The sequence below is a fragment of the Streptomyces sp. BPTC-684 genome (assembly GCF_030028635.1).
GTDB classification, from domain to species: domain Bacteria; phylum Actinomycetota; class Actinomycetes; order Streptomycetales; family Streptomycetaceae; genus Streptomyces; species Streptomyces noboritoensis.
Genome location: NZ_CP124863.1, coordinates 6,750,600 through 6,981,285, shown reverse-complemented (window position 1 = coordinate 6,981,285; position 230,686 = coordinate 6,750,600). Strand labels below are relative to the sequence as shown.

General features: G+C 71.1%; 144 protein-coding genes, 6 pseudogenes and 1 riboswitch (2 of these 151 only partly in view). Of the genes and pseudogenes, 61 read left to right on the top strand and 89 right to left on the bottom strand.

The features are described 5' to 3' along the window. A protein-coding gene (locus tag QIY60_RS31005) for a hypothetical protein (RefSeq protein WP_283145488.1) crosses the window boundary here: on the top strand, positions 1-548 show its 3' portion. 31 nt of this gene lie to the left of the window's left edge; the window shows 548 of its 579 coding nt (coding positions 32-579); the start codon falls outside the window, past its left edge; its stop codon occupies positions 546-548. A gap of 1,099 nt (positions 549-1,647) precedes the next feature. Here the strand turns inward: QIY60_RS31005 and QIY60_RS32825 are convergent. Then, positions 1,648-1,903 (bottom strand): annotated as a pseudogene (locus QIY60_RS32825) (IS630 family transposase); the annotation flags it as partial. A 516-nt stretch (positions 1,904-2,419) separates the two neighbouring features. Here QIY60_RS32825 and QIY60_RS31000 point away from each other — a divergent pair. Both QIY60_RS31000 and QIY60_RS30995 read left to right on the top strand, forming a co-directional pair. After that, positions 2,420-3,130, top strand: a complete 711-nt coding sequence (locus QIY60_RS31000; RefSeq protein WP_283145487.1) for an FG-GAP-like repeat-containing protein — start codon at positions 2,420-2,422, stop codon at positions 3,128-3,130. A 691-nt stretch (positions 3,131-3,821) separates the two neighbouring features. After that, a pseudogene (locus QIY60_RS30995) lies at positions 3,822-4,393 on the top strand (class I SAM-dependent methyltransferase). A 268-nt stretch (positions 4,394-4,661) separates the two neighbouring features. Here QIY60_RS30995 and QIY60_RS30990 read toward each other — a convergent pair. Continuing rightward, on the bottom strand, positions 4,662-5,015 hold the full coding sequence (locus tag QIY60_RS30990) for a zinc ribbon domain-containing protein YjdM (RefSeq protein ID WP_283145486.1): 354 nt from the start codon (positions 5,013-5,015) through the stop codon (positions 4,662-4,664). 117 nt (positions 5,016-5,132) lie between these two features. Between QIY60_RS30990 and QIY60_RS30985 the strand changes: the two genes are divergently transcribed. The 7 genes from QIY60_RS30985 to QIY60_RS30955 all read left to right on the top strand — a co-directional run bounded on the left by QIY60_RS30985 (position 5,133) and on the right by QIY60_RS30955 (position 10,174). Next, on the top strand, positions 5,133-5,474 hold the full coding sequence (locus QIY60_RS30985; RefSeq protein ID WP_283145485.1) for a metalloregulator ArsR/SmtB family transcription factor: 342 nt from the start codon (positions 5,133-5,135) through the stop codon (positions 5,472-5,474). Then, entirely contained in the window at positions 5,471-7,219 is a 1,749-nt protein-coding gene (locus QIY60_RS30980; RefSeq protein ID WP_283145484.1) for a SulP family inorganic anion transporter, read from the top strand. Before QIY60_RS30985 ends, QIY60_RS30980 begins: the two co-directional genes overlap by 4 nt. Further along, positions 7,216-7,632, top strand: a complete 417-nt coding sequence (locus QIY60_RS30975) for a pyridoxamine 5'-phosphate oxidase family protein (RefSeq protein WP_283145483.1) — start codon at positions 7,216-7,218, stop codon at positions 7,630-7,632. Before QIY60_RS30980 ends, QIY60_RS30975 begins: the two co-directional genes overlap by 4 nt. Then, complete coding sequence (locus tag QIY60_RS30970; protein ID WP_283145482.1) at positions 7,629-8,054, top strand: ATP-binding protein; 426 nt, start codon at positions 7,629-7,631, stop codon at positions 8,052-8,054. The genes QIY60_RS30975 and QIY60_RS30970 overlap by 4 nt, the downstream gene beginning before the upstream one ends. A gap of 50 nt (positions 8,055-8,104) precedes the next feature. Next, positions 8,105-8,518, top strand: coding sequence for an STAS domain-containing protein (locus QIY60_RS30965; protein WP_283145481.1), 414 nt, complete (start codon positions 8,105-8,107; stop codon positions 8,516-8,518). 93 nt (positions 8,519-8,611) lie between these two features. Beyond that, positions 8,612-9,616: a DNA-directed RNA polymerase subunit alpha gene (locus QIY60_RS30960; RefSeq protein WP_283145480.1), complete on the top strand. Its 1,005-nt coding sequence runs from the start codon at positions 8,612-8,614 to the stop codon at positions 9,614-9,616. Positions 9,617-9,826: 210 nt separating this feature from the next. After that, positions 9,827-10,174, top strand: coding sequence for a metalloregulator ArsR/SmtB family transcription factor (locus tag QIY60_RS30955; protein ID WP_283146127.1), 348 nt, complete (start codon positions 9,827-9,829; stop codon positions 10,172-10,174). Positions 10,175-10,529: 355 nt separating this feature from the next. Here QIY60_RS30955 and QIY60_RS30950 read toward each other — a convergent pair whose 3' ends face one another. From QIY60_RS30950 to QIY60_RS30915, 8 genes are all read right to left on the bottom strand, one after another. Then, positions 10,530-10,703: a DUF6126 family protein gene (locus QIY60_RS30950; protein WP_283145479.1), complete on the bottom strand. Its 174-nt coding sequence runs from the start codon at positions 10,701-10,703 to the stop codon at positions 10,530-10,532. Between the two features lie 180 nt (positions 10,704-10,883). Beyond that, positions 10,884-11,228: a metalloregulator ArsR/SmtB family transcription factor gene (locus QIY60_RS30945; protein ID WP_283146126.1), complete on the bottom strand. Its 345-nt coding sequence runs from the start codon at positions 11,226-11,228 to the stop codon at positions 10,884-10,886. A 5-nt stretch (positions 11,229-11,233) separates the two neighbouring features. Further along, positions 11,234-11,407 (bottom strand): hypothetical protein, encoded by a 174-nt coding sequence (locus tag QIY60_RS30940; protein ID WP_283145478.1) that lies wholly within the window; start codon positions 11,405-11,407, stop codon positions 11,234-11,236. A 503-nt stretch (positions 11,408-11,910) separates the two neighbouring features. Then, on the bottom strand, positions 11,911-12,648 hold the full coding sequence (locus QIY60_RS30935; RefSeq protein ID WP_283145477.1) for a VOC family protein: 738 nt from the start codon (positions 12,646-12,648) through the stop codon (positions 11,911-11,913). A 581-nt stretch (positions 12,649-13,229) separates the two neighbouring features. Beyond that, complete coding sequence (locus tag QIY60_RS30930; RefSeq protein ID WP_283145476.1) at positions 13,230-14,684, bottom strand: aminotransferase class I/II-fold pyridoxal phosphate-dependent enzyme; 1,455 nt, start codon at positions 14,682-14,684, stop codon at positions 13,230-13,232. Positions 14,685-14,694: 10 nt separating this feature from the next. After that, positions 14,695-15,981: a phosphatidylserine decarboxylase family protein gene (locus tag QIY60_RS30925; RefSeq protein WP_283145475.1), complete on the bottom strand. Its 1,287-nt coding sequence runs from the start codon at positions 15,979-15,981 to the stop codon at positions 14,695-14,697. A gap of 270 nt (positions 15,982-16,251) precedes the next feature. Next, positions 16,252-16,461 (bottom strand): 4-oxalocrotonate tautomerase family protein, encoded by a 210-nt coding sequence (locus QIY60_RS30920; RefSeq protein WP_283145474.1) that lies wholly within the window; start codon positions 16,459-16,461, stop codon positions 16,252-16,254. Between the two features lie 26 nt (positions 16,462-16,487). Then, positions 16,488-17,219: an SDR family oxidoreductase gene (locus QIY60_RS30915; RefSeq protein WP_283145473.1), complete on the bottom strand. Its 732-nt coding sequence runs from the start codon at positions 17,217-17,219 to the stop codon at positions 16,488-16,490. A 120-nt stretch (positions 17,220-17,339) separates the two neighbouring features. Here QIY60_RS30915 and QIY60_RS30910 point away from each other — a divergent pair, with 120 nt between their 5' ends. Both QIY60_RS30910 and QIY60_RS30905 read left to right on the top strand, forming a co-directional pair. Further along, on the top strand, positions 17,340-18,248 hold the full coding sequence (locus tag QIY60_RS30910; RefSeq protein ID WP_283145472.1) for a LysR family transcriptional regulator: 909 nt from the start codon (positions 17,340-17,342) through the stop codon (positions 18,246-18,248). A 477-nt stretch (positions 18,249-18,725) separates the two neighbouring features. After that, positions 18,726-19,265, top strand: a complete 540-nt coding sequence (locus tag QIY60_RS30905; RefSeq protein ID WP_283145471.1) for a CHRD domain-containing protein — start codon at positions 18,726-18,728, stop codon at positions 19,263-19,265. Positions 19,266-19,503: 238 nt separating this feature from the next. Here the strand turns inward: QIY60_RS30905 and QIY60_RS30900 are convergent, their stop codons facing one another. Beyond that, on the bottom strand, positions 19,504-20,916 hold the full coding sequence (locus QIY60_RS30900) for a PHB depolymerase family esterase (RefSeq protein WP_283145470.1): 1,413 nt from the start codon (positions 20,914-20,916) through the stop codon (positions 19,504-19,506). 499 nt (positions 20,917-21,415) lie between these two features. On the opposite strand from QIY60_RS30900, the gene QIY60_RS30895 reads away from it, so the two are divergent. Next, positions 21,416-30,292: a SpvB/TcaC N-terminal domain-containing protein gene (locus QIY60_RS30895; protein ID WP_283145469.1), complete on the top strand. Its 8,877-nt coding sequence runs from the start codon at positions 21,416-21,418 to the stop codon at positions 30,290-30,292. Next, positions 30,293-30,751 (top strand): SUKH-3 domain-containing protein, encoded by a 459-nt coding sequence (locus QIY60_RS30890; RefSeq protein WP_283145468.1) that lies wholly within the window; start codon positions 30,293-30,295, stop codon positions 30,749-30,751. A 294-nt stretch (positions 30,752-31,045) separates the two neighbouring features. Here the strand turns inward: QIY60_RS30890 and QIY60_RS30885 are convergent, their stop codons facing one another. From QIY60_RS30885 to QIY60_RS30875, 3 genes are all read right to left on the bottom strand, one after another. After that, positions 31,046-31,738 (bottom strand): class I SAM-dependent methyltransferase, encoded by a 693-nt coding sequence (locus tag QIY60_RS30885; protein WP_283145467.1) that lies wholly within the window; start codon positions 31,736-31,738, stop codon positions 31,046-31,048. 88 nt (positions 31,739-31,826) lie between these two features. Next, on the bottom strand, positions 31,827-34,907 hold the full coding sequence (locus tag QIY60_RS30880) for a S8 family serine peptidase (RefSeq protein WP_283145466.1): 3,081 nt from the start codon (positions 34,905-34,907) through the stop codon (positions 31,827-31,829). 205 nt (positions 34,908-35,112) lie between these two features. Continuing rightward, on the bottom strand, positions 35,113-37,767 hold the full coding sequence (locus QIY60_RS30875; protein WP_283145465.1) for a LuxR family transcriptional regulator: 2,655 nt from the start codon (positions 37,765-37,767) through the stop codon (positions 35,113-35,115). Positions 37,768-38,145: 378 nt separating this feature from the next. On the opposite strand from QIY60_RS30875, the gene QIY60_RS30870 reads away from it, so the two are divergent. After that, the gene (locus tag QIY60_RS30870; RefSeq protein ID WP_283145464.1) at positions 38,146-38,730 is read left to right on the top strand and encodes a hypothetical protein; all 585 of its coding nucleotides are present in this window, start codon (positions 38,146-38,148) and stop codon (positions 38,728-38,730) included. A 273-nt stretch (positions 38,731-39,003) separates the two neighbouring features. Here the strand turns inward: QIY60_RS30870 and QIY60_RS30865 are convergent, their stop codons facing one another. Continuing rightward, a complete protein-coding gene (locus QIY60_RS30865; RefSeq protein ID WP_283145463.1) occupies positions 39,004-40,584 on the bottom strand; it encodes a PQQ-binding-like beta-propeller repeat protein in 1,581 nt (526 codons plus the stop codon). Positions 40,585-41,665: 1,081 nt separating this feature from the next. After that, positions 41,666-42,655, bottom strand: coding sequence for a helix-turn-helix domain-containing protein (locus QIY60_RS30860; RefSeq protein ID WP_283145462.1), 990 nt, complete (start codon positions 42,653-42,655; stop codon positions 41,666-41,668). Between the two features lie 74 nt (positions 42,656-42,729). On the opposite strand from QIY60_RS30860, the gene QIY60_RS30855 reads away from it, so the two are divergent. Beyond that, positions 42,730-43,317, top strand: a complete 588-nt coding sequence (locus QIY60_RS30855) for a cysteine hydrolase family protein (protein WP_283145461.1) — start codon at positions 42,730-42,732, stop codon at positions 43,315-43,317. 1,104 nt (positions 43,318-44,421) lie between these two features. Here the strand turns inward: QIY60_RS30855 and QIY60_RS30850 are convergent. Further along, positions 44,422-44,679: a hypothetical protein gene (locus QIY60_RS30850; protein ID WP_283146156.1), complete on the bottom strand. Its 258-nt coding sequence runs from the start codon at positions 44,677-44,679 to the stop codon at positions 44,422-44,424. Between QIY60_RS30850 and QIY60_RS30845 the strand changes: the two genes are divergently transcribed. Next, positions 44,586-45,131: a phosphotransferase gene (locus QIY60_RS30845; RefSeq protein ID WP_283146125.1), complete on the top strand. Its 546-nt coding sequence runs from the start codon at positions 44,586-44,588 to the stop codon at positions 45,129-45,131. The two genes, QIY60_RS30850 and QIY60_RS30845, sit on opposite strands and share 94 nt — an antisense overlap. Before the next feature lie 407 nt (positions 45,132-45,538). On the opposite strand, the pseudogene QIY60_RS30840 reads toward QIY60_RS30845, so the two are convergent. Beyond that, a pseudogene (locus QIY60_RS30840) lies at positions 45,539-46,058 on the bottom strand (IS630 family transposase); the annotation flags it as partial. A 682-nt stretch (positions 46,059-46,740) separates the two neighbouring features. On the opposite strand from QIY60_RS30840, the gene QIY60_RS30835 reads away from it, so the two are divergent. Beyond that, positions 46,741-47,544 carry a GNAT family N-acetyltransferase gene (locus tag QIY60_RS30835; RefSeq protein ID WP_283145460.1) on the top strand — a complete coding sequence of 268 codons (804 nt, stop codon included), beginning with the start codon at positions 46,741-46,743 and terminating at the stop codon, positions 47,542-47,544. Positions 47,545-48,154: 610 nt separating this feature from the next. On the opposite strand, the gene QIY60_RS30830 is transcribed toward QIY60_RS30835, so the two are convergent. The 5 genes from QIY60_RS30830 to QIY60_RS30810 form a co-directional block, all read right to left on the bottom strand. Then, positions 48,155-48,523: an SH3 domain-containing protein gene (locus tag QIY60_RS30830; protein ID WP_283145459.1), complete on the bottom strand. Its 369-nt coding sequence runs from the start codon at positions 48,521-48,523 to the stop codon at positions 48,155-48,157. Positions 48,524-48,717: 194 nt separating this feature from the next. After that, a complete protein-coding gene (locus QIY60_RS30825; RefSeq protein ID WP_283145458.1) occupies positions 48,718-49,047 on the bottom strand; it encodes a hypothetical protein in 330 nt (109 codons plus the stop codon). A 494-nt stretch (positions 49,048-49,541) separates the two neighbouring features. Continuing rightward, positions 49,542-50,240, bottom strand: a complete 699-nt coding sequence (locus tag QIY60_RS30820; protein ID WP_283145457.1) for a 2-phosphosulfolactate phosphatase — start codon at positions 50,238-50,240, stop codon at positions 49,542-49,544. A 1,402-nt stretch (positions 50,241-51,642) separates the two neighbouring features. Next, positions 51,643-53,070 (bottom strand): sulfatase-like hydrolase/transferase, encoded by a 1,428-nt coding sequence (locus QIY60_RS30815; RefSeq protein ID WP_283145456.1) that lies wholly within the window; start codon positions 53,068-53,070, stop codon positions 51,643-51,645. Between the two features lie 540 nt (positions 53,071-53,610). Next, positions 53,611-54,138 (bottom strand): MarR family transcriptional regulator, encoded by a 528-nt coding sequence (locus QIY60_RS30810; RefSeq protein ID WP_283145455.1) that lies wholly within the window; start codon positions 54,136-54,138, stop codon positions 53,611-53,613. 180 nt (positions 54,139-54,318) lie between these two features. Between QIY60_RS30810 and QIY60_RS30805 the strand changes: the two genes are divergently transcribed. After that, on the top strand, positions 54,319-55,632 hold the full coding sequence (locus QIY60_RS30805) for an SgcJ/EcaC family oxidoreductase (RefSeq protein WP_283145454.1): 1,314 nt from the start codon (positions 54,319-54,321) through the stop codon (positions 55,630-55,632). Positions 55,633-55,822: 190 nt separating this feature from the next. Here QIY60_RS30805 and QIY60_RS30800 read toward each other — a convergent pair whose 3' ends face one another. Together QIY60_RS30800 and QIY60_RS30795 are read right to left on the bottom strand one after the other, a co-directional pair. Continuing rightward, positions 55,823-56,476 carry a DUF4239 domain-containing protein gene (locus QIY60_RS30800; protein ID WP_283145453.1) on the bottom strand — a complete coding sequence of 218 codons (654 nt, stop codon included), beginning with the start codon at positions 56,474-56,476 and terminating at the stop codon, positions 55,823-55,825. Positions 56,477-56,843: 367 nt separating this feature from the next. Continuing rightward, complete coding sequence (locus tag QIY60_RS30795; protein WP_283145452.1) at positions 56,844-57,191, bottom strand: helix-turn-helix domain-containing protein; 348 nt, start codon at positions 57,189-57,191, stop codon at positions 56,844-56,846. Positions 57,192-57,275: 84 nt separating this feature from the next. On the opposite strand from QIY60_RS30795, the gene QIY60_RS30790 reads away from it, so the two are divergent. Next, positions 57,276-57,704, top strand: a complete 429-nt coding sequence (locus QIY60_RS30790) for a DUF4440 domain-containing protein (protein ID WP_283145451.1) — start codon at positions 57,276-57,278, stop codon at positions 57,702-57,704. Positions 57,705-57,716: 12 nt separating this feature from the next. On the opposite strand, the gene QIY60_RS30785 is transcribed toward QIY60_RS30790, so the two are convergent. Together QIY60_RS30785 and QIY60_RS30780 are read right to left on the bottom strand one after the other, a co-directional pair. Beyond that, on the bottom strand, positions 57,717-57,851 hold the full coding sequence (locus tag QIY60_RS30785) for a hypothetical protein (RefSeq protein ID WP_283145450.1): 135 nt from the start codon (positions 57,849-57,851) through the stop codon (positions 57,717-57,719). 215 nt (positions 57,852-58,066) lie between these two features. After that, positions 58,067-58,729: a deoxynucleoside kinase gene (locus QIY60_RS30780; RefSeq protein ID WP_283145449.1), complete on the bottom strand. Its 663-nt coding sequence runs from the start codon at positions 58,727-58,729 to the stop codon at positions 58,067-58,069. Positions 58,730-59,205: 476 nt separating this feature from the next. On the opposite strand from QIY60_RS30780, the gene QIY60_RS30775 reads away from it, so the two are divergent. Further along, positions 59,206-61,080, top strand: a complete 1,875-nt coding sequence (locus QIY60_RS30775) for a DUF6528 family protein (RefSeq protein WP_283145448.1) — start codon at positions 59,206-59,208, stop codon at positions 61,078-61,080. Positions 61,081-61,245: 165 nt separating this feature from the next. Here the strand turns inward: QIY60_RS30775 and QIY60_RS30770 are convergent, their stop codons facing one another. Together QIY60_RS30770 and QIY60_RS30765 are read right to left on the bottom strand one after the other, a co-directional pair. After that, positions 61,246-62,562, bottom strand: a complete 1,317-nt coding sequence (locus QIY60_RS30770; protein WP_283145447.1) for a phospholipase D-like domain-containing protein — start codon at positions 62,560-62,562, stop codon at positions 61,246-61,248. Positions 62,563-62,752: 190 nt separating this feature from the next. Beyond that, complete coding sequence (locus QIY60_RS30765) at positions 62,753-63,046, bottom strand: DUF6191 domain-containing protein (protein ID WP_283145446.1); 294 nt, start codon at positions 63,044-63,046, stop codon at positions 62,753-62,755. 333 nt (positions 63,047-63,379) lie between these two features. Here QIY60_RS30765 and QIY60_RS32820 point away from each other — a divergent pair, with 333 nt between their 5' ends. Further along, on the top strand, positions 63,380-63,514 hold the full coding sequence (locus QIY60_RS32820; RefSeq protein ID WP_349253970.1) for a VWA domain-containing protein: 135 nt from the start codon (positions 63,380-63,382) through the stop codon (positions 63,512-63,514). A gap of 194 nt (positions 63,515-63,708) precedes the next feature. On the opposite strand, the gene QIY60_RS30755 is transcribed toward QIY60_RS32820, so the two are convergent. The 12 genes from QIY60_RS30755 to QIY60_RS30700 form a co-directional block, all read right to left on the bottom strand. Beyond that, positions 63,709-64,035: a hypothetical protein gene (locus QIY60_RS30755; protein ID WP_283145445.1), complete on the bottom strand. Its 327-nt coding sequence runs from the start codon at positions 64,033-64,035 to the stop codon at positions 63,709-63,711. Beyond that, on the bottom strand, positions 64,025-64,627 hold the full coding sequence (locus QIY60_RS30750) for a sigma-70 family RNA polymerase sigma factor (RefSeq protein ID WP_283145444.1): 603 nt from the start codon (positions 64,625-64,627) through the stop codon (positions 64,025-64,027). Before QIY60_RS30750 ends, QIY60_RS30755 begins: the two co-directional genes overlap by 11 nt. A gap of 532 nt (positions 64,628-65,159) precedes the next feature. Further along, positions 65,160-67,019, bottom strand: a complete 1,860-nt coding sequence (gene fabD / locus QIY60_RS30745; protein ID WP_283145443.1) for an ACP S-malonyltransferase — start codon at positions 67,017-67,019, stop codon at positions 65,160-65,162. Beyond that, positions 67,016-69,235, bottom strand: coding sequence for an enoyl-CoA hydratase/isomerase (locus QIY60_RS30740; protein ID WP_283145442.1), 2,220 nt, complete (start codon positions 69,233-69,235; stop codon positions 67,016-67,018). The genes fabD and QIY60_RS30740 overlap by 4 nt, the downstream gene beginning before the upstream one ends. Next, on the bottom strand, positions 69,223-70,479 hold the full coding sequence (locus QIY60_RS30735) for a hydroxymethylglutaryl-CoA synthase family protein (protein ID WP_283145441.1): 1,257 nt from the start codon (positions 70,477-70,479) through the stop codon (positions 69,223-69,225). The genes QIY60_RS30740 and QIY60_RS30735 overlap by 13 nt, the downstream gene beginning before the upstream one ends. Before the next feature lie 4 nt (positions 70,480-70,483). Beyond that, complete coding sequence (locus QIY60_RS30730; RefSeq protein WP_283145440.1) at positions 70,484-71,707, bottom strand: beta-ketoacyl synthase N-terminal-like domain-containing protein; 1,224 nt, start codon at positions 71,705-71,707, stop codon at positions 70,484-70,486. Position 71,708: 1 nt separating this feature from the next. After that, the gene (locus QIY60_RS30725) at positions 71,709-71,960 is read right to left on the bottom strand and encodes an acyl carrier protein (RefSeq protein ID WP_283145439.1); all 252 of its coding nucleotides are present in this window, start codon (positions 71,958-71,960) and stop codon (positions 71,709-71,711) included. 85 nt (positions 71,961-72,045) lie between these two features. Further along, positions 72,046-81,225: a non-ribosomal peptide synthetase gene (locus QIY60_RS30720; protein WP_283145438.1), complete on the bottom strand. Its 9,180-nt coding sequence runs from the start codon at positions 81,223-81,225 to the stop codon at positions 72,046-72,048. After that, positions 81,222-88,793: a non-ribosomal peptide synthetase gene (locus tag QIY60_RS30715; RefSeq protein ID WP_283145437.1), complete on the bottom strand. Its 7,572-nt coding sequence runs from the start codon at positions 88,791-88,793 to the stop codon at positions 81,222-81,224. The genes QIY60_RS30720 and QIY60_RS30715 overlap by 4 nt, the downstream gene beginning before the upstream one ends. After that, positions 88,790-102,535: an SDR family NAD(P)-dependent oxidoreductase gene (locus QIY60_RS30710; protein ID WP_283145436.1), complete on the bottom strand. Its 13,746-nt coding sequence runs from the start codon at positions 102,533-102,535 to the stop codon at positions 88,790-88,792. The genes QIY60_RS30715 and QIY60_RS30710 overlap by 4 nt, the downstream gene beginning before the upstream one ends. 26 nt (positions 102,536-102,561) lie before the next feature. Beyond that, the gene (locus QIY60_RS30705) at positions 102,562-124,233 is read right to left on the bottom strand and encodes a non-ribosomal peptide synthetase (protein ID WP_283145435.1); all 21,672 of its coding nucleotides are present in this window, start codon (positions 124,231-124,233) and stop codon (positions 102,562-102,564) included. After that, positions 124,230-138,071, bottom strand: coding sequence for an SDR family NAD(P)-dependent oxidoreductase (locus QIY60_RS30700; protein ID WP_283145434.1), 13,842 nt, complete (start codon positions 138,069-138,071; stop codon positions 124,230-124,232). Before QIY60_RS30700 ends, QIY60_RS30705 begins: the two co-directional genes overlap by 4 nt. Positions 138,072-138,445: 374 nt before the next feature. On the opposite strand from QIY60_RS30700, the gene QIY60_RS30695 reads away from it, so the two are divergent. Both QIY60_RS30695 and QIY60_RS30690 read left to right on the top strand, forming a co-directional pair. Continuing rightward, complete coding sequence (locus tag QIY60_RS30695; protein ID WP_283145433.1) at positions 138,446-139,189, top strand: alpha/beta fold hydrolase; 744 nt, start codon at positions 138,446-138,448, stop codon at positions 139,187-139,189. Between the two features lie 97 nt (positions 139,190-139,286). Beyond that, the gene (locus QIY60_RS30690; RefSeq protein WP_283145432.1) at positions 139,287-140,702 is read left to right on the top strand and encodes an amidase family protein; all 1,416 of its coding nucleotides are present in this window, start codon (positions 139,287-139,289) and stop codon (positions 140,700-140,702) included. 83 nt (positions 140,703-140,785) lie between these two features. Here QIY60_RS30690 and QIY60_RS30685 read toward each other — a convergent pair whose 3' ends face one another. Then, on the bottom strand, positions 140,786-141,712 hold the full coding sequence (locus QIY60_RS30685) for a pentapeptide repeat-containing protein (protein WP_283145431.1): 927 nt from the start codon (positions 141,710-141,712) through the stop codon (positions 140,786-140,788). Between the two features lie 129 nt (positions 141,713-141,841). Between QIY60_RS30685 and QIY60_RS30680 the strand changes: the two genes are divergently transcribed. Genes QIY60_RS30680 through QIY60_RS30665 form a run of 4 tightly spaced genes read left to right on the top strand, consistent with a single transcriptional unit; the run spans position 141,842 to position 145,451 of the window. Then, a complete protein-coding gene (locus QIY60_RS30680) occupies positions 141,842-143,164 on the top strand; it encodes a hypothetical protein (RefSeq protein WP_283145430.1) in 1,323 nt (440 codons plus the stop codon). A 60-nt stretch (positions 143,165-143,224) separates the two neighbouring features. After that, a complete protein-coding gene (locus tag QIY60_RS30675) occupies positions 143,225-143,833 on the top strand; it encodes a hypothetical protein (protein WP_283145429.1) in 609 nt (202 codons plus the stop codon). Next, positions 143,834-144,973, top strand: coding sequence for a hypothetical protein (locus QIY60_RS30670; protein ID WP_283145428.1), 1,140 nt, complete (start codon positions 143,834-143,836; stop codon positions 144,971-144,973). A gap of 4 nt (positions 144,974-144,977) precedes the next feature. After that, positions 144,978-145,451 (top strand): hypothetical protein, encoded by a 474-nt coding sequence (locus QIY60_RS30665; RefSeq protein WP_283145427.1) that lies wholly within the window; start codon positions 144,978-144,980, stop codon positions 145,449-145,451. Between the two features lie 38 nt (positions 145,452-145,489). Here the strand turns inward: QIY60_RS30665 and QIY60_RS30660 are convergent, their stop codons facing one another. Beyond that, positions 145,490-146,077, bottom strand: a complete 588-nt coding sequence (locus QIY60_RS30660) for a hypothetical protein (protein ID WP_283145426.1) — start codon at positions 146,075-146,077, stop codon at positions 145,490-145,492. Then, positions 146,074-146,448, bottom strand: a complete 375-nt coding sequence (locus QIY60_RS30655) for a PadR family transcriptional regulator (protein ID WP_283145425.1) — start codon at positions 146,446-146,448, stop codon at positions 146,074-146,076. The genes QIY60_RS30660 and QIY60_RS30655 overlap by 4 nt, the downstream gene beginning before the upstream one ends. Before the next feature lie 411 nt (positions 146,449-146,859). On the opposite strand from QIY60_RS30655, the gene QIY60_RS30650 reads away from it, so the two are divergent. The 3 genes from QIY60_RS30650 to QIY60_RS30640 all read left to right on the top strand — a co-directional run bounded on the left by QIY60_RS30650 (position 146,860) and on the right by QIY60_RS30640 (position 149,336). After that, a complete protein-coding gene (locus QIY60_RS30650) occupies positions 146,860-148,539 on the top strand; it encodes an SWIM zinc finger family protein (protein ID WP_283145424.1) in 1,680 nt (559 codons plus the stop codon). 180 nt (positions 148,540-148,719) lie between these two features. Continuing rightward, complete coding sequence (locus QIY60_RS30645) at positions 148,720-149,028, top strand: hypothetical protein (protein ID WP_283145423.1); 309 nt, start codon at positions 148,720-148,722, stop codon at positions 149,026-149,028. Further along, positions 149,025-149,336 carry a hypothetical protein gene (locus QIY60_RS30640; protein ID WP_283145422.1) on the top strand — a complete coding sequence of 104 codons (312 nt, stop codon included), beginning with the start codon at positions 149,025-149,027 and terminating at the stop codon, positions 149,334-149,336. The genes QIY60_RS30645 and QIY60_RS30640 overlap by 4 nt, the downstream gene beginning before the upstream one ends. Before the next feature lie 385 nt (positions 149,337-149,721). Here QIY60_RS30640 and QIY60_RS30635 read toward each other — a convergent pair whose 3' ends face one another. Then, the gene (locus QIY60_RS30635) at positions 149,722-150,513 is read right to left on the bottom strand and encodes an alpha/beta fold hydrolase (protein ID WP_283145421.1); all 792 of its coding nucleotides are present in this window, start codon (positions 150,511-150,513) and stop codon (positions 149,722-149,724) included. 124 nt (positions 150,514-150,637) lie between these two features. Between QIY60_RS30635 and QIY60_RS30630 the strand changes: the two genes are divergently transcribed. Next, a complete protein-coding gene (locus tag QIY60_RS30630; RefSeq protein ID WP_283145420.1) occupies positions 150,638-151,288 on the top strand; it encodes a TetR/AcrR family transcriptional regulator in 651 nt (216 codons plus the stop codon). A gap of 242 nt (positions 151,289-151,530) precedes the next feature. Here the strand turns inward: QIY60_RS30630 and QIY60_RS30625 are convergent, their stop codons facing one another. Beyond that, positions 151,531-151,935, bottom strand: coding sequence for a transglycosylase SLT domain-containing protein (locus QIY60_RS30625; RefSeq protein WP_190094808.1), 405 nt, complete (start codon positions 151,933-151,935; stop codon positions 151,531-151,533). Positions 151,936-152,488: 553 nt separating this feature from the next. Continuing rightward, complete coding sequence (locus QIY60_RS30620; RefSeq protein ID WP_283145419.1) at positions 152,489-153,526, bottom strand: helix-turn-helix transcriptional regulator; 1,038 nt, start codon at positions 153,524-153,526, stop codon at positions 152,489-152,491. Between the two features lie 865 nt (positions 153,527-154,391). Between QIY60_RS30620 and QIY60_RS30615 the strand changes: the two genes are divergently transcribed. Continuing rightward, positions 154,392-154,877: a tRNA-dependent cyclodipeptide synthase gene (locus tag QIY60_RS30615; protein ID WP_283145418.1), complete on the top strand. Its 486-nt coding sequence runs from the start codon at positions 154,392-154,394 to the stop codon at positions 154,875-154,877. Positions 154,878-155,208: 331 nt separating this feature from the next. Continuing rightward, on the top strand, positions 155,209-157,551 hold the full coding sequence (locus QIY60_RS30610; RefSeq protein ID WP_283145417.1) for a DUF4157 domain-containing protein: 2,343 nt from the start codon (positions 155,209-155,211) through the stop codon (positions 157,549-157,551). Between the two features lie 162 nt (positions 157,552-157,713). On the opposite strand, the gene QIY60_RS30605 is transcribed toward QIY60_RS30610, so the two are convergent. Further along, entirely contained in the window at positions 157,714-158,139 is a 426-nt protein-coding gene (locus QIY60_RS30605) for a DUF3592 domain-containing protein (protein ID WP_283145416.1), read from the bottom strand. Between the two features lie 271 nt (positions 158,140-158,410). On the opposite strand from QIY60_RS30605, the gene QIY60_RS30600 reads away from it, so the two are divergent. Further along, positions 158,411-158,629, top strand: coding sequence for a hypothetical protein (locus QIY60_RS30600; RefSeq protein WP_283145415.1), 219 nt, complete (start codon positions 158,411-158,413; stop codon positions 158,627-158,629). A gap of 286 nt (positions 158,630-158,915) precedes the next feature. Further along, positions 158,916-159,422 carry a hypothetical protein gene (locus tag QIY60_RS30595; RefSeq protein ID WP_283145414.1) on the top strand — a complete coding sequence of 169 codons (507 nt, stop codon included), beginning with the start codon at positions 158,916-158,918 and terminating at the stop codon, positions 159,420-159,422. A gap of 899 nt (positions 159,423-160,321) precedes the next feature. Here QIY60_RS30595 and QIY60_RS30590 read toward each other — a convergent pair. From QIY60_RS30590 to QIY60_RS30580, 3 genes are all read right to left on the bottom strand, one after another. After that, the gene (locus tag QIY60_RS30590; protein ID WP_283145413.1) at positions 160,322-160,765 is read right to left on the bottom strand and encodes a hypothetical protein; all 444 of its coding nucleotides are present in this window, start codon (positions 160,763-160,765) and stop codon (positions 160,322-160,324) included. Between the two features lie 119 nt (positions 160,766-160,884). Then, positions 160,885-161,457 (bottom strand): sigma-70 family RNA polymerase sigma factor, encoded by a 573-nt coding sequence (locus QIY60_RS30585; RefSeq protein ID WP_283145412.1) that lies wholly within the window; start codon positions 161,455-161,457, stop codon positions 160,885-160,887. A gap of 312 nt (positions 161,458-161,769) precedes the next feature. Then, positions 161,770-162,243, bottom strand: a complete 474-nt coding sequence (locus QIY60_RS30580) for a hypothetical protein (RefSeq protein ID WP_283145411.1) — start codon at positions 162,241-162,243, stop codon at positions 161,770-161,772. A gap of 93 nt (positions 162,244-162,336) precedes the next feature. Here QIY60_RS30580 and QIY60_RS30575 point away from each other — a divergent pair, with 93 nt between their 5' ends. Continuing rightward, a complete protein-coding gene (locus QIY60_RS30575; protein WP_283145410.1) occupies positions 162,337-162,750 on the top strand; it encodes a hypothetical protein in 414 nt (137 codons plus the stop codon). A 347-nt stretch (positions 162,751-163,097) separates the two neighbouring features. Here the strand turns inward: QIY60_RS30575 and QIY60_RS30570 are convergent, their stop codons facing one another. Beyond that, positions 163,098-163,508, bottom strand: coding sequence for a MerR family transcriptional regulator (locus QIY60_RS30570; RefSeq protein ID WP_283145409.1), 411 nt, complete (start codon positions 163,506-163,508; stop codon positions 163,098-163,100). Positions 163,509-163,573: 65 nt separating this feature from the next. Here QIY60_RS30570 and QIY60_RS30565 point away from each other — a divergent pair, with 65 nt between their 5' ends. After that, positions 163,574-164,713, top strand: coding sequence for an alkene reductase (locus QIY60_RS30565; protein ID WP_283145408.1), 1,140 nt, complete (start codon positions 163,574-163,576; stop codon positions 164,711-164,713). 87 nt (positions 164,714-164,800) lie between these two features. On the opposite strand, the gene QIY60_RS30560 is transcribed toward QIY60_RS30565, so the two are convergent. Next, positions 164,801-165,448: a PASTA domain-containing protein gene (locus tag QIY60_RS30560; RefSeq protein ID WP_283145407.1), complete on the bottom strand. Its 648-nt coding sequence runs from the start codon at positions 165,446-165,448 to the stop codon at positions 164,801-164,803. A gap of 167 nt (positions 165,449-165,615) precedes the next feature. Here QIY60_RS30560 and QIY60_RS30555 point away from each other — a divergent pair, with 167 nt between their 5' ends. From QIY60_RS30555 to QIY60_RS30530, 6 genes are all read left to right on the top strand, one after another. Next, positions 165,616-166,440, top strand: coding sequence for a helix-turn-helix transcriptional regulator (locus QIY60_RS30555; protein WP_283145406.1), 825 nt, complete (start codon positions 165,616-165,618; stop codon positions 166,438-166,440). Positions 166,441-167,066: 626 nt separating this feature from the next. Beyond that, positions 167,067-168,068: an amino acid ABC transporter permease gene (locus QIY60_RS30550; RefSeq protein WP_283145405.1), complete on the top strand. Its 1,002-nt coding sequence runs from the start codon at positions 167,067-167,069 to the stop codon at positions 168,066-168,068. Between the two features lie 263 nt (positions 168,069-168,331). Beyond that, positions 168,332-169,357 (top strand): ABC transporter substrate-binding protein, encoded by a 1,026-nt coding sequence (locus QIY60_RS30545; RefSeq protein WP_283146124.1) that lies wholly within the window; start codon positions 168,332-168,334, stop codon positions 169,355-169,357. Positions 169,358-169,388: 31 nt separating this feature from the next. Then, positions 169,389-170,114, top strand: coding sequence for a GNAT family N-acetyltransferase (locus tag QIY60_RS30540; protein WP_283145404.1), 726 nt, complete (start codon positions 169,389-169,391; stop codon positions 170,112-170,114). 162 nt (positions 170,115-170,276) lie between these two features. Beyond that, the gene (locus QIY60_RS30535) at positions 170,277-171,491 is read left to right on the top strand and encodes an LLM class flavin-dependent oxidoreductase (RefSeq protein WP_283145403.1); all 1,215 of its coding nucleotides are present in this window, start codon (positions 170,277-170,279) and stop codon (positions 171,489-171,491) included. 18 nt (positions 171,492-171,509) lie between these two features. Beyond that, a complete protein-coding gene (locus tag QIY60_RS30530) occupies positions 171,510-172,889 on the top strand; it encodes an NtaA/DmoA family FMN-dependent monooxygenase (protein ID WP_283145402.1) in 1,380 nt (459 codons plus the stop codon). Positions 172,890-173,122: 233 nt separating this feature from the next. Here QIY60_RS30530 and QIY60_RS30525 read toward each other — a convergent pair whose 3' ends face one another. Then, positions 173,123-175,090: a glycoside hydrolase family 3 protein gene (locus QIY60_RS30525; RefSeq protein ID WP_283145401.1), complete on the bottom strand. Its 1,968-nt coding sequence runs from the start codon at positions 175,088-175,090 to the stop codon at positions 173,123-173,125. Positions 175,091-175,484: 394 nt separating this feature from the next. Here QIY60_RS30525 and QIY60_RS30520 point away from each other — a divergent pair, with 394 nt between their 5' ends. Beyond that, positions 175,485-176,387: an RICIN domain-containing protein gene (locus QIY60_RS30520; RefSeq protein WP_283145400.1), complete on the top strand. Its 903-nt coding sequence runs from the start codon at positions 175,485-175,487 to the stop codon at positions 176,385-176,387. Between the two features lie 210 nt (positions 176,388-176,597). Here QIY60_RS30520 and QIY60_RS30515 read toward each other — a convergent pair whose 3' ends face one another. The 5 genes from QIY60_RS30515 to QIY60_RS30495 all read right to left on the bottom strand — a co-directional run bounded on the left by QIY60_RS30515 (position 176,598) and on the right by QIY60_RS30495 (position 180,479). Next, positions 176,598-177,605, bottom strand: a complete 1,008-nt coding sequence (locus tag QIY60_RS30515; protein WP_283145399.1) for an ABC transporter substrate-binding protein — start codon at positions 177,603-177,605, stop codon at positions 176,598-176,600. Positions 177,606-177,636: 31 nt separating this feature from the next. Next, positions 177,637-178,404 (bottom strand): ABC transporter ATP-binding protein, encoded by a 768-nt coding sequence (locus QIY60_RS30510; protein WP_283145398.1) that lies wholly within the window; start codon positions 178,402-178,404, stop codon positions 177,637-177,639. A 2-nt stretch (positions 178,405-178,406) separates the two neighbouring features. Further along, complete coding sequence (locus QIY60_RS30505; RefSeq protein WP_283145397.1) at positions 178,407-179,462, bottom strand: iron ABC transporter permease; 1,056 nt, start codon at positions 179,460-179,462, stop codon at positions 178,407-178,409. Between the two features lie 130 nt (positions 179,463-179,592). After that, positions 179,593-179,674: riboswitch (cobalamin riboswitch) on the bottom strand. Between the two features lie 116 nt (positions 179,675-179,790). Continuing rightward, positions 179,791-180,183, bottom strand: a complete 393-nt coding sequence (locus tag QIY60_RS30500) for a fic family toxin-antitoxin system, toxin component (protein WP_283145396.1) — start codon at positions 180,181-180,183, stop codon at positions 179,791-179,793. After that, entirely contained in the window at positions 180,180-180,479 is a 300-nt protein-coding gene (locus QIY60_RS30495; RefSeq protein ID WP_283145395.1) for a hypothetical protein, read from the bottom strand. The genes QIY60_RS30500 and QIY60_RS30495 overlap by 4 nt, the downstream gene beginning before the upstream one ends. Positions 180,480-180,719: 240 nt before the next feature. Between QIY60_RS30495 and QIY60_RS30490 the strand changes: the two genes are divergently transcribed. After that, entirely contained in the window at positions 180,720-182,123 is a 1,404-nt protein-coding gene (locus QIY60_RS30490) for an amino acid permease (protein ID WP_283145394.1), read from the top strand. A 166-nt stretch (positions 182,124-182,289) separates the two neighbouring features. Here QIY60_RS30490 and QIY60_RS30485 read toward each other — a convergent pair whose 3' ends face one another. After that, complete coding sequence (locus QIY60_RS30485; RefSeq protein WP_283145393.1) at positions 182,290-182,796, bottom strand: dihydrofolate reductase; 507 nt, start codon at positions 182,794-182,796, stop codon at positions 182,290-182,292. Then, entirely contained in the window at positions 182,793-183,590 is a 798-nt protein-coding gene (locus QIY60_RS30480; protein ID WP_283145392.1) for a thymidylate synthase, read from the bottom strand. The genes QIY60_RS30485 and QIY60_RS30480 overlap by 4 nt, the downstream gene beginning before the upstream one ends. A gap of 332 nt (positions 183,591-183,922) precedes the next feature. Here QIY60_RS30480 and QIY60_RS30475 point away from each other — a divergent pair, with 332 nt between their 5' ends. After that, positions 183,923-184,318, top strand: a complete 396-nt coding sequence (locus tag QIY60_RS30475) for a hypothetical protein (protein ID WP_283145391.1) — start codon at positions 183,923-183,925, stop codon at positions 184,316-184,318. A gap of 252 nt (positions 184,319-184,570) precedes the next feature. On the opposite strand, the gene QIY60_RS30470 is transcribed toward QIY60_RS30475, so the two are convergent. From QIY60_RS30470 to QIY60_RS30455, 4 genes are all read right to left on the bottom strand, one after another. Beyond that, a complete protein-coding gene (locus tag QIY60_RS30470) occupies positions 184,571-185,275 on the bottom strand; it encodes an NAD(P)-binding domain-containing protein (protein ID WP_283146123.1) in 705 nt (234 codons plus the stop codon). Positions 185,276-185,558: 283 nt separating this feature from the next. Beyond that, positions 185,559-185,747 carry a hypothetical protein gene (locus QIY60_RS30465; protein WP_283145390.1) on the bottom strand — a complete coding sequence of 63 codons (189 nt, stop codon included), beginning with the start codon at positions 185,745-185,747 and terminating at the stop codon, positions 185,559-185,561. Between the two features lie 377 nt (positions 185,748-186,124). After that, positions 186,125-186,454 carry a TfoX/Sxy family protein gene (locus QIY60_RS30460; RefSeq protein ID WP_283145389.1) on the bottom strand — a complete coding sequence of 110 codons (330 nt, stop codon included), beginning with the start codon at positions 186,452-186,454 and terminating at the stop codon, positions 186,125-186,127. Between the two features lie 155 nt (positions 186,455-186,609). After that, positions 186,610-187,197: a TetR family transcriptional regulator gene (locus tag QIY60_RS30455; RefSeq protein ID WP_283145388.1), complete on the bottom strand. Its 588-nt coding sequence runs from the start codon at positions 187,195-187,197 to the stop codon at positions 186,610-186,612. Positions 187,198-187,451: 254 nt separating this feature from the next. Here QIY60_RS30455 and QIY60_RS30450 point away from each other — a divergent pair, with 254 nt between their 5' ends. From QIY60_RS30450 to QIY60_RS30435, 4 genes are all read left to right on the top strand, one after another. Continuing rightward, complete coding sequence (locus tag QIY60_RS30450; protein ID WP_283145387.1) at positions 187,452-187,721, top strand: hypothetical protein; 270 nt, start codon at positions 187,452-187,454, stop codon at positions 187,719-187,721. Positions 187,722-188,036: 315 nt separating this feature from the next. After that, a complete protein-coding gene (locus tag QIY60_RS30445; protein WP_283145386.1) occupies positions 188,037-189,449 on the top strand; it encodes a family 2B encapsulin nanocompartment shell protein in 1,413 nt (470 codons plus the stop codon). A 107-nt stretch (positions 189,450-189,556) separates the two neighbouring features. After that, the gene (locus QIY60_RS30440) at positions 189,557-190,906 is read left to right on the top strand and encodes a family 2 encapsulin nanocompartment cargo protein terpene cyclase (RefSeq protein ID WP_283145385.1); all 1,350 of its coding nucleotides are present in this window, start codon (positions 189,557-189,559) and stop codon (positions 190,904-190,906) included. Positions 190,907-190,909: 3 nt separating this feature from the next. Further along, positions 190,910-191,797 carry a geranyl diphosphate 2-C-methyltransferase gene (locus QIY60_RS30435; protein ID WP_283145384.1) on the top strand — a complete coding sequence of 296 codons (888 nt, stop codon included), beginning with the start codon at positions 190,910-190,912 and terminating at the stop codon, positions 191,795-191,797. A 150-nt stretch (positions 191,798-191,947) separates the two neighbouring features. Here QIY60_RS30435 and QIY60_RS30430 read toward each other — a convergent pair whose 3' ends face one another. From QIY60_RS30430 to QIY60_RS30415, 4 genes are all read right to left on the bottom strand, one after another. Then, positions 191,948-193,060, bottom strand: coding sequence for an ABC transporter substrate-binding protein (locus tag QIY60_RS30430; protein ID WP_283145383.1), 1,113 nt, complete (start codon positions 193,058-193,060; stop codon positions 191,948-191,950). Between the two features lie 123 nt (positions 193,061-193,183). Next, complete coding sequence (lanL, locus tag QIY60_RS30425) at positions 193,184-195,922, bottom strand: class IV lanthionine synthetase LanL (RefSeq protein ID WP_283145382.1); 2,739 nt, start codon at positions 195,920-195,922, stop codon at positions 193,184-193,186. 13 nt (positions 195,923-195,935) lie between these two features. Beyond that, positions 195,936-196,097, bottom strand: coding sequence for an SflA family class IV lanthipeptide (locus tag QIY60_RS30420; RefSeq protein ID WP_180357040.1), 162 nt, complete (start codon positions 196,095-196,097; stop codon positions 195,936-195,938). A 201-nt stretch (positions 196,098-196,298) separates the two neighbouring features. Then, positions 196,299-197,288, bottom strand: a complete 990-nt coding sequence (locus QIY60_RS30415) for a helix-turn-helix domain-containing protein (RefSeq protein ID WP_283145381.1) — start codon at positions 197,286-197,288, stop codon at positions 196,299-196,301. 72 nt (positions 197,289-197,360) lie between these two features. Here QIY60_RS30415 and QIY60_RS30410 point away from each other — a divergent pair, with 72 nt between their 5' ends. Continuing rightward, positions 197,361-198,686 (top strand): MFS transporter, encoded by a 1,326-nt coding sequence (locus QIY60_RS30410; RefSeq protein ID WP_283145380.1) that lies wholly within the window; start codon positions 197,361-197,363, stop codon positions 198,684-198,686. A gap of 118 nt (positions 198,687-198,804) precedes the next feature. Next, positions 198,805-199,704 carry an NAD-dependent protein deacetylase gene (locus QIY60_RS30405; RefSeq protein WP_283145379.1) on the top strand — a complete coding sequence of 300 codons (900 nt, stop codon included), beginning with the start codon at positions 198,805-198,807 and terminating at the stop codon, positions 199,702-199,704. 44 nt (positions 199,705-199,748) lie between these two features. Here the strand turns inward: QIY60_RS30405 and QIY60_RS30400 are convergent, their stop codons facing one another. From QIY60_RS30400 to QIY60_RS30380, 5 genes are all read right to left on the bottom strand, one after another. Further along, entirely contained in the window at positions 199,749-200,966 is a 1,218-nt protein-coding gene (locus QIY60_RS30400) for a GNAT family N-acetyltransferase (protein WP_283145378.1), read from the bottom strand. Positions 200,967-201,109: 143 nt separating this feature from the next. After that, positions 201,110-201,304, bottom strand: coding sequence for a hypothetical protein (locus QIY60_RS30395; protein ID WP_283145377.1), 195 nt, complete (start codon positions 201,302-201,304; stop codon positions 201,110-201,112). Beyond that, entirely contained in the window at positions 201,301-201,504 is a 204-nt protein-coding gene (locus QIY60_RS30390) for a hypothetical protein (RefSeq protein WP_283145376.1), read from the bottom strand. Before QIY60_RS30390 ends, QIY60_RS30395 begins: the two co-directional genes overlap by 4 nt. Before the next feature lie 119 nt (positions 201,505-201,623). Next, positions 201,624-202,034, bottom strand: a complete 411-nt coding sequence (locus tag QIY60_RS30385) for a hypothetical protein (RefSeq protein WP_283145375.1) — start codon at positions 202,032-202,034, stop codon at positions 201,624-201,626. A 199-nt stretch (positions 202,035-202,233) separates the two neighbouring features. Continuing rightward, positions 202,234-203,151 carry an endo-beta-N-acetylglucosaminidase H gene (locus QIY60_RS30380; protein WP_283145374.1) on the bottom strand — a complete coding sequence of 306 codons (918 nt, stop codon included), beginning with the start codon at positions 203,149-203,151 and terminating at the stop codon, positions 202,234-202,236. A 510-nt stretch (positions 203,152-203,661) separates the two neighbouring features. On the opposite strand from QIY60_RS30380, the gene QIY60_RS30375 reads away from it, so the two are divergent. Beyond that, the gene (locus QIY60_RS30375; RefSeq protein WP_283145373.1) at positions 203,662-204,528 is read left to right on the top strand and encodes a hypothetical protein; all 867 of its coding nucleotides are present in this window, start codon (positions 203,662-203,664) and stop codon (positions 204,526-204,528) included. 181 nt (positions 204,529-204,709) lie between these two features. On the opposite strand, the gene QIY60_RS30370 is transcribed toward QIY60_RS30375, so the two are convergent. Then, positions 204,710-205,246 (bottom strand): hypothetical protein, encoded by a 537-nt coding sequence (locus tag QIY60_RS30370; RefSeq protein ID WP_283145372.1) that lies wholly within the window; start codon positions 205,244-205,246, stop codon positions 204,710-204,712. Between the two features lie 177 nt (positions 205,247-205,423). Further along, positions 205,424-206,563: a DNA polymerase III subunit beta gene (gene dnaN, locus QIY60_RS30365; RefSeq protein ID WP_283145371.1), complete on the bottom strand. Its 1,140-nt coding sequence runs from the start codon at positions 206,561-206,563 to the stop codon at positions 205,424-205,426. 149 nt (positions 206,564-206,712) lie between these two features. Between dnaN and QIY60_RS30360 the strand changes: the two genes are divergently transcribed. After that, on the top strand, positions 206,713-207,255 hold the full coding sequence (locus tag QIY60_RS30360) for a GNAT family protein (protein WP_283145370.1): 543 nt from the start codon (positions 206,713-206,715) through the stop codon (positions 207,253-207,255). 221 nt (positions 207,256-207,476) lie between these two features. On the opposite strand, the gene QIY60_RS30355 is transcribed toward QIY60_RS30360, so the two are convergent. After that, positions 207,477-208,973, bottom strand: coding sequence for an IMP dehydrogenase (locus QIY60_RS30355; RefSeq protein WP_283145369.1), 1,497 nt, complete (start codon positions 208,971-208,973; stop codon positions 207,477-207,479). A 714-nt stretch (positions 208,974-209,687) separates the two neighbouring features. Between QIY60_RS30355 and QIY60_RS30350 the strand changes: the two genes are divergently transcribed. Beyond that, the gene (locus tag QIY60_RS30350; protein ID WP_283145368.1) at positions 209,688-210,077 is read left to right on the top strand and encodes a VOC family protein; all 390 of its coding nucleotides are present in this window, start codon (positions 209,688-209,690) and stop codon (positions 210,075-210,077) included. Between the two features lie 459 nt (positions 210,078-210,536). Here the strand turns inward: QIY60_RS30350 and QIY60_RS30345 are convergent, their stop codons facing one another. Then, a complete protein-coding gene (locus QIY60_RS30345) occupies positions 210,537-211,073 on the bottom strand; it encodes a hypothetical protein (RefSeq protein ID WP_283146122.1) in 537 nt (178 codons plus the stop codon). A gap of 501 nt (positions 211,074-211,574) precedes the next feature. After that, positions 211,575-211,922, bottom strand: coding sequence for a DoxX family protein (locus tag QIY60_RS30340; RefSeq protein WP_283145367.1), 348 nt, complete (start codon positions 211,920-211,922; stop codon positions 211,575-211,577). 917 nt (positions 211,923-212,839) lie between these two features. On the opposite strand from QIY60_RS30340, the pseudogene QIY60_RS30335 reads away from it, so the two are divergent. Further along, a pseudogene (locus QIY60_RS30335) lies at positions 212,840-213,118 on the top strand (nuclear transport factor 2 family protein); the annotation flags it as partial. 143 nt (positions 213,119-213,261) lie between these two features. On the opposite strand, the gene QIY60_RS30330 reads toward QIY60_RS30335, so the two are convergent. From QIY60_RS30330 to QIY60_RS30300, 7 genes are all read right to left on the bottom strand, one after another. Further along, positions 213,262-213,468 carry a cold-shock protein gene (locus QIY60_RS30330; protein ID WP_283145366.1) on the bottom strand — a complete coding sequence of 69 codons (207 nt, stop codon included), beginning with the start codon at positions 213,466-213,468 and terminating at the stop codon, positions 213,262-213,264. A gap of 182 nt (positions 213,469-213,650) precedes the next feature. Then, a complete protein-coding gene (locus QIY60_RS30325; protein ID WP_283145365.1) occupies positions 213,651-215,894 on the bottom strand; it encodes a glycoside hydrolase family 9 protein in 2,244 nt (747 codons plus the stop codon). Next, a complete protein-coding gene (locus QIY60_RS30320; RefSeq protein WP_283145364.1) occupies positions 215,891-217,111 on the bottom strand; it encodes an RICIN domain-containing protein in 1,221 nt (406 codons plus the stop codon). The genes QIY60_RS30325 and QIY60_RS30320 overlap by 4 nt, the downstream gene beginning before the upstream one ends. Before the next feature lie 67 nt (positions 217,112-217,178). Further along, a complete protein-coding gene (locus QIY60_RS30315) occupies positions 217,179-219,533 on the bottom strand; it encodes a glycoside hydrolase family 3 N-terminal domain-containing protein (protein ID WP_283145363.1) in 2,355 nt (784 codons plus the stop codon). Positions 219,534-219,621: 88 nt separating this feature from the next. Then, positions 219,622-220,518 (bottom strand): carbohydrate ABC transporter permease, encoded by an 897-nt coding sequence (locus QIY60_RS30310; RefSeq protein WP_283146121.1) that lies wholly within the window; start codon positions 220,516-220,518, stop codon positions 219,622-219,624. Between the two features lie 43 nt (positions 220,519-220,561). Then, positions 220,562-221,518: a sugar ABC transporter permease gene (locus QIY60_RS30305; RefSeq protein WP_283145362.1), complete on the bottom strand. Its 957-nt coding sequence runs from the start codon at positions 221,516-221,518 to the stop codon at positions 220,562-220,564. An 8-nt stretch (positions 221,519-221,526) separates the two neighbouring features. Beyond that, positions 221,527-222,834, bottom strand: a complete 1,308-nt coding sequence (locus tag QIY60_RS30300; protein ID WP_283145361.1) for an extracellular solute-binding protein — start codon at positions 222,832-222,834, stop codon at positions 221,527-221,529. Between the two features lie 222 nt (positions 222,835-223,056). Between QIY60_RS30300 and QIY60_RS30295 the strand changes: the two genes are divergently transcribed. Together QIY60_RS30295 and QIY60_RS30290 are read left to right on the top strand one after the other, a co-directional pair. After that, positions 223,057-224,133, top strand: coding sequence for a LacI family DNA-binding transcriptional regulator (locus QIY60_RS30295; protein WP_283145360.1), 1,077 nt, complete (start codon positions 223,057-223,059; stop codon positions 224,131-224,133). 269 nt (positions 224,134-224,402) lie between these two features. Next, on the top strand, positions 224,403-225,773 hold the full coding sequence (locus QIY60_RS30290; RefSeq protein WP_283145359.1) for an endo-1,4-beta-xylanase: 1,371 nt from the start codon (positions 224,403-224,405) through the stop codon (positions 225,771-225,773). 118 nt (positions 225,774-225,891) lie between these two features. On the opposite strand, the pseudogene QIY60_RS30285 reads toward QIY60_RS30290, so the two are convergent. After that, positions 225,892-226,224: pseudogene (locus tag QIY60_RS30285) on the bottom strand (3-oxoacyl-ACP reductase); the annotation flags it as partial. 2 nt (positions 226,225-226,226) lie between these two features. Here QIY60_RS30285 and QIY60_RS30280 point away from each other — a divergent pair. Next, positions 226,227-226,361 (top strand): annotated as a pseudogene (locus QIY60_RS30280) (LysR family transcriptional regulator); the annotation flags it as partial. Between the two features lie 712 nt (positions 226,362-227,073). Here QIY60_RS30280 and QIY60_RS30275 read toward each other — a convergent pair. Then, complete coding sequence (locus QIY60_RS30275; protein ID WP_283145358.1) at positions 227,074-228,255, bottom strand: serine hydrolase domain-containing protein; 1,182 nt, start codon at positions 228,253-228,255, stop codon at positions 227,074-227,076. A gap of 269 nt (positions 228,256-228,524) precedes the next feature. On the opposite strand from QIY60_RS30275, the gene QIY60_RS30270 reads away from it, so the two are divergent. Then, positions 228,525-230,117 (top strand): serine/threonine-protein kinase, encoded by a 1,593-nt coding sequence (locus QIY60_RS30270; protein ID WP_283145357.1) that lies wholly within the window; start codon positions 228,525-228,527, stop codon positions 230,115-230,117. Between the two features lie 214 nt (positions 230,118-230,331). On the opposite strand, the gene QIY60_RS30265 is transcribed toward QIY60_RS30270, so the two are convergent. Further along, a protein-coding gene (locus tag QIY60_RS30265) for a class I SAM-dependent methyltransferase (RefSeq protein ID WP_283145356.1) crosses the window boundary here: on the bottom strand, positions 230,332-230,686 show its end. Its footprint extends 389 nt past the window's final position; the window shows 355 of its 744 coding nt (coding positions 390-744); its start codon lies off the right edge, out of view; it ends in the stop codon at positions 230,332-230,334.

Sequence of the window (230,686 nt, the reverse complement as noted above, 5' to 3'; positions counted from 1 at the left end):
CGAGGCCACGGCGGGCGGCAGGCCGGGGCGTGCGGTGGTGCACGGGAGCGCTCGTGGCAGGGGCGGCGCTGGCGTTGGGCGCGTCGCCGGCGCTGGCGCAGGGCGGGGACCCGTCGGTCGACTATCCCCAGGACCCGGTCGCGGTCATCGCGCCGGGGCAGACGGGCGAGGTGAAGTTCGGCCTCAAGAACCCCACCACCGATTTCACCGGCGAAAGCACCCAAGACCAGCTCCACATGCACCTGTACGCCCCGGCGGGCACGGCGTTCGCAGATGACACAGTCACCCCGGTCGGGCAGGCGCCAGGACCCTGGCGCTGCGTGCGCTACAGCTCCACCGAGACGCACTGCGACTCCGAGTACAACGGCGTGATCGCCTCGCCGGGCGAAGTCCGCCAGTGGAAGGTCAACCTCACCGTCGCCCCCGACGCGTCGTACGGCACCACACTGTCCCAGGGCGGCCGGGTCTCTTTCAGCTACGTCGACTGCAACTCCTTCATGTATTCGCCCACGATGACACTGGCGGTGAGGACACCACCGGGGCTCTGACCCAGGCGATCACCGCACCAGCCGTGCCCTGCCTGTCGGTTCAGCGCCTGCAGCGCGGTCACCGGATCGCCGGGCGGTGCCCCCGGGTCTCGACGGCCACCCCCGCCTCCCGTATCCGCCACAGCCGACCGGCGACCAGCGAGAGAGCTCCACAGCATTTCAGGCCCTCTTGACACCGTCTCCGGGCCCTTGACTTCGTGGCATTGGATGATGACGAGCCAGGTCCAGCGGTCCGCCGCCTGCCGGTCGCCCAGCCGGGGGCGGGGTCCAGCCGAGGGACTGGCGGATGCAGCGCCGCAACTGGTCCGTAGAGCAGTCAGAGACGAGGGCGGGAGGCCGTATGCGAAGCGGGATGGTCCTGGAGGACATCCGCGTACAGCCATAAAGCGGTCCGGTGGCGGGTGGTTCTACACGATCATGTGGCCGGACAGTGCGGTGGACGAGAAGGCGGACAGCTTCCTTCGGACGTACGAGGAGTCGGGGACGCAGAAGACCTATGCGTACACGCTGGTCAATCACCTGCGGTGGCGGATGCGCGAGGGGCTGGGCACGGAGAAGGTGACGCTGCTGGACTTGCACCGGTACGTGGAACGGTCGGGGCGAGAGTACCGATACCGTTCGGGCAACCGTGGCGGACGCCGCCGAAGAAGCCGTACGGCCAGTCGGGGCTGCAGACCGCGGCTGCGTGTCTGAAGGGCTTCTACCTGCACCAGTGCGCGAGGCGTGGGGTGAACGACGACCCGCGGGCCGCGCTGGAGGTGCGCCGACTGCCAACCCAGCAGGACCGGGACCGGGCCTTGCTCGGGCACGCGATGGGGTCGGTGTCGGCGAACCCGCCGGCGCCGAGGCAGGGCACGCGTCGGCGGCATCCCAAGATGCTTGCCCGACGGGGCAGGGCCGGAGCTGGAGGTGTTGAACACCGTCCGTGACGCGATGGTGGTGATCTGACTGTCGGACACGACGCTGCAGGATCGTTGGCCTGGCCGGGCTGCACCTGTCCGACCTGCACCTGCGGGAGAACGCGGCCTGCGGGGACTCCCCCAAACCCCGCGTCCACGTCAGTGTCGGGACAATCCCGGTGGCCGCGCCGAGCTGACGCTCAGGCCACGTTCGCCCTGTTGACGAAAGTGCGTAGGCGGCAGTCGTCGGCGTGGTCGGTGCCAGCGAGGGTGAGGTAGCACAGGGCGGTGAACTGGCCCTCGATCCGGTTCAGCCAGTGGAGTTGATCGGATTACCGACGATCTCCACGTTGTTGGCCTTGGCCCAGGTGCCGACGCGTTGGCACCTCTGCGTGGTCAGATGCGGGAAAAGTTGTCACAGACCGCGATGCGGACCTCGGGTGGGCAGAGGCTGCGTGCAACACGGCGGCGTCGGGGAGCAGGCAATCTCCTACGGCCGCCTGCCCCTCGCCGTCGCCTTCATCTATCCCGCCCGCGCCACCGACGAAATCGCTCTTGCCACCCAGTCTCCTGGACAGTCTCTCCCAGCGCGCCACCACCCTGATCACTCAGATTGCCGCCTTCGTCCGCGACCCTGGCGGCTCCCGCGGGCGCAAACCCTGTGGGGGTGCTGCGCGTGTCCTGGACGGGCAGCCAGAACGCGCCCCATTCCTGCCTGCTCACTGTCGCCGTCGACTTCTGCCCCTCCGGTGAGCACCGTGTCCTGGCGCGAGTACCCTACCGCGCAGCCGCTGACCGGTTCGGCACCTGGCTGGCAGAGGCCGCCCCGACCGCCTGGACGGCCTGCCCGCCCGGTTCCGGCCGGTCATCACGGACACCAGCGGTGAGAGCCTGGCGCTGTTCTGATCGAACATCGGGAGACCGGACACCAACGCCAAGAGTGGGCTCAGCTCCGCAGAACCCGGCGACGGCATGGGCGACTTCCAGCCGACCACCACGCTGCCGCGCCCGGCCGGCGCTCCCAGCCCCGACTGGTCCAAGGTCACCAGCTTCGTCTCCGCCGGCGACGTCACCTGGGACACCTTCCCCGACCTCCTCACCGTCGAGGACGACAGCCTCTACCTCTACCCGGGCACCGGCGACGGCAAGGCCGACACCCCGGTGAAGCTCGGCGCCACCGGCTGGGCCAGGACCGACCTGCTCGCCCCGGGCGACGCGGACGGCGACGGCCTCGCCGACCTGTGGCTGCGCGACGGCGACTCCGGTGACCTCTTCCAGATCCTCAACAGCACCGACAACCCGGGCAACGCCCTGGGCGAGACCGACCGCCGGGCACGCATCGCCGAAGGGCTCACACGTGCCGCCCACCCCCAGCTCGGCGCCGACGGCGACCTGACCGGGGACGACCACGGCGACCTGTGGATCCAGACCGCGACCGGCCGCCCGACCATCGTCGCCGGTCAGCGTGACCCGGCGGCCGGAACGGTGTTCCGCGGCCCCTACCCCAAGGCAACCCTCGGCGACGCCGCACAACGGAAGGGCGTCAAGCTCAGCACCAGCGGCGACTTCAACGGCGACGGCAAGACCGACCTGATCAGCCTCTGGAACAACGGCCGTCTGGCCCTCCAGGACGGCAACGGCACAGGCGGCCTGAGCACGCCGAGCAACCTCGTCACGCCGTAACACCCCACGTCGACCAGTTGGCCGGGAATCCCGGCCGACAGAGATGCGCCGAGGGGAAGAGATCGGGACTGGACTACCAGCCTCGCGCTCTCCCCCGCTCACGCCTGCACCTGTTTCCCTGTTCACCCAAGGTCATCAGCCCGTGGGGCTCCCCCTCCCGCGCCACAGCGGCTGGCCGCACTCATCGGTGACGACCTGCAGGTTCACACCGTGACGACGGGATACGCAACCAACGAGGCCCCCAGCTGGAGAGTTGAGACGTCAAGAACCCATCTCAGCAGCCAGGGAGCTTCGCACGTTCTGCCGCTGACTCACATCACCCGATGGGTGACCACTCTGAAAACGCTCACTTCCTTGAGCCCAGGGATGCCGGGCCCCGGGGCGGGGTTGGTGCCGGATAGTTCATCTCTTGCTTCAAGGGGAAAGGGGGATACGCGTCCGCCGGTGACCAGCCGGTTGCTGTCCGCGCCGCGAGCAAGGGGATGTCATGGGGCGGTCCATGGTCTCTGCCGAGGGGGGCTGAACCTCGGCGTGGTCCGGTTTCATCGCTCACGTTCTCGCGGGTGTGCTCGAATCGGACGGCTGCCCACGTCCGGCAGGACGATCCCGGATCGTATCAACTGGCCCTGGCCGCTCAAGGCGTCTTCAACACCGCCCGGTTGCGCAAAGTGACGCGCCCTACCCCGATGACCTGACGGAGCTGTACTGGTGGCGCCCGACGGCCGAGGACCCGGCCATCCGGGCGGCGGCGCTCCACCCCCGACGCATCCTCGAACTGGCCGCGGGAACCGGCGTATTGACGTCACGCCTGCTCGCGGCGGCGCCCTCGGCCGAGGTGACGGCCGCCGACCTCAACGAGGCCATGGTCGCCTTCGGATCGGCCCGGGCTCCGGGCGCGGTGTGGCTGCAGGCCGACGCGCAGCGGCTGCCGTTCCCGGACAGAGCCTTCGACCTGGTCGTCTGCCAGTTCGGCGTGATGTTCTTCCCCGACCGGGCGGCCGCCGCCTTCGCCGTCGAGGAGGAGCAGGAGCTGACGCTGGTGGGCCGCGGCGTGTCGGCCGCCGACGTCGCCACCGGATTCCTCACCGGGACGCCGGTACGCGCGGCCGTCGAGGAGCGCGGCGACAGCCCGGCTGTCGGGCCGCCGTCATCGAGGAGATGACGGCCCGCCTGGGCCCGGGCCCCGTCACCGCCCCGATGACGGCATACGTCTTCCGCGGCACGGCCCGAACGCGGAATGCGCCCGTACCGACGAGGGCGTGAGCCGACTCCAGCGCGGGCGCATTCTGTGTTCGGGGCCTGACGCACCCACTGGGTCACCATCTGGGCGATACGTGACAGAGGCGTCGGGTGGGGGGCGTCACGGCTGCCGCCGTAGAGGGCCTTGGACGTGACGGCGCCCCCGCGGGTCCGTCGGCAGGTGCCGCCGCGCCCATGGGCCGATGTGCCCACCCCGGGTGCGGTGCGTATCCGGCCCGAGCCGCTGACCGGCTTCCGGCCCACCGGGGCACACAGCCGGCATCCAGGGAAGTCAGGCCTTCTTCACCAACCCGGACTTCAGCTGCATGGCGCCGAACCCGTCGATCTTGCAGTCGATGTCGTGGCCGTCCACCCCGTCCACGAGGCGGATGTTGCGCACCTTGGTGCCCGCCTTGATTCCGTTCGGGCTGCCCTTGACCTTCAAGGTCTTCACCACGGTGACCGTGTCGCCGTCAGCGAGCACGTTGCCGACCGCGTCCCTGATCACACCGTCCTCGGCATCCACCGCGGGCCCGGCGGACGCGGGCGACCACTCATGGCCGCATTCGGGGCAGATCAGCAGTGCGCCCATCTCGTAGGCGTAGGCACTGGAGCATTCGGGGCACGGCGGCAGGTTCTCGGTCACCCGGAAAGTGTCACATCACGATCCATGAATTGCAAAATTCTGCAATTCACTAGATGCTGTGCTCTGCTGCGCCCCTAGGTAGCCGGGGGCGCAGCACTGCGTGGAGGAGAAGGTTTCGTGTCGGTTCCGCTGTACCAGGCCAAGGCCGAGTTCTTCCGGATGCTGGGGCACCCGGTGCGCATCCGGGTGCTGGAGCTGCTGCAGGACGGGCCCATGCCGGTGCGGGAGCTGCTCGCCGCGATCGAGGTGGAGCCCTCGGCCCTGTCGCAGCAGCTGGCGGTGCTGCGCCGCTCCGGGATCGTCGCCTCCGTGCGGGAGGGCTCGACGGTGGTGTACGAGCTGGCCGGCGGGGACGTCGCGGACCTGATGAGGGCCGCGCGGCGGATCCTCACCGAGATGCTCGCCGGACAGAACCAGCTCCTGGCCGAGCTGAGGGAAGCCGAGGTCACCGCGAAATGAACTCCTCGCTGACCCGGATGCTGCGGATCCCGGTGTGGAACCCGGTCCGCGCTGTTCTGCCCGCCCGCGCAGAGCTCGCGGAGATGGGCCGCAGCCCGCGCCGCGACCTGCTGGCCGGGCTGACCGTGGCGATCGTCGCACTGCCCCTCGCCCTGGGCTTCGGTGTCTCCTCCGGCCTCGGCGCGGAGGCCGGGCTGGCGACCGCGGTGGTCGCGGGCGCGCTCGCGGCGGTCTTCGGCGGTTCCAACCTCCAGGTGTCGGGCCCGACCGGGGCGATGACCGTCGTGCTGGTGCCGATCGTCGCCCAGTACGGGCCCACCGGCGTCCTCACGGTCGGCCTGATCGCCGGGTTCATGCTGGTCGCACTCGCCGTGCTGAAGGCGGGTAAGTACATGCAGTACGTGCCCGCGCCCGTGGTGGAGGGCTTCACCCTCGGCATCGCCTGTGTGATCGGCCTCCAGCAGGTTCCCAACGCGCTGGGGGTGGCCAAGCCCGAGGGCGACAGGGTGCTCGTGGTGACCTGGCGGGCCATCGAGGAGTTCATCCGCACACCGAACTGGACCGCCCTCGCGCTGGCCCTCGGCGTGGCGGTGCTCATGCTGGCCGGGGCCCGGCTGCGGCCCACCATCCCGTTCTCGATCGTCGCGGTGATCGCCGCGACGATCGTCGCCCAGCTCTTCCACCTGGACGCCGCCAAGCCGATCGGGGGCCTGCCGTCCGGGCTGCCCGCCCCGTCGCTCGGCTTCCTGGACTTCTCGGCCGTGGGCTCGCTGCTCGCCCCGGCCGTCGCGGTGGCCGCCCTGGCGGCGCTGGAGTCGCTACTGTCCGCCCAGGTCGCGGACGGGATGACGGTGGGGCAGAAGCACAATCCGGACAAGGAACTGTTCGGGCAGGGCCTGGCCAACATCGCCGCCCCGCTGTTCGGCGGCGTCCCCGCCACCGGCGCCATCGCCCGCACCGCGGTGAACGTCCGCACCGGCGCCTCCTCCCGGCTCGCGGCCCTCGCCCATGCCGCCGTCCTCGCCGCCATCGTCTTCGCCGCCGCACCCCTGGTCTCCAAGATCCCCCTCGCGGCCCTGGCCGGAGTGCTGATCGCGACCGCGATCCGCATGGTCGAGGTCGGCTCGCTGCGCGCGATGGCGAAGGCCACCCGCTCCGACGCGCTGATACTCGTCCTGACCGCGGCGGCCACGCTCGCCCTCGACCTCGTGTACGCGGTGATCATCGGCCTGCTGGTGGCCGGAACCCTCGCCCTGCGCGCCGTCGCCAAGCAGGCCCGCCTCGACCAGGTGGATTTCGCCCCCGACCTGCCCGGCGAGCACAGCGCCGAGGAGCACGCGCTGCTTGCGGAGCACATCGTCGCCTACCGCCTGGACGGCCCGCTGTTCTTCGCCGGGGCCCACCGCTTCCTGCTCGAACTCTCAGAGGTCGCGGACGTACGCGTCGTCATCCTGCGCATGTCGCGGATCACTACCATGGACGCCACCGGCGCCCTGGTCCTCAAGGACGCCGTGGAGAAGCTGAACCGGCGCGGCATCGCCGTGATGACCTCGGGGATACGGCCCGGCCAGCGCCAAGTCCTCGACTCCGTCGGCGCGTTGGAACTGCTGCGCCTGGACGGCCGCGAGTACGCCACCACCCCCGAGGCCATCACCGGCGCCCGCAGCCACCTGGAGGACGCGGGCGTCCTGTCGGCCCTCCCCGCCCAGCAGACTCGTACCACCGTTCAGGAGTCCGCACGATGAGCCACCCCGCCCCGCGCCGCATGGTCGAGGTCTCCGGCACCGAAGCCCTGTGGCTGCTCGAAGGCGCCGTACAAGGACGCCTCGTGTACCTCCAGCGGGAGAGCCCCGTCGTCCGCCCGGCGGTGCACCGCCTGGAGTACGGCCGCCTGATCGTCCGCTCCCCGGCCCAGGCCGCCGCCCTGTCCGGGCGGGCCACCCTCACCTACCACGTGGACGAGATCAAGGTGGCGGGCGGCACCGGCTGGACGGTCACCGCCACCGGCCCCGCCGAAGTCATCACCGACCCGGACGAGGCCGCCCACTACCGGCGTACGCTCTTCGGCTGGACCCATGGGCCGCACGACACCCTGCTGCGGATCCAGCCGCAGACCGTGTCCGGCTTCCGCCTCGCCCACCCGGAGGCCGGACGGTGACCACCCAGATCGAAGCCCTGCCCTGGCGGCACGCGCTGACCGTGCCCGCCATGGGCTCGGCCGTCCGCACCGCCCGCGAGACCGCCGAACTGGCCCTGACGGAGTGGGGCATCAGCCTGCGCCACCCCACCGTCGGCCCGGCCCTGCTGATCCTGAGCGAACTGGTCACCAACAGCGTCCGCCACGCGGCGGTCCTCTCCCCGAACGTCACCGTGATCTACGCGGGCGGCGAAGACACCTTCGCGTTCGCCGTCCACGACCGCCACCCCTACCAGCCCGCCCTCTACTCCGCTGCGACGGGCACCGGTACCACCGGGCTGGCCACCGTCGTGGAGCTCACCCTGGGGCTGGGCGGCACCGCCGTGGTCCGCGCCGACGCGGACGGCAAGGGCAAGAGCATCTGGATCACCCTCCCCCTGTAACCCCCTGGCACAACCCTGAACGGCCCCCTGGCAGGAACGAGACAGCTGCGATGACCATCGAGTGGCGCTACACCACCCATCCCAACCTCGGCGTGCTCTCCCTCGCCGGCCACCTCGGCGGCGACGCGATCGGCCGGTTCACCGGCGCCATCGGCTGGGCGCTGGCCCGCGGCACCGGACCGGTCGTCCTGGACCTCACCGAGCTGCGCGGCTGGTCGGTGGGCGGCCAGCTGGCGGTCGCCCAGGCGGCCCGCCAACTCGCGGAGGAGGGGCGGTGCCTGGAGCTGGCGGCGATCCCCGCCGACGGCTCCCTCGTCCCTGATGGCACACACCCGCCCATCCCCGTCCACTGCGACCTGGCCGCTGCCCTGGCGGCCCACCAGGACACGGCCGGCCGGTCCCGGGAGTGGCACACCGCTGATTGGCCCGGCGCGCGGAAAGCATCCGACCAGAGCCGGATATAAGAGTCACGGCAGGAACACCCTCAGCCCCACCCCTGATCTTTGCAACACGTAGGGCGTCCCATGGCGGGCGCCGGCAATGGAAGGCAACATCTCGTGCTGATTGCTCAGCGTCCTTCACTGACCGAAGAGATCATTGAGGGGTTCCGTTCGCGCTTCGTCATCGAGCCGCTGGAGCCGGGCTTCGGGCACACGCTCGGCAACTCCCTGCGTCGTGCGCTCCTCTATTCGATTCCCGGCGCGGCTGTCACGAGCATCCGGATCGACGGCGTTCTGGAGGAGTTCACCACCGTGCCGGGCGTCAAGGAGGACGTGACCGAGTTCCTGCTGAACGTCAAGCAGCTGGTCGTCTCCTCCGAGCTGGACGAGCCGGTCGTGATGTACCTGCGCAAGCAGGGTCCGGGTCTGGTCACCGCCGCCGACATCGCACCCCCGGCCGGTGTCGAGGTGCACAACCCCGACCTGGTCCTCGCCACGCTCAACGGCAAGGGCAAGCTGGAGATGGAGCTGACCGTCGAGCGCGGTCGCGGCTACGTTTCCGCCGTGCAGAACAAGCAGGTGGGCCAGGAGATCGGCCGTATCCCGGTCGACTCCATCTACTCGCCGGTGCTCAAGGTCACGTACAAGGTCGAGGCGACCCGTGTCGAGCAGCGCACCGACTTCGACAAGCTGATCGTCGACGTCGAGACCAAGCAGGCCATGCGCCCGCGTGACGCCATGGCGTCCGCCGGCAAGACCCTGGTCGAGCTGTTCGGTCTGGCCCGCGAGCTCAACATCGACGCCGAGGGCATCGACATGGGCCCGTCCCCCACGGACGCCGCCCTGGCCGCCGACCTGGCGCTGCCGATCGAGGAGCTCGAGCTCACCGTCCGCTCCTACAACTGCCTCAAGCGCGAGGGCATCCACACCGTGGGTGAGCTCACGGCCCTCACGGATGCGGACCTGGTCGACATCCGCAACTTCGGCGCGAAGTCGATCGACGAGGTCAAGGCGAAGCTGGCCGGCATGGGCCTGGCCCTCCAAGGCAGCCAGCCCGGATTCGACCCTGCCGCAGCGGCACACTCGTTCGACTTGGAGGGTACCGCCGAAAGCGGGCTCTAGAGACACTGCAGCGACCACCGACGAAAGCGGCTGACGGCGGCGCTCGTCGCACGCCGACGGGACCTCACGCCGCGGCCCCGTCTGACTCGCTTCGGACACTCCCCTCTCTTTGGATCTTCGGACTTCTCGCCGGAAGATGATCCTCATGACGACAACGTGTAGGTGGATGCGATGCTGGGTGCGCTCGTGGCCAACCGAGAGGCAGGTTCGATGAGTACGCCGCTGTACCAGCTGAAAGCCGAGTTCTTCAAGACGCTGGGGCATCCGGTCCGTATCCGGGTCCTGGAGCTGTTGAGCGAGCGCGACCACGCGGTATCGGAGATGCTGCCCGAGGTCGGTTGCGAGGCAACGCATCTGTCCCAGCAGCTGGCTGTCTTGCGCCGGGCCGGCCTGGTGGTGTCCCGCCGGGAGGGCGCAGCCGTTTATTACACGCTGACCAGCCCGAACATTGCCGAGCTGCTCGGGGTGGCCCGCGGCATCCTGTCGGGGGTATTGGCCGGGCAGGCCGAGCTGCTGGCCGATCTGCAGGCGGCCGAACCAGGTGGCAAGCGGGCTTGACCCGTCCCGCAGGCGACGGCTGTCCCCGCTCCCCGCTTCCGCGCTCCGGCAGCGGGGACAGCCGTTTCCTCTCCGGAGGTCCTCGAACCCGCACGGCTACCGCCGGGCAATTCCAGCCGCCGCGCGGGAAGAGCATGCTGATGAGCGGGCAGCGCGAGCTGCGGCAGACCGAACCGGTGGCCGTGCCCGGCCGACCCGAACACGACCGGCCCCCCTGCCGGCCGGCATCAGCGTCCTGCGGCCCGTGTGGATGGCGTAGGCAAGGCAGACGCTGAGTCCTTCATCACGTAGCGCCAGGGCCATGGAGCGAGGTCGGCATGTCGCACACGAGCGGTCGTTCGTACGTGGTCAGCCGCTACTTGTGCGCGTGCTCGCCGACATAGAAGAGCAGCCACACGAAGCCGGCGAACAGATGGGTGCCGAAAATGTAGAAGAAGGCCCGCAGCGCGACTCCCCTCTCCTTCCGATCCTCCTCATCCCTCGCCGCGTTCCTCCCGAGCACCGGCCGCTCGGTCCTCTCGTCGCTCATCTCATCATCTCCAAGATCATCTCTGTAGGCGGGTCGGTGCGCGGGGCTCCGGAGCCGGATGCAGGACGATCTCCCCGCCCTGTCGGACGGCCGGCATGTGCCGCCGTACCCGCAGCCTGGCGTACGCCACCGCCGCCACCGGATTCCTCCTCGGCCACGGCCGAAACCGGCACGTCCTCATCACGATGAGGCCGCCTTGTCCGCCTCGCGCAGCTGCGCGAGCAGGTCCTGCTGTCCGGCCAAGAGCGTGGACAGAATCCGGCGCGCGGCCCGCAGCAGCTCAGCGACGTCCCCACCTGCGAGCTCGTACACCACTGTCGAGCCCTCCCGGGTCGCGGTCACGATCCCGGAGCGCCGCAGCACGGCCAGCTGCTGGGAGAGGCTCGACGCCTCGATCTCGATCGCCGCCAGCAGATCCCGCACCGGCAGCGGGCCGTCCTGCAGCAGCTCCAGTACGCGGATGCGGACCGGATGCCCGAGCATCCGGAAGAACTCCGCCTTCGCCTCGTACAGCGGGACCGGCACTGCGATCACCCTTCCTCCGCCCGGACGTCGATCCCGTGCTTCCGGGCCAGCCGCAGCGCATCTTCCAGCTCGCCCTGTGCCAGCGACACCTCGTAGACGTCCTTCGCCTCCAAGGCAGCCTCCAGGACCTCCCGCGCCCTGCGCACGCGCTCTCGCACCGCCTCGGCGAACCCGCCCATCGCTGACCGCTTCCTCCACGACTTGCCCACCACGGCAACTGCCGAATTGAAGAACTCTTCAATTCTAGACCACAGGCAGCTGACGGACGCAGCGCGCAGTCGGTACGGCATCCCGGGCGCAAGCGGTCGGCTGACGGGGCGCGATCGTGGCTGCTTGAGCCAGGTCGGCGGCGGTGCGGTCCGTTCGGCCTGGCGGATCGGGAGTTACCCGCACATGCTCGATGGATCTCCCCAGCCATGCCTGACCTGACCGGGCGTCACAGGGGCGGCCGCCCGATGGACAGCCCGTTCCGGGGGCGGGGCGGGCTGTCCATGGTGGCCGAGGACCAGCGGGCGGCGGGGGCCGTACCGGCACCGCCGGCTACGGCCCGCTCGTGGTCTTCCTGGCGTCCGATGACGCGCGCTGGATCACCCGGGGACACCATCCCCGTCTCCGGCGGCCTGCGCTGACGCCACGCGGTCTGCGCCGCTGACCCGAAACCGGCCGGAGCCGTTGCTCAGGGTCAGCGAGGGGTGAGGAGGCAGAACTCGTTGCCTTCCGGGTCGGCCAGAACCGTCCAGGAGATGGTGGACTGGTCGATACCGGGGTCGGTGGCTCCCAGGGCGCGCAGTCGGGCTTCCTCTGCTGCCAGGTCGTCACCGGGGTAGGGGCAGACGTCGAGGTGGACGCGGTTCCACACGCTCTTGGTGTCGGGGGTGCGCAGGAACTCCAGGTAGGGGCCGACGCCTTGGGCGGAGCGCATGGTCGCGTGGTCGTCGGTGACCTCGTACAGCGTCCAGTCCATCGCCTCGTCCCAGAACCGGGCCAACTCTCGTGGGTCGGTGCAGTCGACCACCACCGCGGCGATCGGCCCGGTGTCCCGGTAGACCGGGCGGGGCTCCAGGACGCAGAACTCGTTGCCCTCCGGGTCGGCCATGACCGTCCAGGGGACGTCGCCCTGACCCACGTCGGCGAGCGTCGCGCCGAGATCCTTCAGGCGTGCGACCAACTCCGCCTGATGGGCGGTCGAGGTGGTGGCCAGATCAAGGTGCACCCGGTTCTTGACCGTTTTGGGTTCCGGGCGGGTGATGATGTCGATGCAGACGGCCACGGGGTCGGGGTAGGCGAAGCCCACAGGTTCGAGGTTGGTCACCCCGGGCCCCTCGCTGTCGACACCCCAACCGAGTGCCTCCGCCCAGAACCGGCCGAGCACGGAGTCGTCCTGGGCCTTCATATTGATCTGCACAAGTCGTGTTGCCATGTCGCAGATTCTAGAAGCTGCCGCCGGCCCGGCCGGCCGCGATCAGGCATGTGCTCGGCCCGGTACTGACCGTCGTCACCCTCGTCGAGACTGTGCGAGTCCTCGTCAACGAAGGCGAGCCCGGGCCGCGGCCGCGGCGTGTGGTTGTCCGACGGCACCATCGTGCGGCTTATCGGCGGGCCGGCCCTTTGGCCGTGCTGCACTGCTCGCCACCGGTGGCGCCGCGCTTCTCGTGCGACAGCTGCTGGACCTCGACGGCCCCTGCGGCGTCCCGCTCCCTGCGGCCCCGGGCGGAGGACTCCTTGGACTCCTAGCCGATACGGATCCCTTCCATCACCTCGGGTGCGTCGTGGTCGGCTCGCCGGAACACTTGGCGTCCTGGCGCGAGCCGGACCAACTGCCAGGCGGTCAGCACGATCCGGCTGTTCGCCGTGGAGCAGTCCGGCCGAGCGCGGCGCCGCGCCCTGGCCCACCATCACCCACAGTTGTCGAACACGTCCTTCGGGAGGCGCGCCGAATCGAAATTCGCCGGTCGCGCAAGGCACCCGCCGGTCGGCGGGTGCCTTGCGGCCGTACCCCGGTCAGTGGAGGAACGCCGCCATTCGCTGCACCGACTTCACGACCTCCGGGGTTTCGACGGCCGTGAAGCAGAGCCGGAAGTAGCCGGGTTCGGCGCAGGAGAGCAGTTGGCCCGGCAGGAGCTGGACCTGCGCGTGGTTGGCGAGGGCCCAGCGCAGCCACTCCTCCCGGCTGTCGATCTCCGGGAAGAGCAGCGGCAGGGTGACGGCATCCGTCTTGCCGCCCTCCCCCGCGAACTCGCCCGGGATCCGGTCGGGTTGCGGGAAGTGCGGGCCCGCGTGCGCGGGGATCTCCGGCGCGTCCAGCTTCGGCAGGTACCGGCGCAGATCGAGCCACAGGAACTGCGCCGTGTTCTGGCCCTTCCGGAAGCGATAGGTGAATCCGTGCTTGTCGAGCTCGCGGCGGACGGTGTCGCAGGCCGTGGTCAGCAGCCCGCGGTACTGTTCCATCAGCTCCAAGGGGTAACTCTTGTCGCCGACACGGGTCTGGAGCATCCGGCCGATGACGAAGTGCTTCAGCGAGTCGAACGGGCTGAACCAGGACAGCGTCTCCTGCTTGTCCGGCACGCCCGTCATGGCCAGGTGGACCGCGGGCGACCTGGAGACGATGACCCCCGCCTTGAAGCCCGACATCCCGAAGTCCTTGGCGAACCCCCAGACCACGTGCACCCGCTCCCGCGCCCCGTCGATCTCGCGGTAGGCGTCGAGGGCGAGCGCGCTGACGAACTCCGGCGCCGAACCGGTCAGCCGGGAGTGGGCGTACATCTCGTCGGAGATGATGTGCATCCCCGTCTCCGTGAGGGCCCAGGTGTAGATCTCCTCCAGCAGTTCCTTCTCGTAGTTGACGCCCAGCGGGTTGTTGGGGTTGGTGAGGACGAGGAGTTTCGGCTGCTCCGGCTGGGTGCGGTAGGCGTGCTTGAGATCCTCCAGCGTGAGCTCGAAGTTCTCCGCGCCCTTGTCCTTCAGATGGGCGGGGACGCAGAGCAGTCCGGGCCGTTGCTCGAAGCACCAGTTGAAGCCCTGCCAGTAGGGGGCCGGCAGCAGTACGCGGTCGCCGTCGCGCAGGACGTCGGCGTCCTTGAGCGCGAACGCCAGGCACTCCAGGGCGGCCGAGACGCCCGAGGTGCCGAAGACGTCGCGCCAGTCGAGCTCCTGGGAGAACAGGGGCCGGAGCATATCGGCGATGCCTTTGCGCAAGGACTCGCTGCCGTAGGCCGTGGTGTACTTGGCGTCCTGCCCCTCGATGGTGCCGAGCGCGCTGAACACGTGCTCCCGCAGGGACGGATAGACCAGGACGTTCTCCGCCGTGGCGAGATTGGTCACGTCCGGGAACAGTTCCTGGTGGGCGGCCAGCCGCCGCTCGGGGTCGGCGGCAGCGGCGAGCAGTGCGAGCAGTTCGTCCGTGGACCTGCCCTGGATGCCGGGCCGCGTGCTGGGACTCTTCGGGTGCGAGGCCATGGTCCTTCTCCTAACGCGCCCGGGCGATCTGCGACCTGACGAAGACCGTCGGACCGTCGTCCGGATGCTGGTCGGGGTTGTTGAACGGCACGGTGAACTCGTCGACGACGCCCTGCTGGAAGACCAGGGCCATGCTGGACCCGCCGTAGCTGAACCAGCCCAGCTCCTGGCCCCTGGCCACGGACGCACCGACTTTGATCTTCGGGTTCCAGGAGATCGAGGAGACCTCCTCCATCCCGATCACCACGGCGCACACCAGGCGGTTGCCGAGCTCGGAGCCCGTCCTGATGAACGCGAGGCCGCGCGTGCTGACATGCGCCTGGTAGCCCTGGGAATGGGTGTAGGTGGCCGGATCGGGGCTCGCCGACTCGACGTGGCTGAAGGGATAGCCCGGCACGATCTCCAGGTGCTCGATCGTCCCGTCCACCGGCACGTTCCAGCGGTGGAAGCTGTTGACGGAGAGGAAGGCCTGGTAGACGTCACCGCCCACCAGAGCGCTTACGTACTCGTCCTTGCACTGCGGCCCGTACACCATGTTCTCCAGCGAGTACGGCTGCCCCTTGAGCCAGAAGTCGGCGCTCCTGGGCACATTGCGCTGGATGTTGTAGACCGTGCCGTCGTTCGGGGCCACGATGACCGACGGATCGCCGTTGCCCGCGAGCGGCCGGAACTCGTCCTGGACGGGGCGGTGGAAGAAGTCGTTGAAGGACGTGAAGCCCCAGTGATCCTTCTCGCGGTGGTTCCAACACTCGTACTCGTACAGCCGGTTCAGCTCGATCGCGGACTGGGAGAACCAGTCCCGCGTGTTCAGCACATGGGCGCTCTCCGGGCTGTCCAGGTACGCGCACCAGGCCTTCAGGATCCCGTGCAGCTTCTCGCCGAACGCCTGGTTGCGGAAGACCGATCCCCCGGACGGCGTCAGCCGCATATAGCCGAAGAGCGCGGACATGGGCAGGAAGATCTGCTTGAGGGGGTCACGGTCGTAGGAGGGCGCCCACTTCACGACGACGTTCAGATACTGGATCAGCTCGTCGACGGTGTGAATGTGCCGGTGCTCCTGCGGGACTTCCCGAAGCATGTTCTGCACGTACATACGGAGTACACCGTCGGAGTGGAGAACGTCCGCGAGTTCCTGTACGGAGGAGTGGAGCTCCTCCTTGAGGTCCGCCGCCCGGGGGGCGAGCCCCTTGTGGAACTCGTCGATCGCGGCGGGGTTGCGGGGCAGGTAACCGCCCACCCTGCCAAAGGTGTTCTGGTATCGCGCGTGGAGTTCCTGCGGTGTGACGACCGTGGTCATGACCGTACTCCTCACTGATCGATCCAAGTGGGCTGCCGGATGCCGCTGAGGTCGAGGGTTGACCGCGGGCACGGTCCGGTGTGCGCTGTTCCCGGTTGCACACCCGGAACAGCGCACACCGCGCCCCCGAGTCTCCGGGTCCCGCCGAGCATCTTCCCAAAGCCGGGGAATCCCTGAAACGACGACAATCTGGCCATCCAGGCGTGGCTGTTTGCAGTCCGACACGAGCACGGCGCGTGGCGCACTCGTGATACGGACGCGGCACACCCCCTAGGCGCCGGCCTGGCGACGGCGGTATTCGTCGGTGGGGATGCCGGCGATGCCCCAGTCCTCCAAGGCGACTTCGTCGATGAGGACGAACGTGGTGGCCGGGTCCTTGTCGAGGACCTTGACCAGGAGGTCGGTCACCCCCGCGATGATCTCGGCCTTCTGGGCGCCGGTCGCGCCTTCGCGGGTGATCTTGACGTTGACGTACGGCATGGTGGTTCTCCTTCGGGTGGGGACGGTCAGATCCGGCGGCCGGTGACGTGGCCGCCGTCCACGCGCAGGGCGTGCCCGGTCACGAACCCGGCGCCCGCGAGGTACAGCACGGCGTCGGAGATCTCGGCGACCTCTCCGACCCGGTTCAGCAGGGCGAGCCCGCCGTAGGAGTCCACGTCGGAGCCCGCGTGCAGCGGGGTGCGGACGATTCCGGGCGACACGAGGTTGACGCGGATGCCGTCCGCGGCGAGTTCGGCGGCCAGGCTCGTCGTCAGCGCGTGCACACCGGCCTTGCTGACCACCGGCGCGGACGCCGGGAAGCCCGCCAGCGCGTGGTCCACCAGCACGGTGCCGATGTTGACGATGCTTCCGCCCCGGCCCTGCGCGCGCAGGGCCCGTACGACCGCCTGTGTGGTGAGGTAGGTGCCCTTGAGATTGCCTGTCAGGTAGCCGTCGAGTTCGTCTTCGGTGACCTCGGTGAAGGGCTTGGGGGCGAAGGTGCCGGCGTTGTTGACCAGGACGTCGATGCGGCCGAAGCGCTCCAGCGCCGTACGGACGAGGGCTGCGCCCGTCTCCGGGGCGGCGATGCTGCCCGCGACCCAGGCCGTCCGCTCCGGATGGCCGAGACCGGCGGCGGCCTTGGCGAGGCGGTCGGCGTCCCGGCCGTTGAGGACGACGTTCGCGCCGCTCGCCAGGAAGGCCCGGGCGATGTCGAGGCCGATACCGCTGGAGGATCCGGTGATGAGAGCAGTGGTCATGGGTCTGTGTGCCTTTCGGAGTGGATCGGCGGACCGGTTCGTCCGGCCGACACCCAGAACCTATGAGCCCTCAACTCATAACACCACGACGGAATTTGGAGCATGTAATAATCCAGCGTTATGGACGTGGACCTGCGTGACCTGGAGCTCCTGGACGCCACAGCCGAAGCCGGCTCGCTGACCGCCGCCGCCGAGCGGCTCTACGTCAGCCAGCCCGCCCTCAGCCAGCGGCTGACCCGGCTGGAAGCGCGTCTCGGCATGCCGCTGTTCGACCGCGAGGGCCGTCGGCTGGTGCCGAACGCCGCGGGCCGCCGACTGCTGGTCGCGGCCCGCCACGTCCTCGGCGAGTTGGAGTCGGCCACCCGCGACCTGCGGGAGATCCGCGACGGGCGCGACCGGCGGGTCCGCTTCACCGCGCAGTGCAGCACCACCTTCCCGTGGCTGCCGCCCGTGCTGCGCGCCTTCCGTGAGCGCGAGCCGGACATCGACGTGCGCATCGAGACCGTCGCCGACGACGCGCCGGTCCCGGCGCTCCTCGCCGACCTGGTCGACGTCGCACTCGTCACCAAACCCGATGTGCAGATGGACCGGGTGTCCCTGACCCGGCTCTTCGACGACGAGATGGTGGCCGTGGTGCCGACCGGGCACCCGTGGGCCGCCCGCAAGTATCTGACCGCCCGTGACTTCGACGGCGTCGACATGGTCCTCTACGACTTCTACGACCAAAAGCGCATCCCGTCGTTGCCGCTGCCGATCCCCGTCGGGGCCCGGCCCGGCCGGATCACCACGATGCCCGTGGTGACCGACCTGGTCGTCGAGATGGTGGCGGGCGGCCAGGGCGTGACGGTGCTGCCCAACTGGGTGGCCGCCCCTTACACGGCCTCTCACGGCCTGGCCCTGGTGCAGATCGGCGCCGAGCCGCTGACCCGCACCTGGTTCTGCGCCACCCGCACCGGCGAGCTCCCGCCCCACCTGGACGCCTTCGTCGAGGAGCTGGTGGGCCGTCTCGAAGACCCCCACGGGGTTTAGACATCCAGCGACCAGCCACCTGCCAGGCAGGTGGCTGGGGGGGGACAGGCGCCCGCCCGCCGGTGGCGGACGGGCAGGCGCCGTTCTCAGTCAGGATCCGCGATGCGACCTGCAAGGACGCTTGCTCACTTCCACCGCCCCGGGCTCCCGGCGAGTCCGGCGACGCCGACCGGCGCAACAGCTTGGTCAGACGTGCACCGAAGTTCTCCCGCCCCTGGCTGATCACGGTCCCCCATCGAAGATGTGGCGGTGACATATGGGCGCGGATGGCGGTCCGGCCGGAGGCTCGTGCCATCGCCTCGCAGTGGACGGTGGGGCATGGGCGGTCCACGCCGATCGCCCGGTTCCGGGATGTGGTGGGCATCGAGGGCCGCGCGCCGGGTGTCACTCGTTCGTGGGCTGCCTGACTGACGCCGCTTGTCGAGGGGAACAGATCACGCGGTATGCCGGGGGCGAAACAGGAAAGGCATGTTCTCTATGCGATCGTTCAAACTCGTCGCCCTCACCACCGCCATCGCCGTCGGTGGCACGGTGGCGGCCACTGCTTCCAGCAGTGCGGCGGACAGCTCTGCCTCCTCAAGGCAAAGTGTTTTCCATGCTCGGCTCACCGGCTACGAAGAGGACCCGCTCGTCCTCTCCACGGCTGGGAGCGGGATGTTGAAGGCCGTGGTCAACGACAAGGCGCAGGAGATCTCGTACCGACTCACCTACGCCAAGCTCGGGACCGTGACGCAGTCGCACATCCACTTCGGCGGCAGGGCCCAGAGCGGTGGGGTCAGTGCCTTTCTCTGCGCCGGCCCGGGCAGCGGCGCACCCGCCGGTACTCCGGTCTGCCCTGCGACAGGGGGGACGGTCACGGGCACCATCAAGCCCGCTGCTGTCGTCGGCCCGGCGGGGCAGGGTATCGCCCCCGGAGATTTCGCCGCACTCGTCGCCGCGATCCGGGCCGGCAAGACGTACGCCAACGTGCACACCGCGGCTCACCCGGGCGGCGAGATCCGAGGTCAGCTCAGATAGGGCACTGTCCGCTGTCGACTTGAGCAGCGGCGTCGAAGCCATCGCGGGCGTCCGAGCTCCGAGCTCGTCGTTTCATCCCGGAGCCGGACCCCGACCCCTGCGGCTCGACGACGACCGGTTGGTGGAGGCCGCCGCGGCATTCCTGGGGCAGGCGAGCTCCCGTCACCGCAGCCTCCCTCAGCCGGTACCCCCTTTCCAGCCCATGGGGATGGCTTCGGGCGCCTTCGCGTGCCTCTCGTCAGCAGTGCGGTACGACCTCCCAGGAGCCGGGCGAGCGCAGGTGCAGGCTGCTGAGGGCCGTCGAGGTGTGGAGGCCCATGTACTGCCCGGTGCCGATCGCGTAGCTCTTGTCACCGATGAAGTAGGACCGCCCGGCCAGGTTGTGCGAGACGTTGTCCGTGGTCCAGCAGTTGGGCAGCGGTGTTGCCGCTGTGGTCGTCGCCGTAAGCGGGGCTGAACGGAGGCCGACCGCACCGGAATTGCCGACGGCGGCAACCGTGTAGGCGTAGGCGGTTCCGGAGGCGAGGCCGCTGTCGGTGTAGGTCGTGCCGCCGAGCGGGGTGGTGTGGGTTTTGCTGCCGTCGCGATAGATGTTGTACGAGGCCGCTCCCGCGACGGGGTTCCAGGTCAGCGATATCGAGTTCGCGGTGGTGCCGGTGAGGGTCAGGCCGGTCGGGGCGGGGAGCGCCGGCGTGGTGGGGGTGCCGGCGATCGCGTTCACCATGTTCGTGATCGCGGTGATCTGTCTGCCGCCCTTGTCGGCGTAGTGGGTGTCACCGCCGTACGCCCACCAGTTCCAGCAGCCGCGGGGGTTGTCGCTCGCGGTGGTGGCCTGGGGGTACAGGACGACCATGCTGTTCGTGTCGGCGTACTCGTCGAGGTAGGCCTGGGCCATGAACTTGTTGCCGATCAGCCCGTAGTACTGGTAGCAGCCGTGGAGGGCCACCATCAGCCTGCACGGCGCACCCGTCTCGCAGGACTGCGGGATGTAGGCGAATCCCTCGTTGCCCATGCTGATCGCGGACGCGCTTCCGCCGGGCGCGTACGCGTTCTGGTCGAACTGGACGAGTCTGCCGGTCAGCGGGCCTGTGGTGGCGGGCCGCACGCTGCCGAGCAGGTGGGTGAGCATGTCCTTTTCGGGGTCGCCGCCGCAGTTGTTCAGGTAGGGCGCTGCTGTTGAGGTGCAGGACACCTCGCCGAGCGGGCTGACCCAGGCGTGTCCGGCGTTCGATGCGGTGTCGTAGGAGACATCGGCGCCGAAGTCGCGGTAGTAGGTCGCGAGATCGTCGTTCACCGTACGGTCCACGGTCTGGTCCGAGCTGCCGTGGTAGAGCCAGACGGGGGCGCCGGACAGGTTGTCGACCGGGTCGACGCTGCCGGACGACGCCCGGTCGCGGGTCTCCTGTTCCAGCTGCGCGGGAGTCTTGCGGGGCATGAACGTGTCCATGCACGCGTACAAGGCGGTGGTGAGGCCGGCCTGCGCGCAGTCGTACGGGCCCGCGGAGAAGATCCCCACCCCCTTGAAGACTTCGGAGTGCGCGACATGCAGCTGGTTGGCCAGGAACCCACCGGACGAAACCCCGGACGCATAGACCGAGTCGATGTCGAGGGGCTGCAACAATCCCTCGGTGGGGGCAGGGGCAGCGGCCACGGCATCAGTAACCGGGCTTATGGACAAGGCGATTGCCGCCGACACTGCCACGAGTAGTTTTCTGACGTTGATGCCCTTCAGGTCATGCATGTGCGGCTCCAAGCGACGGTGGGTTCCGCAATTTTGGGAGCGCTCGCCCGGCGTTGCGACGTGGGGGCGCGACACACTCCACGGGCCTCACGTGGTGCACGTCACCATTGCCGACATACGGCACGGCTTCAGGCGCGGAGGCCGACACGCTGTCCCTCGGGTCGACGCACACGGTTTCTCAGCTTGCACACAGGCTCTTCACAGAGTGGCCGAATCGCGCCTGGTGACGTGCGCATGACGTAAGTCAGGATGCGTCCTGCTCTGGGATCGCGGCCACCGGCCGGTCAGGCACGGGCCGTTGTGGCCGGTGCCTCTTTTCGTGCTCGTCACTGCTGGGCACGCCATCGCGGCGTGCGCTGGAACGACCGAACGCCATTCGCGCGCCAAGTGAAGGGGCCGGGGCCAACTGATGACTGCTCGGGTGTGGAGACGTCAGGCGCTCAGACATCAGGTGCTGCGGCGCCGAAGACTGCTGCCGATCGTGCTGGGGATCGCCCTGCTGTTCTCGCTTCTCTCCGGCGGCGCGCGGACCCCCTTCTCTAAGGCCTCGGCCGCCGCTCCGCCACCGCTGGGCGGCTGCATCCCGGGCGGTGTCACCGACGCCTCGGCGCCCGGTCCGAAGACCGCTCTCGCGCCCGCGTCCACGACCCTGGTCTCCCCCGGCACCGGGCTCGTCCAGCGGGTCGGGCGCGAGGGCGCCGAGGCGGCCCTCGGCTCGGAAGCGGTGTCGAGCCCGACCGAGGTCGGCATTCAGCCGCTGGCCGAAGGGCAGGTGCCCGGGCTCGGCGCCGGTATGGAGAACGTGACCAAGGGCCCCCGCGGCTACCGGTTCACGCCCACCCCGCACCACTTCGACAGCGACATCACGGTCTCGCTCCCCTACGACCCCGATGCCCTCAAGGCCACCGGCATGGCGCCGGCGGACGTGCGCACGTTCTTCTTCGACGAAGCGGGCGGCTGCTGGCGCGCGCTGGACCGGGTCTCGGTCGACGAGGAGAACCACCTCGTCGTCTCGCGCACGGACCACTTCACGGACATGGTGAACGCGGCCGTGAGCGCCCCGGAGGGCCCGGAGCAGATCTCGTACGATCCGACGCAGATCAAGGGCATCCAGGCGGCCAATCCCGCCTCGGGCGTGAACCAGATCGCGGCCCCGGCCGCGAACGGCCAGGGCGAGGCCCGGCTGTCGTATCCGCTGGAGCTTCCGGCGGGCCGGGCGGGTCTGCAGCCCTCCCTCGCGGTCACCTACTCCTCCGTCGCGCAGGGCGGCTGGCTGGGCAACGGCTGGGACCTGGCCGTACCCTCCATCGGGATCGACACCCGGTGGGGTGTCCCGCGCTATGACGCGCAGGCCGAGACCGAGACGTACACGATGAGCGGTGAGCAGCTGACCCCTGTCGCACACCGGAGCAAGGCGGAGCCCCGTACGGCCGACAAGGTCTTCCACTCGCGCGTGGAGGGCGAATTCAACCGCATCGTCCGCAAGGGCGACTCACCCAGGAACTACTCCTGGGAGATCACCGACAAGTCCGGCGTCCGCTGGTTCTACGGCGGCGAGGGGGCGACGCTCGCCGACGACGGCGGGAACGGCTTCCACTGGGCGCTGCGCGAAGTACGCGACCCCAACGGCAACACGGTCCGCTACCAGTACGCCAAGGTCGAGGACGCGGGTGTCGCGGGCGGCACGGTCGCGGGCCGCGAGCTGTATGTGAAGAAGGTCGCCTACGCCGGGCGCGGGGACGCCGACGGTCCGTACACCGTCACCTTCGTGCGCGACCGCGAGCTGGACGAGCCGCGCCGCGCGGACGTGTCGATCGACGCGCGCGGCGGCTTCAAGCGGGTGACGGCCGACCTGCTGCGCCGCGTCGAGGTCAAGTTCGAGGACAAGCCGGTCCGCAGCTATGAATTCGCCTACCAGACGGGCGCGTTCCGCAAGACGCTCCTGAAGAGCGTCGAGCAGTACGACGCCGCCGGGAAGGCGTTCAACCGGCACGAGTTCGGCTACTTCGACGACATCCGCGATGCCGGCGGCGCCTACGACGCGTTCGCCAAGGTCGACTGGACCTCACCGGACGACAACGTGCGCAACGGCGCGGTGAACGGAGTGAAGTCGGGGGCGGGCGAGGCCGGTGCGCTCCAGGGCAACACCTCGCGCGCGGCCGGCGGCCATCTGTACGTGGGGTACAGCACGACCGGCCAGAAGTCCGGGTCCGTCGGCGTCAAGGCGGGCTACAGCAGGAGTTCCGACGACGGTCTGCTGGCCCTGATGGACGTCGACGGCGACAACCTGCCGGACAAGGTGTTCAAGAGCGGAGGCGGGTACGTCTTCCGCAAGAACCTCTCCCGGCCCGGCGGGCAGCCGCGGTTCGCGGACAGCACCACCGCGCTGCGCGACCTCCCCGGCATCCTCAGCGAGACCTCCAGCTCCCGCACCATCGGCATCGAGGGCTATGTGGGCGCCGTGGCCGCCCAGTTGGACCATGTCGACACCTTCTCCACCACCCGGCGCTACTTCACCGACGTCAACGCCGACGGCATCACGGACCTGGTGAACGGCTCGGCCGTGCTGTTCGGGCGGATCGGCGCGGACGGCGCGCCGGTGTACGGAGCCGCAGCCGACACACCCGCGCCGATCGGCTCCGGGCGGGTCGACACCGACGGGCTGCTGCCCGACTACGGCAAGGACCGCGAGCGGCGCATCGACTCGTTCCCGCTGGTGGACAGTGTGCGCCGGTGGACGGCGCCGTACGACGGCACGGTGCGCGTCACCGGCGCGGTCGCCCTGGCCCAGCCGAGCGGGGAACGGGAGGAGTTCGCCGATCCCGACGGTGTGCGCGTGGCGGTCCAGCACGAGGACCGGGAGCTGTGGGCGGCGCGCATAGCCGCCGGCGACCACGGCGCGCACCCGCCCGAGGGCGTGGACGCGATCCAGGTCAAGCGCGGCGAGCGGCTGTACTTCCGGGTGGGCTCGGTCTTCGACGGCTCCGGCGACCAGGTCGCCTGGGACCCCCAGGTCACCTATGCCGGAATCGAGGCGACGGACGCCGACGGGCTGCCGCTCGGCTCCTACACCGCGTCCAAGGACTTCACGCTCGCGGGGCGCGCCGCCTCCCTCCCCGCGCCCGTCACCGGCACCCTGCACCTGACGGGCGACGTCACGAAGAAGGCGGCCACCACCGACGACGTCACCGTCCTGATCACCCGCGGCGGCGAGCCGGTCCTGGAGAAGAAGATCGCCGCCGGCGACAGCGGCACCGTCCCGGTCGACGTGGCGGTTCCCGTCACCAAGGGGCAGGAGCTGGCGTGGCGGCTCAAGACCGACTCGGCGATCGATGTCGGCACGCTGGAGTGGACCCCGCTGGCCCGGTACACCGCCGCCGAGGGCGTGGCGGACGCCGACGCCGCGAAGCTGGAGTTCCACCCGCCGTACGACATCGACACCTATCCGCTCAGCAGCGCGACCGCGCCGCCCGCCCCGTACACGGTCACCGGTGGCGGCACGCTCACCGTCACACCGGGTCTCACGGCCGCCGACGGCGTCACGGGACGCGCCGTGTTCACCGTGAAGAAGCGCGGGGTCCTGCTGGCCAAGCGGACCGTGGAACTGGGCGCGCAGCCGCCCCGGGTGGAGGTGTCCGCCGAGGCGGGCGACCAGCTGTACTTCGACTTCGCGGTCGCCGACGCGGCCCTGGTCGGCAAGATCACCGGACATACGGCGGCCGTCGGCGGCGAGGCGGTGCCCGCCACGGTGCACGGCGCCGCCGCCGAGGGCGTCTTCGGCCGTCCGTACCGCGGCTGGGACGTGGTCGGCTACAACGGCAACCGGGAACGCTCCGAACAGCCCGTCAAGCAGGCCGACTTGACCGGTGAGGGGATCCGCGACCAGCTGCCGCGGAACGTCGATCCGGACAAGGACCGGGACGCGTTCGAGAAGGACCCCCGGATCAAGCCGCCGACCGTGGTGCCGTTCACGCCGCAGCCCGAACACGGGCGATGGGGTGCGGGAGAGTTCTCCTGGGTGGCGCCCGGCACGGTCTCCAGCTCCCGCTTCGGCGGTCAGAGCATCGGGCTGCCCACCGCCGGCGCGCTCGCCTCGGCGCACGCCGTCCCCCGGATGTCCAGGAACACCCAGCTCTCGCTGACCGGCAGCCTCGGCGGCGGGGTGGGCAGCGTCGGCGGCAGCATCGCCACCGGCACGTCCAGGGGCGAGCTGGACTACGTCGACATGAACGGCGACGGCTACCCCGATGCCGTCGGGGCGGGCGGCATCCAGTACACCGATCCGACCGGCGTGCTCGGCGCCACCCGGGGCGCACTGCCCGGTGGCGCGGTGCGCGAGTCGGGCACCCGCACCGGCAACGCCAGTGCGGGCAGCGCGGCCCGCACCATCACCACCGGCCGCGGCCACGCGAATCCGCCCGGCTGGAACACGGCCAACACCGCGACGTCGGGCAATGACATGCCCCCGCTCGGAGTCGGCGGCAACCTCGGCTCCGGCACCTCGGACGGCAGGTTCGACCTGCTCGACATCAACGGGGACAGCCTTCCGGACCGGGTCTACGAGGACGGCCGCGCCGCCCTCAACCTCGGATACCGCTTCGCCGCCGCCGAACCGTGGCCCGGCGGCAAGCTCAACGAGGGCTCCAGCTCCAGCGCGGGCCTCAACATCGGCTTCAACACCGACTTCTACGGCTTCGCCGGCGGCGCCTCCTTCGAGCAGGGATCGTCGTCGTCCAAGAACTCCCTGATGGACGTCAACGGCGACGGCCTCGCCGACCGGGTGTTCGCCGGGGACCCCATCAAGGTCGCGCTGAACACCGGCAACGGCTTCGCCGAGCCCGTGCCCTTCAACGGCAGCCTGAACGGCATCAACAACGACGTGAACGCCAAGGTCGGCGGCGGCGTCTACTTCACCGTCTCGATCGGGTTCCCCGGGATCGGCTACCTGATCATCAACCCCGGTGTGAACCTGTCGAGCGGGGCGTCACGCGCCCAGCAGATGCTGCGCGACATCGACGGCGACGGCTTCGCCGACCACCTGGCCTCGGCCAAGGACGGCGAACTCACGGTCGCCTCCAACCGCACCGGCCGCACCAACCTGCTCAAGAGCGTCAAGCGGCCGCTGGGGTCGCGGATCGACCTGGACTACACCCGCGACGGCAACACCTACGACCAACCGGGCTCGCGCTGGCTGATGTCGCGGGTCCAGGTCGCCGACGGCCTGCCCGGCGACGGCCCCGACACCCGTGCGGTGACCTTCTCGTACAAGGACGGGAAGTTCGACCGCCTGGAGCGCGAGTTCCTCGGGTACGGCTCCGTGGCCGCCCGGGAACTCACCGAGGACGGCGCGGTCTACCGGACCAGCACGAGCGAGTACGACACCGACAGCCACTACACCCGGGGCCTGCTCAAGCGGGAGACGGTCACGGATGCCTCCGGGGCGCTGTTCACCGAGAGCCTGAGCACCTACACGCTGCGCGATGTGGCCTCCGGCCGGGACACGGACGGGCGGTCCACCACCGCGGCGGTGTTCCCGCAGCTCACACAGACCCGGACCCGCTGGTACGAAGGGAAGCCGGCGCCCGGCAAGCAGACCGGCACCCAGCTGTCGTACGACGGCCTCGGAAACGTGGTGCGCACCCTGGACCAGGGTGAGGAGGGCCCGGCGGACGACGTCGAGACCACCACGCGCTACACCGAATGCGCCGGCACCCACATCGTCGGCGTCCCCCGCGCCATGGAGGTGCGCGGAGGCGGCACCCTCATGCGCTCGCGCGAGTCGACGGTGGACTGCGACACCGGCAACGTCACCCGCAACCGCGCCGAACTGGCGGACGGCACCGCGGCCGTGACCGACCTCGCCTACTACCCCGACGGCACGCTCAAGTCGGTGACGGCTCCGGCCAACCACCGTGGGCAGCGCTACGAGCGCGGCTACGAGTACGACGAGCCGACCGGCACATACGTCACCGCCACCCGCGACAGCTTCGGCTACCGCTCCACGGCCACGTACGACCTCCGGTTCGGTCAGGTGCTGACCGCCACGGACATCAACGGCCAGGTGCTGGCCACCGCGTACGACGCCGTGGGCCGGGTCGCCTCGGTCACCGGCCCGAACGACCGCTCCGCGGGCCGTCCGACGATCGCCTTCGAGTACCACCCCGAGGCCGCGGTCCCCTACGCCGTGACCCGCCACCTCGACCGCACCGCCGACGGCTCGGCCAAGGACGACACCATCGACACCGTCGCCTTCGCCGACGGTCTGGGCCGGGTGGTGCAGACCAAGAAGGACGCGACGGTCGGCGGCACGGACGTGATGACCGTCTCCGGCCACGCGGTGTACGACGCACTGGGCCGCGCCGTCCAGCAGTACTACCCGGTGACGGAGCCGAAGGACGCGGCGAACACGCAGCTCAACACGGCCTTCGACACCGTACGCCCGACCACGACGGCGTACGACGTGCTGGACCGGGCGGTCCGCACCGAGCTGCCCGACCGCACGGTGACCAGCACGGCGTACGGATTCGGTGAGGACCGCTCCGGCACCCGCCAGTTCGAGACGGTGGCCACCGACGCCAAGGGCAACCAGGCCCGGACCTACAGCGACGTGCGGCAGCGCCGGACCTCCGTGCGCGAGCCGGGCGCGAAGACGGGCCACGCGCCCATCTGGACCAGCTACGCCTACGACCCGCTCGGCCAGCTGACCCGGGTGACCGACGACAAGAACAACGCCACCACCACCGGCTACGACAACTTCGGGCGGCGCACCACCGTCACCAGCCCCGACGCGGGGACGACGACCACGTCGTACGACCCGGCGGGCAATGTGATCCGCAGGGTCACCGCGAACCTGGCGGCCAAGGACCAGGCGATCACCTACGGCTATGACCACAACCGCCTGACGGAGATCGACTACCCGGTCTTCACCGGCAACAACGTCCGCTACACCTACGGCGGGCCCGACGCACCGGGCAACGGCGCGGGCCGGATCACCAAGGTCGAGGACGGGGCGGGCGAGACCCTGCGCAGCTACGGCCCGCTGGGCGAGGTCACCGAGGAGACCCGCACCCTGCCGGGCCCCGGCCCCCACATCCGCTCGTTCAAGACGTCCTTCCGCTACGACAGCTTCAGCCGCGTGCTCCAACTGACCTATCCGGACGGCGAAGTGCTGTCGTACGACTACGACAGCGGCGGCCAGGTCCGCACGGCCACCGGCACCAAGAACGGCTACAGCTACCCCTACCTCAAGCGCCTCGACTACGACAAGTTCGAGCAGCGCGCGCTGATGGAGCTGGGCAACGGCACGCGGACCCGCTTCGACTACGGCGCGGAGGACCGGCGCCTGGCCACACTCAAGTCCACCCTGCCCGACGGCCACGAGTTCCAGAACCTCAGCTACACCTACGACGCCGTCGGCAACGTCACCCGGCAGGCCGACGCCACCGAACTGCCCACCGACACCACCCCCAAGCTGGGCGGTCCGACCGAGCAGACCTACACCTACGACAACCTCTACCGGCTCACCGAGGCCACCGGCTCGTTCCGGTTCATGAAGAACAAGACCGACACCTACTCGGTGTCGACCTCGTACGACACGATCCACAACATCACCGGCAAGAACCAGCACCACGGCATCGTCCTCGACAACGGCAACGAGCAGGTCCAGAAGAACACCACCTACGACCACGCCTACGCGTTCGCCGGCACCCGCCCGCACGCACCGTCGACGGTCGGCCCCGACACCCTGTCGTACGACGCGAACGGCAACCTCGTCGACAGCGCCTCGGCGACGCCGGGCAACCCCCGCCGCCAGCAGATCTGGGACGAGGACAACCGCCTGGCCTGCGTCCACGACACCGCCAAGAACCAGACGCAGCCCCAGGACCCGTCCTCCTGCACCGCGCCCGGCAAGCCCCCGACCGTCCGGTTCCGCTACGACGACCAGGGAAACCGCGTCGTCAAGGACGGCGCCCAGACCACGCTGTATCCGAACCAGAACTACACCGCGCGCAACGAGACCGAGTTCAAGCACGTCTTCGTCGGCACCACCCGGATCGCCACGAAGACGTCCCGGCCCGGCGACGCCTACGAGAAGGACCAGTTCTTCTACCACGGCGACCACCTGGGCTCGACGTCCTTCGGCACCGACGGCACCGGCCGCCTCGCCGAGCACCTGAACTACTTCCCCTCCGGCGAGACCTGGGTCGACGAGCGCCCCGGCGAGAAGAACCCGTACCAGTTCACCGGCAAGGAACTCGACCAGGAGACCGGCTACTACTACCACGGGGCCAGGTACTACGACCCGCGCTCGGGCGTGTGGCAGTCGCCGGACCCGGCGCTGGGCAGCTACCTGGGCGGCTCGCCCAACGGGGGTGTCTACACCCCCGCCAACCTCGCCTCGTACACCTACGCCAACAACAACCCGGCCAACTTCACCGACCCGACCGGGGCCTCCTGGACCTGGCGCGATGTGGCCTGGGGCGCGGCCAAGGGGGCCGGAATCGCCCTGGTCGCCGGCGCGGTCATCGCCGTGGGCGTCGTCGCCCTGCCCGCCGTCGCGGCGGCAGGAGTAGGCGCACTGGCGGGAGCGGCCGCAGGAGCGACAGCGGCGGCGGTGACCAGCACGGCGGTCACCACGACGCTCGTGGTGGCGGGCACCTACGGAGTCGCCACCGAGGGCTACACGCTGGCGACCGGAAAGGAGGCGTGGACCGGCCGGAAACTGAGCGACCGTGAATACGCCGACCGGGCCGGCCAAGCCGTCGGCGGCCTCGTCGCGGGCGGCGTCGGCGCAGCCGTGGGGACGCGCGCCGGCAAGGGCGCGGTCGCAGCCCTCCAGAGCCGGGCGGCCACGGCGGCCGAGGCCCCCGCGGCCGCGGCCACCGAAGAGACCGTAGCCGCGGCCAGGAACCTGGCGAAGGAGCTCTCGCAACTCCCGAGGAAGCAGCAGCCCGGTGCGGCGGAGTCTCTGGGCGTTCCCGGTCAGCCGCCCGTCGCGCACCCCAGCACGGGCGGCGGAGGCGGCTCGCGCCAGCTGCCCGCGGAGCTCCAGAAGCTGCTCGACGCCATTCCCGAGGGCGAGCGAGGACGCAACCACGGGGGCTGCGGGTTGGTGACATGCTTGGCGGAGACCCTGCAGAAGGGCAATGACCCGACCGGGTCCACCGCCGCGGCGTTCAAGGTGCGCCCCCCGGGGCACCCGGACTATCTCGCGCCCATGGGTCCCTGCCCGAGCTGCCAGCCACTGGTCCGCCACTACAAGATCGAATTCCTGACAGGTGATTGAGTGTCCCGTTTCTCTCCCGAAGTCGAAGGGGTCCTTCGCGCGGCCGGGTGGTTCCCCGGCCGCCGCGTGGACATCGAGCCCTGGCGGAAGTCCATGCGCGGCTTCTCCCTGCACGCGGCGGCCGAGGAGTTCCTCCGGGAATTCGGCGGAATCCGGGTGCGGATCAGCGGGCCCGGCATCACGTGCGCACGTGAGCCGTTCGTGATCGACCCGGATCTCGCCTACGGGGAGGAGGAGAAGTTCGCGTACCTGTCCGAGCAGTTCGGGCGCGCCTTCTTCCCGGTGGGCGAGCACGGCAACGGAGAGTTCTACCTGGCGATCGACGCGGAGGGTGTGCTCTACCTGCTCATGAGCGGGGTGCAGCTCCTGGGGCCCAGCGACCTGGGCCTCGATCACCTGATCGTCGGGGTGGCGGCGGAGCGGCTGAGCCCGGCGGATCCGGAGACGGACGCGGGGTGAGACGAAGGAGGCCGGACCGGTCGGCCGCGAGGAGCGCCTCGGCGGCGCGGCGTGCTGCGACGGGCTCGCCGCCGTCCACGCGGTGACCGACGAGCTCCGTCCCTGCGGCCGTCCGCGCCACCGGGCCCCGGGCAGCCCCTCGTGCTCGGCAGCACTGCGGACGCCGACGCGGCCACCGGCTGGAGCAGCTGCTCGATCGGCGCACGCCACTGCCGCGCGCTGCTCCGCGGCGAACCCTCGGCAGTCTCTTCCGCGGTAGCCTGCCCGTCGAGACCGCCGCTCCGGGCGACTCTCTCAGACTGAGCGAACCGCCCGTACCCATATCCGGTCCTCGGTCAGGTACGCGTCGACCTTCAGGCCCGCTTCGGCGAGCGCCTGCTCGAACTGCTGCTTCGTCAACGGCCGGGCCAAGAACGTCTGTGTCCACGTGGCGTCAGGGAACTCGTACTCCGCGTACACCGAGTTCACGCCGTCCCCGACGGGCTCCGCCGACACCATCCGCACGGTGAAACCGCTGGGGTCCACGCGCTCGCGTGGCAGGTTCGTGTGGTAATCCTCGCCCTCCCGCTGGATGAGCACACAGCCGTCCGTCGCGACATGCCGGGCACAGGTACGCAGCAGCGCCCGCCGTATCTCGACATCCCCGGCGTGCACGAGGAACGACGCGAGTATCACCACATCGAACGTCTCGCCCAGGTCGAGGTCCTCGATCGGGCTGCATACCGTACGTGCCCCACGGACGCGCTCCACCATCTCCTCGGACTCGTCCACCGCGGTCACCGTGAAACCCCGCTCCAGGAGCGGGTGGGTCATGCGCCCCACACCACACCCCAGCTCCAGGACGCAGGCACCCGCCGGCACGGCCCCGGCCACGATGTCCGGCTCGTCCCCGATCGGCAGCCGCGAGTACAGCTCCACCGCACAGCCATCCGGGGTGATCGGCCCCGGCCCCGTCCCCTGATGTCCCGCTCGCATGCTCAGTCCCATGCCCCTCCAACGGGCCGGCACCCTACGGCCGTTCCCTCACCCGGCGAGTTCACCCATGTGGGTGACAACGGCACCACGTCCGGGGCGGTCATGTTGCCGGACGCCACGGGCAGACCGTCAGGACCGTCCGGCCCGCGCCCTCGGTGGCGCCCTCGCTGTAGTCGATCACTCCGAGGTAGCAGCGCCGCGGATGGAGCCTTCTCCAGGCCACGGTGATGTCGGTCCGGTCCCCCGCGGACACCTTGAGGGCCGAGGGGGTGACCGTGGCCGCGGCGGCGGGCTCGTCCGGGCCCACCAGCCAGGTCCGGAGCGTGAACGGCAGGGCGGCCGACGGGTCCAGCGCGCCCCACTGGTTCAGATAGACGTCGTAGTCTCCGGGTTCGGTCAGCATGACGGATTCCTCGGAGCCGCCCGACCGGCTGGAGACGACGGGCTTGCCGCCCCGGTAGACGTACATGTCGATGTCCTGCCCCTGGCTGGACTCCTCTCCCAGCAGGGCGATGCGCGCCAGCTGGGTTCCTTCGGGCACATGGATCCTCAGCTTCGCCGTCGCCGGGCCTTCGGCGGGCGCGCCGGGGCGGAAGTCGTAGTTGGTGCCGGTGAGCCGGCCCCTGGTGGCGGTGTCGGCGTACAGGCCGCGCAGCCGGGTGCCGAGCTCGCCCTCCCAGCCGACCTGCGCCGACAGCGTCACCGAGCCGTCGGTGCCCGTGCCCTTGGCCTTGGAGGGTACGGACAGCTGGTGCGCCTGTACGGCGAGCGGGCTGCGCACCCGGTGGTGGCCGTGCGCGTCGCTCCACGTCACCGAGCCGAAGCTCCAGGCGTCGTACACCGCGTCGGTCTGCGTGAAGTCCACGGTGTAGCGGGCCGATGCTCCCGGCTCGATCTCCAGGACGTTCGGCGACACCCGTGCCTGGAATCCGTCAGGCACCTCAAGGGCGGCCTTGTAGACCGCCTTGGTGGACCCCACGTTGGTGACGGTGCGGGTGACGGTCTGCCGTCCGGTCAGGGCGCCGACGGCGATGGACGGGTAGTTGAAGTCACTCCTGTCGATCTTCCTGGCGGCCGCGCACGAGCCGCCGTCGCCGGCCTGGGACGCGCGGGGGCCGGAGCAGAGGAAGTCGGTCCACTCGGCGGAGGTGGAGTCGTAGACGAGGCCGGGGTCGAGTGCCGCGGCGGGTGCGACATGGCCGGAGCCGTAGTCGAGCGGGGTGGCGTCCGCGCCGGAACGCTGGATCGGCCGGTTCTGGTTGTCCATGGTGTACGCGGTGGTCATCAGCGCCGACTTCACCGCCATGGGGGACCAGTCGGGGTGCTGGGCCCGGATCAGCAGGGCGAGGCCGGCGATGTGCGGGGCGGACATCGACGTGCCCGACATGAGGCCGAAGCCGCCCTCGAAGACGCCGTTCGTGCCGCCGGGGACCACGCCCGCGGCGATGTCCACGCCCGGTGCCGTGAGGTCCGGCTTGAGCAGGTCGCCGCCGGTGAGGGGATCCGGTCCCGAGGAGGAGAACCCGGCCACTTCCGGCGCCCGCTGCGGGACGCTCCGCACGGCGCCGAGCCGTGCTGTGGCACCGGTGCCGGCGGCGTACGCCTTGACGGCGGCGCCGTCCGTGGCGTTCACATGGACGGTGGGCACCGAGTGGACCTCGGCGACGAGTTCCTGCGCGTCCGTGGTGTTGGCCAGGACCATGGCGATGCCGCCCGCCCGCTTGACCTCAGCGCTCTTCTGGATACGCGCGTTCTTGCCCCGTGTGCAGATCACGATCCGGCGCCGGGCCTTCGCACGGTCGAGTGTGTCCGGGGCGCAGAGGGAGGCCTGGGCCGGGTCGGTGCCCTTGCGGCCCGCCGCGGCGGCGTCGACCAGCGGGGCGGAGGGGACGGCCGTACCGGCGCCCGTCCCGCTGAATGCGGTGCCGTCGCCAAGGGTGAGGGCCGCCCGGTATCCGGTGTCGTCGAGGGAGGCGGCCACCGTGGTCACCCAGGGGGGCGTGTTCATCACCGTGCCCGGCCCGGCGTTGCCCGCCGAGGCGACGATGAACACTCCGGCCGCGGCGGCGTTGAACTGGGCGACGGACAGCGGGTTGTCCACGGTGTTGAGCGGAACCCCGATGGACATGCTGATCGCGTCGACGCCGTCGGCCACGGCCTTGTCCAGGGCGGCGACCACGTCCGCCAGGGCGCAGCTGCCCTCGCCCCAGCACGCCTTGTAGACGGCGAGGCGGGCGGCGGGTGCCATGCCCGACAGCCTGCCGCCGAGGGAGGTGCGCGGGATGGACGCCGCGACCGCGTGGTTCCCGACGGCGGTGGTGGCGGTGTGGGTGCCGTGGCCCTCGGTGTCCAGCGGAGACGCCGAGTCCCTGGGACCGGGCTCGGCCGCCTCGTTGAAGTAGGCGGCACCGATCACTTTGTTGTTGCAGCTGACCACGTGGTCCGGGTCGGCGCCGGCGTCGCAGCCTCCCCGCCATTTCCTCGCGATGACCGCGGCGTCGGGGCGGGGCCCGGGCAGCGGCTGGAGCAGGGGGTTGGCCGGGTCGAAGCCGGAGTCGACGACCCCGAGGATCATGCCTTCACCGGCGCGCTCGGCGCCGCCCGGGAACTTCGACCAGAGGCCCTTGTCGCCGGTCAGGCCGAGGAAGCGGGGAACGTCGGCGAACGCGGTCACGGCGCCCGTGCCCGGCGCCGGATCGCCGCCTCGCGGGCGCGGGGATCGCGGGGCCGGGGCCTGCGGAGCCGGTGCCTGCGGCAAGGAACGGGCCGAATCCGTGGACTGGTCGGCCAGCTCGAGCCTCTCGTCGCGCGTCACCGACACCACGCCGGCCAGCGAGGCCAGCCGGGCGGCCTGCGCGCCGGTCAGCCGCGCGGCGAACCCGTTGAGCGCGTAGTGGTACTCGTAGAGAACGGTCGGCTCCTTCGCCGCCCCGACCGTCCTGGACAGGTCCGCGAGTACGCCCTCCCGCCGCCGGTCCAGCCTGGCGATGTAGCGCCGTACGGCGTCGGAGCCCGCGTCCAGCCGCCGCCCCGGCAGGGGCCTGGTCCCCTCGTGCGTGGCCACCGGCCGGTCCGCCAGGCGCACCAGGTAGACGCCGTCCCTGTAGCCCTTCCCAGGGTCGGCGGCCCGCGCGGGCACGGAGGCGGCCGAGCACAGGCCCGCGGCAAGCACTGAGGCCATGGCCAGGGGCAGGACAGTGGCTCTGCGGCCTTTTTGACGTGTCATCACCAGGGCTGGCTTCCCCGCCCGGTGCGGTTCGTCCCGTATACCGGGTGAGGGATCGCCCGTTCGACCGACCTTCCCACGCGTGCGGAGCACGGCGGCGCCGTCGCCTCGGCATCCACGGTGCGCGGGCGCTCCCGGTGCCGAAAGGCTGGACGCCGGCTCAGGGAGTCGCGTTCCTCCTCGTGAACACCCCTTGCAGGCCGCTTCTGTCACTGATGCCCAGCTTGCGGTAGGCGCGGCCGAGCGTGTTGTCCACGGTTCTCACCGACACTCCGCACTGGGCGGCGATCTCCTTGCTGGTACGCCCCTGGGCCGCCAGGAGCGCCATCTCGCGCTCCCGAGGGGTGAGATCGGCGGCCGGTGACAGGTGGGCGAGCAAGGGGGTGGCGGGTTCCTCGCACTCCTGGAGGAAGGAGAAGGCGCGGGCCGTGACCCGGTGTGCGGCACGGAGTGCGGTTGAGCCCCCCGCCGTGCGCCACAGGTGGCCTGCCTGGGCGAGGCTTTCGGCGGCGAGCAGCGGGGCGCCCATGGCCGCCCAGATGTCGGCCACGGCCGACAGCGCCTCGGGGTCGCGCCGGACGAGGGCCTGGGCCTGGGCCGCGCGTGCGGCCGCGTAGGGGCCCTGCGCCTGCCCGGCCAGGGCGAGCAGTCCTGCCGCCGCAGAGTGCTCTCCCCAGCGCAGCAGGTCGTGCCGGAGCGCGATGGCGGCGGAGACCTCGCCCTGGGCCAGGGCTTCCTCCGAGGCGGTACGCAGGACGTCGGCGGCTTCCGTGGGCCGGCCCTGACAGCGCAGGACCCAGGCGTGGGCACGCAGGGTGTCGGCCTGGCGCAGCGGAGTGCCGGGTTCGGCGGCCAGGGAGGCGAGTGCGACGGCCTCGGGGTCGACACGTCCCGCGTACGCCTCGGCCAGCACGATCCCGGCCACCGCGCGCTGCTCGGCGTAGCGGTGGCCGCACAGATGTGCCTGGGCCCGGGCCTCGCGGAAGTGGCGGGCCGCTTCCAGCGTCCTGCCCCGGTCCAGCGCGATACGCCCGCGTATCCAGTTGAACCACACGACCAAGGCGGGGACCGGTGAACGCAGCAGGTCGTCGAAGCCTTCCTGGGCGACCTGTTCGGCTTCGTCGAGGTGTCCGGCCTCCAGCAGGGCCCAGGCGATGAGGTAGAGGCTGCGCGCCGGGTAGAAGACCGCGGTGCGTTCGGCGAGGGCGCGATGCGCGGTGTGGGCGGCCCAGCCGGTGCCGACGGCCTCCTCGGCCCGGCCGGAGGCGAGTTGTACGCGGAGGCGTCCCTGCAGGAGCAGGACGTCGGCGGGGGTGAGGGGCGCGTCGGGCGGTACGGGGGGCCAGGCGTCCAGCACGGTGCGCGCGGCCGCGATGCGGCCCGCCGAGGTGAGCAGGGTCGCCCTCCAGCCGTCGAGTGCGGGTGACGGCCCGCCGCGCAGCACCGCCTCGTCCAGTACGGCCAGGGCCCGGCTGAGGTTGCCCGGTCCGTAGAAGTGGTGCACGGCCAAGGTCAGGGCGGCGGAGGCGAGTTGGGTGCCGTCGGCCGTCGCGAAGGTGTCCTCCAGTACGGCGAGTCCTTCGGTGAACTCGCCGCGCTGTCCGAGTGCTTCGCCCAGCATGAGTCCGGCCCGGACGTTCGGGCCGTGCGCCAAGGCGGCTCGGGCGAGCCGGCACATGGAGTCGACGTCGTCGACGTACATGGCCTGTGCCGCGGCGCGTACCAGCAGCGCGGGGTCGGCGGTGCCGGTGGCGTCGAGTTCCCAGCGGGCCAGGGCCAGCGCGTCCCCGGAGCGCCGGGCTCCGTGGTCGCGCACCCGGGCGGCCTGTTCCAGGAGCAGGGCGCGCGCTCTGAGCCGGGTGACGCTGGAGCGGAGGCTCTGGGCGTGGAGCGGGTGGGCGAGGGACAGCTGCTCACGCCGCCCGTCGAGGTGGGAGACGATGAGCTGCTGCTCCTCCAGGTCGGCGAGGACGGCCGGGCTCGCGTGGGCGAAGCCGTCGCGCAGTCCGATCGCGCCGCACAGCGCCAGCAGTTCGAGCAGGCTGCGCCGGTCGGGTGGGAGCGCGGCGAGCCGGTCGTCGAACGGGATGCCGTGCAGAGGCGCCGCGAGCGGCTGCCGCAGGCACCAGACACCGTGAACCCGGTGGAGGTGGCCGTCGGAAAGGGCGGCCCGCAGGAGCTCGCGCAGGACCAACGGGTTGCCCTGTGCGGTCTTCCACAGAACGTGCGCGGTGTACGCGGCGACCGGTCCGCCCACCGCCGCGCTCAGCAGTGCGGCGCTCTCCTGGGCGTTCAGCGTCGTCAGGGCGGTGTGGTGCAGGGCGTCCTCGCGCCATAAGGACCGCAGGACATCCGGCCACTCGGCGCCGTCGGGGAGGGTCGCGGCCACGAAAAGCGTGGCATCGGCCAGTAGCAGGGAGATCAGGGCCAAGGAGGTCGGATCGAGGAGGTGGAAGTCGTCCACCACCAGCACGGTGGGGCGGCCGAGTGCCGTGCGGCGAGCCGCCATCCGCCTTCTGACGTCGTGGAAGAAATCGGCGGGATCTGTCGCGTGGGCATCGGGCGGGAGCAGCGGGGTCAGGGCCGACAGGGGAAGGGAGCGTGCACTGTGCGTGGCCTGGACACGGATGGCTCCGCTTCCGCTCCTGCGGCCGATCCCGGCGAGGAACTCCCCCGCCAGGCGGCTCTTGCCGACGCCGGGCGGCCCCGTGATGACGGCCGCCTTGCAGGTGGGGCTGCGCGGCAGGCGGTGCAGTGCTGCGAGTTCCGCCGCCCGGCCGACGAAGGGCAGGCGGCCGCCCCAGGTGGTCTCCATGCTCTGTTCCCCCTCGGGCGTCTGGGGTGCCGGCCCCCCAGCCGGACACTCCCCAGACGCGTGCATGGTGCAGCGTGCCAGGTCAGGACGCGGGAAAGCACGGCCGGCACTCACCGCCCCGCGCGCGCAAGCAGGTAACGGGTCTCGTTCATGAAGTAGTCGCCGGGGAGGATTCGAGTAGTCGACTGCTCTGTGGCCGAGCGGGCGGCCGCGCGAGGGTGAGAGGGCGCCGGCCACCACGGCGGCGCATACAGGGGTGGAAGCGCGGTCCTGCCGGGTTGACCACAGCCGCGGTGCACAGGCTGGAACCGGCTATCGACCGCGTTTTCCGGTGGAGGACCAGGCCCCACGGTCACAACACCACACGAAAGGCAGCCAATGAGGTACTCATCGCGCATCGGCAGACGCTCTGCCGCACTCGCGAGCGCCGCACTGCTCTCCGTCGGGCTCGGCACGGCGATGGCCACCCAAGCGCACGCCGCCGCGGCGGCGTCCGTGATCATCTACGACGGCTACAGCCAGACCGTCCAAAGGGAGTCGGCCGGGACTCCCGTCTCCTGTCCCACCAACCAGGTCCTGCTGGGCCGGGAGCACCACGGCGACGAGAACGGCTCCACCACCTACTACTGCGGCCTGATCATCATCGACGGCCAGCTCGTACAGGTGGGCGCGCCGAACTGGAGCGGCTCCCAGCGGGAAAGCAACTCGTTCTTCACCGCGCCGGGCGGTGAGGCCCTGGTGGGCCGGGTCCACAGCGGCGACGAGAACGGCTACACGAGGTACGCGACGGCCTCGCTGACCGTGGGGGGACGGCCCGTGGACATCACGTCGTACCGGTGGACCGGCGGCCAGACCGAGAGCTCCAGCTACTCCAGGGCGAGCGACGGCGAGGTCATGGTCGGCCGCTCGCACTACGGCGACGAGAAGGGCCAGACCACCTACGAGTACGCCAAGGTCTCGTAGACCGGGTCGAGCTGGTGCGGTTCCGCCCATGCCCGAGGCTCCCGGCAGACTGCGGTGCGGGGGCCTCGGGTGACGCGTCACCCGGACCACCCGGACCGGTGAAGTGCGCCGTAGCTCGAACGTGCGGGCCAGAGCGGGCGAATGGGGAAGTGGCGATCCCGGACCGCCAGCCGCCGATCAGCCCCGCATGTCGCCGGGCCGTTTCGTCTGCGCCGCCCGCCTGCCCTGCCTACCCGGCCTTCGGCAAGGCACGTACTCAGGCAAGGTCCGTGCTCAAAGCAGGCTGCGCGGTCGGTAAGCGATGATCCGGCTGCCTGCCGCCACATACACGGTGTGGTTGGCGATGGACACACCGTTGCTGGCCAGTGCGGCCACGGCGTCGCTCGCGCCGTCGAGCGCCAACGACCGGCGGAGGATCTGGATTCCGGTCGATGCGTCGTAGGCGTCGAGGATGCCGATCGAGTCGGCCGTGTACACGACCCCGTCCGCGACGGCGACCGGCTGGTAGTGGATGCCGTCTCCGACGAGCGAAGCCCACGCGGCCGTGGTCGCTCCTGGTGCGAAACCGACCATCAGCGTGCCCATGGCCACGTCTGCGTACACCTGGCCGGCCTCGGGGTCGTAGGCGGTGGAGGCACCGTTGCAGACCAGGCAGCCGACGCCGACCAGGATCCGGTGCTGCCCCTCCATCGAATCCGCCCGCATGACGTGGTAGACACCCGACTTCTGCAGTTCACCGATGAGCAGTTCACCCGTCGGGTTGCGGAACAGGTTCGGGGACGCGCCGAAGTCCAGGTCCTGTTGCAGGTAGGAAACGCTGTCACGTGCTTCCTGCAACGATGGGAGGAACGGCGGGAACGGCGGAAAGGTCGGGTTCTCCGGCAGCAACATGCATGTCGGCCGCGCCAGATCACGCAAGATGGGAGAGTACTGGTCGATGAGCCCCTTGTAGGAGGCGACGATGGTGCCGAATGCCGCGCTGCCCGGGGTCAGGTCGATCTTCACGATCGCGTTGGTCCACAGGTGCTCCTGTTGTTTGCTGAACGGATTGCCGGTCCCGGCGTAGACGTATCCGGTCGCCGTGTCCACCGCAGGGGTGCTCCATATCCCGCCGCCGGCATAGCCGGCCGACTGGTCTGCTTCCGGAATCGTGTAGGCGTGCTTGAGGACCTGGCCGTCGGACTCCCGCAGAATGGTGAACCCGCCCTGAGCGGTGGGGATTCCCTCCGGGCCGGAGAAGCCCACGATGACGGCCCCGCGGTACACGAGGGGGCTGGCGTTGGTGTAGGCCTCGGGCTGCGAGTCCAGCGGCGGGCTCTGCCACAGCCGGTTCCCGGTCTCCGCTTCCAGCACCAGCACATACGGCCCGCCGGACTTGTTCACCGCCACGAACACCTGCTGCCCGTCGATGGCGACCGTAGACACGACCACACCGGATCGGGTGCCGGTCTCGGCAACGGTCAGATCTATGTGCTCCCGCCACACCTTACGGCCGGTGTCCGCGTTCAGAGCGACCACGTCACCGGCCGCATCACCGAGATAGACACATTCGTGCGCGACGACCGGGGTACTGGCGATGTCCTCGTAACCCACCGCCTGCGCCCGGTTGCCGGTGTCGAAGACCCAGCTGGGTGCGAGCGTGGCGGCTTTCACCGGCGGGAGGGCGCTCTCGTTCTGCTGTGCGCGTGAGTTGGAGTAGTCCCTTCCGTACATCGGCCAATCGCCGCCGGGTGCCGTCGAGCCCGAACATCCCTGGGCGACGGGCGCGGTGAGCACCGAGGGGACCAGCGGGCTACTGAAGGCCATGACCGCGGCCGCGACCACTCTGATGACTGGTGTGATGAGGTGTCGCATGGCTGTCCTCCTGTGACGGGGAGCGGAGGTGTGACGAGCGGAGGTGCCGCGATGGGGAGGGTGCGCACCAGCCGAGGCTTGTGCCGCGAGGCCAACGCGTGTGGCATCGCCGCGTCCGGACCCGTCCTGCTGCGCGTCTCCACCAGCAGCATCCCGGGCTGCTGCGCGGACACCCTCGCGAGCGCCACCCCCGACGCGGGCATGAGAGCTGTACCGAGGCGCTTCTTCACCGGCACGGGCTGGTGGCGACCGCGGCCGACAGGAGCCGTGCCGGTGAGGCACGCGGCGAGGACCACTGTCGTGAAGGCCAATGACGTTGGGGGCTTCACTGGTGCCTCCCGAGGTTCGGGCCTTGCCTGACACACCGCGTGCGGGGAGTATCCGCCGACCGGCGATATCTGGCCATGCCGGCGACGAGGCCCACGGTGGCGCGAGAAAGAGCGCACCTCGGCGGAGCGCCGAGCAACCTGCCATATGCGTGATGGCAGACACGCAGGACTTCTTTCGTGCTGAACTGACCTCGTTGGGTTGGGGCGGGACGCCGTGCGCCAGGAGACAGGGCGGGGATGGTCTGGCCCCGACGGCTTCGACCCGCCAGCCCTCGTCAACGGCCGCCTCGCCGGCCACGCTCGCGTCCACGCCCGGGAGGGACATCCGAACGTCCCCAGGAAGCATGTGGAGCGACTGGAACCCAGCAACGGCACAACGGAGACCCGTACAAGCGCCGAACCGACTGTAGAGGTCAAACTCGGCACGATCCTCGACAACACCCGCCGCCGCGCAGCAAAACTCTCTCCCCAAAAAACGACGCGCCGATATCGGCATGCGCTGGTGACGGACGTCTGGCGGGGCCGTACTTGCCGGTTGGTCTCCGGCTCGCCCATGACGGCCGCCGCGAACGGTCATGTCGAGTGCCGTGGCCAGGCTGGAGTGTCCACCATGCCGAAGGCCGGGAAACCACCATGCTCACCCAGGCCAACTCAAGCGCTCACGGGCCAGCGGCTCTTGGGCCTCCGACTACGCGCTGTGCTGAGCCTGCCTGAGGGGCCAGCAGAGTGGGGGGTGTCGAGTTGGCCCGCAATCAACGTCCCTGTCCAGAGGGTGGTTGTTCGGCGAACGAGGTGCGGTAGGCGCGCGGGCTGGTCCCCAGGCGGGATGTGAAGTGCTGGCGCATGGTGACTTCGCTGCCGAAACCGGACCGGCGGGCGACCTCGGGCATGGGCAGGTCGGTGCGTTCGAGGAGTTTCTGGGCGGTCGCGATGCGGTGGTCCAGGAGCCAGCGCAGCGGAGTGGTTCCGGTAGCCGCCGCAAAGTGCCGAGCGAAGGAGCGCGGCGACATCCCGGAGCGGGCGGCGAGAGCGGCCACGGTGAGCGGTTCGTCGAGATGCGCCAGGGCAAAGGCGCGCACCTCGGCCAGCGCGTCCGCGTCGCGGTCGGTGTGCGGGGTCGGATGTGCGATGAACTGGGCCTGGGTGCCGGTCCGGAAGGGTGCGGTGACCATGGAGCGGGCGATGGTCGCGGCTGCCTCCGCGCCGTGCGTGGCGCGCACCAGATGCAGGCACAGGTCGATGCCGGCGGCGGTGCCGGCCGCCGTCCACAGATTGCTGTCCTCGACGAACAAGGCGTCCGGTTCGACTTGCACCTGGGGGTGCCGGGTCTTCAACAGATCGGTCAACGCCCAGTGGGTCAGCGCCCGGCGGCCGTCCAGCAGTCCCGCCTGGGCGAGTGTGAACGCGCCGCCGCACAGCGCGGCGATGGTGGTGCCTCGGGCGTGGGCGCGGCGCAGTGCTGCGAGGACGGGCTCGGGCGCTGGGGTGACGTGGTCGTCCAAGCCCGGCACGAGGATCAGCTCGGCGCGAGGCAGCCAGGCGAGGGTGCGGTCCGGTGTGAGCGCAAGCCCGCCGCGCATCGGTACCGGTTCGGGGCCTGCGGCCACCCGGCGCAGCTCGAACGCGGGGACTCCCTGGTCGGTGCGGTCCGCGCCCCACACCTCGGTGATCACTGAGACGTCGAAGGCCCGGATGCCGGGAAAGGCGAGCAGGGCGATGCGAGCCGGTGCGGGTTGGGTCACCTTGGCAGTAAACCATCGATCGCTGTCTTTTCGCCTTCTGTGCGAGAGCTCACCGGGGCGGCAGGATCGTGGGCATGGAGATCACACAGAACGCGGCGCTGGTCGTGGTGGACGTGCAGAGGGGCTTCGACGAGCCGGAGTTCTGGGGCCCGCGCAACAACCCGGCCGCCGACGAGAACATCGCCTCGCTGATCGCGGCCTGGCAGAACACGGACCGGCCGGTCGTCTTCGTACGGCACGACTCGAACAAACCCGGCTCGCCGCTGCGGGCCGGGTACGAGGGTAACGACTTCAAGGAGTACGTCCAGGAGCGCCGCGGCAAGGGCGGCGGGCCGGAGCTGCTCGTCACCAAGTCCGTGAACTCGGCGTTCTACGGCACCCCCGACCTTGACGACTGGTTCAAGGCGGCGGGTATCGCCCAGATGGTATTGGCCGGTATCCAGACCAACATGTGTGTGGAGACCACTGCCCGCATGGGCGGCAACCTCGGCTACGACGTGCTGGTCGCCCTCGACGCCACCCACACCTTCGACCTGACCGGCCCGAACGGCTGGCATCTGACGGCCGACGAACTGGCCCGAGCCAGTGCCGTCTCGCTGCACGGCGGGGGCTTCGCCCGGGTGGTGACGACCGGCGAGCTGGTGACCGCCGTCCGCCCCTGACACCCCAGATCATCCGCCCCTGACACCCCAGATCAGGAGCGCGGGCCACCTCCGACGCTCACCGGGGCCAACTCAAGGGGCCTGACCGCGGTTGTGTGATGGACAGCCACGGCAGCCGCGTATCGCCCGCTACTACAGGCACTGCCCCACCACGGACAGGCGGTTCGGCTATTCGTAGCCGTTGATCAACTCTGTTGGAGGCGTGACGTCCCGCTGCGCATCACCACTGAGGCAATCTCTGAGTGTGAGTTTCACGCGTCGCTCTGGAGCTGCGATGTCGCATGAGGATCGGGCGGCGCACGCGGCGGACATCGTCGGTCCTCTGGTGTTTCCCCTCCGCCGGGGCCCTCTGGACCGCCACCCCAAGTCCCGCCCGCGACAAAGGCGAAAGCCCACCGCCCGAGCCCGCCCCCCTGCGTGGCGACGCCGGTTGCGCACCCCGCCGCTGCTCCTCGATCACCCGTGCCAGCCGCGCATTGCCCACATCCCCCTGCAAGGCGATGACCCCCTGGGGCGACACAACCCCCGGGAGCGGCGACGTGTCCAACCGGGACGGACCGGGCTCCCGCCTACCGGTTCCGGACTCCTTCTCCCACTGCCTCTTCACACCCATGACGTCCCCGATTCCTCACCCCCCTTGCTACCCGAACCTCCAACAGCCACAAAGGTCCCAAGGGGAAGGTCCAAGGGACGAATCCCTTGCCCCGAAGTACACCACCCAACACCCACGACACCGCCGACGCACCATCTGCCCCGATTCCCGTCTCCTCCTCCTGCCCGGAAGCCACCTCATCAGCACCGGACTCCCCCAGGATCTCGCCAACCGTCTCCCCGGCGATCTCCCGCCGCAACAGTCGCAGCCCTCGGCCCGGACCAAACGACCGCGCAACTCCGCGATATCGCACAGGAGTCCGTTCACCACCGACCGGGCCACAGCCTCACGCCGACACAGTCCCCAAGCAGCTGACGCTGCGCGCTGGACGCCGCCGCATTTCGCGGCTCAGGCTCAGGCTCCATCGGCCATTGAGGTTCTCACCTTGTGTCCGACGCCCCGCGACGTATGGCCCCGTGCCTGGGCCCGTACGCTGTTGGCGCTCAACTGGACTACGGCTGAGACGGATCGGGGAGACAGTGCCGCAGGAAGCGCAGCCGGGACGGGTGGTCGGTGGGCGGTATCGGCTGGTCGGGCGGCTCGGTTCCGGGGAGTTCGGGCGTGGGTGGCGGGCCCGGGACGAGACCCTGCATGTCGACGTGGCGCTCAAGGAGGTCTGGCTGCCGCCCGCCGCGTCGGCGGACGAGCAGTCCGAGCGGCTGCTGCGTGCCGCGCGCGAGGCCCGCCACGCGGCCCTGCTTCGCGACCATCCGAACATCGTCGCCGTGTACGACGTGGTGGTCGAGGACGGCGTACCGTGGACCGCGATGCGGCTGGTCGAAGGCGAGTCGCTGGCCGAAGCCCTCGGCAGGAAAGGGAGTTGGCCCCGGAGGAGGCCACGAAGGTCGCCACGGCCCTGCCGGCAGCCCTCGGCTCGGCGCACACGGCCGGGATCGTGCACCGGGACATCAAGCCCGCGAACGTGATGCTGGCGGACGACGGCGGGGTGCTGCTCACGGACTTCGGGATAGCCCTGCGCCGGGCCGACACCGCGCTGACCGCCCCCGGCTCGTTCGTCGGCTCGCTGGAGTACATTGCCCCGAGCGGGCCTGCGGCCAAGACGGCCTCCCCGTCAGTGACCTGTTCTCGCTCGGGGCGACGCTGTACCAGGCGACTGAGGGCGTGTCCCCGTTCCGCCGCGACACCGACACCGGGCCCCTGACCGCCGTCCTGTTCGACGAACCCCCGTCGCCGCGACAGGCGGGCCACCTCGCGCCTCTGATCACGCGCCTCTTGGAGAAGGACCCGTAAAGACGGCTGACGGTGCCCCAGGCGCAGACACTGATCGGCACGCCGTCCACGTCCGCCGTGCGGCCCGCGCCCCGGACCGTACGGGAACGTGCCGGTGACCGGGATTTCGGGCCGGCGATGCGCGGCGAGGAGCCGTCCGAGGATCTCCCGGTGATGCTGGACAGCCTACCGGTGGCACTGGTCCAGCGGTGCCGGTTCGCGGACTACCCCGACTATTACGCCGACGTGGCCGCCCAGAGCCACCTTCCCGACACGGCGGTCACCGCAGTCTCACACTGGGCTGCGCGCCTACGCCGCCAGCCTCGTACCGGACAGCGCGGGCGCGAAGTGCAGGTGGAAGTGGGGATGGGCCAGCAGCCACCTGCGGACCGGCTCGGTCTTGTGGGTGGTGTAGTTGTCCACGATCAGGTGTACGTCCAGGCCGACCGGGACCTCCCGGTCGAGCTTGGCGAGGAATATCTTGAACTCCGCGTGCGGTGACAGCGGTGGAGCGAGCCGATCGCCTTCCCGCTCGCCGCGTCCAGCGTGGCGAACAGGGTGGCGGTGCCCGCACGGAGGCGGCCGCGGCTGCGGCGTTCGGGCACCCCGGGCACCATCGGGAACACAGGCTGGGATCGGTCCAGCGCCTGGATCTGCGACTCGCATCCACACGCAGACCCAGGGCCCGCTCCGGCGGGTCCAGGTACAACCCCACCACGTCGTGGACCGTGTCCACGAAGAACGGGTCGGTGGACAGCTTGAACGACTCGGTGCGGTGCGGCTTGAGACCGAACGCCCGCCAGATCCTCGACACCAGGAGCTGCGGCGAACTCGATGAAGAACGGGTCACGTGAGTGGCCACCCCGCTGCCGCAGCGACGATCGCCGGGAACCCGAAAGCAGCACGGCCTGCCCGCTCACCGCTGTGCCCGTCGCGTACGTCCGCTGCTCGTGCGGGGGCGCGAGGCGAGGCATGCGGTGGCGGCCGATCCCACGTGGGGATACGGGAGTGCGGCTGCGTCGCCCGCCATAGGCCGTTTGCCACTCATCGGGTTCTCCTTGCCGAGGTTTCGCCAGGACTTCGACCGGGGGATCTGGTGCCGGTCCGGCCGTGCTCGGTCGGCCTCGCCCGACTGCTTTTGAGCCCCGCCCGGCGGCCCGGACGGGGGAGGAATCGATCATCACCGCCCGCGACCGGTCCAGTTGGTCTTCGGCCACGGTTCTGTCAGCAGCACCGCATGCAGACGGTCCCAGACACCGGCCTTGTTCCACGCGGCCAGGCGCCGCCAGCGGCTGCCCGGCACAGCGTCCGAGCATGGGCCAGCGATGAAACAGCCCCCGCCCTCGACGGCATCGACCAGTCGAGCTCGGGCGAGATCGCAGCAGGCGAACGGCTCAGAAATCTCGGTTGAGATCGGCCCGGCTATCCGGGAGATTGCATCGTCAGGTTGGAGGCATGACGAAGACCCGAGTCGACTTCCACTCGGGCCCCGCCTGCCCCTTCGCCCAGATCACCGCACAGTGACTGAACAGGAGCCACCCATGGCCGACACGTCGCAGACCACCCCCGACGCTCATGTCGGGGATCGGAGCAGGCAGGACCGTCCGGACCACCCCGCGGCCCTCGACGATGCGGCGATGCGCCAGGCCCGCAACTCCGCCGCGTTCTGGGCCGCAACCGGAAGGTCCCGCGGCCACGAGGTGATCCACCGGCGCAGCTTCCTGGCCGTACTCGGCGGCAAGCGCGCCGGGACGCGCATCTTGCTGCAGGAACCCGACCCCGACGCGTCCGAGCTCGCCGAGCTGACCGAGCTGGCTGCCCGATCGACCGGCCCGGTGGATGTCGAGGATCCGTTCAGTTCCACCGACCTCAGCCATCTGGGCATGCGCAACTGGCAGATGCCGATCATGGTGCGCCCGCCTGGCCCCGTCTCCGCCCCCGCGATGGAGGTGATCCCAGTGCAGCGGGCGCAAGAGCTGCAGGCTGCCGAGCGGATCGTGATCGAGGGCTTCGAGCTGACCAGATTCGCCCCCTACCGTCCCGGCGAGATGTTCCCCGCGACACTGCCCGAGCAACCAGGCGTGGACGTGTTTCTCGCCGTCCACAACGGCGAGGCGGTCGGAGCCGGTGTCACCGTCGTCCACGACGGGTTCGGCAGCCACTACTGGGTCGGCACGCCGTCGGCGCACCGCTCCCGCGGCGCCGGGCGGGCCGTCATGCTCGGCTCGCTCGCGCCCATGGCGAACCTGCCGGTGACGCTCACCGCCTCACGGCTCGGACGGCCGCTGTACGAGTCGCTGGGCTTCACCGCCGTCACCTCGTCGACCTGGTGGTCCTCACAATGACCACTGCCAAGGCGTGACGACACGCCCCTGGCCCGTCCAGACACCACTTGCAGCCCCGTCAATTCGGTCACCCAGACAGAGCCACACTTGAAGATCACTTCAGCGGACGTTACCCAGACAGGGCGTCAAAAAATGCCAGGGTGCCACGAAGCGGGTGCGGTCACCGGCGTATCGGGCCACGGCCGCAGCCCCTGCCCGGGGAGATGGGCTGCAGCCGTACCACCGTCCAGCGCGGAGCCACTGCACAGGGCAAGCCCCGTAACAGGCCGGTGGCAGACCCCGGGCACACACCACGCACCAGGTCCTGCAAGGCCCCGCGCACAGATCATCCGGGCAGTGAAACCAGCACGCCCAGTGCGCTCATCGCCTCCTCGGCGGCACCTGCCGGTTCACGCACACGTTCCGGCGCCTCCCGGAGCGGCAACCCGAAAGCCGCCCCGGCCGGCCGGGAAAGGTGGACGAGGAGCAGGAGGAGGACACCGTCCACGCGGCTCGGAGCCGGTTGCCGGTCCGACTCCAGGCCGGGCCCAGGCAGCCATCAGCGTCGATGGGTAGCGTGGGCGTCTGTGCCGGCCCGGCCGGGACAGACGCCCGTTGACACCGGATCAGATCACTTGCAGTACGGCACCGGGGCGAGGTTTTGCACATAGCGGGCAGCGACCCAGCCGGGCTTGCCCGCGCCGAGCTTGTACCAGAGCCTGTTGCCGTCCACGTTCTGGCTGATCTTCTTGCACTGCAGGGCGGTCACCGTGCCTTTGGGCAGCAGGTTGAGCCGCTTGGACGTGGTGGTCGCGTCCTGGCGCACCCACAGACCGCCGTTGGCGACGACCTTGCCCGTGGGCCCGGCCGCAGGGGTGAGGGTCTGTCGGGCAGCGGTGACAGTCGCCGTCGCGGACGCCGCCGATGCCGCGCTGCTGCCGAGCAGGATCCCCGTTCCGGCAAGTGCCGCAACCGCTCCGGCTGCGACCGCCTTACGCATGCCAGACACGTACATTGCTTCCCCTTTCATTCCCTTTGGGATGTACGCCCTGTAGGACCGCGGATCGTGCCGATACGTTCCACGGAACGCGAAGAACTTCCCTAACCCGCGGCTGTTGGCAAGCTCAGGAGCGATGCCCCCACGTAAGTTGACCGGGTTGCCGGCCAGAGGGCACTGCGGCGGTAGCGCCGCGTTCAGCAGCTCCAGCAGTTGGAGGGCGAGCGCGTCACCCAGCTCCGCCGCGCGCAGCACGGGCCCGGGCGCCGGGGTGAACAGGTGTGGACCCTGACGCGGCGGATGCGCGGATGGTACGCGGTGCGCGGGCGGGGAAGGCCGGTACTCGGCGGCCCGGCGGCGCGGACGGGCGGCAGGGTGTGGGCGATGCTCAGGGCCGACAGGCGGGCCAGGCGCTCGCGCAGGAAGTGGCTGGCCTGGGCGTCGCCGAGGGGATCCTCCTCGTAAAACAGTGCCGCACGCTCGGCCGGGTGCAGGCCCGGGGTCGCCCAACGGGTGGCGGAGGTCAAGGTGTTCGGTGCTGTCGACGTCGGACGGGCAGGGCCGGGGCGGGCAGCCCTGCCCGCACACCGTGCAGTCCTCGCCGCGGCTCACTCACGTACGCTGCGGTGGCTTCACCGGCTGACGCGTTGCACGGTGCCCCCGGGCCACTGAAGTGCAGGGCCTCCCGAGCTCGCGGTGCTCCTCGCCGGTGTTCCCGACGCCCCCGCGGAGAGTGGCGGGGATCCGTATCGGGTGATCGTCGGCATCGCGCTCAGCGCTGGATGGTGGGCCACACTCACGGTGAAGACGGCTGTACCAGCTGCGAGAGCGCCGGGACCCGGCCGGGCATGACGGGAACGCACGGATGCGCAGGTTGATCGGACTTGGAGGCTGGTGGTCACCGGTAGCCGTGGGGGAGCTCGCGGATGCGACGGCTCGTGGCGACTGGCGCGGACACGGACGGCAGAGCCCGTCCTGACCGGGTGAGCTCTGCCGCCTGAAAGTCCAGAGTTCCAGCAGGTCAGCGGATACTGGACGGGATGTCAGGCACCGCAACGGGCCGGAGCACCGTGAGAGACTCTTCTTGGCGAGCCATCATCGCAAAGGAGAACCTGTCGATTTCCAGGCAGAGATCGACATCGTCTGGGTGGTATCCGCTCCGCAGCCCACCGGCGAGGTCTGCCGCGGCACGAGAAGTCCTCGCGCGATGGAGATACGGGGCCGCCTCGACATCGCCTCCCGCCATACATTGACCAATGTATTCGGCGCAGGCCAGGTCCTCGTCGGCCCGGCCTCCCTCGCCGGTGACAACGAACGTCACCGGACCGCAATCCTTGGTCTGCAGGAACCGCGCGGTCGGGCCGGCCACCACGAAGCTCGCGCACAAGACCAGCGGCGCGTTCGCGACGGCCAGCGCGCCCACGGTTCCTGCCGTCGTCTTCTGCACCAGCGTACGACCAGTGAAATCGCATGACCTGAGCAAGCCGGGTGAGTTCACCGCGTCGAAGCCCGCTGCTGGAGCTCCGTCCTTCAAAGCCAGCCAACCCGAATGGCTCTCCTTCAAGGCAAGTGCCTCACTCTCCGTTGAGGCCAGGACGATCCGCTCGACGCCACGCGAGAAGGCCCAGGCAGCCACGGTGAAGGCGCGCATGACGTCGATGACGACTGCGACACGGGGAATGCCGGTCAACTCCGGGATGCCGACGAAGTGATGGTCCATCGCACCATTCTGACGCCCCTGGATCATCCGAAGGGCACGATTTGATCCGGCTGCCGTCGGAGTCTCCACCGACGGGGCGGGGCCTGCAGCGCGCAGGCAGTCCTCCAGCCGAGCGGGAGGACTGCCGACCCACTCCGGCCCGGACACCGACACAACCGACACACCGTCACGGAACCCCAGGCCGCATGACGCAGGCCGAGGGATGCGTGCCGACACCCTCCCAGCCGTCACAATACGTCACGCAAATTAACTCCACGCAAGGAATCTGGTTGGTGGACCTGGCTCAGCTGATTGGCCGAGTGACCCTTGTGGTTGCCGTGGGCGGAGCCGGGCTCAGCAAGATCGGCGCCCGTGCCCGCTTTGCAGCTGCTGCCTGGGCGAGGACCCTGTAGCCCTGGTGTGATGCGGCATAGGGAAGGCGATCCCGACCCGCCCAAGGACGTCCACCGAGCGGCGAGGGACGGCTCAACGGGCGCCACCGCTGGCCGCTCCGCGCTCGTGGATGGCCTCGACGAGGATGCGGCCGAGTCCGGCGGGAACGGCGATTCCGACCTGACGGGGCGATTGATCCAGCGTCCCCAGAGCCTGCCCTGAGGACGCTCCCCCGCCGGGCCTTCTCACCAGGATCACCCAAGAACATGACTCCTGATCACCGAGACGAACTCGTCGATGGAGACCTTTCCGTCCTTGTCCTGTCGATGGCCTGGTAGGCCTCGCCCAACGGCGTCCGCGGGGGTGCCCATGACCGTGAGCCACGTCTTGAGCACGAGCACGCGCGGCGATTCCGGGTCGGAGCCGAAAGCGCGAATCATACCGCCGGAGGTTGGAGTGGGTGCTGTGAACTCCTTTAGGTTCTGCGGCCGATGCGAACTGTGACTGGCGAGACCGCGAGAGCGGGAGGTCGTGCTGCCTGCCCGAGCGTTCGCCGGTCCCGATAGGGATGGACGCAGTCGTCGAAATCTCTCAGCCGAGACAGCACACTGAGACTTGGGGTGTTCACACAGCCGAGCCGACCCGTCACCACCCGCCGCCTTTCGCATGGCACCCGTACCAGACGAATCGCCGAGCACGCGAAGGTAATTCGCAGGCGCCCAACGGTTCTTGGCGATTCCTCACGGTCAGCCATCGCCTCGTCGACCATGCTCTCGATAACGAACGGCGGCAGGCGCCCGAGATCAACTCAACGCCCACCACAAATGCCCGCACGATGTGAACCCGGCCGCTCTGCGCGAACTGCTTCCCTCCAGGCCCATACACCGTCACCAACGACGGCACCGGCATGTCCCCGTCGGAGGCGCTCCACCCCGCCGTCGCCGCCAACCATCCGCTCGTACTCCACCATCTCTGCGTCGAGACGATGCGCGCCGCTGATCGCCTCACCCAGGAGCCAAGGAACCCGGCGTCACTGGGCCGGATACGGCAGCAGCTCCTTGTCCGTCTTCTCCCACGACGCCTTCAACTCGCCAAGGAGCTTCGGCTCGTCCACGGCCCGGTCGGCCTGCTCCCGCCGGTCCTCGGCCAGGTTGAACAGCTGGTCCTGACCGCCCTTGCCCCGGTAGTACTTCCAGTCCCCGCGCCGCAGCGCCCGCTCCCCGCGCACGCGCCAGAACAGTTCGCGCTCGGCGAGCCGCTCGCCCTTCAGCAGGTAGGGGGCAAGGCTCGTCCCGTCCAGCCTGTACGCCGGATGCGGCCGTGCCCCGCCGATCTCCAGGAGCGTCGCGGTCCAGTCCGGGGTGAAGACCGGCTCATGGCTGACCTGCCCGCCGTCAAGGCGCGCGGGCCACCGCACGATGGTCGGCACGCGGATCCCGCCCTCCTTGAGCGAGGACTTGTTGCCCGACAGGGGCCAGTTGTACGAGAAGCGCTCACCGCCGTTGTCCGAGGCGAAGAACACCAGGGTGTCCCGCTCCTGCCCGGACTTCTTCAAGGCGCGCAGCACTTCACCGATCGAATGGTCCAGGTCCTGCACCATCTCCGTGTACTTCTCGACGGAGCCGCCGTCCTGGTGCCAGAGCGCACCCTTCTGGCCCGCCTTGATCCTGCGTACGATCTCGGCGCTCTCCTCCTCGTCCCCTTCCGCGATCCAAGGCCAGTGCGGGGTGGTGAAGTTGAGGTTGAGCAGCCACGGCTGACCGCCGTGGTCACGCTGGACGTACTCACTGGCGCGCTCGGTCAGGATGCGCGTGTAGTAGCGCAGATCCTTGTACTCGGCATCCCCCTCTCGTACGTCACCTTCGTACAGGTCGTACTCTCCGCCGAGCCCCAGCTTCGAGTAGTACTCCAGAGCCCCGCCGAAGTTCCCGAAGAACTCGTCCCAGCCCGACTTCGTGGGCGAGTAGTCCGGCAGGTACCCGCAGTGCCACTTGCCGATGAGCGCGGTCGCGTAGCCCGCGTCGCGCAGCAGCGAGGCCAGTGTGGGATGCGTCGGTTCGAGCCCGACGGACTTGTCCGCGATCGGCTCCGCGAGACCGCCCTTCGTGCGCCCCGGCAAGCGCCCCGTGTACAGGCTGAACCGCGTCGGCGAGCAGGTCGCGGACCCGGAGTAGGCATCGGTGAACCGCACTCCCTGCCGCGCGAGCCGGTCCAGGTTCGGGGTCTTGATGTGCGGGGCGCCATAGGAGGAGAGATCGGCCCAGCCGAGATCGTCGCCGAGGATGAAGAGGATGTTGGGCCGCTTGGCCCGCCGGTGCGGCGTGGCCTTGAACGGCCGTTCCCGCAGCGGGACTTGGGCCTGGGCGTCGGCGGCGGACAGGTCGATGGCGGCGGTGGCGCCCGCTGCGACGGCACCGCCGAAGGCGCGCCGGGACAGCTTGGATTCGTACGAGGACACAGTGCGCTCCTGAGCAGGGCACGGCGCACCACGGCGTCACGTACCCGAAGAGAGTCGAGAGGGGGTCGGTTCAGGCAGCGCGGCGACAGACGGCGCTCGCGACACGGACCAGGTCGACGTGGCGGCGCTCCACAAGCGTGACCGTCGGGTCACCGGGCGGCTGCATGGGCCAGGAGCCTCGCCGAGGTTCTGTACACCTGTCAACGAAAAGGCCCGCCTGTTCACACGGGCTTCGCACTCCGGATCCCACGGGCTTCGTACTGCAGATCCACCAACGCCGGGTGCTCCAGACCTCCTCCTCCCGCCCGCCGGTAGGCGCAGCAGGCGCCCGCAAAGCCAACAGCGCCCCGCCGCTGATGCTCTGACCGGTCAGGTCGCCGGGTGAGTGCTGGCCGATCTTGTGTCGGTTGTGTGTGACGACACGTCCGGTCGCGGCGGCAAGGCGGGCGGGAACGCGGGTGCGCAGCTTTACCGTGCGCGAGGGACAGGGGCCGCGGCGCCTTCCTTTGGGGGCGCGACCACGAACCTGCGCGGGTCGCCTCAGTCCGTCGTCGGTGTCTGCGGTTGGTCGCCGAGGGAGATCAGCAGGGTACGGAGGAGCCGCTCGAGTTGTTTGCGCTCGGTGGGGGCCAGCCCGCCCAGGAGGCGTTCCTCGTTCGCCAAGTGGTGTCCCACGAGGTCCTCGATGGCGCGGATGCCTGTGTCCGTCAGGGAGATGAGGACGCGGCGCCGGTGGGTGGAGTCGAGCTCGCGGTCGACGAGGCCCTTGTCGACGAGCCGGTCGATGCGGTTGGTGAGCGCCGCCGAGCTGACCATCGCGGCCGTGCTGAGCTCTCCCGCGCTGACGGTGTACGGCGGGCCCGAGCGGTAGAGCGTCGCGAGGACGTCGAACTCCCACGGCTCGACGCCGTACTGCGCGAAGTGCTCTTTGAGGGCCCGCTCGAGCAGGCGGGACGCACGCGACAGGCGGCCGATCACGGCCATCGGCGAGCAGTCGAGGTCGGGCCGGACCTGCTGCCACTGCCGGATGATCGCGTCCACGCCGTCGCCCGGTGCGGTTGCCGCCATGTGTCCTCCCGTGTGGGGTCCTGCCTCGCCCGACCGGCCATCGATCCGACTTCACCACGAGCTTAACACTTCGACGTCGAAGTTTTTGACATCTCGGCAACTCCGCGTCTAATATTTCGACGTCGAAATTTTCGACCAGCGCTCAACCAGGGCGCTCGGCTTCCGCGAAAGGTGATCCCCGTGAAGGTCCTTCTCATCGGCGCCTCCGGCTACATCGGCTCCGCCGTCTCCGCGCACCTGACCGACGCCGGCCACCAGGTGGTCGCGCTGGTACGGGACGCCCACCGCCCGGACGCCGGACACGAGCAGCGCGTCGGAGACCTGGCCGACCCCGCCTCGCTCACCCGCGCGGTCACCTCCGACATCGACGCCGTCGTCGACCTCGCACCCCCGACCGGCGACGCCGCGGTGGACGCCGCAGCGATCACCGCGCTCACCGACCCGCTGCGCGGCACCGGGCGCGCGTTCGTGTACGCGAGCGGCGTATGGGTCCTCGGCGCCACCGGCCCGGCCGCCGCCGACGAGAACGCCCCGGTCAACCCGCTGCCGATCGTCGGATACCGCCCGGCCATCGAGCGCCAGGTGCTCGACACCGCCGACGCCGGCGTGCGGGCAACGGTGATCCGCCCCGGCATCGTGCACGGAAACGGCGGCGGCATACCCGCGCTGCTCGTCGACCTCGCTCGCAAGCACGGGACCCCGAGGTATGTCGGCGAGGAGGCCGTGCGCTGGCCGATGGTGCACGTCGACGACCTGGCCGACCTGTTCGTCGCCACCGTCGAGAAGGCGCCCGCCGGCAGCCTGTGGCACGGTGTCGCCGAATCCGCGGTCCCGGTACGCGACCTCGCGGCAGCGGCCGGTGCGGCGGCCGGGGTCGACGGCGAGCCGCAGTCGTGGCCCCTGGAGGACGCCCGCGCGGAGCTCGGCGCACCGTTCGCCGACGCGCTCGCCCTCGACCAGACCGTCAGCGGGGACGCGGCGCGCGAAAGCCTCGGCTGGCTGCCACGGCGCCCGGGAGCGGTCGCCGACGTACGCGAACTCTCGTACCCGCGGGTGGACACGGACGGCATAGAGGTGTTCGGTGCGGCGGACGGGCAGCAGGCCGACGTCGAGGCCATCGTCCGCTTCGTGGCGGGCGTCCAGTACGCGCAGCAGAACGAGCTCGTCGACGCGTTCATGAGCAGCTTCCGCAAGCAGCACCCGGTGTGGACGACCGCGCACGGCGAGCGGCTGTCGGGCTGGGACGAGATCGACGTCTTCACGCACCAGGTGCTGCCCGGCGCGATGAAGCAGTCGACGGCCACCTACGAGGTCGTACGGATCCTGTTCGTCCGCCCGGACGTCGTCGCGGTCAACGTCCGCCAGCGGCCGGTCACCCTCGACGGGCAGCCCATCGAGGACCAGCCGGAGGGCCGCCCGATGTACGTCCTCGCCAAGGACAACGGCCGCTGGCGGATCGCAGCCGCGCAGAACACCCAGGTCTTCTCCGGCTGACGCGCCGGACGCCCGCCCGTCTCGGCCCGCCTCCGAGGGCATCCCCATCGGAGGCGGGCCCGACTCATCGGGTCCAGGATGTTCGCCCACCAACCGATGGCGGACGGAAGGCGAGGAAGGTCTGCACGGCCACTCCAGCCGACCGTCGGCCGCTCCCCCTGGGAGCGCGGAAGGGAATGCGAGGTGATGGCTATCCGAAGTCCCGTGCGGCAAGGGCTTGTATGCGGTGCATGGCGAGTTCGAAGGCGGTGGGCTTGATTTTCAGTGCGCCCCCGAAGGGGTGGTTGAACTGATAGACGATCAGCAGCATGACGCCGACGGTGAAGGCCAGAGCACAGACCGCGCCGGCGTGGACGCGGAGGCTGCCGGCCTCGAAGAGGTAGACGAATCCCACGGTCATCAGCGCGCCCACCAGCAGTGCGGCCCACAGCAGGGCCGGGACCCCGGCCGTGGCGGCCTCGTTCACGCGCTCACGTCGCGCGTCGCCGAGTTGACCGACGGCGTCCAGAACGGATTGGTAGCGGGCCTGGTCGGCGCCGGTCTCGGGCTGGCGGACGTTGATGAATTCACGCAGATCAGTGAAGAGCGCCCATGCGGCGGCACTGTCTTTGCCCTGGCTGAGCATGGGCCATTCCTTGTAGATGACGGTGGAGGTGTAGGACTCGGTGAGATGGACCAGCGTGGCGCGTTCGGGCTGAGGCAAGGACCGGGCATACCAGGAGATCTGCAGAAGGGCGTTGGTCTCGGTGTAGGTATTGGCGTGCTCGCGAGAGTGCGTGTCCCACACGCCCACGACGACCATGGCCAGCACGACGGCGTAGATGACTCCGATCTCCGCGTACACGAATCCAGGACGTCGTTGTGCCGCCTGCGGGACTCAGCAGGGATGATCCGGGCCAGAACGTAGACCGCTGCTGCTGCGGCCGTCGCCGCAGCAGCAACACCGAGCAGCAGCGCGAACCCGAGCACGGGCATAGCAGCTCTCCTTCACCACTGGCCTGGTCAAAACCGGCTCCACCACGTGAGCAAACGATTCCCCCCTGCCACAGGCAGCATCGGGACAGCACCCGGCGGACCGAAGCGTTTCAAGGGCGCGGGAGCGCAAACAGGCCACCTGTCTCGCTCAAAACTCGCACTCCGCCCTGCTGGAGCGGGTGCGGGAACGAGAGGAATATCGAACCGCACGAGAGCCGGGTGGAGGGTGCGTTCTCTCAGAGCGTCGCCCCGCGCTCCCCCAGCATCTCGCCCGTGCGGTAGAGCTCGATGAGGAGTGGGCGCAGCAACCGGCCGGATTCGGTCAGCGCGTAGCGCGTGCGCACCGGGAACCCCGGGAGGCGCTCCTGGGCGACCAGGCCGCGTTCCCTGAGGATGTGCAACCGGTCCGCGAGCACCTTGGGGCTGATGTCCGGCAGTCTCTCCCGCAGCGCCCCGAAGGAGTGCTCGGTATGCATCAGCTCTCGCAGCACGAGCGTGGTCCAGCGGCCGGACACCGCCGCCAAGGCGATCTCCACCGGGCAGTCGGCGTCCGGGCGTACCGTGCGGCCTGGTGAGGACGGCACCAAGCCGGTGTCCCAGCCCCCGCTGTCGGTTTCCGTTTGGTGACCCACGCCGGCGCGGGCTTGACTGCCGTTGTGAACATCAACATGGATCTTGCGCACGATCACGACTCCACTTTCGCTCTGGCCTCCGACGCGGTGCAACATCCCTCGGTCTTCAAGGCCGCGTTCAACTCCGGCAGCGCACAGGCCCTCGCCACCGTCTACGACCGGAACGCCCTGTTCGTCACCCGCGCCGGTGAGCCGGTCACCGGCGCGGAACTCCGGGCCGCGAACGCCGAGTTCCAGTCGCTCGGACTGCCGATAAGCGTCCGCCCCCGGAACACCTACGTCGCCGACGACATCGCGCTGCTCATCGTCGACTGGGTCATCGACGGCGAGGCACCTGACGGAGAGCACGTCCACATCGAAGGTACCGCCACGGACGTGGCCCGGCGCGGCCCGGACGGCCTGTGGCGGTACGTGATCGACAACCCGTTCGGCACTGCGGAGAGGCCTCCCCTGGCGAAGCGGTGACTCCGTCACGTATCAGCCGGAGGCGGGGAGTTCGCGCCCGGTGAGCTTCCCGTCGGGGGTGAGGGTGAAGGCGGTGGGGTCCGTGCCCGTGGTGCCGTGGGCGTCCCCACCGTACGCCTTGAGCGTGATCGACTCGGCCTTGCCCATGGGGAGAGACGGCAGTGGGAGGGCCGGCGTTCCCGGTCGGCGGCGTGGCCTCGGTCGCGAACCGAGCCGACCGGGCCCCGAGCCTGGGCTTCGGACCGGTTCCCGACGGCGCCCGTGACCCAACCGACGTCCGTCCCGCCGACCGGCACCGGGCGGGACGTGGTGGTTCTCGTCCGCGCCGGACCCCCGCAGAAAGGCACCCGCGCGGAACGGGCTCAGATGCGGCGCCTGGCCGCGGCCAGGGCCTCCTTGACCTCCCGCGCCACACGGGCCGCGTCCTCAGGGTTGTTCACCACATCGGTGTGGTTCATGTCGACGACGAGGACGTCGCTGGCCGAGTAGTGCTGGTGCACCCAGTCGTCGTAGCCGGACCACAGGGTGCGGTAGTACTCGACGAGAGCGTCGTCCTGCTCGAAATCGCGGCCCCGCAGCCCGATGCGGTGCAGTACCGTCTGGAAGTCCGCCTTCAGGTAGACCATGAGGTCGGGTGCCTTGCGGTACGGCAGGCCGTCGATTTCACGCATCATCTCGGCGAGCAGTCCCTCGTACACCCGCATCTCGAGGGAGCTGATCCGGCCCAGATCGTGATTCACCTTGGCGAAATACCAGTCCTCGTAGATGGACCGGTCCAAGACGTTGTCGCCCTGCTTATAGGCCTCCTTGATCGAGGCGAACCGCGTCTGCAGGAAATAGAGCTGAAGCAGGAAGGGGTAGCGCTTCGCCCGGATCTCCTCGGGGCTCGCCGTGTAGAACAGCGGAAGGATCGGATTGTCCTCCACGCTCTCGTAGAAGACCGTGCTGCCCAGCTCCTTGGCGAGCACTTCGGCCACGCTCGTCTTACCGATCCCGATCATGCCTCCGACGCAGATCACTGCCATACCTCACTTCTCCCCTGGGGTCATATCCGTGCGCGGGCGGGCGGCCCACATCGCTGAGACGCATGCCAGCGGGGCCACCCACCCCCCTATGACCTTCGTGCTCAACATCGTGCGGTCCTCGTCCGGACCAAGGCCCCGACGCAGGCCGGGGTCCTCGGCCAGCCGGACCGGCCGTTGCGCAGGTGCCGCGTACCGCGACGCGCCCGCCCTCCCGCTGCCACCCTGAAGAATAATCGGCCGCTCGCCCCACACCGGCCAGAGCACCACCCACCCGCCCCACCGGCACGGTCGAAATCGGCAGAACCCTTGAACCACGGGCCGCCCTGAGCGTGGCGGTCGCGGTCTGCGCGGTCACGGCGGTGCTGCCCGGAGCCGCCTCGGCCGAGCCCACGGCCGTGGCGAGTATCACGCGATGCCGCCCGTATAGCGTTGCTCCGGCCTCATCGCGAGGCCGCAGAACTGCTGAAAGGTATGAAGTGAGACGAAACTCGGTACGGCGGCAGGGGATACGCCGGCTCGTGTCCGGCGGGGCGGTCGCTCTCGCCGCCGCACTCCTCGCCACGGTTCCCGCGGTCGCCGCATCGGCCGGCACGACCGCACAGGCCCCCTCCGACAACGGGTCCACCGGGGCCACGGCGCAGGACACCTACACCGTGACGCCCGCGGTCTCGCCCGTCGTGCAGAGCGGGCCGCGCAACATCATCAAGCGGGTCCAGGACACGTACGTCAGCAGCACCGACGCCCGTGATCACTCCGCCGGCAGCGTCCTGCACATCGGCACGCCCGACAACGGGACGACCCGGTACCGCAGCTTCGTCCAGTTCGATGTCGCCCGTCTCAAGGGCTCCGCCATCAAGAGCGCCAAGCTCCGGCTCTACAACTCCTACACAGGCTCCTGCGACGGCTGGTGGATGTACGCCGACCCGGTCGCCGCAGCGTGGAACGAGAAGACGGTCACCTGGGCCACCCGGCCCGCCGTCGCCCCCGGCTACCAGGCCTCCGCCAACTTCGGCCTGGGCAGCCCCGGCTGTCCCGACGTGACGCGGCCGTTCGACCCGGAGTCCTCCAACGGCATCCGCCGCCTGGACGTCACGGCGATGGTGCGTGCCTGGACCAGCGCCACCGACCCCCTGCCCAACCACGGCATCCAGCTGTCGGCGGGAGAGCTCGACAGCAAGGCGTACAAGGACTTCTGCTCGATGAACCCGAGCGCGTCCGTGTACGCCTGCGACGCGGCGTACAACACGCCCACGCTGGAAGTCGAGTTCGACGAGGGCTCGCCGGTCGTGAGCGCGGGCAACAGCAAGGCGGTGGCCAACGGCGGCTACCCGGCGGACGTCCCGGCGATCGAGCTGTTCGGCTCGGGCAAGGTCGCCGACGGGCCGTACCAGCGCTGGGTGCCCGACGCGTACCACTCGATCCCGGACCCGGACAGGAAGCTCTTCCCCACCGCTCGCGGCTGGGGCGGAGGCACGGACCATCGCCTGCGCCCGGCCGGCGCGTACTCCGAGGGCGACCCGGACAAGAAGGTCATGGTGGTCACGGACGGCAACAGCGGCTTCGTCGGGGTCGTCCCCTACCCGTCGCTGTCCGGCTACAAGTGGGCCTACAACGTCGGTAACGCCGACGTCACCAATGTGCACGGCGCCGAGCTGCTGCCTGACGGGAACGTCGCCGTCGCGTCCACCGCATCGGACACGGTCGCGGTCTACGCGCGGGCCACGGGCGACCCGACGAGCCCCACCCCGGGTCCCACGAAACCGCTCTCCTCCAAGTCCCTCGAAGAGGCCCACGAGGTGCTGTACGACCCGTCGACCCAGTCGCTGTGGGCCGTGGGCGGCCGCGTGCTGATCCGCTACACCTACGACTCGGCGACGGGCACGCTCGGCGACGGCGAGTCGTTCCCGCTGCCCCAGCAGACCTCCCAGGGCCGGCTCTACGAGGCCTGGGGACACGACCTGGAACCCGTGTACGGCAACCCCGACCGTCTGTGGGTGGGGGCGAACGCCGGAATCGTGCAGTTCTCCAAATCGGGCCTGACGCAGTGCTACCAGGGCTCCAACCGGTGGCCGCTGGAGAACCAGGTGGACCGGAAGAACCGCTGGTGTACGGACTACCAGGCCGAAGGAGTCCTCAACGTACAGCCGCTGGTGAAGAGCATCGGCAACGACCCCGTCACCGGGGAGCGGCTCACCACCTGTGCGGACGGCTGCGAGGGATCGAACACCAACCCGAGCTACACCACGTCGTGGCTGCGCTTCGTCACCACGGACAGCATCACACGCAAGACGCGATGGTGGGACCAGAGCCAGCACTACCGCGCCCGCTGGATGGTGCCGAGCTACCAGTAGCCGGTCCCGTCACCCGCACTCCGGCCGGTTGTTCGGGGTGTCCCGCCCCCTGGTGGCTTGGGGCCGCCAGGGGCGGGGCACCTGTGCGTGGCAGCGGGGTTGCCCGCTGCGCGATGCCTTCGGCCGCTGAGGTACTCGGCGGCCTCCCCTCGATGCGGTCGAGGGTCAACCGGGGGATCCGACGCGGGCCACCTGCTGGTCGGCCAGCGCGCGCTGGGCGCGGAAGTTCTCGCGGTAGGCGTCGTGCACCGCCGCGTCGTCGTACTTGAGGAGCGCCTCGTCGTTCGTCGTCAAGGCGCTCTTCGTGTACGGGTGGCTGCCGGTGAAGACGATCTTCTGGTCGGCCTTGCCGAGGTACGTCCCGTCGATCAGGAGGTACTTGGAGTGCGTCGCCATCGCGTTCCGCGTCTTCGGGTCGCCGTCGCCGTCGTCCGCGTCGTCCAGGCGGTGCAGGGCGATCCCGCCGAACCTGGTCGGCTTGGACAGCTGGTCGGCGATCGCCGTACCGGCTCCTTCGACGTCGAGGTAGCGGTAGACGATGTCGACGTAGCAGCCCGCGTCGTCGAGCTCCCACAGCTTCTTGGCGACCTCGGGCCGGGTGATCTGGTGCATCGCGACCCGGACAACGGTGCGGCCGTCCTCGGTGCCGTGGCCCGGGGAGTTCCCGTAGCAGGCGGGCTGCCCGTTCACCGGGTTGTCGACGGTGTTGAGGATGTTGAGGATCGGGTCGGAGGCGGCCCGGGGGAAGAAGTACGCCTTCGCGTTGCCCGCCGGGTACTCCGTCGGGTAGTCGGCGACCTGCTCCTTCGTCCCGGCCTGGGCAGCCGCGAGGTCGTTGAAGTAGCCGGTGTACGCGGCGTACAGCGCGGTGTTGCCGGCCACGGTCAGCGCGTCGTTGAAGGCGTGCTGCCGGTCCCACGGAGTCTGGTTGGCCGATGTCTGTACGACGACGTCGTCGGCCGGGACCGTCCCCGTGGCGCTGCCGGTGGTGCGGGAGAAGAGCACGAACTTGTTGTGGTTGACGCCGTGGAACGAGTCACCCGGGTTCGGGTCCTTGGCGAGGCACGCCTGGTTCTCCGCGCAGACCCGCACCCATGAAGTGCCGGACCCCGTCGCGGGCTTGAGGCCTTCGACGAGCTTCGGGTACGTGACCTTGCCAGCCCAGTGCAGCAGGCTCTCGTTGTCCAGGACGACTTGGACGTTCACGCCGCGCTGGTGCGCCGCGGTCAGCCGGGCCGCGAGGTAGTCCGAGCCGAGCACGTACATCGACATCTTGATGTCCGAGCCCCTCTGGGCCCCGTCGACGAGCCGGGCTATGTGGCCGAACACCGCGTCCTGGGCGGCCGTGTCCCCCGTCGGGTTGTTGAACACCGCGCCGGTGGTGACGAGCGGTGCCGGATCGGCGACGGCGGGGGTGGGAGCGGCCGCGAACAGGCCGGACGCCCCCAGCGCCAGGGCGAGCAGAGATCGGGTCTTCTTCATGCCGCACACTGTATACAGCCGTATACCGGGCTCGGGGCACCCCCATGGGCGCAGCCCGAACCGCGGAGCGAACCATGCCGACGTACCCTCTTCCGGCAACGGGGCGGGACAGTCGAGCAACTCTGCGCGGTAGAGCGCGGTTTCGCGTCTGTTCACCTGGACACTCTCGGGGCCGGGATACCGGCCGGCGTCAGGGCTGCTTCGGCAGGCGGATCACGGCCTGGCCGCTGTCCAGGTCGACCGTGCTGCGGTGCGGCGGGGCACCGTCCTCCTCGTCGTCCTTGAGCATCAGGGCACTCTGCCGCTCCTTGAGCTCGCTCTCCTTGCCCGCCGAGAAGACGGTCTGCAGCTGCTCGAAGCCGGTCGCCGATACCCGGCCGCGTTGGGGGGCGCGCCCGAGCCGGGCGCGGATCTGGTCGATGAAGATCATCGCAACCAGTGCGAGGACCAGACCCGGCAGCGTCATGAAGAGGGCTATTCCCATGGAACGAGTCTCCACGAAGCAGATGGGGCAACGGTAGTCGGGGTCATCATCGCCAGCCCTGCTGGAACCCCCACCGTGGGGAGTCGGCCGCCTGCCGCGCCAATATCCTGGGCAAACCGCACGAGTTGATCGGCCTCCACCTCGTGTCGCCCCGTCGGCAGGAGGAACGCGGCCGAGCTGAGGACGGATGGGTCCGTGACGACAACGACCTCATCTGCGCAAGCAGCAGGTCGCCGTCTGCCTCACCAAGCACGGTCGCGCAGGGCGCCAGAGCGCGGGTGGTGTTGGCCCTCGACGCCTCAGAGCCGATGAACCAGTCTCTACCGCGAGGGTGTGGTCGCCGATGTGGTGGAGCAGATGGCCGCCGTGGCCGCGCAACTGGAGGACGACGGCACGCAGCAGGTCTGGGCGTTTGCCACGGAATCGGCCCGACTGCCCGACCTGCGGATCGATGAACTGCCCGCCTGATCCGCCATCCAGCCGGCACCCCCGACAGGCCCTCCACGCTGAGCCGCGTGGCCAGGTGCTCGAGCACCGGGCACGGCACGACGAGCGGTTTCTTCCGGAGCAGACCCACCCGTGCCCGGGCACGAAGTGACAACGATGGAATGGTTCGTACTGTGGGCACGGGACGGGATCCGGATGACGGTGCGGCTACAGGGCTAGGGCCTGGCGCGGGTCAGGTCGCACCTCCCTTCCGCGCACGACCGCCGCAGCCGTCCGGCCGAGACGGTCTCCACGAGGCCGATCGCCCAGCACATCGGGCAGCCGCGCAGCGCGATCAGGCCTACCGGGGCGAGCAGCAGGCTCGCCGGGCCGGTAACCGGCAGCAGGGCCAGGGATCCGGCGAGCGCGCCGAACCCGACGGCACCGCGGGCCAGATGGCGCGGGACGGTGACGCCGGCGAAGCCGCCGCGCGGCGGCGCGTCGCGTGCATCGGCGGAACCGGGCGTGGCGGTGCGTGTCGCCGTGGTCGGGTCATGCGTCATCGTCGGTTCCCCTCGTTGCGGCCGGTTCGTCGCGCAGTGCCTCGCGTACCGCCGAACGGGCCCGGTGCAGGCGGGACTTCATCGCAGCGTTGCTCAGCTGGAGCCGGTCGGCGACCGTGCGGCCGGGCAGGCCCTGGATTTCCCGCATGACCAGCACCTGCCGCTGGTCGTCGGGCAGGGAGGCGACGGCGGCCGCGACGCGTTCGGCTTCCAGGCGCAGCAGGACATCCTCCTCCGCGGACCTTGCGGCGCCGCCGGACGCGTCAACCCGGCCCGACGTGCCGAGCCGGCCGGGCTCGTCGGCCGGTCCGCGGCGGAGCAGTGCGCGGCTGCGGCGCAGGCACTCGTTGCGGACGATACGGAACATCCACGATGCCAGCGCCCCGGAGGCACGCAGCATGCCGATCTTCCGGTAGAGAATGATCAGCGCTTCCTGGGCGGCATCCTCGGCGTCCTGGGGTGTGGCACACAGTGTGTGCGCGAACCGGTGCACGTGCGGGTAGGAGCCGTCCACCAGTGCGGTGAGGGCTGCGACGTCGCCGCGTTGCGCCGCGGCGACCAGGGTCACGCCGGGCCAGGTGCGGTCAGCCACGCTGACGCCTCCGGCGGCGCAGCAGCGTGACGGTGCACGCGCAGAGCAGCAGCGCGGCGGCCGCGGCGGCGATGACGACGGTGGTCATGAGGCCCTCCTGGTGGAGTACGGGGCGGACACGGTCGTCCGCACGCCCATAAGAGGCGCGGTGGGCACGAAAGGATTCACCCCTGCCCACGGACCGGCAGTTCGGGGCGCCTTGGCGCGTACGAGCCACAGGCCACGGTCGAGCCCGGCGGTGACCCACCAGGTGACAGTGCAGCCAAGGTGGCCGCGCCAACAAGGCTTCTGGTGCGCGGGAGTGATGCGTCGGGGGACGTGAACCCGCTGTGCCTGGAGTCTGCGGGCCACGCGGCTGTCGATTGGGAGCTGATCACACGAGAACGGGAAGCGGCTGGCCTCGCCGTGCTCAGCGTTCCCCATCACCAGCTGGAGCGGGGGAAGTTCCACCGTGTCGACCACGACCGACAGATGCTGTCGGCCGTGGAACGGCAGCGTTAGCCCTACGGCACGGCGGCCGCCGCCCGTCGGCTCACTCCTGGGGCAGCGACTCGCGGAGCCTGCGCAGGGAAGCCGTGTTGTTGCCGAACTGGTTGATCGCGGGCGCTCCCCGGTGGGACGGGCCGTAGCCGTGCTTGAGGAAGTTGGCGAACGAACCGCTGGCGCTCAGGTCGACGAAGAAGTGGCGCTCGGGCGCCGGGAAGGCCGACGCCATCAGCTCGTCGAACCGGACGCGCTCGCGGACCACGTCCCAGAGGTAGTTCTCCCGGTGCTCCGGCGCGCCCGGGTCCACGGTCGCCGCGTGCGTGGCGGAGTACAGCGGCAGGCGTGCGGAGCGCAGCGGGACCGCCCGGGCCGCGTCCATGACGTCCGGGCGGATGACGTCCAGGTGCGGGGAGTGGAAGGCCTGGCGGACCGGGAGGCGCACGGCGATCACGCCCTCCCGGTCAAGACCGGCCCGCAGCTCGGCGAGCCGGTCCGCCGCGCCGCTCACCAGGAAGTTGCCGTCGTAGTTGACCCCGGCAAGGGTCACCGCGCCGAACAGGTCGGGCCGGTCCGCGAAGAGCGAGGGCGTGGCCAGGACGCTGAGCATGCCGCCGCCGTCGCCGCGCTCCGCCAGCAGCCGGGCCTGGCGCATCACCAGCCGCAGCCCGTCCTCGAAGTCCATCGACCCGGCGACGGTGGCCGCGATGTACTCCCCGAGGCTGTGGCCGAGGACCGCGTCGGGCCGCACGCCCTCCTCTCGCAGGGTCTCGGTGAGGCTGTAGCCGATGCTGTAGAGCGCCGCGTGCGTGGTGAGGACGGAGTCGTACTCCTTGCCTTTGCGCGCGTCGTCGTAGACCGCGTCCACCAGGGAGGCGCCGCCCGCCGCCCGGTGGGCCGCGCTGCAGCGGTCCAGGGTGCGGCGGAAGGCCGGGTGGGTGTCGTACAGCTCGCGGCCCATCTGGTGGTACTGGGTGCCCTGGCCGCCGTACATGAACACCAGCTCGGTACGCGGCCGGGCGCTGACCACGGGCGCCGGGGGCTCCTCGGCCAGCGGCAGCGGGTCCCTGAGGATCTGGTCGGTCAGTTTGGCCAGGACCCGGCCGGGGCCGATCTCGTGGAAGGTGCGGTACCCCTGGCCGATCAGCCAGGAGATGGACTCGTACCACTTCACGGGGCTGGATATCTGGCGCGTCAGATACTCCGCGTACCCCTGCTTCGGGTAGTAGCGCGCCGTGTAGTTCGCGACGACCGGGATCGTCAGCTCCCGCAGCTCGAACCCGGCGAGGTAGCGGGCGAACTCCTCCTCCACCTGCGTCATGCAGCGCGAGTGGAAGGCCGCGCTCACGTTCAGCGGGATGAAGGCGGCCCCGGCGTCGGTGAAGGCGGTGCGCAGCTCGGGGGCGAACACCTCGTCGTACTCGCCGGAGACGATGCACTGCACGCGCGAGTTGATGTTGGCGATGTCGAGGTTGCGGAACGGCAGGTCCTTGAGGATCTCGTCGACCCGCCGCTGGTCGAGGCGGACGACCGCCGCCATCGCACCCTTGGGCGCCCGGCTCATCAACTCGCCGCGCTTGCGCACCAGTTGGAGCCCGGTGAGGAAGTCGAAGGCACCGGCCGCGAACAGCGCGCAGTACTCCCCCAGGCTGTGCCCGGCCACCACGTCGGGCAGCTCGCCGCCCGCCGTACGGTCCAGATAGGTGAGGGCGTTGACCACGTACAGCGCGGGCTGGGTGTACTCGGTCCTGGCCAGCACCTTGTCCGGGTCGCGCAGGCAGAGCTCCTCGATGGAGTAGCCCAGGCACGCGTCGGCCTGGGCCACCAGCTCCGGGAACTTCTCGAAGAGACCCGCGCCCATGCCCTTGTGCTGCGAGCCCTGGCCGGGGAAGACGTAGACCGATTTCATGAGTAACTCCCGTACGTTCCGAGCCGTTGGCCCAGCAGGGCCGCTGTTTCCCGCAGCAGGTGCTCCGCGACGGCGGCCACCCGGCGCTCGCGCCACTTCTCCAGCGGGGTGTCCCGCACCCAGGCGTTGAACGCGCCCATGGCCGGGCCGCAGTGGATCTGGTAGTCGACCCGCTGCTCCGTACTGCCCGCCATGGCGAGGCGGGTGGAGTGGACGAAGTACCAGCGGAAGACGAGCGCCATCTTCTGCTTGGGGCTGCGCTCGATCTCCGCGAGCCGCTCCGGGAAGCGCCGGGCGACATGGGCCCGGGTCTCCGCCCAGACCTCGTCGATGGAGCGCCGGAAGAACTTCTCCTCCAGTGTGGTGCGCGTCCGTGCGTCCAGGTCGTCGAGCGAGTCGTGGCGCAGATACAGCTCGTACAGCTTCTGGGCGCGCGCCGGGAAGAACAGCCCCTTGCGCACCGCCTGGACCTTCGCGCCGACCTCGAACATGTCCCCGGCGGGCGCGTAGTCGGTGTCGTGGACGCCGAGTTCCTGGAGGATGTCCTTGACGGCGTCGCTGGTGCCCGCCTCGACCGTGCACTGGTTGATGGACCCGGTCACGATGAAGTCGGCGCCCAGGGTGTACGCGGCGAGCGCCGCCTCCGGGGTGCCGATGCCGCCGGCCGCCCCCAGGCGCACCGGTTCCGGGTACCCCTCCTCCTCGCCGATCCGGTCGCGCAGCGCGCGCATGGCGGGCATCAGCACATAGGCGTTGCCGCCGTCGGTGTGGCCCGCCGAGTCGGCCTCGACGCACAGGTCCTGGGCGAGCGGCAGCCGTGCGCCCAGCTCCGCCTGTTCGGCGGTGACCAGGCCGCGCTCGACCAACTCCCGTACGAGTTCGGGCGGCGCGGGCCGCAGGAACCGCTCGGCGACCTCGGCGCGGGACACCTTGGCGACGATGTGGTGGTCCTGGACCACGTTTCCGGCCGCGTCGCGCGAGAGCCCGGCGAGCCGGTAGCGCACCAGCGGCTGCGTGGGGCGGATGTAGGCGGACGCCTCGACCGTGCGCACGCCGTGGCGCAGATACAGCTCCACGGTGCGCATCTCCAGGTCGGGCTCCTGCGGGTTGCTCAGCAGGTTCACGCCGAACGCCTGGCCCTGGTCGAGCTCCCGGCGGATCCGGGTCAGGGCGTCGTCGATGGTGTCCAGGCCGAGGCCGCCGGTGCCGAAGAAGGAGAGCAGCCCGGCCCGGCCCATCGCGGTGACCAGCTCGACCGAGGCGATGCCCTTGTACATCGCGCCCGCCGCGTAGGTGTACCGGACGCCGTGCGCCTCGCGGAACCGCGCGTTCCCGAGTGCCTCGGGCGGCACGGTGAATTGCATGGGGGCCTCGGTGGGTCGGGGGGTTTCGACGGGCTGGGGTGTGGTGTCCAGGGGCTCGGCCGGGGCCGCCTCCCACGGGAACACGCCCTCCTCCGCGTACCGCTGGATGGCCCGGACGTTCTCCGGGTCCTCGAAGACCAGGCGGTTGGTGGCCAGCGCCGCGCTCTTGGCGTGCTCGGTCACCGGCGACAGCTCGCGCAGATACGCCTTGTACCGCGTGACCGCCTTCTTCGACAGCCGCCCGAGCCGCTGGAGGTGGGTGCGCAGCAGCGCCTCGCTGTCCGGGCCGTACGCGTCGACGAGCCCCCACTCGCAGGCCCGCGCCGCGTCGGCGGTGCGGGTCGTGGCGGCGAGGTAGTGGGCGTGCTGGAAGCCGGTGCGGCGGATCAGGAACGGGAGCACCACGGCCGGTATCAGGCCGAAGAGCAGCTCGGAGAGGCTGAACGTGGCGCTCTCGTCGGCGATCACCACATCGCTGGCGGCGACCAGGCCGACCCCGCCCGCGTTCGCCTTGCCGCGCACGTGCGCGACCGAGAGGAAGTCGCCGTACGCGAGGAGGCGGAACAGGTCGAACAGCGGCTCGGGGTCGGCCGCCGTGCGCCCGCCCTCCCGTACCGCCTCGCCGATCGCCCCGAAGTCGGCGCCGAAGCAGAACACTTCGGGCAGCCCTTCGAGCACCACCACGGTGGCGGACGAGCGCGAGGCGCGGGTCAGGACCTCGGTGAGCTCGCGCACCAGGGTCTCGTTGAGCGCGTTGTCGGCCTCGGGCCGGTGGATCCGCACGTACCAGGTGGTGCCCTGCTCGCGCAGCCGCAGCGTGGTGGGGGCCGGTCCGTCCGTCAGCCCACCCATGCGTACTCCCGGTGGTAGTTCCTGATCTCCCGCAGGACGAGCCGGGGCCCGCTGCCGTTGCCGGTCGCGGCGACGAGGTCCTGGTCGACGGCCGCGTCGCGGGTGCCGAAGCGGATGAAGTCGCGGTCGCTCAGCAGCCGGTCGTACTCGTCCAGGGAGAGCCGGTAGCGGCCGTCCAGATGGGCCCCGATGGCCATCTCCTTCAGCCGGGCGGCCCCGTCCGGGGTGACCACGCCGCTGTAGAACTCGGAGCAGCAGCCCGACCCGTAGGAGAAGCAGCCCAGGCGCCGGGGCGCGTCGAAGCCGCCGTTGCAGACGGTGCTCGCCAGCGACAGGAAGACGGTCGCGCCCATGATGTTGCCGACGCGGCCGCAGTACTCCAGGCCCGGCATCACCCGGCGCTCGAAGTCCTCGGCGATCTCGGCGCCCTTCGTTTTGGCGACCTTGCGCATCATCGTGCGGTGGGCGCCCTTGACCATGCCGCCGAAGGGGGTGTGGAAGGCGAGGTACTGGAAGGAGTCGCGGTAGTCGGCGCCCGCCACCTTCTTCTCGTACGCCCGGTAGGACTGCTCGCAGCAGTCCAGGTACGACATCAGGGACAGGTCGACGTCGCCGGACTCGCTGTCGGGGGCCGGACGGCAGGTGTCCATGACCTCGTAGCCGTAGTAGCCGCTGGCGCCCACGTCGAGCTGGAAGACGTGCGGGGTGTCGCTGATCAGCATGGCGACCGCGCCTGCGCCGCCGCTGGGCTCGGCGTACGCCCACTCCTGGGCGGCCGCCTCGTCGCCGTCCTCAAGGAGGTAGCGGGAGATGTCGGTGGCGATGACCAGCGCCTTCGCCCCCGGCGACGTCTGCGACAGGATGAAGTTGCAGGCCATCTGGAACCCGGCGGTGCCCGCGTAGCAGGCCTGCTTGAGCTCGAACATCCGGCAGTTGCGGCTCAGGCCCAGCTGGTCGTGGAGGTAGGTGCTGGTCGACTTGGAGAAGTCGATGCCCGACTCGGTGCAGGTGATCAGCAGCTCGATGCTGTCCTTCTCCTCGGCGCTCAGCCGGTCGAGGAGCGGCCGGGCGGCGTTGGCGCCGAAGGTCACCGGGTCCTCGAAGGGCAGCGCCACGGTCTTCTCCCTCATCAGGAGGTTCTCCAGGCGCGGGAGGTCGAGCCCCCGGTGCTGCGCCAGTGCCTCGACGTCCAGCACTGCCGAGCCGCCAAACACGTTCATCGCTTCGATACCGACGCGGGACATGACCTTACGCTCTCCGTGATTCGCACTTGCTCATGCAAAGTGCCGTGTTGATACCGCCGAATCCCATGCTCAGGCTCAGGCAGTGGCCGACCTCGGCCTCGACGGCCTCGCCGCGCACCCAGCGCAGCCGGTCGTCGATGGGCTCCACCAGATTGCGGGTGGGGTGCAGCCTGCCGTGCCGCATCTGGAGCAGCGCGGCGACCGCCTCCACCGCCCCGGCCGCGGTGAGTCCGTGCCCGGTGATCGACTTGGTGGCGTTGACCCGGGCCCGGGTGAGCCCACTGGCCAGCAGCGCGTCGGCCTCGGTACGGTCGCCGACCGGCGAGGCCGTGCCGTGCGGGTTGACGTAGTCGATGTCGGCGGCCGTCAGCCCGGCCCGCTCCAGGGCCTGCCCGATCGCCCGCACCTCGCCCTCCAGGGACGGGTTCGGGTTGCGGTTGCCGTCCAGCTGGACCGACCAGCCGGTCAGCGCCGCGTACGGCTCGGCGGGCGCCGGGCGGGCGCCGACGCGCTCGACGACCAGCGCGCCGCACGCCTCGCCGAAGACGAAGCCGCCCCGGCCCGCGTCGAACGGACGGCAGGCCAGCTCCGGCGCCTCGGCGCAGGACTCCGGCGCCATCGCGCCCATGGCGTGCAGGCCCAGGTACTCCCAGTACGAGAGGTCCATCAGGGCGCCCACCGCCACGCACACGTCGACCCGGCCGGACGCCACCGCCTCGGCCGCCTCGATGACCGCCAGCTGGCCGCTGGCCGAGGCCCCGCCCACGGTGTGGGCGAAGCCGCGGATGCCGAAGGCCGCCGTGGCGAGCCCGCACAGATCGGTGTCCAGGAAGGACATTCCGTAACTGGGCCGCAGGAAGCGGGGCTTGGCGCGGTGGCGGTCCTGGGCGAGGGTGAGCTCGCGCTGCTGGAGGTTGCTGCCTCCGACGACCAGGCCGATGCGCTCGGCGGGGACCTCGTCGAGGCGCGCCTCGCTCCACGCCTCCTCCAGGGTGGCCAGCAGGACCTGGCCGGTCAGGGAGACGGTCCGCAGCTCGCGTGCGGCCAGCCGGTTCGTCGGCGCGAAGGCGGGGATCTCCGCGCCGACGAACCGGGTGTCGGCCTGGCGGCCGGGCCGCTCCATGACGGCGAACCGGTGCGCCCCGGTGAACAGCGCCTCGGCGAAGGCGGCCTTGCCCTGGCCGACGGCCGTGGTGACCCCCAGCCCGGTCACGGCGATCTCGGGCACGTTAGCGGGCCACCTCGGTCTTGTCGGCGAGGTGCCGGGCGAGCTCGCCCAGGTTCTGCGGGCCGAACGTGTCGACCAGCGGAATCTCCAGGTTCATCGCCTCAAGGACGATCATGACGATCTCGGCGCGGTCCATCGAGTTGGCACCGAGCGCCTCCAGCGAGTCGGTCTCCTGGAAGTCGTGCCCGTCGAGCTCCGGCAGGACCTCGACGATCGCCTCGTGGATCAGGGGGAGGATTTCTTCGCTCTTCATAGTCACACCATCACTAGGGGAAACAGGGGAAACAGAGGGAACACGGGAACAGGAATCGGTGGGGACGGGGCAGGGGGACGGCCGGTCACAGCTCCGCGTCGGCCGCGGCCGCCCGTAGTTCGGCCAGGTCCGCCCCGGGGTTCGCGACGATCTTCAGCAGCAGCCGCTCGTACAGCGCGGCCATCCGCTCGGCCGTCCGCCGCGCGAACAGATCGGTGCTGTACTCCAGATAGCCGTTCAGGCCCGCCGGAGTCTCCCGCACCACCAGGTTGAGGTCGAACTTCGCCACCCCGGCGTCCGAGGGGACCGGCAGCGTGGCGAACTCCGGCACGGGTGCCTCCTCGCCCGGCGGCGTCGGCGCGGGCGCCGGGATCAGGTTGAACATCGCCTGGAACAGCGGCGAGTGCGCCGGATCGGGCTCGGCGACCAGCTCCTGGGCGAGCCGCGCGAACGGCACGTCCTTGTGCTCGTGCGCCTCGGCCGTGATCCGCTTGGCCCGGGCCAGGAGCTCGTCGAAGCTCCGCTCCCCGGCCGTGTCGAGCCGCAGCACCAGCACATTGATGAAGTAGCCGATCAACTGCTCCAGGGCCGGGTCCGGGCGGTTGGTCACCGGCGAGCCGATGGCCGCCTCGCGGTCCTCGCTGTACGCGCCGAGCAGCACCGCGAACGCCGACAGGAGCGTCATGTAGAGCGTGACGCCTCGCTCCTGGCCGTACCGCCGCAGCTGTACGAGCAGCTCGGCCGGGACGTTCACCGCGACCGTCGAGCCCCGGTGGGACTTGACGGCGGGGCGGCGGTAGTCGGTGCGCAGCGAGAGGCAGGCGGGCAGCCCGGCCAGCTGACCGCGCCAGTACGCCTCCTGCCGGGCGAGCTCCGCCGCGTCGACCGCGCGGTGCTGCCAGTGCGTGAAGTCGGCGTACTGGAGCGGCAGTTCGGGCAGCTCCGGCTCGGCGCCCCGGCGCAGCGCCGCGTACACCGTGTTCAGCTCGGTCAGGAAGACGCCGGTGGACCAGCCGTCGAAGATGCCCCACGGGCGGGTGACGACGGCGATGTGCTCGTGCGGCGACAGCGTCAGCAGGTGCACCCGCAGCATGTGGCGGTCCTGCGGCGCGAACGGCCGGGCACGCTCGGCCCGCAGCCACTCGGCGGCCGCCGCGTCCCCGGGCATCTCCTCGAAGGCGACGGCGAAGCCGCCGGCGTCGTTGACCTGCTGGACGTAGGCCCCGTCGCGCAGGACATAGCTGGTGCGCAGCACCGCGTGCCGGGCCACCAGCGCCTCGAAGGCGCGGGCGTAGGCGGCGCGGTCCAGGGTGCCGACGATCCGGTAGGCCATCTGCACGTTGTCGTACGCCGTGCCCAGGTGCTCGCGGTGGTCGAGGAACCACAGCTCGCTCTGCTGGAGGGAGAGCGGCGCACTCGGGGCGCTCGCGCCGGGCGCGGGCAGCGGCAGTGCCACCGGCCCGTCCGCCGGGGACTCCAGGGCCGCCGCCATCTCCTGGACGGTGGCGCCGCCCAGGATCACCTGGAGCGGAAGGTCCTTGCCGGTCTCCTGCTTGACCCGGATGGTGAGCCGGGTGGCGAGCAGCGAGTGGCCGCCCAGTTCGAAGAAGCCGTCCTCCAGACCGACCCGGCCCAGACCCAGCACGTCCTCGACCAGACGGCACAGCGTCCGCTCGGTCCCGGTGCGCGGGGCGACGTAGACCTCCTTGTGGACGTCGCTCTCGTCCGGGGCGGGCAGCGCCTTCTTGTCGACCTTGCCGTTGGTGGTGATCGGCAGCTCTTCGAGCGCCACGAACACGCTGGGCACCATGTATTCGGGCACCCTGGCCGACAGGTGCTCGCGCAGCACCCGGGTCATGGCCTGGCCCATCCGGGCCACCTGCGGGGCGTTGGCGAGCCGCGGGCGGCGGTAGGCGCCGCGCGCCCGCACCCGGGGCAGCTCCCCCTTGCCGAGGACGAGGTCGAGGCCGTCGGGGCGGTCCTGCGACCAGGTCACGGCGACCCGGTGGCCGAGCTCCTCCGCGTGGCGCAGGGCCGCCTCCAGCTCGCGCACCCGCTCGGTGGCCGCCGCGGACAGGCGGATGCCGCCCGGCAGCGGGTCGACCTGGCGGTTGGCGGGCCAGCACGTGAGCCCCTCGGCCACCAGGACGTCGTCCTCGATGCGCGGGTTGGTCAGGCCGGTGACGCCGAAGCGCTCGGGCACCTCGCCCGCGAGCAGCGCGCGCAGCGCCTGCGGCGAGTCGGCCTCCAGCCACGGCAGCGGCTCGGCGGGCGCGCTCGCGCCCTTGGTGAGGACCACGTCGTAGCGGTAGCTGAGCATCTCGTTGTCGCCCAGGCCCCGCTTGACCATCAGGTCGACGGCGCCCAGCTCCGGGAAGCGCTCGCCCAGGCCCGCGAAGAAGGTCGGGCTGACCAGCAGCTCGCCTTCTTGGCGGCGGCGGCGCTGGACCTGGGCGGCGAGCGCCCCGGCCGGGGTGCGCACCTGCGTACGGCTGCGCTCCATCGCGCCGAGGTGCGCGGAGAACAGGTCGAGGTTGCGGACGTCGCCGATCAGGATGCGGCCGCCGTCCTCGACGAGCGGCAGGATCCGGGCGACGGCCTCTTCCAGGTAGACCCGGTTGGGGAAGTACTGGACGACGGAGTTGAGGACGACCGTGTCGAACGTGGTGCCTTCCGGTGCCGTCACCGACAGGGCGTCGCCCTGGCTCAGGGTGACGTGCGACCAGCCGCGCCGCTCGGCGCCGCGCTCGACCCCGGCGAGCGCCGAGGCGGAGATGTCGACGGCGTGCACCGACTCGCAGGCGCCCGCATAGCGGTAGAGAAGCAGTCCGGTGCCGCAGCCGATCTCCAGAAGGCGCCGGGGCCGCAGCTCCTCGATCTGGGCCACCGTGCCGTCGATCCACTCGCGCATCTCGTGCTCGGGGATGAGCTCGCCGGTGTAACTGCTGTTCCAGCCCACCAGGTTGAGCTCGGCGTCGGTGGCGTCGGCGGTCGCGTCGTCGGCCGCCGCGTACTGGTCCTCGAAGAGCTTCTGCCACTGGCCGAGGTGTTCGGCGTTCTGCTCCTCGGCGGCCGTGTCCAGCCAGGCGTCCGTGGGGCGGACGTAGGCGACGAGCTTCTTGGTGTCGCCGCTGTCGCGGGTGGTGACGACGGCGCTGTGCACCGAGGGGTGGGTGTGCAGCGCGCTCTCGATCTCGCCGAGCTCGACGCGGAAGCCGCGCACCTTCACCTGGTCGTCGATCCGGCCGACGAACTCCAGGGCGCCGTCGGGCAGTCGGCGCACCAGGTCGCCGGTGCGGTACAGGCGCGCACCCGGGGCGTCGGAGAAGGGGTCGGCGACGAACTTCTCCCCGGTCAGCGCGGGGTTGCCGAGGTAGCCGCGCGCCACGCCCGCGCCGCCCACGCACAGCTCGCCGACCACCCCGCACGGCACAAGGCGCAGTCCGGGGCCGGTGACGTGGGCGGTGGCCTGGCCGATGGGGCGGCCGATCGGGATCGGCGCGTCCTCGGCCAGGTCGCGCGGGATCTCGTGGCAGGTGGAGGCGATGCTGTTCTCGGTGGGGCCGTAGGCGTTGACGACGGTCAGGCCCGGGTGCGCCGTGTACAGCGTGCGCACGTCGCGGGCGGAGAACGCCTCGCCGCCCACGCCCAGATAGGCCAGCGGCAGCGTGCGGTGGCGGGAGGCCTCGGCGAACGCGGGCAGGAACGCGGCCGACAGCGCCATCATGGTGACCCCGGAGCGCTCCACCCGGTCCAGGAGCTGTCCGACGTCCTTGGAGTCGCCGTCGTGCAGCACCAGCCGGCCGCCGTTGAGCAGCGGGCCGAGCACCTCCTGCGAGCCGACGTCGAAGGAGATCGACGAGTGGTGCAGCACCACGGTGCGCTCGTCGGTCGGGAAGTACTCCCGGTTGCGCACCAGCCGCACCACACCGCGCTGCTCGACGAGCACGCCCTTGGGCACACCCGTGGAGCCCGAGGTGAAGATCACGTACGCCAAGTGGTCCGGGGTGAGGCCGAGTTCGGCGCGCGAGAGGTTGTGGTCGGGGCGGTCCGCGAGGACCTGGACGCCGTCCGCCGCCCGCTCCCCCGTGTCCAGGTGCAGCACGTCCGTGCCGTCGAGCACGGCGCCCGGCAGATGCGACTGGCTGAGCACCAGGGTGACGCCGGAGCTCTCGATGAGCGTACGGATGCGGGCCTCGGGGTAGCCGGGGTCGATCGGCACATAGGCGCCGCCCACCTTGAGGATGCCGAGCAGACCGGCGACGAGCTCGGGCGAGCGCTCGGCGCACAGTCCCACCAGCGTGTCCGGGCCGACCCCCCGCTCGCGCAGCTCGTGGGCGACGCGGTTGGCACGGGCGTTGAGCTCGGTGTAGCTGAGCACGGTGGCGCCGTGCTCGACGGCGACGGCGTCGGGCCGCCGCTCCACCTGCTCCTCGAACAGCTCGAAGAGACAGCTGTCCTGCGGATACGGGTGCGCGGTGGCGTTCCAGTCGGTGAGCAGCCGGCGGCGCTCGGGCGCGGGCAGGATGTCGACGGCGAGCGCCTCGGTGCTCGCGCCGCCGTCGGTGGCCAGCGCGGTGACGATGCCGGTCAGCGCCGCTTCGAGGTAGCCGATGAGCGCGTCGGGCGACAGCGAGGCGTCGACCTGGGCGTTGAGGGAGAGCTCGGTGCCGATGTCGTCGATGGACAGGCCTACGGGATAGTTGGTGCGGTCGACCGAGCCGAGCCAGCGCACGCCCTGGGCGTCGGTGCCGGTGGGGGCGTCGTCGTCGCGGCCGGGCTCGAAGTGCCGGAAGTTGATCATCGAGCTGAAGAGCGGGACGTCGCCCTCCACGCCGCTGCACCGCTGGGCGGCGATCAGCGAGCTCTGCTCGTACGTGATCAGCTCCTTGAGCGCGGAGTCGACCTCGGCGACCAGCTCGCCCACGGTGCGCCCGGCCAGGCGCACCCGCAGCGGCAGGGTGTTGATGAAGTTGCCCAGCATCCGCTCCACGCCGGGCACGCCCTGGAGGCGGCCCGACAGGACGGTGCCGAACACCACGTCGTCGCGGCCGCTGCACGCCGCCACCACCACGGACCAGGCCGCGTGGCAGAGGGCTGCCGGGCTGGTGCGCAGCCGCTGGGCCTCCGCGCGCAGATCGCGGGTCAGGCCCGGCGCCAGCGAGCGGCGCAGATCGCGCACCCCGCGCCCGTCGCCGCGCACATCGCTCAGGCCGAAGGGCGCGGTCGACTCGGTGACGTCGCCGAGCCGCTCCCGGAAGAACGCCTCGGCGTCGTCCGAGGCCAGCCGGTGCAGGGTGTGGGCGACGAAGTCGCGGTAGGGCGCGGGCGGCGCGAGGCGGTCGACCCGCCCCGACATGTGGGTGACGAGCTCGTCGAGGATGAGGCGCAGCGAGGTCGCGTCCTCGATGAGGTGGTGGGCGCTCAGCAGCAGGAACCGCCGTGCGGAGTACGGGTCCTGGGCGATCGCCAGCTTCAGCAGCGGGGCCCGGCCGAGCGTCATCCGCCCGGGCTGCTCCAGCAGGGCGCGCGCCTGCTCCTCGGCGTCGCGGTCCGGGTCGAGCGTGACGTGCTCGACGGGCAGCTGGGCGGTGCGGTGGACGACCTGGACGGGCTCGGGCAGCCCCGCCGTCAGCACGGCGGTGCGCATCACGTCGTGCCGGTCGACGAGCGACTGGAGCGCGGCGGCGAACGCGTCCCCGGCGGCCGCGTCCTCGGCGGCCAGCAGGATCGGGATGACGTACGGGTCGTTGTCGGGATCCATCAGGTGATGGAAGAGGATGCCCTCCTGCGAGGGCACCAGCGGGTAGACGTCCTGCACGTTGGGCGCCCCGCCGGGCACGGTCGCCACCACCGCGTCGAGCTGCGCCTGGGTGAGGTCCACCAGCGGCAGCATCGCGGGGGTGATCCGCTCGCAGGCCTCCGGTATGAGGTTGGGCGGGACGGCGAAGTCGGCGCGCGCCTCCGCGCTGTCGATCTCCGCCGCGAGCAGCGCCAGCGTCGGGGCGTTGAACACCGCCCGTACGGTGACGGCGAGGCCGTGCTCCTTGAGGCGGGCGATCAGGACGGTGATGAGCAGCGAGTGGCCGCCCAGCGCGAAGAAGTTGTCCTCGGCGCTGATCTTCTCCCCGTCGAAGCCGAGCAGCTCGGCCCAGACGTCCGCGAGCAGCTGCTCGGTGCCGGGGCGCGGGGCGACGTAGGCGCGCTGGGCGTAGGCGTCGATGCCGGGGGCGGGCAGGGCCTTGCGGTCGAGCTTGCCGTTGGCGGTGACGGGCAGCGCGTCCAGGACCACGAAGGCACTGGGCACCATGTAGTCGGGCAGGGCGCGCTCCAGGTGCGCGGCGAGCTCGGTCCGGTGGTCGGCGAGCTCGCCCTCCAGGACCGTGTACGCCACCAGCTGCGGGCTGCCGGGCTTGTCCTCGCGGACGACCACGACGCAGGCGCGCACCGCGGGGTGCTGGGCGAGGCGGTGCTCGATCTCGCCGAGCTCGATGCGGTGGCCGCGCAGCTTGACCTGGTCGTCGAGGCGCCCGAGGAACTCCAGGGTGCCGTCGGCGAGCCGCCGCACCAGATCGCCCGTCTGGTACATCCGGGCGCCCGGGGCACCGTCGAACGGGTTGGGCACGAACCGCTCGCGGGTCAGGTCCGGGTTGTTGAGGTAGCCGCGCGCGAGCCCGGCCCCGGCGATGTACAGCTGGCCCACGCACCCGATGCCCCGCGGCTTCAACGCCTCGTTCAGGACGTGCAGTTGGATGTTGTGGATGGGGCTGCCGATGGGGACCGTGCGCAGCGGCCGGTCGGCCGGGCAGGTCCAGTGGCTGACGTCGACGGCCGCCTCGGTGGGGCCGTACAGATTGTGCAGCGGGGCGGGGTGCAGCGCGTAGTGCCGGGCACAGAGATCGCCGGGCAGGGCCTCGCCGCTGCAGAACACCTGGCGCACCGAGGCGCAGTCGGCCCAGCCCGCCTCCTCCACGACCGAGCGGAGCATCGACGGCACGAAGTGCAGCGTGGTGACGCCGGTGCGGCGGATGAGGGAGACGAGGTAGGCGGGGTCCTTGTGGCCCTCGGGCTCGGCGACGACCAGTCGCGCGCCCGCCATCAGCGGCCAGAAGAACTCCCACACCGACACGTCGAAGCTGAACGGCGTCTTCTGCAGGACGACGTCGTCCTCGCCCAGGTCGTAGGTGTGCTGCATCCACTCGATGCGGTTCACCGCCGCGCGGTGCTCGATCATCACGCCCTTGGGGCGGCCGGTGGAGCCGGAGGTGTAGATGACGTACGCCAAGTGGCCCGCGTTGAGGCCGAGTTCGGCCGCGTCGAGGTTGTCCTCGCCGAGGCCGGTGAGCTCCTCGCCCGCGTGCGCGACCCGTCCCTCGGCGTCGACGGTGAGCAGGTGCTTCACCCCGGACACCGCCTCGGTGTCCAGGTGCGGCTGGGTGAGGACGACCTCGACGCCGGAGCTCTCGACCACGTACGCGGTGCGCTCGGCGGGATGGGTGGGCTCGATGGGCAGATAGGCGCCGCCCGCCTTCTGGATGCCGAGGATCGCGGCCACCATCTCCGCCGAGCGCTCCATGCGCAGGCCGACCACGGTGTCCGGGCCGACGCCGTGGCGCCGCAGGGCGTGCGCGAGGCGGTTGGCGCGGGCGTTGAGCTCGGCGTAGCTGAGCGCGTCCGCGCCGAAGACGACGGCGGTGCGCTCGGGGTGGCGCGCCACCGCCGCCTCGAACAGCTCGTGCAGACAGCTCTCGTCGGAGAAGGGGTGGCTGGTGTCGTTCCACCCGGTGAGGACCTGGTGGCGCTCGGCCTCGTCGAGCGCGGAGAGCTTGGATATCCGTGCGCCGGGCTCGTCGGCGACGGCCGCGAGCAACCGGGTGTAGTGGGCGATGAAACGCCGCACGGTCGCGCTCTCGTAGAGGGCGGTGGTGTACTCGACCGCGCCGACCAGCCCGTCCGGCGTCTCGCGCAGATCCAGGGTGAGGTCGAACTTGGTGATGTCGAAGTCGAACTCGATCAGCGACACGTCGAGCGCGCCGAGCCGGACCTCGCGCTCGGACTGCGCCTCCTGGAGCACGAACATGGTCTGGAAGACCGGCGAGTGGCTGAGGCTGCGCTCCAGGTTCAGCGCGTCCACCACCGCCTCGAACGGCACGTCCTGGTGGTCGTAGGCCTGCAGCGCGCCCTCCTTGACCCGGGCGAGCAGCTCGGGGAAGGACGGGTCGCCGGACAGGTCGGTGCGCATGACCAGGGTGTTGGCGAAGAACCCGATGAGGCCCTCGGCTTCCAACCGGTTGCGGTTGGCCACCGGAGTGCCCACCGCGATGTCGCTCTGGCCGGTGTACTGGTGCAGGGCCAGCGCGTACACCGCGAGGAGCGTCATGTAGAGCGTGACGTCGTGCCGCTCGCTCACCTCGCGCAGCCGCCGCAGCAGCTCGGGCGGGCAGCTGAACCGCTCGTGCCTGCCCTGGTACGTCTTGATCTCGGGGCGCGGCAGGTCGGCGGGGAGGGTCAGCCGGGCGTCGACCCCGGCGAGCCGCTCCTTCCAGTAGCCGACCTGGCGCTCCTGCACCTCGTCGACCAGCCACTGGCGCTGCCAGTGCGCGTAGTCCGCGTACTGGACCGGCAGCTCGTCGAGCGGCGACTCGGCGCCCGCGCAGTACGCCTCGTACAGCGCGACCAGGTCGCGGAAGAAGACGCCGAGCGACCAGCCGTCACAGACGCTGTGGTGCATGGTGACCAGCAGGACGTGCGCCCGCTCGGACTCGCGCAGCAGGCGGACCCGGATCAAAGACTCGCGCGCCAGGTCGAAGGGCGCGACCGCCTCGCGCTCGCACACGCCCGCCAGCTCGGCCGGGTCGTCGAGCTCCTCGTAGGCCACGGCGAAGTCGCCGCCGTCGCCGATCTCCTGGTACGGGACGCCGTCGCGCTCCACGAACCGGGTGCGCAGCACCTCGTGGCGGCGGACGATCTCGGCCAGCGCCCGCTGGAGCGCGGGGCGGTCGAGGGGGCCGCTGAGCCGCAGCGCCATCGGGATGTTGTAGTACGCGCTGGTCCCGTCCAGCTGGGCCAGGAACCACAGCCGCTGCTGGGCGAAGGAGAGCCGCACCGGCTCGGTCGCGGACCGGGGGTGCCTGGGGATGGTGTCGAGCGCGGAGAGGTCCACGCCCTGCTTGCGCAGCAGCGCGATCAGGGCGCGCTGCCGCTTGGCGGGCAGCGACCTGATCTTCTTGATCAGGTCGGCGCTGTCTTCGTTCACAGTGGTCATCGTCGGCCCCGGGTTTCCTGGTTCTGGCTTTCCAGAGCGTCCAGCTCTTCGTCGCTCATGCTCTCGATCAGACCGAGGCTCTCGCGGATCCTATCCACGTCGAGCAGGCCCTCCTCCCCGCCCGCGGGCGCATGTCGCTCCAGCTCAGCGGCCATGCCGGCGAGCGTCGGGGCGTCGAAGACGACCTGGATGGGCAGGTCCGCGCCGCTCTGCTGCTTGAGGCGGTTCACCAGCCGGGTCACGAGCAGCGAGTTGCCACCGAGGGCGAAGAAGTTGCTGTCCACGCCCAGCTGCTCCACGTCGGTGTGCAGCAGTTCGGCCCAGACGGCCGCGACGGCGCGCTCGGTCCCGGTGCGGGGCGCGACAAGGCGCTCGCCCCGGCCGCGGGTGCTCTCGGGGTCGGGCAGCGCCCGGTGGTCCAGCTTGCCGTTCTGGGTGAGCGGCAGCGCTTCGAGCAGGACCTGGGCGGCCGGGACCATGTACTCGGGCAGGGCCTCGGCCAGGGCTGTGCGGACGTCGTCCAGCAGGGGGGTGCGCGCCGACCAGCGCGGCGCGGCCTGCTGCTCGCCGGACTCGGGCGCGCGGGCGCCCTCCTCGCGGATCGCGTACACGTTGTAGAGCGGGGTGCCCTGGAGCAGCCGGTTGTCCTGCTCGCTGACCACCCGGTAGCCGAGCGCCCGCAGCAGGGTCTCCACCTTCTCCAACTGGCCGTCCACGTCGTGGAGTTCCACCACCAGCTGGCGGATCTTGGGCCAGTCGCGCCAGTGGATGCCCTTGAGCACCTCGTACTCGGCGTTCTCCACGTCGATCTTCAGCAGGTCGATGCGGTCCAGGCCCTGCTCGGCGACGATCTCCGAGAAAGTGCGCAGCTGACAGGTGAACCGCTCGCTGTCCAGGCGCGCGTCGACCAGCTCGGCCACCAGCTCGTCACCGGCGACCGTGCCGTCCTCGGTCAGCTCCTCCTGGTTGCGCAGATAGGAGCGGACCATCTCGTGCGCCTGCTCGGCGGTGGTGACGCTGCTGGAGATGACGGTGTTGTGGCGGTAGAAGGTGAACGTCTCCTCCTTCGCCTCCGCCGCCAGACCGCACGCGAACACCTGGGCGTTCAGCCCGTGCAGCTCCACGTTGCGGCGCAGCGAGTCGAAGACCGGCGGGATCGGCTCGAAGGCGAGGATGCGCGCGCCGGGGCAGCGCGTCCCCGCGAACAGGGTGAACATGCCGATGTTGGCGCCGACGTCGACGATGGTGTCGCCGTCGCGGATGGTGATGCCGTTGCGCAGGTATTCGAGGTTGGTGAAGATCTCCTCGTAGACGAAGTCCGTCTCGCTGCGGTTCTGCTGGAACACCGTCATGCCGTTGGGCAGTTCGTACGTCCGCTCCAGCGCCTCGGGTTCGGTGCGCTCGATCCGCAGCAGCTCGCGCACCGCGTGCGCGCGCTCGGCCGAGGGCACGACGTAGGACACCAGGCGCCGGTCGTGCTCGCCGTACTCGCGCACGACCACGCGCGCGTCCTCGACGCCGGGGTGGGCCAGCAGCTTCGCCTCGATCTCGCCGAGTTCGATGCGGAAGCCGCGCACCTTCACCTGGTCGTCGTTGCGGCCCAGGTACTCCAGGGTGCCGTCGGGCAGCACCCGGGCCAGGTCGCCGGTGCGGTACATGCGGGCGCCGGGCTCGGGGCAGAACGGGTCGTCGAGGAAGCGTTCGGCGGTCAGCTCGGGCCGGTTGAGGTAGCCGCGGGCCACCCCGTCGCCGCCGACGTACAGCTCGCCGACCGCGCCGACGGGGGCGGGCCGCCCGTGCCGGTCCAGGACGTAGGTGCGCAGGTCGGGGATCCGCTCGCCGATCGGGCTGACGGCGAGCTCCGCGTCGGCTTCGGTGAGCGGCCGGTAGGTGACGTGCACGGTGGTCTCGGTGATCCCGTACATGTTGACCAGCCGGGTGCCCTTGTTGGCCGTGCGGCGCAGCCACGGCTTGAGGGCGGCCACGTCCAGCGCCTCGCCGCCGAAGACGACCGTGCGCAGCCGGTGCGCGGCCGGGCTGTCGCCCTGCGCCGCGATCAGCTGCCGGAAGGCGCTGGGCGTCTGGTTGAGGACGGTCACCCCCTCCGCGCACAGCAGGGCGTAGAAGTCCTTCGGGCTGCGGGTGGTGGCCTGCGGCACGATCACCAGCCGGCCGCCGTGCAGCAGCGCGCCCCAGATCTCCCACACGGAGAAGTCGAAGGCGAACGAGTGGAACAGCGTCCACACGTCGTCGCGGCCGAAGCCGAACCACGGCTCGGTGGCGGTGAACAGCCGGGTCGCGTTGCGGTGTTCGACCATCACGCCCTTGGGCGTGCCGGTGGAGCCCGAGGTGTAGATCACGTACGCCATGTGAGAGGGCGTCAGACCCGTGGTGGCGGCGGGCAGATCGGTGTCCGGGCGGTCGGCCCAGAGCGCCGCGTCGGCCCGTACGTCCACCACCGGCACCTCGGGGGCGCGCAGGCCCTCCGGCAGCGGGCCGTCGACCAGCAGGGCGCGCGGCGCGCTGTCGGTGAGCAGATGGCCGAGCCGGTCCACCGGCGATGCCGGGTCGAGCGGCACATAGGCGCCGCCCGCCTTGAGGACCGCGAGCAGGCCGATCACGAGGTGCTCGCTGCGCGGCAGGCAGAGCGCGACCAGCACGTCCGGGCCGACGCCCAGCTCGCGCAGATGGCGGGCGAGCCGGTTGGCGCGGGCGTTCAGCTCGCGGTAGGTGAGGCTCTCGGCGCCGTGGGAGAGGGCGACGGCCTCGGGGGTCGCGGCGGCGGCCGCCTCGAACCGCTCGTGCAGAGCTCGGTCGTCGGCGTACGAGCGCGGGCGCCGGTTGTCGTCGACGAGCAGCCGCCGGCGCATCGCCTCGGGCAGGACGGAGATGTCCAGGGCGGCCACCGGCTCCTCGGCGTCGAGTGCGCCGAGCAGCCCGGTCATGGCGGCCTCCAGGTACGCGATGACCAGGGCGGCGTCCTGCGCCTGGTCGATCTGCGCGTCCACGGAGAAGGAGTGCCCCAGGTCGTCGACCGAGAGCGCGACGGGGTAGTTGCTGCGCTCGATCACCCCGGCCAGCGACTTGACGCCCGCGCGCTCCAGCTCGTCCTCGTCGATGCGGTCGTCGGACTCCAGATGACGGAAGTTGAAGATCGCGTTGAAGAGCGGGGTGTCGCGGGGCACGTCGCTGTGGCGGTGGGCGACGGCGAGCGGGGTCTGCTCGTGGCGCACCAGCTCGCGCAGCGCGCGGTCGGTCTCGGCCACCAGCTCGCGCACGTCGCGCCCGGCGAGGTCGAGCCGGACCGGCAGGGTGTTGATGAAGTTGCCGAGCATCCGCTCGATGCCCCGGGGGCCCTGGAGGCGCCCGGACATCACGGTTCCGAACACCACGTCGTCGCGCCCGGCGCAGGCCGCGACGACCAGCGCCCAGCCCGCGTGGAAGAGCGTCGCCGGGCTGACCCGCAGCTCCTTGGCCCGGGTGCGCACCCGCTCGCCGAGCTCCGGGTCGAGCGGCTTGCGCAGATCGGCGACCCGTCGCCCGTCGCCGTGCACGTCGTGCATGCCGAAGAGCACGGTCGGCTCGGTGACGTCGCCGAGCCGCTCGCCGAAGTACGCCGCCGGGTCCAGGGTCTCGGCCCGGTGGGCGGCGTGCGCGATGAAGTCGCGGTACGGCTCGGGGGCGGCCAGCTCGGCGGCGCGGCCCGTCATGTGCGCCACGAGCTCCTTGAACAGGAAGCCGAGCGAGGTGGCGTCGTCGATGACGTGGTGGAGGTTGAGCAGGGCGTACCACTGCCCGCTGTGCGGGTCGCGGGCCGCGCGCAGCCGGATCAGCGGCGCCCGGTCCAGGCGCATCGCCTGCGAACCGGCCAGCAGCCGCTGGATCTCGTCCGCCGCGGAGCTGCCGGGGGCCACCGCGAACTCGTCCACGGTGAGCTCGGCGTGCCGGACGACGACCTGTACGGGCTGCGGAAGACCGTCGGTGAGGATCGCGGTGCGCAGCGCGTCGTGGCGGGCGATCACCGCGCGCAGGGCTTCGGCGAAGCGGTCCAGGTGGTCGCGGCTGTCGAAGGAGAACACCCCGGACAGCACGTACGGGTCGCGGCCGCTCTCCTTGAGGTGGTGGAAGAGCATGCCCTCCTGGAGGGCGGCCAGCGGGTAGACGTCCTGGAGGTTGGCGGCGCCGCCGGGCACGGCCGCGACGACCGCCGCCAGCTCGTCCTCGGTCAGCTCCACCAGCGGCAGCATGTCGGGCGTGATCCGGGTGCAGCCCTCGGGGACGCGCGCGGCCGGGAGCACGAAGGTGTCCGCCGCGCCGCCGCCGTCGGTGGACGCGGCGAGCTCCGCCAGCGTGGCCGCCGCGAAGACCGCGGGCAGGTCGCGGTGGAGCCCGGCGGCGGTCAGCCGCGCGGTGAGCTTGGGGATGAGCAGCGAATGCCCGCCCAGCGCGAAGAAGTTGTCCTCGACGCTGATCCGGTCCGCCGCGAACCCGAGCAGTTCGGCGCAGATCCCGACCAGGACCTCCTCGGCCGGGGTGCGCGGGGCGACGTAGGCGCGCACCGTGTACGCACCGGCGTCCGGGGCGGGCAGCGCCTTGCGGTCGAGCTTGCCGTTGGCGGTGACGGGCAGCGCGTCGAGGCGGACCAGGGCGCCGGGGACCATGTAGTCGGGCAGCGCGTCCTTGAGGTGGGCGAGCAGCTCGGCGTGGTGGTCGCGGCCGGGCGTCTCGTCGAAGCCCGGGTCGAGCACCGCGTAGCCGACCAGTCGGGGGTCGCCGGGATGGTCCTCGCGGGCCAGCACCGCACACGCGCGCACCTCGGGGTGGGCGCCGAGCCGGGCCTCGATCTCGTCGAGCTCGATGCGGAAGCCGCGCACCTTGACCTGGTTGTCGATGCGGCCGAGGAACTCCAGGGTGCCGTCCGCGAGGCGCCGTACGAGGTCGCCGGTGCGGTACATCCGGGCGCCGGGAACCGTCGCGAACGGGTTCGGCACGAACCGGTCCCGGGTCAGGTCCGGGTTGTTGAGGTAGCCCCGGGCCAGGCCGTCCCCGGCGATGTGCAGCTCTCCGGCGCAGCCGACCGCCGCCAACTGGCCGAAGTCGTCGAGCACATGGAGCTGGATGTTCTGGATCGGACGACCGATCGGGACCGGGCGGGCCCCCTCGCCGGGCGGGCAGGTCCAGTGGCTGACGTCGATGGCGGCCTCGGTCGGGCCGTACAGGTTGTGCAGCGGCGCGCGGTGCACCGCGTAGTGGCGCGGCGGCAGCTCGGGCGGCAGGGCCTCTCCGCTGCAGAACACCCGGCGCACCGACGCGCACCGCGCCCAGCCGTCGTTCTCCACCATCAGGCGCAGCATGGAGGGCACGAAGTGCAGGGTCGTCACACCGGTGCGGCGGATCAGCGAGACCAGGTAGTCGGGGTCCTTGTGGCCCTCGGGCTCGGCGACGACCAGTCGGGCGCCGTTGAGGAGCGGCCAGACGAACTCCCACACCGACACGTCGAAGCTGAACGGCGTCTTCTGCAGCACGACGTCGTCCACGTCGAGGCGGTACGCGTTCTGCATCCACTCGATGCGGTTCACGGCCGCCCGGTGCTCGACCATGACGCCCTTGGGGCGGCCGGTGGAGCCGGAGGTGTAGATGACGTACGCCAGGCTGCGCGCGGTGGCGGCACAGCGTCCCGCGACGGCCCGCTCGGACCTGCCGCCCTCGACGCGGCCCTCGCGGTCCAGGTACAGCACCTCGCGGGCGGCGGACAGGCCGTCGCCCCTCACGTGCCGCTGCCCGAGCACCAGGTGGGCGCCGGAGTCCTCGATCATGTACGCGAGGCGGTCGGCCGGGTAGCCCGGCTCCAGCGGCAGATAGGCGCCGCCCGCCTTCATGACCGCCCACAGGGCGACCACCATCTCGACGGACCGCTCCATGCAGACGCCGACCACGGTGTCCGCGGTGACGCCGCGCCCGCGCAGCTCGGCGGCGACCTCGTCGATCCGCGCGGCCAGCTCGGCATACGTCAGGGAGCGCTCGCCGAACACCACGGCGGTGCGGTCGCCGTGGCGCGCCACGGCGGCGTCGAGCAGCTCGGGCAGCGAGCTGCCGTCGGAGTAGGGGCGCCGGGTGTCGTTCCACTCCGCAAGCAGCCGGTGCCGCTCCTCGTCCGACAGGTGCGAGGCGGCCGACAGCGGCCGCTCGGGGCCGTCCAGCAGCGAGTCCAGGAGCCGCTGGTAGTGCCCGAGGAACCGCTCGACGTCGGCGGTCTCGAAGCGCTGGGCGTCGTACTTCAGGTGCAGCGCGTAGTCGTCGGCGTTCTCGAAGACCTCCAGGTGGAGCTTGAACTCCCCCTCCTGCGAGATCCCTTCGACGAACCGCATCGACCGCGCGAGCTCCAGGCCGAGCACCTCGTCCGCGACGTGCATCATGCGCTGGTTCTGGAAGACGTAGGAGACCTGGAAGACCGGCGAGGAGTCCGGGTCGGACTGGAGGTTCAGGTCCTGCACCATGCGCGGGAACGGGTATCCGGCGTGATCGAGCCCGTCGGCCAGGACCAGCGAGAGCTCACGCACGTAGTCGCGGAACGGCACGTCCTCCCGCGGCCCGAACCGCACCGGCACCATGTTGACGAAGTAGCCCACGGAGTCGGCGTACGCGAGGTCCGGGCGGCCCATCGACGGCACGCCGACGATCAGGTCCCGCTCGCCGCTGTAGCGGTGCAGCAGCAGTTCGTACACCGCGAGGAAGAGCACGGCGGGCCGCACTCCGCTCGCCGCGCACCAGGTGCGCACCCGGTCGCCGGCCGCGCCGGGGAGCGCGAGCGAGGCGGTCCGGCCGAGCACCGGCGCGCCGGGGGCGGGGGCGCGCTCGACGCCGAGGTGGAGCACGGGCAGGTCGCCCGCCAGCGTCCGCTGCCAGAACGCGCGGTGGCGCGCGCCCTCGGGCCCGTCGAGGAAGGCCTGCTCCCGGCGGACGAACTCGTCGTACGCGTCCGGCGCGGGCGCGCTCCAGTCGGCGCCGCGCCCCAGCGCCTCGTACGCCGTGGCCAGGTCCCGCAGGAACAGCGGGGTGGAGGCGCCGTCGAAGACGAGGTGGTGGAAGACCAGCAGGACGACCGCCCCGGGGGCGTCCGTCTCGTAGACGTACCCCCGCGCCAGCGGGTCCGACGCCAGGTCGAACGGGGTCTTCGCCGCCCGGCGCACCTCGGCGAGCAGCGCGTCCTCGGACAGGCCCGGCACCCGCTCGTGGCGGAAGGGGACCGGCCGGTCGGGGCGGGCGACGAGGTACGGCACGCCGTCCTGCTCCGTCACCGCGCTCGACAGCTGGCCGTGGGCCGCCACCACCAGGGCGAAGGCCCGGCGCAGCCGGTCGACGTCGAGGGGCGCGTCGGTGCGGAAGCAGACCGGGACGTTGTAGACGTCTGCGTCGGGCCGCAGCCGGTGCAGCAGCCACAGGCCCTTCTGGCCCTCGGAGAGGGGGCGCTCGGCCGCGTGCCGCTGGAGCTCTTCGTAGAAGGCGAGAACGTCGTCGGCGGAGAGGGTGCCCGCCTTGAAGCCCGCCAGTATCTGATCCTCGTTCACGCGCTCGGTGCTTCCTTCATGAGTGCCTTCAGATCTTCGAGGCTGACGTGCCCCTGCCGGAACTGCTCCAGCGCCCGGGCCTTGGCGGCACGGGGGTCTTCGGTGTCCGGACCCGGGCCGGGCGCCGGGTCGGTGGCGGGCTCGGCGGCGCCGGTCGCGGCGCGGAGCCCGGTGAGGCGGGCCGCGATGCGTTCGAGGGTGCCGGCCTCCAGGATGTCGCGGGTGGACAGGCGCAGGCCGAGGTCGGCCTCGACCCGGCGCTGGAGCCGCGACCAGAGGATGGAGTCCACGCCGAAGCCGTGCAGGTCCTTGTCGGCGGGCAGTTCGCCCGCGTCCAGGCCCAGGGCTTCGGCGAAGAAGCCCGCGAGGTAGCGGGTCAGGTCGTCGGGGGCCTGTGGGGCCCGCGCGGCCTCGCACGGCTGCGGTGCGCTGGGGACCTGTATGGCTTCGCGCGGCTGCGGTGCCGTGTCGATCACCCGCTGCTCGTCCCGCCGGGGCTGCTGCCAGGTGCGGCCGATCCAGTACCGCTTGCGCCGGAACGGCGTGGTCGGCAGGGTGATCCGCCTGCGGGGCCGACCCGCGTGCAGAGCGTCCCAGTCGACCTTGGCGCCGCCGACCCACAGACCGGCGAGCCGGTCCAGATCGCCGTCCGCGACCAGCGCGGCGACGAACGCCTCGCCGTGCGCACCGGAGAGCAGGGCGGTCAGCGGGTTGGCGCCGTCCTCGGCGCTGCCCGCGTGGACCTGGACTCCGAGCGCCTCGGCGGCGTCCGCCTCGCCGAGGTGGCGCGCGAGTGCGGCGCGCAGCTCGGCCCGCGAGCCCACGACGGCCGCGAACCGCTCCGGCAGCGCCTCGCGCCCGGTCTGGAGGGTGTACGCGAGGTCCGCGAGGTCGATGGCGGTGTCGCCGTCGACGAAGTCGAGGAGCCGACGGACCGTGTCGCGCAGCCGCTCGGGGTCCTTGGCCGAGACCACGACGAGCTGCGGGGCGCCGTCGCCCGCTGTCGGTTCCGCGACGGTTGCCGGGGCCTCTTCGACGACCAGGCTGACGTAACTGCCGCCCGCGCCGACGGAGTTGATGAGACCGCGGCGGACGCCCTGCCCCTCGGCCGGGCGCGGCCGCCACGGCGTGAGCCGCTCGGACAGCGCGAAGGGCGCGGCCTCGAAGTCGAGGTTCGGGTTGGCGGTGCCGCCCTCGACCAGCGGGGCGAGCTCACGGTGGCGCAGCTGAAGCACCACCTTGGTCAGCTGGGCGATGCCGGAGGCCGCCTCGGGGTGGCCGAGGTTGGACTTCACCGACCCGAGCGCGACCGGCTCGGGCACCGCGCCGAAGACCTCGCGCAGCGCGCTGAACTCGACGGCGTCGCTCAGCGCCGACCCGTTGGCCGCCGCCTCCACGTATCCGATCGACTCGGGCGCCGCACCGGCCCGCTCCAACGCCCGCCGCATCACGGCGACCTGGGTGCGGTGGCTGGGCGTCATGAAGCCGTTGGCCCGGCCGCCGTGCAGCGAGGCGCTCCCCTTGACGACCGCGTGCACGGTGTCGCCGTCGCGCAGCGCGGCGGCCAGCGGCTTCAGGAGCACCGCGCCGACGGCCTCGGCGGGCAGGTACCCGTCGCCGTCGCGGAAGCTGCGGCTGCCCGGGTGGCTTCCCAGGAGCTGCGCCTGGGAGAGCGCGAGGTACTTGTCCGGGTGGACCGTGAGGTTCACCCCGCCCGCGATCGCCAGCTCGCTCTCCCCGCGCAGCAGGTCCGCGCAGGCGAGGTGGATCGCCTGGGCCGAGGACGAGCACATGCTGTCCACGGCCAGGCTCGGGCCTTCGAGCCCGAAGAAGTACGAGACGCGGTTGGCGATCATGTTGTACGAGGTCGCCGAGGTCAGTGCCGCGCGCGGCACATCGGCCTCGTCGGCCCGGTACATCTGGTACATCGAGCCGACGTACACGCCGACCCGGCGCCCGTAGCGCCGCTCGATGGCGTCCTGGGTGACCCCGGACCCCTCAAGCAGCTCCCACACCGTCTCCAGGAAGAGCCGCTGCTGCGGGTCCATCGCCTCGGCCTCGCGGGGCGAGATGCCGAAGAACAGCGGGTCGAACCGGTCGATCCCGTCGAGGAAGCCGCCCCAGCGGCAGTAGGTGCGGCCGGGCGCGTCCCGGTCCGTGTCGAACAGCGCGTCGTGGTCCCAGCGCTCGGCCGGCACCTCGGTGACGCTGTCCTTGCCGGACCGCAGGTTCCCCCAGAACGCGTCCAGGTCGGCGGCCTGCGGGTAGCGCCCGCTGATCCCGATGATCGCGACGTCCTGGTCGACGGGCGCGGGACCGGGGCGCGGGGACCGCTCGGCTGCCGCGACGGCCGTCACCGTGCGCACGGGCTCGGCGGGCTCGGCGGCACTCGGAGCCGGGCGTGGCGCACGGGGCTCGCCGAACATCGTCCGCAGCACGCCCTCGTACTCGGCCACGAAGTGCTCCGCCAGCGCCCGGACCGTCTGGATCTCGAAGAACAGGGTCTTCGAGAGCGGGCCGAAGCTCTCCTCCAGGCGGGCGATCAGATCGGTCGCCACGACCGAGTCCATGCCGTACCGCTCCAGCGCCGTGTCGGCGTCGAGCCGCTCGACGCCCAGCTTGAGGGCCCCGGCGAGCAGCTGCCGCAGGTGTCGGACGGTACGGTCCACGAGCGCGCGGTCGGCGCCCTGTACGGGCTGCTCCTGCTGCACCGATTCCTCTTCCCCAGTTGTCTCATGACGGCCCGTCAGTCTCGGCAGCAGTGCCTCGCGGTTGCCCGCGACGACCACCAGGCGGCCGTCGTCCAGGCCGTTGTCGTGGGCGGCCGCCCCGACCCGCAGGGCGTGCAGGGCGCTGCCGGTGTCCAGGGGCGCGAGGTCCATCTGCCGGAGCTGTTCCTTGGTCGCGTCGTCGACCCGCATGCCACCGTCCTCCCAGAGCGGCCAGTTGACGGAGAGCGTCGTGCCGTGCCGCAGCCCGGCGCCGACGAGGCGGTTGCGGTGGGCCGCGTAGGCGTCCATGAAGGCGTTCGCGGCCGCGTAGTCGGCCTGCCCGGGGTTGCCGAAGGCGCCGCTGGTGGACGAGAAGCAGCAGAAGAGCTCCAGCGGGTGGCCCTTGCTCGCCTCGTCCAGGTTGACCAGGCCGGACACCTTGGGGGCCAGCACGCGGGCCAGCTCCTCGGGCGTCTTCCTGACGATGAAGTCGTCGCTGAGCACACCGGCGCTGTGCACGATGCCGGTGAGCGGCCCGTGGGTGGCTTCGACGTACGCCATCAGCTCGTCCACCGCCGCGCGGTCGGTGACGTCCGCCCGCCGGTGGTCGACGCGCAGCCCGGCCGCCCGCAGGGCGTCGAGCGCGCGCGACTGCTCCTGGTCCAGCGGGGAGCGGCCGGTGAGGACGACCGTGGCGTGCTCGACGCCGTCGGCGATCTCGCGCGCCGCGACGAGGCCGAGGGCCCCGGCGCCGCCGGTGATCAGATAGACGCCGCCGGTGCGCCACGGCGCCGCCGCCGGGCGCGCGGGCGCCACTTCGTCCAAGCGCCGCACGTACCGCCGCCCGTCCCGGTACCGCACCTCGGGCTCGGCCGCGCGGCCCGCCTCGGCGAGCAGCCGGGCGGCGACGGCCGGGGCCGGAGCCCCGTCGAGGCAGTCGAGGTACTGGGTGCGCAGCCGGGGGTTCTCCAGCTGGGCGGTCTTCAGGAGCCCGGTGAGCCCGCCGAAGCACTCCGCGGCGCCGCCGCTGCCCACCAGGACCACCTGGAGCAGCACGGGTCGGCGCGGGCCTCCCGCCAGCAGCTCACGGGTCCGGGCGAACACCTGCCGGGTGACGTCCGAGTACTGGGCGTCCAGCGGCCCCTCGCCCGGTTCCACCACCTCGAAGGCGGTCGTCCCGGCGAGCGCGGCCGCGTACGCGTCCCGCCCGGCGGCGTCGAGCGAGCCGATCAGGACGACGTGGTGCTCGGCGTACTCCTCGGACGCGGCCGCGTCCGCTCCGGCGGCCTCTTCCCACACCGGCCGCAGAAGCAGCAGCTCGTCGTGGCGCGGCTGGGCCGGTGCGTCCTCAGCCTCTACGTCCTCGGCGTCGAGCCAGTAGCGCTCGCGGGCGAACGGGTAGCCCGGCAGGCTCACGCGCCGCACCGGCGCGTCCGTCCCGCGCAGCTGCGCCCAGTCGACCGCGAGGCCGCGCACCCAGCGGGCCAGGACCTCGTCGTACTGCCCCTGCTCCCACCAGGCACGGACGGTCTCGGCGGTCTCGCGCGGCACGTCGCCGTCGGGTCGTACGGTTCCGCGCAGCCGGGTTCCGGGCGCGGCGGGGGCGGCGACGAAGGCGTCCAGATGCCGCTTCAGGGACTCCATCGAGGTCGCGGTGAAGGCGAGGCGCTCGTCGAGCGCGACACGGCCGGTCTGGAGCGTCCAGGCGACGGCCGCGAGGTCGGTGTCGCCCAACTCCTCGGTTCGGGCCCGCAGTCGGCGAGCCTGCTGGACGAGCTGCTGCTCGCTCATCGCGGACAGCATCACGGCCACCGGCCGGGTCCCGTCGGCGGGCACCTCGCGGTGCGCGGCCTCCGGCTCGTACTCGGCGAGGATCACATGGGCGTTGGAGCCGCCCGCGCCGAAACTCGACACCCCGGCCACGCGCGGCAGTTCGCGCTCCTCGCCGCCGACGACCAGGGTCGGGCGGTGCCACGGCTCCAGGTGCTGCTGGACCCGCAACGGCGTCCGCTCGAAGTCGATGTGCGGGTTGGGCTCGGCCGAGTGCAGGCTCGGCACCAGCTCGCGGTGCTTGAGCTGGAGCAGCACCTTGGTGACCGCGGCGATGCCCGCCGCGCTCTCGCAGTGGCCGATGTTGGACTTGACCGAGCCGATCGCCAGACTCCGCGGCAGCGCGCCGCCACCGGCCGTGCGGAACGCCTTGACCAGGCCCGCGATCTCGATCGGGTCGCCGAGCGCGGTGCCGGTGCCGTGGGCTTCGAGGTAGCTCAGCGCCGCCGGGGAGACCTCGGCCTCGGCCAGTGCCGCCGCGATGACCTCGCCCTGCGCCACCGGGCTCGGCACGGAGAAGCCGTGGGTGCGGCCGCCGTGGTTGAGCGCGGTGCCCTTGATGACGGCGTGGATGTGGTCGCCGTCCGCGATCGCCCGGTCCAGCGGCTTCAGCAGGACCGCGCCGACGCCCTCGCCGGGCACATAGCCGTCGCCGCCCTCGCCGAAGCTGCGGCAGCGGCCGTCGCTCGCCGTGAACTTGCCCTGGCTGAGCATCAGATACTTGTTGGGGTGGACGCTGACGTTCACGCCGCCCGCCACCGCCGACTCGCACTGGCCGCTGCGGATCGCCTCGCAGGCGAGGTGGATCGCGGTCAGCGACGACGAGCACATGGTGTCCACGGCCATGCTCGGCCCGTGGAAGTCGTAGAAGTACGAGACGCGGTTGGCGATGGACGAGGGGCTGCCCGACAGGGCGACGTGCTGCCCGCGTGCCTGCGCCTGTGCGCCGTGGAGCTGGTACTCCTCGTACATCACCCCGACGAACACCCCCACCTTGCCGGCCGGGGCCAGGTTCGCACCGGTATATCCGGCGTCCTCCAGGGTGTGGTGCACGCACTGGAGGAACAGGCGCTCCTGCGGGTCCAGGTACTCGGCCTCGCGCGGCGAGATGTGGAAGAACAGCGGGTCGAACCGGTCGACGCCGTCGAGGAAGCCGCCCCACTTGCCACCCGGGTGCTCCCGGTGGTCCCAGCGGCTGCGCGGGACCTCCCGGATGCAGTCGCGGCCGGAGCGCAGGTTCTGCCAGAAGGCGTCGAGGTCCTCGGCCTCCGGGTAGCGCCCGCTCACGCCCACGATGGCGATGTCGGTGCGCGCACGCGGGGCACGGCGCTCGCCGCCGGACGCGCCGGTGGACTCCGCCGGGGCGGCGGACGCGGACGGGGTCACCGGCTCGGCGCCGGACGCGCCGAGGGCCGCCCGCACCTGCTCCGGGTACTCGGCCAGGAAGTGCTCGCTCAGCGCCCTGATGGTGCGCACCTCGAAGAACAGCGTCTTGGACAGCGGTCCGAACGGCCCTTCGAGGTGGCGGGTGAGCTCCATCGCCATCATGGAGTCCATGCCGTAGTGCTCCAGCGGGGTGTCCACGTCCAACCGCTCGGGGGCGACTTCCAGCGCGGCCGCCAGTTGCTCGCGGATGTAATCCAGCGCACGGTCGTCGGCGTACGCGGTCACCGGCGTCACCGGCGCCGCCTGCCGAACCGGTGCGGGCGCGGGCCGCTCGCCGGGCCCGCCCGGGAGCACCCGGGCGCTCAGCCCGGTCAGCTCCACGCACACCTCGCCGCGCTCGTCGAGGACGGTCACGTCGAGCTTGGCGGAGGGGGCGTCGGGGCGGCTGCCGTCCTGGTGGCGGATCCAGGCGTACGCCGTCGCCGGGGTCGCCCCCGCCGCCGTCAGACCCTGGAGGGCGAAGGGCAGCGCGGGCCGCCCGGCCTGCCCGTCGCGCGCGGCGGTGGTGAGACCGAGGCCGATCGTGGCCTGGAGGGCGCCGTCGACGATGCTGGGGTGCAGCCGGTAGCGGTCCACGGGCTCGGCCGCCGCCGGAAGGCGCAGCTCGGCCAGGACCTGCGGCCGCCCTTCGCCGTCGGTGCCCACGCCGAGCCCCGCGAGGGAGCGGTGGGCCGGGCCGTACTCCATGCCGACGTTCGCGTACAGGTCGTACAGGTCGTCGGCCGTGAAGGCGGCCTCGGCGCAGTGGGCGCGCAGCTCGGCCAGGAGCGGCGGACGGCTCACGGCGCCGCCGGTCACGCTCGCCCGGCCCTGGCTGCACAGGGTGCGCACGCCGTCGCGGTCGACGGCGTGGATGGTGTACTCGTACGCGCCCTCGGCCGTCGTGCGCACGGTGACGCGCAGGTCGAGACCGTCCGGCCCGCACAGGGCGGGGCGCAGCCACACGACGTCGGACAGGCGGACGCGGTCGGCGCGCTCCGGTCCGATCACCCGGGCGAGCGCGGCGCGCGCCATCTCCAGGTGCGCGGCGCCGGGCAGCACCCGGCCGCCCTGGACACGGTGGTCGCGCAGGAACGGCTCGCCGCCGTCGAAGCGCGACTCGTACGCCTCGGCCCCGTCGGCGTCGCCGGACGCGGCCCGGTGCAGCAGCGGGTGCGGGTGGGCCGGTGCGGCCGGGCGGCGGGTGCGGCCCGCCCAGTAGCGCTCGTCGGCGAAGGGGTAGGCGGGCAGGCCCAGGCGCTCGGGGCGGGCGCCCGGGCCGTACAGCCGCTGCCAGTCGACCGGGTGCCCGGTGACCCACTCGGCCAGTACGCGGCTGTCGTCCCGGGCGTCCAGCCAGGTGTGCGAGGCGGCGAGCCGTGCGGTGTCGCGCCCGGCGGCCTTCGGGGCGCGGCGGGGCGCGGAGCCCCGGTGCCAGCCGTCCGCGTTGCCGCCCAGGAGGCGGGCGAGCCGGTCGCGCAGCTCCGCCACCGAGGTGACGGCCACGGCGAGCCGCTCCTCCATCGCATCGCGGCCGGTCTGCAACGTGTAGGCCAGGGCCGGGAGTTGAGCGTCCGCCACCTGATGCACCGTCAAGTGGTCCAGCAGGTCCCGGGCCCGGCCGGTGAGCTGCTCGTCCGTACGGGCCGACAGCACGGCCAGGGCCGGACGGCTCTCGGCCGCCTCCCGCCGGGGCTCGCCGCCCCGGTACTCATCAAGCACGACATGGGCGTTGACCCCGCCGAACCCGAACGAGCTGACACCGGCGCGGCGCGGCACGCTGACGCCGTCGGCGTCCCGCAGCCGTCGCCACGGCGTCCGCTCGCGCACGACGTGGAAGGGGCCGTCCGCGAGGTCCAGATAGGGGTTGAGCTCCGCGCAGTGCAGGCTCTCGACCAGCTCGCCGTGCTTCATCTGGAGCAGCGTCTTGATCACCCCGGCCACGCCCGCGGCCAGTTCGAGGTGCCCGATGTTGCTCTTGACCGAGCCGATGCCGCACCGGGCGGGCTCGCCCAGGCCGTCCGGCGTCTCCTCGGCGAGCGCGGCGAAGGCGCTCTTGAGGCCGCCGAGCTCGACGGGGTCGCCCAGCTCGGTGCCGGTGCCGTGCGCCTCGACGTACGTCACGGTGCGCGGGTCGATCCCGGCCTGGCGATAGGCGGACTTGAGGAGTTCGGCCTGTGCCTGCGGGTTGGGGGCGGTGAGCGAGTGGGCCCGGCCGCCGTGGTTCTCGGCGGTGGCGCGGATGACGCCGTGGATGCGGTCGCCGTCGCGCTCGGCCGCGGCGAGCGGCTTCAGGACGAGGATGCCCACGCCCTCGCCGCGCACATAGCCGTCGGCGCCCGCCGCGAACGTCTTGCAGCGGCCGTCCTCGCTGAGCATTCCGGCCCGGCTGTAGCTGATGTGCAGATCGGGGCTGACGATGGTGTTCACACCGCCCACCAGGGCGAGTCCGCTCGCCCCCGAGCGCAGCAGCTCCACCGCGCGGTGCAGGGCGACCAGCGAGCTGGAGCAGGCGGTCTCGACCGGCTCGCTGGGGCCGTGCAGATCCAGCAGATAGCTGACCCGGTTGGGGCCGACGGAACCGGAGACCCCGGTGGCCGCGTACCCGTCCTCGCCCTGCTGCTCCTTCAGCACCAGGCTGCCGTAGCCGCTCGGCGCGGTGCCAACGAGGACGGCGGTGTCGGTGCCGGCCAGGCTCGACGGCGCGAGCCCGGCGTCCTCAAGGGCGTTCCACACATGGGTGAGCAGCAGCCGCTGCTGCGGGTCCATGGCGGTGGCCTCGCGCGGCGAGATGCCGAAGAAGAGCGGGTCGAAGCGGTCGACGGCGTCGAGGAAGCCGCCCCAGCGCACGTGCCGCCTGTTCGCGGGCGTGGCCGGGTCGTCGTGCATCGCCCGCCAGTCCCAGCGGTCCTCGGGTATCTCGGTGATGCAGTCCTTGCCGTTGCGCAGGTTCTCCCAGAAGGCCGCCAGATCGGGCGCCTGGGGGAAGCTGCCGCTCATGCCGATGACGGCGATGGGCTCGGCGGGGCCGGTGGGGGCCGTGTGGTGGGGAGCGGTGTCCTCGGACGGGACGGCGGGTGCGGACGTCCGCACAGGCTCCGGCGTCGGCCGCCGCTCGCCGTGGACGCGCGCCATCTCCGGCGCGTACGCGTCGACGAGGTGTGCCGCGAGGCTGCCGACGGTCCGGTACTCGAAGAACACGGTGGGGGCCAACGCCAGACCGTGGCGCTCGTTCAGCCGGTTCGCCAACTCGGTCAAACTGATCGAATCAAACCCGTACTCCCCCAACTCACCATCCGCGTCGATCTCTTCGACAGGCACGTTGAGCTGGGCGGACATCTCGGCGGCAAGGACGTCCTGGGTCGCGGCCAGAAGATCGTCGGTGGCCGGGGAGGCGGGCGCGGCCGGAGCCGTGTGCCCCTGCCCCGCCAGGTGCTCCGCCAGGCGGCGCGGGGTGGCGTACTCGAAGAACACGGTGGGGGCCAGCGCCAGACCGTGCCGCTCGTTCAGCCGGTTCGCCAACTCGGTCAAACTGATCGAATCAAACCCGTACTCCCCCAACTCACCATCCGCGTCGATCTCTTCGACGGGGACCTTGAGCTGGGCGGACATCTCGGCGACGAGCAGTTCCCGCCATTCCAGCGGCGTCGGGCCGCTGAGCGAAGACGGCTCGGACTCCGGCTCCGTTGCCGTGGCGATCAGCGCCGACAGCCGCGCCAGGAGTCGCTCGCGGTCGCCGGAGAGGACCAGCGTCCGCTCCCGGCCCGAGGCGACGGCCGCATCCAGGGCGCGCAGGCCGTCACGGGTGGCCAGCGGGGCGACCCCGAGCCGCGCCAGCCGGTCGAGCCCGGCCGCGTCGAGACGCATCCCGCCGTCCGCCCACAGCGGCCAGCCGATGCTGACAGCGCGGCCGGATCGGAGGCCCTGTGCGGCCAGTTCGTTGCGGTGGGCGGCGTAGGCGTCGAGGAAGCCGTTGGCCGCGGCGTAGTCCGCCTGCCCGGGGTTGCCGAGCGCGGCCACCGTGGACGAGAAGGAGAGCAGCAGGTCGAGCGGCTGGTCCCGGGTGGCCTCGTCGAGGTGGACGAGCCCGGCGACCTTGGGCGCGAGCACGGCCCGTACGTCGTCGTCCGTCTTCCCGGCGACCAGCCCGTCCCGCAGCACGCCCGCGCAGTGCACGATGCCGTGGATCGCGCCGTGGCGCGCGACCACCTCGCCGACGAGCGCGTCCACGGCGCCGCGGTCGGCGATGTCGGCCCGCTCGTACGTGACGGTCACACCCGGCTCGGCCAGGGCCGCGAGGGTGCGGCGGGCGGCCGCGTCCGGTGCGGAGCGGCCGACGAGAACGAGCGCGCCCTCGCCGATGCTTGCGGCGATCTCGCGGGCGAGGACGAGGCCGAGCCCGCCGAGGCCACCGGTGATCAGATACACGCCACCGGCACGCCAAGGCGTGCTCAACGCGCCTTCCGCGGAAGGAAGTTCGGCCAGGCGGCGCACGGAACGCACACCGTCGGCCTGGCGTACCTCCGGCTCGTTCCCGTCGCCCGCGCACTCGCGGACGAGCCGCGCCAAGGCGTCGGCCGACAGCGGGTCGGCGTACTCCACGCACTGCGTGCGCAGCCGGGGGTGCTCCAGGCTCACCGTACGCAGCAGCCCGGAGACGCCCGCGAGCACGCGGGACTCCCCCGATCCCGCCACGACCACTTGGAGCAGGCCTTCGCGCGCCCCGCCACGGCCCCGCACGTCGGCGAGGAGCGAGCGGGTCAGCCGCAGGTAGTCCCCGTCGAGGGTGTCGGCGCCGGTCGTGAGCGTCCGTACGGTGGTGGCGCCGGGCAGCCGGTCGCGCACCGCGTCCGCGAGGGTGTCGTCGATGCCCTGTCCGACGAGCCAGACGGTGTGCTCACCGGGGACGGCCGTGGCGCCGGACGGCCGCGCGGGCTCCCAGCGCGGCTCAAGACACAGCGGCTCACCGGCCACGGGAGCGGCGTCGCGGGCCGGTTCGGCGGCGGGGCCCCCGAGCCAGTACGAGTCGGTCGCGAACGGGTACGTCGGCAGTGAGGTCCGGGCCGGGCGGCCCGCCTCGAAGAGCGCGTCGAACGACGGGGTGCGGCCCTGTACGTACTCCTCGGCCAGCGACTGAAGGTGGCGCCGGTCCAGCTGGTCGGCCGTCCCCGTGGGCACGGTCGACCGGTTGCCCGTCGCGCGCTCCGGCTTGCGGTCGCCGGTGCGGACCGCCGGGTCGGCGCCGGTCTGCAGCCAGGTGCGCAGGGCGCGGGCCGCGTCGCCGGGCGCGGTGGCGACCAGGGCGAGGCGGTGGCGGAAGTGCTTGCGGCCGAGCAGCAGCGTGTGGCTGAGCGCGCGCAGGCTCTGCGCCGGTTCGGCGTCCAGGTGCGCGAGGAGCTGCCGCGCCTGCCGGTCGAGCTGGTCGGCGGTGCGTGCGGACAGGGCGATCAGCCGGGCGCCCGGCCCGTCGGCCCGTACGGCGACCGGCGGGGCCTCGGCAACCACGAGATGGGCGTTGGTGCCGCTGTATCCGAACGAACTCACCGCCGCCATACGGGCGTTGGCGTCCCGCTCCGGCCAGTCGCGCACCTCGGTGTTGACGTAGAACGGGGTGTCGCTGAGGTCGATGTGCGCGTTGAGCCGGTCGTACTGGATCGTCGGCGGCAGCGTCCTGTGCTTGAGGGCGAGCACGGCCTTGAGGGTGCTGGCGACACCGGCGGCGCAGGCGCTGTGGCCGATGTTGCTCTTGACCGAGCCGATCGCGCAGTAGCCGCGCTCCTCGGTGTGCGCGCCGAAGCTCCCGACCAGGCCGTCGATCTCCACCGGGTCGCCGAGCGCGGTGCCCGTGCCGTGCGCCTCGACGAGCCGGATGTCCGCCGGGTCGATGCCGAACCTGTCGTACACCCGCCGCTGGAGCTGGGTCTGCGCCTCGGCGTTGGGGGCGGTGATGCCGTTGGACCTGCCGTCCTGGTTGACGCCCCAGCCCTTGATCACTGCGTGGACGCGGTCGCCGTCGGCCTGCGCGTTGGCGAGCCGCTTGAGCAGCAGGACCCCGACGCCCTCCGCCGGGACGAACCCGTTGGCGCCCTCGTCGAAGGCGTGGCAGCGGCCGTCCGGGGAGAGCGCGCGCAGCTGGCTCATCGCCACGTGGACGCCGGGGCCGGGGATGACCCAGACGCCGCCCGCCAGCGCCGTGTCACTGTCGCCGAGGACCAGGCTGTCGCACGCGGCGGCGATCGCCACCAGCGACGACGAGCACGAGGTGTCGATCGACAGGCAGGGGCCCTTGAGGTTGAGGGTGTACGAGATCCGGCTGGCCAGGATCGCGCTGTTGCTGCCGAGGTTCTGGTGGGCGCTCAGCTCGGTCTCGTCGAGCCGTCCGCCGTAGCCGTTGACCGAGCAGCCGACGAAGACGCCGCACCGGGTACCGGAGAGCGCCTCGGGGTTGTACCCGGCCTCCTCGACGCACCGCCAGCTCTCCTGGAGCAGGACCCGCTGCTGCGGGTCCATGTACTCCGCCTCGCCGGGCGAGATGCCGAAGAACAGCGGGTCGAAGCGGTCGGCGTGCTCCAGCACGCCCATCCACTTGCTGTACGACTTGCCGGGCGTGCCGGGCCGCTCGTCGTAGAACGTCTCGACGGACCACCGCGAGCCGGGCACCTCGGAGACGCAGTCGCGCCCCTCGACGATGTTCCGCCAGAACTCGTCCAGGTTCTCCGCCTTGGGGAAGGCGCCGGACATCCCGACGACGGCGATGTCGACGAGGTCGACGGCCGGGCGGGGCGTGGATACGCGTACGGATTCGGGTTCGGGCTCCGGCTCCGGCTCCGGCTCCGGCTCCGGCTCCGGCTCCGGCTCCGGCTCGACGGTCGTCTCGACCACCGACACGTCGACCACCACCGGCACCTCCACCACAGCCGGCTCGGCCGGGAGCGCCGCCCGCTGCTCGTCCGCGAGGTACGCGGCGAGTGCGGCGACGGTCGGGTGGCCGTACACCGTGGTCGCCGAGAGCGACAGCTGGAGGCGGGTGTTGATGGACCGCGTCCAGGTGACGCCGGTGATGGAGTCCAGGCCCAGCTCGACGAACGGCGTCTCGTCGTCGAGGTCGGCCTCGTCCAGCTCCAGCTCCAGCTCCTTGGCGAGGCTCGCGCGCAGCCAGGAGGCGAGCGCAGCGCGCTCCTCGTCACCGGTGCCGCCCTCGTGCGCGGACTCGGACTCCGGAGTGGGAGCGGGGGCCGGGGCGGCGGTCTCCTCGGCCGCCGTCGGCGCACCCGTACCGCCCAGGCATCCCACCAGGTGCTCGGCCAGTTCGGCGATCGTCGGGTGGCTGTAGACCTGTGTCGCGGAGAGCGACAGCTGGAAGTGCGTGTTCAGCTTGCGGGTCCAGGTGACGCCGGTGATGGAGTCCAGGCCCAGCTCGACGAACGGCGCGTCGTCGTCGATGTCCGGCTCCGCCAGCTCCAGCTCGTCGGCCAGGCTCTGCCGCAGGTAAGAGGCCACCTGGGCAGCCGAAGACCGAGGGCTCGTGACACTCATCAGATCTCCCATGGCCCCCTGGATGAGGGCGGCCAGCTCGCCGAAAGTGGGGTGACCGCATACCTCGGCCACCGTGAGGGAAAGCCCGAAGGTCCGGTTGACCTCGCGCAGCCACACGACGCAGCTGATCGAGTCGAGCCCCAGCTCCACGAGGGCAACGCTGTCGGAGCCGGTGGCCGGATCGGTTCCCAGGACGCCGCTCAGCGTCTCTCGCAAGAACCGTTGCAGGTCACGCTTCACGGGGATCTTAGTACCTGTTTCCCGGTTCATCGCTCAGTGGCCCCGATCGCTCCGTGGCCGTCGACGAACCCCTTGACCAGCCGTTCGAGAGAGGCGTTCAGCACCTCGGGCGCCTCCAGCATCACGAAGTGCCCGACGCCGTCCACGAACTCGACGTCCACGCCGTACTTCGCGGCCGAGGCCGTGTCCGTGGGCATCCACGACGTCGAGTTGACCAGGGTCACGGGCGCCCCGAACCGCTTGGGCAGCCGCTGGAGGTACGTCAGCATCTCGCGGAAGGACGCCGAGACGATCGCCTCGCCGACGTGCGCGCGGGTGCGCTCGACCAGGGCGACGAGGTCCGCCCGGCGCGTGTCCAGGAAGAGTTCCTCGGCCCGTACGGGCGCGTCGACGAAGCTCTGCACGAACCGGTCCAGCTGCTCGGCGCTGAGCGGCTGCGGGTCGAAGGTGTGGAGCGTGTCCACGCCGACCATGCCCCGCACCCGGCCCCCGAGGAGCGGCTCGGCCGCCAGCATGACCGGCCCGCCGAGCGAGTGGCCGACCAGGACCACGTGCTCGGCGCCGACCCGGGCGACGACGTCGGCCACGTCCCGTGCGTACGCCTCGACGGTCCAGTGCCGCCGGTCGCGGCCGGAGCCGCCGTGGCCCGCGAGGTCGAGCGTGACGACGGTGTACCGGTCGGCGAAGTACCGGGCCTGCCGCTCCCAGTACGTCATGTCGCAGCCCAGGCCGTGGATGAGGACCAGGGCCGTGGTGCCGGTGCCGCGCACCCGGTAGTCGATGTCGCCGACGCGGGCGGTCTCGTCGCGCGGCGCGACGGCGGCCGGAGCCGGCTCGGCGGTGTCGGTGGTGTCCGGCTTGCGCGCGATGATGCCGACGTGCTCCATGTCGGGGCCCGGCGCCCCGTACGAGCCCCGGTCCACCCCGACCGCGCCGAAGTACCCGGCCCGCTCGACCACGAACCCGGCCGCCTCGCACTCCCGCCGGAAGACCTCGGGGTCGAGGGCGTTGATCAGGCTCGGCCCGCCGACGACGTGGGCCGCCTCGAAGTGGGCCGCCACGTCCTCGATGTAGCCGGGCCAGGGGTCGCCCGCCCGCCTGCGCGCCTCGTAGTCGGCGGCCTTGGAGGCCCAGTAGCCGAAGTAGGGCGAGTCGGTGCTCAGGAAGACCTTTCCGCCCGGCTCCAGCCAGCGGAACATCTTGCGCAGGGTCACCCCGACGCCCTCGGGCGCGAGGAAGTGCATGACGCGGCTGGCGTGCACGGCGGTGAACCGCCCGTCCTCGAAGTCGACGTCCGGCAGCACTCCCTGACGCAGTGTCAGGCGGGTGCGGGCGTCGTCGTTGACGCGCTGCTCCAGGATGTCGAGGTGCTTCTTCTCCATGTCGAGCGCGACCACGCGCGCGCCGCGCTCCAGCGCCGCGATGCTGGCGATGCCGTAGGCGCAGCCGAGGTCGAGGACCTCGCCGCCGCGCTCCCCCGCGTACTCGGCGAACTCCGAGGAGTACGGGATGAGGTGCTCGACCATCACACCGGTCCGGTTGAGGGTCGCCACCATGCCGCCGAAGTCGAGGTTGGCCGCCGACTTCAGGTCCTCCAGGATGTCGTGCTCCCGCGTGACCGGACGCGCGGGCGCGGGCAGCGGGGAGAGCGTCACGGTGTGCGGCCGCGCCTCGACCGGCTCGGCGAGCCGGTGCGGGAAGTCGGCCAGGTCGGCCAGCACGACGGGCTTCGCCGGGGCGGCGGACTCGGCCGGAGCCGAAGCCCGAACGGCAGGTGCGGCCGGAACTCGGTCAGCGGGCCGCGCCGGAGCCTGGGCAGCGGCCCGCTCCGGGGCCGGAGCCTCCGCGACCACCGGCGCCTCCTCCCGCACCCAGTACCGGTTCCGTGCGAACGGGTACGTGGGAAGCCGCAGGCGCGCCGGGCGGCGGGCGTCCGTCTCCGCGTCCGGGGCCGGCAGGTCGTGGCCGCGCACATAGCGCTCGGCGAGCGCGGACAGGGCCCGGCGGCGCTCGGTGGCGTCCAGGTCGGCGCCGGGTGCGGTCACCCGCCCGGCGTCCGCGCCGACCGCCGACCGCGCCGAGAAGTCGCGCGCGACCGTCCCCGCGAAGCACCCCGCCCCGGCCGAGCCGTCGCGCCAGCCGCGCCACAGTGCGGCCGCCTCGTCGAGGGTGTCGGCCACGACGGCGCAGCGGTGCCGGAAGTGGTGGCGGCCGTCGCCGAGCGTGCGGGCCAGGGCGGGCAGGTCGGCGTCGCGCAGCTCGCCGTCGGCGATCAGGTCGAGCAGCCGGTCCACGAGCTGGGCGAGCGCCGCCTCGGTCTTGGCGGACAGCGGCAGCAGCTGCCCCACCGCACCGGACGCGGCGGGGGGTGCCACGGCACCGGGTACGTACTCGCGCACCACGACGTGCGCGTTCGTCCCGCTCATGCCGAAGGCGCTCACCGCGCCCGTCCTGGGCGCACCCGTCGGGGTGGCCCACTCCTTCGTCGCCTTGTTGACGTAGAAGGGGCTGTCGCTCCAGTCGATGTACTCGTTGTCCTGCTCGCAGTGCAGGCTGGCCGGGATGACGCCCCGGCGCACCGACTCGGACAGGCTCATCAGACCGACCAGGCCGGACGCCGCGAAGGTGTGGCCGAAGTTGGTCTTGGTCGAGGTCAGCGCGCAGAACCCGCGCTCCGCGACGCCCGCGTCCGTACGGAAGGCCGCGCGCAGGGCGTTGACCTCGACCGGGTCGCCGAGCTTGGTCCCGGTGCCGTGGGTGACGATGTGGCCGAGGTCCCTCGGGTCGATGCCGCCGCGCTCGTAGACCGAGGACAGCAGCTCGCGCTGGGACTCTCCGGCGGGCGCGGTGATGCCATTGGTGCGGCCGTCGTAGTTGAGGCCGCTCGCGGCGATCACGCTGTGCACCGGGTCGCCGTTCGCCTCGGCGGCGGCGAGCGGCCGCAGCACCAGGGCCGTGACCGCCTCGCCGGGCACCATGCCGTCGGCGCGCTGGTCGAAGGTGAAGCACCGGCCCGCCTCGGACAGCATGCCCGCCCGGCTCATCGCGTCCAGCGACTGCGGGGTGAGCACGAAGTTGGCGGCCGCCACCACCGCGATGTCGCACTCCTTCTGCCGCAGGCTCAGACAGGCCTGGTGCAGGGCCACCAGGCCCGAGGAGCAGGAGGTGTTGACGGCGAGGACCGGGCCCTTGAGGTCGAGGAAGTACGAGAGCCGGGCGGCCAGGACGCCGTCGTGGTTGGAGGTGACGTTGCCGCCGTCCTTCACCAGGAACTGGTAGTCGCCCTGCTCCACGCCGACGAACACGCCGACGCGCCTGCCCTTGAGCTCCTCGGCGCCGAGCGCCGCGTCCTCCAGCGCCTTCCAGGACTCCTGGAGGAGGTGGCGCTGGCGCGGGTCGATCGTCCGGGCCTCCTTGGGGGCGATCTCGAAGAAGGCGGCGTCGAACTCGTCCGCCCAGTCGACGCTGCCCATCCACCGGTAGCGCTCGCCGTCCGGCTCCGCCGGGACCGACGCGCCGAACCGCCCGGGCGGGAGCTCGCGGACCATGTCCTTGCCGTCGGCGAGCGCGTCCCAGAACTCGGCCACCGAGCGGCAGCCGGGGAAGATCCCGCTCATGCCGATGATCGCGACGGGCTCGTCCCCGACTGCGGGCTCGGCCACCACGACAGGCTCGACCGCCGCCGCGGGCTCGGCGGCCACCGCCGGAGCCTCCACCGCCATCCGGACGTCCTCTCCTGCCAGGTGCTCCACCAGCCGTTCGATCGACGGGTGGTCGTAGAGGACGGTGGGCAGCAGTCGCACCCCGATGCGGTCGGAGAGCCGGTGGGCGAGCTGGGTGAGGCGGATGGAGTCGAAGCCGAGGTCGACGAAGTTGCCGCGGTCGTCGATCCGGTGCGCCTCCGCCTTGAGGACGTGCTGGACCACTTCCCGTACCGCGTACGTCAGTTCACCGGTCTTCGGCGCCCGGGTGCGCACGGCGGGGGCCGGCTGCTCGGGCCGCGCGGCCGGTCCTGCCGGGCCGGCGACGCTCGCCGACGCCCGCGCGGTGGGCCGCAGCACCATCGGCGCGGCGAGGTCGGCCGCCAGCAGGCGCTCGAACGCGTCGAGCCCCGCCGCCGTCTCCAGCGGCCGCCGGCCGCTGGAGCGGAGGTAAGTGCCGATGAACTCCGGGTCCGCGGTCCGCTGCGCGGACGCGCCCATGCCGCCCTCCTCCCACAGCGGCCACTGGATCGCGAGCGTCCGGTGCCGCGCCGGCCGCTCGCCGAGGGCGCGCGCGTAGGCCGCCTGGAAGCGGTTGGCCACCGCGTAGTCGCCACTGCCGAAGTCGCCGAGGACGGCGGCGGTGGAGGAGAAGTGGCAGACGAAGTCGGGGCGTTCGGTGTCGAGGCCGAGGGCGCGCTCCAGGGCGAGCGTGCCGTGCGCCTTCGCGCCGAGCACCGCGTCGATGGAGTCCATGGTCTTCGCCGGCAGGGCGACCGGCTCGGCCGCGCCCGCGAGGTGCAGGACGCCGTCGAAGGCGCGCAGCTCCTCGGGCAGGCCCGCCCGCAGTCCGGCGAGCGCATCCGGGTCGCTCACATCGGCCCGGCGGCAGACGACCCGGCTGCCGGAGCGCCGCAGTCCCTCGGCCCAGGCCTCGTCGGCTGCGCCGATCTCCGAGCGGCCGAGCAGGACGAGGTGGGCACGGTACTCGCGCGCCAGGTACTCGGCCAGGCGGCGGCCGAGGCCGCCGAAGGCACCGGTCAGCACATACGTTCCGCCGTCGCGCAGTACGCTCCGGGCGGGCCGGGCCGGGGTCTCGACGCGCTCGACCCGGCAGGTCCGGCGCACGCCGTCCGCCCGGTAGAGCACGCTCGCCGGGTCCTGTTGGCGCTGCTCGGCGAAGAGCAGCGCGGCCCAGTGGGACGCGTCGATCGCCCCCTCGTGCAGGACCACGCGCAGGGCGGTGCCCGGCAGCACCTCGGCGAGCGAGCGCTCGTACCCGATCAGGGCGTCGAGGGCGGCCTGCTCCACGGCGTCGCGGAAGTGCCCGGCCACGAGCAGGTGCGGCACCTCCAGGCGGGCGGCGGCCACGGCTCGGATCAGCGAGGCGACGTCGCGCAGCTCGCGCAGCGGCGACGGCTGCTCGCCGGGACCGCCGTCGCGGTGCCCGGCCGGCCAGAGGTAGTGGATCGCGTCGACGCGCCCGTACTCGGCCGCGACCGCCCCGAGCGCCCGCTTCCAGCTGCGCTCGTCGTCGCGGTCCACGGGATACGGGGATCCGGCGCCGACGAAGACCGGCTCGGCACCGGGCGCGCGCTCGCGCAGGGACCGCTCGTACGCGGCCCGGTCCGCCGCCCCGTCGAGGAAGCACAGCACGACCTGCGCCTCGGACGCGGGGGCGTCGGGGACGGGGGCGGCGGCCGTCGGCACCCAGCGCTCCTCGAAGAAGTCCAGGTCCGACGAGCCGTCACCTTCCTTGCGGGACACGTCGGTCGAGACGGGTTCCGGCGCCGCGGCCTCCTCGCCGCGCAGCCAGAAGTACTCCTCGGTGAACGGGTACGTGGGCAGGCTGATCCGGCGCGGAGGGTGTGCCTCGTCGGTGTGCGGCCAGTGCGCCTCGCCACCGTCCACCCACTGTCGGGCGGTGTGTGCCAGGACGCCGTCGGCGCCGTACACCCGCTGCTCCCCGCCCGAGGCGAAGTCGCCCAGGGCGTCGATGAGTTCGCGCACGTCGCGCACCACGAACGCCACGCGCTCGCTCTGCTGGGTGCGGCCCACCTGGAGGGTGAAGGCGACGTCGGCGAGGCGGCGGGCGCTCGGGCCCGCCTCTTCCAGCTCGGCGAGCCGGCGGGCCAGGTCGTCCGCGTACCGGCGCAGGTTCTGCGGCCCGCGCGCCGACAGCGGCACCAGGCGCGGACCGGCGAGGACGGCGTCCTCGGCCCCGCGCGCGGGCGCCTCCTCCAGAACGGCGTGGACGTTGGTGCCGCCGATGCCGAACGAGCTGACGGCCGCGCGCATCGGCTCGGCCGAGGGGGCGAGCTCGACGAGCCGGTCCACCACGTAGAACGGCGAGAGCGCGAAGTCGATCTGCGGGTTGGGCACGCGGTGGTTGACGGTCGGCGGGATCCGCCGGTTGCCGACGACCAGGGCGGTCTTGACGAGACCGGCGAGCCCGGCCGCCGCGTCCAGGTGGCCGAGGTTGGACTTGACGGAGCCGATGCCGCAGAAGCCCGTGCGGTCGGTGTGGCGGCGGTAGGCCTCCGATACGGCCATCACCTCGATGGGGTCGCCGAGCCGGGTGCCGGTGCCGTGCGCCTCCAGGTAGCCGATGCTCTCGGGGTGCACTCCGGCGCGGTCCAGGACCGCCGAGACCAGCTCGGCCTGCCCGGCCACGCTCGGCGCGTGGTAACCGGCCTTGCGGTCGCCGTCGTTGTTCATCCCGGCGCCGCGCAGCAGCGCGTAGATGTGGTCGCCGTCGCGGACGGCGGACCGGGCGTCCTTGAGCAGGACCACGACGACGCCCTCGCCGCCGATCATTCCGCTCGCCTCGGCGTCGAACGGCTTGCAGTGGCCGTCGGAGGAGAGGGTCATGCCCTCTTCGAAGAGGTAGCCGACGGCGTTCTCGGCGTACATTCCGGCGCCGCCGACCAGCGCGTGGCGGGTCTGGCCGGACTGGATGCCCTGGACCGCGAGGGCAAGACCGGCCAGCGAGGACGAGCAGTTGCTGTGCACGTACAGGCTCGGGCCGGTCAGGCCCAGCTTGTGCGAGACGGTGGTCGGGATGGTGCCGGGCTGGGCCTGGAGGAAGCCCACCAGCGACTCGGAGTCGCGCCGCGCGTTCCGGGCCGCCAGCGGTGCCTGGTAGAGGGCGTTGCTGGTCGACACGTAGACCGCGCTGTCGGTGATGTCACCGGGCAGCCGTCCGGCGTCCTCGACGGCCTTCCAGGAGTGCTGGAGCAGCAGCCGCAGCTGAGGGTCCATCAGCTCCGCGTCGCGCGGCGAGACCTGGAAGAAGTCGGCGTCGAACAGGCCCTTGCCGCGCATGCTCGCGCGCACCGGAACGTAGTCGGGGTGCGCGATCAGGCTCTCGTCGACGCCCAGCTCGCGCAGTTCGCCGGTGGAGCAGAGCTCGACGCTCTCCTCGCCCGCGAGGAGGTTGCGCCAGAACGCGTGGTGGTCCTCGGCGCCGGGCAGCCGGCAGGAGATGCCGATGACGGCGACGCTGCCGGCGAGAGAGGCGGCCGGTGCGGGCTGAACGCTTTCCGCCTCGGCACGGGCCCGGGTGCCGCCGCTCGCCCGCAGGTGCTCGCTCATCCCCCGCGCGTTGACGCACTTGAAGGTCTCGGCCGCCGTGAACGGCACCCCGTACCGCTTGGCGGCGCGGTCGGCGAGCACGGCCGCCAGGACCGAGCTGCCGCCCGCGTCCAGGAACGCGTCCGTCGGGCCGAGGTCGTCGACGCCGAGCACCTCGCGCCACAGGGCGAGCACATCGCCCTCGTGCGGCAGCGGGGAGCCGGGGGCCGCCTCGACGGGCCGGGGCGCGTCCGCGCGGGTTCGGGCCAGCGCCACCGGACGCTCCTCCAGGGTCTTGCGGTCGACCTTGCCATTGGGGGTGCACGGCAGCGCGTCGATGGGCAGGACGAACGACGGGACCATGTACGGCGGGACCTTCCGGGCCAGGTGCCGGGTCAGCTCCTCGGCCGCCACCGGGCCCGCCGCCGGCACGTAGTACGCCACCAGCTGCCTGCTCTCCGCACGCGTACGGGCCACCACGACGCACTCGCGCACGGCCGGGTGAGCGGCGAGGACGTGCTCGATCTCGCCGAGCTCGACCCGGAAGCCGCGGATCTTCACCTGGGAGTCGATGCGGCCCAGGCACTCGATCCGGCCGTCGCTCAGCCGGCGCGCCAGATCGCCGGTGCGGTACATGCGGGTGCCGGGCGCGAACGGGTTCTCGGGGAAGCGCTCGGCCGTCAGCTCCGGCTTGTTCAGATAGCCCCTGGCGAGCCCGGCGCCCGCGATGCACAGCTCACCGGGGACACCGGCGGGCGCGGGGCGGCCCAGCCCGTCCAGGATGTAGACCTGGGTGTTGTCGATGGGCGTGCCGATGGTGATGCGGCCGTCCGCCTCGATCCGGCCGGCCGTGGACCAGATGGTCGTCTCGGTCGGCCCGAACAGGTTCCACACCTCGCAGTCGAGCGCGGTCAGGCGCTCGCGCAGGGTCTCGGGCAGCGCCTCGCCGCCGCACAGCACGCGGACGCGCTCGTCGTTGGTCCAGCCCTCGTGCAGCAGCATCGTCCAGGTCGACGGGGTCGCCTGCATCACCGTGGGCCGCACCGCGCCCAGCAGCGCCTTGAGCCGGCCCGGGTCGCGCGCGGTGTCGGCGTCGCAGAGGTGGACGCGTGCCCCGACGACCAGCGGGAGGTAGAGCTCCAGGGCGGCGATGTCGAAGCTGTGGGTGGTCACCGCGAGCAGCCGGTCGTCGGCCCGCAGGCCCGGCCGGTCCGTCATCGAGCAGAGGAAGTTGGTGAGGGCGCCGTGCGGCACCATCACCCCCTTGGGGTCGCCGGTGCTGCCCGAGGTGTAGATGACGTACGCGAGGTGGTCGGCGGTGACGCGGGCGCCGATGGGGCCGCCGGTGGGCCACGGCCGGTCCATCAGGACCGTGCGGGGCACGTCGGCGAGCTCGCGCAGCCGGGCGCGCAGCGCGCTGTGGGTGAGGACGGCCTGGGGGCGGGCGTCGCCGAGGATGTAGGCGAGCCGGTCCTGCGGGTAGTCGGGGTCGAGCGGGATGTAGGCGCCGCCCGCCTTCACCGTCGCGAGGAGCGCGACCAGCAGCTCGGGCGAGCGCTCCAGGTACACCGCGACCAGGCTGCCGGGGCCGACACCGAGGTCCGCCAGATGGCTCGCGAGACGGCCGGAGCGCTCGTCGAGCTCCGCGTACGTGAGGGAGTCCTGCCCGGCGACGACCGCGAGCGCGTCCGGAGTGCGGGCCGCCTGCTCGGCGAACAGCTCGTGCACCGGCCGCTCGGGGTGGGCGGCCTCGGTGGCGTTCCACTCGACGGTGAGGGTGTGGCGCTCCTCGGGCGAGAGCAGCGAGCACGCGTCGACGAGCTGCTCCGGGTCGGCCGGGACGGTCTCCAGGAGGTGGACGTACTGGCGCAGCAGCTGCTCGGCCGTCGCGGCGTCGAACAGGGCGGTGTCGTACTTCCAGTTGACGGTCCAGGAGCCGCCGGGCCCAGCTGGCTCGACGACCTCCAGGACGAGCTCGTACTCGCCCTCCTGGTGGATGCCCTCGACGTAGGAGAAGGCGGGGGCGCCGGCGGTGACGTCCTCGTGCCAGTCCTGGTACATGAACGCGTACCGGAAGACCGGCGCGCCGCCGTCGCCCGTGGACAGACCGAGCTCGCGCACCAGGGCCGTGAACGGGTACTGCTGGGCGAGGCCGTTGACCAGGTTCTTCTGGACGTCCTTGCAGAGGTCGGCGAAGCGCGCCGCGCCGCTGACGCGGCTGCGGACCGGCAGCATGTCGACGAAGTGGCCCACCGTGCGCTCGAAGCCGGTCGCGGGCCGAGTGCTCACCGGCATGCCCACGATCACGTCGTCCTGCTGGGTGTACTGGCGCAGCAGGACCTTGAACGCGGCGAGGTAGGCGGCGGACGCGTAGACGCGCCGCCCGCGGGCGAACTCCGCGATGCGCGCGCCGAGTCCGGCCGAAAGGCGCCGGGTCACGGTGGCCCCGGCGCCGGAGGCGGTGGGGCGCGGCCGGTCGGCGGGCAGCGCCACCGCGGGCAGCGGCTGGGAGAGCCGCTCGCGCCAGTACGCCAGCCGCCCGTCGGCCCCGGCACCGCTCAGCGCCTCGGCCTCGGCGGCCACGAACTCCCCGTAGGGGGCGCTCGGGTGCGGCACGCCCGGGGTCCGGCCCTCGGTGAGCGCCGTGTACTCCGCGAGCAGGTCCTTGACCAGCAGCACGGCGGAGGCCCCGTCGAGCACGAGGTGGTGGGTGTTCAGGAGCACCCAGGCCGCGGCGCCCGGGCCGTGGAAGACGTCGAGTCGGCAGAGCGGGCCGCCTTCCAGGTCGAACGGCTCCTTGGCGTGCGCGCGGATCAGCGCGACCGCCTCGCTCTCGTCGGCCACGGACAGGTGATGCTCCGTCACCACCGGCTGCCCGTCCCCCTGTTGAACCAGCTGGAGGCTGCCGCCCGCCACCTCGACGGCCGCGCCGAGCACCTGGTGCCGGGCCCGGACCCGCGCGAACGCGGCCCGCAGGGCGCCGACGTCCAAGCCGGTGGTCCTGAAGCAGAGCGGCACGTTGTACGCACCGGACTCCGGGGACGCCTTCTGCAGGGTCCAGAGCCCCTGCTGGCCCTCGGAGAGCGGGTGGCGCGCGGCGGGCGCCACCGGCCGCGGCGCCGCGGCGACGCCCCGCCCGGTGAGATGGGCCGCCAGCTCGTCGACCGTCGCGTGCTCGAAGAGCAGCGCGGACTCGAACCCCGGGTCGAGATCGCGCTGGATCTCCTTGGCCAGCCGCACCAGCCCCATCGAGGTGAGGCCGAGGGCGGGGAAGTCCGCATCGGTGCGGACCTGGGCGGGGTCCACGTCCAGTTGCGCGGCGACGGCGTCCAGGAGCAGCTCGCGCACGCCACCGCCCTCGGCGGCACGGGGCGCGGGCGCGACGGCCTGGGCCGCTGCCGCCGGAGCCGGGGCGAGCCGCTCCCCGTACCAGTGCGTCTTCCTGGCGAACGGGTACGTGGGCAGGCTGACGCGCCGGGGCAGCGGCGCCCCGCCGTACAGCGCCTCCCACACGAGGCCCGTCCCGGACAGCCACTGCCGGGCCGCCTCGCGGGGGTCGCCGACCGTCGCGGGCGTCCGCCGTCCGGCCTCGCGGCCGGTCAGGTCGGCGTACTCGGCGCCCGGCGCCCGGCCCTCGCCGAGGAACGCCGCGAGCCGTGCCGCGAGCTCCGGCACCGACCGTACGACGAGGGCCAGCCGCACCGGCAGCTCGTCGCGCCCCACCTGCAAGGTGTACGCGAGGTCGCGCAGCGGCACCGCACGGTCGGTGTCGCCGACGAAGTCCGCCAGCCGCCCGGCCACGTCCCGCAGCTGGTCCGGGGTCCGGGCGGAGAGCGGCACCAGGCAGGGCTCGTCGGTCAGATGCGCAAGCGCCGGGGCCACGTCGCCGCCTCCAGGGTGTTCCTCGATGATCAGATGTGCGTTGGAGCCGCCCGCGCCGAAGCAGGAGATCCCGGCGCGCCTCGGCAGCGACCGCCCGTCGTCGTCGACCGGCGCCCACGGCGCGAGCTCGCGCTGCACCGCGAACGGCGTCCGCTGGAAGACGATCCCGCCGTTCAGCTCCTCGGCGTTGATCGACGGCGCGAGCTGCCCGTGCTTGAGCTGCATGAGGACCTTGGTGAGACCGGCGACGCCGGACGCGCTCTCGGCGTGGCCGAGGTTGGACTTGAGCGAGCCGACCGCGCAGTACTGGCCCGCGCGTGTGGTGCCGAACGCACGGCTGAGCGCGGAGATCTCGATGGAGTCGCCGAGCGCGGTCGCCGTGCCGTGCGCCTCCACGTAACTGACGGTGGCGGGCTCGACGCCCGCCTTTTCCAGGGCGCGCGCGACGACGTCGCGCTGGGCCGTGAGGCTGGGCATGCTGTACCGGCTGGTCCGGCCGCCCGCGTTCACCGCGCTGCCCTTGATGACCGCGTAGACGTGGTCGCCGTTGGCCAGCGCGTCCTCCAGCGGCCGAAGCACGACGGCGCCGACGCCCTCGGCGGCGAGGAAGCCGTCCGCGTGCTCGGAGAACGGCCGGCACCGGTCACCGGCGGACAGCAGCCCGTGCTCGGCGAGCACGTCGAAGTGGTCGGCGTTCAGGAGCAGGTTGACGCCACCGGCGACCGCGCAGTCGTTGTCGCCGCTGTACAGGCTCTCCAGGGCGAGGTGGATCGCGGTGAGCGACGACGAGCACGCCGTGTCGAGGGCGATGCTCGGACCCTGGAAGTCGAAGAGGTACGAGGTGCGGTTGGCGATCGAGGAGTGGGCGGTGCGCCCGTTGTACGTGGCGTTCATGGCGCCCGCGAACACCCCGACCCTGCCCTGCCGGTTGAGCGCCGCGGCCGTGTACCCGGCGTCCTGGAGGGCGCTGTGGACCGTCTCGACGAACAGCCGCTCCTGGGGGTCCATGGCGGCGGCCTCGTCGTCCGGGATGCCGAAGTACTCGGCGTCGAAGGAGGCGACGTCCGCCAGGAACCCGCCCCGCGGGCGCTCCTTGCCGTCCTCCTCCCAGCGCAGCCACCAGCGGTCCAGGGGGTACTCGGTGGTGCAGTCGAGGCCGTGGCGCACGTTCTCCCACAGCGCGGCGGGGTCGGCGGCCCGGGGATAGCGGCCGCCGAGGCCGACGATGGCGACGTCGCGGAGACGGGGCGCGGGCGCCCGGACCGGGGCCGCGGCCACAGCCACGTCCTGGACCGGGGCCGGGGCCGGAGCCGGAGCCGGGACCTGGTCCGGGGCGGTGGTGTGCGGCGGCTCCTCGGCGCCCAGCACCTCGGCCAGCCGCGCGGGGTGCGCCCCGGTGAAGTACCCGGCGACCTCGCGGACCGTCGGGCAGTCGAAGAACAGCGTGCTGCTCAGCTCGTCGAAGTCGCGGCCGAGCGCGTTGTTCAGCTGGATGACGAGGATCGAGTCGAGCCCGAGGTCGAAGAGGTCGGCGTCGGGGGCGAGGTCCCCGGGCGCCATCCGGAGCGTGTCGGCGACCAGCGCGGTGACGTACGCGACGGCGCGCTCCGCGAGGCCGGTGGACGGGGGCTCGGCCTGCGCCGCGCGAGCTCCGAAGAGGCTGAGCAGCTCCGGGCGGCGGGTGTCCAGGAAGTGGTCGGTCAGCTCGTCGAGGGTCCGCAGCTCGAAGAAGAGCGTGCTGGGAACGTCTTCGAAGTCCCGTGCGACGGCGTTGTTCATGCCGGAGACCAGGATGGAGTCGAGACCGTAGTCGTGCAGGTTCCGGCCCGGGTCGAGTTGATCGTCCGTCAGGCGCAGGGCGTCGCGCAGGAGTTGTTCGAAGTAGGCGAGGGTGCGCGCCCGCAGGCCGGTGTCCGGGACGGCGGTGGTGACCGCCGGGAGGGCGTCGGCGCGCGACTCGTCCGTACGGACCACCGCACCGCCACCGTTCTCGGCGACGGTCAGCTGCTGGCCGAGGACATGCGCCCCGGCGTCCGGCTGCCCCACCTTGTCGAAGCCCTCGGCCCGCAGTACGTCCACCCAGCTCTCGGGCGTGAGCACGGGGCTGCCCGGGATGCGCAGGTCCTCGTCCCGGTACAGCCACCAGCCGTCGACCAGGCCGAACGTCAGATGCGCCAGGAGCGTGTTGCGGCTCATCTCGTTCATGAAGAGCAGCCCGCCCGGCCGCATGGCCGCCTTCACGTTGCGCAGGGTCAGCGCGATGTCCGCGGTGGCGTGCAGCACGTTGGTGGCCACCACGACGTCGAACCCGCCGGGCTCGATGCCCTGCTCCCCGGGCGACTTCTCCGCATTGAAGATACGGGTCGTCAGATACGGGTGGCGCGGCAGCAGTTGCTCCTCGGCGCGGAACAGGAACGCCTTGGAGAGGTCGGTGTAGCAGTACTCCTCGATCGCGTCGCCCAGCGGCTCCAGCGCCGCCAGCACCTTGGCGCTGGTCGCGCCGGTTCCGGCCCCGACCTCCAGGACGCGCGGGCGGCGGCCCGGGTGGGCACGGCGCCAGCGGCGCACCGCGTCCACGACCAGCTCGCTCAGCCGGTCGTTGAAGTAGTCGGCGATCGGGTCGCCCCGGTAGATGCCCTCCACGCGGGACATCGAGGAGCCCGGGAAGAGGATCTCGGTGGCGGGGCGCTCCCCGGCCAGGACCTCGCGCAGGGCGAGCAGACAGGACTCGACGAGGTCGACCTGGGCGCGCTGGTTGGCGTTGGGCTGCCAGTCGGCGCGCTCCGCGTACCACTGGCGCCACAGCTCGGCGGGGTCCAGGTCCCGCGCGGCGGGCAGGGCGCGCCGTCCGCCGCGCACCTCGATGAGCCCGGCGGCGGTCAGCACGCGGTCGCTCTCCGCCAGCCAGCGGCCGTACTTGGCGGGGATCCGTCCTTCCAGGCGGTCCAGGCCGAGGTCGCGCAGCGTGGTGAAGAGCAGCCGCTCGGCCAGCTCGCACAGGCGCGGGTGCGGCAGGAAGCGGCCGAGCCGCTCGACCTCGCCGTGCGGTGCGCGGTGCGCCGCCACGACCGCGTCGAGCACGGAGGGCAGCCGGTCCGGCCCGGCCTCGGGCACATCGGCGGACGCGCCCAGGCGCTCGTCGGGCACGAGCCCGCGCAGCGCCGCCTCGTCGAAGGTGCGCATCAGCGCGATCTGGCCGTGCTCGCCGCCGAGGAAGTCCGCGAGGGTGCGCAGGGCTTCCTCGGGGTCGAGGGAGTCGATGCCCGCCGCCGCCATGCGTGCGCGGTAGAAGTCGTCGCTGACGACGCCCGCCACACCCCAGTAGCCCCAGTTGACGGACTTCACCACGGGACGGGCGGCGCCCGGCGCGGTGGGCCACCGGTCCGCGAGGTCCAGGGCCAGCGCGTCCTTGAAGGTGCACCCGGCCGCGTAGTTGGCCTGGCCCGCGTCCCGTACGAAGCTCTCCACCGAGGAGAAGAAGAGGACGAAGTCCAGCGGCTCGGCGCCGAACACGCGGGCGAGGTGGACGCCCACGTCGACCTTGGCGGTCAGCGCCGCGCGGAACCGGTCCTCGTCCATGTGGGCCAGCGTCTTGTCCGCCAGCACGATCGCGGAGTGGACCACGCCGTCGATCCGGTCGTGGCGCTCCTTGATGCGCCGGTACGCGGCGGCCAGCGCCGCCTCGTCGCTCGCGTCCGCCTGTACGTAGAGGGGCTCCCCGGCGCCGACGGCCCGCGCCCGGGCCGCCAGGTCGGCGAGGGAGGCCGCGACGGCGCCTTCGAGGGGGCGGCGGCCGATCCAGACGATGGCCGCGCGGTGGTGCTCGACCATGTGGCGGCTCCACAGCTCGCCGATGCCGCCCGCGCCGCCCACGACGACATAGCGGCCGCCGTCCCGGTAGGGCGCGGTGGCGGGGGCGAGCGGGGCGACGGGCCGCAGCTCCTGGGCGAGCCAGCGGCCCTCGCGCAGGGCGAGCGTGGTTCCGGCCGGGACGGTGGGCAGGGCGAGTCCGGCCGTGCGCAGCGCGTCGCCGGGCGCCGCGGCGGGCAGGTCGAGGAGGCGGACCGTCCAGCGGGTGTGCTCCTTGGCGGCGCTGCCAAGGAGCCCGTGCACACCGGCGTGGGTCGCCGCGACCAGGTCGCCGGCCTGCGCGCGCTGGGTGGCGAAGGTGAGCGCGGTCCAGGTCAGCGACTTGGTGCCGAGGCCGAGCGAGAGCAGCGCCCGCACCAGGCGGTACACCTCGACGGCGCCCCGCTCCTGGCCCGCGACGGGGTCGGGCCCGTCGTGCGGCGCCACCCAGACGAGGTGCGCGGGCGTCCGCCCGGTGCTGCGGATCCGCTCGGCGATCTCCGCCACCGAGGCACCCGCGGGCAGCTCCACCAGCCGGTGTCCGGGCGCCAGCGCCCCGAGTTCGTCGCGCAGTCGCCGATCGGCGTCGAAGACGAACACCTCACCGGGCGATCCCGTCATCTCACCAGCGGCGGAAGGGAGTTCGGCGTGCTTGGGCTCCCACACAGGCAAGAGGGTGCGCAGGGCCGAGGCCCGGCCGCCGTCCGTCTTCCCGTCGAGCGCCCGGTAGGCGAGGCCCCGCAGCGCGGCGCAGACCCGCCCGCCGGCGTCGGTGAGGTCGATGTCGAGCACCTGGCCCGCGCCCTCGGCCCGCTCCCCGGGCGCCGGGCGCACCCAGGCGTACATCTCCTCCTCGCACTCCGCGAAGACGTCGAGCCGGTCGAGCGCGAACGGCACCGGTGTGGCCGACGCCTCCCGGGGCGGCGACGCCGCGCCCGCCTCCGTGTCGAACCGGGGGTCGAGGCCGAGCGAGGCGTGGATCGCCGCGTCCAGGAAGCCCGGGTGCAGCGCGTACGACTCCAGGGAGCCGCGCGAGACGCCCGGCAGCCGCAGTTCGGCCAGCACCCCGCGCCGCCCGTCGGGGGCGCCCCGGTACAGGGTGCGCACCAGCCGGAAGCCGGGGCCGTAGGCGACTCCGGCGCGGGCGATGCAGTCGTAGCACTCGTCGCCCGACAGCGGGCGCAGCCGCAGGGCGGCGCGCAGCCGGTCGAGCCCGACCGTGGGCCGCTCGCCGGCGGGCGCGGCCGTCGCGCGTCCCTGGACGTGGACCTGTCCGCCGTCCTGGGCCGAGCCGGTCAGCTCGAAGCGGGCCGAGCCCGGCGCCACGTCCTCGGTCAGGGTGAACTCGACCGTGCGGCCCTCGCCGCCGACTGCCACGGGCCGTACCCAGCTGACGTTCCTCAGCGTGACCCGCGGTCCGGCGGCGGGCAGCGCACGGCGCACGGCCGTGTACGCCATCTCCAGGCTCGCCACGGCCGGGAGCAGCCGCTTCCCGTCGACCACGTGGTCGCGGAGGACGAACTCCTCGCCGGTGAACCGGGTGCGGTAGCGGACCGCGCCGAGCCCGGACACGTTCTCGTGGAGCAGGGGGTGCGCCTGAGCGGGCCCGGACGCCTCGACGGCGCGGGCCGGCCACGGGTGGACGACCCGGCTGAACGGGTAGGCGGGCAGGCTGGTCCGGCGGCCCGCCGCGGTCCTGGCCAGCCGCCGCCACTCGACGTCGGCGCCCCGCACCCACGCCTGGGCGAGCTTCTTCAGCTTGCCCTTCTCCTCGCCCTTCTCCAGCCAGCGGGCGACCTTGGCGGCGGAGCCGTCGGCGGCGCCGCCCCGGGGCACCTCGCCCGTGAAGCGGCGGTCCGAGTCCCGGCCGTCGAGGAACAGCGCGAGCTCGTCGGCGAGTTCACCCAGGTCACGGACGACGAACGCCACCCGGTGAGCCATCGCCACCCGGCCCACCTGGAGCGTGAACGCCACATCGCGCAGGCGCAGCGTGGGCCTCGGGCTCTCCAGGGCCGCCCGCAGCTCGCGCGCGTAGGCCGCCAGGTTGTCCCGGGTGCGCGCCGACAGCGGGACCAGCTGCGGAGAGCGGTCGTCGGCGGCGGGCGCGGCGGCCGCGTACTCCTCGAAGATCGCGTGCGCGTTGCTGCCGCCCAGGCCGATGGAGCTCTGCGCCGCCCGGCGCGGGCCCTCGCCCCGCGGCCACTCCCGCAGCCGGTCGACGACGTGGAACGGCGACCGCTCCAGCTTCAACTGGGGGTTGGGGCTGGTGTAGTTGAGGGTCGGGGGGATCTCACCGTGGTAGAGGCCGAGCAGCACCTTGACGGTCCCTGCGAGCCCGGCGGCCGAGTCGAGGTGGCCGAGGTTGGACTTCACCGAGCCGATGCCGCAGTAACCGGTCTCGTCGGTGGCCTCGCGGTACGCCTCGGTCAGCGCGGCCAGCTCCACGGGGTCGCCGAGCTTGGTGCCGGTGCCGTGCGCCTCCACGTATCCGATGGAGCGGGCGTCGACGCCGGTGCGCTCCAGGGCCCGGCGGATCACCCGGCTCTGGCCGTCGACGCTGGGGCTGTAGAAACCGGTGGCCTGGGCGCCGTCGCTGTTGGTCGCCACACCGCGCAGCAGGCCGTAGATGTGGTCGCCGTCCGCGACGGCGTCCTTGGCACGGCGGATCAGCAGCGCGGCGACGCCCTCGCCGCCGACCATGCCGTCGGCGTCGGCGTCGAACGCCTTGACGCGGCCGTCGCCGGAGAAGTTGAGGCCGGGCTTGTGGACGTAGCCGCGTCCGTCCGTACTGGCCGCCGAGGCCGCCGCGACCAGGGCGAAGTCGGTCTCGCCGCTCTGCACCGCGCGGGCCGCGAGCGAGAGGGCGCTCAGCGAGGACGAGCAGTTGGAGTGGACGGCGAGGCTGGGGCCGCCGAAGCCGAGCTGGTACGAGATCATCGAGGCGACCGTGCCGCTCTGGCACATCACCCACGACAGGTACTGCTGCGGATCCTCGATCACGGGCGCCGCGTCCGGGGCGGGCGCTCCGTAGAAGTGGTTGCCGCTGGTGACGTAGACGCCGGTGTCCGGGATGTCGCGGTGGTCGTAGCCCGCGTCCTCGACGGCCTTCCAGGCGTGCAGGAGCAGCTGGCGGAACTGCGGGTCCATCAGGGCGACGTGGTTCGGGGAGAGCCGGAAGAACTCGCCGTCGAAGACGTCCTTGTCCGCGAGGGCGGAGCGCAGCGGCACATAGCCGGGCTCGCGCAGCACCCGCTCGGGCACCCCGGCTCCGCGCAGCTCCTCCTCGGTCCAGAACCGGGTGGTGCCGTCGCCGCGCCGCAGGTCCTCCCAGAACCGCCAGTGGTCGTCGGCGTCCCCGAAGCGGCAGGCGATGCCGACGATCGCCACGGCGTCGTCGGGCAGGTCCGCGGCGGCCTCCGGGGCGGCCGCAACGGTCTCCTCCTCGGCCCGCGCGGCCGGGACCACGGCCGGTGCGGTGTGCTCGCGCACGTACTCGGCGATGCTGCGCGCGCTGGCGTACTTGAACAGGTCGGCCGCCGCGAACGGCACGCCGAGGCGGTCGGCGATGCGCTCGGCGAGCACCACGGCCGCCAGCGAGTTGCCGCCCACCTCGAAGAAGGAGGCGGTGGGGCCGATGTCGCGGACCTGGAGGACGTCCTGCCAGCAGGCCAGGACCCGCTCCTCGATGTCCGCGAGCGGCACGGGCGCCGGGAGAGCCTGGGCGGGCGCGGCCGGGGCGGGCGCGAGGGAGATCTCGCGCCGCGTCAGCGCGTTGCGGTCCACCTTGCCGCTGCCGGTCAGCGGGATGTCGTCGATCGGCACGTAGAAGTCCGGGACCATGTACGACGGCAGCCTCTCGCACAGGTGCTCCTTGAAGTCGGCCGCGTCCGCCGCGCGCCCCGGGCCCGGCCGGTAGTAGGCGACGAGCTGCTTGGCCGCGTCCTCGCCGCGCGCCACCACGACGCACTCGGCGACGGCCGAGTGAGCGCCCAAGTGGTATTCGATGTCGCCCAGTTCGACCCGGTTGCCCCGGATCTTGACCTGGAAGTCGAGCCGCCCGAGGTAGTCGATCTCGCCGTCCTCGTTCCAGCGCGCCAGGTCCCCGGTGCGGTAGAGCCGCGCGCCCGCGACCAGGGGGTGGGGCACGAACTTCTCGGCCGTGAGCTCGGGGCGGTTGACGTACCCCTCGGCGAGCCCGGTCCCGGCGATGCACAGCTCGCCCGGCTCGCCCTCGGCCACCGGCCGCAACCGCTCGTCCAGGATGAGGACTTCGGTGTTGGCGATCGGCCTGCCGATGGTGATGGGCGCGTCGGCGCGCACCAGGGTGCCGGTCGAGTAGACGGTGGTCTCGGTCGGCCCGTACAGGTTCCAGGCCTCGGTGCCGGTGCTCAGGAAGTGGTCCTTGAGCGTACGGGACAGGGCCTCGCCGCCGGTGAAGATCCGCACGCCCTCGGTGTTGCGCCAGCCCGAGTGGAAGAGCATGCTCCAGGTCGCCGGGGTGGCCTGCATGACCGTGGGGCGCACCTTGCCGATGCGCTCCTTCAGCCGGTCCACGTCCTTGATCGTCGCGCTGTCGCACACATAGCAGCGCCCGCCCGTGACCAGCGGCAGGAACAGCTCGACCTGCGCCATGTCGAAGCTGACGGTGGTGACCGCGAACAGCGTGTCGGTGCGGCCGAGTCCGGGCTCGACGGCCATCGAGCGCAGCAGGTTGGTGAAGCCCCGGTGCGGGATCATCACGCCCTTGGGCTTGCCGGTGCTGCCGGAGGTGTAGATGACGTACGCGAGGTCCGACTCGGTCACCGTCACCCCGGGCCGCTCGCCCCGGGCCGCGGCGGCCGCGAGGTCGTCCCGCTGCTCGTCGAGGACCACCAGGTCGCCCGGCGCGGCCGCCCGCGCCTCGGCCGGCCGCGCGTCGAGCAGAGCCTGCGCCCGCGCCTTCAGCCGGGCCTGGGTGACGATCAGCGAGGTGCCGCTGTCCCCCACGATGTCGGACAGCCGCGCGGCGGGGAGCTCCGGGTCCAGCGGAACGTAGGCGGCGCCCGCCTTGAGGATGCCGAGCAGCGCCACGACCATCGCGGCCGAACGGTCGAGGAAGACCGTCACCAGGTCGTTCGGGCGCACGCCCCGCGTCACCAGATGGGCCGCCAGCGCGTCGCTGCGGCGGCGCAGTTCGTCGTACGTGAGGATCTCGTCCGCACCGGTCACCGCGACCGCGTACGGAGTGCGGGCCGCTGCCGCGTCGAACAGGTCGTGCACGCAGGGGTCGTCGGCCGCCGTGGGATCGGCGTCGGCCGCGAAGAGCGCGCGCAGGTCGTTAAGGCGGACCTCCGGGTCGGCGGTGACGGCTTCGAGGACGCGCCGGTAGCGCTCGCCCAGGCCCGCCACGAAGTCGGCGCCGAACAGCTCGGGGTGGTACTTCCAGTGCAGCGCGTACCCGTCGCCCTTGCCCCACACCTCGACGGACAGCTCGTACTCGCCCTCCTGGTGCAGCTCCTCGACCAGCTCGTAGGGGCGGTCCGGGTCCGCGATGCCGTCGAGCACGTCCTGGAAGACGAACGCGGTCTGGAAGACCGGCGAGCGGCCGGACGGCGCGGCCCGGCCCAGCTCGCGGGCGAGCGCGGCGAACGGGTAGCTGTGCAGCATCCCGTCGACGACCTCGCGCTGCACCTGGGCCACCAGCTGCCCGAAGGTGGTGCCCCCGGCGAGGTCCACCCGGACGGGCATCATGTTGATCATGAGCCCCATGGCGTCGGCGAGCTCGTCGCCGCCCCGCTCGTTCACCGGCATCCCGACGACGACCTCGCGCTCGTCGGAGTAACCGGCGAGCGTCACGGCGTACGCGGCGAGCATGACCGTGGAGGCGAAGGCGCGCCGGGAGGCGGCCGTCTCCTCGACGGCGCGGGCGAGTTCGCCCGACAGCTCGCTGAAGCGGGTGTCCCCGGCGAACCGGTCGACGACCTCGGCGTACGGTCGGTCGGTGGGCAGGCTCAGCGCGGCGGACGGGCCCGCCAGCTTCTGTCGCCAGTAGCCGAGCAGCTCCGCGCGCCGGCCCGGCAGCGTCGCGCGCTCCTCGCGCACGAACGCCTCGAAGTCCGCGCCCGCGCGGGCCGCGTCCGGCTCGCCCCCGGCCAGCAGCGTCTCGTACGTGTCGAACAGCGCCTGCGCAAGGAGTCGGGCCGAGCTGCCGTCGAAGACGATGTGGTGGACGCTGACGAGCACGATCGAGCTGTCCGCCGGGCGGGCGAAGACCCGGATCCGCAGCAGCGGCTCCCCCTCCATGGCGAACGGCCGCTTGTGCTCGGCCTCCACGGCCGCCAGCGCCCCGGCCTCCGGCAGCGCGCGCAGATCCACGCGCGCGTAGTCGAGCTCACGGCCCGGGTCGACCGACTGCACTGGCCGGTCGCCGTCGCGGCCCAGGACCGTGCTCAGCACCGGATGCCGCCGGACCACCGCACGGCAGGCCCGCTCGAACACCGCCTCGTCGAGCCCGGAAACCCGGAAGCAGAGCGGGACGTTGTAGGCGGCCATCAGCGGATACGCCTTCTGGAGCGCCCAGAGACCGCGCTGGCCCTCGGAGAGCTCGTACGTCCGTGCACCCGCCCTGAGCCGCCGCAGCAGGTCCCCGACCTCGCTGTCGGTGACCTTGCCCGCCCTGTAGCCGGCGATGAGGGCGCTGAGCTCGTGCTTCACTTCTGAGTTCTCTCTCCGTCGAGGAGCGCGATGGCGTCGTCGAGGTCCAGGTCGCCGTCACCGAGGCGCTCCAGCACCTCCAGGACCTCGGACTGCGGGGCGGTTTGCGGGGCGGGGCGCGTGCGGCCCACGGGGACCAGACGGGCGACCCCTTCGGGGTACGCGTCCACCAGGTGCGCGGCCAGCTCGCCGACCGTGGCGTACTCGAAGAGCGCGCTGGGCACGAAGCCCGGGGCGACGGTCGCGCCCAGCTCGCGGGTCATCCGGACGATCCCCAGCGAGTTCAGGCCCAGCTCCAGGAACCCGGCCCGCGGTGCGATCTGCTGGGCGTCGTGGCCCAACTGGTCGGCGAGCAGCCCGCGCAGGAACCCGAGCGCCCGCTCTTCGGCGACGTCGGTGGTGTCGGCGCGGTGCGGCACCGGCTCGCCGTCGGCGAGGAAGCGCCAGTGCGGGGCGGCGGGCCGAAGCCGCGGCTCCGGTTCGGGCCGTACGGGGGCCGCCTGCTCCGGAGCCGGTGCGGGCCGGGCGTCCGCCGCCGCCGACACCCAGTGCCGGGCCTTGGCGAACGGGTACGTGGGCAGGTGGAGGCGGTGCGGCGGGACCTCGTGGAGCGCGCTCCAGTCGACCGCGTACCCCTCCAGCCACAGCTCGGCGATCTTGCGCCAGTTGCCCTGCGCGGCCCACCGGCCGACCAGCTGCTCGCGCACCTCGTCCTCGTCCAGCAGCCGTGCGCCGGACGGGCGTGCCTCGACGCGGCCCCGCCAGAGGTCTGCGGAGGCGGCGCCGTCACCGGTGAGGAAGCGGCCGAGGCCGTCCTTCACCTCGTCGAGGCTGCGGGCGCGCAGCACCAGCCGCTCCTCCAGGGCGACCCGGCCGGTCTGGAGGGTGTGGGCGAGGGCGGACAGATCGAGATCGTCGTGCGCGTCCAGGAAGCGCAGCAGCTTGTGCGCGTACGCGCGCAGCCGGTCCTCGTCCTTGGCGGACAGCGGGACCAGCACCCCGCCGGGGACGTCCGACGGCCGCGCCGCCCGCGGCGCGGGCGCCTCCTCCAGGACGACGTGCGCGTTGGCACCGGTCGCGCCGAACGCGCTGACCCCGGCCCGGCGCGGCGCGCCGTCCTCGCTCGCCCACGCCGCCAGCTCCGTCTGGAGCCGGAACGGCGAGTCGGCCAGGTCCAGGTACGGGTTGGCGTGCTCCGCCGGTACCAGCGGGGTGAGCGTGCGGTGGTGGAGCTGGAGCACGGCCTTGGTCAGCGCGCTGATCCCGGCCGCCGACTCGGCGTGCCCGATCGCGGACTTGACCGAGCCGAGCGCGCAGAAGCCCGTACGGTCGGTGCGCGCCCGGAAGGCCCGCTCCAGGGCCTCCACCTCCATCAGGTCGCCGATCTCGGTGCCGGTGCCGTGCGCCTCCACGTATCCGAGCGAGGCGGGGTCGACCCCGGCCCGGTCCAGGCAGTCGGCGACGACGGCCTGCTGCGCGGCGGCCGACGGCACCCGGAAGCCGGGGGTGCGGCCGGAGTGGCCGACCGCGCTGCCCTTGATCACCGCGTACACCGCGTCGCCGTCCTCGACGGCCCGGCTCAGCGGCTTGAGCAGCACCGCGCCCACGCCCTCGGCCGACACATAGCCGTCTCCCCCGGCCCCGAACGACCGCGCGGGCGCCTCCTGGGCGAGCAGACCGAGCAGGCCGTACGTGCGGTACTTGGCGGGGTGCAGGGAGAGGTTGACCCCGCCGGCGAGCGCGGCGTCGCACTCCCCCCGGCGCAGCGCCTCCACCGCGAGGTGCACGGCGTTGAGCGAGGACGCGCAGACCGTGTCGACGGCCAGGGACGGGCCGTGGAAGTCGCAGAAGTGCGAGACGCGGTGGGCGATGGTGGCCGCGTTCAGGGCCTGCGGAACGCGCTGCCCCTGGCGTACGGCCTCCTCCTGGAGCAGGGCGTAGTCCCGGTGCATGACGCCGACGTACACGCCCACCGCACGCCGTCGTCCCCCGTCCCGGGCGGCGGCCAGGGCGTCCGGGGTGTACCCGGCGTCCTCGACGGCCTCCCAGCACACCTCCAGGAACAGCCGTTCCTGCGGGTCGAGTTGGGCGGCCTCGTCCGCCGGGATGCCGAAGAAGGCGGCGTCGAAGGAGTCGACGTCGTCGACGAACCCGCCCCAGCGGGACAGGCCCGCGTGCGCGTCCTGCGGCCACCGGCTCGCGGGCACCTCGCCGACGCAGTCCCGGCCCGCCTTGAGGTTCTCCCAGAACTCGGCGACGTCGGCGGCCTTCGGGTAGCGCCCGGCGATGCCGACGACCGCGATGTCCTGGCTGTCGGGCAGTCGGGGCCGCTCGACCCGCGGAGCCTGCGGCCGCTGGGTGATCCGGCGCTCCGGCGGAACCGGAACCTGTACGGGCCGCTCGGCGACGGTCGTTCCGGCCGCGCTCAGGTGGTCCGCCAGCGCCCCGACCGTCGCGTGCTCGAAGAGCAGCGTCGGCGACAGGCGCGTGCCCAGGGCCTGCTCAAGGCGGCCGGCGGCCTGGAGCAACTTGGCCGAGTCCAGGCCCATTTCGTAGTAGCCGGCGGTCGTGGAGACCTCACCGGCGGGTACGCCCAGCTGCTCGGCGATGACGGAGGCGACCACCGCGCCGACGGCATCGGCGGAGGCCGACGGCGCCACGGCAGCCGTGAGCGGTGCCGCGGGGGCGACCGGTGCATCCGCGCGGCGGGCCGGGTCGATCAGGCCCGCGTGCCGCACCAGCTTGCTGCTGAAGTCGGCCAGTTCGCCGGTCTTGCGGCCCTCCGCGTCGAAGAACTCCATGGTGAAGCCGAGCAGTTCCTCGCTCTGGCGGACCGAGGAGCGCCGCACGCGGGTGCGGCAGGCGTCGCCGAAGGCGGCGGACGCGCGGAACGAGCCGTAGTGCAGCGGCAGGAACAGCTTGGGGTCGCCGCCCTCCGCGTACGCCAGGGCGCCGCTCGCGCCGACGGCGCTGCCGTCGATGAGCGTGGGGTGGAAGAGCTCCCCGCCCGCGCCCCCGGCCACGCCGAGCCGCACCCAGACGTCCTCGGCGCCGGCGGACACCGTGCCGTCGGCCTTCATGGGTCCGGAGTGGGCCACTTCCCGGGTCCGGTAGGCGCCGTACACCTCGTCGAGATCGGTCACCCGCGCCCCGGGCTCAGCGTCGGCGGGAACGCGCTCGGCGAAGGAGACCGGGCTGGTCAGGCGGTGCATCTCGGCGGTGACGTACCGCTCCGCGTCGGCTCCGGTGACCTCGATGCGCCAGCCGTTCGGGGAGTGCTCGACGGCCTCGACACGTATGTCGAGGGCGCTGTCGGCGTCCACGCCCAGCGGGCGGTGGATCGACAGGTCGCGCAGCTCCAGCGTGTCGTACGCGAAGCCCGACTCGGCGAAGCACCGGTACAGCAGGTCGATCCAGGCCAGGCCCGGCAGCAGACGGCGGCCGTAGACGCGGTGGTGGTCCATGACCGGGTCACCGGCCGTGATGCGCCGGGTCCACACCTGGGTCCCGGCGGATCCGGCCTGCGTGACCCGCGCACCCGTACGCACGTCGGTCCGGGTCAGTTCCGGCGGTGCGACCGGACCGCGCGTGGCCGGGCCGGCGGGCGCGGGGCGGTGCCTGAGGACGACGTGTCCGTTGGTGCCGCCGTCGGCGAAGCTGCTCAGCGCCGCGTACGGCAGGGCCGCGTCCGCCGCCTGCCGGGGGAAAGCGAGGTCGGCCGCGTCGAGGGAGAAGTGCTCCATGGGCTCCTGGCCCGATCGGAACGGCACCATCCGCTGGTGGTGGACCATCAGCGCGACCTTGATGAAGGCGGCGATGCCCTCCGCGCAGAGCGGATGCCCGATGTTGGGCTTCATGGAGCCAAGGTGCAGCGGCGCGGCGGTCGGCTCGCCGTCGCGGTAGACCGCCTGGACGGCCTTCAGTTCGAGGAGGTCGGTCAGCTGCGAGCCCGAGCCGTTGACCTCCAGGTAGCGCACGTCCCGCGGCGCGCGGCCCGCCTGCCGCAGCGCGTCGCGCATGACCTGCTTCTGGGCCTGGAGGTTGGGGGTGGCGGGCCCGGCTGTACGGCCGTCGTTGTTGATGGCGATGCCGTCGACCACGGCGTACACCGTGTCGCCGTCCCGCTCCGCCTGCTCCAGCGGCTTCAGTACGACGACACCGCAGCCCTCGCCGAGGACGACTCCGGCGGCGCGGCGGTCGAAGACGTGGAACTCGCCCCGTTCCTGCAACAGGCCCCGGCGGCGGAAGAGTTCGTGGTCCTCGGAGTCCGTGAGCAGGCTGACGCCCGCCACCACCGCGAGGTCCACCGACCCGGCCGCCAGCGCGTCGGTGGCGAGCTTCATCGCCACCAGCGAGGAGGAGCAGGCCGTGTCCAGGACCATGGCCGGGCCCCGCCAGTTGAAGAACTGGGAGATGTTCGCGGCCAGGTAGTTCTGCCCGACCGTCATGATCGGGTTGCGCGCCCCGGCCACCAGGCCGCTGTCGGCCCGGCCCCGGCCACGGGCGCCGACGTACACACCGGTGTTGCTGCCGTCGAGCTCGCCGAAGCGGTAGCCCGCGTGGTGGACCGCCTTGAGGCTCTCCTCGAGGAGCACCAGCGCCTGCGGGTCCATCGCCCGGACGTCCTCGGCGTGCAGCATGAAGTACCCGGCGTCGAACCCGTGGACGTCGTCGACGAGTCCGGCGGTGAAGTCGGTCGCCCGCCCCCAGCGGTCCTCGGGGACCGTACGGATGGCGGAGCGGCCCTGCGAGAGCAGGTCCCAGTACGCGTCGAGGTCGGGCGCGCCGGGCAGCCGGCAGGCCATGCCGATGACGGCGACGGGGCCGGCGGTGGGAGGGGCGGGCGCGGCCGGTGCCGTGATCACGGCCTCGGCCACCACGGGGACGGTGACGGCCGGGGCGGGTGCGGCGACGGCCGGGGCCGGCGCGGGCGTCTCCTGCGGGAGCGGCGCGGGCCGCGCGGGGGCGAACTCGGCCGCGACCTCGGCCGCGTGCGCACTGAGCAGCCACCCCGTCAGCTCGTGCAGGGTGGGGTGCTCCAGGAGCGTGGACGGTTCGAGCGGCACGCCGAGGCGCTGCTTGATCCGCTGGAGTATCTGGGCGAGCAGGATGGAGTCCGCGCCGTAGTCCGCGTACGAGGTGCGCTGGTCCAGCACACCGGGCTTCAGCTTGAGTTCGGCCTCGAAGGTCTCGCTCAGGAACGCCGTCAGACGCGGACCGGCGTCGCCGCCGAGGGCGGACGCGGGTACGGACGCGGGCACGGAGGCGGGCGCCACGGCGTCGGCCGCCGGGGTCGTCTGCGCCGCCGTGCGCCGCTTCGGCCGCAGCAGCGCCGCCGCGTCGAAGCGCGCGGGGTCGATGTGCACCGGCATGACCACGGGGGCGTAGCGCGAGGTGAGGACCTGGTCGAGGAGGTCGAGCCCCTCGCGGTCGGTGATGCTGAGCAGTCCGGTGTCGGTGTACGCCTGGTTCTTGACCTCGCCGAAGCCGGACTCGCGCCAGCTGGGCCACTGGACGCTGGTGACCGGCAGGGCGTGGGCGTGCGCCTGGGCGAAGTAGTCCAGGAACGCGTTGCCCATGGCGTAGTCGCTCTGGCCCGCGCCGAGCGCCGGGACGGCGGCGGAGACCGAGGAGAAGAGCACCACGAACCGGAGCGCCGTGGCGTCCAGGGCCGCCAGCAGGTTGCGGGTGCCCTCGATCTTCGGCGAGACCACGCGCGCGATGCCCTCGACGGGCTTGCGGACGAACGCCGGGTTCTCGGTGTCGACAAGACCGGCCGCGTGGATGACACCGGCGATCCGGCCCATCGTCGCCTCGATCGCCTCGATGCCCGCCGCGACCTCGTCGGCGCGGTCGAGCGGCAGCGCCAGGACGCGCACCTGAACGCCCCGGGCCTCCAGGTCGAGCACGGCACGGATCTTCGCGCGGACCGCCGGGGCGCAGGCCTCGGGGTCGCTCCACAGATGGCGCGGGGGCAGCGGGTCCTTGCCGGTCAGCACCACTCGGCGCACTCCGCGCCGCTCCACGAGATGCCGGGCGCAGAGCAGGCCGAGGCCCCGGGTGCCGCCGGTCACCAGCAGCACCTCGTCCTCGGCGAGGTCCGCCCGCCCGGTCGTCTCACGCGGGGCGAGGTCGTCGAGGGCGGGCGCGTGCCGGACGCCGTCGCGGTGGCAGATCTCCGACTCGGCGCCGGGTCCGTCGAGTTCGCGCCGGACGACGGCGGCGAGCTCGGCGGCTCCCCGGGTCGCCGGGTCGAGGTCGAGGTGGCGGGAGGCGAGGCCGCCGTACTCGCTCTGGAGCATCCGGTACAGCCCGACCCGCGCCGCTCCCGCCAGGTCCTCCCGGGTCCGGGTGCGCCCGAACGATTCGAGGCCCTGGGTCACGTACAGCAGATCGATGTCCCGCGACGACTTCGCCGCCAGGACGCTCTGGAGCAGCGCCAGGGACCGGCCCGACGGCTCCCGCTCGGTGATGCCGGTGAGATCGACGAAGGCGGTGGCCCGCTCGATCCGCCCGGCGAGCCGCTGCTCGGCGCCGGGGCCCGACTCCACCAGCGTCACCTCGTCGCACAGCCCGGCCAGCGCCGAGGCGAGCGGGGCGGTGGCGGCGTCGTGCAGGACGAGGGCGCTCACCCGGCGCGGGGCGACCCCGTCGAGCGGGGCCGGGAGCCACCGCTTGGCGAGGAAGCGCACGTCGGCGCGCGGGGAGGCGGTCAGACCCCGGCCGACACCGTCGGCCGTGCTCGCGGCCGGCTCCGGCACCCAGTGGCGGTCCCGGGCGAACGGGTACGTCGGCGCGCTCACCCTGCGCGGCGCGTCCGCGCCGCTGTGCAGCTTCTGCCAGTCCAACGAAGCACCCCGTACCCAGAGTTCCGCGATCCGGGGAAGATCTCCGCGCTCGGCGAGCCGGTCGGTGGTCCGCGCGAGCTCCTCGGCCGGGATCAGCGACAGGGCTTCGCGTCCGGCCTTCACACTGCCGTGGACCAGGCCCGCGACATCGCCCTCGGCCGCCAGGTACCGCTCGAGGCGGTCGGCGAGCGAGGCGAACGAGTCGGCGACGACGGCGAGCCGGGCGTCCATCGCCTCGCGGCCGGTCTGCAGCGTGTACGCCAGATCGGCGGGCGCCACCGCGTCGGGGCCGTCCGCCGACTCCCGTACGAAGCGCAGCAGCCGGGCCGCGTAGGCACGCAGCCGCTCCTCGTCCTTGGCCGACAGCGGGAACAGCAGCGGCTGCCCGGCGGCGGCGGTGCCGGGGCGGCTGTCCACGTACTCCTCCACCAGCAGGTGGGCGTTGGAGCCGCCCGCGCCGAACGAGGAGATCCCGGCGAGCCGGGGACGGACCTCGCCGTCGACGACCGGGCGCTCCCACGCGCGCAGTTCCTGGTTGACGACGAACGGCGTACCGCTGAAGTCGATGTCGGGGTTGAGGGTGCGCGAGTGCAGGGAGGGCGCGATCTGGCCGTGCCGCAGTTGCAGCAGCACCTTGGTGAGCCCGGCGATCCCGGCGGCGCTCTCGCAGTGGCCGATGTTCGACTTGGCCGAGCCGAGGTGGCAGTACTGGGTGTCGGCGGACCCGGTCGCCGCGCCGAACGCCTGGCTGAGACCGGTGATCTCGATGGGGTCGCCGAGCTTGGTGCCGGTGCCGTGGGCCTCGACGTAGCTGATGGCGCGGGCGTCGACCCCGGCCTCGTCGAGCGCCTCGCGGATCGCGGCTTCCTGCGCCCGGGGGTTGGGCACGGTGTAGCCGTTGGTGCGGCCGCCGTGCGAGACGCCGCTGCCCTTGATGACGCCGTAGATGTGGTCGCCGTCGCGCTCGGCGTCGCGCAGCGGCTTCAGGAGCACGACTCCGACGCCCTCGCCGGGGATGTAGCCGTCGCCGCCGACGCCGAAGCTCTCGCAGTGGCCCTTGCTGGAGATGAACTGGCCCGCGCTCAGGCTCAGATACTTGTTGGGGTGGACGGTGACGTTGACGCCGCCCGCGAACGCCAGCTTGGTCCGGCCCTGGCGCAGGTCCCGGCAGGCCAGCTCGATCGCGGTCAGCGAGCTGGAGCACATGGTGTCCACGGTCATGCTCGGGCCGTGCAGGTTCATCACGAACGAGACGCGGTTGGCGACGCTCGCGTAGCTGCTGCCCAGCGCGTTGGGGTTGCCGCGCGGGGCAGCCCCGCCCGGGAAGAGCAGCTGGTACTGCCCCCACATCACGCCCGCGTACACACCGACCCGGCCGCCGAGACGGCGCAGCTGCTCGCGGGTGTGGCCCGCGTCTTCGAGCGCCGTCCAGGCGTGCTCCAGGAACAGCCGTTCCTGCGGGTCGAGGTAGTCGGCCTCGTGCGGGGAGATGTTGAAGAAGAGCGGGTCGAAGCGGTCGACCTCGGCGATGAAGCCGCCCCACTTGCTGTAGTGGCGGCCGGGTGCGGTCCGGTCCTCGCTGTAGTGGTCGCGCCAGTCCCAGCGGTCCTGCGGCACCTCCACGACGCAGTCGCGCCCGTCGCGCAGGTTGGTCCAGTACTCGGCGAGGTCACGCGCCTCGGGGTAGCGGCCGGAGAGGCCGATCACGGCGATGTCGAGCGCGCAGGAGCGGGGCGCGGCGGGCTCGGTCACCTCCGCGCGGGGCGCGGGCGGCACGTCGGCGGCCACGGCGCCGGCCGGCGCGACGGCGTCGGCCGCATCGACCGGAGCAGCCGCGTCGGCGAACAGCGCCTCCAGCACCGCCCGGTGCCGCGCGACGAAGTATCCGCACAGCTCGGCGAGCGTGTGGTATTCGAACAGGAGCGTCTTGGAGAGCGGGCCGAACGTGGCCTCAAGGCCCGCCGTCAGCTCGGTCGCCAGGATGGAGTCCATCCCGTACGCGCCGAGGAGTTCGTCCTCCTCGATCTCCCCCACGGCCAGCCCGGTGAGCCGGCCGAGCGCCTCCTTCAGGAAGCGGACGGTCCGCGCGGTGAGCGTACGGTCGTCGACAGCGCGTGACTCGGCGACGGCGTCCATGGGCTGCGGGGCCGCGGAACCCGTCTCCAAGTACGCCCGCAGCCGGGCCCGTTCGCCCGCGCCCACCACGATCTGCGGCTCGCCGGCCGCGAGCGCGCGGTGGAAGGCCTCGATGCCCGCCGACGTCGCCATGGGGACCATCCCGGCGCGCGTCCGCAGCGCGTCGCGCGTGGCCGCGTCGACGCCCATGCCGCCGCTCTCCCAGAGCGGCCAGCCGATGGCGACGCTGCGCCCGGCGCGCTCGCCCGCGCGCACCAGGGCGTCGCGGTGGCGGGCGAAGCGGTCGAGGAAGGCGTTGGCCACGGCGTAGTCGGCCTGGCCGACGTTGCCGGTCGCGCCCATGATGGAGGAGAGGAGGACGAAGAAATCTAGGTCCTCGTCCTTGGTCGCCTCGTCGAGGGCGACCGCCCCGGCGAGCTTGGGGCGCAGCACCCGGGCGAACTCCGCCGCGGACTTCTTCAGCAGGAAGTTGTCGTGCAGCACGCCCGCGCCGTGCACCACTCCGTGCACGGCCCCGTGGCGGCTCACGAGGTCGGCGACGAGTGCGGCGGTGCCGTCCGCGTCCGCCGCGTCGAGGACGTGGTACTCGACGCTCGCGCCGGTCCGCCGCAGCGCGTCGAGCCCGGCCCGCCGCTCCGCGTCCGGCTCGGCGCGGCCGGTGAGGCACAGCACCGCGCCGCTCGCCCGGCGGGCGATCTCCTCGGCGAGGATCAGACCGAGGCCGCCCGCGCCCCCGGTGATGAGGTAGACACCGCCCTCGCGCCATACCGCCGGCCCGGCGTCCGGGAGTTCGCCCACCGGCTCCCAGCCGAGGACGCGGCGCCGCGTGCCTTCGTGGCGGACCTGCTGGTCCCGCGGGGCGCGCGCGCCCTCGGCGAGAGCCGCTGCAAGCTCGTCGGCCGGGGCGTCGGCGGGAACGGCGACGACCTGCCCGAGGAGCACCGGGTTCTCCAGGTGCGCGCTCTTCAGCAGACCGGACAGAGCTTCGTACGCGTACGGCTCGCCGTCGGCGGGCACCAGCGCCTGCACCAGTACGGGCGCGGTCGGCCTGCCGAGGAGGATGCCCTTGACGGCGTGCAGCAGCTCGACGGCGTGGGCGGTGACGGCCGCCGGGGCGCCGTCGCTCCCGGCCGTCTCCGGCGGGTCCAGGAACGTGATCTGCGGCGCCAGTCGGCGCAGCTCCGCGAGCCGCTCGCCGAATCCGCAGGCCAGCACAACCTGGGCGGTGAAAGCGGCGGGCTCGGCGCTCGCGGGGGCGGGCCGGTCGTGCCAGACGGGCCGGAACAGGGTCACCGGGGCATCGGCCTGGGCGGCGGCGCTCTCGCGCGTGGAGTAGCCGCGCAGGGTCGCGAAGATCCTGCCGTGCTCGTCGCACAGGTCCAGGTCCCACCGCCGCACCCCGGCGGTGCCGCCGGAGGCCGCACGGATCCAGGCGTACGCGGTCACCGGGGTCGGACCGTGCACCTCCAGCGCGTCGAGGGCGAACGGCAGCGCCGCGCTCCAGGCCGCGCCCGTGCGGGCGTCGTGGATCTGCGGGGCGTAGACGGCCTGGAGGGCGCCGTCGAGGATGCTGGGGTGGAGCACGAAGCCGTGCCGGTCTTCGGCCGGCGCGTCCGGCAGGGCGAGCGCGGCCAGCATCTCGCCGTCGCCCAGGCGGACTTCGCGCAGGGAGCGGTGTGCGTCGCCGTAGTCGAGCCCGGCGCCGCGCAGGGCGGCGTAGCACTCCTCGCGACCCAGCTCGGCCGTGCCCATCCGGGTCTTCAGCGAGGCCAGGTCGAGCGCGCCGGGCTCCCGGGCGCCTCCGCGCGAACCGGTGCCGCGCGAGTGCACGACGCCGTCGCGCCCCCCGGTGCCGATCTCGTACGTGAAGCGGCCCTCGCCGTCGTCCGTCAGGGCGGTGTACGCGGTGCGGGGCTCGTCGGCGACGACGAACGGCCGCTGCCACACCACATGGGCGAGCCGCACCGGGGCGTCCGGGTCGGCCGCGGTGGCACGGACCAGCGCCTCGCGGGCCATCTCCAGATACGCGACGGCGGGCAGTACCTTCTCGCCGCGCACCCGGTGATCCCGCAGGTAGAAGTCCCGGCCGGAGAGGGTGGCACGGTACCGGGAGGGGTCGTCGGACACCGGGGCCCCGAGCAACGGGTGGGCCCGCGGCGGCGGTTCGGCCGCGGGGGCCGTCCCGGTTTCCGGCTCGTCGTCGAGCCAGTACCGCTTCTTGGCGAAGACGTGCGTGGGCAGCGGTACGCGCCGGGGCCGCGGCCCTTCCTCGTACAACCGCTCCCAGTCGACGTCCGCGCCGCGCACCCAGGCGGCGGCCAGCGGGCCGTGCTCGCGCCCGGCCGCGGGGGCTTCGGCGCGCCGCTTGGCACTCCCCCGGTGGATGTCCGCTCCGCCGTCACCTGCGAGGAAACGTTGCAGCAGAGCCGTGAGAGCGTCCGTGTCCGCCGCCACCAGCGCGAGGCGCTCGGTCAGGGCCGCGCGGCCGGTCTGCGAGGTGTACGCCAGATCGGCGAGCCCGGCCGCGTCCGGCCGCTCCCGGCGGACGTGGTCGAGAAGGAGCTCCGCCTGCCGTACGAGCTGCGGCTCGCTCTCGGCCGACAGGACGACGAGGGAGGGAGCGGCGGGCAGGTCGGACCTGCTGGCGCCGTCCTCGACGTACTCGGCCACGATCACATGCGCGTTGCTGCCGCCCGAGCCGAAGCTGCTGACTCCAGCGAGCCGCGCCCGGCCGCCCCGCGGCGACCATGCGGTGAGCCGGTCGACCACCGAGAACGGTGAACCGGCCAGGCTGATCTGCGGGTTGAGCTCGGTGTAGTGGAGCGAGGCGGGCAGGGCGCCGTGCCGCATCGACAGGACGATCTTGAGCAGGCCGGTGATGCCCGCGGCCGCTTCGAGGTGGCCGAGGTTGGTCTTCACCGAGCCGAGGCCGCACGGGGTGTCGCTCCCGGCGAACGCCCGGGTCAGGCCCTGGACTTCGATGGGGTCGCCGAGCGCGGTCCCGGTGCCGTGCACCTCCACATAACTGACGCCCGAGGGCTCCACGCCGGCGTCGGCCAGCGCGGCGGTGATCAGCCCGGCCTGCATCGCGGCGCTGGGCACGGTCAGACCGCCCGACTGGCCGCCGTGGTTGGTGGCGGTGCCCTTGATGACGGCGTGCACGTGGTCGCCGTCCGCGAGCGCCTTCGCCAGCGGTTTGAGCAGGACAACGGCGCCGCCCTCGGAGCGCACATAGCCGTTCGCGGACGCGTCGAACGTCTTGCACAGGCCGTCCGGGGACAGCATGCCCGCCTGGTGGTAGGCGACGCTGTTGGCCGGGTGGCACAGCACGTTGACACCGCCGACCAGCGCGGTCTCGCAGTCGCCCGCGCGCAGCGCCCGTACCGCCGAGTGCACGGCGACCAGCGAGCTGGAGCAGGCGGTGTCCACCTGGACGCTGGGGCCGCGCAGGTCGAAGAAGTACGACACGCGGTTGGCGATGATGGCCATGGACGTGGTCAGGCCGCTGTGGGCGCGCACCGGCAACCCGCGGGTGTCCATGACGCGCTGGTAGTCGGAGCCGCTGGCGCCGATGAACACGCCCATCGGGGTGCCGGAGACGGCGCCCGCCGAGTATCCGGCGTCCTCCAGACAGGCCCAGCCGAGCTCCAGCATCCAGCGCTGCTGGGGGTCCATGCGCCGGGCCTCGTTGGGCGAGATGCGGAAGAGCCCGGGCTCGAAGCATGCCGCGTCCTGGACGAAGCCGCCGCGGTCGATGCCGGGGTGGGTGTCGGGGCCGATGCCGTCGGGCCACTGCCAGCGGCCGTCCGGGAGGGTGCCGACGGCCGAGCGCCCGTCCGCGAGGAGCTCCCACAGCGCGCTGTAGTCGTCGACGGCGCCGGGCAGCCGGCAGGCCATGCCGATGATCGCGATGTCGCCGTCGGCGGCCTCGCGGGCCGTCGGCACCGACTCCTGGACCTCGGCGGATTCCACCGGCTCCGGCTCGTCGCCGCGCACGCCGTCGAGGAAGGAAATGATTTTGGCGCCGGTGTTGTACTCGAAGAAGAAGAGGGGTTCGAGCGCGATGCCGTAGCGGCCCTCTATTTTGTCCTGGAGGTCCAGGAGACTGGCCGAGTCGAGGCCGAGCTCGAACAGCGGGCTGTCCAGGGAGAGTTGCGCGCCTTCGGCGTCGGAAGTACCGCTGAGAAGCCCTTCGAGGAACGCCAGGATTTCGGCGGTCAATTCAGCGGTCGCGGGCACCGCGGCCGGGGAATTCGTCTGCGATTCAACGATCGCATCTCGTTCCAGCCGCTTCGCACGATCGAGCCGGGTGGCCAGATCGTATTCGACGAGAACACCGTTTCCGCCGTTGACCAGATCGCCCGGCCGATAGCCCGGCACGAGGGAACGTATCTCAGCACCGTGCAGCTGGTGCATGCGCAAAACGGTATCCAGGCAACGATCTTGCGAGTTCTTTGCCTGGATGTAGTCCGCGAGCTCGATCCCGGGGTGCCGCTTGAAGTCCTTGCAGCGGGTGACGCCGACGGCCGTGGCCACGCCCGCTACCTGGCCGCTCCACTCCAGCAGGTGTTCGAGCAGGGCATCACCATACCCGAAGCTCTGCTTCCGCGGATCGATGTTGAGGGACAGCACGTGGGCGACGGCCCCGTCGGCCCGGTGCAGCCGGTCGGCCGTGTCGAAGCGTACGGTGCGCAGGGCATTGGCGTCGGCGATGCGCTGGGAATAGATGACGCCCCAGACCGCGTCCTCGTCCTCGATGACGAATTGGCTCTGCGGATTGGTCGTCAGACGCCGCCGGATCACCCGTGCGGAGACCCGCAATTCCTCGGCCCAGCACATCTCCTCCAGCTCCATGAGCCGGGTGAGATCGGACAGCCGGGTACGACGAATGGTTCCCTGGTGCTCGCGAAGCATAGATGTGGTGACCCGTCCCCCGAGTGCCGGGCACTTCACAGTGGCCGAACGACCGTAATTTCTGCCTGCGGCAAGCTGCGACAGCCGCAAAATATACACTCGATCGGGCGGTTGACCAGAACAGGTTGACCACCCGGTTCCGTATCTCACATGACGCCCCCGATAACGTCAAGCGCCGCACGTCGAGGCCTCTGGCGGGCGCCCGGGCGCCGACCGCAAGCCCTAGGCTGACGGACGGCTCCGCCAAGAACTTGAATGCTGGACTTCACCCGCAGCGCGCACGAGGAGAAGGATCGACCGTGGCAGGATCGTCCATGAGCAGCCCCTGGATCCGGCGGTTCCACCCCGCCCCGCAGGCCGCCACCCGGCTCGTCTGCTTCCCGCACGCGGGCGGCTCCGCCACGTACTACTTCCAGGCCTCCCGGGCACTCTCGCCCGAGGTCGATGTGCTCGCGATCCAGTACCCCGGCCGCCAGGACCGGCTCGCCGAACCGTGCATCGAGGACATATCCGTCCTCGCCGACCGCATCGCCGAGGAACTGGCCCCCTGGACGGACCGGCCGCTCACGCTCTTCGGCCACAGCATGGGCTCCGCCGTCGCGTACGAAGTCGCGCTGCGCCTGGAGCGGCGCGGCACCGCCTTGCTGGGCCTGTTCGCCTCGGGGCGCCGCGCCCCTTCTGTCGCACGTGACGGTTATGTCCACCTCGGCAGCGACGAGGACCTGCTCGCCGAGCTGAAGCGGCTCAGCGGCACCGACGCGCAGGTGCTCGCCGACGAGGCGCTGCTGCGGATGGTCCTGCCGACGATGCGCGGCGACTACCACGCCATCGAGACCTACCGCCCCACCCCGGCCGCACCGCTGACCTGCCCGGTCGTCGCCCTGTCCGGCGGCGACGACCCGGTGGTCGAACTCGACGAGGTCGCCCTGTGGGAGCGGCACACCTCGGCGTCCTTCCGGATGCGGGTGTTCGCGGGCGGCCACTTCTTCGTCGACGACCACCTCCCGGCCATCACCCGCGAGATCCGCGAGCACATCGCGACCGCGAACGCCCGCTGACCGGTTTCGGTGCCGGGTCCTTCGAACCCCGGCGCCGACCGGCTCGTACACGTATGTCACGCTGGCCCGGGCACGCAACCGAGGAGTGGACGACCGCATGGAGCCGCACGCATACGCAGCCTTCGACGCGGTCGGTCTGCGCGAGCTGATCCGTACGCGCGAAGTGAGCGCCGCCGAGGTGGAGGACGCCGCCCGGCGTGCGGTCGAGCACGTGAACGCCGACCTCAACGCCCTGACCGGGCCGTTGTTCGACCCGGCCCCGGCGCACGAGCCGGACGGGCCGCTGGGCGGGGTGCCGTTCGTCATCAAGGACAGCGGCCCCTTCACCCAGGGCGTGCCGTTCACCCTGGGCAGCCGCAGCATCCGGGGCGCCTACGCCCTGGTCGACCACGATCTGATGGCCCGCTTCCGCACCGCCGGACTGGTCGCCCTCGGCCAGAGCACCGCCCCCGAGTTCGGCCTCAACTTCGCCACCGAGTCGGTGCGCTACGGCGTCACCCGCAACCCGTGGGACCTGGAGCGGGGCGTCGGCGGCTCCAGCGGCGGCTCGGCCGCGCTGGTGGCCGCCGGGGCCGTACCGTTCGCACACGCCAATGACGCGGGCGGCTCGATCCGCGTCCCGGCCTCCTGCTGCGGCCTGGTCGGCCTCAAGCCGAGCCGCGGCCGCACCCCGTCCGGACCGCTCACCGGCGAGGCCGCGTTCGGGCAGCTGGTCGAGTTCGGCCTCACCCGGACCGTACGGGACGCGGCACACCTGCTCGACGCCGTGTCCGCGCCGACGGTCGGCGAGAAGTACCAGCTGGCGCCGGTCACCCGGCCCTACGCCGACGAGGTCCGCACGGACCCGGGCCGGCTGCGGGTCGCCCTCACCACCGTGCCGTGGTCGGGCGTGCCCGTCGACCGCCAGGTCGCCGAGGCGACCGTCGCCGTCGGCCAGGTCCTGGAGTGGATCGGCCACACCGTGACGGAGGCGAGCCCCGACGTCGACGCCGACGAGGTGGTGGAGGCGGTCGTGCTCAGCGCCGTCTCGACCGGCGGCGCGGTGCTGCGGGGCGCCCCGCGCCGACCCGACCCGTCCGCACTCGAAGGCGTCTCGCGCCGCGTCCTGGCCGAGGCCGAGTCCTTCACCGCGCTGGACGTCCTGGCCGCGATGGAGGCCCAGCACCTGGTGACCCGGCCGATCGGCCGCTTCTTCCTCGACCACGACCTACTGGTCACCCCGACGCTGGCCCAACTCCCCGCCCCGCACGGCACCCTGGACTACGACGACGCCCGCCACAGCGTCCGCTCCTGGCTCCGCCGCATCTTCGAACACGGCCCGTTCACGGCCCTGTTCAACGTCTCCGGCCACCCCGCGATCAGCCTCCCCCTGGGCCAGAGCCGCGAGGGCCTGCCCATCGGGGTTCAGCTGATCGCCGCCCATGGCCGCGAGGACCTGCTGCTGCGGGTGGCGGCGCAGCTGGAGCAGGCGGTGCCTTGGAAGGAGCGGCAGCCTGGGGTTTACGTGGACTGAGGGGACGGTCCCCTTCCCGGGGCGACGCGGTCACCTACCGGCTTCCGTCCGGGAAAGCGGTGCCGCCCCGGGGGTGGCGGCGGTTACTTGTTCCGGGAGCCGGCCGGGCCCGGGCGCCTGCGGCCGGAAGCACCGGGCTTGCGCGCCGGGGAGCCCTTGCGCGGGGCGCCGCCGCGGGCGGGCGGGGCCGGGGCGGTGGCGTCCTTGTTCCAGTGCGACGGGCGGTCGAGGCCGACCGGGAGGAGGGTGACGGCGTCGCCCTGCGCCGCGTTGACCTGCGTCTGGGTGAGGAAGAGGCAGTCGGTGAGGTCGGCGCCCGCGAGGTTCGTGTCCCGGAAGTCCGCGCCGATCACATCGGCGAGCCGCAGGTCCGCGCCGCTCAGGTCGGCGGCGATGAGATACGCGCCGCGCAGATCGGCCCCGCGCAGGTCGGCGCCCTTGAGCCGGGCCCCGAACAGGTCGGCGCCCCGGCGGTCCTTCTTCTTGCCCCGGACCTCGGCGCGCACCAGCTCGCTGGTGCGCAGCAGCAGCGTGTTCACCTCGGCCCGGTGCGCCGCCACGTCCAGGCCGAGCAGGGTGTCCACGTCACTGAGGGTCAGGCGCTCGATCTTCTCCAGCTCGGCCCGCACCTGGGGGTGGACGGGCCGGGCGGCCGGGCGGGCCAGCGCCTCCGAGAGGTACCAGAGCAGCTCGTGGAACTGCCGCATCACGGGGAGCGCGGCGAACATCTGCCGCGCGCCGTCCGGGGCCTCCCGCCAGTTCTGCCCGGCAAAGGTGACCTGCGAGATCTTCTGGCCCGCGCCGAAGCAGTCGTACACCGTGCACCCCTGGAAGCCCTTGGGACGCAGCTTGTCGTGGATGCCGCAGCGGAAGTCCTGCTGGAGGTTGGGGCAGGGTTCCCCGACGGCCTTGTCGATCGCGAAGTCCGTCGAGCGGGAGAATGCCAGCGCGACGCAGCACAGACCGAAGCAGTTCGCGCAGTCGGCCCGCAGTTCGGATGTCTCGGACAAGGTGGGTGGTCTCCTGCGCTGTCGGCCCCGGTACGGCTCTCGATCGGACCCGTGACGGACCGCGAGGCCCCGTACGGGCAGGTCAAGCCTATCCCCTGCGGCTCTCCCCGCGGAGTGGACACCCGAACAATGGATCTTGATGGTCCGGGGAGGGATGTCCAGTGGAACGCGAGTCTCCGTCTCGGCTCGCAGGCCGAGTCGGGTGCCGTCGGCTCCCGGGAGGGCTTCGTCAAGAAGGGCGGGGGAACGCTGAAGAACAGGGTCCGACTCTTCGTACGGACCACACCCGGCCTGGGGTTCACCCCGCAGTACGCGAACTGCGCCGAGGTACCCGATGACGAGGCGGGCCCCGGCACCGCGTTCAAGTACACACGTACATCCGTCTGTTCCTTCGAGGGCGAGTTCACGCCCGGTGTGGCCTACGAGACGGACGTGCCGCTGGATGTGGTGCGGCTGGCCAACGCCTCCTCGGCCGAGCGCTCGGCGCTCACCGGGGCCGAGGGCGGGCGTGCGGTCCCCGGCCCGGGCACGAAGAAGTTGGGACTGCGGGTACGTACGCGCGGCGATGTGGTGGGCCAGTCCTCCGCGACCCAGCGCAATCTGTACGAGCAGACCGCGCCCGCCGATCTCTCGGTCACCGGGAACGCTAAGAAGGCGAAGGTGGGCCAGACCCTCACGCTGACGGCGGGACTGCGCAACGACGGGCCAGCGGAGCTGTACGACGGTGACAACGCCGACGGTATCGCCTTCGTCAGTGTGAAACTGCCCGAGGGCGTACGGGTGGTGAAGGCAACGCAGGCGTGCAAGCGCGTGGAGGAAGGCGCCCTCTACCGATGCTCGTCCGGCGACCGGATGCCGGTCCACCGGGCACAGACGTTCCCCTTCGAGGTGAAGGTGGACAAGGCGGTCGAGGACTCCGTCGGGTCGGTCACCCTGCTGGGCATCGGCTCGCTGGGCGACCCCGCGAAGTACGACGTCGACAGCGACGACCACACGGCCCGGACCGCCCTGAACACGACCGCCACCGGCACGACCACCTCCGGGACGACCAGCGGGTCGGGCAGCGGCGGTGCGTCCGGAGGCTCGGGCGGCTCGACGTCCGGAGGCGCCTCGGGTGGCTCCGGCACCACTGGCTCGGCCGCCTCCAGCGGCACCAACGGCGCCTCCGGCGGCCACCCGGCCTCCACCGGAACCTCGGCCGCCGCGCTCGGGAGCGGCGCGGTCCTGCTGCTCGGCGCGGGTGCAGCGACCGGAATCGCGGTGCGCCGGCGCAGAGGCACCGGGGTCGAGCCGACCGGGCCTTCGCGGCGACCTGGACCTGCGCCTCGCCGTGGGTACACCGTGACCATCCTTGACGCCGGAGGGGCACCCGATGCGATGCCCCCGGGCGCCCCTCTCAGAGCGGCACCCCAACGCGCGCAGCCGCGCCGGCACCGGCCAGGCTTGTCATGAGCCCATCCCTCACCAGCGGGTAGGCTGCTGAGGGCACGCGCACCGCACGGGGGATTTTGCATGAGCGACGACAAACTGCCCGAACCATCTCAGCTGCCGCTGTCGCCGGACGAGCTGAAGCGGCACCACTCCGAATGGGCCGCCGGCATCACCAAGGCCCCACCCGCCGACAGCTACGTGGACCCCCTCACCCCGGTCCCCCTGCATCCAGGCCCGTCGCTCACCGGCCCGCCGCTTCTCAAGCCGCCGCTCCAGGGCCCGTCCCTCCAGGGGCCCCCACTCGCGGCCACGCCCGACTTCCGGCTCGGGCCGTACCCGCCCCTCACACCCCCGGGCCCGCCCCAGGACATGCTCCGCATCGCGCCCGGTGTCCTCACCGCGGCGGCAGGCCGCGCGGACGAGATCCACACGGCCTTCACCAAGCCCGCGGCCGCGCTGGAGGACCCCGCGCAGAAGGCGTCGGCGGCGATGGACGGCTGGGAGTCGGCCAAGGCCATCCGTACGGCGGGCAGGCAGTGGGAGAAGCAGGCCGGCACCGTGGCCGGGTGGCTGGCCCGCATCTCCGAGAGCCTGCGCATGGGAGCCCGGGACTATCACACGACGGACACCGCCGTGGACGAGTCGCTCCAGTGCGTCGTACCGCGCCGATCGAAGCTGGAGGGGCTGTAAGTGCCCTCGTTCTACCGGGAGATCCTGGACACCGACCTCGGCCCGCTGCAGAAGCTCGCCGACCAGTGGCGCACCACGCACACGGACCTGACCGGGCTGCCCAAGCGGGTCCACGACGAAGTGCTCACACCGCTGCGCGACAAGGGCTACTGGGAGGGCGCGGCCGCCCCGTACGCCTGGCGGATGATCGACGACGTCGAGCGGCAGATCGAGGCGGCCTCCAAGGTCGCGGAAGCGGCGGTCGGTGTCCTCGACGACGCGCTCGGCGAACTCAAAGCCGTCCAGAAGGACCTGAAGGACGCGGTCCGGCGCGCCCAGGACAGGGGGCTGTACATCGACACCGACGGCGCCGTCTCCCCCGACATGGTCAACGGCGTGTGCAAGGTGATCGAGAAGGGCTCGGCGGACGCGAAGGCCATCGAAGACGCCCAGCGGGAGATCGTCGACATCGTGAAGCGGGGCATCGTCGCCGACCGCAACCTGGCGTTCTCCCTCATGTCCGACATCGGGCTCGGCGACTGGTTCAACACCGCCCCGCAGCACAAGAACATCGACACGACCAACACGATCAGCCAGGCCGACTACAACGCCTTCGACCTCGCGATGCAGGGCAAGGACCCGCACCCGCGCACCCAGGGCGACGACCCGTACTCCCTCGGCTGGGACTGGGTCACCGGCAGCGGGCCGCGCGACCGCGAGTACCACGACGGCGACCGGATGACCGAGCTGATCAAGTCCAGCGTCAGCATGGAGCAGCTCCGTGCGGACACCCTCGCCAACTGGCGCCAGGACGGAAACGACGAGGGCACCGTCAGCTACTCCATCTCCAAGGGCGGAAAGATCGGCGCCCTCGAAAAGCTCGTCCTCACCGACCTGCCGGCGATCGCCACCGGCGACAAGGACCACCTGGGCGAGGCGTTCGTCGGCTCGTACTCCCTTGACTACTCGGTCAAGGGCCAGGACCCCGACGGCTCCCTCGTCGTCGAGTACACGCTCAAGAACAAGACCAGCAACGAATCCTTCCTCCACTACGTCGGCTACTACGACTGGCTGAAGAAGACGAACCGCGAGGACGGCGTCTTCTCCACCGTCGGCCAGCGGATGACCTGGACCGAACGCATCCCGGCAGCAGGGAAGTAGCACCGTGCCCCACCACTCCCGACGCGCCCTCGGGGCCGTCGCCGCCCTCGTGGTCCTCGCCGCCACGCTCACCGCATGCGGTTCCGACGCCCTCCAGCGCTGCGTCCCGGTCGCCGCCGAGTCCGCTGCGCCCGGCGAACTCATCGGCCGTTACGAGGGCGCGCACGAGGCCGAGGGAGTGCGCCTCACGCTGTCCTCGGGCGGTGTCATGCGGGCGGAGAAGTGGCCCACCGGCGACTACCACCGCGCCGACCTGGGCGACACGTTCAACGGCTCCGGCACCTGGGAGATCGAACCGGCCACGGCGTCCCGGGACCGCGCGCTGCTGCGTCTGCACTTCACCAAGCCCACGCTGTTCCTCAAGGGCGACACCCTCGACAAACTCACCATCGGCATCGACTCCACCCGCACGGACCTCTACGAGGACTTCGACCCCGACGTCTGCCCCGACTTCCGGCTCCAGCTCCGCAAGCCCTGACCGACGGGCCGTCAGGACCGGGGCGTCGGCGGCCGCGCTCAGGCGCGGCGGACCCGCCAGAGCCATGCTGCCGTGCCGGCCAGCAGGGCGAGCATCGCCAGGTTGGCCCAGAGGGCCGGGGTGTCGCCCGCCGGGCCGCCGCTGGACAGGTTCCAGGCGCCGATGACGACGGTCGGCAGGACGGCCGCGAGCAGGACGCCGGTGGTCTTCTGGACGGCGATCCAGTGCACCGAGGTGCACAGAAGCACCGCGCCGGTGATGCGGAACAGGACGCCGATCAGCGGGCCGGGGAGGTCGGGGAAGACCATCATGAAGGGCAGCGAGAGGGTGAGCATCAGGAGCGGGACCAGGGGGTGCACCTTGCCGCGCCGGGCGGGTGCGCCGGCAGCGCCCCGGTGCGAGGCCCCGTTGTCCGCCTCGGCCAGTGCCGTCTGCGCGATCGTGCGAGGGTCCCCGAGCTGCGCCAGGACCATGGCGATCGCGGCGTCGGGGCGTTCGGCGCGGGTCACCTCGATGTGTTCGGCGAGGTCGGCGAGGAGTTCCTGGCGACGGTCGGCGGGGAGTGCGGAGGCCTCGCGCTCGACGGTGGAGAGGTAGTCGCGTACGGGGTCGATCGAGGTCTTCATGCGAGGTCTCCGGTGGAGGGGGGCGGGGTGGTCAGGAAGGCGTCGACGGCGTTGCGGAAGCCGGGCCAGACCCGGGTGAACTCGTCGAGTGCGGACCGGCCGCTGTCGGTGAGGGCGTAGTAGCGACGGGGTGGCCCCGAGGCGGACTCCTGCCAGGTGGTGGTGACCAGGTCGTCGCGGCGGAGCCGGGAGAGCAGCGGGTAGACCGTGCCCTGGCTGGTGGCCAGGGCACCGGAGGCCTCCAGGGCGTGGAGGAGTTCCACGCCGTAGCGGGGGCGGTCCCGCATCAGGGCGAGTACGCAGTACTCCAGGACACCCTTGCGCAGCTGGGCGGCTGCCCGGGCCTGCTTGGTCGAATCACCTGGTTCCATGCGATGCAAGATACCTGGTGGGGCAAGGGGATGGGAGAGGGGGGTGTAGTTCCTTGCGGGCACGGGCTGAGCCGGGGAGACGTTGCTTCTACCGTGGCGGGGTGGAGGTGGGATGCCATGGTGTCGTTGCCGGAAGAGCTTCAGGCGCGGGAGGCCGGCCGCGGCTCGGCAGCGAGTAGAGGAACTCCAGGCCGAGGCTGCTGAGTTGGCCCTCCGGCTGGGAGAAGGCGCGGGAGGACCTGTCGCGGCTGGAGGTCACGCGGGAGACCGTCGCGCAGGTCCTGGCGGAGCCGTCGGCCACGCGGCCCGCACGGACCGCTGCCCTGCGCATCCTCGGGTTCCACGGCTCGGAGCCGGTGAACCGGGTCCGAACCGCGGGTTCCTCCGGTTGAAGTTCGGTTGAATGGAGACGTGGCACACGACGTGGGGTTCGACGAAGACGACCTGCGGGCACGGGCGGGGTCCCGTTCCTTCCAGCGAGGGCTGGGCTATCTGGACGCGGTGGCCGGCCTGGAGGTCGGGGACGGCTGGATCACTGCCAGGGTGCAGGGCACCGACGTCTACGAGGTGGAACTCGCCCTGGACGGCGACAGAGGAGTCCTCGGGGACTGCGCCTGCCCGTACGGGCAGGAGGGCCACTTCTGCAAGCACTGTGTGGCGGTGGGACTGACGGTGCTGCGGCAGGCGGAGGCGATCCCGCGGCAGCGGGCCGCCGCCGCAGCCAGGGCCGACGCGCTGGAAGCGTGGCTGCGGGCGCTGTCCCGCGAGGAGTTGCTGACGCTGCTGCGGGAACAGCTCGCCGACGACCGGGAGTTGCGCCGCCGCCTGGAGCTGCGGGCCACGGCGGCCCGGTCCGACCTCGGCACCATCCGCGACCGCGTCCTCGCCCTGCTCGATCCCCGCCCCTTCGCGCGGTACGGCTACGTCGAGTACGCCGACGCGCACGCCTACGCCCGGCAGGCCCAGGAGGTGGTGGCCGCGCTGCGCACGCTGGCCGCGGACGGCCGACCGGCGGACGCCGCGGCGCTGACCCGAGAGGCGATCGAGGCGCTCTGCCGGACATATGAGGAGATCGACGACTCCGACGGCGCCGTCGCAGAGGTCGCGTCGAGGCTCGCCGAGGCCCACCTGGAAGCGTGCCGCGCGGCGCGGCCCGATCCGGACGACGTGGCCCGATGGCTGGTCGGCCATCTCCTCGGGGACCTGGGCGACGCCGTGGACATCGATGTGTACGACTACCGCGAGGTGCTGGGGGAGGCGGGGCTCGCCCGGGTGCGGCACCTTGCGACCGAGGCATGGCAGCGCAAGCCGTCCGGTTGGGCGGAGCAGTACCTGATGGAGCGGCTGGTCAAGGCGGAGGGCGATGTGGACGCCCTGGTCGCCGTGTACGCGGCGGACCTCAGCCCGACCGGCGCGACGCACCTGCGGATCGCGGAGGAACTCGATGCGGCGGGCCGTGACGAGGAAGCGCTGCAGTGGGCCGAGCGGGGGGTGAAGGCTGCCTGCAAAGCCCCGAACTTCGACGGGCGCCTGGCCGATTACGTGTGTGCCCGCTATACGCGGGCAGGGCGGACGGACAAGGTGGTCGCCGTACGCCGCGATCGCTTCCGCGCGCACCGCTCGCTCGATGCCTACCAGCAGCTGCGGACCGCGGCCAAGGCCGCGGACCGCTGGGACCGCGAACGCGAGACGGCCCTGGAAGCGCTGCGTGAGGACGCCCGACGGCAGCGGCACGGCCGGTACGGCGGCCCGGTGCTGATCGACGCCCTGCTCGACGACGGCGACCTGGACGCCGCCTGGCGGGCCGCGCACGACGGCGCCGACGAGAAGCAGTGGCTCACCCTCGCCGACCGATCGGCCGACACCCACCCCGCCGACGCCCTCACCGTCTACCTGCGCCTGATCGAACCGCTGAAGAAGACCACCGGCGACCGCGCCTACCAGCAGATGGCCCGGCTGCTGCTCGGCGCCCGCGCCTGCCACCGGGAACTGGGCACCCAGCAGGAGTTCACCGAGTATCTCGCCGCCCTGCGGACGGACCAAAAACGCAAGCGCAACCTGATGAAGATCCTCGACCAGCACGGGCTGTGACGACGAGGCGCCTCTTCTCCGTCGTCCGCCCCAGGCACGGTCCACCGCGGCGCGGGGGTGCGGTCATTGTGTGCGAAACATCACGCCGCCCGCTGCCCACCCGGTACGTTGAGGGACGGAACCGGCCCGAGGAGACCCACAATGACGACCGCCGCCAGGAACGGACCAGGCGTTCCCCCCATGCCCGCCGAGCGGAGCCCGAAGGCCCTGCGCGCGGCCATCGCCACACACACGCCCGCGCTCCTTGCCGACTTCGATGCCCAGTGGAAGCGGGACATCGCCGACGCCTATGACATCGCGCCGGTCCCCGCGTTCCTGGCCCGCTGGTGGGGCGAGTACGCCATCGCGCGCGACCCACTGCTCGAAGAGCGGGTAAACCGCCTGGAGGACGAGGCCGCCGAGACCACCGACCTCCCCCGGGCCAAGGCCCTTCTCGAAGAAGCCGGCCACCTGCGCCGCGCCGCCCGGCAGGCGGAGCCCGGCCGGTGACCGACCCGTTCATGGGGCCGCCCTGGCAAGCGGACTGGGTGGAAGCAGCCCGCACCTACCGCGACGCGCTCCCCGAACACGTACGAAAGAAGATCACCAACGGCATGGCCGAACTGGTCACCGCCAGGAACCCCTACCTCCCGCAGGACGAACTCCCGCCCGGTTCCTACCTCGAACCCGCCCGCTCCAGCCGCCCCAAAGGCCCCCACATTCTCGGCTTCGACCACGGCCGGGGATGGCTGCGCTACACCTTCGTGCGACGCGTCGAGGACCCACAGATCATCGTGGAAGAGATCTTCTGGCAGTGAGCCGCCAGGGCCCCGCCGCCGCGGTTGCGTCGGATGAGCGGGCCCCCCTCCTTGTCCGGCAACACCTCAGCCGTCGTGGACGATTCACGCTCGGGCGGCAGCCACCGGACGGTCAGCCCGTCGGCCTGCTCGGCGAACACACGTCGGGAACATTTCGGTGCGTCGCAGAACGGACGCCGTACCGTCAGCTCGATCGCCACCGGTCCGCCGCCGACCGCAGCATCGACCAAGTGCCGCTGGTAGCGGCTGTACGCCCGGCGGGACACCGCCCCGCAGTCCGGACACGGCAGCGTCGGCGGCCAGTTGACGGGGGATCCGGCCGCCGAGGTTACGGTGCGTCCCGTCAGTGGGAGGGGATTCCCGACCCACCGGCCGACCGGCCCGGTCAGTGCTTTCGGTTCCGTGCGAGGAAGTCGCTGATGAGCTTCACCCACTCCTGAGGGCGCTCCGCAAACGGCAGGTGTCCGGTCTGGAGTTCGGCGACCTCAGCAGTGGGGATGGCGGCGGCGAGCTCCCGCTGGAGGCTCGGCGAGATGAGCGGGTCGGCGGTGGTGACGACGACGAGCGTCGGTACCGCGATGCCGGCGAGGTCGCCGCGGACGTCGGCTCGTCGGACGAGGTCGACCTGGTCTCCGGTGCCGACGGGGAGGGCGGGCGCGAGCTGCTCGGCGGCGGTGTGGACCTGGGCCGGGGTGAGGGAGTTCAGGACCGGTTCGCTCAGCGCCATCAGGTTGAGGTATTGGGCGAGCACGGTGTGCTGACCGGATTCGAACAGCTGCTGCCAGACGGAGGCGGCGAGGGAGGTGCGCGTGTCGGCGTACGCGAACGTCGCACTCAGCACGAGTGAGCTGACCCGCTCGGGGTGACGCGCGGCGAGGCGGATCGCGACGGGGCCACCGAGCGAGTACCCGCTGACCGCGAAGGTGTCGAGCCCTTCGGCGTCGGCCGCCGCTACCAGCTGTTCCACAAGCTCGTCGATTTCCAGCGGCCCCTGGGCCTTCGGGGTGGCACCCGATCCGGGGTAGTCGACCCCGACGACGGTGTGCCGTGCGGCGAGCCCCTCCATGATCGGTCCGTAGTTGGCTTCGATGCCGCCACCCGCCCCATGGGCGAGGAGGAGGCCGGGGCCGGCACCACGGACGGTGCGGGCGAAGGCGGCGGGTGTGGTCGTGGTCATCGGAGTTCCCTCTCGTGGGTCGACTGGCCACCACTCAGCTTTAGTGGTCGCTAAAGATGAGCGGTGGGCCGACCCTAACAGAACTTCTTTAGCGATCGCTATGGGCTGGCGGTAGGCTGCGGTCATGAGCAGCGGACACACCCCGGCCAAGGCCGCCCCCAGGCGGAGCCGACGCGCATTCGACCGCGACCAGGCCCTGGCCGCCGCCTTGCGGGAGTTCTGGACCCACGGTTACGAGACGACGTCCATCGCCTCGCTCACCACGGCGATGGGGATCAACCCGCCGAGCCTGTACGCCGCTTTCGGCGACAAGCGGCAGCTGTTCGACGAGGCTGTGCGGCTCTACGTACATACGTATGGAGCCCCGCTGCCACAGGGCCCGGAAGCGCGCGCGGACATCGCCGCGATGCTGCGGCACCTCGCCGCCGACTACACCGACCCAAGTCACCCGCCGGGCTGCCTCATCATCACGGCGGCGACCAACTGCGGCCCCGGCTCGCAGGACGTGAAGGCCAAGCTGCGCGAAATGCGCGAGGAAGCCAAGACCTCGATCGCCACCCGCATCCGCGCCGACATCGACGCGGGACTGCTGCCCGCGCACGTGGACGCCGACGGGCTGGCGACCTTCTACGCGGCGGTCATCCAGGGGATGAACCAGCAAGCATGCGACGGAGCGGGGCGGGAGGCACTGGATCGCGTGGTCGACGCGGCGATGGCGGCGTGGCCGCAGACGCCAAACAGGTCCGCGTCGGTGTCGCCGTCGGCACCCTGCTGATGACCATCGGCTCACATCCACTGGCCGCGCCCGACCGTAAACGTAGAGTGACGCCACAACTGGCCGCAGTGGCTGGTAACACGTTTCGGTGCCGACAGGGGCGCTGCTGCCGTGGTGCGTGAGGGGTTACAGGCGCCCGGTGCCGTCCCGTGTGCGCCGCCGTATACGCGAAGACGCCCGGCCGGGTGGTCCCCGGTCGGGCGTCTTGGTGTGTCTGCTGCCGTGTGTCTGCTGCTGGTGGCTCAGTACCAGTGGTGGGTCTGCCAGAAGTTCCAGGCGCCGACGGGGCTGCCGTAGCGGTCGTTCATGTAGTCCAGGCCCCACTTGATCTGGGTGGCCGGGTTGGTCTTCCAGTCCGCACCCGCCGAGGCCATCTTCGACGCCGGCAGCGCCTGGACCAGGCCGTACGCGCCCGAGGAGGAGTTCGTGGCGGTGTGGTCCCAGCCGCTCTCACGGGAAACGATGTTGTTGAAGGCCGCGAACTGCGCCGGGTCCTTGATCATCTGCTGGGCGATCGCCTTGGCACTCACCGGGGCCGCCTGCGCGGGAACCGTGGCGAGCATCGAACCGGCGGCACCCAGGGCGACGACGGCACCCGCGAGGGTCTTCTTCGAAGCGGCGATACGGCGGATGACGGACTGGGACACAGAGAAGCCTTCCAACGGGGACAAAGACGGTCGCGGCACGCCACAGGCATGCGTGAGCCACTCACGCGAAGGAGAGGGATTCACCTGCGGCGGGGAGAAACACCCGGGCCGCCCGGCGACTCATCCAGTTCTACCGGCACCCCACCCACCTGGCAACGACCCCACCTACTAGACAGCCTCGCAGCACGACACCCCACACCCCGCCACCACCGGAGGGTGATTCACGCAGGTGGGAACCCACATAAGGCAGGAGGCACGGCAACCCGCGGAGCTACGAACCCCGCTCGTACGTGACGTAGGTCCTATGGGACGGCTCACCTTCGAGACGCCTGATTATCACCAAGAGTCACCACACATACCCTTCCGAGATGCCGGCGGGACGTAGCCATCACCTCGGAATCAGAGGAAAACGACGGCTGAACGCCACGCTTCACCGGCACGGCGCCAGCGCTGCATCCACGAGCTCCGGCGGGAACACCTGCGTGAGATCCCCAAGCCCCCACACGATCGATCAGCCGAGCAGACGCATCACATTCGTGATGGGCCCGGGGTATCACGCGGTGATGGCGGCCATCAGTTCGTCGCGCCCGCAGGTGCCGGTCTTGCGGAAGACCGCGCCGAGGTGGTCATTGACCGTGTGCACGGACAGGCCGAGGAGCCGGGCGATCTGTTTAGGTGCGGCACCGTCCTGCAGGTACGTCATGATCTGCCGTTCCCGGGCGGTGATCCTGTGCCAGTCGCAGAACGTGGGGAGCAGCAGTGTGCCGGTGGCACGCTGGATCATGATGGCGATGTCGCCGTTGTCGCCGAGCGGCTGGGCCTCGAACGCGGTCCACTGGCCGTGCCCGACCAGGGGCGTACACACCCTGGGATAGCGCCGACGCGGGTTGCGGGCGTGTTCGCGCGCCTCGAATGACAGTGCGGCGAAGCAGTATTCGATGAGCCAGTCCGGTGCCGCCTGCTGCTGCGCCATCACGGTCTGCCACTTGAGGGCCTGGGGTGTCCTCGCGGCGACTTGTCCCTCGGCGCTGACGACGAGCATGCCGGGCGGCAGCTCGTGCCGCTCTCCCGTGGACGCCACAGGCCTCCGGGTCACGTAGCCGCGCAGCGCGGCGATCAGCGGCGGCCCGATGCCGGTGATGCGGTGCGTGTCCTCAGCGCCGAACGGCCGGCCTCCCGCGGCCCGCTTCAGGCCGAGCAACCCCCACACTCCGCGGCCTTCCCGCAGGACCAGGCACAGCTCTTCACCGAACCCGTACCGGGCGAGCAGCCGGTCGTACCAACCCGCGCGCAGGCCGCGATCCGCCACCACCGGCACGGTCTGCCGCGCCAGGCGCGCCAGCTGGGAGAAGGCCGCGCCCCGGCTGCCGACCCTCATCAGCTCACGGCCGAGATCCGGCCCATACCCGTGCCAGAACCCCAGCGCGCTGGCACCCACCCCCAGCGACGGGTTCATCACCATCAACCGCAAGGCGTCATGCGCCACCACCGGCGCGATCACCCGGGACAGCGCCGCCCCCGTCTCCTCGACCCCCGCGCCCGGCACCAACACCTCGCGCAGGTCGCGATACAACCGATCCCCGGCTGACATCACGCCCCCAGTGTGGGCCCCCACCCGCCGGGCACACCAGCGTATTGCCGGCCGTCTCCTGGGTGTCGTGTCGGCGCGCGATGAGGCCGGTGCCGACGAGTGCGGCGGCGATCGTCTCCGTCCATCCGGCAACCGAGGCCGCCGGACGTGTACTGAGGCATTCGTCCAGCCAGTTCGACGCGGTCGCCAGCAGCGCGCCGCCGTCCTTGGCCGTCTCCTCGATGACCAACCCTGTGCAGGAGCCCGTCCCGCAGCGCCCGCGCGGCGGCAGCGTTGTCCGCGTCGGTGCCCGGGTGCCGGGGCCGGTTGCTGACCCGGTCGGCGTCTTGGAGGAGCTGGTGCCCGGCGAGCGGCGGCCCCGCCGCCAACACCGGCGGGGCGAGCGCCAGCGCGCCAAGCGCAGTGTGGCTGTCAGGCCGAGCGCTCTCCGAGGTCCCGAGGGGCCGGGACCAGTGCTGCGCGGTAAGGGGTGTCACACCAGATCACCAGACTCTTCGTGCGTGACCTGAAAGCTGAAGGAACGTTTCTTCATCAGACGTCATCAAACAGATCAACTACCCGTACCAAATGACTCCTTCAGGCGGAAGACCACCGTGAACAACCAGACTGTTTCCCCTGCCCCCGCCCCTTCCCACTCCTCCACACGTCCGGAAGGCAGACGCCGGACTCACTACAAGACCGGGATCCACTCGGTCTCCCCCGCAGCCCACCGGAACACCTTCGAAGACCACGAGGCGTGCTTCCTCGGCGTCAGTCTGGACAACAGCAACTTCACCCCTGCCAAGTTCGACAGCATGCTCACGTGGGTCTCCCGCCGCTTCACCCGCTGCACCGTGCTGATCGGCGACAGCATCCACCGCCTCACTTGGCCTCGACCCGCGGCATGGACCCCGACCAAGCTCTTGAGCACGCCCTCGGCTTAGGCCGGCAGTTCGTCCACGCCCAGCAGCCGGTCCTGGACGCCTACCGTGCGGCGACCGACTTCACCGTCGTCAACTGCAGCCAGGTCCAGGAGACCGAGGAGTACGCGGAGTTCCACGACGAACTGCGCACCCTGTTCACCAAAGACGACGCCTTCCGCGCCTCGGTGGAGGCCTTCGGGCGCATCTACCACGCCAAACACTCCCCCACGGTCAGTGCCGCCGAACGCCAGCAGCGCATCGATACGTCCAGCGCCTACTTCCTCGAAGAGTTCGCCGTCTTCTGCTGCCTCACACGCCGCGACCTGCCCGTCATGGTCTACCCCGGACGGTTCAGCACCCTCGCCGAGATCGCCGCCGGTCACCATCCCCAAGCCCCCGACGAACTCCGCGACTTGATCCTCGTCTCCCTCCGCCTCCAAGGCCGATAGCAGCCCCCTTGCCGTACGCCACGGATCCGCCCGGCCCGCGGCGGGACAGCCTGCGTAAGAGATTGCCCCAAAGGCTGCCCCTGGGGCGCTACCGGTGCAGGTAACGGGCGGCTACAACGGTTGCGGAAGGAAGTCGTGGCCGAGCGCTGATCTCTTCACTGCGGTGCATGGCTTATGGGGGCTGCGCTTCAACCGATCAGGAATGGGACGGGCCATGCGCGTTCACGAAGAACACCCCGGGGAGAAAGCCGGGAGCAAAGGGCCCGCTCCGCGCCCGGCGGCGCTCGCGCCCAGAGGTTCGGTACGCGGCCCAACGGGTCCGGCAGAGGTCATGGCCCTGCGGGGCCGGGTGGGCAACAGCGTTGTCGCGCGCCTGTTGAAGGAGGAGCGGCACGTCCACGGCGCCGGCTGCGGTCACGGCGGCATCGAGGACAGCGATCCGAAGGCTCAGAGCGCTCTGGTCAAAGCCGCGATCGACTCCCCCAGCAGTGAGATTCCCGATCCGCTGCGCACGAAGGCGGAGTCGTTCTACGGGACCGATTTCACTCCTGCCCGCCTGCATGACGGTCCGGTTGCGCAGCGCGCCATCAAGGCCATGGGCGCCGAGGCCATGACCATCGGCCACCACGTCTTCCTGCCCCCGTCCGGGTCCCGCAGCATGGCGCTCATCGGGCACGAGTTCAGCCACCTCAACAACAACCTCCAGGGCGTACCCGAGACAGGCATCGACAACGGTGCCGGGACACCCGTCACCGACCCCGACCAACCCTCCGAACGGACAGCGGATACAGAAGGCCACGCCTTCGCCACCCACGCGAGCCCCGCCCCCACCGTCCAGCGAGCCGTCGCCGAGGGCACGGATCAGCCGCTACCGGACCCGGCCGCTCCCGACCAGCCTGCGCACAGCGTGAGCCCTGCACCGCTCGCCGGCGGACAGCAGGCGCCGCGAGCCACCGGTGGGACGGTCCAACGAACCGTCACCATGAACGTGAACAGCCGGGGGCGTGGCGCCGACTTCATGGAAATCGCTGAAGCCGCCGGAAAGGACAAGGACCTCGACCAGCTCCTCGCCTTCCTGCTCCGCCAGGCCGATCAGGAAGGCAACCCGGCCGCCCTGTCCGACGAAGAGAAGTCAACGATCCAGAAGAACGAGGCCACCATAAAGTCCCAGCTGGGAAAATGGGTGGCAGGAACCCCCGGCATACGGTACGAGAAGTCGCACCCGGACTTCGGGTCGAAGCAGCAGAGCCGGGTCTACAACACGTACACCGACTTCGCACGGGGTCTGCTCGGCTGGGTCGAATCCAAGGAGAACCGACACCGGGAGAAGGAACTCGCACAGCACGTCAAGGAAGATTCCGATGTCGAGTTCCGTCTGGAGACGCTGTGCATACGGATCCGCCACTGGGTCCTGGGCGAGGAGAGCAGCACGCCCGATACGGAGAAGGCCAAGTGGGCAGGCGTCCGGCGAGAGTTGGAGTCGGGCCGCTCGGACTACCCCGACCCCGACGGACAGCGTGAGATCGGCCATTACCAGAAATACTTCGACCGGGTGATCCAGGAGAACAAGGACATCTCGGAGGAGGTCCGGCATAATTTGCGTACAGGCATCAAGGGTGGCATGTGGAAGGTCCTGGTGGATCCGGAGAAGTTCACCTTCCGCGACAAGATGATCGTCCTGCACGACCTCATGGAGTACTTCGGGCACCCCCGGGACTGGAACGCTCCCTTCTGGGGCAACAACACCGTCAACGACCAGCCGGAACATCAACTGACCACCACGGCGATCGATGACCAGGGAAACCGCACCGCGGTGACCTCGGACCGGGGCCAGGAACGTACCCCGCTGCAGGGAGGGGACGAGGTTTCCCAGCCCTCCACCCGACGGGAATCCGCGCAGAGCACCCGCCTCGCCCGACAGCACCGCATCCCCGTATGGGCGGGTTCGTCGTTCACCGCGGCGCGCATGCTCCACCTGGCGCAGAGAGTCGGCGGCAGCCTGGACGAGCTGAGCGCGGTGGCCTGGGGGACCTTCGCCTTCTGGCGTCTGGATTACGACCACACCAGCCGGCTCGCCTACCACCCACTGCACGAAGTGATGGACATCGCCCAGAACTTCGGCATCCCGTACAACTTGCTCGACCGCGAGAAGGACCTTCAGCGGCACGCGCCGGGCACCGTCAAGAGGGAGCTGCTTTCCAGCATCGACAGCGTCACATCGATGCTCGAGGAGGCCACTCAGGAGATGGACGCGTGCATCAGCGAAGTGACAAAGCGCCTGCAGGAGGACGAGAAGCTTCGCTTCGCGGATTCCGACCACGTGCTCGCCTCGCTGCGCGAACTCGCCGCCCGTATCGAAAAGGTACGGGCTGAGGTGAACAGCTTCCGGATGCAGACAGCCGACATGGCCGTAGCGCCGGGACCGGACGGCCGCAAGGCTCTGAGGCATCAACTGGGCGAACTACCGAAGGTGACCGCGTCGCTCACCGAAATCCACGGAGAGATCGACATACGCCGCCAGGAGACGGAGATCCTCCTCAAGAACCTGGAAGCTCCTGCGGGAGAGGCGAGTCGGTCACGGCACGACGACACCGCGATACCGCATGCGCCGGGATTCGAGGAGGTCGTCGTGAAGAGCAAGCCGAAAACAAAGAAGAAGAAAAAGACCAAGTAAGGGCCCCGCCGACTCGGCGCCAGGCGTCCGAACCACCCGCGCTGAACCACACGCCTTGCCCGGCGTGCGCGCCCGGGAGCCGGTGGCGTCGTTCCAGAAGCGACCCCGGTCGAGCCGGCAGCGGCCCATCGCGACGGTCGGCAGGCGGCGAGCCGACCACGGTCAGAGAGTGAGGAGCCGCACGACCAGGACGGTCACGGTGCCCACAGTGAACACCGCCCCCAGCACGGTGAACAACAGGTCGACACCTCTCGTGTCCCAGCCCTCGATGGCGAACCGGTCGGGGGCTTGCGGATCGTATCGGACCATGACGTGCGCCCCCACGCCGAAGCCGTTTCCCACACGCGCGCGGCCGAATCTGGACGCGTACTCGCAGGTACGCCCGTCCCGGGCCGTCCAGGCCGCGACCGGGTAGTGGAACCTGGCACCGTCATCGTTGCGCACGACGTCATGGCGGACGATCCGCGCCCTGGCACTGACACCATTGCGGCGCAGCGCCTTGGCACGGCGGAGCCCGTACACACCGAAGCAGAGGAAAACCGTGCCGATCGTCAGCGGAATGAGACAGAAAAACCATTCACGTTCCATGTGTTGCCCGACGCCTGAGCTGGGACATTGGTTGCAGCCGGAGCGCAGTGACCATCCTCGGGCGGGGCTTCTCTCGACGACCACGCACGATGACTCCTCACCCTTCCCACGACAGACGGTGACAGTTCCACTCACTTGGGACGTCGTCGACCGGTAGTCGGCCGACGCGTGAGTTGGTCACCGCAGCGGGAAGCGTCTGCCACAGCCCGGCATTGCCGCGGATCACGCCGACGGGTTGAGCCTCCGGCGCCCCTGGCGCGGATGCCATCGGTTGCTCACTTCCCTGGTCGACACTGCCTCGAAGGAGGCCGGCGTTCTGGCCGCTGAGGGGCATCTGACCGAGGCGCTACACGGGTTCTTCGCCAACGGCGGCAACTCCTGCTACGTCGTACCGCTCGACCCGGCCCTGCCACCGCTGGAGGCTCTGTCCGGTGACGCCGAGGCGGGCAGCGGACTGGACGTGCCCCCGGCATCGCCCCGGCGTCAGTGACAACGACTGGAAGTACCTCAACGTCCGATGCCTGGGTCCGGTGGCAATCGCTCAACATCTACTGTCACCGGCCAAGGTGACACCGGTGCGGCCGCCTGACAGGCCCACACGCCACCGGGGGCGGCCACCGTATTCCTGTCCCCAGCCGCCCGCATGCCGGCACCCCACCTCCCATGTTTGAACGACGTCAAGAATCACAGCGCGTCCAGCCACAAAGGCTGTCGCTTCCGACACTTCCATGTCGACCGGGCTGAGCCCCCGTTGCTGAAAGTGATCGGAGGACACCATGACCCTTGAGATGGTCCGTGAGCAGACGCGCGCATACTTCACCGACGTGCTGCTGAAAGGTACGTACATCCTCGGCTACGTACTGACGGCGGCCGGTGGTGTGTTCGGCGCGTACTGGCTGATCCTGCTGAACGGCTCGCTGGCCGCAGCGGGCCTTGGTGGTGCCGGCGCGCTTGCCCAAGCGTCCCGGGCCGTGCAGAAGCACGAGCGCGAGCGCAAGGCCGCTCGCCTGGCCGCCTGGACGGCGTGCACCCCGCCGATCATCCAGGCCACTATGGTCCGCGAGATCCGGTCCTTGATGGGCGACTGGGTACGCCGAGCGGCCCTGGCGTGCTCGGCGGTTCTTTGTCCGGCGGGCATCGCCGCCGGCATCTTCTTTCTGGCCTGCCAGAACGCGGCAATGGGCGGGGGGTGCCTGGTCTGGGCGGCACTCATGTTCAAGCTGACGTGGTGGCTCTCACGGCAGTTGGAGAAGCGTCAGGCGGCGCGCGCGGTCCGGCTGTGAGCTTTTGCCCTTGGCTGCATCTGCCGGGCTACCAGCTCCAGCAAGAACCGCTCGCCTGCATCCGGCGCGCGCAGAGCTCCGGCGGGGCCTCTGCCCGGCGGCCATGCCGACCGTTGTACATACCGAAAGGCCGGTCCCTCAGAGATGGGACCGGCCTTTCGGTATGGGCCATGCGCCAACATAGACCCGTAAACGCCTTGGCCTACAGCGGGCCGCGGCCGGCGGAGCAACAGTCCCGCCCTGGCCGGTACGAAGGCACAGGGGCACCCTCCATGGAGAAACAGGCAGGCGGGATGGAGTGTCTTCCGCGTATCCCGGCACGGCACCTTCCAACTGGCGCGCGACAAGGACCAGGTGACCGTGTGGGACACGAGGAACGGCACTCGGGTGGCATAGTCGGCAGCTCACGCTGACCCGGCTCGGACGCCAGGGGCGGACTGCCGACTGCGGTCGTGTGTGTCTTCATGATCACGGGCCTCTCGATCAGGTCATGACTGTCTTGACGGACCGACCCGGGCTGCGGGCGCGATCCACTTCTTGCCGTACTGGTGGGTGACAACTCCCCCGAGCTCGTCACCCACCAGCACACTTCCCCCCAGGTCACGACATACAAGACGTGTCCTTCGTAACGGACCGCGGCATCGTCAGCCTGCTGTCATCCCCGGATGTTGCGTCGATGCCCACTGGTCCTTGCTGTCCGCCTGCTCTCGGGCAGGCAATACACGACAGCTCCCCATGCGGTCGTGTTCGAGCCCCCGGCAAGCGTGGTGTGAGTCGGTCGCAGCCACAGTGCTGCCGGCTGAGATGTAGTCAGATCACCGGGCCTCCTCATGGTCGTCCTTCGAGGTGTCCCTCAGACCCGCTGCCTGGGTAAGGATGTGGCGCGCAGCGGGCCGGCGTCAGGCGTTCACTTGGCGGGGCAACCAGCCCCGGCCGTTTCCCTGAGGAGGCCGGTCACCGCCGTGGCAGCAGACGAGCACAGCCACCGTCGCAGCCCACAGGAGCACCAGAAGTGCCGCCACCTGAAGCACTGCACCGACTGGCGCCGTCGCCATGGCGGCCGCCACCCCCATTCCGGCGAGCGTCACCACCGCGACAAGCTCGCGCCGCATCGCCGAACCACTGCGTGCACGCGGTACCGGTGCGGTGCCCGACCAACCACTGCCCGATTGGGTCTCTTCATCCTGCTCGCTCACGTTGTCGGAGCCCCCCAGGTTCTCGACGGAGTCGTCTTCAGGAGGGGGCGGCCCTGAAGGATCAGTTCGCGAGGCTGCAAGCGCATCACGGACGCGCGCGTCCCTCTCCCGGATCTGCTCCAGGAGCAGTGTGTGCAGATCTGACACGGATTCTCTCCCTGGTCTTCGGTGTTGAGGCCCCTAGGCCCCGCAAAGGGATCACGATCCGCGGCGCGCAGCGGCTGTCACACACCGCGGGCCGTGATCCCCAAGCCGAACTAGGGCTCTCATACCTGGGGGTCGAGCAGTTCCTTCACCGCCGGCTGCCTCAGGGCCGCGCGGGCGCGGTGGAGGTAGCCGTGGACCTTCTCGACGGGGAGGCCGAGCACTTCGGCGATGTCCGGCGCGGCGAGGTCGTCGATGTAGTGGAGGACGTAGCAGGCGTACTGATTGGGCGTCAGCACCCTCCGTACGAGAGAGAGGGTCTCCTCGAACTCGACGGACGCTCCGAGATCGACGAACACGACCCGTTCCGGGGGCTCCTCATCACTGAGGTGGTATTGCTCCCGCAGATGGGCGTTGATCAGGTGGTACAGGATCCCGACTGCGTACGCCCGCTCGTTCGTCGTGATGGTGACGCCCCGCTCAAGGGCCTCACCGAGCAGCTTGTAGGACTCCTGCCCCAGCTCACGGCACTTGTCGATGTCCTCAAGCCGTCGTGCCGCAACAACGGTCAGGTGCTCGACGAAGGCGCCCGCGGTCTCCTCCTCTCCCCACTTGTAAGGCGCTGGGCCGCTCTTTGTCGGCACCCTCACACGTGAACCAGGCATATCGCCCGGTTCGGTGCGTTGCGCTGCCATGGGCGTTCCTTTCAAACGTCTGCGAGGTGTAACCCGCGCTAGTAGCGACAGCGCCAAGGACCGGAACACCCGGGTGAAGCACGAACCCCTTCCAGCGACGCCGCCGCTGCCCTGGCAGCTAGGTAGTGCGCACCGGCACGGGTTTCATGGCCGCCCGGGCCAAGATTTTTTGAGGAAACACATCACCGCAGGCCACAGGCCGAGCCCCCAACGAAGACGAAAGGGGCCTTTCCCTGTCCCCCGGGGCGGGTGGTGGCGCCGCCAGCGGCGTACGTGACCGCAGCGACCGCATCAGCCGGTGGGGTGCGGTGCTCAGTCCAGCGGTTCGGATGAGCAGTCGATCCGGACCGGGAGTGGGTCTCCTGCGGCCGAGTCGGGGGCGAAGGGTGGTGTCGCCCCGGACATGCTGAGGTATCCGTTCACGCTCTGCGTGAGGGAGAGCCCATAGCCTTCGGGTGTCTGTGTGTAACCACTGCGCGGGCGCGAGTTCCGATCGCTCCGCGTCACCCAGCCTTGATCAGTCCAGGCGCGCATCACCAGGTCGAAGTACCGGTCAGAGGTATCGGGTGTGGTTCCGAGCACCCAGTACCTGATGTCGAAGCACTCCAGGAGGCTGTCGGGATCGTTCGGGTCCCAGGGCAGGTTGACACCGCGGTGAAACGTCGCCGTGGGGAGGTCTGGATGCCGTAGCGCCAGGGCCAGTTCGGCGGGCAGCGCCCGGAGCGTGGCGGTGAAGTGCCGTAGCAACTGCGCACGGATCGCGGCCTGCGTCTCTGCCGGTGACATACCGTCCTCGTCTCGTCGTTTCGCAGGATTGCGTGCCGCCCCTCAGGTCTCACCCGCCGACGCGACGCCTCGAACCGCAAGGGAACCTTCAGCGTGACAGGCCACCTCCCGCCGACCGGATCCGATCTTGGCCAGGCAGACCGTGCCACAACAACGCGGGCGGACTCCAGCGGACTCCACTGGCACGAACCGCTCCGCCACCACTACGCGGCCCTGTTCCGCGGGGAGCGTCCCGCAAGCGTCGGCGCCGCCGACCTCACGTCCCGCGCAGCCGCCCTGCTCAGCTCGGCAGGCTGGAAAGTCACAGCGTCGCAGGACGGCGACGGCGCGAAGCGCTGGAGCGTGCTCACCAGCCGCCATGACGGCAGCAGCATCGAAATCCGCGTGGGCCACGATACGTCCGCCGTGATGTTCAGCGGGCAGACGCCGACGCTGGCCCTGCGCTCGCCGCAAGAGTTCCCGTGGCCGGAGCCGGTATGCACGCCCGAGATGGTCACGTCCGGATAGTGCTCTGTTACGAGTGCGATGGCTTGGGCGCGTGCCCCGGGGGCGGCGGACGCGGCTGGCTGCCCGACCAGGCACGCGGACGGGCCAACTGCCGCGCATGCCACAGGGAACGCGTCTGCCCGATCTGCCGGGGCTCGGGTCAGCTCGTCATCTCCCAGCTGAGCCCATACCAGCAGGGCTATTACCCCGAATTGAGATAGTTCGCACATGCTGCCTCGCCCCGACTCGCCGCTGGCCTGCCTGGGTGGTCAGGGTCATCTCGGGTGACCTCTATGAGCTCCCGCAGTACCCGCGCGTGATCGTCAGACGGTCTCGGGGACTGCGCGTAGCCTCCGCCAATCGGACCGCTATCCGCGGGCGGCCCCGACCGTGTCGGCGCGGGAGATGGCGGAGGCATGCACTCCGGTCGAGGCCGTGGCGATGACTTCCTCCAGGACGTCGCGGGAGCGGATCAGGTCGGTGATCATTCGATTGATGCGGTCCCGTTCCGCAGTGAGGTCGTCGACCAGCCGTGGCGTGGCGATCTCGTTCGGGGCGCCGTCCTCGTCACGCATGCAAGGGAGCAACTGCGCGATCTTCTTGCTGTTCAGCCCCGCGGCGTAGAGTGCCTGGATGCGGATGACCCGGTCGACCGCCCACTCGCCGTAGTGCCGTTGGCCACCCGGAGTACGCTCGGCCCTCAGCAGCCCCTGCGTCTCGTAATAGCGCAGCGAACGCTCGCTCACCCCACTGCGCCGAGCCAGTTCACCGATCCGCATTCCCCACCTCGCATGTCGACCCAGGACTTGAACCTGACACTGATGTCAAGTTCTACCGTACCGGCATGACGAACACACCAGTTGGCTCCCGCCTCTTCGAACCCACCCGCCTCGGCACCCTGCACCTGCCCAACCGCCTGGTGATGGCGCCGATGACCCGCAACCGCGCCGGGGCCGACGGTGTCCCGCAACCGATCATGGCCACCTATTACGCCCAGCGTGCCTCCGCGGGGCTGATCATCGCCGAGGCCTCCACACCGAACGCCGTGGGACAGACCTACCCCAACATCACCGCGATCCACAACGAGGCACACGTGGCCGGATGGCGAGGTGTCACCGACTCCGTGCGCGCTGCGGGCGGCCGGATGTTCCTGCAGTTGCAGCACGGTGGCCGGGTCGGCCACCCCGACAACAGCGGGCTGACGCCGGTTGCGCCCTCGCCGGTCCCGCTCCCGGACACGATCTTCACCCCCGGCGGGCACCAGCCCTCCGTCGTGCCGCGTGAGATGACCATCGACGAGATCCGCTCCACCGTGGCCGACTTCGCGGCCGCTGCCCGCAACGCCATCGACGCGGGCTTTGCCGGGGTGGAGGTGCACAGCGCCAACGGCTACCTCCTGCACCAGTTCCTGGCACGGGGAACCAACCACCGTACCGACGCCTACGGCGGCTCGGTGGCCGGCCGCATCCGGTTCACGGTCGAGGTGGTCCGAGCCGTCGCCGACGCGATCGGCCCGGAGCGGGTAGGTGTGCGGATCGCGCCCGGACTCACCGTCAACGGCATAGACGAGGGCGACACCGAGGACATCTACCCGGCGCTCATCGCCGCCCTGGCCGATGCCGGCCTTGCCTACCTGCACGTCGTCTTCGCCGATCCGGACCAGCCCCTCTTCCAGGAGATCCGCAAGACCTGGCCGGGCACGCTGATCGCCAATCCGGTCCTCGGGTGGGGGAAGCCGTTGCCGGCCGACGGCGGAAAGCACGAGGGCGAGCGGCTGCTCGCCGCGGGAGCCGACCTGATCTCACTCGGCCGACCGTTCCTCGCCAACCCCGACCTCGTCGAACGGCTGCGCATCGACGCACCGCTCAACCCGGTTCGAGACCGGGGCCTGATGTACACGGGCGGTGAGACCGGGTACACCGACTATCCGGTGCTGGCCGCCGTCGAGCACCGAGCCGAGACGCCCGAACTCGTCGGAACGTGACCGTCGCGAGCCAGAGGCCGCCTACAGCACCCGGGTCACCCGTCGCGAGTTGCTGTCCGTGCGGACCGCCGGTTCATTACTGGCAACTCACTGACACTGCCCCTTCGGTGGCAGCAGTCCGATCGTGAGGTCCACCGCGGTTCCCGGGACGGCCGACGTGCCGGCGCCCGGGGTCTGATCGGAGACGGTCTTGTTGTGATTGCACGTCCGATCGACGACCGTGGTCACGGTACCGACGGCGAAGCCCGCGGAGTTCAGGATCGACTTGGCTACGGTCTGGGTCTCATCGCGCACGTCCGGCACCCGCACCAGGTTGAGCTTCTGCCAGGTCGAACCGTTGGACCACCTGATGGTGTTCGGCGCCTGCAGCTTCGCGGTGTAGGTGGCGTCGTCGGGGAAAGTGACCAGGATGGTGTCGCTGTTGATCACGACACCGGTGGCGGTCGGACGGTGCTGGGAGGACATGTCCACCGTCAGGATGTCGTTGACGTCCGAAATCACCGGCCGCGCTGATCCCCCGTCGGTGAACGTGCCGTTGACGTCGAACACCAGCGGTGTGGCTGCTGCGACGGCGGCACGCGTCGGCACGGACGCCGTGTGCGCGCCCGCTCCGACGGGTGTGACGGGCGCGGAAGCCGGCTGGGCAGCGTTGCCGGCTCCCGCCCCCGCCACGTTCAGGACGGTGGCCAAGGCCCCCGCGAGCAACCCTCCGAAGATCTTGTTGCGGACTCGCATGATTGCCTTCCCCCTCGGGCCGGTCCAGATGTGAGCGGGTACAGGCCCTGTTTCCCGCGTCACGGTCGGTCACGCTCAGCATGGGCGGCCCCGCGGCCCAGCCACCATACGAGGGTCTGCGTATGCCGCGGACCGCGGCAGCCGAGTAACCTGAGATCCGCCTTCGGATGCAGGGGGACCTGATGGGGAGCTCGTTATCGGTCAGCGACCTGGATCTGCGCACCTTGGCGGGGATCGTCACCGAGAAACGCACCGACGGGCCGGCGCGGGGACTGCCGCCGTCTTTGCTCAGTGACCTGATGGGCCAGATCCGCTGTGACGAACTGACCGTCGCGGGCTTCGACAGTCACCGGCAGGCGTGGTGGCTGACACAGGTCGGCCCTGATGGCGACGAGACGCCCGATGAGGCCGCCGACTCGACGCACTGGGAACACTACTGGGATTGCCGGCCCTGCAGTTACCCCGACCGCAGCGGCGACCTGCGCAGTGTCGTGACGATCGCAGACTTCTACTCAGCCAGGCAATGGCACAGCACCGGCATGTACACCGACTACTACCGGCCGCTGGGGATCGAGCACGAGCTCATGCTCTGCATGCCCGCCGGAGCGCCGGGGACCAGCGGCCCCGGCCGGACCTTGCGGATGTTCCTGTTCCGCGGGCCCGGCCCGGACTTCTCCGAGCGCGACCGCGCGCTGCTCACGTTGCTGCGGCCGCACCTGTACGAGGCATACCTGGACGCCGAACGGCGCCGACACCCTGCTCCCCGGCTCACGCCCCGGCAGTGGCAACTGCTGCACCTGCTCGCCGCGGGTCACACCAACGTCCAGATCGCCCGCCGCCTGGGCGTGTCCGAAGGAACCGTACGCAAGCACTTGGAGAACGCCTACCGACGGCTGCAGGTCTCCAACCGCATGGCCGCGGTCACCCGCGCGTTCCCGGAGAGAGTGTCTGGTCCGTGCCAGCACTCCGAAGTACCGCACGAGCAGGGTTGATCGAACTCGCCGACTCCCGAGAGGATGCACGCGCGGTCGGCCTCATCGGCCGGAGCCGGGCTTCCTGTCGGTTGTCCGGGGCGGTTCCGGGGCCAACTCGTGGCGCGGGCGCCGACAATTGTGACCGTCCAGGCCGGTCCCGGTGTGGCGCGTGACGCCGTCAAGGGCCGTCCAGACAGCCGACCGTGTGGTCTCAGTCGGTGGCCCCTCGCATTGACATTCCTTTGGCCTCATGCCTAAGTTGCGGCACAGGACTGGATGCACCAAAACCGGAGATGTGATGGTGACAGCGATGTACGCAGCTGACGGGACGGCCGCATGGCGGCGCCTCGACTGCGTCCTGCTGTGCGCGGACCGCTCCGTCGATCTGCTCCGCGTCAACAGCGCGCTGTGTACGGGCACTTGTCGCGCCCTCTGCCAGGCCTGACGGCCTTTTGCAGCCTTCTGGCTTCATGAGCCTCCTGGCCTTCTGAGTCCTTTGACGGCCACCGCTTTTGCGGTGCGGTCCTTCCCTGCCCGGCCCCGTTCCCCGTGCGACCGCGCGTCGCCTCGTACCGAGCCGTTCCCGCTCGGCTCGATGCCGTTGTTCCCACGGTCCGGGCTGTCCGAATCCGCTGGAGCCCTCCATGAGTGAACCTCCCGGCATCGCCGTGTCCTCCGGATCAGCACCACCCGAGGCGATGCCCCGCCCCGACGCACCCACCGCGCCGAAAACCCCGGCGGCGCAGCGGGTCCTTCCGCTCCGGCATCCCGGTCGCTGGATCGTCACGGCCGTCGTGCTGGTGCTGGTCGCGCAGATCCTCCACGGACTGGTGACCAACCCCTTCTACCAGTGGGACCGGTTCGCGTACTGGTTCCTGCGTCCGGTGATCCTCGACGGGCTGCTCATCACGCTGGAAGTCACCGCGTACAGCGCGGTGTTGGGGCTGCTGGGCGGTGTCCTGCTGGCGCTGGCCAGGCTCTCCCCGAGCCCGGTGCTGCGCTCGCTCAGCTGGCTCTACACCTGGCTGTTCCGGTCGGTGCCGCTGATCGTGGTCCTGCTGTTCCTGTACAACTTCAGTGCGCTCTACCAGACGCTGAGTGTGGGGGTGCCGTTCGGTCCGGCCTTCTTCACCTTCGACGAGTCCCGCCTCGCCACCGACATGGTCGTCGCGGTCGTCGGACTGAGCCTGAACGAGGCCGCGTACGCCTCCGAGGTGGTGCGCGGCGGCCTGCTCTCCGTCGACCAGGGCCAGCACGAGGCGGCCTGCGCGCTGGGACTGCCGAAGCGGTACCAGTTCGCGAGGATCATGTTCCCGCAGGCGCTGCGCTCCATCACCCCGAACTACGTCAACCAGCTGATCGGCCTGGTCAAGGCCACCTCTCTGGTCTTCTACGTCTCGTTGCTCGACCTGTTCGGTTCGGTGCAGAGCATGGGCGCGACCTACCCCGGCGACATCGTGCCCCTGCTCCTGGTCGCCACCACCTGGTATCTGATCCTTACCAGCATCGTGTCCGTCATCCAGTTCTACGTCGAGCGGCACTACTCGCGGGGCGCGCTGCGCACCCTGCCGCCGACCCCGTTGCAGAAGGTGTGGACGGCTCTGCGCGAGCTGCGCGCCCGCGTCCAAAGGGAGACGGCGACATGAGCGGCGAGGCGACGGACGCCGCCACGGCGCTCGACTCACGTCCCGCCGCAGGCGAGCGGCTCAGGGAACTGAGCGAGCGGGCCATCCTCGCGCAGCGCGCCCGGGTCGGCTTCGTGTTCCAGAACTTCAACCTCTTTCCGCACTTGCCCGCGCCCGTCCCCGCCCACAGCTCGGGCACCGGACCCTCCTTCGTCGTTCCGTTGTGCCGTCCCAGCAGACGACCTCGCGGTCCCGTCCAGCCACAACGAAAGGTATGGACACCCATGCGCACCCTCGCTCTCCGCAGCAGACTCATCCGCGGCGTCACCGTGTCCACGGCCGTCGCCTCCCTCGCCGCCGGGCTCTCCGCGTGCGGCGGCGACAGTGACGCCGCCACCAACCCCGTCAGCGCACCGGCCGGGACGGTCACCGTCGGCGCGCTCTCCAACGGCGCCGCCAAGGAGACCGTACTGAAGGTGTCCGAGGTGAAGTCGATCAGCGCCAAGCTGCCCAAGTCGGTGGCGAAGAACGGCACCTTGGTGATCGGTGTCGGCGCGCTGCCCGCGGGGTCCCCGCCGCTGGAGTACGTGGGCCAGGACCAGAGGACCCTCACCGGCGCCGAACCCGACCTCGGCCGGCTGGTCGCCGCGGTCCTCGGACTGAAACCGGAGGTGAAGAACTCGACCTGGGAGAACCTGTTCGTCGGCATCGACAGCGGCAAGGTCGACGTGGCCTTCTCCAACGTCACCGACACCGAGGAGCGCAAGAAGAAGTACGAGTTCGCCTCCTACCGGCAGGACAACCTCGCCTTCGAGGTGCTGAAGAAGAGCACCTGGGAGTTCGGCGGCGACTTCGAGAACCTGGCCGGCCGGACCGTCGCGGTGGGTGCCGGAACCAACCAGGAGAAGATCCTGCTGGAGTGGAAGGCGAAACTGGAGCGGGAGGGCAAGAAGCTCACCGTCAAGTACTACCAGGACAACAACGCCACGGCCCTGGCCTTGTCCAGCAGGAAGATCGACGCCTACTTCGGCCCCAACCCCGGTATTTCGTACCACGTCGGCCAGACCGCGAAGACCCCCGACCCGACGCGTAACGCGGGCAAGTCCTCCGGCGCGGGCGCGACTCTTCAGGGCCTCATCGCGGCCACCGCGAAGAAGGACAGCGGGCTCGCCGAGCCGGTCGCAGAGGCGATCAACCACCTGATCGAGAACGGCCAGTACGCCAAGTGGCTCGCCGCCTGGAACCTCTCCAACGAGGCCGTCACCACCTCCCGGGTCAACCCGCCGGGCCTGCCGCTCGACAACTCCTGACACCCACCGGCCCAGAGGACTCCGCAGCGCCATGTCGACCAGCGTTCACCACACCCCGCCCCCGCACCCGACGCGATCCCACGTCCTGGACAGTCCCGCCTGGGCTTCGCTGACGGGCGCACACACCGGTCTCGCCGAGCGCGTCGGCCGGGCCGTCCGCTACCCCACGGACGTCTGCCCGTTCACCGCCCTGGAGGACCCCGCCGATCCACGCGCCTGGGACGACCTGGCCCGCCTGGTCGGCCCCGGCACCGTCACCCAGGTCCACGCGGTACGGACCGTGCCCGCCGGCTGGGAGGTCGAGCGCAGCGGCGAGGGCGTCCAGCTGGTGGGCACCGCGCTGCACTCCGAACCCGCGCCCGAAGCGGTGCGGCTCGGCCCCGCCGACGTACCCGAGATCCTCAATCTGATCGCCCTCACCCGGCCGGGCCCCTTCCTGCCCCGCACCATCGAACTCGGCACCTACCTCGGCATCCGGGACCGCGGCCGACTGATCGCGCTGGCGGGCGAACGCCTGCGCCCGCCGGGCTGGACCGAGATCAGCGCCGTGTGCACCCACCCGGACCACCGCGGCCGGGGTCTGGCGACACGGCTGGTCCGCGCGGTCGCGGCGGCCGTCCGGGAGCGCGGCGACACCCCTTTCCTCCACGCCGCCGCGAGCAACACCGAGGCGATCCGGCTCTACGAGTCGATCGGTTTCACCCTGCGCCGCCGTACGTGGTTCGCGCTCGTGCGGACACCGCCCACCGCACGATGAAAGCCACCGCGCCCAGCCGCCTCCACCTGTACTCCCGCCGGCACATCGACCTGCTGCGGGTCGCCGGCGCGCTCTGTCGCGCCTGACCTGTCGTTCTCGCAGCCGCACTCTCCGCACGGGTGCGGCTCTCCCGCAAGGCTCATCAGGAAGGCGTTTATCCTCGTGTCCACATCACTCCCGCCCCTGCACCTCGCCGCCGCCCTCGACGGCGCGGGCTGGCACCCGGCCGCCTGGCGCGAGCCGGTCGCCCGTCCCCGCGAGCTGTTGACCGCCGCCTACTGGACCGATCTCGTCACCGAGGCCGAGCGCGGTCTGCTCGACTTCGTCACCATCGAGGACGCGCTCGGCCTTCAGTCCTCGCACCTCACCGAGCCCGACGAGCGCACCGACCAGGTCCGGGGCCGCCTGGACGCCGTCCTCATCGCCGCTCGGGTCGCCCCGCTGACCCGCCGCATCGGCGTGGTGCCGACGGTGGTGGCCACGCACACCGAGCCCTTCCACATCTCCAAGGCGATCGCCACGCTCGACTATGTGAGCACGGGCCGCGCGGGTCTGCGCGTACAGATCGCCCCGCGCCCGAACGAGGCGGCGCACTTCGGACGCCGGACCGTCCCGCCGCTGCCCCCAGGGGGCTACAACACGCCCGCCGCTCAGCAGGTGGTGCGCAGCCTGTTCGACGAGGCGGCCGACTACGTCGAGGTCGTGCGCAGGCTCTGGGACAGCTGGGAGGACGACGCGGAGATACGCGATGTGGCCACCGGCCGCTTCGTCGACCGCGACAAGCTGCACTACATCGACTTCACGGGCGAGCACTTCAGCGTCAAGGGCCCCTCGATCACGCCCCGTCCGCCCCAGGGACAGCCGGTCGTCAGCGCCCTGGCCCACGCCACCGTGCCCTACCGGCTGGTGGCCCGGGCCGCCGACATCGGATACGTCACCCCGCACGACCGTGCCCAGGCCCGCGCCATCGTCGAGGAGATCCGTACCGAGCAGACGGCGGCGGACCGCGCCGAACAGGCCCTGCACATCTTCGGTGACCTGGTGGTCTTCCTGGACGACGAACCCGGCGCCGCCCAGGCCCGGCGGGAACGCCTGGACGCCCTCGCCGGCCTTCCGTACACCAGCGATGCCCTGATCTTCACCGGCACTCCGGTCGAACTCGCCGATCTCCTGCAGGAGTGGCAAGAAGCGGGACTGAGCGGGTTCCGGCTGCGGCCCGCCGTCATCGGCCACGACCTCCCGGCCATCACCCGCGAGCTGGTGCCCGAACTCCAGCGCCGCGGCGCCTTCAGGGCCGCCTACGAGGCCGACACCCTGCGCGGGCTGCTCGGACTCCCCCGTCCCGCCAGCCGCTACGCCGCCCCCACGACCGTCTGAGCCCCAAGGACTTCCACCATGAGCAAGCCGCTCAAGCAGATCCACCTCGCGGCCCACTTCCCCGGTGTCAACAACACCACCGTGTGGAGCGCCCCCGAGGCCGGCAGCCACATCGACTTCAGCTCCTTCGCCCACTTCGCCCGCACCGCCGAACGCGGCAAGTTCGACTTCCTCTTCCTCGCCGAGGGGCTGCGGCTGCGCGAACAGGGCGGCAAGATATACGACTTGGACGTCGTGGGCCGCCCGGACACCTTCACCGTCCTCACCGCACTGGCCGCCGTCACCGAGCACCTCGGCCTGACCGGCACCATCAACTCCACCTTCAACGAGCCGTACGAGGTGGCCCGCCAGTTCGCCACCCTCGACCACCTCTCGGGGGGCCGCGCCGCCTGGAACGTGGTCACCTCGTGGGACGCCTTCACCGGTGAGAACTTCCGGCGCGGCGGCTTCCTCCCGCAGCAGGAGCGCTACTCGCGTGCCAAGGAGTTCCTGTCCACCGCCAACGAACTCTTCGACTCGTGGCACGGGGACGAGATCGTCGCGGACCGCGCGACCGGCGCCTTCCTGCGTGACGCGCGGGCCGGGGCCTTCGCGCACCGGGGCCCGCACTTCGACATCCAGGGGCAGTTCAACGTCCCGCGCAGCCCGCAGGGCCGCCCGGTGATCTTCCAGGCGGGTGACTCCGACGAGGGACGCGAGTTCGCCGCGTCGAGCGCGGACGCCATCTTCAGCCGGTACGCCGCCCGGGAGCAGGGCCAGGCCTTCTACGCCGACGTCAAGGGACGCCTGGCCCGCTACGGCCGCGAGCGCGACCAACTGCTGATCCTGCCCGCCGCGAGCTTCGTCCTCGGCGACACCGACGCCGAGGCGGAGGAACTGGCCCGGGAGGTGCGCCGCCTGCAGGTGAGCGGGGCCACGGCCATCAAGCACCTGGAGTTCGTCTGGAACCGTGACCTGTCGGCGTACGACCCGGACGGCCCGCTCCCCGACATCGACCCCGACCTGGGCGAGCACACCGTCGCCCGCGGCCGGGCCCAGGTGAGGATGTACCGCGATCCACTGGCCACCGCCCGCGAGTGGCGCGAGCTCGCGGCCGCCAACAAGTGGTCGATCCGCGACCTGGTCATCGAGACCGGCAACCGGCAGAACTTCGTCGGCTCCCCGGCCACCGTCGCCGACACCATCAACGACTTCGTCCAGGCCGACGCCGCCGACGGCTTCATCCTGGTCCCGCACATCACCCCGGGCGGCCTCGACCCGTTCGCCGACCGGGTCGTCCCGCTGCTCCAGGAACGCGGCGTCTACCGGACGGAGTACACGGGCACCACGCTGCGCGACCACCTCGGCCTGGCCCACCCCGACGACGGGCGCGAGGGGCGTGCGGCCAGGAGTGCCTAGGGCCTGTCCGGTGGGTCCGGTCGGCACGCGGGGGTCTGGCACGCCCATCTGCGGCGTTGTCGTCGGTTGCCGACGCTCCGCGTCGACGCCCTCCTCCGCCTTGCAGCTGGACGCACCAGACCCCCGCTCACCAGCACCGAAACCGCGCCCCGGGCCGAGACCGACCGGACCCACCGGACCCACCGGACCCACCGGACCCACCCTAGCCGCACGCCCGTCGCGTCGCGGAGGGGTCAGCGCGTGGCGGTGAGCCCGTATCCGTAGGGGAACAGCGGGTCGTAGTGGGCGTCGCCGATGTTGATCGGTTCCTGGGCCTCGCTGCGGGGCCAGGTGACGGGGAGCTTCCCGGTGAAGGGGCGCTTGCCGAACAGGACGTCGGCGACGCCGTCGCCCTCGCTGCCGGGGAGCCAGGACATGACGAAGGCGTCCGCCTTGGGCAGTTGGTCGGTGATGATCTGCGGGCGGCCCGCGACGTCGAGGACCAGGCACGTCCTGATCGCGGAGCAGACGCGGTCGATGTTCGCCTGGTCCTTCGCGGAGAGGTTCAGGGTGTGGCCGCCGTTGCCGACGTCGCCGACGCCTTCCGCGTAGGGGGTCTCGCCGACGACGACGATGCCGACGTCGTGGCCGGTGGTGGGCGCGGTGGCGTCGGCGCTGTAGGTGACGTCCTTCGCCTGGTGCTGGATGCCCTGCAGGATCGTGGTGCCGGGGAAGGCGTTGTTGCCGGACTGGCCCTGCCAGCTCACGGTCCAGCCGCCGGCCTGGTTGCCGAGGTCGTCGGCGTTGACTCCGGCGACGTAGATGCGCTGGGAGGGCTTCAGCGGCAGGGTGTGCCCGTCGTTCTTGAGCAGGACCTGGGATTCGGCGACGGCTCGGCGGGCGACGGCGCGGTGGGCGGGCGATCCGACGGTGTCGATGTTGGCCCGGTTGGTGTAGGGGTGTTCGAACAGACCGAGCTCGAACTTGGCGCGCAGTATGCGCGACACCGCGTCGTCGATGCGCGCCATCGGGACGCGTCCGGCCTGGACCTCGGCGGCGAGCGTCTGCTCGAACCGGGGGGCGTTGTACGGCTGCATGAACATGTCCATGCCCGCGTTGACGGATGTGCGGACCTGGGTGGCGAAGTCGCCGGGGAGTTGGGTGACGGCGTCCCAGTCACTGATGAGGAACCCGTCGAAGCCGATCTTCCGCTTCAGCACGTCGGTGAGGAGTTCCTTGCTGGCGCTCATCTTGACCGGTGTGCTGCCGGGCACGTCGGTCCACTGGACGGACGAGTACGACGGCATGACGCTTCCGACGTGGTGGACCTGCACGGCGGTGACGTAAGGCGCCAGGTCGACGGCGCCGAAGCGCTGACGGCTGGTGCGCGTGACGCCCTGATCGAGGGTGTAGGTGTTGGTGGTGGAGGTGCCGTAGGTGGTGTCGCCGTCCCCGGCGTAGTGCTTGACCGTGGCCAGCACGTGGTCGGGCCGGGCGAGGTCCTTCGTACGGGTGCCCTGGAAGCCGTCGATGGCGCTTTCCATCCGCTGGACCAGGGCGGGATCTTCACCGAAGCTCTCGTACGTACGGCCCCAGCGGTCGTCGCGGGCCACGCACACGCACGGCGCGAAGACCCACTGCGGTCCGGTGGCCCGGGTCTCGGTCGCCGTGATGTGCGCTTCCTCGGCGACCAGTTGGGGATCGCGCGTGGCGCCCATGCCGATGTTGTGGGGAAAGATCGTAGCGCCGACCAGGTTGCCGTGCCCGTGGACGGAGTCGACCCCGTAGAGCAACGGGATGTGCAGACGGGTCGCGAGCGCGTGCGCCTGGTAGCCGTCGACCATGTCCGCCCATGCCGCGGGGGTGTTGGACGCCGGAGTGGATCCGCCGCCCGACAGCAGTGAGCCCAGGTTGAGGTCGGTGATCCGCGTGGGATCGGCGTCGACCGATCCGCGTTCGGCCTGGGTCATCTGGCCGATCTTCTCCGCCGGTGTCATGCGCCCGAGCAGATCGGAGACGCGCTGCGCCGTGGGCACCTTGGGGTTGAGGTAGGGCGGCGTACGGCTGTGCCGGGCTTCGGCCGTGGAGCCGGGCTCGGCCAGGGCCGAGGAGACCGGGACCGCCGTGGCGACCAGCGCGGCGGCGGCCAGGAGGATCCCCGCCGTCCGTCGTCCGGTGGTGAGTCGGCGCGGCAGGCCGCCGTGAAAGAGCTGATGTCTCACGTCGATGCTCCTTGGGACATGGCCGCCCCGCTCCGAGCGGCCGGGCTGCGGTGCTGGAGCCGGGCGGCCTTGTCAAGGCGCTGACCGCCGTACGGTCTGGCGAGGGTCGGACGGGTCGGGAGCGCTCCCCTCACGGGCAGCGACCGCTTCGGCTCCTTCCGGACAGGCACACTCACACTGCAACACATGAAGCCAGTGGGGCTGATTGGCTGTCAAGCAGTGCGCACGCGTTCATCTTGTGAAGTCAAGTGGTCTGTGTCTGCAGATGACTTCACCAAAACCGCTTAGACGGCGTTTAGTCGATATTGAGAGCCCGTCCATAGCGTCCTCGACGACATTGAACGGCCCTGGTGACGCGCCCGGGCCGCGGATGCGAGGGCAAGGACTGACTGTCATGACACTGGCACTCAAGAAGTCGCACATATGGGGGACGCTGGCCGTCGCCGCGATGGGCATCGCCGCCGTTCCGGCCACGGCGCAGGCGGCGCAGCTGACCGGCCAGGTCGTCGGGCTCGGGGGCAAGTGCCTCGACGTCCGCGGCGGGAACACCGGCAACGGCACCCCCGTGCAGGTCTACGGCTGCAACGGCACCGCGTCCCAGAGATGGACCTACACCGAGCAGCCCGGCGAGGTCGGTGCGACGGTGACCGCGTTCGGCAAGTGCCTGGACGTCGCGTCCAGCGGCACCGTCGACCGCACTCCCGTACAGCTGTGGGACTGCAACGGCAGCGGAGCGCAGAAGTGGGTCCGCTACCAGGGCGACGTGCTCATCAACCCGCAGTCCAACAAGTGCCTGGACGTCCCCGGCGGAAACACCGCCGACAGCACCCCGGTGCAGATCTACACCTGCAACTTCACGGCCTCCCAGGTGTGGAAGTGGGGCGGCGACCAGGGCCAGAATCCGCCCGCCGCACTGCAGCGGCAGGTGTTCGACCTCGTCAACAACTACCGTGTGCAGCACGGCAAGGCGGCGCTCCAGTACGACGACGCCGTGGCCCGCACCGCACAGGACGAGGCGGACGAGCAGGCCCGCCGCGGCCAGCAGGGCCACTGGACCTTCGCGGGGGTGTTCGACTCGCTCCGCAAGTACGGCTACTCCCACCCGATCAGCAGTGCCACCGAGAACGCGGCCGGCGCGCCCGGCATGTGGAAGGACGCCGCTTCGGTCGTCGACGCCTGGATCAGGGAACCGCTGCACGAGAAGAACATCCTGGGCGACGCCGTCAAGTACACCGGCGTCGGCGTCACGGTCGACGCCAACGGCAACTACTGGTGGGCGCAGGACTTCGTCGGCTGATCCAGAGCCGTCAAGCATGCCCGCGGCGGCACACGCCGCGGGTGAGCACGCACGCCGCGGCGCCCGGCGCCGCGGCGTGCGCCGGAGCATCGCGACAAGGACCGGGCCGTTGCAGTACGGGAGTCGTACCCAGTAGGTGTCCTCGGCGTGCTGCCCGCCGCTGTGTGTGCCGGAGCCGTAGCGCCACAGGGCAACGGGCGCTATAAACCCCTATGACGCTCCACCCCCGGCCACGGTCCGCAGATACGCACCGAAGCGCGCGATCGCCGACGGGTTGCGGGGGCTCTCGACCAGGTCGACGTAGTCGAGCGTGAAGATGCGCCGGTTCTTGACCGCGGAGACGTCCCGCAGCGGAGGGTAGGACAGGAGGAACTTCTTCTTCTCCTCGGCGCTCACATCACCGTAGTCGCAGACGACGATCACGTCGGGGTTGCGCTCGACGACGCTCTCCCAGCCGACCGTGGTCCACGAGTCCGCCACATCGTGCATGACGTTGACGCCGCCGGACTCGGTGATGATCTGCTCCGGGGCGGCGTAGCGGCCGGAGGTGAAGGGCTGGTCGCGGCCACTGTCGTAGAGGAAGACCGTGGGACGGTCGGCACCCTTGGGGGCCTTCGCCCGTACGTCAGCGATGCGCTTCTTGAAGTCGGTGATCAGCGCGGCGGCCCGCTTCTCGACGCCGAACAGCTTGCCCAGGTTGGTCAGGTCGGCATACAGGGCGTCCAGGGGCGGCATGATGCCCCGCGACGTCTTCGTACGACTGTTGCGGCAGGACTCCGTGAGGATGTACGAAGGGATGCCGAGCTTCCCCAAGGCCTCGGGGGTGAAGCCGCCTTCCTCGCGGAAACCGTAGCTCCAGCCGGCGAAGACGAGGTCGGCGCGGGCGTCGAGGACGTTCTCCTTGGTGAGCTGGTCCTTCGAGAGCCACTTGACCTTGTCGTAACCGTCCTTCCACGGCACGTCCCTCAGGTCTCCCTTGTCGTCGGGCATGGCGAACCCGGCCATACGGTCCTCAAGCCCCAGGGCCAGCATCAGTTCGGTGATGCCGACGTCGTTGGTCACCACCCGCTCGGGAACCTTGTCGTACGTCACCTCGCGGCCGCAGTTGGTGAGGGTGACCGCCGCGGACTTGGCGTCCTCGGACTCGGACCGCTCGACCGTCGCACCGCAACCGGTGGTCACGACGAGGCAGAGGGCGGCGGCGAGCAGCTTGCGCATGGGCGTCCTTAGGTGGTTTCACGCGGTGGTCTTACGTGGTGGGCGGGAGCAGGTCGAACAGGAGCTGGACGGCGCCCGTGACGGGATGCCGTACGGGATGCGCGCGGACGCCGAACGTCCGGGCGAGCAGCTCGGGTTGGAGGACGTCGTGCGGAGGACCGGAGGCGACGATCCGGCCCCCGTCGATGACGTACAGGAGGTCGCAGTGGGCCGCGGCGAGGTTGAGGTCGTGCAGCGCGGCCAACACGGTCACACCGCTGTCGCGGACGAGGGAGAGGACGTCCAGCTGGTGGGCGATGTCCAGGTGATTGGTGGGCTCGTCGAGCACGAGCACCTGCGGTTGCTGGGCGAGGGCGCGGGCGATGAGGACCCGCTGCTTCTCTCCGCCGGACAGGCTGAGGAGGCCTCGGTCGGCAAGGTGGGCGACACCGGTGCGCTCCATGGCCCGGGCGCAGATCTCGCGGTCCGAGGCGGCCGTACGCCCACGGTGCGGCAGCCGCCCCATGGCGACCACCTCGGCCACGGTGAAGTCGAAGTCGGCGGACGACTCCTGCGGGAGCGCGGCCAGCACCCGGGCGGCGGCCCGTGGATCCATGGCGTGCAGATCGTCGCCGTCCAGCCGGACCACTCCCCCGGTGGGCCGCAGCGCCCGGTACACACTGCGCAGCAGCGTCGACTTGCCACTGCCGTTCGGGCCGACGAGCCCGACGAACGCCCCGCTGTCCGCGGTGAGTCGAACGTCGTCGACCAGCCGGGTGCGGGCGGCCTCGACCGTCACACCGTCGATGTCGATCCGCACGTTCAGCCACCTCCGAAGGCATAGCCACCGCGCCGCATCAGCAGGATGAACGCGGGAACGCCGACCACTGCCGTGATGACGCCCACGGGCAGCTCGGCCGGGGCGAGCAGCAGCCGGGACAGCACATCCGCCCACACGAGCAGCACCGCTCCCGCGAAGGGAGCCACCGCCAACACCCGCCGGTGGTCCGCGCCCACCAGCATGCGTACGACGTGCGGCACCATCAGTCCGACGAACCCGATGGCTCCGCTGACCGCGACGACGGTCCCGGTGACAGCCGCGGTGACGAGGAACAACTCCCGGCGCAGCCGCGAGGGCGGCACACCGAGTGCGGCCGAGGTCTCGTCCCCCATGGCGAGCGCGTTGAGCGCTTCCGCCCGCCACCGCAGCCAGAGCCACCCGGCCGCAACGGTCACCGCGGCGATCGGCACCTGCGCCCAGGTCGCTCCGCCCAGACTGCCCAGCAGCCACATCATCGCCGACCGGGCGGCCTCGCCCCGGGCCGCACCGAACACCATGACCGTGGTGAGGGCCTCGAATCCGTACGCCAGCGCCGTACCCGTCAGGATCAGCCGCAGTGGAGTCAGCCCACGGGGTGAGCGGGCCACGGCGTACACCAGCGCCATGGCCGCGAGCGCCGAGGCGAACGCCGAGACCGACAGCGCCCACACCCCGAGTCCCGCGAACGCCCCCAGCAGGATGACGGCGTTGGCTCCCACCGCGGCGCCGGAGGAGATGCCCAGGACGAACGGATCCGCCAGCGCGTTGCGGACCATCGCCTGCACGGCCACACCGACGGCCGCGAGCCCCGCCCCGACGACCGCGCCGAGCAGCACTCTTGGCAGGCGGATCTCCCAGACGATGGTGTACGCGGCCGCGTCGCCCGCCGACACGGTTCCGCCGGTGATTCCGGCCCACAGGAAACGGGGCACGTCGTCCCAGCCGACTTCGGCGGCCCCGAGCCCGACGCCGCAGACGAGCGACAGCAGGAGCAGCAGTCCCAAGCCGAGGCTGAGCGGCAGCACGGGTATCCGGCTGGGGGCCGTACTTCGGCGCACGGTGGGGACCGTCCTTCACCTGGGCCCACCGGCTGGACATCGAGCAGGAGACAGCCCGTACGGCCGTGCCGACCGCGCGGTCCCCTCTCGCAGTCCACGGCGAGCAGTCAACGGGTCGCAGGCCCCCCACGGGCGATCGGGCTCGCACGGCGACCGTCGGACAGCCGTGCACACCGTTGCGGGTCAGCGCCGGGATCTCACCGGACTTCCCCCGCGGGAGACGAGTGGAGCGTAACAAACGGCGCCCTCAGCGTGTTTGCCGTACGCTGACGACTCCGGTTGCCGGCCGTGCGGCAGCGCATGAGTACGAGCCCGGCGGCCCTGGTGGTCAGGTCCCTGCGGACGACCAGGCCCGCAACTGACGGGCGATCTGTGCGACGCCGAGTGCGCGGGCCGCGGAGTCCCTGACGAGCGCCACGGCAGCCTTCGGCGGGTAACTCATGGTGTGTCCGTTCAAGGCGAGGTATGCCTCGCAGGAGTGCCAGGCGAAGGCCTCGTTGGAGTGTTCCAGGCAGGGCATGCGGGCGAGGGTCTCCAGCAGGGCGGCCGCCTTGAGGAAGACGGAGCCGTAGATGTCATGCTCCAGGGCCCGGGCGTTGACGCGGGCGGCCGCGGCGTAGAGGGGGCCGAGGTCGTCGACTTGCGGGTCGCCGGGCAGCAGTTCGGCGGCACGGAGCAGGAAGGTGACATCGAGGGGGTGCGACGGGCCGGGCCGGGTCACGCCGCATGGCCCCTTTCACCGGATTCGAGATCCTGGCGTGCCTGACGTTCCGCGTCCCGCTGCTGTGCGGTGGGGTCGGTGGTGCCGGCCTCGGTATCGAAGGCCTGGCCGCTGCGGGCCTGGGACTGGGCGAAAGCGGCCAGGAAGCGCCGCTCCACAGCGGTGGCGCGGTCGTAGGCGGCGGAGAGCACGTACTCCTGCGTGCTGACGCCGGCCTGCTTCGCCGCTGCCGCGATGGCTTCGCGCTGCTGCGGGTCACGGAACCGCAGGTTCATCGCCTTCGAAGAATCCGACATGGTACCGATGCTACGAGCGGTACCACGATGAGCCCAGGGCCGTGCCTGCGGGCCTGCGCGCCGAGCCGTTCCAGGCACACCAACACGACACCCTCGACCTTCCCCGGGCATTCCGCTCCGTACGGGCGAGATAACAGAAAGCCACCACATCTTCCGGATAACGGACAGAGCGGATGGTAGATCGCGTAGGCGTCTCATAATCGGGCGTACTTGCATCTCATTAATTGGACAGACCCGTACATGAGCCAGACACTGACACCCACTCCCCCTCACCAACAGGACGCGCCCGGGCCGGGCACCCCGCTCTCCAACGGGCTCAAGCAGCGGCACCTTTCGATGATCGCGCTCGGGGGTGTCATCGGGGCCGGTCTCTTCGTCGGGTCCGGCGCCGGTATCGCCGCCGCCGGACCGTCGATCGTGCTGGCCTACGCCGCGTCCGGCATCCTGGTGATGTTCGTGATGCGCATGCTCGGCGAGATGTCCGCGGCCAACCCGGCCTCCGGCTCGTTCTCCGTGCACGCCGAGCGCGCGATCGGCCGCTGGGCGGGGTTCACCGCCGGATGGATGTTCTGGACGCTGCTCGTCGTGGGTGTGGGGATCGAGGCGATCGGTGCCGCGCACATCATGCAGGGGTGGTTCCCGGGCGTCCCGTCCTGGCTGTGGGTGCTGGCCTTCATGGCGGTGTTCTGCGGCGCGAACCTGGGCGCCGTCTCCAACTTCGGCGAGTTCGAGTTCTGGTTCGCCGCGTTGAAGATCGGTGCCATCGCGCTCTTCCTGACGCTGTGCGCCCTGGCGGTCCTCGGCCTGCTGCCCGGCACCGACTCCCCGGGCACGGCACACCTCGTCCACGACGGCGGGTTCCTGCCGACCGGCATGAGCGGACTGCTCGTCGGGCTGCTCGCCTCGGTCGTCGCCTACGGCGGTCTGGAGACGGTGACCATCGCGGCGGCCGAGTCCGAGGACCCGGCGCGGGGCGTGGCCAAGGCCGTGAAGACGACGATGTGGCGGATCGGCATCGTCTACGTGGGCTCGATGCTGGCGATCGTCACGCTCATCCCGTGGAACGACAAGGCCGTCACCGACAGCGGCCCGTACGCCGCCGTGCTCGACCGGCTCGGTGTCCCCGGCGGCGCGCAGATCATGAACGTGGTCGTCCTGATCGCGCTGCTCTCCGCGATGAACGCCAACATCTACGGCTCCTCGCGCATGGCGTACTCCCTGGTCGCGCGCGGCCAGGGTCCCGCCTTCCTCGGCAAGGTCTCCGGCCGGGTCCCGCGCCGCGCGGTCCTCGCGTCGTGCGCGTTCGGCTTCGTCGCCGTACTCCTGTCCTACTGGTGGCCCACGACCGTCTTCGCCTGGCTGCTCAACATGGTGGGCGGGGTCGTGCTGATCGTGTGGGGCTTCATCGCGGTGTCCCAGCTGGTGCTGCGCCGCCGCCTGGAGCGCACGGGATCCGCCCGACTGACCGTCCGGATGTGGGGTTTCCCGTATCTGACATGGGTCACCCTGGCCGCTGTGACCGGTGTACTGGTGCTCATGGCCCTGGACTCCGGAACGCGGGTCGAGCTCTACTTCACCGGCGGACTGGCGCTCACGCTGGCCGCGATCGGTTACGTACGACAGCGGAAGGCCCGGACGCCCTGAGCGCACGGCGCTGATGTGCGTCGCCACCGTCTGTCCGACCGAGCACCGCACCCCCGGGTGGCGGGGGTGCGGTGCTCGGTCGGGTGGGCCTGATCCGCGCGGTCCAGGCGCCCACCGCGGCTTCCGACCGCTGCATCGCGGCTGTGTCAGGGTGGTGGGCCGCCGCTCAGCGGGTGTACGTGCGCATGCGGTAGCGCAGCCCTGACGCCGAGGACTGCCAGCCGTCGTCCTGGGCGGCCTTCCACTCCGGGCCCAGTGTCGGGGCGTAGGCGTCGCCGTCCACCGCCGCGTCGACTTCCGTCACCGAGAGCGTCGTGGCGTATTCCAGGGCGGCACGATAGATCTCCCCGCCGCCGATCACCCATGTCTCAGCGGGGACGGCTGCCGGCTCCGACGGCTCGGCGGCGAGCTCCAGCGCCTCGGTGATGGACCCGGCGCGCTCCGCTCCTTCGGCCTCCCACCGCGGATCACGGGTGACCACGATGTTCCGCCTGCCGGACAGCGGGCGGAACCGTACGGGCAGCGAATCCCAGGTCTTGCGCCCCATCACCACCGGATGGCCGAGGGTGGTCGCCTTGAAGTGCGCCATGTCCTCCGGCAGACGCCAGGGAATCGCGTTGTCCGCGCCGATGACGCCCTCGGGGGTCTGCGCCCAGATCAGCCCGACGTTCACACCGCCACCGGAGCCTTGATGGCCGGGTGGTGCCGGTAGTCGAGCACCTCCACGTCGGAGAAGTCGTAGTCGAACAGCGAGGCGGCCTTGCCCAGACGCAGCTGGGGGAACTCGAACGGGGTGCGCGAGAGCTGCTCGGTCACCTGCTCGACGTGGTTGTCGTAGATGTGGCAGTCGCCGCCGGTCCAGATGAAGTCGCCCGGCTCAAGGCCGACCTGCTGCGCCACCATGTGGGTGAGCAGCGCGTAGCTGGCGATGTTGAACGGGACGCCCAGGAACAGGTCCGCGCTGCGCTGGTACAGCTGGCACGAGAGCTTGCCGTCGGCGACGTAGAACTGGAAGAAGGCGTGGCACGGCGCCAGTGCCATCTTGTTCAGCTCGGAGACGTTCCAGGCGGAGACGATCATCCGGCGGGAGTCCGGGTCCCGGCGCAGCGTGTCGAGGACCTCGCTGATCTGGTCGATGTGCCCGCCGTCCGGGGTGGGCCAGGAGCGCCACTGCGCCCCGTAGACCGGACCGAGGTCGCCGTTGCTGTCGGCCCACTCGTCCCAGATGGTGACGCCGTGCTCCTGGAGCCAGCCGACGTTGGAGTCGCCGCGCAGGAACCACAGCAGCTCGTACACGATGGACCTGAGGTGCACCTTCTTGGTGGTGACCAGCGGGAACCCTTGCGAGAGGTCGTAGCGCAGCTGGTGCCCGAAGACGCTCCGGGTACCGGTGCCCGTCCGGTCGGCTTTGGCTGTCCCGGAGGTGAGCACCAGCCTCAACAGGTCTTCGTACTGGGTATCGGCCATAACCGACGATTCTACTAGCGCCGAGAACGCGGACTCGACGGCCACGTCTTCGCCGTTTTGAGCGGCGAAGTGGCCGACGGCCGACCGTCCCGTGCGCGTGCTGGCGCCGCCGGAGGGGCCCGGGTGGGCCCCGGGACAGGATCCGGGCGGGGGCCGCCGCCCCTGCCGAGCGTCAGGGCGCAGCAGCCGGGGCGCGGCGATGGCCATGCTCCTCTCAGCGGTCGGCACTGGTGGATCCAAGCCTGGTGGACCGGATGTCCCCTCCGCCGCTGACCTGCGACAATTACGGCTGATCCATGGCCACCGAAGCCCGATTGCCAACCAGGGGACTGATGAACTGCCGTATATCCCAGGCCGCCCTGGCCGTCGGCTCGATCGGAGTCCTCATCAACATCGTGGACGCGATCGGGTCGGGGCACGCCGAGCCGCACCACGCCTTCGCCGCGCTGGTCGCACTCGGTGCGGGTGCCGAGCTGCTCAAGGACAGACGCCCCGGGGCCGCGCGGGCGCTGCGCATCGTCGCGTCGGTGCTGCTGGTGGTCGCCGGATCCGTCGCGGGGTACAGAGCGTGGGCCGCACTCCTCAAGGACGCGACCTACGACTGGCTCAACCTCATACTCGGAGTGCTGGTCGTGCTCTACGTCCTCGTCGGCGCTGCTCAGCTGCTCTCCCGCCAGTCCCGCAGAACATCGAAGCCCCGCAGGGACGCCGACGTGACCAGCGGATAGCTACACCGTCACTGGCCGAGCTTCCCGGCGTTGAGGGAAGGGGAGGGGCCTGACGGTCTCCGCCAGGTCACTCGTGCGCCCTTACGGAGCCAGGTGGGAGGGGAAAGCGTTCAGCCACCTCAACCCCCGGTTGCGGTGACTGACTCCCACCTCACCAACCGCCCGTCCCGACCCAGCTCTTCGGCAGGTGACGCCCCGACCGCTGTGCTTGCCGCCTGCCGCCCTCCCGGCTCAAGTCCGCCGTGGCACAGCTCAGCGCTGGATTTTGACGCCGAAGGGGCCGCCGAGGGCGAAGCCGATGGCGCTGTGGAGGTGGGCGTACATTTCCATGCCGCGGGCGGCGTGGAGGGTGCCGAGGTCGAGGATGTCGTGCCAGCCGTAGGACTTCAGCAGGTGGGTGACGCTCTGTTTGGCGTCGGCATCGTTGCCGGCGATGAGCGTGGTGTGGTCGCCGCCAGCGACGCGGGCCGGGTCGACGACGGTGTCCTGCTCCTGGGTGACGAAGGCCTTGACGACGCTGGTGTCGGGCAGGGCCCGCTGGATCTGCTCGCCGAGGCTGTCGGTGTCGACCGGGTCCAGGCGCGGCATGACACCCCAGGGGGTGGGCCAGGGGTGCTCGGTGGTGGGGTTGTAGAGGTAGGGGACGGCGTAGTCGATGAGGACCTTGCCGGCCAGCTGGTCGGCGATGGCGCCCAGAGCCTGGACGGCGTTGTGGCCGTCGATGCCGTTGATGACGAGCTCGGCCGAGGCCGCAGCGTCGCCGAAGGTCGCCAGGGTGATGTCGGGGTGGTCGGCGAGCCACTGCTTGAAGGGCGGGTTGCCCATCACGTCCGGCTCGGTACGGGCCAGGGTGGTTTCGGGGTCGCGGGTTCCGACGGCGACCTGGTGGCCCAGTTCGGCAAGCCTGGCCGCGTGCGCCCGGCCTCCGCCGCCGGTGCCGAGGACTGCGATCTTCATGGCGTTCATGACGGGGACCTCCTGCTGGGAGCAGCGTTCAAAGGGCGTGTGGCGCGCGGGAGTACGGCGCTCGTGGGACCCAGCCACAGGCGGCAGCCGGACGGCGCGCCGCTGACCGCCGTCCGGGGCACAGCGCTGAACGGGCGGGGTGGAAACGCAGGGTAGCGGCCACCCCGCGCCCGGATCGGCCTGGGCGGCGGGCCAACCGGACATCCCGCATCACCTGCCGGTTGCACCCGAGAAGTGCGACAGTGCCGACTGGGTGGGGCTGATGGGGTGGGGGTCAGCCGGTGAACTGCCACAGGAACCACTGGTTGTCCCAGGGGTCCTGGATCACAGCGACGGCGACGGGGCCCTTCTGGCGCTTGGGTGCCAGCACCTGGCCGCCGTTGGCCTCGACCGCGGAGACGGTGGCGTCGATGTCGTCGGTGCCCAGGAACGGCATGGCCTTGCCGGTCTTCCAGAACTTCATCCACCCTAACCTATTGGTACGGACGTCCGCACCAATAAGCCGCCAAAGAGTGACCCAGGCCACACTTCGGCGGGCAGCGGGCAGGCCTCCCAGGCAGCACAAAGGCCCACCATCGGCGCACCAGGGGAAGACTTCCCCCTTCACGCGTCGACGGCGGGCCATTCGCCACAGCCCCGGCTAGGCAGGCGCCACCCCCAGCACCACCTCAGCACCCCGATGTTCTCCCCCAGCCCGAGGCAAGGGCGCGGTCATCACCTGCACGCCCAGTCCGTTCGTCACCGGCTCGATGCACACCGCAACCAACGGCCGCTCGATGGAGGGCGCCAACGTCCCGCGCTACCGCGAACCCCGCAGGAGGGGGGCGACGTTGGGGTGGATCACTTGGACGGTAGCTCGGCCGTGGCGTCCCAGGCCGCCAGAAGCCACGCGTCCAGGACTTCGTCCTCAAGGACCTCGCCCGCCACATACACCCAGCCGCCGGCGGTCCGGCCGCGAGCTTCGAAGGGCCGCGCCCCGGGCTGGGCCAGGGCGTCGTCCAGGTCGTCGGGGTCGATACGTACGAACAGGTCGTCGCCGGACACCCCGGCCACCGTGTTTCCCCGGTCCAGGAAGCAGAGCGCCCCGAACATCTTCTTCTCCACCGCGTCCAGGTCGGCGTGCTCCAGGCGCTGGCGGACCCTGTCCGCAAGCACCTCGTCGTAGGCCATCAGGTTCGCACCCTTCCCTCCACTGTCCGCCATCAACAATGTGCCCATGCTTTCGCGGAACCTTCACGCCAACCCGCCCGTACGGGCGGCCGCCCGGATGGAGAGCTGAATACGGCGTCGACAGCGGGCCGGCCCGAACCCTGCGGCCGGCCGGGCTAGGCGGGCGCCACGCCCAGGACCTGCCTGAGCACCTCAAGGACCTGCCCGCGACCGGGCGGCTCGGGCGCGGTCATCACCTGCAGGCACAGCCCGTTCATCAGCGGCGGAATACACGCCGCGACCACCGGCCCCACCACCGGAGTCATCACCTCGACACTCTCACTCGTCAGACGCGCGGCCGCCTCCCGCAGGGCAGGGCGACGCAGCGCAGCGAGATACAGCTCGAACTCCACGACCGCCCCGCTCCGCCCCTCCTCCCCCACACAAGCCATGACGGAATCCGCCAGCGCCTGGGCCAGCTCTTCGCGGGTGTCCTGCGCATGCTCGGCGGCCCACTGGCGCATGAAGGCGGCGAAGCGGTCCGCGGCCCGCTCGAGCGCGGCCTGGATCAGGGCCTCGCGGTCGGCGAAGTGGTAGGTCGTGGAGCTGAGCGAAACATCAGCCCGCTCGGCGATCGCCCGGTGACTCAGCCCCTCAAGCCCCCGCTCCGCGATCAACTCCTCGGCAACCTCGGCGATACGCTCCCGCCGGTGCGGGTCATGCCGACGCGTACGACGCGCAGGTCGCCCGGCCTCCTCTGCCACGATCGGTACCCCTTCCCAGAGAACTATCGGTACGGACGTACGTACTGCTCAGTATAGTCGGACCAGCAACCACACACGCCCGCCCCTTACCGGCCCGCTTTGGACCCTCGCGTATGCGACAGAGTGCCTGCGCCATGGTCGTGCAAGAGACTTCCGCGATGAGATGAGCAGGTAACCAGGTGCTGGGGGGACGCCTTCTCCACCGGGACGCCCCCACGCCGGACTGGCGGAGCCCCCGGGACCGGCTGACGGGAATGCTTCTGGGCGCCGCCGCTCTGGCCATGGGCCTGATGGCGGGTCTCTTCTTCGCCTTCGACGTCTCCGTCATGCCGGGCCTGGCGAAGGCGGACGACCGCACGTACGCCACGGCCATGCAGAACTTCAACTCCGTCATCGACAGCAGCGGCCTCTTCGGGCTGGTCTTCGTCGGCACACTGGCGGTCACCGCGTGGGTCGTGTTCCGCGCCTTCCGCAAAGGGCAACGCGCGATGGGCCAATGGCGCCCGCCCCAGCAGACGAGCTGACCGGCGGGAGGTCTGGGGGCCGTCCCCACCGCGGCCGCCGCCCCGGATACGAAACGTCGCCCCGCGAGTTGATGCAGCCATACGCCAGGTGCGCCCGCGTTCGAACAGTCCGAATCCTTTCGACTGTCGGAACAAACGTCATCCGGGGCAAGACCACTGCATCGAAGTAACAACCGCCGGTCTTGGCCCGCGCGGGGCGCCCCGGCCCTTTACTGGTCCTCGGGAGCTGGAGGGCTGGCTGAGGTCTGCCCTTTCGCCTTCACCGGTTGGCCCGCGTGCCCCGAACTACCCCCTTCGCGAAGGAGAGCCCGGCGGATGACCATCGAGACCAGCCCGGAAGCGGAGCTGGAGCCGGCGCGGCAGAGCAGCCTGGGCACCGCGGCTGCGCGCAACCTGGCCACCACGGCCAAGTCCGCGCCGCAGATGCAGGAGATCACCTCCCGCTGGCTGCTGCGGATGCTCCCCTGGGTGGAGGCCAAGGGCGGCACCTACCGGGTGAACCGTCGGCTGACCTACACCGTCGGCGATGGGTACATCGCATTCGTCCAGGACGGTGCCGATATCCGGGTCATCCCCCAAGAACTCGGCGAACTGGCCCTGTTGCGCGGCTTCGAGGACGTCGACGTCCTGACCGCGCTCGCCGACCGGTGTGTCCGGCGTGACTTCCGCGCCGGCGAGGTGCTGGTCGAGCGCGGCGCCCCCGCCGAGGGGATCAACCTGATCGTCCACGGCCGCATCAACCAGACCTCCGTCGGCCAGTACGGTGACGACGTGGGCATCGGCCTGCTCGCCGACGGCCACCACTTCGGTGAGAACGCCCTGTTGGACGCCGACGCCACATGGGACTGCACCGCCACGGCCGAGACCGCCGGTACGCTGCTCACCCTGTCCCGCGCCGACTTCGACGCCGTGCTGTCCAGGGCCCCGAGCCTGCGGTCCCACATCGAGCGGTTCGGCTCGCTGCCTCGTCGGCGGCAGAACCGTCACGGCGAGGCCGAGATCGGCATGTCGGCCGGCCACAAGGGCGAAGCCAGACTGCCGGGCGCCTTCGTCGACTACGAGCTCCACCCGCGCGAGTACGAACTCTCCGTCGCACAGACCGTTCTGCGGGTCCACACGAGGGTCGCGGACCTCTACAACGGGCCGATGAATCAGACCGAGGAGCAGCTCAGGCTGACGATCGAGGCGCTGCGCGAGCGCCAGGAGTACGAGCTGATCAACAACCGGGAGTTCGGCCTGCTCCCCAACGCCGACTTCAAACAGCGGATCCAGCCCCACTCCGGCCCGCCCACCCCGGACGACCTCGACGAGCTCCTCTGCCGCCGCCGGGGTACGAAGCTGTTCCTCGCCCACCCCAGGACGATCGCGGCGATCGGGCGCGAGCTCAACGCCCGCGGGATCTACCCGGACCAGGTCGACCTCGACGGTCAGCGGGTTCAGGCATGGCGAAACGTGCCGATCCTGCCCTGCGACAAGATCCCCATCAGCGAGGAAAGAACCAGTTCGATCCTCGCCATGCGCATCGGCGAGGACAACCAGGGCGTCATCGGTCTGCACCAGACCGGCCTGCCGGACGAGTACGAACCGGGTCTGTCGGTGCGCCGCACGGGCATCAGCGAGCAGGCGATCACCTCGTACCTGGTCACCGCCTACTACTCCGCCGCGATCCTGGTGCCGAACGCGCTCGGCGTCCTTGAGAACGTGCAGATCGCCCGCTGGAGGGACTAGGGGTGCCGTTCAGCGTCCCCAACGGCCCGGACCTTCCCCGGCCGCTGGTCGAACATGCCCGGGACCTGGGGCAGGCCGCCCCGCCCCACCTCATCAAGGAGCTACGGATGCCCGATCCTGATGCTGCCCCTGTGCAGTCGAGCCTGCCGATCGCTGCGGCCCGTTTCGGGGAGCGCATCGTTGCCGCCTGCATGGAAGCCGGTACGGAAGCAGGCGCGGAAGCCGGGGCCCGGCCCGGGCTGCCAGGGCCGCCCCGCGTCCCCGTCCCCGCCGCGAAAACCGCTCCTCCGGACGAGGCCGCACCCGCCAACGCCCCAGGTGGTGACCTGATCGCGCGGCACGTGCAGGACGGTACCGCCGAGGTGAGGCAGCTGGGCCCGGCCCTGGAACGGATCCTGCGGGGGCCCACCGGTCTGGGTACGGCCGGCCTGCGGCTGAGCGGGTGCGAGCAGTCCCCGGTTCCTGTGACACCGGTGGAGGGCACCCCCATCCCGGGCCTCTACCACCACCCGGTACTGCCGCCCGACCCGGCCCGGGTGGAGGAGGTCGGCCGCAGGATCAAGACATGGGCGGTGGACGAGGTCCAGGCATATCCCCCGGAGTGGGAAGACCAGTTCGACGGCTTCTCCGTCGCCCGCTACATGGTCGCCTGCCATCCGGACGCTCCCACCACCGACCACCTGATGGTCGCCGCACGGCTGATGGTCGCCGAGAACGCGGTCGACGACTGCTACTGCGAGGACCACGGGGGCTCGCCCATCGGTCTCGGCAGTCGCCTCCTGCTGGCACACACGGCCCTCGACCCCCTGCACACCACGAAGGAGTACCAGCCGGAGTGGACCGCCTCGCTCCAGTCGGACGCTCCCCGGCGCGCCTACCGCTCCGCCATGGAGTACCTCCTCCAGCACTCCACGCCCTCACAGGCCGACCGGTTCCGGCACGACATGGCCCGTCTGCACCTGGGGTATCTCGCCGAGGCCGCGTGGGCGGAGACGGACACCGTTCCCGAGGTGTGGGAGTACCTGGCAATGCGCCAGTTCAACAACTTCCGCCCCTGTCCCACCATCACCGACACCGTCGGCGGCTACGAACTGCCCGCCGACCTGCACGCCCGGCCCGCCGTGCAGCGCGTCATCGCACTCGCCGGCAACGCCACCACCATCGTCAACGACCTGTACTCGTACACCAAGGAACTCGACAGCCCCGGCCGGCACCTGAACCTGCCGGTGGTGATCGCCGAACGTGAGGGCATGTCCGACCGGGACGCCTATCTGAAGGCGGTCGAGGTCCACAACCAGCTCATGCACGACTTCGAGAGCGAAGCCGCCGCCGTGGCCGCCGCCTGCCCCGTACCGAGCCTGCTGCGCTTCCTGCGCGGAGTGGCGGTGTGGCTCGACGGCAACCACTACTGGCACCAGACCAACACCTACCGATACAGCCTGCCCGATTTCTGGTAAGGAGTGGACATTCCTGTGACCACCGAGCTCACCACCAACACCTCCGCCTTCGTCCCCGCCCCGGCGTCGCCCTACCAGGGGGACATCGCCCGCTACTGGGACCAGGAGGCCAGGCCCGTGAACCTGCGTCTCGGCGACGTCGACGGGCTCTACCACCACCACTACGGCATCGGCGACGTCGACCACGACGCGCTCGGGGACACCGCCGACAGCGAGTACGAGAAGAAGCTGATCGCCGAGCTTCACCGCCTGGAATCGGCGCAGGCCGAAGTCCTGCTGGACCACCTCGGCACCATCGGGCGTGCCGACACGCTCGTGGACGCCGGCTGCGGGCGGGGCGGGTCGATGGTCATGGCCCACCAGCGGTTCGGATGCAGCGTCGAGGGCGTCACCCTGTCCACCAAGCAGGCCGACTTCGCCAACCGGCGCGCCCGCGAACTCGGTATCGAGGACCACGTCCGCGCCCGCGTGTGCAACATGCTCGACATGCCCTTCGAGACCGGGCAGGCCGCGGCCTCGTGGAACAACGAGTCGAGCATGTACGTCGACCTGGAGGACCTCTTCGCCGAGCACTCCCGCGTCCTCGCGGTCGGCGGCCGCTATGTGACCATCACCGGCTGCTGGAACCCGCGTTACGGCCAGCCCTCGAAGTGGGTCTCCCAGATCAACGCCCACTTCGAGTGCAACATCCACTCCCGCAGGGAATACCTGCGAGCCATGGCCGACAACCGTCTCGTACCGCAAGCCGTCATCGACCTGACGGCCGCGACCACGCCCTACTGGCAGCTGCGGGCCACGTCCTCCCTGGTCACCGGCATCGAAGAGGCTTTCCTCAAGTCGTACGAGGACGGCTCCTTCCAGTACCTCCTGATCGCCGCCGACCGCGTCTGACCAACCACTTGCCCGCGAGGGCCGGACCCGCCACCCAACGGACCACCCGGCCCTTGCGAAGCATCCACGTTGTACCGGGCGACGCATCCCCCCACGAGCCGCTCAGCGACCGGATCCACCGCCGAGCATCGCCACCGCGCCACCGTGTTCTCAGCCGGTGTGCAGGATCCGAAAGCGATCGGGTTTCGCCGGATCTCGGTCGACGACCTGGACGGGCGCCCAGGCCCACTGCCACACGCTGATGCCCGGCGTGCGGGAGAACCGGATCTGCCCACGGGTGCCTTCGACTGCGACGCGCGGCCAGGATGCGGCAGTGCGTTCCCGGTCCGCGCCGTGCGACCGCAGCACATCGGCGAGGACGGTGACCGTGTCGTAGCCCTCGAAGGCGACGAAGGAGGGTGCTTGGGCCAGCCGCTCGCGCAGGGCCGTCTCGACTCGTACGCCGAGCGGGCCGAGGCGCTCGGGCAGGTAGCGCAAGAACGGGATCGCTGCGCCGTCGTCGCCCAGCAGCGCCGCCCATTCGGAGAACTCCGGCTGCCCGGCCGGAGCACCGATCATGATCTCGGCCAGGCGCTGGTCGCGGCGGACGGCCTTGACGATCGGCACTGCGGGCTCCGGGTGGCCGACCAGCAGGAGGAGGGCTGTTGCGCGGTGGTCGACGAGTGCGTCGCACACGGCGGTGGGGGTGAGCTCGCGCATGTCGAGTTCGATGACGGTGGCGCCGCGTGGAGTGAGGTGGTCCCGCAGTATGCCGGTCCCGGATGCCCAGTAGACACTCGGGTCGGCCGCTACGGCGATGCGGCTGTGGCCCGCGCCCAGGAGGAAGTCCGCGTAGATCCGCCAGCCGTGGGACTGTGCCGGGGCCAGGCGCGCGACCCATTCCGTCGGCTGTTCGGTGAGCGCGTCGAGAACCGCCGACGAGCACAGGAACGGCAGGCCGAGGGCGTCGGCCCTGGCGGCAGCGGCGCGAGCGACGACGCTGTGATACTCCCCCGCCACGGCGGCCACGCCCAGGCGGGCCAGTTCGTCCACGGCCGCCGCGGCCCTGTGCGGGTCTGCCGCGCTGTCCCGGACCGCCAGCTCAAGTGGCCTTCCATCGATCCCGCCGGCGTCGTTGACGTCGCCGACCGCCAATTCGAGTCCGGCGAGCAAGTGCCGGCCCGCCTCGACCCAGCCGGGCCGAGTCAGCGGAACGAGAGCGCCGATCCGGACGGACGATCCGTCAGTCGGCTCCGCTCCCAGTGGCAATGGTGACATATTCATACGTTGGCGTCTCCCTCTTGCCGTCGGTGTGCAAGCCCTTCGGGAGTGATAGCACAGGAACGCAATGCTCTTGCCGGGCGGGATCGGTGGTTGCCGAGGGTGAGCCGGGTGGAAACGACAGGCTCAGTGTCCCGAGAGGGGTTGCGCGGGGGCCGGTGCGCTGTCGCTCCACAGGCGCGGACCGCCGTGGTCGCGCAGGCGGCGCAGAAGGGACAGGACGCCCGCGCTGCCGGTGGCCCACCCCGGTCCCGAAGCGGCCAGGGTGTTGTCGGGGAACAGCGGCCTACGCAGGGTGCCACCGCTGCGGGCCAGGATCAGACCCACCACGTCCTCGGCGGCGCGGTGCAACTTGCCGTCGCCGGTGACGGCCTCGGCGTCGATGAGCAGTTCGCCGACGCCGGCCAGCCCGCAGCATTGCGACACGGGGCTCATCCGGGGCGCGAGGTCGCGGCACGCCCAGGCGCACCGCACCCCCAGGTCCGTCAGGCGCGGGTCCCCCTCGTGCCCGCCCGCCTCGATCAGCAGGGTTCCGATCCCGGCGAGTCCGCGGCACCACGACCCGTAGCGCCGGTGGGCTTCGGGGCGGGCCGCCAGCGCCAGCAGGTGCGGTGTGTGCACGGCGAGTTCGGCCAGGCCCGAGCGGGCGGCCGCGCCGGCTGCCGGGTCGCCGGTGAGGCGGTGGTAGGCGTGCAGGAAGTGGATGACACCCGCCCGGCCGTGGGCGAAGCCGAACGGGAACGCCGCCTCGGACGCAGCCGCCGAACGCTGCGGCTCCGCACGCTCCCGCCCGTCCTCCGCGGCCAGCAGGGTGCGGACACACTCCCCCGCTGCGGCCAGCCGCGCCCGGGCCTTCTCGTCCCGCCCCGCCGCGTACGCGCGCCGGGCCAGCGCCAACAACCCACTGCCGACACCCGCCGCACCGCCGATCTGATCACCGGTGTCGTCGTACGGGCGCAGGCTCGGCGGAGGGACGAACGCCTCGGCTGTGCCCGTCAGTTCTGCGGCGGCGTCCAGGAAGAGGTCGACGCCGGTGCGGCCGGTGTACAGCGCGGCGGTCAGCGTCGGCAGGGCGGTGTGGCGGGCGGTGCGATGGGCGAGGCCGGCCACGGCCTGCGGTACGCCTGGGTGTTCCAGGTGGTGCAGCAGCTCCAAGCCCACACCGGCCGCGCCGTCGTAGAGGGTCAGCCCGAAGTGCAGTTGCCCGTGTCGGGGCTGCGGTCCGGCGGGGAGTTCTCCGGCGGCGGTCGCGCAGGTCGCGACGGTGTGCGCGATCAGGTCGTCCAGCAGGCCGCGGGTGATCCTCCGCGGTGACGGGAGCCGGCGCCCGGTGGCCGGTGGTGTCGGCTGCCCGCGCCACCGCCGTGCGCAGGCGGCACGCCGTAGCGGGTCGGGGTCCAAGAGCCCGGCGACGAGTTCGCGTACCGACCGGTGCGCGGCGCCGGGGAGCACGGCGGCCAGGCAGGCGAGGGTGCGCTCCCGGTTGACGGCCTCATCGCGGTCGACGACCACCGGGTCCATGCCGGTCAGCGCGAAGTGCAGGGTCGCGCCGAGCGCGTACAGGTCGTCGGCCGGGGCGGGCGGCTCGCCCGCGCGGTACACCGGCATCGAGTAGCCCGGCGTCGCGCCGGTGGGCCGGTCACCGTGCAGTGCGCTGACACCGAAGTCCACGAGGTGCGCGGTGTTGTCCTCGCCGAGCACCACGTTGGACGGTTTGAGGTCGCCCACCACGATGCCGCGGGTGTGTACGGCGTCGAGCACGGCCAGCAAACGGCGTGCCAGCGTGGCGATTTCGCGGTGGTTCGCTGTCGCGCCGACTGTCCCGGTGGCTGCGGGCGCGGGTTCGGCGGCGGGCGCGTACGGTCCGTGGCCGAGTACATCGCGGCGCAGGTCACGGGGCCCGCAGTCGGTGGTGATCAGGTACTCGTCGTCGCCGTGGCGGAGGTGGTCGCGAACCTGCGGGACGCCCTCGACGCCCGCGAGGGCCCGCAGAACGGCGTGCTCGTGCCGCAGGCGGCCGCGGGCATCGACGCCGTCGGGGCCCTCGCCGACGTAGGCCCTGGCCTGTTTGACGATCACGCGCTCGCCGGAGTCGGTGTCCACGGCGCGGTAGACGTCACCGTGGGGGGAACGGGAGATGCCCGTGGTGAGCCGGTATCGCCCGCCGATCAGACGGGCAGACCGGGCCGCGGGCGGCGTGGCGGCCCGGAACGGGTCGGCGGTCCACGGTGGCTGGCGGTAACGAGTGCCCGCGCGCCCACGGAAGCGCGCCCCGTCGGGGCCGGTCATGACGAGCGCGGCATCGTCGGTGCCCGTGGCGCGGAACGGGCCGTAGCGGTAGTAGACGGGAGCGTCGGAGCGGATCTGCCGGTCACTGAGTACCCGGGGGCCAGGCCAACCGGCCAGGAGATTCGCGAGTTCACCGCCCAGCGCCGTCACATCCTGCGGTCGCGGATAGACCGTGACCGCCTTCCCGACGAGCGCGGCATCGAGGGCTCCGCTGTTCATCAGGCCCAACACCGCCGCGTCGCGGGCGAATTTGGCGTCGCAGACATAGCGCAGCAGCACGGGGACGACCAGGTCCGCGACCCGTGAAAGGTCCTCCGGACGGGCGGATACGTGCAGTTTCCAGCCGTGGGCGGGGAGTTCACTTGCCCACGGGTGGGGAGCGAACAGGCAGAGCCACTGTTCGTCGGCGACGAGACGCCGCTCGCCGTCGGCGAGGAGGTTCCTGAGTCGCCCGTCGAGGCTGTGTTCCGGGCCCGGCCCGCCGGGCCGGGGCGCCGAAGCCCCCGCGGCCCGTGGGACGTCGGCGACGGCCGCACCGGACCCGTCCTCGCCGGCCGGGGCCGGTGCGGCCGTCACTCGCGCTCCCCGCCTAGTCGCAGGCGAAGCGGGTCGTCGCCGTCACCCAGGGGTCTGCCAGACACGCCTGGAGACCACGGCTGGGGTCGGCCTGTTCCTCGAACGGGATCTCTTCTTCCTCCACGGCCACGTCGAGTGGGCCGGCGTCGCGGATCTGCAGTGCCACAGGGCTCATGACGGTCCTTTCTGTGTGCAGAATGAGAAGGTTCGGTGCAGAGATTGTCAAGCGCATGCCAGTTTCATCGAAGTCGAACGAACCGGCAAGAGGGTGGACGAGAGAGGTATCCGAACCCAACGGTGTTGGATGCAGGGCCACTTGGCGCACGTGCGCGGTCGGACCTGTCAGGGCGTCGGGGCCCATCGACCCCGCCTCGGTCTACCCGGCCTTGTCCGCGCGGAAGGCGCGCCGGTACACGGAAGGCGTGGTGCGCACGGCCTCATGGAAGCGTCGGCGCAGGTTGACGGCCGAGGAGAGGCCCACCTTGCGCGCGATGGTTTCCACCGGCAGGTCGGTCTCCTCAAGGAGCGCCCGGGTGGCGGCGATCCGCCGGTCAAGGAGCCAGCGCCCGGGGCTGATGCCCAGTTGCTCGGTGAAGCGCCGGGTCAGCGTGCGGGGCGAGACCTGGGAGCGGACCGCCATGTCGGCGACGCTGACCGGCTGGTCAAGGCGCCCGGACAGCCACTCGAGGAGCGGGGCCAGCGAGTCGGTGACCGGTCCGGAGGTGGGCAGTTCGGCGTACTGCAGCTGGCAGCCCTCGCGGTGCGGCGGCATCACCATCTGCCGGGCGATCCGCATCGCGTACGCGGCGCCCTGGTCGGCGCTCACCAGGTGGAGGCAGAGGTCCACGCCGGCCGCCGATCCGGCGCTGGTGGCGACGTCGCCGTGGTCCACGTACAGCACCGCGGGGTCGACCCGGACCTGCGGGAACCGGGCGGCCAGCTCAGCGGCCCTGGCCCAGTGGGTGGCGGCCCGCCGGCCGTCAAGGAGGCCGGCGGCGGCGAGCACGAAGGCGCCCGAGCAGAGGGCGACGACCCGCGCGCCGCGCCGGTGCGCCTGTCGGACCGCCGCGACCACCGCGGGCGGCACCTCGGTGCCGGGCGGCTGCTGCCAGCCGGGGACCAGCACGGTGTCCGCGCTCTCCAACGCGTCCAGGCCTGCCGTGACCAGCATGTCGTAGCCGTCCTGGGTGCGCACCGGGCCGGGGCTCTCGGTGCAGACCTCGAAGGCGTAGTGGGCCGGGACCGCCGGGCCGTGGTCGCCGAACACCTCGCTCGCGCAGGCCAGCGTGAAGGTCGACTGCGGGGGCTGCAGCAGGGCCACGACCCGGTGCAGCGCCGGGGACTTCGGCCGCGAACGGAGCGTCATGGCGCGAAAGTACCCCATCATGTCGGTCAGGACACTGGGGATGACCGATTGGTCCAGTCCAATATCTGTACGGTGACCACCACGCAGACGCAGACCGCCCGGCGCGCCCGGACCGACCCGCCAACTGCCCGGCCCCCGTTGTGGGACCGGCGCTTCACTCTCTACTTCACCGCCCGCGCCGTCTCGTTGGTCGGTGACGCGATGATGCCGGTGGCCACCGCGCTCGCGGTCGGCGCGGTGTACGGGATTTCCGGGGTCGGCCTCGTCCTCGGCATCTGGACCGGCACGTTCGTCCTCCTGGTCCTGTTCGGCGGGGTGTTCGCCGACCGGTTCGGCGCGCGCCGGATGATGGTCGGCGCGGATCTGGCCCGGGTGCTCACGCAGGGTGTGCTGGCTGTCGCGTTCTTCGTCGGGACGCCTCCGTTCTGGCTGCTGGTGTCCATGGCGGCACTGGCCGGTGCGGCCGTCGCGATGTTCCTGCCGGGGGTGAACGGGATGGTCCCGCTGGTCACCCGCGAGCCACAACGGGCCAACGCCACGCTCAAGGTGGCCGACGCGCTCGCCCAACTGCTCGGCCCGGCACTGGCGGGGCTGCTCATCACGCTGACGGGCGCCGGGACCGTGTACGCGATCGACGCCGGCACCTTCCTGCTCAGCGCCCTGTGCCTGGCGCTCATCCCGCTCGCCCGGGGCGGCGCGCCCCGGGAGACCACGGCCGCCACCGACTCCGCCGCCCACACCGGCAGTTCGCTCCGCCGCGACCTGCGCCAGGGATGGGTGGAGTTCCGCGCACGCACCTGGATGTGGGCGGTGATCCTGATCTGGGTGGGGTACGGCGTGCTGCTCTTCGGCCCGCTGGTACCGCTCGGCTCGGCACTGATCGGCGCCCGGCTCGGCCCCAACGCCTACGGCCTGGTGGTATCCTTCCTCGGCGTCGGAACGGTGCTCGGCGGCCTGCTGGCGCTGCGGCTGCGCCCTGCCCGGCCGCTGGCCGCCGGCGCGGTGGCGATGACGCTGTACACCGTGCTGCCGCTCTGCGTGGCGCTGGGCGCCGACCTGCCGGTACTGCTGGCGGGCCACGTCCTCGGCGGCGGCGCCTGGGCGTTCTGGTCGGTGATGTGGGCGACCAGCGTGCAGACCCACACCCCGCCCGCGGTGCTCAACCGGGTCACCGCGTACGAGCAGGCCGGCTCGGTGTCCGGGATGGCGCTCGGCCAGATCCTGGCGGGTCCGGCCACCGGGCTGGTCGCCCCGGAGCAACTGCTGCTGGTGTCGGCGGGCGCCTGCCTGGCGGGCTGTGTGGCCCTGTTCTCGATCCCGGCGATCCGCACCCTGCGCCGCGCCGCTCCCACGGGCAGCAGCGAGCCGGGGGCACCGAGCGGTTCGGACGGAGAATGACCGGCCACGGTACGGGCCCTCCTCGTGTCGCCCCGGCGGCCTGCCCGGGCGGGGTGCGCTCGCCGCCCGGGCAGAACGGCCCTGTGCCGGTGCCCCGCCCATTTCGTACGCTGGCCGTATGCGCATGCGCCCCACGCTCAGCTGGACCCCCGACGCGAGCCTGCCGCCCGGCACCACGGATCCGGGACCGGTCGCCGACGCGCTGAGGACCGGCGGTGTGCTGGTGCTCAGCGGGGCCGGCCTCTCCACGGAGTCGGGCATCCCCGACTACCGGGGCGAGGGCGGAAGCCTCAGCCGGCACACGCCGATGACCTACCAGGACTTCACCGCCAGCACGCACTCCCGGCGGCGGTACTGGGCGCGCAGTCACCTCGGCTGGCGCACCTTCGGCCGCGCCCGGCCCAACGCCGGACACCGGGCCGTGGCCGCGTTCGCGCGGCACGGCCTGCTCAGCGGTGTGATCACCCAGAACGTCGACGGTCTGCACCAGGCCGCAGGCAGCGACGGCGTGGTGGAACTCCACGGAAGCCTGGACCGGGTCGTCTGTCTCTCCTGCGGCGACTTCAGCCCGCGCCGTGAACTCGCCCGGCGGCTGGAGGAGGCCAACGCGGGGTTCGCACCGGTGGCCGCCGCGATCAACCCCGATGGCGACGCCGACCTCACCGATGACCAGGTCGGGGACTTCCACGTGGTGCCCTGCACCGTCTGCGGCGGCGTCCTCAAACCGGACGTGGTGTTCTTCGGCGAAGCCGTTCCGCCCCAGCGGGTCGCGCACTGCCGCGCGCTGGTGGGCGAGGCGACCTCCCTGCTGGTCCTGGGCTCTTCGCTCACGGTGATGTCCGGGCTGCGTTTCGTACGCCAGGCCGCCCGGGCCGGGACTCCGGTGGTGATCGTCAACCGGGACCCGACCCGGGGCGACCAGCACGCCGTCACCCGGGTCGCGCTCCCCCTGGGAACGGCCCTCACCACCGTCGCCGGGCACCTGGGCATCCCCGTGGACGACCCGGCGACGGTCTGACCGAGGGCGAGCGCCCAAGACCTGCGCTGGGTCGGCGAGCGCGGTCAGAACCAGTGCAGGCAGTGCGGGGCACGCTCGGCGCGGAAGAGGGCGTCAGCGAGGGTGGCCGCGCCCGGCCGGTGGGCGCGGATGTGTCCGGCCCGCACGAGCGTGCTCGGGGCGGTGCCGCCGAGGTAGATCGAGCCCAGGTCGCTCACGTCCAGGGACAGGTCGGGCTCCCGGTCCGTCGGGACGCAGTCGGCCTTGCTGTCCCGGACGGTCAGCAGGTAACGGCCGTGCTCGCCGAGGAACGGGTCGTCCACGTCGAGGACGAGCTCGCCGTCCGTGAACCAGCCGCGCGCGGTCAGCGCACGCGGGACGTCAAGGAGACGCACCCAGAGCCAGTCGGTGTCGTTGCCCACCTGACCGGCACGGAAGTCCGCGAGCTGCCAGCGCAGCGGGTGCTCGGGCGGAACGTGCTTGAACACGACCTCACTGACCAGGTCGTGTCCGAGTACGAACCGGGCCAGGGCCGTGAAGACGTCGTCGTCCACCGCGATGGTCTCGTCGACCGTCAAGGTGCCGGGCTCGCCGATCGCATAGCTGGCGTACCCGTCCGGGACGCCGTCGGCGTCACGGTGTACGGCGACGTAGCGCGGCGCCGGAGAGATCGGGGGCTGCCCCGCGCCCAGGGCCCACCAGCGGCGCGGCCGCGACAGCGCGCCGGGTTGTGCGCGGCGGTACCGGTCGTACACCTCTTCCAGGACCTCGCCGCAGTCGGCACGCCGCAGCACCTCGACCGAGCCGGTGTCCGAGCCGGCCTCGCCACGCGCCCGGGGCAGCGCGAAGGCGGCCTGGTGGCGCGGCACCGTCAGCCGCTGCGTATACGTCGCCGGTCCGTACCCGAACCTGCGATAGATCAGCGCCTCGGAGGCCAGCAGTACGGAAAGGAACTCCCCTCGGGCCCGCAGCTCGGTCAGCTGATGCCGCATCATCGCGCTGAGCACGCCCTGGCGTCGGTGCGAGGGCACGACGCCGACGGCGGTCACCCCGGCGGCCGGGACGAGGATCTCACCGGGCAGGGTGAGCTCGAAGGAGTACGCACCGGCCGTGCCGACGGGACGCCCGTCCGCCGTCATGGCGAACAGGCCGCGGTCCATTTCGAGCGCCGACCACCACACCCCGCCGCCATCGGTCGGGGTTTCCGGGAAGCGCCCGAACGCGGCATGGAGGGTGTCGACGAAGACATCCAGGTCCTGGTCGGTCGTGGAACGGATCTCCATTGCTGCCGCTGCCTCCCCGCGCTACCGGCACCACCCCTCGTGGCGCCCCGCCACAGTGCAGCGTTGACCTGTGGCCGGGTCAAGCGAATTACCGGGGGGGGCCGGGGACGTGTCAGCAGGACGGACCTTGCCGAGTGCGGGCCCTAGCGGTCGGCGGTGGCGTCCGGGCCGGTGCCCAGCGGGCGGCGGCCACTGCGGAAAGGACTGGGCGTCGGCGGCGGAAGGGGGCTGCCGGGGGCGGGCGCACGCTCGGCGGCGGTGCCGCGCTCGTCGGTGCGGGACTGCTCGTCGGCGACGGTGCGGGGGCCGGTGCCCAGCGGGCGGCGCGTGGTGCTCACGGGGCCGATTCTTCCAGGGGCGCGGGGCTCAGCACGCCCCGGGCCCGGAGATCGTCGACGTCGGGGAGGTGAGCCTGGTCGAGGGGGCCGGTGTCCAGGTCGGCCTGTGTGGCGTGCACGCGGGGACGGGGCTCGGCGGCCGGTATCGGCGGCTGCGAGGTCCGGGGGCCGGTGCCGAGGGGGCGACGGGTGGGAGTCACGCCGGGAGTATCCCACTCGGACTCTCGCCCGCCCAGCGGCCCGGGCAACGCCGACAGCCCGCGGCCGGAGCGGCCACGGGCTGATGGTCCGTGCGTGCGGGCCCGCACGGGACGGGAGGTCAGTGAACGGTCACGTGGAACACCGGCGAGGCGGTGCTCCCGCTCACGATGCGCAGCTCGTTCTTGCCCTTCAGGCCCAGCTTGACGCCCAGCGAGTACGTGCCCTTGGAGCCGAGCGGCGTCACGGCGGGCAGGCTGACCCACTTGGCGCCCTGCTTCTGCTGGAGGACCAGCTTGCTGCCCGCCTTCAGACCGGTCGCGGTGCCGGTGACACGGAACAGCTGCCATGCCTTCACCGAGGTCACCGACGGCTTGGCGGTGATGCCGGCCTTGGCGGCGGTCGCCTGCGCGACGGAGGCGCCGGTCGCCGGGGTGGCGGCCGAGGCAACGGTTCCCGCGAGAACGACGGACGCCGCGCTGACGACGCCCACGGCAGCGATACGCAGGGAGTGCCGCTTGGTGATGGCCATGAATATCCCTCTCGGTCGAAAAGCACCAGATCTCACGCTGTCTCACGCTTCAGTGAGTTGGTGCCCTTTGCTCGCTTCTTGCCTGAAGAGATGCCCCTCGCCCCAAAGGCGTTGCCCCGCCTTTGTCACCGTCCTGCAACAGGCGCCACCGGCCTTCCTTCGGCCGCGCTGGTTGCCCAGCCGCTGCCGCCACCGCGCCTCAGGGGGTGTACACGGCGTCGCTTCCGTACAGCTGCCGGGTGAAGCTGGAGACATAGGTGTGCCGGTCGGAGCCGTCCAGGTTGTAGGTGAGGTAGACGCCGTAGCCCTCGCTGACGGTCCGCTTGGCCAGGCTCGCCGCGGTGCTTGAGGACGTCGATCCGAAGTCGATGGCCGCCGGTGACAGGTTCGCCTTCGGCAGGGCGATTCCGGGCACACCCCAGGTGCCGTAGTACGGGTTCCAGGCGTAGGTGAACTTCGACGAGATGTTCACGCCGCCGTAGGACAGCCTCGTCGCCGACGGGCCGATGTTGTACAGCGAGATCAACTTGTTCGGCATGTAGTCGCGCAGCGCGGAGACCAGATGGACGAACGAGCCGGCATTGGGCTGGCCGGTGCCGTTCCTGCCGTATTCGGCGTACTCGTCGTCGAAGTCGATGCCGTCGAGGCCGTACGTGCTCACGGCGTCGGACAGCTGCTTGGCGAATGCCGAAGCGGCTGTCCTGGACGGGAAGTTGGCGAACCCGGCGCCCTGGTGGTTGCCGAGCACCGACAGCATGACCTTGATGCCCTTCGCCTGCAGCGGGCGGATCTGCGTCGCCGCGTTGTCGAGGACGCGCTGCACATTGGGGTTGAAGTACAGGTACGCCGACTTCTTCGCGGTGTCGTAGTTGATGTTGGCGGCGAACACCACCGCGATGTCGAAGACGTTGCCGCCGCCGTTGGCCAGGCGGTACTTGCCGACGTTGAGCATGCTGTTGCTGTTCACCTCGATGTAGGCCACCGAGGTCGGCCCCTGCTTCTTCACCGTGGGTACCCCCGCCGCAGGGGTGGTCGCCGTCGCGCCGACCGCGAGTGCCGCGGCGGCCAGGAGTGCGAGTGCCGTCATCCGTGCTGTGCTACGGCGTGATGTGCGCATTGCCGATCAGCCTCCCGTCGCATGGCTCGTGCCGTTGCTCCACCAGCGGCAGGCGCGCTCCACACCTGCCCTGCGGAAGCGGACGGATCATGCCGTACGGTCCGCCCGCTCCGGCCGGACCGGAGCCTGCCATACCGCGTGTCGGCCTGCATAGGGTGCCTCGGGCACGCGACGCCGCACCTCCACGCCCACCCCACGGACTCCCTGTGCGCTGTGATCCACGGTCGCCGCGCGTCACACGTACATCGCTTGTGACAGCGGTGTACGGAACCCGTCACAGGGCTCAGATTCCCAGGTTCCCTTGCTTCCCCCAGAGCCCCATCGGTGGGATGTTTACCGGCCAACGCGGCCGACAACAGGCCGCAGGGAGGGAACGGGGTGGACACCTTGGCACGCCAACAGCACCGCACCGGCGGCGGAAGACCCGCCGGCAAGGATCGGAAAATCGGCAGGACCGGCGCAACCGGCACCACGCGCCGACGGGCGGCGTTGACCGCCACGGCCATCGTCATGGCCGCACCACTGACCCTCGGCGCCGCAGGAGGCGCGGGGGCGGCGGGGAGCCACCCGATCGTCTTCGCCCGCTACACCGCGGCAGCGCCCACCGAAGACCTCTACGCCGTCTCCCCCAGCGGCGGCACGCCCGTCAAACTCACCCACACCTCCACCGTCAGCGACGTGATGCCCAGTTGGTCGCCGGACGGCAAGCGCGTCGCCTTCGTCCGCTACGGATCCAGTGGCGCCATCGACGGCATCTGGACGATGAAGACCACGGGCGGCGACCTGAAGGCCGTCCCCGGCACCAAGGGCGCCTCCGACCCGGCGTGGTCCCCGGACGGCAAACGGATCGCCTACGCCAAGCCGGTCGGCACCCAGCGCGAGATCTATGTGGCCGACATCGACGGCACTCCCGCCACCCGACTCACCCACACCGCGGCGGACGACCTCCATCCGACGTGGTCCCCGGACGGCAAGTACCTGGCGTTCAACCGCGCGGACGCGGCCGGACACAGCAGGGTGATGCGGATCCGGCTGTCCACCCTGACTCAGACGGCGGTCACCGGGCCCGGCTCCCACGACTGGACGCCCGACTGGTCGCACGGCGGCAGGATCGCCTTCAGCCGCGTGGACTCCTCCGGATTCGCCCACCTCTACTTCGTCCGCCCCGACGGCACCGGACTCCACCGGATCACTGCGGCCCGGTTCAACGACAAGAACCCTTCCTGGTCCCCGGACGGCAGCCGCCTGGTCTTCACCAGAGGCGGCACCGACGACGCGGACCCCGAGCACCTCTACCTGGTACGGGCCGACGGCACCGCACTGACCCAACTCACCAAGACCGACTCCCACGACCTGGAGGCCGACTGGCGCCCGTAAGGCGCCGGTCAGCGGCCTGTGGCTGCCCGGGTTCGGCGAACGGGGTACCGACCCGGGCAAGTCACACAGGGCCCAAGTGGGGGGACTGCCCGAGGTGTTGGCGGGGGGCGGGCGGCCAGCCGCAGGGGCCCGGCGGGATCACGCCCGCGCACCAGACTCCCGGCCTCCACGAGCCAGACCTCTACTGGACCGGACCAGCCAGCGTTTCGATGGGCAGAAGCGGCCACTTCGGCTCCTTCCGGGTAAGGCTCGCCAGCTCTTCCGGTGGTTCGGCACCGTCCCGAACGGTCATGACGTAGGCCTTTGCTTCCTGCAGGCTCAGTCGCGGGGCCTGCTTGCGCAGGTGGCTCATCGCGGCCACGACCCCGGCGGAGCGCACGAGCGCGCGAACAGCGGCGGCCAGTGGATCAGGTCGCCTGATGCCCTTGGCCTGCAGGAGGTACTGCTCCTCCCAACCCTCGTCCTCCCACCAGACGGCGGGCACGTAGTGGATGCTCCCGTCGTGCCGGTCCACCAGGTAGTGGCCGCCGACGAAGCTGCCGCGCACGTCACGGGCGCGAGCCTGCTCCGCCGAGCGCCAGAAGACGAGCCAGCCGACCGCGCGTTCCTGCACGTGGTAGACGTCCGGCGTGGGGGCAGGCCCCCTCCATGGCCACGTCGGCAGCTCTGTGGCCAGGAAGGACTCGACGAGCTCGACGGCGCGTTCCTTGGAGATCACGATCTCATCATTCACCACAGGTCAACCGGCTTTCGGCATGTCACCGCCGTCCCTACCGAGATCTCAAACGCGGTCGCGGTCATGGTCGTGCCCCGACCATGACCGCTCGGCCCCACTGTGCAACCGATACGCACGCCCGAGTACGCACCCGTGAGCGAGACTCTGCGCGGCGTGCGGTCAGGTCAGCTGTCGCACTGACATGAGCAGATGCTGGTGCTCTTGCTGCGCGGTGTCGTCCGTCCCCCGTACGCCACTGAGCAGTGCCCGCTGACCGGGGCCCAGCAGTTCGAAACGTACCTGCGAGGCGCCGAAGGAGTTGAGAGCTTCCAAGAGATAGGCCGGGTTGAAGGCGACCGCCATGTCCTCGGCGCTGGTCAGGGCGGCGGTGAGCTGTTGGGCCGCGACGTCGTCTTCGTACCCCGCCTGGAGGAGGACTGTCCCTTGGGTGGAGAAGTCGAGGCGGATCGGGCTGTTGGGCTCGGCGACGACCGCGACCCGGCGGACCGCGTCGGCGAGCGGCTCGCGCTCAACGACCGCGACTGCCGGGCTCTCCAGCGTGAACAACTTGTCGTAACGCGGCAGTCGGCCTTCCAGCAGCCGCAACGTCGTGTGCATCCCGGCTCCCTCGAAAGCGATCAGGCCGCTGCCCGGGCCGCCCGAGCCACTGAGCCCGATACGGATCAGGCCGGACTTCGCCAGCGAGCGGGCGATTTCGGTCAGCCTGCGACCGGGCACCACCACCTCCACGGCTTCGGAGTCCGCTGCGTCGGGCTTCCATGTCACCGTACGCACGGCATAGCGATAGCGGTCCGAGGCTGCCAACGTCATCGACTCGCCGTCCAGCCGGAGCCCGATGCCCGTGAGTACCGGAAGCGCATCGTCACGCCCCGCGGCGATCACGACCTGAGCCACCGCCGCCGCGAACTCGCCGGCATCCACCACTCCGCGCGGCTCCGGAAGCCCGGGCAGCTTCGGGTACTCCTCCCGGGGCAGCGTCGAGAGCCCGAACCGCGTACCGCCGCCTTCGACGGTGAACCGCGCGCCGTCCAGCGCGCACGCCACCATGGCATCGGGCAGCACCTTGCAGATGTCGAGCAGGCGGCGCCCCAGGACAAGTACCTGACCGGCTGCCACCGTCTCGGCCGGCACCTCGATGTTCGCGGACACCTCGTAGTCAAAGCCGGAGATACGAAGCAGCCCCTCCTCGGCGGTCAGCAGGAGGCCGCCCAGCACAGGCACGGGCGACCGCGCGGGCAGCGAGCGAGCAGCCCATGCCACAGCCTCCGCAAATGCGCTTCTCTCGATCCGGAATTCCATCCGTACTCTCCCCAGTCGCAGCGTGCCAGTTGATCCGCGCACGCTATACGCCACCACTGACAACGGCTCCTGGCATCGGGGCACGGACGGCAGCTCAGGCAAGCCTTATTGGTTTGCCGTCGGCGCGCCCGGTCGGATAGGAAGCCTGCATGCTTAGTGGCGGCAAGGTCGGGCTCAGGGCCCGGCACGAGGACGACATCCCGATCCTGCGGGCAGAGCTCTACGACGACGTGGTCAACGCCTCGCGGGCCGAATCCGGGCCGTGGCGGCCGGTCACGCCCGGCTCGAAGGACCCGCGGCTCGTGGTGGACGACAAGGAGCAAGGGCACGTCCCGTTCTCCGTGGTGGAGCTGGACGGCGGCACGCTGGTCGGCACCGCGACGCTGTGGGGCATCGACAACCACAACCGGTCCGCGCACATCGGCCTCGGGCTGCTGCCGTCCTCCCGCGGCAAGGGCTACGGCACCGACGTGGTCGCGGTGCTGTGCCACTACGGTTTCGTCGTGCGCGGCCTCCAGCGGCTGCAGATCGAGACGCTGTCGGACAACGCCGCGATGCTGCGCTCGGCCGAGCGCAACGGCTTCGTCCGCGAGGGCGTGCTGCGCTCCTCGGCCTGGGTGATGGGCGAGTTCCTTGACGAGGTGCTGCTCGGGCTCCTCGTCCAGGACTGGAAGCCGGACTCGAAGGTCTAGGGTCCGCCCGGAGAACCATGGCCGGAGCCGTAAGAGGATCGCTGCGACGGTCGTTGTTCCGTGCCCAGGTCACCCGGCGACGGCCGTTCCGCCCGCTCAAGTCACGCTCGAAGGACGTGCGGCCGCGTCGCAGGTGTCTGAACTACTGGCGGGAGGGGACGTTCCGACCACGCGTTGTTCCCCTCCGGCCAGTAGTCCTCACGTCGGGACTCAGCAGCTGGTCAGGAGACCGTCGCCGGGGTGTCCCGCAGGGTCACGTTGGCATGGCTTTCCTGGAAGCTCTGGTCCGATACGAGGGTCAGTCGGGCCGTGGACTGGAACTCCGGCAGTGTGTTGGAGCCGCAGGAGACCATCGTGGTCTTGAGCTTGGCAACCGTCAGGGCGAGCCCTTCGTTGAGGTCGCCGGCGTAGGGGACGTAGCCGTCCACGCCTTCCTCGAAGACCAGCCCCTGGCCTCCCTGGCCGTAGCGCTGCCAGTTGCGGGCCCGGTTCGAGCCCTCACCCCAGTACTCCTTCACGAAGCCGTCACGGGTGGGCAGCTTCGCACCGGCCGCCTGGTCGAAGCGGGCGAAGTAGCGCCCCATCATGACGAAGTCGGCCCCCATCGCCAGCGCCAAGGCCACGTGGTAGTCGTGCACCAGCCCGCCGTCGGAGCAGATCGGCACGTACTCGCCGGTGCGTTCGCGGAAGGCGTCCCGGGCCGCCGCGACGTCCAGTACGGCGCTGGCCTGGCCGCGGCCGATGCCCTTCTGGTCGCGGGTGATGCAGATGGAGCCGCCGCCCACCCCGACCTTGACGAAGTCCGCTCCCGCCTCGGCGAGAAACGTGAACGCCTCGCCGTCGACCACGTTGCCGCCGCCGACCGGGATCTCCGGATAGTGCTTCTTCACCCAGGACAGAGCCTGCGCCTGCCAGTCGCTGTAGCCGTCGGACGAGTCGAAGCACAACGCGTCCGCGCCCGCCTCCAGCAGGGCCGGGACGCGCTCCTGATAGTCGTGGGTGTTGATACCCGCGCCCACGCGCAGACGCTTGGCGGCGTCCACGACCTGGTTCGGGAAGCGCTTGTTGTCCGCGTAGTCGGAACGGAACACCAGATGCTGCAAGTGCCCCTCGCCGTCCAGCACCGGGAGGCAGTCCAGCCGCTCGTCCCACAGCCGCGCGTTGGCTTCGGAAAGCGTGATGTCGGGCCCGGCATGGGGCAGGTCGGCGACGGCGGTCATCCGGCCACTGACCGGTCCGTCCAGATCATGGCGCTGGGGATGGAAGTCCCGGGAGGTCACCAGGCCGAGCAGGCGGCCGGTGGCGGTCCCGTCGTGGGTGACCGCGGCGGTGCTGTGACCGGTGCGGCGCATGACATCCACGAGCAGGCTCAGGGTGTCGTCGGGGCGGACGTTGGTATCGCTGGTGACGAACCCGGCCTTGAAGTTCTTCACCTGACGGACCGCTGCGGCCTGGTCCTGGATCGGCTGATTGTGGTGGACGAAGCTCAAACCACCGTTTCGCGCGAGCGCGATCGCGAGCTCGGGTGTGCTGACGGCCTGCATGATCGCGGACGTGAACGGGGACTGCAGCTCGATCGCCGACGCCTCGCCCGCGATGTGCCGCACCAGGGGCGTGCGCAAGTCAACCGTCGCAGCCGAGCAGTCGGTACGAGTCCGGTTGGGCAAGAGCAGAAACTCGTTGAACGTCCGTGAGACCTCGGCGATGACCTGTGCCACTCGTTCCTCCTGACCCGTCGGCCGGGGCCCGACTGGCCCCGCCGTGAGGACCGCCCCTATCCCAGGGCCCGGGCAGGCAGAGATCCGCACAGCAGCCGTGGAGGTGCCACCAACTGCGGCAGAGCCCTGACCGGCCCGTGGATCGAACGGGGTGCGGTCGTGACCTGGCACCTTATCGATCAACACGGCCAATGCACGAATCGTGGCCATCACCGGCGGCCGCCACCCCCGGGTGGTTGCTTCAACTCCTCGTCCCCGGCCGCGAGATACTGGGCGCGGCCCCACGGCTGGCGTAGGCGACCCAGCGTTGGGCGCGCCGTGTGGCGGTGCGCCCCGGTCACGGGCGACGAGGAGCGATCTGGGGAGATCAGCAGCGAGAGCGGCGAGCGCCGCGTTGCGGGGCGGTACGACTGGCGCCACACTCCCGGCCGGGCACGTGGCCGACGCCGTCTCCCGGGATATCTCCACCGCGCTGCAGAGCGTGGCCTTCGAGCCCAACACCCAACCCATCTGGGAGAACCGGACTGTGGCGACGCGCAGTTGAGCCTTCCGTCTCGGGATATTCGGTCGTGGGAGTGGGCGTGATCCTGGTAGACACGGCCCTCGATGCCGAAGCGCTGCACCGATAGACCGTCTGCCGGCGGAGCGAGCCGTCGAACACTGCGAGAGCGGGCGGCCTTCGGCGGACCCGCTACGTGACCGGGAGGTCCTGACATGACCAGTAAGTTCACCGAGCTGGCGATCGACTGTGCCGATCCCCTCGGTCTCGCCCGGTTCTGGTGCGCGGTCCTCGACTACGAGGTGCAAGAGGAAGACGACGGATTTGTGGCAATTGGCTCCCCTGCGGTGCCTGAAGGCAAGAACCGCCTCGGCCCAGTGCCGCCGTCGTTGACATTCGCGCGCGTGCCCGAGGGCAAGACCGCCAAGAACAGGCTCCACATCGACGTCAACCCCACCGACAGGGAGCAGGACGAAGAGGTCCGTCGCCTGCTCGACCTTGGTGCTCGGCACGCCGACGTCGGCCAAACCGGCGATGAGAGCTGGGTCACCCTCGCAGACCCGGAGGGGAACGAGTTCTGCGTCCTTGCGGGTCGCTGCCCCTGATCGGAGGTCCCACACCGCGCGGCACCGGCTGCCGACACGTGCGGCCACGGTGAACCGGCGGGCCGGGCCTGGTCCGTCACCGTGTGCACGCTCAGCGGCGTGTTTGGGGCGGGCAGCTGCACGCGGCTGACGACATGTGAGAGTCGTGCCTTTGACCCGCCGCACCGGCCGGCCCACCACCGCCCTCCGGCAAGCCCGCGCTCTGACGGGCGACCGTCATATAGCGTAGGGGGATCCCGGGCCAGTGCGGCGGGAAGGTCCAGGTCGAAGACGGTGACGCCCGGCAGGGAGGCGGGGTGTTCGGCGTGCAGGTCCAGCTCGCTGCCCAGCTCCCGCCCTTCGGTCGTGGTCGACGCGTCATCTTTCCACGCCTTCAACACCGTACGTGCACCTTCGGCCCGTTCGACCCGCTCGGCCGGAATCAGCAGTGTCTCGGCCGGACGGGCCAGGCAAGGGACATCAGTCGTCGCCGGCGCAGGAGAGAGCTTCGGTAATCAGACGGGTGGCGAAGTCGGCGTCGTCGGTGATGCGGTTGATGTGCTCCGCGAGCAGAAAGGCGGTGACTTCCAGGGGAGTCATCTCCTCTTCGGTCCAGTCTCCATACTGTTGGCGCCACAGGCTGGGGCTCAGGCCGGTGCCCGCAGCGATGACCAGCCCGGCCATGGTGGGAATGGCCTCGGGACGGACACTCCTGGGCATCATCCGCATCGCGGCCACGAGGTTGGGCACCACGTGCTCGAAAACATCCTTCTGGTGTTCCTCGTGGGCCTTCCGCAACCACGTCATGAACATGTAGATCAGCGTGCAGGCGCCGTCCAGCAGGTCACTGGCTCCCTTCGGGCCCAGTGACGCGATGAACTGGTCGATCAGCGCCTCTTGTTCCGGGTCGGTCTCCGTCTTGTCGTTGTGGACCTGTTTGAGCCGAGAGTCGATGATCATGAGAGCCGCGCTCACATCGCCGGCGGGAGCGTGCTGGGGACCATAGCGCGATAACAACAGATTCCTCCTCCGGTGGCCGCGACGGGCAGCACGGCGTATCCGTACCGTAGAGGACAAAGGAGACGGAGGTCCGGCATTCCCGTGAAGGAGCCCGCGACGGGCTACCTCGCCCACGGCCTCCCCCAACTGGCAACACTGCAACGCGATGTCCACGTAGTCGATGTAGGTGAATTCCACGACCAGACCTTGTGCACGGCGGCCGTGGTCGGTACGCCCACCGGGGCACTCCCGTACACCGGGTCGGCACATCCACCTGAGCCGGGGTCGGATTCAGCGCGAACCCGCGAACTCGTCCTCATCGACCGTCACGTCGGCACCCTCGCCCTCCTGGTTGCCGCCGACGACTGAGACAACTGCCGCTCGGTCCACCCTCGGCAGCGGAGCGGCCCACGGACGGGCGATACAAGAGCGCCCGCCACCGAGTTCACCCGACGGGCAACCCCCGGTCGGCGGGCTCTCGTTCGTGCCTGCACGATGAATTCGGCCCGCGGTGGCGGGTCAGGCGGCGTAGCCGAGGCTCAGGGTGGCCACGACGGGGGCGAGGTAGAGGACGGGGAAGACGACGGTCTTGTAGGAGCGTGCCCGTAGCACGGTGACGACCGCGCCGAGGAAGTACAGCACCAGGGCGATCCCGGCCGCGATGCCGAGGGCGGGAACCGCCAGGCCGACCAGCAGGCCTGCCGCGCCGGCTGCCTTGGCCAGCCCCAGCAGGGTCCACCAGGAGCGCGGGACGCCGTACTCGACGAGCGGCTGCGTCACGAAGTCGGCCCGGCGCAGCAGGGAGAATCCGGAGAAGCCGATCCAGGCTGCGGTGAGAACGGCGACGATGACGTAGGCGATGGACATGGGAGACTCCTATGCGTGGTGATGCGGCGGACGATCTGGAGCAAAGGGCCCGGCATCGCTGCGCGACCCCCTGCACCTCGCTGAACCGCGACAGCCCCCATGTGTGACACCACCGGCGTGGAAATCTCAAAAAGACGGTCGGCCTGCGCTCGCCGACTCGACAACCACGGCTGATGCGACTGACACATCGACGGGGAGGTGTCCGTCGACTCGACCGTCTGCCGCGCCCACCAGCACACAGCAGGGCCCCGCAGCCGCCACCTTCCACAACATGGTCATCCGATCGGCGCAGGAATGAACGACCCTGCGGGTGAGCGCGGCGGCGTTCGGCCAGGTGGCACGGCCCGGGGCTGCGAATCTCGAACCGGCTTCCGCCAGGTACTCCGCCGACTGCGGCACAAACGCCGATGCCCACCCCGTAGAAGACGGGGTGGGCATCGGCTCGGAGCGCTGGGCAGGCCTTGCACCTGCATCTCCCCGCAGGAAGCGGGATGTCTTTCCTTGGACCACCAACGCGTAACCGGAATTTGGCAGTTCTGCCGACCGGCTCAAGATCCATCTTACCCCAGTCCGTAGTCCGCTCAGGACCATCGCCCGCCCTGGACTGAACCGCCTCGATCCCAGCACCACCAGACCAAACCACGCGCAGCAACAACCGCCGCAGGGGCACCGATCAGACGATGCGTGCACGGCTCAGCCGTCGCGCCGGTCGAGGAAATGGCCGAGCGCTTCGCCGAGCCTTCCTACCAGCAAGCCATGGCGTACGTACAGACGTCACTCGCGGGGGAACTGGGAAGCGGAACCCGCGGGAGCCTGGTAGCCGGGTACGGGGAATGACAGGGAAATCGAGCCAGGGCATGATCACCCATGTGAACGATCCTCGCGAAGTGGTCGAGCAGTAGCTCGCCGCCTACAACAGCCACGATATCGACGCCTTCACCGCCACCTACGCCGAGGACGTCATAGTCCGTCGGCGCGACGGCAGCCGGCTGGAGGGACGTCACGCTCTGCGCGACTCGTACGCGCCCCAGTTCGCCGAGGGCCGCTGCCGCGCGGAGATCCTGGGACGGCTCAGCGAAGGCGACTGGGTGGTCGACCACGAACTCGCCCACGGTCTGGCCGACGAACCGATCCGCGTCCTGGTGGCCTACCGCGTGCGCGAAGGTCTCATCGACCGCGTCGACTTCCTCAACTGAGCGGCACGGTCCCGGACTGGCGACCGCCGCGCCGCGCCCCCACCTTGACGTGAAGATACTGAGAGCTGAGTGGCCGGCCCTGGCGAGGAATCAGAATTACCCGCGAACCCCTGGACCTCCTGCCCAGGGGTTCGCGTCAGCCTTCACCCCTCGACGACGACGTTCTCCGCCTGGGGGCCCTTGGGGCCCTGAGTGACGTCGTACGAGACGTGGTCGTCCTCCCGGAGTTCCTTGAACCCGCTGGTCTGGATCGCGGAGAAGTGGACGAACACGTCCGGGCCGCCGTCGTCCTGCGCGATGAAGCCGAAGCCCTTTTCCGCGTTGAACCACTTCACTTTGCCTGTTGCCACGCTGGTCTCCTTCAAAGGTTCCGGGCGCCGTCGGCGCACATGCGGAACCACCTCTGAACAGTGCTCAGGGCGGAGGGTACGGGTTCTCCGCGTCGACATGACGGGAAGGCTCCCCCCGATCGCCACTCAATCACTCGCAAAGGTGAACGTGAGGAGCGTTCGAGGGTTTTTCTGGATCAGCGTCAACCCTGGTCCGCCACGAAGGACGCCATCCGGGTCAGGGCCGAGTTCCAGTTGATGGTGTGCTCGTTCGTCGACCAGGACTGGATGTCGTCGATGTAGCAGAACTGACCCACGCAGCCCTGGAGTCTGCCCTGTGCGAAGGGGTCCTGGATGCTTGAGTTCGGGCCGCCGGCCAGGGTGCCGGCGGGTGGGTTCGGCTGGCTCGGGTCGAGCTGGTGGGCGTACCAGCGTGCGTGTTGGTTGTGGGAGTTGACCTCGCCGTAGCCCGTCACGTACGACGTGTTCAGCGCGTTGCGGCCGAGGATGTAGTCCATGCTCTGCACGGCGCCGTCCCGGTACCTGGATGCGCCGGTGATGTCGTAGGCGGTGGCGATGACGACGGCGTTGTGCAGGATCTGGTGGTTGGAGCCCCAGTCGTATTGGCTGCCGTCGGGGGCGTACGGGATACCGTACGGATGTGCCTTGAGCGTCGCCAGGTAGCGATCGGCGCCGTGCACGATCGACTGGCGCACCTTGTCCCGGCCGGGCAGCCTGCTCGGCACGGTCGCCAGGTCCAGCCGGGCCGCGGCCGCCGTCCTCGACCAGTCGTAGCCGAGGGAGCCGAAGATGTCGGCCTGGTGGACCGGGGAGCGCAGGACGTAGTCCTCGAACGTCCTCTCTCCCGTGGTGAGAAACAGCTCTGCGGCCGCCCAGTAGAACTCGTCGCTGACGTTGTCGTCGGCGTAGGTGCCGCCGCCGATGCCGTCGCTCGCGGAGGCATACATCCCGGGGTGCGCGAGGGCCGCCGTCCATGCCTTGCGGGCGGCCCGCAGCGCCTTGGCGGCGAAGGCCGGGTCGTACGGCCGGTACAGGCGGGCCGCCTGCGCGGCCGTCGCCGCCAGGTTGAGGGTCGCCGCGGTGGACGGCGGGTGCAGTTCGCGTTTTTGCGGGTCGTCGCTCGGCAGCAGCGGCAGGCCCGTCCACTTCTCGTCATGGATCTTGTGGTGGGCCATGCCGGCCAGGGGCTGTCCGTCGGGCACCTGCATCTTCAGCAGGAAGTCCAGCTCCCAGCGGACCTCGTCGAGGATGTCCGGCACCCCGTTGCCGCTCTCCGGGATGGCGAGAGTGCCGTCACCCAGCTCGGCGGGCTGTCCGGTGCGGGCGTGCAGGGAGCGTTCGTAGGTGCTCAGCAACTCCCAGGTGGCGATGCCTCCGTTGACGACGTACTTGCCCTGGTCGCCCGCGTCGTACCAGCCGCCGGTGACGTCGAGGGCGTAGTCGCAGACACCTGGCCGGCAGGGTACGGCTCCGTCGCCCTGGTTGGGTGCGACGTCCACGTGGCCGGCGGGGCGGGCGTATCCGGGCCGCAGGTCGTCGCGTATCGCGATGCCGCTGCGCTGCGTGTAGTAGTACTTCGCGGCGTCGAGGCGCAGCTTCTGGTAGGCGGCCGTGCCGATGTCGAACGGGCGGCTCGTCTGCCCGTCGGCGACCAGGGTGAAGCCCTGCCCCGGTTTGCGGTAGGCGCCGAAGTCGAGGGAGTGGACGTTCTGTGCGGACGAGGCGTCGACCCCTCGCGGGACCGTCCAGCCGCGGGCGACCACGGTGCCGTGGGCGTTCTTCAGCTGCCACGGGAGTTTCGTGGTCGCGTCGGTGACGAGCGTGGCGTTCTTCGGGCCGGTGGGAAGGTAGGCGACCTGGTTGACGCGTACGCGTGGCCCGGTGTCCGGTTCGTACTTCTCGGGCGGTACGCCCGCGAGCAGCGACGCGTCGTCCATGCAGAAGCGCCAGGGGTCCGCGCTGCCGCCGAGTTGGAAGGCGACCTGGCCCTGCGGGGTGTCGACGGGCGAGGTGAAGGTGTACGCGTACGCGTTGCCGGAGACGCTCAGCTGCGGCGTCACCTCGAAATACGTGTCGTACGGTGCCGAGGACAGGCCGACAACGGCCCGTACCTTGTGCCCCTCGGGGGCGCCGTCGGCGTAGAAGGAGAAGCGGTACGACTCCCCCTTCACCAGGGCGATGCCGTTTTGGCCGATGCCCACGTCCCAGGGGTTGGCGGTGCCGCCGGGCACGTCCGCGCAGAGTCGTCCGCCGGACAGGCCGGCGGTGACGTTGCCGGTCGTCCACCAGGGGTCGGTGGTGGTGTCGAAGGTGCCGTTCTTGAGCTGCTCGGTCTCGTCGGCTCCGGCGGGTGCGGAAGGCAGTGTGGTGAGGCCGGCCGCCAGGAGGGCGGCCAGGGACAGCAGCGTGGTTCTGTGTCGTTTCACGTCTGGGCTCCTCGGAGAGGATTCGGGTGCGACCAGAGCTGGTTGGCGGTGGCCCAGCAGTCCCAGATCTGCAGCAGGGATCCGTTGGCGGAGCCGCCGGCGTCCAGGCACTTGCCCGACTGCGGGTTGGTGATCGTGCCGTTCGGGTTGAACCGCCACTGCTGGGCACCGGTGCCGTTGCACGACCACAGCTGGACACGGGTGCCGTTCGCGCTACCGCCGCCGGAGACGTCCAGGCACTTGCCGGTGTGCGGGTTGACGACGGTGCCACCGGCCGCCGTCCACTGCTGGTTCCAGTCGCCGGAGCAGTCCCACAGTTGGACGGGGGTGCCGTCCGTGCTGCCCCGTCCGCTGAGGTCCAGGCAGCGTCCGCTCTGCTGTCCCACGATCGCGCTGCCCGTCGAGGCGCTCCCGTCAGGGGTGTAGGAGAAGTTCTTCACGCCCAGGCCAGGGCCGCCGACCCAGGGTTCGAAGCCGGCCTGCACGCTGGTCATGTACCAGGACGGTTGCAGGTAGCCGCGCGCCTTCGAATCGTCGGTGAAGTCCTTGATGTTCACCGTCAGGGAGTTGGTCGGCTGCTGCCTCACGTACGAGACGGTGTTCCAGGTGATGGTGACGCCGTCGGTGGTGCTGCTCTGCGGGCCGTACCACACGTCCCAGTTGGCGCCCTCCAGCCAGACGGTGTCGACCTTCTTGCCGTACGGCTGCGGAGGCCCGGCGTGGTTGGCCCAGATCATCAGCTCCTCACCGTCGTTCACCACGTTGGTGGAGGGCTTGGTGTCGAACCAGATGTCGTAGGCGGCGTCCCACTGGCCGTCGCCGGTGGTGGTGAAGTCCACGTGGGACTGCGGGTTGGTGAAGGACGACACCTGCTGCGGTAGGCCATTGCCGCTGGAGCAGTTGCCCCAGTGGCAGCCCGCGTAGATCGACGGATAGCCCGCCGGTGTGGGGCTGCCCGCCTTGTTGTGGTAGCCCGAGGTGTACGTGAAGCCGCCGTCGAAGGCGTCGACGCACTGCCCGATCGTGTCGCCCCACTCGTTGTTCTGGACGATGTACGTACCGCCCGACACGCGCTCGCTGCCGTACTGGTCGCAGAGGGGGCCGGCTGCCGACGCCGACGGCGCTGTCACCAGTGACAGCACGCCGAGGAGCACGGTGGCCAGCAGGCCCGCCATCGCCCCGGCTCCGCGCCGCGGCCACTTGGGTATGTCACGCACGGTGGTTTCCTCTCCGTCGCCCGGGCACGTCCCGCCGCACCCGGTGGGTCACTGTTGGTTGCTCTCCTCAGGGCCGGGGTTCGATCCGTACGGGGCAGCGCAGCATCCGCACCCCGTCGAGCCGCCGCTCCTCCCCGACCACCCGCAGCTTCCAGGTGTGCCGGACCGCTCCGCTGGAGGCCGCCAGGCGCAGTTCCAGCTCTCCGGGTTCGACGATGCGGTGCCCCGCCGTACCGCAGAAGCCGGCCAGTTCGGCGTCGAACCGGAACACCGCACGGGCGCTCTCGCCCGGTGCCAGCGGGATCCGCGCGTACCCCACGAGTCGCATGTCCGGCCGTGTCACCTGGGCCACCGGGTCGTGCAGATAGAGCTGCACGACCTCCGTGCCCGTACGCGCGCCGGTATTGCGGACCACGACAGCTACCTCCACTGCGACGTGCGCCGTCGTCTCGTCCGCGCCGGGGGCGATCGGCTCCGGTTCCCAGGCGAAGGACGTGTACGAGAGGCCGTGTCCGAACGGGTACAGCGGGGTGGGATCCAGGCTGCTGGCCTCGCCCGCGAGGCCGAGCGGCGGTTGCAGATACGTCCACGGCTGACCGCCGGGCCCGTGCGGAACGCTGACGGGCAGTCGGCCGGAGGGACACACCCGCCCCGACAGCACCCCGGTCACTGCCCCGGCTCCTTCCTCGCCGGGGAAGAAGGCGACGATCGTCGCGGCCAGGCGGTCGCTGTAGTCGCCCAGGGCGTAGGGCCGGCCCGCGAGCAGCACCAGGATCACCGGTGTACCCGTCTCCAACAGCGCGTCCAACAGCTCGCTCTGACGGCCCGGCAGGCGCAGATCTGCCGCGTCGCAGCCCTCTCCCGAGGTACCGCGCCCGAACAGCCCGGCGCGGTCGCCGAGCACCGCCACGCACACCTCGGCATCCGTCGCCGCACGCACGGCTGCCGCGAAGTCCTCTGTCTCTTCGCCGGCCACCGTGCAGCCTGCCGCGTACGTCACCGTGCTGCCGGTGAACTCCGCCCGCAGCGCCTCCAGCAGCGTCGGCACCTCGATGCCCATCGGCGTCCCGGGATGGTGCGGCCCCACGTGCATGGGGAAGGAGTAACAGCCCAGCATGGCCGCCGGGTCGTCGGCGAGCGGGCCGACGACGGCGATCCGGCGCGGCCCCGCCGCCAGGGGCAGCAGCCCGTGCGGATTGGCCAGGAGCACCACGGACTCCTCCGCGAGGCGGGCCGCCAGCTCCCGGTTGCCGGGCGGGTCGAGATCCACCGGACCGGGGGCCGGCTGCGGGTCCCAGTCCGCGTCCAGCAGGCCGAGTTCACACTTCTGCAGCAGCACCCGCCGCGCCGCGCGGTCCACCAACTCCTCGGCGACCAGGCCCGCTTCGACCGCCGTGACCAGCTCGGTGCCGTACGCGTGCACGGTCGGCAGTTCGACATCCACGCCGGCGGTCAGCGCGAGGACTGCCGCCTCCGGGACGTCTGCGGCGACCTTGTGCAGGGTCTGCAGGAAGGCGATGCCGAAGTAGTCGGCGACGACTGTTCCGGCGAACCCCCATCGCCCACGGAGCAGTTCGGTCAGCAGCCGCGGATCGGCCGCCGCCGGTACGCCGTCGATCTCGGCGTAGGAGTGCATGACGGACCGGGCACCGCCCTCGCGCAGCGCCAGCTCGAACGGCGGCAGCAGCACGTCGGCCAGTTCCCGCTGTCCGATCCGGGCGGGCGCCAGGTTGCGGGCCCCGGTCGAGGCGGAGTAGCCGACGAAGTGTTTGAGCGTGGCCACGACCCCGGCCGCCTCCAGGCCCCGTACGTACGCGGAGCCGATGGTGCCGACCAGACAGGGGTCCTCGCCGATGGTCTCCTCGACACGCCCCCAGCGTGGATCGCGCACCACGTCGAGGACGGGCGCGAGCCCCTGGTGGACGCCGACCTTGCGCAGGTCGCGCCCGATGGCGGCCGCCATCTCGGCCACCAGATCCGGGTCGAACGACGCGCCCCAGGCCAGTGGCACCGGATAGCAGGTGGCGCCCCAGGCCGCGAACCCGGCCAGGCACTCCTCGTGGGCCGTCGCGGGGATGGCGAACCGGTTGGCGGCGGTGATCTGGCGCTGCGCGCGGGCCAGTGCCTGCGCGCCGAGTGCCGGGTCGACGGGGGCGGTGCCGAAGGGGCGGGTCAACTGGCCGAGACCGAGCGGGATCAGCGCCTCCCAGTCGACCTCGGCCGGAAGGTTGTCGTGCATGTGCGGGGCGACCCCGCCGCCCTCCGGGTCCGCGCCGACCCAGACGCCGTACAGCTGCGCGGCCTTCTCCGGCAGGGTCATCCGCTCAAGGAGCGCGGCGACCCGCTGCTCGGCGGACAGCGAGACGTCATTCCAGGGGGGCGGGGCAGGACAGGGGGCGTCGACCGGCAGGTGTGCCGACATGGTGGCGGTCATCCTCGTGTTCGGGGACCTCGGCGGGCGGCCCGCTCGCAGGTCCGAAGGGCGGTAGGTCATCGGTAGGCGCGCGTGGTCAGCCCTTCAGGGCGCCCTGCATCAGGCCGCCGACGATGCGCCGGCCGAACACCAGGAAGAGGAGCAGCAGGGGCAGGGTGCCGAGGAGCGCGCCCGCCATGATCACCGACTGGTCGGGGACGTATCCCTGGGCCAGTTTGACCATCGCCACCTGCACCGTCGGGTTCTCGGAGGTGAGCACGACGAAGGGCCAGAAGAAGTCGTTCCAGGACTGTACGAACGTGATCAGGAACAGCACCAGCATCGCGGGCCGGGCCACCGGCAGGACTATGTGCCAGAAGATCCGGTGGGAGCCCGCGCCGTCCACGCGGGCGGCCTCGATGAGTTCGTCGGGCAGTGCCTCGGCGAGGTACTGGCGCATGAAGAACACACCGACCGCGCTGACCAGCGTCGGGGCGATCACCGCGGGCAGGTGGTCGTACCAGCCCAGCGAGGTCATGATCTGGAACAGCGGGATCACACTGAGCTGGGGCGGCACGGCGGTGGTGGCGATGACGACCACCAGCAGGACGGTACGGAAGCGGAACCGCAGCTTGGCGAAGGCGAATCCGGCCAGTGTGGAGAACAGCACGGTGGACAGCGCCACCGATCCGGACACCACGAAGGAGTTGAGCACCGCCTTGCCCAGGTCGGCCTCCCGCCAGGCGGTGTGCAGATGGCTGATCAGGTTGCCGCCCGGCAGCAGCGGCGGGTCCGCCTGGTTGATGGCCTGGCTGGAGGTCGAGGCGGCGACGATCGTCCAGTACAGGGGGAAGAGCGAGATCACGGCCATCAGAGCGAGCAGCAGGTAGGCGACCGGGCCGGCGTGCGCTTGGCGCCCGGCACCGGGCCTGAACAGCGGCCGCGAGCGGCGGCGGGAGCGGGGGTGGCGGTCCTCGGGGCGGGATACCGTCACCGGCTGCCGGGTGCTGGTGGTCTCCGTCGGTGCGCTCACGGCGTCATCCCTTCCTTGCACGGCGCGAGACGACCGCCTGGACCAGTGCGATCACGACGATCAGCAGGAACATCAGCCAGGCCAGCGCCGAGGCGCGCCCGGCGTTCCCGTTCGCCCAACCCGTCTGGTAGAGCAGCAGGCCGAGCGTCTGGTACTGACCGTTCGCGCCACCCCCCACGGCCTGGGAGCCACCTCCGAAGATCAGCGGTTCGCCGAACAGCTGGATGCTGCCGATGGTGGAGATCACGATCGTGAAGACGATGGTGGGGCGGATACCGGGGATGGTCACGTTGAGGAACTGCTGCCAGCGGGAGGCGCCGTCCAGCGCCGCCGCCTCGTAGCGCTCCTGTGGGATGGCCTGCATGGCGGCCAGGTACAGCAGCGCGTTGTAGCCGGTCCAGCGCCAGATGACGATGGCCGAGACGGCCAGCTGGGAGGAGAGGGTGCCGCTCTCCCAGTCGACCCGGCCCAGGCCCAGGCCCTCAAGGGCCCAGTTCGTCAGGCCGAAGTCCCGGCTGAAGGCGAACTGGAAGAACAGCGCGGCGGCACCGATGGAGGTGGCGTACGGCACCAGCGACGCCACGCGCCAGATCAGCGCGCCGCGCAGCCGGTAGTTCAGCAGGTGTGCCAGGCCGAGCGCCATCAGCAGTTGCGGAACCGCGGAGATGAGCCCGAGGGAGAAGGTGTTGCGCAGCGCCTTCCAGAACTGGGGGCTGGTGAGCAGTTCGCTGTAGTGCGCGAACCCGGTCCAGGTCGGCGCGTTCAGGTCGACGAGCTGCACGTCGTGCAGCGACAGCCAGGCGGTGTAGAGCAGGGGGTAGAGGCCGAACGCACCGAACAGCACGAAGAACGGCGCCACATACGCGTACGGGGTGGCCTTGAGGTCCCAGCGGTAGCGTCGGCTGCGCCGTGCCGTGCGCCGCGCATCGGGTGAGGTGGTGGCCGTGTGGGCGGATGCCATGGGGGCCCTCAGTCCTTCCCGATGGCGGACTTGATCTCGCTCATGGCCTGCCGCCAGGACTTGTCCGGGTCCATGCCCTGCTGCTCGACCCGGGTCAGGCCGGTGGAGATGGCGTTGGTGATGATGCCCTGATCGGGACCGATGTTCAGGGTGGGCATGCTCTTGGCGGCGTCGCCGAAGATCTGCCCGACGGGAGCATTGGTGAAGTACGGGTTACGGGTGCCGGCGACCGCGGGGTCGGCGGCGGTGGTCCGGGAGGACGGGAAGTTGCCCGCGGTGGCGCTGGCGAAGACCTTGGCCTGCTGGGCCGGAGCGGTCAGCCAGGCGGCGAGCTTCTCGGCCTCGTCCTTGACCTTGCTGTTCTTCGGAACGGTCAGGAACGAGCCGCCCCAGTTGGAGGGGGCGGGGGCCTTGGCGATGTCCCACTTGCCCTCGCCCGAGGGCCCGGAGTTCTGGGAGATCTGGCCGAGCATCCAGGACGGGCACACCACGGTGGCGAACTTGGCGGCCGAGAACGACTTGCGCCAGTTCGCCTGGAACTGCTGCAACTTGGCGGTCATTCCCGAGGTGTTGGCCCGGGCGGCCAGGTCGTAGGCCCGTCTGACGCCGGGGTTGCTGTCGTGGACCAGCCTGCCGGAGGCGTCGTAGTAGGACGTGATCTGCCCGAAGATCATGGCGTTGTAGAGGCCGTTGCCGGTGTCCATGAAACGCAGGCTCTTGTCCTTGGTCTGCTTCTGGAACCTCTCGCCGACCTCCACGTACTTCGCCCAGTCCCCCGCCCACAGTGCGCCGACGGCGGTGCGGTCGGTGGGCAGCCCGGCCTGCTGGAACAGGTCCTTGCGGTAACAGACGGCCATCGGGCCGATGTCGGTCCCCAGACCGAGCACCTTGCCGTCCTCGGTCTTGGCCTGGGCCCACTTCCACGGATAGAACGAGCCGGGCTGCACACCCGGAGCGTGCGAGAGGTCGGTGAACATGCCGGCCTTCTTCCCGGCGATGGTGCGGATGCGGCCCACCTCGATACTGACGATGTCCCCCAGGCCCTGACCGCTGCTCAGCTTGGGCTGCAGGGCCTGCCAGTAGGTGGTCTCGTCGGCGGCGTTGTCTTCCTTGATGGTGATGTTCGGGTGGAGCTTCTCGTACTCCTCGAACAACCCCGACTTGTTGAAGCCCATGTTGGAGAAGGTGGAGATCCGGACGGTGACCTTTCCGGACGCCGAGCCGCTGGAGCCGCCGCAGCCCGTGGCGGCGAGGGCCAGTACCAGCGCCGGGGCTGCGGCGGCCGTGGTGACTCGCCAAGTTCTGCCAGATGTCATCGAGGCACCTTCCATAGCTGCCGAAACTTTCGGTATGTTTCTCTGAACCAGTTCGGGCAACGTAGGGCACTCGCACAGCAGCGTCAACGGATATTTCGGGCAGGCCACAGGGAGGCCTCGGGGGTCCGCTACCGAGTCCGGTGGGCACAAAACTTGCCGAAACACTCGGAGTTGTTGCGCGTATGCTGGCCACGACGAGCCGACACAGAGACGAGGTCACCCATGCCCGGCCGACGGAGCAGCAGCGCAACGACGGTCGCGTCCGGGGCCGCCGCTCCCGCCGCCCGTGTCACCATCGCCGAGATCGCCCGTGAGGCCGGGGTGTCGGCACCGACGGTCTCCAAGGTCCTCAACGGCCACGACCAGGTGGCGCCGGAGACCCGGGCCCGCGTCGAAGAACTGCTGAGGCGGCACAACTACCTGCGCCGCCGCGCCCGTCCGAAGAAGACGGTCGGACTGATCGACCTGGTCATCCGCGAGGTGGACAGCCTGTGGGCGGGCGAGGTGATGCAGGGGGTGCAGGGCGCGGCGGCCGAGCACGGCGCCGAGGTGGTGGTGACCGCGACCCACGGGACCACCGCTCAAACCCTGCGCTGGCTGGACAACGTGTCCAAGCGCGGCTCCGACGGGATCATCCTGGCGGTCACGGACCTCACCCCGGCGCAGCGCAAGCAAGTCAACGCCCTGGACATCCCGTTGGCCGTGGTCGACCCGGTCGGCAGCCCCGACGCCGCGGTGCCGACGGTCGGCGCGACGAACTGGCAGGGCGGCATGGCCGCGACCCAGCACCTGCTCGATCTGGGACACCGCAGGATCGGCATCCTGCAGGGCCTGGAGGAGGCTCTGTGCGCGCGGGCGCGCCTCGACGGATACCGCGCGGCACTTGAGGGGGCGGGCATCGCGGTCGACCCGGCACTCCAGCAGCCCGGCGACTTCTACTACACCACCGGGTTCTCCGGCATGCGCAACCTGCTCGCCCTCCCGAAGCCGCCCACCGCGGTCTTCGCGAGCAGCGATCTGATGGCCCTGGGCGCGTACGAGGCGATCCGGCAGGCCGGGCTGCGGGTGGCGACCGACGTGAGCATCGTCGGCTTCGACGACGTCCCGAACGCCGCCTGGGCCTCCCCGCCGCTGACCACGGTGCGCCAGCCGTTGCGCGAGATGGCGGCCCTCGCTGCCCGGATCGTGTTGCAGGGCGTGGACACGGTACTGCCCGGCCCCACGCTGCGGATGGAGCTGGCCACGCACCTGGTCGTCCGGGAGAGCACCGGGGCCGCACCCGGCGTGTCCACCACCTGAGCCCCACCTCCCGGGGCACCGACGCGGCTGCATGCCGGCCCTACTGCTGCAGAACACGTCGAAACTTTCGAGCCGACGATGTCATCGAGAGGTCTTCTCAGGCTGATTGAGGTTGCGGGTGCGCGGTCTGTTGACGCCAAGGGAGGGTGCTCCTATGGTCCGTCACGCAAGTCGGGAATGATTCCGAAACTTTCGGATGGCGGCGTGCCCCGCCCTGCCCGGGCACGCCGCCGGACCCCACCCACCCCCACCCGGAAGAAGGGGAAGAGATGGCCACCCGCACACCCATCGACCCACCTCCTCAGCGTCGGCCTCGACACTCACGCACCCGCACCGCACTTGTCGTCGGCACAGCGGCCCTGCTCGCCGCAGTCGGTGCCCCCGCGCTCGCAGGCACCGCCCAGACCGCCAGTACCCTCGGCGCCGCGGCCGCCGAGCAGGGCCGCTACTTCGGCGCCGCCGTCGCCGCGTACCACCTGGGCGAAGCTCCGTACGCCTCGACGCTGGACACCGAGTTCAGCTCCGTGACGCCGGAGAACGAGATGAAGTGGGACGCCACCGAGCCCACTCGCGGCGGTTTCACCTTCGGCTCCGCCGACCAGATCGTGAACCACGCCCGGAACAGGGGCATGAAGGTCCGCGGGCACACCCTGGTGTGGTACTCCCAGCTGCCCGGTTGGGTCGGCAACCTCGGCACGGCCGACCTCAGATCCGCGATGAACAACCACATCACCCAGGTCATGCAGCACTACCAGGGCAGGATCCACTCCTGGGACGTCGTCAACGAGGCCTTCCAGGACGGCGACAGCGGCGCCCGGCGCAGTTCCCCCTTCCAGGACAAGCTCGGCGACGGCTACATCGAGGAGGCGTTCCGCACCGCCCGCGCCGCCGACCCGGCCGCCAAACTCTGCTACAACGACTACAACATCGACGGCGTCAACGCGAAGAGCAACGCCGTCTACAACCTGGTCAGGGACTTCAAGGCGCGCGGTGTGCCGATCGACTGCGTCGGCTTCCAGTCCCACTTCAACAGCGCCTCCCCGGTCCCCTCCGACTACAGGGAGAACCTGCAGCGCTTCGCCGACCTCCACGTCGACGTGCAGATCACCGAGCTGGACATCGAGGGTTCGGGCACGGCACAGGCCGACAACTACAGCAATGCGGTGAGGGCCTGTCTGGCGGTGTCGCGCTGCACCGGCATCACCGTCTGGGGTGTCACCGACAAGTACTCCTGGCGTGCCGGAGCAACGCCGCTGCTCTTCGACGACAACTACAACAAGAAGCCCGCGTACAACGCGGTGCTGGCCGCACTCGGCGGCGGCAGCCCCGGCACCGCCGCCTGCACGGCCACCTACAGCGGAGCCGAGGAATGGAGTGACCGCTTCAACGGCAAGGTCACCATCACCGCGGGCAGTTCCGCGATCAGCAACTGGACCACCACCGTCACCGTCACACCCCCGCAGAAAATCTCCGCCACCTGGAACGGCTCACCCACCTGGGACACCAGTGGCAACGTCATGACGATGAGGCCGAACGGCAACGGCAACCTGGCCGCCGGAGCCTCGACGAGCTTCGGCTTCACCGTCATGAGGAACGGCACCAGCACGCCCCCTGTGCTCGGCTCCTGCACCGCATCCTGACCGACCCGCACGCCCTTGTACGTGTCCGGTGCGACGCCCACGCCGCCCGCGCCGGACACGGCTGCCGGGAGCGGACGTTCGCGGATGCCGGACATGCGGCCGCGGCAAACCCCCGGGGCTACCAGGGCACGATCGGCCCTTGGTGATCAAGGAAGTGGAGACCGCTCTTCCCTTGGTGGCGATCGATCGTCTCCGCCACCCCGGGCACGCTCTCCGCCACGCCGAGATCGGCGTCGGGTCCGCCGAGTTCGGTGCGGACCCAGCCCGGGTCCATGAGCAGCAGCGTCCGCGTGTCATCGGCGTGCCGGGCGGCGTAACTGCGCATCAGCTGGTTCAGCGCGGACTTGCCGGCCCGGTACAGGTCCTGCCCGCCTTTGGTGTTCAAGGCGATGCTTCCCTGGTCGGAGGACATGACGCCGATGGTCCCGGCCGGGGCGACCAGCGGGCCGAGGGCACTTCGGCCGGGCGGCACAGGCGTTGTTCATCGCACAGCCGGTCCTGAGTCGGCAGATCCGCGCGTTCGAGCAGGAGCTGGGATGCACCCTGTTCACGCGGACCACGCGCAGCGTCGAACTGACCCCTGCCGGCTGCGCGCACGTGGAATACCTTCGACGACTCGGGGCTGCACACCGTCCCCATCGGCCACGACACCAAGGTCGCGGCTGAAGCACTCATTGTCAGGTGGCGGTGGGCCGTGTTACTTCCACGAGGCGGACGGAGGAGAAGCACCAGCGGAGCCAGTCTCCGGGCCAGGATGCGGATCGGTGGGGGTGCACGCCGGGACTCCCTTCCCGGCGACACCCCCGCGAAGGTGGGGCTGCCTGGGACGGTAGCCGGGGCAGACCGATCCCCCGCGGTGGGCCCTGTAGCGGCGAGGGACGTCCCGGCGAGGAGCCCGGCAACCGCCATCGACGCGGCCGCAGCCGACACCCTTCACTTGCGCATGCGTCTCCTTGTGGGAAGGGCAGTGCGGTGCGCGGACGAGCATCCGAGAACTGCACCAGCCTCGCGTGGACGCAGAACAGCCTGCACAGCGTATCCACTGAGCTACACAGAGCACCTATCCCCCATCGCGGTGAGCGCCGCATGGCCACAGGACACCGCATCGTCCGCACTCCCGGAGCGGCTGGCCAGCAGGGCGTACCGCAGGACGAAAGCTGGGCCCGGGGGCGTCGTTGACGGTCCATACCGGCCGGAGACAGAGGCCGGTGAGCTCGTACGCTTCGTGCAGCCCGTCATCGTCCGGCAGCGATCGCGAGATCACCAGCCTGCTCGCGCGGTTACCGCAGCGTGCCGGCCGTCACTTCGCGCACAGGGCGGTGTCGACGAGCCGCTTGACGTTGTCGGTCTCCTTACCGCTGGGCGGGCTGAGGGCGGTGACGGCGACGGCGACGGCGACGAGCGTGGAGTAGCCGGGGATGCCACCGCTGTGGCCCCAACTCAGCCCGCCGCAGCTCAGCGGCGTGCTCACCAGCCCAAGGCCGAACCGGATGCCGGAACCCGGCTGGAAGTCGTCGGGGACCGCGACGGTGGTACGCATCTGGGCGAGCTGGGCGGGCTTGAGGAGCTTGCCGCCGACCAGGGCGGAGAAGAAGCGGGTCAGGTCACTGGGGGTCGAGATCATCTGCCCGGCGGCCCAGCCCCAGGAGGGGGCCAGCTCCGTGACGTCATCCAGCGGCGCTCCGGGCTTCGACGCGTAGTAGCCCTTGGGGTGGGCTTCTCGGATCCGCTCCTCGCCCACGCCGGGGAAGTAGGTGTGACGCAGCCCGATGCGGTCGATGACCCGCCGGGTGATCTGCTCGGCGATCGGGCGGCCGGTGACCTTCTCGACGAGGAGGCCGGCCAGGACGTAGTTGGTGTTGCTGTACGACCAGCTGGTGCCGGGGGCGAAGAGCGCCTTGTGGGCCAGTGCCGTGTCGAGCAGCGTGCGGGGCTGGTAGTAGGTGTGGCGGCGGCCCACGCCGTAGAGGGCGTCGCCGGTCATGGACTCGGTGTAGTCGGGCAGTCCGCTGGTGTGCTGAAGCAACTGGCGCACGGTGATGTCGCGGCCGTCGATGCCGTCGCCGCGCACCAGGTCGGGCAGGTACCGCTCGATGGGGGCGTCCAGGGCGACCTTGCCCTCGCCAACGAGCTGGAGGACGACCGTGGCGGTGAACGCCTTGGTGTTGCTCCCCATCCTGACCTGCCCGTCGACCGGCACCTTCGCCCCGGTCCTCACATCCCCGACCCCCGCGGTGTGATCGCGGGTACGCCCGTCACTGTCGACGATGGCCGCCAGGGCGGCGGGGTACTGGTCCTCGGTCACCAGCCGCTCCAGGCCCTCGTGTACGGCATCACGGGAGCTGTGGGACTCCGCTGCCGCGGGTAACGTGCCGGCTGCGGCCAGGGCGGCAGCCACCACGGCCGGCACCGCGGCTGCCCGCCGCGGCCCGCGCCGTGATGTGGTGTGAACACGCGGGGACTTCTGAGCATGGTCGAACATGGACGAACTCCCTTGTGCAGCCTGTTGGTTGCCTCGGAAAACCGGATGCGTCCAGCCTGCGCGTCCAAGATCCACTGAACCAACCGGGCCGCACGCCCATGCAACGTAGGGACAACCCCCCACTCCTTTGCCCGGCGGGCGAGCCCGTGGTCGCGAACCGGCCGGGCCAAGGCCCCTGTGGCCAAATCGCAACATTGCGTCGTTAGGGTGGCGGAAGCAGGGCAGAGCGGCCGGGGAGATCCGGGGCTGGGACGAGGAGTGCGGGCAGAGTGTGGGACGGTGCGGCGGCCGACGGGCCCGGACGGCTGATCGCGGGGCGCTATCGACTCCTGGAGCAGATCGGCCGCGGCGGTATGGGCACCGTATGGCGGGTCGAGGACGAGCTGCTCGGCCGCCACGTCGCACTGAAGAAGGTGCACTTTCCACCGCACCTCGGCGAGGACGAGCGCGCCACGCTCCATGAGCGCACCCGTCGCGAGGCGCGCAGCGCGGCCCGTATCACGCACCGCAACGTCGTGGTGGTGCACGACGTCGTCGAGGATGCGGGGCTGCCGTGCATCGTCATGGAGTACGTGCCGTCCCGCACGCTCGGTGACGTACTGAAGAACGACGGTCCGGTGGATCCCGGGGAGGCCGCCCGGATCGGCCGGGCCATGACCGCCGCCCTGCGAGCCGCGCACGCCGCCGGGGTCCTGCACCGCGACGTCAAACCCGCCAATGTGCTGCTCGGGGCCGACGGACGGGTGGTCCTGACGGACTTCGGCATCGCGATCGCCTCCGGCACGTCCACGCTCACGCGCACCGGCGAGCTGGTGGGCTCCATCGACTACTGCGCCCCGGAGCGGGTCAAGGGTGCGCCGCCCGGCCCGGCCGGGGACCTGTGGGCGCTGGGCGCCACTCTCTACCAGGCGGTGGAGGGGCGGCCCCCGTTCCGCCGGAGCACGCCGATAGAGACCGCGTACGCGATCGCCACCGACCCGCTGGAGCCGCCGCGTCACGGCGGTCCGCTGACCCCGCTGATCACGCAGCTGCTGGCCAAGGAGCCCGAGGACCGCCCCACGGCCGAGACCGTCCAGGCACGGCTTCGGGAGTCGACATGGCCGCACGATCCGGCGCCTGGTCCTGCGGGCCGCGCTGCCCGTACGAAACCCGCTGCCCAGGTGCCCGACCGCCCGGGCACGGCGGCGACGGCGGTCCTCTCCCCCGACGCGGGCGAGGACACGTCTGCCCGTGGTCGCGCGGGGCGCCGGACGGCCGCCTGGGCGGTGGTCTCGACGGTCCTGGCCGCCGCGGCGCTCGGCGGCACCTACCTGGCCCTGCACGATACGGGCCGCACCGCCGCGAGCGACGCCCCCTCTCCGAGCACCTCCGCCTCCCGGGCCACCGGGCCCTCGTCGGTGCCGAAGGGCTACCGGCTGGTCGAGGAGAAAACGTTCGGCCTCTCGTTTCCGGTTCCCGACGGCTGGACCCGCAAGAAGCTCGACGACGACGCCGAGGGGGTCGCGTACATCGACCCGACCGGGATGGCGAGCCTGCGGATCGCCGCGCTCGACTTCGCGAGCACCGATCCCCTCCAGCGCTGGAAGGACGACGAGGCAAGATCCATCAAGCAGGGCAAGCTGCCCGGCTACCGTCAGCTGCGGATGCAGAGCACCACCTACCAGCAGCGTCCGGCGGCGATCTGGGAGTTCACCTGGCAGGGCAGAGCACGCCAGTGGCGCGCGGTGGACCTCGGGTTCGGCAACCCGGGCGGCACGGAGTACGCGATCTACCTCTCGGCGCCGGCCGCCGACTGGGACCGGTACAAGCCGGTCTTCGACCACGTACGCGACGGCTTCCGCCTGCCCGGCCAAGCACGGTAACCAGGATCGGTGTACACCGCCGCACTGGCCATGGACACGCACAGCGCACCTTCGCAGGCGGGCACGATCCGCCACGTGACGCGATCGCCTACGGTCCGCTGATCGGGCAGCTTGTCCGGCGCTTCACTGTCGGCCGTCGGCCGGACCGGAGGCCACCCCGTGCCGAGGTCTTCCGCGGAGCGAAACCGCACTCCAGGTCCGGCCGGCCAACCGATCAGGCACGGCAGCGCAGCATCTCCAGCGGCGGGTGCGCGAGGAGGTCCGCCCAGAAGTCCTCGCCGAACTCACGGATGCCGGCTTCGGACACCGTCAGCGGAACCCACTCGACCTCACCGAACCCGGCCGCCCGCAGACACTCCTCGTAGACCTCGCGGCGCGGGGCACTACTGACGATGCTGATCGGCTGCGGGTCGAGGAGAGCCGTGACCCGCACCCGCGTGCCCGTCTCGATCTCCTCGCCGGTCGGCTCGCAGAGGAAGCCGTACTTGTCCAGGGACGGACAGTCGAACCGGTAGTCGGGCTTCTGGGCGAGCACGAAGAACTCCCCGCCCGGCACCAGGTTCCGGTGG

Excerpts from the sequence above, each read along its gene's own strand:
- QIY60_RS31000 (WP_283145487.1), top strand. The coding sequence starts at position 2,420 with ATGGGCGACTTCCAGCCGACCACCACGCTGCCGCGCCCGGCCGGCGCT.
- QIY60_RS30980 (WP_283145484.1), top strand. The coding sequence starts at position 5,471 with ATGAACTCCTCGCTGACCCGGATGCTGCGGATCCCGGTGTGGAACCCG.
- QIY60_RS30975 (WP_283145483.1), top strand. The coding sequence starts at position 7,216 with ATGAGCCACCCCGCCCCGCGCCGCATGGTCGAGGTCTCCGGCACCGAA.
- QIY60_RS30965 (WP_283145481.1), top strand. The coding sequence starts at position 8,105 with ATGACCATCGAGTGGCGCTACACCACCCATCCCAACCTCGGCGTGCTC.
- QIY60_RS30955 (WP_283146127.1), top strand. The coding sequence starts at position 9,827 with ATGAGTACGCCGCTGTACCAGCTGAAAGCCGAGTTCTTCAAGACGCTG.
- QIY60_RS30950 (WP_283145479.1), bottom strand. The coding sequence starts at position 10,703 with ATGAGCGACGAGAGGACCGAGCGGCCGGTGCTCGGGAGGAACGCGGCG.
- QIY60_RS30940 (WP_283145478.1), bottom strand. The coding sequence starts at position 11,407 with ATGGGCGGGTTCGCCGAGGCGGTGCGAGAGCGCGTGCGCAGGGCGCGG.
- QIY60_RS30935 (WP_283145477.1), bottom strand. The coding sequence starts at position 12,648 with ATGGCAACACGACTTGTGCAGATCAATATGAAGGCCCAGGACGACTCC.
- QIY60_RS30930 (WP_283145476.1), bottom strand. The coding sequence starts at position 14,684 with ATGGCCTCGCACCCGAAGAGTCCCAGCACGCGGCCCGGCATCCAGGGC.
- QIY60_RS30925 (WP_283145475.1), bottom strand. The coding sequence starts at position 15,981 with ATGACCACGGTCGTCACACCGCAGGAACTCCACGCGCGATACCAGAAC.
- QIY60_RS30920 (WP_283145474.1), bottom strand. The coding sequence starts at position 16,461 with ATGCCGTACGTCAACGTCAAGATCACCCGCGAAGGCGCGACCGGCGCC.
- QIY60_RS30915 (WP_283145473.1), bottom strand. The coding sequence starts at position 17,219 with ATGACCACTGCTCTCATCACCGGATCCTCCAGCGGTATCGGCCTCGAC.
- QIY60_RS30910 (WP_283145472.1), top strand. The coding sequence starts at position 17,340 with ATGGACGTGGACCTGCGTGACCTGGAGCTCCTGGACGCCACAGCCGAA.
- QIY60_RS30905 (WP_283145471.1), top strand. The coding sequence starts at position 18,726 with ATGCGATCGTTCAAACTCGTCGCCCTCACCACCGCCATCGCCGTCGGT.
- QIY60_RS30895 (WP_283145469.1), top strand. The coding sequence starts at position 21,416 with ATGACTGCTCGGGTGTGGAGACGTCAGGCGCTCAGACATCAGGTGCTG.
- QIY60_RS30885 (WP_283145467.1), bottom strand. The coding sequence starts at position 31,738 with ATGGGACTGAGCATGCGAGCGGGACATCAGGGGACGGGGCCGGGGCCG.
- QIY60_RS30880 (WP_283145466.1), bottom strand. The coding sequence starts at position 34,907 with ATGGCCTCAGTGCTTGCCGCGGGCCTGTGCTCGGCCGCCTCCGTGCCC.
- QIY60_RS30875 (WP_283145465.1), bottom strand. The coding sequence starts at position 37,767 with ATGGAGACCACCTGGGGCGGCCGCCTGCCCTTCGTCGGCCGGGCGGCG.
- QIY60_RS30870 (WP_283145464.1), top strand. The coding sequence starts at position 38,146 with ATGAGGTACTCATCGCGCATCGGCAGACGCTCTGCCGCACTCGCGAGC.
- QIY60_RS30865 (WP_283145463.1), bottom strand. The coding sequence starts at position 40,584 with ATGCGACACCTCATCACACCAGTCATCAGAGTGGTCGCGGCCGCGGTC.
- QIY60_RS30855 (WP_283145461.1), top strand. The coding sequence starts at position 42,730 with ATGGAGATCACACAGAACGCGGCGCTGGTCGTGGTGGACGTGCAGAGG.
- QIY60_RS30850 (WP_283146156.1), bottom strand. The coding sequence starts at position 44,679 with ATGGTCGCGAAGCAGGGCCGCGTGGCGGGCCTCGCGCGCGGCACGCAG.
- QIY60_RS30835 (WP_283145460.1), top strand. The coding sequence starts at position 46,741 with ATGGCCGACACGTCGCAGACCACCCCCGACGCTCATGTCGGGGATCGG.
- QIY60_RS30830 (WP_283145459.1), bottom strand. The coding sequence starts at position 48,523 with ATGCGTAAGGCGGTCGCAGCCGGAGCGGTTGCGGCACTTGCCGGAACG.
- QIY60_RS30820 (WP_283145457.1), bottom strand. The coding sequence starts at position 50,240 with ATGGACCATCACTTCGTCGGCATCCCGGAGTTGACCGGCATTCCCCGT.
- QIY60_RS30810 (WP_283145455.1), bottom strand. The coding sequence starts at position 54,138 with ATGGCGGCAACCGCACCGGGCGACGGCGTGGACGCGATCATCCGGCAG.
- QIY60_RS30790 (WP_283145451.1), top strand. The coding sequence starts at position 57,276 with ATGGATCTTGCGCACGATCACGACTCCACTTTCGCTCTGGCCTCCGAC.
- QIY60_RS30785 (WP_283145450.1), bottom strand. The coding sequence starts at position 57,851 with ATGGGCAAGGCCGAGTCGATCACGCTCAAGGCGTACGGTGGGGACGCC.
- QIY60_RS30780 (WP_283145449.1), bottom strand. The coding sequence starts at position 58,729 with ATGGCAGTGATCTGCGTCGGAGGCATGATCGGGATCGGTAAGACGAGC.
- QIY60_RS30770 (WP_283145447.1), bottom strand. The coding sequence starts at position 62,562 with ATGAAGAAGACCCGATCTCTGCTCGCCCTGGCGCTGGGGGCGTCCGGC.
- QIY60_RS30765 (WP_283145446.1), bottom strand. The coding sequence starts at position 63,046 with ATGGGAATAGCCCTCTTCATGACGCTGCCGGGTCTGGTCCTCGCACTG.
- QIY60_RS30755 (WP_283145445.1), bottom strand. The coding sequence starts at position 64,035 with ATGACGCATGACCCGACCACGGCGACACGCACCGCCACGCCCGGTTCC.
- fabD (WP_283145443.1), bottom strand. The coding sequence starts at position 67,019 with ATGAAATCGGTCTACGTCTTCCCCGGCCAGGGCTCGCAGCACAAGGGC.
- QIY60_RS30740 (WP_283145442.1), bottom strand. The coding sequence starts at position 69,235 with ATGGGTGGGCTGACGGACGGACCGGCCCCCACCACGCTGCGGCTGCGC.
- QIY60_RS30735 (WP_283145441.1), bottom strand. The coding sequence starts at position 70,479 with ATGTCCCGCGTCGGTATCGAAGCGATGAACGTGTTTGGCGGCTCGGCA.
- QIY60_RS30725 (WP_283145439.1), bottom strand. The coding sequence starts at position 71,960 with ATGAAGAGCGAAGAAATCCTCCCCCTGATCCACGAGGCGATCGTCGAG.
- QIY60_RS30720 (WP_283145438.1), bottom strand. The coding sequence starts at position 81,225 with ATGACCACTGTGAACGAAGACAGCGCCGACCTGATCAAGAAGATCAGG.
- QIY60_RS30700 (WP_283145434.1), bottom strand. The coding sequence starts at position 138,071 with ATGGAGCTGGAGGAGATGTGCTGGGCCGAGGAATTGCGGGTCTCCGCA.
- QIY60_RS30695 (WP_283145433.1), top strand. The coding sequence starts at position 138,446 with ATGAGCAGCCCCTGGATCCGGCGGTTCCACCCCGCCCCGCAGGCCGCC.
- QIY60_RS30690 (WP_283145432.1), top strand. The coding sequence starts at position 139,287 with ATGGAGCCGCACGCATACGCAGCCTTCGACGCGGTCGGTCTGCGCGAG.
- QIY60_RS30680 (WP_283145430.1), top strand. The coding sequence starts at position 141,842 with ATGGATCTTGATGGTCCGGGGAGGGATGTCCAGTGGAACGCGAGTCTC.
- QIY60_RS30675 (WP_283145429.1), top strand. The coding sequence starts at position 143,225 with ATGAGCGACGACAAACTGCCCGAACCATCTCAGCTGCCGCTGTCGCCG.
- QIY60_RS30660 (WP_283145426.1), bottom strand. The coding sequence starts at position 146,077 with ATGAAGACCTCGATCGACCCCGTACGCGACTACCTCTCCACCGTCGAG.
- QIY60_RS30655 (WP_283145425.1), bottom strand. The coding sequence starts at position 146,448 with ATGGAACCAGGTGATTCGACCAAGCAGGCCCGGGCAGCCGCCCAGCTG.
- QIY60_RS30645 (WP_283145423.1), top strand. The coding sequence starts at position 148,720 with ATGCCCGCCGAGCGGAGCCCGAAGGCCCTGCGCGCGGCCATCGCCACA.
- QIY60_RS30635 (WP_283145421.1), bottom strand. The coding sequence starts at position 150,513 with ATGACCACGACCACACCCGCCGCCTTCGCCCGCACCGTCCGTGGTGCC.
- QIY60_RS30630 (WP_283145420.1), top strand. The coding sequence starts at position 150,638 with ATGAGCAGCGGACACACCCCGGCCAAGGCCGCCCCCAGGCGGAGCCGA.
- QIY60_RS30620 (WP_283145419.1), bottom strand. The coding sequence starts at position 153,526 with ATGTCAGCCGGGGATCGGTTGTATCGCGACCTGCGCGAGGTGTTGGTG.
- QIY60_RS30610 (WP_283145417.1), top strand. The coding sequence starts at position 155,209 with ATGGCCCTGCGGGGCCGGGTGGGCAACAGCGTTGTCGCGCGCCTGTTG.
- QIY60_RS30605 (WP_283145416.1), bottom strand. The coding sequence starts at position 158,139 with ATGGAACGTGAATGGTTTTTCTGTCTCATTCCGCTGACGATCGGCACG.
- QIY60_RS30595 (WP_283145414.1), top strand. The coding sequence starts at position 158,916 with ATGACCCTTGAGATGGTCCGTGAGCAGACGCGCGCATACTTCACCGAC.
- QIY60_RS30585 (WP_283145412.1), bottom strand. The coding sequence starts at position 161,457 with ATGGCAGCGCAACGCACCGAACCGGGCGATATGCCTGGTTCACGTGTG.
- QIY60_RS30580 (WP_283145411.1), bottom strand. The coding sequence starts at position 162,243 with ATGTCACCGGCAGAGACGCAGGCCGCGATCCGTGCGCAGTTGCTACGG.
- QIY60_RS30570 (WP_283145409.1), bottom strand. The coding sequence starts at position 163,508 with ATGCGGATCGGTGAACTGGCTCGGCGCAGTGGGGTGAGCGAGCGTTCG.
- QIY60_RS30565 (WP_283145408.1), top strand. The coding sequence starts at position 163,574 with ATGACGAACACACCAGTTGGCTCCCGCCTCTTCGAACCCACCCGCCTC.
- QIY60_RS30560 (WP_283145407.1), bottom strand. The coding sequence starts at position 165,448 with ATGCGAGTCCGCAACAAGATCTTCGGAGGGTTGCTCGCGGGGGCCTTG.
- QIY60_RS30555 (WP_283145406.1), top strand. The coding sequence starts at position 165,616 with ATGCAGGGGGACCTGATGGGGAGCTCGTTATCGGTCAGCGACCTGGAT.
- QIY60_RS30550 (WP_283145405.1), top strand. The coding sequence starts at position 167,067 with ATGAGTGAACCTCCCGGCATCGCCGTGTCCTCCGGATCAGCACCACCC.
- QIY60_RS30545 (WP_283146124.1), top strand. The coding sequence starts at position 168,332 with ATGCGCACCCTCGCTCTCCGCAGCAGACTCATCCGCGGCGTCACCGTG.
- QIY60_RS30540 (WP_283145404.1), top strand. The coding sequence starts at position 169,389 with ATGTCGACCAGCGTTCACCACACCCCGCCCCCGCACCCGACGCGATCC.
- QIY60_RS30530 (WP_283145402.1), top strand. The coding sequence starts at position 171,510 with ATGAGCAAGCCGCTCAAGCAGATCCACCTCGCGGCCCACTTCCCCGGT.
- QIY60_RS30520 (WP_283145400.1), top strand. The coding sequence starts at position 175,485 with ATGACACTGGCACTCAAGAAGTCGCACATATGGGGGACGCTGGCCGTC.
- QIY60_RS30515 (WP_283145399.1), bottom strand. The coding sequence starts at position 177,605 with ATGCGCAAGCTGCTCGCCGCCGCCCTCTGCCTCGTCGTGACCACCGGT.
- QIY60_RS30495 (WP_283145395.1), bottom strand. The coding sequence starts at position 180,479 with ATGTCGGATTCTTCGAAGGCGATGAACCTGCGGTTCCGTGACCCGCAG.
- QIY60_RS30490 (WP_283145394.1), top strand. The coding sequence starts at position 180,720 with ATGAGCCAGACACTGACACCCACTCCCCCTCACCAACAGGACGCGCCC.
- QIY60_RS30480 (WP_283145392.1), bottom strand. The coding sequence starts at position 183,590 with ATGGCCGATACCCAGTACGAAGACCTGTTGAGGCTGGTGCTCACCTCC.
- QIY60_RS30475 (WP_283145391.1), top strand. The coding sequence starts at position 183,923 with ATGAACTGCCGTATATCCCAGGCCGCCCTGGCCGTCGGCTCGATCGGA.
- QIY60_RS30470 (WP_283146123.1), bottom strand. The coding sequence starts at position 185,275 with ATGAAGATCGCAGTCCTCGGCACCGGCGGCGGAGGCCGGGCGCACGCG.
- QIY60_RS30465 (WP_283145390.1), bottom strand. The coding sequence starts at position 185,747 with ATGAAGTTCTGGAAGACCGGCAAGGCCATGCCGTTCCTGGGCACCGAC.
- QIY60_RS30460 (WP_283145389.1), bottom strand. The coding sequence starts at position 186,454 with ATGGCCTACGACGAGGTGCTTGCGGACAGGGTCCGCCAGCGCCTGGAG.
- QIY60_RS30450 (WP_283145387.1), top strand. The coding sequence starts at position 187,452 with ATGCTTCTGGGCGCCGCCGCTCTGGCCATGGGCCTGATGGCGGGTCTC.
- QIY60_RS30445 (WP_283145386.1), top strand. The coding sequence starts at position 188,037 with ATGACCATCGAGACCAGCCCGGAAGCGGAGCTGGAGCCGGCGCGGCAG.
- QIY60_RS30440 (WP_283145385.1), top strand. The coding sequence starts at position 189,557 with ATGCCCGATCCTGATGCTGCCCCTGTGCAGTCGAGCCTGCCGATCGCT.
- QIY60_RS30430 (WP_283145383.1), bottom strand. The coding sequence starts at position 193,060 with ATGAATATGTCACCATTGCCACTGGGAGCGGAGCCGACTGACGGATCG.
- QIY60_RS30420 (WP_180357040.1), bottom strand. The coding sequence starts at position 196,097 with ATGAGCCCTGTGGCACTGCAGATCCGCGACGCCGGCCCACTCGACGTG.
- QIY60_RS30415 (WP_283145381.1), bottom strand. The coding sequence starts at position 197,288 with ATGACGCTCCGTTCGCGGCCGAAGTCCCCGGCGCTGCACCGGGTCGTG.
- QIY60_RS30405 (WP_283145379.1), top strand. The coding sequence starts at position 198,805 with ATGCGCATGCGCCCCACGCTCAGCTGGACCCCCGACGCGAGCCTGCCG.
- QIY60_RS30400 (WP_283145378.1), bottom strand. The coding sequence starts at position 200,966 with ATGGAGATCCGTTCCACGACCGACCAGGACCTGGATGTCTTCGTCGAC.
- QIY60_RS30385 (WP_283145375.1), bottom strand. The coding sequence starts at position 202,034 with ATGGCCATCACCAAGCGGCACTCCCTGCGTATCGCTGCCGTGGGCGTC.
- QIY60_RS30380 (WP_283145374.1), bottom strand. The coding sequence starts at position 203,151 with ATGCGCACATCACGCCGTAGCACAGCACGGATGACGGCACTCGCACTC.
- QIY60_RS30375 (WP_283145373.1), top strand. The coding sequence starts at position 203,662 with ATGGCCGCACCACTGACCCTCGGCGCCGCAGGAGGCGCGGGGGCGGCG.
- dnaN (WP_283145371.1), bottom strand. The coding sequence starts at position 206,563 with ATGGAATTCCGGATCGAGAGAAGCGCATTTGCGGAGGCTGTGGCATGG.
- QIY60_RS30360 (WP_283145370.1), top strand. The coding sequence starts at position 206,713 with ATGCTTAGTGGCGGCAAGGTCGGGCTCAGGGCCCGGCACGAGGACGAC.
- QIY60_RS30350 (WP_283145368.1), top strand. The coding sequence starts at position 209,688 with ATGACCAGTAAGTTCACCGAGCTGGCGATCGACTGTGCCGATCCCCTC.
- QIY60_RS30340 (WP_283145367.1), bottom strand. The coding sequence starts at position 211,922 with ATGTCCATCGCCTACGTCATCGTCGCCGTTCTCACCGCAGCCTGGATC.
- QIY60_RS30315 (WP_283145363.1), bottom strand. The coding sequence starts at position 219,533 with ATGTCGGCACACCTGCCGGTCGACGCCCCCTGTCCTGCCCCGCCCCCC.
- QIY60_RS30305 (WP_283145362.1), bottom strand. The coding sequence starts at position 221,518 with ATGGCATCCGCCCACACGGCCACCACCTCACCCGATGCGCGGCGCACG.
- QIY60_RS30300 (WP_283145361.1), bottom strand. The coding sequence starts at position 222,834 with ATGACATCTGGCAGAACTTGGCGAGTCACCACGGCCGCCGCAGCCCCG.
- QIY60_RS30295 (WP_283145360.1), top strand. The coding sequence starts at position 223,057 with ATGCCCGGCCGACGGAGCAGCAGCGCAACGACGGTCGCGTCCGGGGCC.
- QIY60_RS30290 (WP_283145359.1), top strand. The coding sequence starts at position 224,403 with ATGGCCACCCGCACACCCATCGACCCACCTCCTCAGCGTCGGCCTCGA.
- QIY60_RS30275 (WP_283145358.1), bottom strand. The coding sequence starts at position 228,255 with ATGTTCGACCATGCTCAGAAGTCCCCGCGTGTTCACACCACATCACGG.